Origin of the sequence: Pseudomonas sp. 29, assembly GCF_002754355.1 — a bacterium.
Classification (GTDB): Bacteria; Pseudomonadota; Gammaproteobacteria; order Pseudomonadales; family Pseudomonadaceae; genus Aquipseudomonas; species Aquipseudomonas neuropathica.
Genome location: NZ_PEEY01000001.1, coordinates 3,366,029 through 3,596,714, shown reverse-complemented (window position 1 = coordinate 3,596,714; position 230,686 = coordinate 3,366,029). Strand labels below are relative to the sequence as shown.

Annotated in this window: 186 protein-coding genes, 2 tRNA genes, 2 pseudogenes and 1 riboswitch (2 of these 191 cut by a window edge); of the genes and pseudogenes, 90 read left to right on the top strand and 100 right to left on the bottom strand. The window is 59.8% G+C overall.

Going from position 1 to position 230,686, the window contains the following annotated elements:
- From urtB to CLU80_RS16580, 11 genes are all read left to right on the top strand, one after another.
- A protein-coding gene (gene urtB, locus CLU80_RS16630) for an urea ABC transporter permease subunit UrtB (RefSeq protein ID WP_099757873.1) crosses the window boundary here: on the top strand, positions 1–671 show its end. The gene continues 832 nt to the left of window position 1, outside the view; 671 of the gene's 1,503 nt are visible here — the last part of the coding sequence; its start codon lies off the left edge, out of view; it ends in the stop codon at positions 669–671.
- Entirely contained in the window at positions 671–1,750 is a 1,080-nt protein-coding gene (urtC, locus tag CLU80_RS16625; RefSeq protein WP_099757872.1) for an urea ABC transporter permease subunit UrtC, read from the top strand. The genes urtB and urtC overlap by 1 nt, the downstream gene beginning before the upstream one ends.
- A complete protein-coding gene (gene urtD / locus CLU80_RS16620; protein ID WP_093430222.1) occupies positions 1,747–2,616 on the top strand; it encodes an urea ABC transporter ATP-binding protein UrtD in 870 nt (289 codons plus the stop codon). The genes urtC and urtD overlap by 4 nt, the downstream gene beginning before the upstream one ends.
- 140 nt (positions 2,617–2,756) lie before the next feature.
- Complete coding sequence (gene urtE / locus CLU80_RS16615; protein ID WP_099757871.1) at positions 2,757–3,455, top strand: urea ABC transporter ATP-binding subunit UrtE; 699 nt, start codon at positions 2,757–2,759, stop codon at positions 3,453–3,455.
- Positions 3,456–3,498: 43 nt separating this feature from the next.
- Positions 3,499–4,338 carry an urease accessory protein UreD gene (locus CLU80_RS16610; RefSeq protein WP_099757870.1) on the top strand — a complete coding sequence of 280 codons (840 nt, stop codon included), beginning with the start codon at positions 3,499–3,501 and terminating at the stop codon, positions 4,336–4,338.
- Between the two features lie 330 nt (positions 4,339–4,668).
- A complete protein-coding gene (ureA, locus tag CLU80_RS16605) occupies positions 4,669–4,971 on the top strand; it encodes an urease subunit gamma (RefSeq protein ID WP_007915951.1) in 303 nt (100 codons plus the stop codon).
- A gap of 9 nt (positions 4,972–4,980) precedes the next feature.
- Complete coding sequence (locus CLU80_RS16600) at positions 4,981–5,514, top strand: GNAT family N-acetyltransferase (protein WP_099757869.1); 534 nt, start codon at positions 4,981–4,983, stop codon at positions 5,512–5,514.
- 5 nt (positions 5,515–5,519) lie between these two features.
- On the top strand, positions 5,520–6,053 hold the full coding sequence (locus tag CLU80_RS16595; RefSeq protein ID WP_099757868.1) for a GNAT family N-acetyltransferase: 534 nt from the start codon (positions 5,520–5,522) through the stop codon (positions 6,051–6,053).
- Positions 6,053–6,361 (top strand): urease subunit beta, encoded by a 309-nt coding sequence (locus CLU80_RS16590; protein WP_095047332.1) that lies wholly within the window; start codon positions 6,053–6,055, stop codon positions 6,359–6,361. The genes CLU80_RS16595 and CLU80_RS16590 overlap by 1 nt, the downstream gene beginning before the upstream one ends.
- Before the next feature lie 126 nt (positions 6,362–6,487).
- The gene (gene ureC / locus CLU80_RS16585) at positions 6,488–8,188 is read left to right on the top strand and encodes an urease subunit alpha (protein ID WP_099757867.1); all 1,701 of its coding nucleotides are present in this window, start codon (positions 6,488–6,490) and stop codon (positions 8,186–8,188) included.
- A gap of 157 nt (positions 8,189–8,345) precedes the next feature.
- Positions 8,346–9,473 carry a sensor histidine kinase gene (locus CLU80_RS16580; protein ID WP_099757866.1) on the top strand — a complete coding sequence of 376 codons (1,128 nt, stop codon included), beginning with the start codon at positions 8,346–8,348 and terminating at the stop codon, positions 9,471–9,473.
- A gap of 123 nt (positions 9,474–9,596) precedes the next feature.
- On the opposite strand, the gene CLU80_RS16575 is transcribed toward CLU80_RS16580, so the two are convergent.
- Both CLU80_RS16575 and CLU80_RS16570 read right to left on the bottom strand, forming a co-directional pair.
- Positions 9,597–9,902 carry a chaperone modulator CbpM gene (locus CLU80_RS16575; protein ID WP_099757865.1) on the bottom strand — a complete coding sequence of 102 codons (306 nt, stop codon included), beginning with the start codon at positions 9,900–9,902 and terminating at the stop codon, positions 9,597–9,599.
- Positions 9,903–9,925: 23 nt separating this feature from the next.
- Positions 9,926–10,876, bottom strand: coding sequence for a DnaJ C-terminal domain-containing protein (locus tag CLU80_RS16570; protein ID WP_093430213.1), 951 nt, complete (start codon positions 10,874–10,876; stop codon positions 9,926–9,928).
- Between the two features lie 292 nt (positions 10,877–11,168).
- Here CLU80_RS16570 and CLU80_RS16565 point away from each other — a divergent pair, with 292 nt between their 5' ends.
- Positions 11,169–12,443 carry an Hsp70 family protein gene (locus CLU80_RS16565; RefSeq protein WP_099757864.1) on the top strand — a complete coding sequence of 425 codons (1,275 nt, stop codon included), beginning with the start codon at positions 11,169–11,171 and terminating at the stop codon, positions 12,441–12,443.
- 135 nt (positions 12,444–12,578) lie between these two features.
- Here the strand turns inward: CLU80_RS16565 and CLU80_RS16560 are convergent, their stop codons facing one another.
- The 3 genes from CLU80_RS16560 to CLU80_RS16550 all read right to left on the bottom strand — a co-directional run bounded on the left by CLU80_RS16560 (position 12,579) and on the right by CLU80_RS16550 (position 15,063).
- Positions 12,579–13,592 carry an AI-2E family transporter gene (locus tag CLU80_RS16560; protein ID WP_093430211.1) on the bottom strand — a complete coding sequence of 338 codons (1,014 nt, stop codon included), beginning with the start codon at positions 13,590–13,592 and terminating at the stop codon, positions 12,579–12,581.
- A gap of 307 nt (positions 13,593–13,899) precedes the next feature.
- Complete coding sequence (locus CLU80_RS16555) at positions 13,900–14,205, bottom strand: PsiF family protein (RefSeq protein ID WP_007950613.1); 306 nt, start codon at positions 14,203–14,205, stop codon at positions 13,900–13,902.
- A 63-nt stretch (positions 14,206–14,268) separates the two neighbouring features.
- The gene (locus tag CLU80_RS16550) at positions 14,269–15,063 is read right to left on the bottom strand and encodes an AraC family transcriptional regulator (protein ID WP_099757863.1); all 795 of its coding nucleotides are present in this window, start codon (positions 15,061–15,063) and stop codon (positions 14,269–14,271) included.
- A gap of 96 nt (positions 15,064–15,159) precedes the next feature.
- Between CLU80_RS16550 and CLU80_RS16545 the strand changes: the two genes are divergently transcribed.
- Entirely contained in the window at positions 15,160–16,047 is an 888-nt protein-coding gene (locus CLU80_RS16545; RefSeq protein WP_099757862.1) for a DMT family transporter, read from the top strand.
- Positions 16,048–16,142: 95 nt separating this feature from the next.
- On the opposite strand, the gene CLU80_RS16540 is transcribed toward CLU80_RS16545, so the two are convergent.
- The 3 genes from CLU80_RS16540 to CLU80_RS16530 form a co-directional block, all read right to left on the bottom strand.
- Entirely contained in the window at positions 16,143–17,021 is an 879-nt protein-coding gene (locus CLU80_RS16540) for an esterase/lipase family protein (protein WP_099757861.1), read from the bottom strand.
- A gap of 91 nt (positions 17,022–17,112) precedes the next feature.
- Entirely contained in the window at positions 17,113–17,418 is a 306-nt protein-coding gene (locus tag CLU80_RS16535; protein ID WP_093430208.1) for a DMT family transporter, read from the bottom strand.
- Entirely contained in the window at positions 17,419–18,057 is a 639-nt protein-coding gene (locus CLU80_RS16530) for an FMN-dependent NADH-azoreductase (RefSeq protein ID WP_099757860.1), read from the bottom strand. It lies immediately after the preceding gene.
- A 122-nt stretch (positions 18,058–18,179) separates the two neighbouring features.
- Between CLU80_RS16530 and CLU80_RS16525 the strand changes: the two genes are divergently transcribed.
- Together CLU80_RS16525 and CLU80_RS16520 are read left to right on the top strand one after the other, a co-directional pair.
- On the top strand, positions 18,180–19,115 hold the full coding sequence (locus tag CLU80_RS16525; RefSeq protein WP_093430206.1) for a LysR substrate-binding domain-containing protein: 936 nt from the start codon (positions 18,180–18,182) through the stop codon (positions 19,113–19,115).
- A gap of 98 nt (positions 19,116–19,213) precedes the next feature.
- Positions 19,214–19,747 (top strand): ferritin-like domain-containing protein, encoded by a 534-nt coding sequence (locus CLU80_RS16520; RefSeq protein WP_093430205.1) that lies wholly within the window; start codon positions 19,214–19,216, stop codon positions 19,745–19,747.
- 93 nt (positions 19,748–19,840) lie between these two features.
- Here the strand turns inward: CLU80_RS16520 and CLU80_RS16515 are convergent, their stop codons facing one another.
- On the bottom strand, positions 19,841–21,916 hold the full coding sequence (locus CLU80_RS16515) for an AsmA family protein (RefSeq protein ID WP_099757859.1): 2,076 nt from the start codon (positions 21,914–21,916) through the stop codon (positions 19,841–19,843).
- Positions 21,917–22,301: 385 nt separating this feature from the next.
- Here CLU80_RS16515 and CLU80_RS16510 point away from each other — a divergent pair, with 385 nt between their 5' ends.
- From CLU80_RS16510 to CLU80_RS16480, 7 genes are all read left to right on the top strand, one after another.
- Positions 22,302–22,811 carry a WD40 repeat domain-containing protein gene (locus tag CLU80_RS16510; RefSeq protein ID WP_099757858.1) on the top strand — a complete coding sequence of 170 codons (510 nt, stop codon included), beginning with the start codon at positions 22,302–22,304 and terminating at the stop codon, positions 22,809–22,811.
- 154 nt (positions 22,812–22,965) lie between these two features.
- Positions 22,966–23,598 carry a TetR family transcriptional regulator gene (locus CLU80_RS16505; RefSeq protein WP_007915913.1) on the top strand — a complete coding sequence of 211 codons (633 nt, stop codon included), beginning with the start codon at positions 22,966–22,968 and terminating at the stop codon, positions 23,596–23,598.
- Between the two features lie 301 nt (positions 23,599–23,899).
- Positions 23,900–24,400, top strand: a complete 501-nt coding sequence (gene ureE, locus CLU80_RS16500; RefSeq protein WP_008087160.1) for an urease accessory protein UreE — start codon at positions 23,900–23,902, stop codon at positions 24,398–24,400.
- Positions 24,397–25,071, top strand: a complete 675-nt coding sequence (locus tag CLU80_RS16495; RefSeq protein ID WP_099757857.1) for an urease accessory protein UreF — start codon at positions 24,397–24,399, stop codon at positions 25,069–25,071. Before ureE ends, CLU80_RS16495 begins: the two co-directional genes overlap by 4 nt.
- An 11-nt stretch (positions 25,072–25,082) precedes the next feature.
- Positions 25,083–25,697 carry an urease accessory protein UreG gene (gene ureG / locus CLU80_RS16490; RefSeq protein WP_007915910.1) on the top strand — a complete coding sequence of 205 codons (615 nt, stop codon included), beginning with the start codon at positions 25,083–25,085 and terminating at the stop codon, positions 25,695–25,697.
- A gap of 27 nt (positions 25,698–25,724) precedes the next feature.
- On the top strand, positions 25,725–26,297 hold the full coding sequence (locus tag CLU80_RS16485) for a HupE/UreJ family protein (protein WP_093430201.1): 573 nt from the start codon (positions 25,725–25,727) through the stop codon (positions 26,295–26,297).
- A gap of 181 nt (positions 26,298–26,478) precedes the next feature.
- A complete protein-coding gene (locus CLU80_RS16480) occupies positions 26,479–27,612 on the top strand; it encodes an AGE family epimerase/isomerase (protein ID WP_099757856.1) in 1,134 nt (377 codons plus the stop codon).
- Positions 27,613–27,721: 109 nt separating this feature from the next.
- Here CLU80_RS16480 and CLU80_RS16475 read toward each other — a convergent pair whose 3' ends face one another.
- From CLU80_RS16475 to amaB, 9 genes are all read right to left on the bottom strand, one after another.
- Positions 27,722–28,627 (bottom strand): cation diffusion facilitator family transporter, encoded by a 906-nt coding sequence (locus CLU80_RS16475; protein WP_095047316.1) that lies wholly within the window; start codon positions 28,625–28,627, stop codon positions 27,722–27,724.
- Between the two features lie 175 nt (positions 28,628–28,802).
- Entirely contained in the window at positions 28,803–29,567 is a 765-nt protein-coding gene (locus CLU80_RS16465; protein WP_093430198.1) for an SDR family oxidoreductase, read from the bottom strand.
- A gap of 839 nt (positions 29,568–30,406) precedes the next feature.
- Positions 30,407–31,123, bottom strand: coding sequence for an ABC transporter ATP-binding protein (locus CLU80_RS16455; protein WP_007915900.1), 717 nt, complete (start codon positions 31,121–31,123; stop codon positions 30,407–30,409).
- On the bottom strand, positions 31,120–31,992 hold the full coding sequence (locus CLU80_RS16450; RefSeq protein ID WP_016985385.1) for an ABC transporter ATP-binding protein: 873 nt from the start codon (positions 31,990–31,992) through the stop codon (positions 31,120–31,122). The genes CLU80_RS16455 and CLU80_RS16450 overlap by 4 nt, the downstream gene beginning before the upstream one ends.
- On the bottom strand, positions 31,989–33,290 hold the full coding sequence (gene livM, locus CLU80_RS16445) for a high-affinity branched-chain amino acid ABC transporter permease LivM (RefSeq protein ID WP_099757854.1): 1,302 nt from the start codon (positions 33,288–33,290) through the stop codon (positions 31,989–31,991). Before livM ends, CLU80_RS16450 begins: the two co-directional genes overlap by 4 nt.
- A 3-nt stretch (positions 33,291–33,293) precedes the next feature.
- Positions 33,294–34,208, bottom strand: coding sequence for an ABC transporter permease subunit (locus tag CLU80_RS16440; RefSeq protein WP_007915894.1), 915 nt, complete (start codon positions 34,206–34,208; stop codon positions 33,294–33,296).
- Positions 34,209–34,449: 241 nt separating this feature from the next.
- A complete protein-coding gene (locus CLU80_RS16435; protein WP_007915892.1) occupies positions 34,450–35,583 on the bottom strand; it encodes an ABC transporter substrate-binding protein in 1,134 nt (377 codons plus the stop codon).
- Between the two features lie 368 nt (positions 35,584–35,951).
- Entirely contained in the window at positions 35,952–37,235 is a 1,284-nt protein-coding gene (gene amaA / locus CLU80_RS16430) for an L-pipecolate oxidase (protein WP_099757853.1), read from the bottom strand.
- 171 nt (positions 37,236–37,406) lie between these two features.
- The gene (gene amaB / locus CLU80_RS16425; RefSeq protein ID WP_099757852.1) at positions 37,407–38,897 is read right to left on the bottom strand and encodes an L-piperidine-6-carboxylate dehydrogenase; all 1,491 of its coding nucleotides are present in this window, start codon (positions 38,895–38,897) and stop codon (positions 37,407–37,409) included.
- A gap of 162 nt (positions 38,898–39,059) precedes the next feature.
- Here amaB and CLU80_RS16420 point away from each other — a divergent pair, with 162 nt between their 5' ends.
- From CLU80_RS16420 to nadE, 3 genes are all read left to right on the top strand, one after another.
- Entirely contained in the window at positions 39,060–39,962 is a 903-nt protein-coding gene (locus tag CLU80_RS16420; RefSeq protein WP_095047312.1) for a LysR family transcriptional regulator, read from the top strand.
- Between the two features lie 213 nt (positions 39,963–40,175).
- On the top strand, positions 40,176–41,399 hold the full coding sequence (gene pncB / locus CLU80_RS16415) for a nicotinate phosphoribosyltransferase (protein WP_093430192.1): 1,224 nt from the start codon (positions 40,176–40,178) through the stop codon (positions 41,397–41,399).
- A 4-nt stretch (positions 41,400–41,403) separates the two neighbouring features.
- Positions 41,404–42,231: an NAD(+) synthase gene (nadE, locus tag CLU80_RS16410; protein ID WP_093430191.1), complete on the top strand. Its 828-nt coding sequence runs from the start codon at positions 41,404–41,406 to the stop codon at positions 42,229–42,231.
- A gap of 200 nt (positions 42,232–42,431) precedes the next feature.
- Here the strand turns inward: nadE and azu are convergent, their stop codons facing one another.
- A complete protein-coding gene (gene azu / locus CLU80_RS16405) occupies positions 42,432–42,875 on the bottom strand; it encodes an azurin (RefSeq protein ID WP_008078296.1) in 444 nt (147 codons plus the stop codon).
- A gap of 340 nt (positions 42,876–43,215) precedes the next feature.
- On the opposite strand from azu, the gene CLU80_RS16400 reads away from it, so the two are divergent.
- Positions 43,216–43,803 carry a cytokinin riboside 5'-monophosphate phosphoribohydrolase gene (locus tag CLU80_RS16400; RefSeq protein WP_093430190.1) on the top strand — a complete coding sequence of 196 codons (588 nt, stop codon included), beginning with the start codon at positions 43,216–43,218 and terminating at the stop codon, positions 43,801–43,803.
- A gap of 68 nt (positions 43,804–43,871) precedes the next feature.
- Positions 43,872–44,069, top strand: a complete 198-nt coding sequence (locus CLU80_RS16395) for a hypothetical protein (RefSeq protein ID WP_095047310.1) — start codon at positions 43,872–43,874, stop codon at positions 44,067–44,069.
- A 210-nt stretch (positions 44,070–44,279) separates the two neighbouring features.
- Here the strand turns inward: CLU80_RS16395 and CLU80_RS16385 are convergent, their stop codons facing one another.
- The 4 genes from CLU80_RS16385 to CLU80_RS16370 form a co-directional block, all read right to left on the bottom strand.
- Positions 44,280–45,170, bottom strand: coding sequence for a transglutaminase family protein (locus tag CLU80_RS16385; RefSeq protein WP_099757850.1), 891 nt, complete (start codon positions 45,168–45,170; stop codon positions 44,280–44,282).
- Positions 45,170–47,656, bottom strand: a complete 2,487-nt coding sequence (locus tag CLU80_RS16380; RefSeq protein WP_099757849.1) for a circularly permuted type 2 ATP-grasp protein — start codon at positions 47,654–47,656, stop codon at positions 45,170–45,172. The genes CLU80_RS16385 and CLU80_RS16380 overlap by 1 nt, the downstream gene beginning before the upstream one ends.
- An 88-nt stretch (positions 47,657–47,744) precedes the next feature.
- Positions 47,745–51,020 (bottom strand): transglutaminase family protein, encoded by a 3,276-nt coding sequence (locus CLU80_RS16375; RefSeq protein WP_099757848.1) that lies wholly within the window; start codon positions 51,018–51,020, stop codon positions 47,745–47,747.
- 424 nt (positions 51,021–51,444) lie between these two features.
- Positions 51,445–53,757 carry a YgiQ family radical SAM protein gene (locus tag CLU80_RS16370; RefSeq protein ID WP_099757847.1) on the bottom strand — a complete coding sequence of 771 codons (2,313 nt, stop codon included), beginning with the start codon at positions 53,755–53,757 and terminating at the stop codon, positions 51,445–51,447.
- 209 nt (positions 53,758–53,966) lie between these two features.
- Between CLU80_RS16370 and CLU80_RS16365 the strand changes: the two genes are divergently transcribed.
- Positions 53,967–56,573, top strand: a complete 2,607-nt coding sequence (locus CLU80_RS16365) for a hypothetical protein (protein ID WP_286079745.1) — start codon at positions 53,967–53,969, stop codon at positions 56,571–56,573.
- A gap of 99 nt (positions 56,574–56,672) precedes the next feature.
- Entirely contained in the window at positions 56,673–61,340 is a 4,668-nt protein-coding gene (locus tag CLU80_RS16360) for an NEL-type E3 ubiquitin ligase domain-containing protein (protein ID WP_286079744.1), read from the top strand.
- 42 nt (positions 61,341–61,382) lie between these two features.
- Here the strand turns inward: CLU80_RS16360 and dnaB are convergent, their stop codons facing one another.
- The 7 genes from dnaB to rnr all read right to left on the bottom strand — a co-directional run bounded on the left by dnaB (position 61,383) and on the right by rnr (position 68,681).
- A complete protein-coding gene (gene dnaB / locus CLU80_RS16355; RefSeq protein ID WP_007915846.1) occupies positions 61,383–62,780 on the bottom strand; it encodes a replicative DNA helicase in 1,398 nt (465 codons plus the stop codon).
- 120 nt (positions 62,781–62,900) lie between these two features.
- Positions 62,901–63,347, bottom strand: coding sequence for a 50S ribosomal protein L9 (gene rplI, locus CLU80_RS16350; RefSeq protein WP_003186385.1), 447 nt, complete (start codon positions 63,345–63,347; stop codon positions 62,901–62,903).
- A 19-nt stretch (positions 63,348–63,366) separates the two neighbouring features.
- Positions 63,367–64,260 (bottom strand): hypothetical protein, encoded by an 894-nt coding sequence (locus tag CLU80_RS16345; RefSeq protein ID WP_016983782.1) that lies wholly within the window; start codon positions 64,258–64,260, stop codon positions 63,367–63,369.
- A 36-nt stretch (positions 64,261–64,296) separates the two neighbouring features.
- Positions 64,297–64,527 (bottom strand): 30S ribosomal protein S18, encoded by a 231-nt coding sequence (gene rpsR, locus CLU80_RS16340; protein ID WP_002551829.1) that lies wholly within the window; start codon positions 64,525–64,527, stop codon positions 64,297–64,299.
- A 29-nt stretch (positions 64,528–64,556) separates the two neighbouring features.
- On the bottom strand, positions 64,557–64,979 hold the full coding sequence (gene rpsF / locus CLU80_RS16335) for a 30S ribosomal protein S6 (protein ID WP_016771938.1): 423 nt from the start codon (positions 64,977–64,979) through the stop codon (positions 64,557–64,559).
- 307 nt (positions 64,980–65,286) lie between these two features.
- Positions 65,287–66,054, bottom strand: coding sequence for a 23S rRNA (guanosine(2251)-2'-O)-methyltransferase RlmB (gene rlmB / locus CLU80_RS16325; protein ID WP_095047304.1), 768 nt, complete (start codon positions 66,052–66,054; stop codon positions 65,287–65,289).
- Positions 66,051–68,681 carry a ribonuclease R gene (rnr, locus tag CLU80_RS16320; protein ID WP_099757844.1) on the bottom strand — a complete coding sequence of 877 codons (2,631 nt, stop codon included), beginning with the start codon at positions 68,679–68,681 and terminating at the stop codon, positions 66,051–66,053. The genes rlmB and rnr overlap by 4 nt, the downstream gene beginning before the upstream one ends.
- Positions 68,682–68,907: 226 nt before the next feature.
- On the opposite strand from rnr, the gene CLU80_RS16315 reads away from it, so the two are divergent.
- The 4 genes from CLU80_RS16315 to CLU80_RS16300 all read left to right on the top strand — a co-directional run bounded on the left by CLU80_RS16315 (position 68,908) and on the right by CLU80_RS16300 (position 72,029).
- A tRNA-Leu gene (locus CLU80_RS16315) sits at positions 68,908–68,994 on the top strand.
- Positions 68,995–69,174: 180 nt separating this feature from the next.
- Positions 69,175–69,261, top strand: a tRNA-Leu gene (locus CLU80_RS16310).
- 192 nt (positions 69,262–69,453) lie between these two features.
- Positions 69,454–70,464, top strand: a complete 1,011-nt coding sequence (locus CLU80_RS16305) for an extracellular solute-binding protein (protein WP_099757843.1) — start codon at positions 69,454–69,456, stop codon at positions 70,462–70,464.
- Positions 70,464–72,029, top strand: a complete 1,566-nt coding sequence (locus CLU80_RS16300; RefSeq protein ID WP_099757842.1) for an ABC transporter permease — start codon at positions 70,464–70,466, stop codon at positions 72,027–72,029. The genes CLU80_RS16305 and CLU80_RS16300 overlap by 1 nt, the downstream gene beginning before the upstream one ends.
- Positions 72,030–72,138: 109 nt before the next feature.
- Here CLU80_RS16300 and CLU80_RS16295 read toward each other — a convergent pair whose 3' ends face one another.
- The 12 genes from CLU80_RS16295 to CLU80_RS16240 form a co-directional block, all read right to left on the bottom strand.
- Positions 72,139–74,073: a methyl-accepting chemotaxis protein gene (locus CLU80_RS16295; protein ID WP_099759383.1), complete on the bottom strand. Its 1,935-nt coding sequence runs from the start codon at positions 74,071–74,073 to the stop codon at positions 72,139–72,141.
- Positions 74,074–74,213: 140 nt separating this feature from the next.
- Positions 74,214–75,503, bottom strand: coding sequence for an adenylosuccinate synthase (locus tag CLU80_RS16290; protein WP_007915835.1), 1,290 nt, complete (start codon positions 75,501–75,503; stop codon positions 74,214–74,216).
- Positions 75,504–75,557: 54 nt separating this feature from the next.
- Positions 75,558–76,745 (bottom strand): ATP phosphoribosyltransferase regulatory subunit, encoded by a 1,188-nt coding sequence (locus CLU80_RS16285; RefSeq protein WP_099757841.1) that lies wholly within the window; start codon positions 76,743–76,745, stop codon positions 75,558–75,560.
- 313 nt (positions 76,746–77,058) lie between these two features.
- On the bottom strand, positions 77,059–77,928 hold the full coding sequence (gene hflC, locus CLU80_RS16280) for a protease modulator HflC (RefSeq protein ID WP_016984784.1): 870 nt from the start codon (positions 77,926–77,928) through the stop codon (positions 77,059–77,061).
- Positions 77,928–79,103 carry an FtsH protease activity modulator HflK gene (hflK, locus tag CLU80_RS16275; protein WP_016984785.1) on the bottom strand — a complete coding sequence of 392 codons (1,176 nt, stop codon included), beginning with the start codon at positions 79,101–79,103 and terminating at the stop codon, positions 77,928–77,930. Before hflK ends, hflC begins: the two co-directional genes overlap by 1 nt.
- Positions 79,104–79,199: 96 nt before the next feature.
- The gene (gene hflX, locus CLU80_RS16270; RefSeq protein ID WP_093430181.1) at positions 79,200–80,501 is read right to left on the bottom strand and encodes a ribosome rescue GTPase HflX; all 1,302 of its coding nucleotides are present in this window, start codon (positions 80,499–80,501) and stop codon (positions 79,200–79,202) included.
- 12 nt (positions 80,502–80,513) lie between these two features.
- On the bottom strand, positions 80,514–80,774 hold the full coding sequence (gene hfq / locus CLU80_RS16265) for an RNA chaperone Hfq (RefSeq protein WP_007902656.1): 261 nt from the start codon (positions 80,772–80,774) through the stop codon (positions 80,514–80,516).
- A gap of 95 nt (positions 80,775–80,869) precedes the next feature.
- Entirely contained in the window at positions 80,870–81,841 is a 972-nt protein-coding gene (gene miaA, locus CLU80_RS16260; RefSeq protein ID WP_093430180.1) for a tRNA (adenosine(37)-N6)-dimethylallyltransferase MiaA, read from the bottom strand.
- The gene (gene mutL, locus CLU80_RS16255) at positions 81,841–83,742 is read right to left on the bottom strand and encodes a DNA mismatch repair endonuclease MutL (RefSeq protein ID WP_286079824.1); all 1,902 of its coding nucleotides are present in this window, start codon (positions 83,740–83,742) and stop codon (positions 81,841–81,843) included. The genes miaA and mutL overlap by 1 nt, the downstream gene beginning before the upstream one ends.
- An 8-nt stretch (positions 83,743–83,750) precedes the next feature.
- Entirely contained in the window at positions 83,751–85,124 is a 1,374-nt protein-coding gene (locus CLU80_RS16250; protein ID WP_371748301.1) for an N-acetylmuramoyl-L-alanine amidase, read from the bottom strand.
- A 57-nt stretch (positions 85,125–85,181) separates the two neighbouring features.
- On the bottom strand, positions 85,182–85,652 hold the full coding sequence (tsaE, locus tag CLU80_RS16245) for a tRNA (adenosine(37)-N6)-threonylcarbamoyltransferase complex ATPase subunit type 1 TsaE (RefSeq protein ID WP_093430177.1): 471 nt from the start codon (positions 85,650–85,652) through the stop codon (positions 85,182–85,184).
- The gene (locus tag CLU80_RS16240; protein ID WP_099757839.1) at positions 85,640–87,139 is read right to left on the bottom strand and encodes an NAD(P)H-hydrate dehydratase; all 1,500 of its coding nucleotides are present in this window, start codon (positions 87,137–87,139) and stop codon (positions 85,640–85,642) included. Before CLU80_RS16240 ends, tsaE begins: the two co-directional genes overlap by 13 nt.
- Before the next feature lie 63 nt (positions 87,140–87,202).
- On the opposite strand from CLU80_RS16240, the gene queG reads away from it, so the two are divergent.
- Entirely contained in the window at positions 87,203–88,276 is a 1,074-nt protein-coding gene (gene queG / locus CLU80_RS16235) for a tRNA epoxyqueuosine(34) reductase QueG (RefSeq protein ID WP_095047296.1), read from the top strand.
- A 24-nt stretch (positions 88,277–88,300) separates the two neighbouring features.
- On the opposite strand, the gene CLU80_RS16230 is transcribed toward queG, so the two are convergent.
- The 6 genes from CLU80_RS16230 to orn all read right to left on the bottom strand — a co-directional run bounded on the left by CLU80_RS16230 (position 88,301) and on the right by orn (position 99,539).
- Positions 88,301–93,067 (bottom strand): RHS repeat domain-containing protein, encoded by a 4,767-nt coding sequence (locus tag CLU80_RS16230; RefSeq protein WP_099757838.1) that lies wholly within the window; start codon positions 93,065–93,067, stop codon positions 88,301–88,303.
- Positions 93,068–93,147: 80 nt separating this feature from the next.
- Complete coding sequence (locus CLU80_RS16225) at positions 93,148–94,134, bottom strand: hypothetical protein (protein ID WP_095047294.1); 987 nt, start codon at positions 94,132–94,134, stop codon at positions 93,148–93,150.
- A gap of 339 nt (positions 94,135–94,473) precedes the next feature.
- Positions 94,474–96,903: a leucine-rich repeat domain-containing protein gene (locus CLU80_RS16220; protein WP_099757837.1), complete on the bottom strand. Its 2,430-nt coding sequence runs from the start codon at positions 96,901–96,903 to the stop codon at positions 94,474–94,476.
- Positions 96,904–97,088: 185 nt separating this feature from the next.
- Positions 97,089–98,120, bottom strand: coding sequence for a hypothetical protein (locus CLU80_RS16215; RefSeq protein ID WP_099757836.1), 1,032 nt, complete (start codon positions 98,118–98,120; stop codon positions 97,089–97,091).
- 173 nt (positions 98,121–98,293) lie between these two features.
- A complete protein-coding gene (locus CLU80_RS16210) occupies positions 98,294–98,905 on the bottom strand; it encodes a trimeric intracellular cation channel family protein (RefSeq protein WP_093430171.1) in 612 nt (203 codons plus the stop codon).
- Between the two features lie 91 nt (positions 98,906–98,996).
- Positions 98,997–99,539, bottom strand: a complete 543-nt coding sequence (gene orn / locus CLU80_RS16205; RefSeq protein ID WP_003221098.1) for an oligoribonuclease — start codon at positions 99,537–99,539, stop codon at positions 98,997–98,999.
- A gap of 107 nt (positions 99,540–99,646) precedes the next feature.
- Here orn and rsgA point away from each other — a divergent pair, with 107 nt between their 5' ends.
- The 4 genes from rsgA (at position 99,647) to CLU80_RS16185 (ending at position 102,745) form a co-directional block, all read left to right on the top strand.
- Complete coding sequence (gene rsgA, locus CLU80_RS16200; protein WP_016985702.1) at positions 99,647–100,678, top strand: small ribosomal subunit biogenesis GTPase RsgA; 1,032 nt, start codon at positions 99,647–99,649, stop codon at positions 100,676–100,678.
- A 212-nt stretch (positions 100,679–100,890) separates the two neighbouring features.
- The gene (locus CLU80_RS16195; protein WP_093430170.1) at positions 100,891–101,298 is read left to right on the top strand and encodes a TIR domain-containing protein; all 408 of its coding nucleotides are present in this window, start codon (positions 100,891–100,893) and stop codon (positions 101,296–101,298) included.
- Between the two features lie 2 nt (positions 101,299–101,300).
- Positions 101,301–102,260, top strand: a complete 960-nt coding sequence (locus tag CLU80_RS16190) for a caspase family protein (RefSeq protein WP_099757835.1) — start codon at positions 101,301–101,303, stop codon at positions 102,258–102,260.
- On the top strand, positions 102,260–102,745 hold the full coding sequence (locus tag CLU80_RS16185) for a toll/interleukin-1 receptor domain-containing protein (protein WP_099757834.1): 486 nt from the start codon (positions 102,260–102,262) through the stop codon (positions 102,743–102,745). Before CLU80_RS16190 ends, CLU80_RS16185 begins: the two co-directional genes overlap by 1 nt.
- 43 nt (positions 102,746–102,788) lie before the next feature.
- Here CLU80_RS16185 and CLU80_RS16180 read toward each other — a convergent pair whose 3' ends face one another.
- The 3 genes from CLU80_RS16180 to motA form a co-directional block, all read right to left on the bottom strand.
- Complete coding sequence (locus tag CLU80_RS16180; RefSeq protein ID WP_099757833.1) at positions 102,789–103,952, bottom strand: sterol desaturase family protein; 1,164 nt, start codon at positions 103,950–103,952, stop codon at positions 102,789–102,791.
- A 91-nt stretch (positions 103,953–104,043) separates the two neighbouring features.
- Positions 104,044–105,120 (bottom strand): flagellar motor protein MotB, encoded by a 1,077-nt coding sequence (gene motB, locus CLU80_RS16175; RefSeq protein WP_099757832.1) that lies wholly within the window; start codon positions 105,118–105,120, stop codon positions 104,044–104,046.
- Between the two features lie 3 nt (positions 105,121–105,123).
- Positions 105,124–105,975: a flagellar motor stator protein MotA gene (gene motA / locus CLU80_RS16170; protein ID WP_007952169.1), complete on the bottom strand. Its 852-nt coding sequence runs from the start codon at positions 105,973–105,975 to the stop codon at positions 105,124–105,126.
- A gap of 166 nt (positions 105,976–106,141) precedes the next feature.
- On the opposite strand from motA, the gene CLU80_RS16165 reads away from it, so the two are divergent.
- The 3 genes from CLU80_RS16165 to asd are packed head-to-tail and all read left to right on the top strand — an operon-like array spanning position 106,142 to position 109,417.
- The gene (locus CLU80_RS16165; RefSeq protein ID WP_099757831.1) at positions 106,142–107,680 is read left to right on the top strand and encodes an HDOD domain-containing protein; all 1,539 of its coding nucleotides are present in this window, start codon (positions 106,142–106,144) and stop codon (positions 107,678–107,680) included.
- A gap of 42 nt (positions 107,681–107,722) precedes the next feature.
- On the top strand, positions 107,723–108,538 hold the full coding sequence (gene rhdA, locus CLU80_RS16160) for a thiosulfate sulfurtransferase (protein WP_099757830.1): 816 nt from the start codon (positions 107,723–107,725) through the stop codon (positions 108,536–108,538).
- Positions 108,539–108,556: 18 nt separating this feature from the next.
- Positions 108,557–109,417, top strand: a complete 861-nt coding sequence (gene asd, locus CLU80_RS16155; protein WP_093430163.1) for an archaetidylserine decarboxylase — start codon at positions 108,557–108,559, stop codon at positions 109,415–109,417.
- Between the two features lie 69 nt (positions 109,418–109,486).
- On the opposite strand, the gene CLU80_RS16150 is transcribed toward asd, so the two are convergent.
- The gene (locus CLU80_RS16150) at positions 109,487–109,888 is read right to left on the bottom strand and encodes a lectin OAA family protein (protein ID WP_093430162.1); all 402 of its coding nucleotides are present in this window, start codon (positions 109,886–109,888) and stop codon (positions 109,487–109,489) included.
- 220 nt (positions 109,889–110,108) lie between these two features.
- On the opposite strand from CLU80_RS16150, the gene CLU80_RS16145 reads away from it, so the two are divergent.
- On the top strand, positions 110,109–111,863 hold the full coding sequence (locus CLU80_RS16145; protein WP_099757829.1) for a cyclic-di-GMP receptor FimW-related protein: 1,755 nt from the start codon (positions 110,109–110,111) through the stop codon (positions 111,861–111,863).
- Positions 111,864–111,953: 90 nt separating this feature from the next.
- Here CLU80_RS16145 and serB read toward each other — a convergent pair whose 3' ends face one another.
- Entirely contained in the window at positions 111,954–113,168 is a 1,215-nt protein-coding gene (gene serB, locus CLU80_RS16140) for a phosphoserine phosphatase SerB (protein WP_093430160.1), read from the bottom strand.
- Positions 113,169–113,302: 134 nt separating this feature from the next.
- On the opposite strand from serB, the gene CLU80_RS16135 reads away from it, so the two are divergent.
- Positions 113,303–114,808: an AhpA/YtjB family protein gene (locus CLU80_RS16135; protein ID WP_093430159.1), complete on the top strand. Its 1,506-nt coding sequence runs from the start codon at positions 113,303–113,305 to the stop codon at positions 114,806–114,808.
- 346 nt (positions 114,809–115,154) lie between these two features.
- Here the strand turns inward: CLU80_RS16135 and CLU80_RS16130 are convergent, their stop codons facing one another.
- The 9 genes from CLU80_RS16130 to CLU80_RS16090 all read right to left on the bottom strand — a co-directional run bounded on the left by CLU80_RS16130 (position 115,155) and on the right by CLU80_RS16090 (position 124,669).
- Entirely contained in the window at positions 115,155–115,865 is a 711-nt protein-coding gene (locus CLU80_RS16130; protein WP_093430158.1) for a PqiC family protein, read from the bottom strand.
- Between the two features lie 177 nt (positions 115,866–116,042).
- Positions 116,043–118,307 carry a DNA topoisomerase IV subunit A gene (parC, locus tag CLU80_RS16125; protein WP_093430157.1) on the bottom strand — a complete coding sequence of 755 codons (2,265 nt, stop codon included), beginning with the start codon at positions 118,305–118,307 and terminating at the stop codon, positions 116,043–116,045.
- A 7-nt stretch (positions 118,308–118,314) separates the two neighbouring features.
- On the bottom strand, positions 118,315–118,839 hold the full coding sequence (locus CLU80_RS16120) for a retropepsin-like aspartic protease family protein (RefSeq protein ID WP_007915776.1): 525 nt from the start codon (positions 118,837–118,839) through the stop codon (positions 118,315–118,317).
- Positions 118,836–119,825, bottom strand: a complete 990-nt coding sequence (locus CLU80_RS16115) for an esterase-like activity of phytase family protein (protein ID WP_099757828.1) — start codon at positions 119,823–119,825, stop codon at positions 118,836–118,838. The genes CLU80_RS16120 and CLU80_RS16115 overlap by 4 nt, the downstream gene beginning before the upstream one ends.
- A complete protein-coding gene (gene parE / locus CLU80_RS16110) occupies positions 119,825–121,732 on the bottom strand; it encodes a DNA topoisomerase IV subunit B (RefSeq protein WP_034151667.1) in 1,908 nt (635 codons plus the stop codon). Before parE ends, CLU80_RS16115 begins: the two co-directional genes overlap by 1 nt.
- A gap of 50 nt (positions 121,733–121,782) precedes the next feature.
- Entirely contained in the window at positions 121,783–122,391 is a 609-nt protein-coding gene (locus CLU80_RS16105) for a YqiA/YcfP family alpha/beta fold hydrolase (protein ID WP_099757827.1), read from the bottom strand.
- Positions 122,392–122,693: 302 nt separating this feature from the next.
- Complete coding sequence (gene cpdA, locus CLU80_RS16100; RefSeq protein WP_099757826.1) at positions 122,694–123,509, bottom strand: 3',5'-cyclic-AMP phosphodiesterase; 816 nt, start codon at positions 123,507–123,509, stop codon at positions 122,694–122,696.
- A 99-nt stretch (positions 123,510–123,608) separates the two neighbouring features.
- A complete protein-coding gene (locus tag CLU80_RS16095; protein ID WP_034151669.1) occupies positions 123,609–124,061 on the bottom strand; it encodes a DUF1249 domain-containing protein in 453 nt (150 codons plus the stop codon).
- The gene (locus tag CLU80_RS16090; RefSeq protein WP_093430152.1) at positions 124,052–124,669 is read right to left on the bottom strand and encodes an NUDIX domain-containing protein; all 618 of its coding nucleotides are present in this window, start codon (positions 124,667–124,669) and stop codon (positions 124,052–124,054) included. Before CLU80_RS16090 ends, CLU80_RS16095 begins: the two co-directional genes overlap by 10 nt.
- Before the next feature lie 228 nt (positions 124,670–124,897).
- On the opposite strand from CLU80_RS16090, the gene CLU80_RS16085 reads away from it, so the two are divergent.
- A complete protein-coding gene (locus CLU80_RS16085; protein WP_095047275.1) occupies positions 124,898–125,644 on the top strand; it encodes an RsiV family protein in 747 nt (248 codons plus the stop codon).
- Here CLU80_RS16085 and cytX read toward each other — a convergent pair.
- Positions 125,613–126,905, bottom strand: a complete 1,293-nt coding sequence (cytX, locus tag CLU80_RS16080; RefSeq protein WP_099757825.1) for a putative hydroxymethylpyrimidine transporter CytX — start codon at positions 126,903–126,905, stop codon at positions 125,613–125,615. The two genes, CLU80_RS16085 and cytX, sit on opposite strands and share 32 nt — an antisense overlap.
- Before the next feature lie 140 nt (positions 126,906–127,045).
- The gene (gene thiC / locus CLU80_RS16075; protein ID WP_099757824.1) at positions 127,046–128,938 is read right to left on the bottom strand and encodes a phosphomethylpyrimidine synthase ThiC; all 1,893 of its coding nucleotides are present in this window, start codon (positions 128,936–128,938) and stop codon (positions 127,046–127,048) included.
- A 146-nt stretch (positions 128,939–129,084) separates the two neighbouring features.
- Positions 129,085–129,190: riboswitch (TPP riboswitch) on the bottom strand.
- Between the two features lie 206 nt (positions 129,191–129,396).
- Between thiC and CLU80_RS16070 the strand changes: the two genes are divergently transcribed.
- The gene (locus CLU80_RS16070; RefSeq protein WP_099757823.1) at positions 129,397–130,830 is read left to right on the top strand and encodes a TolC family outer membrane protein; all 1,434 of its coding nucleotides are present in this window, start codon (positions 129,397–129,399) and stop codon (positions 130,828–130,830) included.
- 91 nt (positions 130,831–130,921) lie between these two features.
- Here the strand turns inward: CLU80_RS16070 and waaA are convergent, their stop codons facing one another.
- Positions 130,922–132,196 carry a lipid IV(A) 3-deoxy-D-manno-octulosonic acid transferase gene (waaA, locus tag CLU80_RS16065; protein WP_099757822.1) on the bottom strand — a complete coding sequence of 425 codons (1,275 nt, stop codon included), beginning with the start codon at positions 132,194–132,196 and terminating at the stop codon, positions 130,922–130,924.
- 11 nt (positions 132,197–132,207) lie between these two features.
- A complete protein-coding gene (locus tag CLU80_RS16060) occupies positions 132,208–133,104 on the bottom strand; it encodes a LysR family transcriptional regulator (RefSeq protein ID WP_093430146.1) in 897 nt (298 codons plus the stop codon).
- 109 nt (positions 133,105–133,213) lie between these two features.
- Between CLU80_RS16060 and CLU80_RS16055 the strand changes: the two genes are divergently transcribed.
- The 4 genes from CLU80_RS16055 to CLU80_RS16040 all read left to right on the top strand — a co-directional run bounded on the left by CLU80_RS16055 (position 133,214) and on the right by CLU80_RS16040 (position 136,725).
- Positions 133,214–133,546, top strand: coding sequence for a DMT family transporter (locus tag CLU80_RS16055; RefSeq protein WP_099757821.1), 333 nt, complete (start codon positions 133,214–133,216; stop codon positions 133,544–133,546).
- Positions 133,547–133,746: 200 nt separating this feature from the next.
- On the top strand, positions 133,747–134,922 hold the full coding sequence (locus tag CLU80_RS16050; RefSeq protein WP_093430145.1) for an NAD(P)/FAD-dependent oxidoreductase: 1,176 nt from the start codon (positions 133,747–133,749) through the stop codon (positions 134,920–134,922).
- A complete protein-coding gene (locus CLU80_RS16045) occupies positions 134,919–135,731 on the top strand; it encodes an aldo/keto reductase (RefSeq protein ID WP_099757820.1) in 813 nt (270 codons plus the stop codon). The genes CLU80_RS16050 and CLU80_RS16045 overlap by 4 nt, the downstream gene beginning before the upstream one ends.
- A gap of 31 nt (positions 135,732–135,762) precedes the next feature.
- A complete protein-coding gene (locus CLU80_RS16040) occupies positions 135,763–136,725 on the top strand; it encodes a metal ABC transporter ATPase (protein ID WP_093430143.1) in 963 nt (320 codons plus the stop codon).
- Between the two features lie 4 nt (positions 136,726–136,729).
- Here CLU80_RS16040 and CLU80_RS16035 read toward each other — a convergent pair whose 3' ends face one another.
- The 7 genes from CLU80_RS16035 to msbA form a co-directional block, all read right to left on the bottom strand.
- Positions 136,730–137,530 carry a hypothetical protein gene (locus CLU80_RS16035; RefSeq protein ID WP_099757819.1) on the bottom strand — a complete coding sequence of 267 codons (801 nt, stop codon included), beginning with the start codon at positions 137,528–137,530 and terminating at the stop codon, positions 136,730–136,732.
- A gap of 58 nt (positions 137,531–137,588) precedes the next feature.
- Positions 137,589–138,275, bottom strand: a complete 687-nt coding sequence (locus tag CLU80_RS16030) for a hypothetical protein (protein ID WP_099757818.1) — start codon at positions 138,273–138,275, stop codon at positions 137,589–137,591.
- On the bottom strand, positions 138,276–139,250 hold the full coding sequence (locus CLU80_RS16025) for a glycosyltransferase family protein (protein WP_093430140.1): 975 nt from the start codon (positions 139,248–139,250) through the stop codon (positions 138,276–138,278).
- A gap of 130 nt (positions 139,251–139,380) precedes the next feature.
- On the bottom strand, positions 139,381–140,802 hold the full coding sequence (gene hldE / locus CLU80_RS16020; RefSeq protein WP_093430139.1) for a bifunctional D-glycero-beta-D-manno-heptose-7-phosphate kinase/D-glycero-beta-D-manno-heptose 1-phosphate adenylyltransferase HldE: 1,422 nt from the start codon (positions 140,800–140,802) through the stop codon (positions 139,381–139,383).
- Between the two features lie 64 nt (positions 140,803–140,866).
- Entirely contained in the window at positions 140,867–142,267 is a 1,401-nt protein-coding gene (locus tag CLU80_RS16015) for a PIG-L deacetylase family protein (protein ID WP_099757817.1), read from the bottom strand.
- A gap of 4 nt (positions 142,268–142,271) precedes the next feature.
- On the bottom strand, positions 142,272–143,168 hold the full coding sequence (locus CLU80_RS16010) for a GNAT family N-acetyltransferase (RefSeq protein WP_099757816.1): 897 nt from the start codon (positions 143,166–143,168) through the stop codon (positions 142,272–142,274).
- Positions 143,162–144,988: a lipid A export permease/ATP-binding protein MsbA gene (gene msbA / locus CLU80_RS16005; RefSeq protein ID WP_093430136.1), complete on the bottom strand. Its 1,827-nt coding sequence runs from the start codon at positions 144,986–144,988 to the stop codon at positions 143,162–143,164. The genes CLU80_RS16010 and msbA overlap by 7 nt, the downstream gene beginning before the upstream one ends.
- A gap of 125 nt (positions 144,989–145,113) precedes the next feature.
- Here msbA and CLU80_RS16000 point away from each other — a divergent pair, with 125 nt between their 5' ends.
- Positions 145,114–145,767: a toluene tolerance protein gene (locus CLU80_RS16000; protein ID WP_093430135.1), complete on the top strand. Its 654-nt coding sequence runs from the start codon at positions 145,114–145,116 to the stop codon at positions 145,765–145,767.
- A gap of 3 nt (positions 145,768–145,770) precedes the next feature.
- Here CLU80_RS16000 and CLU80_RS15995 read toward each other — a convergent pair whose 3' ends face one another.
- The 12 genes from CLU80_RS15995 to glnE all read right to left on the bottom strand — a co-directional run bounded on the left by CLU80_RS15995 (position 145,771) and on the right by glnE (position 160,775).
- Positions 145,771–147,210, bottom strand: a complete 1,440-nt coding sequence (locus CLU80_RS15995) for a hypothetical protein (protein ID WP_286079743.1) — start codon at positions 147,208–147,210, stop codon at positions 145,771–145,773.
- A gap of 75 nt (positions 147,211–147,285) precedes the next feature.
- Complete coding sequence (locus tag CLU80_RS15990) at positions 147,286–148,194, bottom strand: glycosyltransferase family 2 protein (RefSeq protein ID WP_095047259.1); 909 nt, start codon at positions 148,192–148,194, stop codon at positions 147,286–147,288.
- The gene (locus CLU80_RS15985; protein ID WP_099757814.1) at positions 148,187–149,941 is read right to left on the bottom strand and encodes a carbamoyltransferase family protein; all 1,755 of its coding nucleotides are present in this window, start codon (positions 149,939–149,941) and stop codon (positions 148,187–148,189) included. The genes CLU80_RS15990 and CLU80_RS15985 overlap by 8 nt, the downstream gene beginning before the upstream one ends.
- Positions 149,942–150,113: 172 nt before the next feature.
- Positions 150,114–150,449, bottom strand: coding sequence for a YceK/YidQ family lipoprotein (locus CLU80_RS15980; RefSeq protein WP_093430131.1), 336 nt, complete (start codon positions 150,447–150,449; stop codon positions 150,114–150,116).
- Between the two features lie 119 nt (positions 150,450–150,568).
- Complete coding sequence (locus tag CLU80_RS15975; protein ID WP_099757813.1) at positions 150,569–152,020, bottom strand: lipopolysaccharide kinase InaA family protein; 1,452 nt, start codon at positions 152,018–152,020, stop codon at positions 150,569–150,571.
- Positions 152,020–152,772, bottom strand: a complete 753-nt coding sequence (locus CLU80_RS15970) for a lipopolysaccharide kinase InaA family protein (protein ID WP_099757812.1) — start codon at positions 152,770–152,772, stop codon at positions 152,020–152,022. The genes CLU80_RS15975 and CLU80_RS15970 overlap by 1 nt, the downstream gene beginning before the upstream one ends.
- A complete protein-coding gene (locus tag CLU80_RS15965; protein WP_093430128.1) occupies positions 152,769–153,503 on the bottom strand; it encodes a lipopolysaccharide kinase InaA family protein in 735 nt (244 codons plus the stop codon). The genes CLU80_RS15970 and CLU80_RS15965 overlap by 4 nt, the downstream gene beginning before the upstream one ends.
- Positions 153,503–154,309, bottom strand: coding sequence for a lipopolysaccharide core heptose(I) kinase RfaP (gene rfaP / locus CLU80_RS15960; protein ID WP_093430127.1), 807 nt, complete (start codon positions 154,307–154,309; stop codon positions 153,503–153,505). Before rfaP ends, CLU80_RS15965 begins: the two co-directional genes overlap by 1 nt.
- Positions 154,310–155,431, bottom strand: a complete 1,122-nt coding sequence (locus tag CLU80_RS15955; RefSeq protein WP_095047255.1) for a glycosyltransferase family 4 protein — start codon at positions 155,429–155,431, stop codon at positions 154,310–154,312. It lies immediately after the preceding gene.
- A complete protein-coding gene (waaC, locus tag CLU80_RS15950; RefSeq protein WP_077570514.1) occupies positions 155,431–156,492 on the bottom strand; it encodes a lipopolysaccharide heptosyltransferase I in 1,062 nt (353 codons plus the stop codon). The genes CLU80_RS15955 and waaC overlap by 1 nt, the downstream gene beginning before the upstream one ends.
- A 1-nt stretch (position 156,493) precedes the next feature.
- On the bottom strand, positions 156,494–157,528 hold the full coding sequence (gene waaF, locus CLU80_RS15945; RefSeq protein WP_093430125.1) for a lipopolysaccharide heptosyltransferase II: 1,035 nt from the start codon (positions 157,526–157,528) through the stop codon (positions 156,494–156,496).
- A gap of 307 nt (positions 157,529–157,835) precedes the next feature.
- Positions 157,836–160,775, bottom strand: coding sequence for a bifunctional [glutamate--ammonia ligase]-adenylyl-L-tyrosine phosphorylase/[glutamate--ammonia-ligase] adenylyltransferase (gene glnE / locus CLU80_RS15935; RefSeq protein WP_099757811.1), 2,940 nt, complete (start codon positions 160,773–160,775; stop codon positions 157,836–157,838).
- Positions 160,776–161,159: 384 nt separating this feature from the next.
- Here glnE and aceE point away from each other — a divergent pair, with 384 nt between their 5' ends.
- The 5 genes from aceE (at position 161,160) to msrA (ending at position 171,166) form a co-directional block, all read left to right on the top strand.
- The gene (gene aceE, locus CLU80_RS15930) at positions 161,160–163,805 is read left to right on the top strand and encodes a pyruvate dehydrogenase (acetyl-transferring), homodimeric type (protein ID WP_007915682.1); all 2,646 of its coding nucleotides are present in this window, start codon (positions 161,160–161,162) and stop codon (positions 163,803–163,805) included.
- A gap of 11 nt (positions 163,806–163,816) precedes the next feature.
- Complete coding sequence (aceF, locus tag CLU80_RS15925) at positions 163,817–165,781, top strand: dihydrolipoyllysine-residue acetyltransferase (protein WP_095125329.1); 1,965 nt, start codon at positions 163,817–163,819, stop codon at positions 165,779–165,781.
- 276 nt (positions 165,782–166,057) lie between these two features.
- Positions 166,058–167,455: an alkaline phosphatase D family protein gene (locus CLU80_RS15920; protein ID WP_099757810.1), complete on the top strand. Its 1,398-nt coding sequence runs from the start codon at positions 166,058–166,060 to the stop codon at positions 167,453–167,455.
- A 252-nt stretch (positions 167,456–167,707) separates the two neighbouring features.
- On the top strand, positions 167,708–170,404 hold the full coding sequence (locus tag CLU80_RS15915; protein ID WP_099757809.1) for a putative bifunctional diguanylate cyclase/phosphodiesterase: 2,697 nt from the start codon (positions 167,708–167,710) through the stop codon (positions 170,402–170,404).
- Between the two features lie 96 nt (positions 170,405–170,500).
- Positions 170,501–171,166 carry a peptide-methionine (S)-S-oxide reductase MsrA gene (msrA, locus tag CLU80_RS15910; protein ID WP_093430120.1) on the top strand — a complete coding sequence of 222 codons (666 nt, stop codon included), beginning with the start codon at positions 170,501–170,503 and terminating at the stop codon, positions 171,164–171,166.
- A gap of 129 nt (positions 171,167–171,295) precedes the next feature.
- On the opposite strand, the gene CLU80_RS15905 is transcribed toward msrA, so the two are convergent.
- A complete protein-coding gene (locus CLU80_RS15905) occupies positions 171,296–172,135 on the bottom strand; it encodes a 23S rRNA (adenine(2030)-N(6))-methyltransferase RlmJ (protein WP_007915674.1) in 840 nt (279 codons plus the stop codon).
- A 796-nt stretch (positions 172,136–172,931) separates the two neighbouring features.
- Here CLU80_RS15905 and CLU80_RS15900 point away from each other — a divergent pair.
- The gene (locus CLU80_RS15900; RefSeq protein ID WP_099757808.1) at positions 172,932–173,345 is read left to right on the top strand and encodes a T6SS amidase immunity protein Tai4 family protein; all 414 of its coding nucleotides are present in this window, start codon (positions 172,932–172,934) and stop codon (positions 173,343–173,345) included.
- Between the two features lie 73 nt (positions 173,346–173,418).
- On the opposite strand, the gene CLU80_RS15895 is transcribed toward CLU80_RS15900, so the two are convergent.
- The 4 genes from CLU80_RS15895 to putP form a co-directional block, all read right to left on the bottom strand.
- A complete protein-coding gene (locus CLU80_RS15895) occupies positions 173,419–173,739 on the bottom strand; it encodes a hypothetical protein (protein ID WP_038360201.1) in 321 nt (106 codons plus the stop codon).
- Positions 173,740–174,069: 330 nt separating this feature from the next.
- Complete coding sequence (locus CLU80_RS15890; protein ID WP_099757807.1) at positions 174,070–174,783, bottom strand: DUF4123 domain-containing protein; 714 nt, start codon at positions 174,781–174,783, stop codon at positions 174,070–174,072.
- Entirely contained in the window at positions 174,773–176,788 is a 2,016-nt protein-coding gene (locus tag CLU80_RS15885) for a type VI secretion system Vgr family protein (protein ID WP_099757806.1), read from the bottom strand. The genes CLU80_RS15890 and CLU80_RS15885 overlap by 11 nt, the downstream gene beginning before the upstream one ends.
- A 351-nt stretch (positions 176,789–177,139) precedes the next feature.
- Positions 177,140–178,624: a sodium/proline symporter PutP gene (putP, locus tag CLU80_RS15880; protein ID WP_099757805.1), complete on the bottom strand. Its 1,485-nt coding sequence runs from the start codon at positions 178,622–178,624 to the stop codon at positions 177,140–177,142.
- A gap of 458 nt (positions 178,625–179,082) precedes the next feature.
- On the opposite strand from putP, the gene putA reads away from it, so the two are divergent.
- On the top strand, positions 179,083–183,036 hold the full coding sequence (gene putA / locus CLU80_RS15875) for a trifunctional transcriptional regulator/proline dehydrogenase/L-glutamate gamma-semialdehyde dehydrogenase (protein ID WP_099757804.1): 3,954 nt from the start codon (positions 179,083–179,085) through the stop codon (positions 183,034–183,036).
- A 259-nt stretch (positions 183,037–183,295) separates the two neighbouring features.
- Entirely contained in the window at positions 183,296–185,098 is a 1,803-nt protein-coding gene (locus CLU80_RS15865) for an acyl-CoA dehydrogenase (RefSeq protein ID WP_099757803.1), read from the top strand.
- A gap of 211 nt (positions 185,099–185,309) precedes the next feature.
- Here the strand turns inward: CLU80_RS15865 and CLU80_RS30690 are convergent, their stop codons facing one another.
- Together CLU80_RS30690 and CLU80_RS30685 are read right to left on the bottom strand one after the other, a co-directional pair.
- A complete protein-coding gene (locus tag CLU80_RS30690) occupies positions 185,310–186,041 on the bottom strand; it encodes a methyl-accepting chemotaxis protein (RefSeq protein WP_371042269.1) in 732 nt (243 codons plus the stop codon).
- 135 nt (positions 186,042–186,176) lie between these two features.
- Positions 186,177–187,202 (bottom strand): annotated as a pseudogene (locus CLU80_RS30685) (cache domain-containing protein); the annotation flags it as partial.
- Between the two features lie 296 nt (positions 187,203–187,498).
- On the opposite strand from CLU80_RS30685, the gene CLU80_RS15855 reads away from it, so the two are divergent.
- Complete coding sequence (locus CLU80_RS15855; RefSeq protein ID WP_099757801.1) at positions 187,499–187,870, top strand: hypothetical protein; 372 nt, start codon at positions 187,499–187,501, stop codon at positions 187,868–187,870.
- A 58-nt stretch (positions 187,871–187,928) separates the two neighbouring features.
- Here the strand turns inward: CLU80_RS15855 and CLU80_RS15850 are convergent, their stop codons facing one another.
- The gene (locus CLU80_RS15850; protein WP_064117128.1) at positions 187,929–188,231 is read right to left on the bottom strand and encodes a cell division protein ZapA; all 303 of its coding nucleotides are present in this window, start codon (positions 188,229–188,231) and stop codon (positions 187,929–187,931) included.
- Positions 188,228–188,458: a hypothetical protein gene (locus tag CLU80_RS15845; protein ID WP_007909525.1), complete on the bottom strand. Its 231-nt coding sequence runs from the start codon at positions 188,456–188,458 to the stop codon at positions 188,228–188,230. The genes CLU80_RS15850 and CLU80_RS15845 overlap by 4 nt, the downstream gene beginning before the upstream one ends.
- A gap of 248 nt (positions 188,459–188,706) precedes the next feature.
- Between CLU80_RS15845 and CLU80_RS30680 the strand changes: the two are divergent.
- From CLU80_RS30680 to trxC, 6 genes and pseudogenes are all read left to right on the top strand, one after another.
- Positions 188,707–189,459: pseudogene (locus CLU80_RS30680) on the top strand (MCP four helix bundle domain-containing protein); the annotation flags it as partial.
- A gap of 30 nt (positions 189,460–189,489) precedes the next feature.
- Positions 189,490–190,362 (top strand): methyl-accepting chemotaxis protein, encoded by an 873-nt coding sequence (locus tag CLU80_RS30675; RefSeq protein ID WP_371042268.1) that lies wholly within the window; start codon positions 189,490–189,492, stop codon positions 190,360–190,362.
- A gap of 323 nt (positions 190,363–190,685) precedes the next feature.
- Positions 190,686–192,428, top strand: a complete 1,743-nt coding sequence (locus CLU80_RS15835; protein ID WP_099757800.1) for a potassium/proton antiporter — start codon at positions 190,686–190,688, stop codon at positions 192,426–192,428.
- A gap of 34 nt (positions 192,429–192,462) precedes the next feature.
- A complete protein-coding gene (mscK, locus tag CLU80_RS15830; RefSeq protein WP_099757799.1) occupies positions 192,463–195,816 on the top strand; it encodes a mechanosensitive channel MscK in 3,354 nt (1,117 codons plus the stop codon).
- A 48-nt stretch (positions 195,817–195,864) separates the two neighbouring features.
- Positions 195,865–197,328, top strand: a complete 1,464-nt coding sequence (selO, locus tag CLU80_RS15825) for a protein adenylyltransferase SelO (RefSeq protein WP_099757798.1) — start codon at positions 195,865–195,867, stop codon at positions 197,326–197,328.
- Positions 197,329–197,408: 80 nt separating this feature from the next.
- On the top strand, positions 197,409–197,843 hold the full coding sequence (gene trxC / locus CLU80_RS15820) for a thioredoxin TrxC (protein ID WP_099757797.1): 435 nt from the start codon (positions 197,409–197,411) through the stop codon (positions 197,841–197,843).
- A 130-nt stretch (positions 197,844–197,973) separates the two neighbouring features.
- Here trxC and CLU80_RS15815 read toward each other — a convergent pair whose 3' ends face one another.
- Positions 197,974–198,744: a ParA family protein gene (locus tag CLU80_RS15815; protein ID WP_034152927.1), complete on the bottom strand. Its 771-nt coding sequence runs from the start codon at positions 198,742–198,744 to the stop codon at positions 197,974–197,976.
- A gap of 356 nt (positions 198,745–199,100) precedes the next feature.
- Here CLU80_RS15815 and CLU80_RS15810 point away from each other — a divergent pair, with 356 nt between their 5' ends.
- From CLU80_RS15810 to CLU80_RS15710, 21 genes are all read left to right on the top strand, one after another.
- On the top strand, positions 199,101–199,826 hold the full coding sequence (locus CLU80_RS15810) for a beta-ketoacyl synthase chain length factor (RefSeq protein ID WP_099757796.1): 726 nt from the start codon (positions 199,101–199,103) through the stop codon (positions 199,824–199,826).
- Complete coding sequence (locus tag CLU80_RS15805) at positions 199,802–200,614, top strand: lysophospholipid acyltransferase family protein (protein WP_093430105.1); 813 nt, start codon at positions 199,802–199,804, stop codon at positions 200,612–200,614. Before CLU80_RS15810 ends, CLU80_RS15805 begins: the two co-directional genes overlap by 25 nt.
- Positions 200,592–200,867: a phosphopantetheine-binding protein gene (locus CLU80_RS15800; protein ID WP_093430104.1), complete on the top strand. Its 276-nt coding sequence runs from the start codon at positions 200,592–200,594 to the stop codon at positions 200,865–200,867. Before CLU80_RS15805 ends, CLU80_RS15800 begins: the two co-directional genes overlap by 23 nt.
- A 9-nt stretch (positions 200,868–200,876) precedes the next feature.
- A complete protein-coding gene (locus tag CLU80_RS15795; protein WP_064388843.1) occupies positions 200,877–201,131 on the top strand; it encodes an acyl carrier protein in 255 nt (84 codons plus the stop codon).
- Positions 201,128–201,673: a COG4648 family protein gene (locus CLU80_RS15790; RefSeq protein WP_093430103.1), complete on the top strand. Its 546-nt coding sequence runs from the start codon at positions 201,128–201,130 to the stop codon at positions 201,671–201,673. The genes CLU80_RS15795 and CLU80_RS15790 overlap by 4 nt, the downstream gene beginning before the upstream one ends.
- Positions 201,670–203,349 (top strand): acyl-CoA synthetase family protein, encoded by a 1,680-nt coding sequence (locus tag CLU80_RS15785; protein WP_099757795.1) that lies wholly within the window; start codon positions 201,670–201,672, stop codon positions 203,347–203,349. Before CLU80_RS15790 ends, CLU80_RS15785 begins: the two co-directional genes overlap by 4 nt.
- A 77-nt stretch (positions 203,350–203,426) precedes the next feature.
- Positions 203,427–204,161, top strand: a complete 735-nt coding sequence (locus CLU80_RS15780; protein WP_099757794.1) for a glycosyltransferase family 2 protein — start codon at positions 203,427–203,429, stop codon at positions 204,159–204,161.
- Complete coding sequence (locus CLU80_RS15775; RefSeq protein WP_099757793.1) at positions 204,158–205,105, top strand: lysophospholipid acyltransferase family protein; 948 nt, start codon at positions 204,158–204,160, stop codon at positions 205,103–205,105. The genes CLU80_RS15780 and CLU80_RS15775 overlap by 4 nt, the downstream gene beginning before the upstream one ends.
- Positions 205,086–206,630 carry an HAL/PAL/TAL family ammonia-lyase gene (locus CLU80_RS15770; protein WP_099757792.1) on the top strand — a complete coding sequence of 515 codons (1,545 nt, stop codon included), beginning with the start codon at positions 205,086–205,088 and terminating at the stop codon, positions 206,628–206,630. The genes CLU80_RS15775 and CLU80_RS15770 overlap by 20 nt, the downstream gene beginning before the upstream one ends.
- Positions 206,623–207,048, top strand: coding sequence for an acyl-CoA thioesterase (locus CLU80_RS15765; protein WP_095047227.1), 426 nt, complete (start codon positions 206,623–206,625; stop codon positions 207,046–207,048). Before CLU80_RS15770 ends, CLU80_RS15765 begins: the two co-directional genes overlap by 8 nt.
- Entirely contained in the window at positions 207,045–207,647 is a 603-nt protein-coding gene (locus CLU80_RS15760) for an outer membrane lipoprotein carrier protein LolA (protein WP_099757791.1), read from the top strand. Before CLU80_RS15765 ends, CLU80_RS15760 begins: the two co-directional genes overlap by 4 nt.
- Positions 207,631–209,970 carry an MMPL family transporter gene (locus CLU80_RS15755; RefSeq protein WP_099757790.1) on the top strand — a complete coding sequence of 780 codons (2,340 nt, stop codon included), beginning with the start codon at positions 207,631–207,633 and terminating at the stop codon, positions 209,968–209,970. Before CLU80_RS15760 ends, CLU80_RS15755 begins: the two co-directional genes overlap by 17 nt.
- Entirely contained in the window at positions 209,967–211,130 is a 1,164-nt protein-coding gene (locus CLU80_RS15750) for a cation:proton antiporter (protein ID WP_099757789.1), read from the top strand. Before CLU80_RS15755 ends, CLU80_RS15750 begins: the two co-directional genes overlap by 4 nt.
- Positions 211,117–212,364, top strand: a complete 1,248-nt coding sequence (locus tag CLU80_RS15745) for an NAD(P)/FAD-dependent oxidoreductase (RefSeq protein ID WP_093430094.1) — start codon at positions 211,117–211,119, stop codon at positions 212,362–212,364. Before CLU80_RS15750 ends, CLU80_RS15745 begins: the two co-directional genes overlap by 14 nt.
- Entirely contained in the window at positions 212,361–213,086 is a 726-nt protein-coding gene (locus CLU80_RS15740) for a class I SAM-dependent methyltransferase (RefSeq protein WP_099757788.1), read from the top strand. Before CLU80_RS15745 ends, CLU80_RS15740 begins: the two co-directional genes overlap by 4 nt.
- Positions 213,087–213,214: 128 nt before the next feature.
- Positions 213,215–213,682, top strand: a complete 468-nt coding sequence (locus tag CLU80_RS15735) for a hypothetical protein (RefSeq protein WP_427120007.1) — start codon at positions 213,215–213,217, stop codon at positions 213,680–213,682.
- Complete coding sequence (locus CLU80_RS15730; RefSeq protein WP_099757787.1) at positions 213,679–214,875, top strand: beta-ketoacyl-[acyl-carrier-protein] synthase family protein; 1,197 nt, start codon at positions 213,679–213,681, stop codon at positions 214,873–214,875. The genes CLU80_RS15735 and CLU80_RS15730 overlap by 4 nt, the downstream gene beginning before the upstream one ends.
- A complete protein-coding gene (locus CLU80_RS15725; protein WP_099757786.1) occupies positions 214,872–215,336 on the top strand; it encodes a hotdog family protein in 465 nt (154 codons plus the stop codon). The genes CLU80_RS15730 and CLU80_RS15725 overlap by 4 nt, the downstream gene beginning before the upstream one ends.
- Complete coding sequence (gene fabG, locus CLU80_RS15720; RefSeq protein ID WP_099757785.1) at positions 215,329–216,057, top strand: 3-oxoacyl-ACP reductase FabG; 729 nt, start codon at positions 215,329–215,331, stop codon at positions 216,055–216,057. Before CLU80_RS15725 ends, fabG begins: the two co-directional genes overlap by 8 nt.
- Complete coding sequence (locus CLU80_RS15715) at positions 216,057–217,283, top strand: beta-ketoacyl-ACP synthase (protein WP_093430089.1); 1,227 nt, start codon at positions 216,057–216,059, stop codon at positions 217,281–217,283. The genes fabG and CLU80_RS15715 overlap by 1 nt, the downstream gene beginning before the upstream one ends.
- A gap of 25 nt (positions 217,284–217,308) precedes the next feature.
- Entirely contained in the window at positions 217,309–218,112 is an 804-nt protein-coding gene (locus CLU80_RS15710) for a hypothetical protein (RefSeq protein ID WP_093430088.1), read from the top strand.
- A gap of 110 nt (positions 218,113–218,222) precedes the next feature.
- Here the strand turns inward: CLU80_RS15710 and CLU80_RS15705 are convergent, their stop codons facing one another.
- Positions 218,223–218,426 (bottom strand): helix-turn-helix domain-containing transcriptional regulator, encoded by a 204-nt coding sequence (locus CLU80_RS15705; RefSeq protein ID WP_093430087.1) that lies wholly within the window; start codon positions 218,424–218,426, stop codon positions 218,223–218,225.
- A gap of 295 nt (positions 218,427–218,721) precedes the next feature.
- Here CLU80_RS15705 and CLU80_RS15700 point away from each other — a divergent pair, with 295 nt between their 5' ends.
- A complete protein-coding gene (locus CLU80_RS15700) occupies positions 218,722–219,159 on the top strand; it encodes an excinuclease (protein ID WP_093430086.1) in 438 nt (145 codons plus the stop codon).
- 104 nt (positions 219,160–219,263) lie between these two features.
- Here the strand turns inward: CLU80_RS15700 and CLU80_RS15695 are convergent, their stop codons facing one another.
- Positions 219,264–220,166, bottom strand: coding sequence for a LysR family transcriptional regulator (locus CLU80_RS15695; protein ID WP_099757784.1), 903 nt, complete (start codon positions 220,164–220,166; stop codon positions 219,264–219,266).
- A 118-nt stretch (positions 220,167–220,284) separates the two neighbouring features.
- Here CLU80_RS15695 and CLU80_RS15690 point away from each other — a divergent pair, with 118 nt between their 5' ends.
- The 3 genes from CLU80_RS15690 to CLU80_RS15680 all read left to right on the top strand — a co-directional run bounded on the left by CLU80_RS15690 (position 220,285) and on the right by CLU80_RS15680 (position 223,550).
- A complete protein-coding gene (locus tag CLU80_RS15690) occupies positions 220,285–221,562 on the top strand; it encodes an MFS transporter (protein WP_099757783.1) in 1,278 nt (425 codons plus the stop codon).
- Between the two features lie 78 nt (positions 221,563–221,640).
- Positions 221,641–222,909 carry an AAA family ATPase gene (locus tag CLU80_RS15685; RefSeq protein WP_099757782.1) on the top strand — a complete coding sequence of 423 codons (1,269 nt, stop codon included), beginning with the start codon at positions 221,641–221,643 and terminating at the stop codon, positions 222,907–222,909.
- Positions 222,906–223,550 carry a retron system putative HNH endonuclease gene (locus CLU80_RS15680; RefSeq protein WP_099757781.1) on the top strand — a complete coding sequence of 215 codons (645 nt, stop codon included), beginning with the start codon at positions 222,906–222,908 and terminating at the stop codon, positions 223,548–223,550. The genes CLU80_RS15685 and CLU80_RS15680 overlap by 4 nt, the downstream gene beginning before the upstream one ends.
- A 57-nt stretch (positions 223,551–223,607) precedes the next feature.
- Here CLU80_RS15680 and hemE read toward each other — a convergent pair whose 3' ends face one another.
- The 3 genes from hemE to gltB all read right to left on the bottom strand — a co-directional run.
- Positions 223,608–224,675, bottom strand: a complete 1,068-nt coding sequence (gene hemE, locus CLU80_RS15675) for a uroporphyrinogen decarboxylase (RefSeq protein ID WP_099757780.1) — start codon at positions 224,673–224,675, stop codon at positions 223,608–223,610.
- A gap of 252 nt (positions 224,676–224,927) precedes the next feature.
- Entirely contained in the window at positions 224,928–226,346 is a 1,419-nt protein-coding gene (locus CLU80_RS15670) for a glutamate synthase small subunit GltD family protein (protein WP_007909438.1), read from the bottom strand.
- Positions 226,347–226,379: 33 nt separating this feature from the next.
- On the bottom strand, positions 226,380–230,686 hold the 3' portion of the coding sequence (gene gltB, locus CLU80_RS15665; RefSeq protein WP_093430083.1) for a glutamate synthase large subunit. 139 nt of this gene lie beyond the right edge of the window; only the last 4,307 of its 4,446 coding nucleotides appear in the window; its start codon lies off the right edge, out of view; its stop codon occupies positions 226,380–226,382.

Below are 230,686 nucleotides of genomic sequence, written 5' to 3'. Positions count from 1 at the left end.
TTGTCACGGCGGCAATCGGCATGGCCCTGGAGCGCACGGTAATTCGCCACCTCTACGGCCGGCCACTGGAAACCCTGCTCGCCACCTGGGGCATCAGCCTGATGCTGATTCAGCTTGTGCGTTTGTTGTTCGGCGCGCAGAACGTTGAAGTCGCCAACCCGGCGTGGCTGTCCGGAGGCATTCAAGTGCTGCCGAATCTGGTGCTGCCGTACAACCGCATCGTCATCATCGCCTTCGCACTGTTCGTCGTCGTGCTGACGTGGCTGCTGCTGAACAAAACCCGCCTCGGTCTCAACGTCCGCGCCGTCACCCAGAACCGCAACATGGCCGCCTGCTGCGGCGTGCCGACCGGGCGCGTCGATATGCTCGCCTTTGGCCTCGGTTCGGGCATCGCCGGCCTCGGCGGCGTCGCGCTGAGCCAGATCGGCAACGTCGGCCCGGACCTCGGCCAGAGCTACATCATCGACTCGTTCCTGGTGGTGGTGCTCGGCGGCGTCGGCCAATTGGCCGGTAGCGTGCTGGCGGCCTTCGGCCTCGGTATCGCCAACAAGATTCTCGAACCGCAGATCGGTGCGGTGCTCGGCAAGATCCTGATCCTCGCGCTGATCATTCTGTTTATCCAGAAACGTCCGCAAGGCCTCTTCGCACTGAAAGGACGGGTGATCGACTGATGAACCAGCCTCTGTTAGTCACGGCCACACAAAAGGCCGGACCGAAAGTCACGATCGCGGTCGGCACGGTGATCCTCGCGCTGCTGATTGCCCTGCCGCTGCTGTCGTTGTTGCCGGCGGAAAATGCTCTGTCGGTCTCGGCGTACACACTGACGCTGGTCGGCAAAATCCTGTGCTACGCCATCGTCGCGTTAGCGCTGGATCTGGTTTGGGGTTACGCCGGGTTGCTGTCACTGGGTCACGGTCTGTTCTTCGCCCTCGGCGGTTATGCGATGGGCATGTACCTGATGCGTCAGGCCGCCGGTGATGGTCTGCCGGCGTTCATGACCTTTCTGTCATGGAGCGAACTGCCGTGGTACTGGACCGGCACCAGCAGCTTCATCTGGGCGATGTGTCTGGTGGTGCTGGCGCCGGGATTGCTGGCGCTGGTGTTCGGCTTCTTCGCCTTTCGCTCGCGGATCAAAGGCGTGTATTTCTCGATCATGACCCAAGCCCTGACCTTCGCCGGCATGCTCCTGTTTTTCCGCAACGAGACCGGGTTTGGCGGCAACAACGGCTTCACCAATTTCCGTACGATTCTCGGTTTCGGCATCACCGAACCGGGTACCCGTGCAGTGTTGTTTCTGGCCACGGTGTTGCTGCTGGTGGCGAGCCTGTTCATCGGCTGGCGCCTGACGCAGAGCAAGTTCGGCCGGGTGCTGACCGCATTGCGCGATGCGGAAAACCGCTTGATGTTCTGCGGCTACGACCCGCGCGGTTTCAAGCTGTTCGTGTGGGTGTTGAGTGCGGTGTTGTGTGGCCTGGCCGGGGCGTTGTATGTGCCGCAAGTGGGCATCATCAACCCGAGCGAAATGTCGCCGACCAACTCGATTGAAGCGGCCGTGTGGGTCGCTCTCGGCGGTCGCGGCACGCTGATCGGCCCGCTGCTCGGCGCCGGTGTGGTCAACGGCATGAAGAGCTGGTTCACCGTGGCGTTCCCGGAATACTGGCTGTTCTTCCTCGGCGCGTTGTTCATCGTCGTGACGCTGTACTTGCCCAAAGGCGTGATCGGTCTGCTGAAGAAACGAGGTGAACAATGAGAGTCACGGCGAGCGCTGAATTCATGTTGGAACCGGCCTTTTTCCCCGTCGAACCGAACAAGGACGAGGGCACCAGTCGCGACTCGATCGGCCTCGGCCAGCGCGTCGGCCCGGGTCTGGATACCCGCCACGGCACGATCCTCACTCTGGAAGACATCAGCGTCAGCTTCGATGGCTTTCGCGCACTGAACAATCTCAACCTGTACATCGGCGTCGGTGAGTTGCGCTGCATCATCGGCCCCAACGGCGCGGGCAAGACCACGCTGATGGACGTGATCACCGGCAAGACCCGCCCCAGTCACGGCAAGGCCTGGTTCGGTGAAACGCTGGACCTGACGCAGATGAGCGAAGTGCAAATCGCTCAGGCCGGCATCGGCCGCAAGTTCCAGAAGCCGACCGTTTTCGAGGCGCTGAGCGTATTTGAAAACCTGGAACTGGCGCAGAAGACCGACAAGTCTGTGTGGGCCAGTCTGCGTGCGCGCCTCAGTGGCGAGCAGAAGGACCGGATCAGCGAAGTGCTGGAGACGATTCGCCTGACCACCTCGGTCAATCGCCCGGCCGGGTTGCTCTCTCATGGTCAGAAGCAGTTTCTCGAGATCGGCATGTTGCTGATGCAGGACCCGCAATTGCTCCTGCTCGATGAGCCGGTGGCGGGCATGACCGATGCAGAAACCGAGTTCACCGCTGAACTGTTCAAGTCGCTGGCGGGCAAGCATTCGCTGATGGTGGTGGAACATGACATGGGCTTTGTCGGCTCGATTGCCGACCACGTCACCGTGTTGCATCAGGGCAGCGTGTTGGCCGAAGGCTCGCTTGAGCAAGTGCAGGAAAACGAGCGCGTGATCGAGGTCTACCTCGGCCGCTAAGGTTTGCGAATACAAAACCTGTGGGAGCGAGCCTGCTCGCGAAAGCGGTGCATCAGGCGATGAAGATGTTGAATGTCAGTCCGCATTCGCGAGCAGGCTCGCTCCCACAGGGTTCTGTGTGTAACAGAAGGAATTTGAACATGCTGCAAGTCAACAAGCTGCACCAGTACTACGGCGGAAGCCACATCCTCCGGGGCCTGTCTTTCGACGTGAAGGTCGGCGAAGTCACCTGCCTGCTTGGCCGTAACGGCGTGGGCAAGACCACCCTGCTCAAATGCCTGATGGGCTTGCTGCCGGCCAAGGAAGGTGCGGTGAACTGGGAAGGCAAACCGATCACCGCGTTCAAGCCGCACCAGCGCGTCCACGCCGGCATCGCTTATGTGCCGCAAGGCCGGGAAATCTTCGGACGGCTGACCGTGGAAGAAAACCTGTTGATGGGTTTGTCGCGGTTTCCCGGCAGTGAAGCCAAAGAAGTCCCAGGTTTCATCTACGAACTGTTTCCGGTGCTGCTACAAATGAAGCAGCGTCGCGGCGGTGACCTCTCTGGCGGTCAGCAACAGCAGTTAGCGATCGGGCGAGCATTGGCCAGCCGCCCACGTTTACTGATCCTCGACGAACCCACCGAAGGCATTCAACCCTCGGTGATCAAAGAGATCGGCGCGGTCATCAAGAAACTTGCGGCGCGCGGTGACATGGCGATTTTGCTGGTGGAGCAGTTCTACGATTTCGCCGCAGAACTGGCCGATCAGTACCTGGTGATGTCCCGGGGCGAGATCGTCCAGCAAGGTCGCGGTGAAAATATGGAGGCCGAAGGTGTACGCGGGCTGGTAACGATCTAGTACAACGAACTAATCTGTAGCTTCCTAACGATAATTACAAACCATGAATTCGACTGTTTCACCTGCCCTGTTTACCCCGAGCTGGCACGCCGAGCTGGAACTCGCTTACGCCCGTTTCGGTGACTGCACGCGTCCGGTCATGCGCCGGCACCTCGGCCCGCTGCGTGTGCAAAAGCACCTTTACGCAGAAGGCCCCGAGGTCTGCCAGCACATCATCGTCCATCCTCCGGGCGGGATTGCCGGCGGCGACCGACTGGACATCAGCGCGCGCGTCGAACAACACGCCTGGGCGCAGATCACCAGCCCAGGCGCGGCGAAGTGGTATCGCGCGGGTGGCCCGGCGTATCAAAAACTCGACTTGAAAGTGGCGGCCGGGGCGACGCTGGAATGGCTGCCGCAGGAAACCATCGTCTACAGCGCCGCGCAGGCTGAGCTGAGCACTTCGATTGATCTTGAAGGCGATGCGCGGCTGTTCTACTGGGACGTGGTCGCACTGGGTCGCCCCGCCAGTGGCGAGCGTTTTGACCGTGGGCATTTTCAGGCGCATCTGGATATTCGCCGTGATGGTCGATTGCTCTGGCACGAGCGCCAGCGCGTTGTCGGCGGTGATGGTTTGCTTGATTCGCCGATCGGGCTGGATGGTCATCCGGTGTTTGCGACGTTGTTGGTCACTGGTGAGATTGATGCTGAGTTGCTGGAGCGCTGCCGCTCGCTGGGCCACGAAGTGCGTGGGGATTTGACGCAGTTGCCGGGGCTTTTGGTGGCTCGTTGTCTGGCCAGTGAGGCGCTGCTCGCCCGCGCCTGGCTCATCGATTTATGGCGTTTGCTCAGACCCGCCCTGCTGGGTCGCGACGCGGTATCCCCCAGAATATGGAGCACCTGAAAAGCGACCCTCACCCCCCGCCCTCTCCCGGAGGGAGAGGGAGCCTGACCGAGTCGTTTGAAATGAATGTAACTGCCTGAACGAATACTGCTGACTGAACCGGCCATTGAAAACAACCGATTTCAGTCTCCTCTCCCTCGAAGGAGAGAGCCTGACCGAGTCGTCTGAAATGATTCAACTGCCTGAACGAATACTGCTGACTGAACCGGCCATTGAAAACAACCGAGATCAGTCCCCTCTCCCTCGGGAGAGGGCTAGGGTGAGGGGTTGCTCCAACGGGCACCCCGCGCCCGCAAGAACCTCACAAATCTGCCCTGATGGAACCCCACAATGGACCTGACTCCACGCGAAAAAGACAAGCTGCTGATCTTCACCGCCGGCCTCGTCGCCGAGCGGCGTCTGGCCCGCGGCGTAAAACTCAATTACCCGGAAGCCATGGCCTACATCTCCGCCGCGCTGCTCGAAGGCGCGCGTGACGGCCAGACCGTGGCCGAACTGATGCACTTCGGCACCACCCTGCTCAGCCGCGAACAAGTGATGGAAGGCATCCCGGAAATGATCCCGGAGATCCAGGTTGAAGCGACGTTTCCCGACGGCACCAAACTGGTCACCGTCCACCAGCCGATCGTCTGAGGCCGCGCCATGACTTACACCATTCGCGATGCGCTGCACGCCGACCTGCCGGCGATCCGTGACATCTACAACGACGCCGTGCTCAACACCACGGCGATCTGGAATGAACAAGCCGTCGATCTCGGCAACCGCCAGGCGTGGTTCAGCGCGCGTCAGGCCCAGGCTTATCCGATTCTGCTGATCGTCGACGCCGACAACAGCGTGCTCGGCTACGCTTCCTTCGGTGACTGGCGACCGTTCGACGGCTTTCGCCACACCGTCGAGCACTCGGTTTATGTGCGCAGCGACCAGCGCGGCAATGGCCTCGGCCCGCAATTGATGGCAGCGCTGATCGAGCGCGCCAGAACCTGCGGCAAACACGTGATGGTCGCCGCCATAGAAAGCGGCAACGCTGCCTCGATTCGTCTGCACGAGCGCGCCGGTTTCAATATTACCGGGCAGATGCCGCAAGTCGGCACCAAATTCGGCCGCTGGCTCGACCTGACCTTCATGCAACTGACCCTCAACCCTGGCGCGGAGCCGCCTGACGCCAACAAGGAGTGACACCGATGAACGCCGCCCAACTGCGCCGCGTCAATGCTGAAAGTTTTGCGCATTACCGTCAGGGTCTGATTGATCTGCTGCTCGATGCCGTGGGTTACGGCGCCAGCGTCGGCTTCATGGCCGACCTCGATGCGGCGCAGGCGCGCGCGTATTTCGATGAGGTGCAGGACAACGTCAACAAGGGCAGCGTGCTGCTCTGGGTGGTGGTCAAGGACGAGCAGGTACTGGCCAGTGTGCAACTGGGCCTGTGCCAGAAGGCCAACGGCCTCAATCGTGCCGAGGTGCAAAAACTGCTGGTGCGCGAACACGCCCGGCGTCGCGGCCTCGGCCAGCAACTGATGAGTGCGCTGGAACTCGAAGCGCCGAAACACAAGCGCGGCATGCTTTACCTCGACACCGAGGCCGGTTCGCCCGCCGAAGATTTCTACAAGGCGTTGGGCTACAGCCGCGCAGGCGAAATCCCTGATTACGCCTGCGATCCGCACGGCACCTATCGGCCGACCGCCCTCTATTACAAGATTCTGCAAGGAGCCCAGTGATGATTCCTGGCGAGTACCAGATCCAGCCCGGCGACATCGAACTCAACGTCGGCCGCCGCACTATCAGCCTGAAAGTCGCCAACAGCGGCGACCGGCCGATTCAGGTCGGTTCGCACTATCACTTTTTTGAAACCAACGACGCGCTGACCTTCGATCGCGCCGCCAGCCGTGGCATGCGCCTGAACATTCCGGCGGGCACCGCCGTGCGCTTTGAACCGGGGCAGAGCCGTGAGGTTGAGTTGGTGGATTACGCCGGGCATCGGCGGGTGTTCGGGTTTGCCGGACGGATCATGGGCAACCTCGACTGACTGATCGTTCCCACGCTCTGCGTGGGAATGCATCCCGTGACGCTCCGCGTCACATAACGGCGGACGCAGAGCGTCCATGGCGGCATTCCCACGCAGAGCGTGGGAACGATCAACTAAGGCAGACACATGAAAATCTCCAGACAAGCCTACGCCGACATGTTCGGCCCCACCGTCGGCGACAAGGTGCGCCTGGCCGACACCGAGCTGTGGATCGAAGTCGAACAAGACTTCACCACCTACGGCGAAGAAGTGAAATTCGGTGGCGGCAAAGTCATCCGCGACGGCCAGGGCCAAAGCCAGTTGCTGGCTGCCGAAGTGGTCGACACGCTGATCACCAACGCGCTGATCATCGACCACTGGGGCATCGTCAAAGCCGACGTCGGCCTCAAGGACGGGCGCATCGCCGCGATCGGCAAGGCCGGCAACCCCGACGTGCAGCCCAACGTGACCATCGCCATTGGCGCCGGCACCGAAGTAATCGCCGGCGAAGGCATGATCCTCACCGCTGGTGGCATCGACACACACATCCATTTCATCTGCCCGCAGCAGATCGAAGAAGCACTGATGAGCGGCGTCACCACCATGATCGGCGGCGGCACCGGCCCAGCCACTGGCACCAACGCCACCACTTGCACCTCCGGCCCGTGGCACTTGGCGCGCATGCTTCAGGCCGCTGACGCGTTCCCGATGAACATCGGCCTCACCGGCAAAGGCAACGCCAGCCTGCCGGAACCGTTGATCGAGCAGGTCAAGGCCGGCGCCATCGGCCTCAAGTTGCACGAAGACTGGGGCACCACCCCAGCAAGCATCGATAACTGCCTGAGCGTCGCCGATCAGTTCGACGTGCAGGTGGCGATCCACACCGACACCCTCAACGAATCCGGTTTCGTCGAAACCACCCTCGGCGCGTTCAAGGGCCGCACCATTCACACCTATCACACCGAAGGTGCCGGTGGTGGTCACGCACCGGACATCATCAAGGCTTGCGGCTTCCCTAACGTGCTGCCGAGCTCGACCAACCCGACCCGGCCGTTCACCCGCAACACCATCGACGAACATCTCGACATGCTGATGGTCTGCCACCACCTCGACCCGAGCATTGCCGAAGACGTCGCCTTCGCCGAAAGCCGGATCCGCCGCGAAACGATTGCCGCCGAAGACATCCTTCACGACCTCGGCGCGTTCTCGATGATCAGCTCCGACAGCCAGGCCATGGGCCGTGTCGGCGAAGTCATCACGCGCACCTGGCAGACCGCCGACAAGATGAAAAAGCAGCGCGGCCCGCTGCCGCAGGACGGCGCAGGCAACGACAACTTCCGCGCCAAGCGCTACATCGCCAAGTACACGATCAACCCGGCGATCACCCATGGCATCAGCCATGAAGTCGGCTCGATCGAAGTCGGCAAGTGGGCCGATCTGGTGCTGTGGCGTCCGGCTTTCTTCGGCGTGAAACCGACGTTGATCCTCAAGGGCGGTGCGATTGCCGCGAGCCTGATGGGCGATGCCAACGCCTCGATCCCGACGCCGCAACCGGTGCACTACCGCCCGATGTTCGCCAGCTACGGCGGCTCGCTGCATGCCACCAGCCTGACCTTTATCAGTCAGGCGGCGCAGGAAGCCGGGCTGCCTGAAGCACTGGGTTTGAAGAAGAAAATCGGCGTGGTCAAAGGCTGCCGTGATGTGCAGAAAACCGACCTGATCCACAACGACTATCTGCCGAATATCGATGTCGATCCGCAGACCTATCAGGTCAAGGCGGATGGCGTTCTGCTGTGGTGTGAGCCGGCAGAAACCCTGCCAATGGCCCAGCGGTATTTCCTGTTCTGACGCAGCCGCCACGCTGTAGAAAGGCCTCGGGACCGCGCCTTGCGCACAGTCTCGGGGCCTTTTTCGTGCCGGTATGAAACCACCAAGCAAACAGTCGTGTAATTCTCGCCAAAGGAACTACTATTCGATTCGCTCCACCTCTTTTCAGGAACTGCCCATGCGTCTATCCGAGTTCATCCTGGCGAATATCGAGCCTATCGTCGATGAGTGGGAACAGTTCGCCGCAACGATCACGCCGGCCGCCGACTACCTGGATTCCGCGGCTCTGCGCGATCACGCCAGCGCCATTCTGCGGGCCGCGGCCCGCGACATGAGCAAGCCGCAGAGCCCTGCCGAACAGGCCGCCAAAGCCAAGGGCGAAGGCCCGGAAAAAACCCCGAGTCTGGACGAGGCCGGCGCCAGTCATGGCGAGTTGCGCCACACCGTAGGTTTTGACCTGGTGCAGATGACCTCCGAGTTCCGTCATCTGCGCGCTTGCGTGATCCGCCTGTGGGTCGACAGCCTCAAAGCCCCGGACATGGCCTATTTTCAGGACATGATCCGCTTCAACGAAGCCATCGACGAAGCACTGGCCGAATCGACTGCGGCCTACGCCGAACAGGTCAATCGCTCGCGAGACATCTTCCTCGCCATTCTCGGCCATGACCTGCGTGCGCCGCTGCAAGCGGTGAGCATGTCCATCGAGTTGCTGCTGCGCAAATCCAGCCTCGAGGGCGATGCGCTGGCCTGCGCCCTGCACATCAAGCGTGGCGCGCGGCACATGGCGGCGATGGTCAGCGACTTGCTGGAACTGGTGCGCAGTCGACTGGGCAGAAGCCTGCCGATCGAACCGACGCCAATGGACCTGGCCGATGCCGCACGGGCGGCGATTGCCGAGGCGTGCGCCGGCAATCCGGAGTGCGATCCGAAGCTCAATGTTAACGGCGACCCGCGCGGTACCTGGGATGCCGGCCGAATCGACCAGTTACTGCAGAACCTGATTGGCAATGCCTTGCAGCACGGAGCCAAAAAGCGCGATGTCACTCTCGATATCGATGGCGCGGGCGAAAACGTCTGCCTGTCGGTGCACAACTACGGCACACCGATTCCCGAAGAGGCGCTCGGCACGATTTTCGATCCGCTGGTGCGCAGCGCCGACGAAGAACTCGGACAGCCGTCAACCAGCCTCGGGTTGGGCCTGTTTATCGTCAAGGAAGTGGTGAGTGCCCATGGCGGCACCATCGAAGTCAGCTCGAACGAGACTGACGGGACGCGGTTCAACGTGGTGTTGCCCAGAACGGTTTAAGCAGGATCACCGCGTTATCGTTCTTCTCGAGCAAGCTCGCTCCCACAGGAGACCGTGCTCACATGTGGGAGCGGGCTTGCTCGCGAAGAGGCGCGATCAAGCAACTGATCAACATCAGGCAGACTACTCGACCACCAGCCGCGCCAAACGCTGGCGCAACATGCGGTTCTCGGCCCGCAGCTCCCGCACTTCTTCAAGCAGATCGAGTGCCAGCGCGACGCCCTCCCACTCAAGCTCCAGCTCGCGCCGCAATTTGGCGGCGCGCTTGGCCAGACTCAGCTCGTAGTCGGTGAAACGCCACTCCCGGGGCTGCTCACCCTGAGGTTCGAGGATGCCGTGTTCGACGATTTCGATCACGTAGACGTCCGACAGATCGGCCGCCTCACAGAATTCTGCCAGGTCCAGTTGAACGATCAGGGGGCTGCTCATGATGGGCTACTCCGTCGTCGGGTTCAGAAGTTCTCGCGCGGGTTGAAGGCGGCTTTCTTCGCCAGTTCCTGCCACAGTGCCTTGACCTCGTCGTCAGCAGCTTTCGGCATCACGGCTTTGAGCTGGACGAACAGGTAACCGCGTTCGCCGGCCTTGTTTTTCAGACCATGACCCTTGGCGCGCATGCGTTGGCCGTTCTGGCTGCCGGCGGGCACCTTGAGGTTGATCTTGCCGGTCAGGGTCGGCACGGCCACTTCAGTGCCCAGCGCCAGCTCCCACGGGGCCAGCGGCAAGGTGATGATGAGGTTTTCGCCTTCAACATCGAATTTCGGGTGTGGCGCAAAACGAATGGTCAGGTACAGGTCGCCATTCGCCCCGCCACCAACGCCCGGTGCGCCCTGGCCCTTGAGGCGGATGCGCTCGCCGTCGGTCACGCCCGCCGGGATCTTCACGTTCAGGCTCTTGCTGGTGTTACTGACGTGCTGGCCGTTGGCGTTGTACTGCGGCACCTGGAAGGTGACTTTCTTCGACTCGTTCGACAGCGTCTCCTCGAGGAAGATCGGCAGTTCCATTTCCACGTCTTGCCCTCGGCGCCCAGCACTGCGTTGTTGTCGACCTTCGCCGCCACCGAAACCGGGGCCGCGATTGCCGAAGATCGAACTGAAGAAGTCCGAGAAGTCACCGGTGTCGCCACCGCCGCCGCCAAAGCCGCCACGGCTCTGCCAGCCCGGTGGTCCCTGGAACGGCTGACCGTGCTGACCATAACGGCGCAGCTCGTCGTATTCGGCGCGCTTGTCGGCGCTTTTCAGCGCTTCATAGGCTTCCGAGGCGTCTTTGAACTTGGCCTCGGCGTCTTTTTCCTTGCTGACATCGGGGTGGTATTTGCGCGCCAGCTTGCGATAGGCAGCCTTGATTGCCTTGTCGTCTGCTGTCGGCTCCACGCCGAGTATCTTGTAATAGTCTTTGAAGTCCATCGAAGGAGTCACCGTCCGTTATCGATTTCGCGCCGATGCCAGCATGCGCCGATTCGCGCGTGCCAGGTTGACCGATCTCAAAGTTGTGACCGGGTGGCGCAGCAGAAGTTTATCGGCAGTGGACGGCGGTTCTTGCGACCGCCGGTGGTTCTGCCGGCCCATGCCAGCAAGTTTGGGGCAAAGCTTGAGGTTTCAAGGCAGTTTAGTCGTGAAATAGCAGATGACCGGCCTTCGAATCTGGCGCGCACTGACATACACTGCGCGGCCGTTTTTTTGACCGGAACCGAAAGACATGAAAGACGCCTCTCCAGCCCGTGCCTGCGGCATCGACTTCGGCACGTCCAACTCCACCGTCGGCTGGCTGCGCCCCGGCATGGAAACGATGATCGCGCTGGAAGACGACAAGATCACCCTGCCGTCGGTGGTCTTCTTCAACATCGAGGAACGCCGTCCGGTGTACGGTCGTCTGGCGCTGCACGAGTACCTGGAAGGCTACGAAGGCCGGCTGATGCGCTCGCTGAAAAGCCTGCTCGGTTCCAAGCTGATCAAGCACGACACCAGCGTGCTCGGCACGGCGATGCCGTTCAAGGACTTGCTCGGCCTGTTCATCGGCCAGTTGAAGAACCGCGCCGAAACCGCCGCCGGTCGGGAATTCGAGCAGGTGGTGCTCGGGCGTCCGGTGTTCTTCGTCGATGACGATCCACTGGCTGACCAGGAAGCCGAAGACACCCTGGTCGAAGTGGCGCGCAAGATCGGCTTCAAAGAGGTCTCGTTCCAGTACGAACCGATTGCGGCGGCCTTCGACTACGAGTCGACCATCGAGAAAGAAGAGCTGGTGCTGATTGTCGACATCGGCGGTGGTACCTCTGACTTCTCGCTGGTGCGCCTGTCGCCCGAGCGTCGTGGCCTCGATAACCGTCACGATGACATCCTCGCCACCGGCGGTGTGCACATCGGCGGGACCGACTTCGACAAACAGTTGAGCCTGCAAGGTCTGATGCCGCTGTTCGGCTACGGCAGCCGCATGAAGAGCGGCGCCTACATGCCGACCAGCCACCACATGAACCTGGCGACCTGGCACACCATCAACTCGGTGTACTCGCAAAAATCCAGCCTGGCGCTGGGCAGCATGCGTTACGACATCGAAGACACTGGCGGCATCGATCGCTTGTTCAAGCTGATCGAACAGCGCGCCGGGCACTGGCTGGCGATGGAAGTCGAAGAAACCAAGATCCAGCTGACACACAGCGACAGCCGCCATGTGCCGCTGGACCGGATCGAGGCCGGGTTGAGTGTGGAACTGAGCCGCGCGCTGTTTGAATCGGCGATCGATGCGCTGCTGGAGCGGGTACGCGGCAGTGTTACGCAGTTGTTGAACGATGCCGGTGTGGCGGTGGAACAGGTCGACACGGTGTTCTTCACCGGTGGTTCGAGCGGCATTCCGGCACTGCGCAACAGCGTCTCGGCGATGCTGCCGAATGCGCGGCATGTCGAAGGGAATATTTTTGGCAGCATTGGTAGCGGTTTGGCGATTGACGCGATGAAACGCTATGGCGCCATGAACTGACCTGAAATCGGCGTCGCGCCTTTCGCGAGCAAGCTCGCTCCCACATTTGACCGCATTTCTTCAGTTGAAATGCAATTCAGTGTGGGAGCGAGCTTGCTCGCGAAGGCGCCAGATCAGGCGACACAGATTCATCGGTTAGACCATCCCGCCCAGCTTCAACTCACTCTTCAGGTACGCATAATAAATCGGCCCCGCCACCACCCCCGGCAGGCCGAACGCGGCCTCGAACACCAGCATCGCCAGTAGCAACTCCCACGACTTGGCACTGATCTGCCCGCCGACAATCCGCGCGTTGAGGAAGTACTCAAGCTTGTGGATAAAAATCAGATAGCCCAGCGCGGCAATCGCCACCCAGATCGATAGCGACAGGCCGACGATGGTGATCAGCGTGTTCGACATCAGGTTGCCGATCACCGGCAGCAGGCCGAGCAGGAAGGTCAGCACGATCAGGGTTTTGGTCAGCGGCAACTTGATGCCGAACATCGGCAGGATCACCGCGAGGAAGATCCCGGTGAAGAAAGTGTTGAGCAGGGAAATCTTGATTTGCGCGAAGACGATGTTGCGGAAGGCCTGCACCAGCAAGTGCAAGCGATCAAACAGGGCCGCCGCCAGCGGTTTGCGCTTGGTGACGTCGGGGATGCGCTGCAAGGCGATGATCGCACCGAGCACCATGCCGATCAGCAGCGTCACAAACATATGTGCCGCGTCTTTGCCGACCAGTTGCAGGTCGGACAGGTGCTTGCCCATCCACTCGCCAATCGCTACGCGAAATTCCGCAGCACTGGCCGGCAGATAGGCGTCGATGAACGGCGGCAATTGCCCCCGCGCGCGGTCGACCACGCCCATGAACTTGTCCAGTGAGGCGCCGGGGTTTTCCGCTTCATGCAATAAGAAGCTGATGGCGCCGGCGAAGATCAACGCCAGCACACTCACCACTAACGTGCCCAGCAAAGCCACCGCCAGCCAACGCGCGCGGCGACCTTCAATCAGCCGTTGCAGTTGCGGGGTGAGCATGTTGACCAGTTCAAATACCAGCAGCCCGGCCAGCAGGCTCGGCAACAAGCGCAGCGGCAGCACCAGCAGCAAACCGCCGAAAATGATGATGCAGCTGACCCAGAACACTACATGACGCTCAGAAAACGTTGGCATACAGCCTCAAAACGAACGGCGTAAAAGGATTGGCAGTCTGCCAGCGTTCCGGGGTGAGCACTAGAAATATGCGGAGCTTCAGCCCCCTCACCCTAGCCCTCTCCCAGAGGGAGAGGGAACCGATTGGGGTATGCACTGGATATCCAGTGACCTGAAACAGCGACATGGAATCCATAATCGACCGGTTTTTTTCAGGTCGACGAGTTTCTTGAGACACCGCGGTCAGTCCCCTCTCCCTCCGGGAGAGGGTTAGTGTGAGGGCAAATTTCAAGCGGACGCGTCGACCCTGACACTCCACAGAACCGGATTATTTTTTCTTCAGGCAATCACTCATGAACGTCTTGCGCGCATCGCCGGTCAGGGCTTTGGTTTTCGCGTCGGCGTTACAGGTTTTCATTTTCTCCTGCTGCGGGGTCAGGGCCTTGGCATCGTTGGCCGCTGGCGCTGCCTTAAGGCAGGTGCTCATGAAGGTTTTGCGCTCATCGCCTTTCAGACTCTTGGCGGTCGCATCAGCATTGCAGGTGGTCATCTTGTTCTGTTGCGCCGTGGCGGCAAAACCTTGGGAACACAGGAGCAAACCAATCATCAACAAAGGGACACGCAACATCTTCATGGAGTTTTCTCCTTGTCGCCGCACCGATGGGAACGGCCTCTGCTGGAGTGTAGCCAAATCTTGTTACACCTTCCTGCCTTCCAGATGGCTACGGCGATACTGCTCTGGCGTACACCCGGCCTGCCGCGCGAACATGGCGATAAACGCCGAGCCACTGCTGTAGCCGAGATCGAAGGCGATTTCCTGCACGCTGCGCGTAGTTTCCAGCGCCTCGATTGCCGCGAGATAACGCAGACGCTGGCGCCACTCGCCGAAACTCATCCCCAGCTCCCGAACGAATTGCCGGGCCAGCGTGCGTTCGCTGACGTGCACCTGCAGCGCCCAATGCGCCAGCGGCTGATTGTTGCCCGGCTCGGCCTGCAAGGTTTCGAGAATCGCCAGCAACCCCGGACTACTCGCGTACGGCAGATAGCATTCGTGCACTGGCGCCTGTTGCAGTTGATCGACGAGAACCTGAGCCAGACGCTGATCGGCATCGAGTTCAGGAATCTTCACGTCACGAGCGGCGAAGTCTTTGAGAATCGCCTTGAGAATGTCGCTGATCGCCAGGGTACAGGCGCGCTTGGGCAGTTCGGCGCAGACTTTGGGGTCAAGGCACACCGCGCGATAGTTGACCGGTTGACGGCTGTAGAAACTGTGCTCGACCTGCGGCGGCACCCACACCGCGTACTGCGGCGGCGACATGAAACGGCTACCGTCGACGTCCATGTGCAGCACGCCATGAGCGGCGTACTCCAGCGTGCCCCACGGATGCCGATGCGGGGCGGCGAATTCGTGGGCATTGAAGTCGGCGTAGCGGAAGTACACCGCTGACGGCAGTTCGCTGAAATCCAGCAGATCGATGTGTTTGCTGTTCATGCTGTCCGGTTTCAAAGGCAGGTTGTCTGGTTCGCAGTATAGGCCTGCATCCAGACAAGGGATAATTGCCCTTCATCAACGTACTGGTTTCGACTCATGCAATACGCGTTTCCGCTGCTGGCGATTTTTATCTGGGCCGGCAATACCGTGATCAACAAACTCGCAGTCGGGGCGATTTTCCCCGCCGAGATCGGTTTCTACCGCTGGCTGCTCGCCGGTTTGCTGTTCACCCCATTCATGCTCAAAGCCGTCATCGCGCACTGGCCGCAGATCCGTCCAAACCTGGGCAGGATTTTCATCCTCGGCGTACTCGGCATGGCGGTCTATCAGAGCCTCGCCTACTTCGCCGCAACCCTGACCACCGCGACCAACATGGGCATCATCCTCTCGCTGATGCCGTTGATGTCGCTGGCCATGGCGATCATCAGTCTCGGCCAACGCCTGACCGCCGGTGCGCTGGTCGGTGCGGTTCTGTCGTTTGCCGGCGTATTGGTCGTGGTCTCGTCCGGCAGCCTCGGCGCGTTGCTGCAGCACGGCGTGAACATGGGTGATGCGATGATGCTGATCGCCACCCTGGCCTATGCGATCTACAGCACTTTGCTGAAAAAATGGCAGCTGCGCCTGCCGCCGCTGGTGTTGCTGTATTTGCAGGTGCTGGTGGCGATTGTCGTGTTGTTTCCTTTGTATGCCGCCTCGCCAAAAACCGGTTTGACCCTGCAGAACATTCCGCTGGTGTTGTATGCATGCCTGCTGGCGTCGATGCTTGCGCCACTGGCGTGGATGCAAGCTGTGCAGCGGTTGGGGCCGAGTCGCACGACGTTGTTCTTTAACTTGCTGCCGTTGATTACCGCGCTGATTGCAGCAGTGGTGTTGAAGGAGCAGTTGGCGATGTATCACCTGGTCGGTGGGTTGCTGACCTTGGGTGGGGTGATTTTGTCTGAGCGCTGGACCAACGTGTTGGGCCGCCGGGCCAGCGTTGCCTGACCCGGCCTCTTCGCGAGCAAGCTCGCTCCCACAGGGAAATGCATTCCAATGTGGGAGCGAGCTTGCTCGCGAAGAACGATGACTAGGTCTTGCGGTTAAACGCCGGCAGCCTTTAGCCGCGCCGCATGCTCGACAAACAGCCGCACCGGATCCGCGCCCTTGCCAACCAGCCCCAGCGACTGGTTAACAATGTCGAAGTGATCCAGCGGATAGTCATCGCCAATCACCGTGCCCAGATGCGAGCTGTACCGCCCGACCATGCCGTCGCACTGCCCCGGCTCACGCACGAAGGTTTTCGCAAACAAGCGACAACTGCGATTGGTGCCGTCGAACAGATTACCGCCACGATCAGTCTTGCCCGGCTGCAACGTCCCTGACCAAGAGTAATAACGCACACCATTGACCTCCTCCGGCCCGTGCCCACCCCAGGTTTCAGGCAACCCCTGTGGATAACGCTGATTGAACAGCGCCACACCCTCAGTCGTCAGCGATTGGTGCGAGGCGTGAATATCCACCGGCAGTTCCGGCCCGTGGTAACCGGTCTCCAGCAGTGCCATCAGCCAGCCGACAAAACGCAGCAATGCTTCAAGCAGACGGCCCTTGGCGCTGTCCGCCGGGTAGTGTTTTTGCAGATAGTCGGCCAGTTCCGAGCCATGATTCGGTCCGGCGACCGACGTCACCGAGGCCACCAGATCCGGCCGTTTCGCCGCCGCATAGCGCGCCGTCAGCGAACCCTGACTGTGGCCGAACAGGTTGACCTTGTGCGCCCCGGTCTCGCGCAAAATCTCATCAATCCGCGCCAGCAACTGCTCGCCGCGCACCTCCGTCGAATGCAGCGGCGACACCTGTACAGCAATCACCGTCGCCCCACCACGGCGCAGCGCCTTGATGATGCCGTACCAGTACGGATAGAGAACCAGCCGGATAAACCCGAGCATGCCGGGCACCAGCACCAGTGGATAACGCGTTGACATGGGCAAACATCCTTGTGGTCGGTGAGTGGATGCCAAGCGTGCAAAACGCCCGCCAAGCATCCTCCGTGATGATGACAACTCGACGACCAGCCTACTTCAGGCCCACCACCCCCGCCACAATCAGCCCGACTGACAGCAGTTTGACCAGCGTCAGGCTCTCGCCCAACAGGGCGAAACCGAGGAACACCGTGCCGAGTGAGCCAATCGCGGTCCAGATCGGGTAGGCGATGCTCACCGGCAACTCGCGCATTGCCAGTGTCAGGAAGTAGATCCCGCCGATCGCCGCAATCACCGTGATCAACGACGGCCAGAGCCGGGTGAAGCCTTCGGCGTATTTCATGCCCATGGCGAACGTCACTTCAAATCCGGCGGCGATCAGCAGGAACAGCCAGGCCACCTAGAACTCCCGGGCAAGGCTGAGCAAACGCTGCTCGGCCTCGGCCAACGACACCGCGAACGTGCGTTCGGCGGACTCTTCGCCCTCGGCAGCGACCACGCTGACGTCGTTGATGCCGATGAACCCCAGCGCCGTACGCAACCAGGGATCGGCGTGGTTCAAGGCTTCCAGCTCGCCGCCCGTGCCGAAGCCAAAACCACCGCGACTGGTGACGATCAGCGCCTTCTTACCCTGCAACAGCGGCGTGTACTGGGCGACGCCATTGTCCAGCGTGTGATCGAACGTCAGGCCCAGCCGCACGATCTGATCGACCCAGGCCTTAAGGCCGCTGGGTACGCTGAAGTTGTACATCGGCGTGGAAATCAGCAGCAGGTCGTGGTCGAACAACTCGCCAACGAGTTGATCGCTCAATGCCAGATCAGCCTGCATCGACAATGGGCGCGCTTCAGGCTCCGGATAAAACGCGGCAGCGACAAAGGCCTCGTTGACCGCCGGAATCAACGCTCGGCCGACTTCACGCCGGGTCACCTGCGCCTGTGGATGACGCACCTGCCAGGCGCTGAGAAAAGCTTCCGCCAACCGCCGCGAGTGCGAACGGTCACCACGTGGGCTGGCATGTATCGCAAGAATCCTGCTCATCTGTAAATTCTCCGGACTAGAATCAAACTGCTTGTGCATTGCAGCTTGCGGCTCGTCATTGCTTCTTCTCAAATGAGCAAAAATCAGTCTGGATGAATTGATTTCATCCATGGAGTTTTCCAATGTTTGCCTCGTTACCGCTGACCGCCCTGCGCGCCTTTGAATCGGCATCACGATTGCTGAGCTTCAAGGCTGCCGCCGAAGAGCTGTCGGTCACGCCGACCGCGATTTCTCATCAGATCCGTTCGCTGGAAGACTGGCTCGGTGTCGCGTTGTTTGAACGTCTGCCACGCCAGGTGCGCCTGACCGAGGGCGGCGAACGCCTGTTTCGCAGCCTGCACGGCGCATTGCTGGAGGTGGCGCAAAGCGTCGACACCCTGCGCCCGCAACGCAACGCCAGCACGCTGACGCTGTCGACCACCGCCGCGTTTGCTGCGCTGTGGCTGGTGCCGCGCCTCGGGCGCTTTTACGCGCAGCATCCGAACATCAACGTGCGCCTCGATACGCACTGCGAAGTCATCGATCTGCATCAGGACGCCAGTGTCGATCTGGTCCTGCGCTACAGCCTCGACGATTACCCGAACCTGTATGGCCTGTGCCTGTTCGATGAGTCGTTCGGCGTGTACGGCTCACCCGAGCAAGTGGCGCTGGCGGCGCGGCGTACACCGACGTTGATCAGCGTGCGCTGGCACAATTCCAAGCTGTATGCCCATGGCTGGGAAGCGTGGTGCGCCAAGGCCGGCGAGAACTGGTTACACGCGCAACCGGCCATCCGCGAATACGATGAAGAGCATTACGCCCTGCAAGCGGCGATCGCCGGGCAAGGGCTGGTGCTGGCGAGCAATATTCTGGTGTCGGAGAGTGTCGCCAGCGGTTTGCTGGTGCCGTTCATGGGCCAGGTTCAGGTCGATGGCGCCGGGTACAGCGCGTTGTGCGTGCCGGGGCGCGAGCGGCATCCGCCGGTGCGGGCTTTTTTTGCCTGGCTGCGCGAGGAGGCAGTTTTGTCCGGGCTGGCGCCAAGATCGCAGCTTTCGGCAGCTCCTACAGGGGTTGCGTAAACCGATAAAACTTTTTGCAACGCTCACGACTCACAGCTTAGGTAGCGACCGCGTCCGCAGAACGTGGCGACAATCGGATTAGCCTCCAGGAGATCGAAATGAGCGACGACCTGCATCTGTCAGATGTTCAAACCTTGCGCGAACGTGCGCGCCAACACGTCGAGAACGGCGCCGTCACCGAGGGCTACAGCGCCGACCGTGAAGAGGTGCTGCGCTTGCTCAATGAATCGCTGGCCACTGAACTGGTCTGCGTGTTGCGCTACAAGCGCCACTACTTCATGGCCAATGGTGTGAAAGCCCATGTGGCCGCCGAAGAGTTTCTCGAACACGCCACCCAGGAAGCCCAGCACGCTGACCGTCTGGCCGAGCGCATTGTGCAATTGGGTGGCGAGCCCGAGTTCAACCCCGACATGCTGTCGAAGATGTCCCACGCGCAATACGTGGCCGGCAACACCCTCAAAGAGATGGTCTACGAAGACCTCGTTGCCGAGCGGATCGCCATCGACAGCTATCGCGAAATCATCCAGTACATCGGCGAGAAAGACCCGACTACGCGGCGTATCTTCGAAGATATCCTGGCGCAGGAAGAAGAGCATGCCGATGACATGGCTGACATCCTGAACGACCTCTAAACCCTATCGCGAGCAGGCTCACTCCTACATGGGAACGCATTCCAAATGTAGGAGTGAGCCTGCTCGCGATGGCGTCTTTACTAACGCTGAAGATTACTTGGTAGGTTTTACGGTAACCGGCGCCTTGCCCGCCTTCATCTGCTCCAGCAACGGCGCACACTGATTCGGCTCACCGCCACTCGGTGCCACCAGCGCCAACAGCCCCGCCGCCGGCGCGGCGATCACACCCAGCGCAACCATCCCCGCCCCGCGCAACATCAGCGGCACAGCCTTCACACCCGCGTCCGGCTTGATGAACTTGCCGCGCACGTAAAGCGGTGAACGCAGGGAAATCAAACGCCAGCCCTTGGATTCCGGGGTCACCGTCAGGTCGAGTTGCTCGGTGGCCATGTTCGCCGTGCCGTCGATATAGATGATCGCGTTCTCGGTATCGAAGACAAACAGCTGCGTGGTCGCCAGACCGGTCTTGATGTCGAAGTCCGCCGCCGCGCAGTTGATCTTCACTTCCTTGTCGCCAAAGATCTTGCCGACCACATAGTTGCCGACGTTGAGCCCGGCCAGTTCCATCAGCTCACGGCTGATCGCGCCGTCGTTGATCAACATCTTCAACTTGCCGTTGGCGCCGCCCAGCAGTTTGGCCACCGAGTTGCCGCGACCAGTGATATCGGCGTCGCCGTTGAGTTCACCGAAACTGGTCTTCATCGGCTCGAACGTCGGGAACAGCTCCTTGAGCTTGAACTTGCGCGCGGTCAATTTCGCGCGGCCCTCAAGCGGTTCGGTACGACCGTTGAGGCGGATCTGTGCATCAAGATTGCCGCCCGCCACGCCAAAGCGCAGTGGCTCCAGGCTGAGCTCGCCATCGTTAAGTTTCAGGTGGGTATAGAGGTCGTTGAACGGCAGTTTCTCGCTGTGGACGATGCGCTTGCCGGTGAACTCGACGTCGGCATCCATCGCGCGCCAGCGGTCGGTCTTGAACTCTTCCACCGGCAGCACTTTATCGACCGGCTGTTTGCTCTCGCCGCCGCGCGCCTTCTGCTTGTCATTGGAGTCAGCGCCGATCAGCGGTGCGAGGTCAGCGAACAACAGTTGATTGGAAAGCAACGCGCCGCTGAGTTTCGGCCGTGGCTGGCTGGCGACGTAGGTAAGGTCGCCATGGATGTCGCTGCTGCCGATCTTGCCGTTGAACTGCTCGTAGGTAAATTTCGCCCCGGCCTCATCGTGCAGTTTGGCGATCAAGTGACCGTCAGTGGAATACGGAGGGGTGTCCGGCAGGGTCACGCCAGTCAGCGGATAAAGATTGCCGAGGCTCGCGCCTGCCAGTTTCAGGCGCAGATCGAGGGCGCCGAGGTTGAGCGGATCCGTCAGCGTGCCGGCCAGTTCGATGCGAGTGTCGCCGATCTTCGCCTGGGCCTGCAGCGGGAATGGCTTGCGCGCATCCTGCAAGGCGAGCAGCCCACCGATCTTGCCTTGGCCGGTGAGGTTTTGACCGTGGTATTGGCCTTTGACCTTCAAGGCAAACGCGTAATCCTGCGGCGCACCGCCCTTGTCCTGCGCAGTCTTGGCTGCTTTGTCACCGACGATATCGCTGTAGGGGATGGGTTTGCCCAGCGGATCGATCAGCACATCCAGATTGGTTTTGAGCGTTTGATCGTCGAGGGTGACATGGCCCTTGTCAAAACCGATGGCGCCGATGTCGACCACCCAGCTCGAGGGTTCAGCGTTCGGATCTTTCGGGTCGAACTTGAATGTCCAGTTGGCGCGGCCATCGGCCAGACGCTGCAACTCGGCATTGGGTTCGGTCAGGTCGATGCGCGGAATCACCACGCGTTGCGCCAGCAATGCCAGCGGCGAGATACGCAGCTCAACGCGTTTGAGCGTGACCATCTGCTGCTTTTTCGACCAGTCCGGGTTGCCCAGGCTCAAATCCTCAGCGACCACGTGCGGCCACGGCACCCAGGCGCGCCAGCCACCCTCGTCCGGCTCGCGCTGCCAGATCACCGCGAGGTTGCCATTGATGGCAAACGGTCGGTGCAGTTCTTCCGAGACTTTGGCGTTGAGCGGCGGTTTGATCCGGTTCCAGTCGAAGAACACGATGATCAACACCAGCACGGCCAGTAGCAGCACGAGGATGGCGAAGGTCCAGCTGAAGATTTTTCCAGTGCGCGTCATGCACAAAGCTCCTGATCACGACCGCACGCAAAGACTGCGGCGTACGGCTGAAACGGCGGGCCAAAGCGGCCCTCATGAAATCTACGACTGGCAAACCAGCCGCAGGTTTAATCGAAAGGCCGATTACCGCGCAAAAAGTTGCGCGAAATCTGACCAGTCAGTCGAACAGTGTTACCGCGACCCGCACTTTTGCGAGGCGCGAGTGAGTCGGAAATACCCACCCCGGTGCAAAACCGTCGCCCGGAAAGCCGCGATCTAGAGCCTCCCGGCAGAACAATCAATTCTGTTGATTATTACCATTGCGTTTATGAACTTTTATATCGACTTATCGAGAGTAGCATTGCCCTCGTACCCACTTTATCGCCCTCCCAAGGAGCAACCCATCATGAAACGCCAATTACTGCTCAGCCTTACCCTGTCGATGCTAGCCAGCACTGCTTTCGCCCTGCCCGCTGCCGACCAGGCTACCCCGCAAGTGAAATCCAGCCACTCGGTATTCAGCCAGACCGTAGCAGCTGATGGTTCGGACCGTACCCCACAAGGCCAGACCCTGGCTGAAGGCGGCCGTGATCGCCTGGAAGAGAAAGGCCTGGTTCAGGACGGCTACGACAAGACCCCACAAGGTCAGACCCTGGCTTCCGACGGCAGCGACCGCACCCCTCAAGGCCAGACCCTGGCTTCCGACGGTAGCGACCGCACCCCACAAGGCCAGACCCTGGCTTCCGACGGTAGCGACCGCACCCCACAAGGCCAGACCCTGGCTTCCGACGGTAGCGACCGCACCCCACAAGGCCAGACCCTGGCATCTGACGGCGGCGACCGCACTCCACAAGGTCAAACCCTTGCCGAAGGTGGTGGTGACCGTGTGATCGAACGCAACAGTGCCTTGAGCTAAGCCCATGGCGGCCTCGAAAAAAAGCCCAATCACCGGATTGGGCTTTTGACTTTTCTGGCCGGTGAAATCTTCTGCTCCATGTCCTCTCGTTCGACGCCGACAAAGCCGATTTGCTAGAGTGCGGCGCTTGTCCTGCCAAAGAACACACCCTGCGATGCTGCCCCGCGCCGAACAGAAACAACAGACCCGCAACGCCTTGATGGACGCTGCCCGCCACCTCATGGAAAGCGGCCGAGGATTCGGCAGCCTGAGCCTGCGCGAAGTGACCAAAACCGCCGGGATTGTGCCCACCGGTTTCTACCGGCATTTTGCCGATATGGATGAGCTCGGCCTGGTGCTGGTCAGTGAAGTCGGCCAGACCTTCCGTGAAACCATCCGCTTGGTGCGCCACAACGAATTCGTCATGGGCGGCATCATCGATGCCTCGGTGCGGATCTTCCTCGACGTGGTCAGCGCCAATCGCTCGCAATTCCTGTTTCTCGCCCGTGAGCAGTACGGTGGCTCGCTGCCGGTGCGTCAGGCAATCGGCCGGTTGCGCGAGAACATCAGCTCCGACCTGGCGGCCGACCTGACGATGATGCCCAAGCTTCAGCACCTGGATGCCGCCGGTTTGAGCGTGATGGCTGACCTGATCGTCAAATCGGTCTTCGCTACCCTCCCCGACATCATCGATCCGCCGGCCGAAGCCTTGCCGGAACATCTGACGCCGCAGGCGAAGATCACCCAGCAACTGCGCTTTATCTTTATTGGGCTCAAGCACTGGCAGGGGCTGGGCAGTACCGAATAACCTTCCTTTATTTCAGCCCAGACCAAATCCCCTGTGGGAGCGAGCTTGCTCGCGAAGGCGTCGTGTCAGCCAACTTCTAAATCACTGACCCACCGCTTTCGCGAGCAAGCTCGCTCCCACATTTGGTTCGGCGCATCGGCCTCCATTTGGTGCATTAAAAAATCTTCACGCACCAAAACCGTCCATATTCCCGCAACATCTCGAAACATCCACTACGCTCCGACAGGGATTTCCTACATCCCGTCCGATTGGCAAGGCCCTTGCTCTAGCCAGAGTATTGTCCATAGCTGGAAGCTTTCCGATGCTGGTGATTCACCGCAGAATCGACCCTCAACCCGTCTGGGCCGCCGAGTTGCACCTGACCTTCGAAGCGCGGAGCAAAAGCCGTTTGCGCTGTTTCAGTGCCGAGGGCGAAGACGTCGGGTTGTTTTTGGAGCGCGGTCAGCCGCCGCTGTATGACGGCGAATGCCTACAAGCTGAAGACGGCCGCATCGTCCGCGTCTGCGCCCGCCCCGAGCAATTGCTGCACGTCACCTGCGCCAACGCCTTCGAACTGACCCGCGCTGCCTATCACTTGGGTAACCGCCACGTCGCCTTGCAGGTTGGCGATGGCTGGCTTCGCCTGCTCGACGATTACGTGCTCAAGGCGATGCTCGAACAGCTTGGTGCGCAGGTAGAAGCGATCGAAGCGCCATTCCAGCCCGAGCACGGTGCCTATGGCGGCGGCCATCACCATTCACGCCACGGCGACGAAGACTTCAACTACGCGCCGAAACTCCATCAGTTCGGCGTACGCCTGTGAATCCGGCCTGGGCGCTGCTGCGCCTGGCCAGTCCGCAATTGCCGATTGGCGGCTACAGCTATTCGCAAGGCCTGGAAATGGCGGTGGATAACGGCCGCGTGAACAACCCGGACAGTGCCCGGCGCTGGATCAGCGATCAGTTACTGCTCAACCTCGCCCGCTTCGAAGCGCCGCTGCTGCTCGCGCATTGCCAGGCAGCGGCGGATGAACAGTGGGCTGAATTGCAGATCCTTTGCGAAAGCCATCGCGCCAGTCGCGAGACGCGCGAGTTGCATCTGGAGAGCCGGCAGATGGGCTATTCGTTGCAGCAGTTGCTCAATGGTTTGCCGGAACTCGACGCAGCCGCCCGCGATTTTCTTGATCAATGCCCCGAACCGCATCTGGCCCTGTGCTGGGCGCTGGCCGCGCGCGCTTGGGGCATCAGCCCGCAAGACGCCCTCGCCGCGTGGTTATGGAGCTGGCTGGAAAACCAGCTCGCCGTCCTGATGAAAACCTTGCCGCTGGGCCAGCAAGCCGCCCAGCGCCTGACCAGCGAACTGCTGCCGTTGTTACAACAGGCGCAGCAGGACGCGAGCCGAATCAACCCCGACCACATGGGCAGCGCCGCGTTCGGCCTGTCCTTGGCGTGCATGGCCCACGAGCGCCAGTACAGCCGCCTCTTCCGCTCTTAGGAGAAACAACCATGAACACACAACCTCTGCGCGTCGGCATCGGCGGCCCGGTCGGTTCCGGTAAAACCGCGTTGACCCTGGCCCTGTGCCTGGCCCTGCGCGAGCGCTACAACCTCGCCGTGGTCACCAACGATATCTACACCCGCGAAGACGCCGATTTTCTCGTGCGCAACGAAGCCCTCGCGCCGGAACGGATCATCGGCGTGGAAACCGGTGGCTGTCCGCACACCGCGATCCGCGAAGACGCCTCGATCAACCTGGAAGCGGTCGATCAACTGAACCGGCGTTTTCCGGGGCTGGATCTGATTCTGGTGGAATCCGGCGGCGACAACCTGTCGGCGACTTTCAGCCCGGAGCTGTCCGACCTGACCATCTACGTGATCGACGTCTCAGCGGGCGACAAATTGCCGCGCAAGGGCGGGCCGGGGATCTGCAAATCCGATCTGCTGGTGATCAACAAGATCGACCTGGCGCCGCTGGTGGGCGCCTCGCTGGAGATGATGGACAGCGACACCAAACGCATGCGTAACGGCAAGCCGTTCGTCTTCAGCAACCAGAAAACCGGTCAGGGCCTTGAGCAAATCATCGCCTTCATCGAACGCCAGGGCCTGCTGACCGCAGCCTGATTCACTGCTCAACAAGGAAGCTTATCCATGACACTCAAACGTATTCTTGGCGCCGTGGCGCTGCTGCTGACGCCAGCGCTGGCCTTCGCTCACCCGGGGCATGGCGACAGCGGCCTGGTCGCTGGTATCAGCCACCCGATTGGCGGCCTCGACCATTTGCTGGCGATGCTGGCTGTCGGTTTGTGGGCTGCGCAGCAGCAGGGCGCCGCGCGCTGGGCGCTGCCGTGCACGTTTGTCGGCACCATGCTGATCGGCGGCATGCTCGGTTTTGAAGGGCTGGAATTGCCAGCGCTGGAAAGCGGAATTGCCGCATCGGTGCTGGCGCTGGGTCTGGCAGTGGCCTTGGCGGTGCGGCCGCCGTTGGTCATGGCAGTAGCGGCGACGGCGCTGTTTGCGTTGTTCCATGGCGTGGCGCATGGTCTGGAACTGCCAGACATGAGCAGTCCTTGGGCGTATGCGGCGGGTTTCGTTGTGGCGACCGCCGCTTTGCATGCCGTCGGTTATGGCGTGGTTCGCGTGTTGCCGCAGGCAGCGGCGCCGCTGGTGCGGTTGGCGGGTGCGGCTTCGGCGGTGACTGGGGCTTGGTTGCTAGCAGGCTAGTTTTTATTGTCTGAACTGGCCTTTTCGCGAGCAAGCTCGCTCCCACGTTGGATTTGTGGCGAACACAAAACCTGTGGGAGCGAGCTTGCTCGCGAAGGCGGCCGATCAGACGCCGCATCGCTGATGTCAGTCTCTCTGCTACCATGTCGCGCAATCGCCCCAGCCGTGACGACGTCCGCCCATGCCCCACGCTTCTTGCTCCACCTCCCTGCCCGAATTGACCGCCCTGTTCGGCGCTGTGCAGCAGCATTTCGTCAACGTGATCGTGCCGCTCTGGCAAGGCCCGGGCTGGAACGCCGACATGGCGTTGCCCTACGAGGCGCTGGACGCCGCGCATCAGCCGCTGCCACCGCAGCGCTATCGGGCGATGGCCTGTGCACGGCAGCTGTATCTGTTTTCCAGTCTGATCGGGGTTGTGGATAACGCTGAAGTGCGTGCAGCGGCACTGTTCCGCTCCTTGCAACGGCACTTTCATGATGCCGAGCATGGCGGCTGGTTCTACAGCATCGACGCCCAAGGCAAACCGCTGGACCAGCGCAAGGATCTCTACACCCACGCCTTTATCCTGTTTGCCTGCGCGCATTACTGGGCAAAATCCGGCGATCCGCTGGTCGAGTCGACGTTGAATGCGGCGCTGGAAATCATCGGCCGGCGCTTCGCCACCGGCGATGGCTTGTACGAAGCCTGCCTGGAACGGGACTGGATCACCCTGCAAACCGGTCCGCTGCAAAACCCGTTGATGCATCTGGCCGAAGCGTTCCTCGCCACCCTTGCCGTGCGCGAAGATGCCCAAACGCAGACAGCGTTGCTGGCGTTATGCACAGCCATGCACAAGCAGTTCGTCGATCCGCAATATGGCGTGTTGATGGAGAAGCCGCTCGGGGCTGTGGATAACTGGTATGAGCCGGGGCATCAGTTCGAATGGTATTTCCTGCTCGAATCGTCGCCGTTATTACGTGGTTCGAAACTGCATACAGCACTGGACCGGGCATTTGCCTTCACCGAGCAATACGGTGTGGTGCAGTCATCCGGCGCGGTACGGGCGATGCTCGATCTGGAAACGGATGGACGCCCGCGAGACTCGACTCAACGGATCTGGGCTCAGGCGGAATATCTGCGGGCGCTGACGTTGCGTCAGGGTAGTGAAGCGGTGGTGCTGCGCCAGTTGCAGGCATTGCAGCAGCGGTTTTTGCATGCTGATGGCTGGCATGAGTGCCGGGATGAGTTGGGCGAGGTGAGTCGCAAGGACATGCCTTCGACTACGCCGTATCACTTGGCGACTTGCTATAGCGGCCTGGCTGAATATCTTCGCTGACGGATAAATAGCTATCGCGAGCAGGCTCACTCCTACAGGGGAACGCATTCCAAATGTAGGAGTGAGCCTGCTCCGGGCGGCGATCCGACGATTAGCCGTTATGCGGTCTCTAGGCGATCCACTTCTTGTCCCCGGTAAAGCTGATGGTTAGCCAGCGCGCTGCATCCGGCTTGCCCAGCTTCGCCGAGATCTCTTCGCGCAACGCATCCAGTTGCCCGACATTGCTCAGCGCATAATCCGCCGGCAACACCACATGAATCTCGATAAACCGCGCCCGCCCGTGCTTCTGCACGTACGACACGTAATCGTCGAAACCATGCTCGATCTTCGCCGCGTCCATCACCTGGCGCACCTGATCATCCAGCGTGTCCGGCGCGATCCCCAGCACATCGCGTAAGGCCGGGCCAAGAATCTTGAACGCCGGCGGCAACATGGTCAGGGCCAGCACGATCAGGATCAGCGGGTCGACATACACCGCCCACTGACCATAACCCTGAGACTTGAGCAGCAGCGCCGCGAGGAAACTGATCAAAAGGCCCACGGACAGCATCGCGTCCACCAGCCAACTGATGTTGTCGAACTGGATCAGACTGGATTTGAGCTTGCGGTTACGGTGCCGGACGTAGAAAAAGTAGGCGAACTCGACCACGGTAAACACCGCGGCATAAATGATCACCAGCCCCAACTCGATGTCGCGGCCACCGTTGATGATGCCGAACACGCCGTTGAGAAACGCGTAGATCGCGATCAACATCAGGAAGCTGCCTTCGATCAGCAGCACCATCGGCTCCAGGTGCCAGAAACCGAACTGGAAACGGTGGTTGCTTTGCTTGGCGATCAGCTTGGCAGTGATCAGCATCAGGACTTTGATGAAGGTTGCGATCAGCGAGAAAAAACCATCGAACAGGATGGATTGCGAACCTGAAACAAAACCGGTGACGATCCCAGCAATCGCCACCGCCAACATCAGAATGGTCGATTGTTTGAGCAGTGCCTGCTCACCTCGGTTACTCACTTTGACTCCTCGAAAAACCCTGAAAACCGCGGGGTGCGGTTGGGTTGTTGCGAGGGGAGTTTACCTTATCGGGATTTATTGCCTGTGACGGCCCCTTCGCGAGCAAGCTCGCTCCCACATGAGACCGCGATCAAATGTGGGAGCGAGCTTGCTCGCGAATGGCTTCAACGCGGTCTTAGGCCTTGTTCCGCTCGATGGCAAAACCCGCCCAGGTCTGGCTCACCGGCATCAATTCCAGACTGTTGATGTTGATGTGCGCCGGCGCGTTCATCACCCAGAAAATCGTCTCGGCAATGTCCTGCGGCTGGATCGGCTCGGCACCAGCGTAGGTCGCGTTGTAGCGTTCCTGATCGCCGGCAAAACGCACCAGCGAGAACTCGCTCTCGCACAGCCCCGGCTCAATGTTGCTGACCCGCACGCCCGTGCCTTGCAAGTCGCAACGCAGGTTCAGCGAGAACTGTTTAACGAACGCCTTGGTTGCGCCATACACATGGCTGCCCGGATACGGATAGTTGCCAGCAATGGAGCCAAGGTTGACGATGCCGGCGCCACGGCCATGGGCGATCAGGCGCGGCAGCAGCAAGCGGGTGGCGTACATCAGGCCTTTGACGTTGGTGTCGACCATGGTGTCCCAATCGTCGAGATCGCACTTCGGCGCCGGGTCCACGCCCAATGCCAGACCGGCGTTGTTAATCAGGCCACGCAGCTTGGCGAACGACGGCGGCAGGTTGGCAATCGCCGCTTCCATCGCCTTGCGGTCACGCACATCAAGCACCAGACCGTGCACTTCGGTCTGTTTCGACAATTCGGCGCACAACGCATTGAGGCGTTCTTCACGACGGCCGGTCAGCACCAGTTTCCAGCCAGCCTCGGCAAAACGGCGGGCGCAGGCTTCACCAAATCCGGACGTCGCGCCGGTGATAAACAGGGTGTTGGACATCGTGTTCTCCTTGCTTCGGCCGCCGGGGCAGCCCTTGGAATAGAAAATCAGCAGGCAGCATGCCCGCCCGCGCATTCACGGGCAACACCCACAAGCTGTACAAAAAACAACCAGACATGCCAACGCCATAGCGACCGTGGCCTGTAGCCATGTGCACGCATGTTATCCACAGTCCCTTCCACAGTTTCCGGGGGCAACTGGAAACGCGCAAAGCCGCGCCACACAAGGCTTTGCGGGCGAAATAGAAAGTTTTTTGCTTGACCCTGAAGCGGCAGATGTGCGGGAGATGGCATTTTGCACGACCGAGCAGTCAGCGCAGTGATTGCGCGAGGCCAGTAATTACGGCCCTCAGCGCAGTCTTTCCAGAGTTTAATCACAGACTTATCCACAGGCTTGTTCACCCGGAATCGCTGCTATCCGCGACACTATAAAAAGGTTGACAACAAAGACTTCAAGCCACGCAAAAACGCCTGATCAAAAAACAACCACACACTTGCAGACCACGGTTTACATGGCGCGCAGCCAGATACACCCACGTTATTCACAGCCAGTTCCACAGCAAACGGGGACAAGTCAAATCTGTGGAAAAACAGCCATTTGCAGCGTCTATATGTCGCGCTTTGGCAGCTTGGGGAATTTGTTTTCCACAATTCTGGATTCTGGCGCAGATCAACTGTAGGAGTGAGCCTGCTCGCGATAGCGGTGTATCAGCTATCGGTGATGGCGAATGGGAAACCACGATCGCGAGCAGGCTCACTCCTACAGGGGGTTGCGGTGGATTTGCGAGATAAAAAAACCCCGGGACTTTCGTCGCCGGGGCTGTGCATAACGTCGAAGAATCAGTGCCCGCCCAGATAGGCGTTACGCACCTCCTCATTCACCAGCAACTCTTTACCCGTGCCCGTCAGGCGAATCTCGCCGTTAACCATCACATATGCGCGGTCCGACAGCTTCAGCGCATGGTTAGCGTTCTGCTCGACGAGGAAAATGGTCATGCCGGTTTTCGCCAATTCCCGCAGGGTCGCGAAAATCTGCTTCACCACAATCGGCGCCAGGCCCAGGCTAGGCTCATCGAGCAGCAACAACTTTGGTCGGCTCATCAAGGCACGGGCAATGGCGAGCATTTGCTGTTCACCACCAGACATGGTCATCGCCCGTTGGTTACGTCGCTCTTCCAGCCGTGGAAACAGCGTAAACATGCGCTGCATGTCCTCTTTGGCGTACTTGTCGCCAATCGGAATGGTGCCCATCAGCAGGTTTTCCTCGACGGTCATGTCGGGGAACACTCGCCGCCCTTCCGGCGACTGCGCAATGCCGTTGGAAGCGATGTAGTGCGAGGACTTGTGGGTGATGTCGACGCCTTGATAAAGAATCTGCCCGCCTGCCGCCCGTGGCTGGCCGAAGATCGACATCAGCAACGTCGATTTGCCGGCACCGTTGGAGCCGATCAGGCTGACGGTTTCCCCTTCGTTGATCTGCAGCGAAACACCTTTGAGGGCCTGGATCGGACCATAGAAGACGTCGAGGTCTTTGAGTTCGAGGATCGGTTGCGTCATACCAGCTCCTCTTCGTCGGCGCCCAGATAGGCTGCGATCACCTTCGGATCGTTGCGGATCGCTTCAGGCCCGCCTTCGGCGATGACGATGCCGTGGTCCAGCACCACGATGTGGTCGGAAATGCTCATAACCATGCCCATGTCGTGTTCGATCAGCACCACGGTCAGATCGTGCTCGTCGCGCAGCAGCCGGATCATCGCGCTGAGCGCTTCGGTTTCCTGAGGGTTGAGGCCGGCGGCCGGTTCATCGAGGCAGATGATCTGCGGCCGCGTGCACATGGCCCGGGCAATTTCCAGACGACGCTGTTGGCCGTAGGAAAGCTCACCGGCGAGCCGGTTGGCGCAGTCCACCAGATCGACCACCTCCAGCCAGTAGAACGCGCAATCCAGCGCATCACTTTCGGCCTTGCGGTAGCCCTTGGTGTTGAGAATACCGGCCAGCATGTTGCGGTTGACCCACATGTGCTGGGCCACCAGCAGGTTTTCCAGCACCGACATTTCCTTGAACAGGCGAATGTTCTGGAACGTCCGCGCCAGGCCTGCCCGGTTCACCAAGTGCGTACCGCCGAACATCTTGTAGTACATACGGCTGAGGAATGACTTCGGCGATACGAAATCGGTCGGTTTGAACGACTCGCCCAGCAACTGGATGACGTTGGTCTGCTGGCCGCGCACATTGAGTTCGATCTTGCCGCCCGAGGCCTTGTAGAACCCGGTCAGGCAGTTGAACACCGTGGTCTTGCCTGCACCGTTGGGGCCGATCAGGGCGAAGATCGAGTTGCGTTTGACCTTCAGGCTGACATCGCTCAAAGCCTTGATGCCACCGAAATGCATCATCAGTTTTTCAACAGAGAGTACGACTTCACTCATGGCGCAGTCCTCTCATAGTGAATGGCACCTTTGCGTGGAGTGACCCCGGTCCGGCTGATGCGAATCAGCCCGCGCGGTCGCCAGATCATCATCAAGACCATCAGGATGCCGAACAGCAGCACGCGATATTCGGCGAAGCCGCGCAGCAATTCCGGAGCAACGGTGAGCACGAATGCCGCGATCACCACGCCGATGGTCGAGCCCATGCCGCCGAGTACGACGATGGCGAGGATCAGTGCCGATTCGAAGAAGGTGAACGAGGTCGGGTTGACGAAGCCTTGGTAGGTGGCGAAGAACACCCCGGCCAGACCCGCCGTCGACGCACCGATGGTGAACGCCGAAAGCTTGACCAGCACGTGGTTCAGACCCATTGAACGGCAGGCGATCTCATCTTCACGCAAGGCTTCCCAGGCGCGACCGACCGGCATTTTCACCAGCCGATGCTTGATGTAGAGCACGGCCAGCACCACCAGGAACAAGACTGCGTAGATGAAGTAGTACTTCACGTCCGGGTTGTAGGCGATGCCGAAGAACTCATGGAACGGCACCCCGCCATCCTTCGCCCGCTTGCCGAACTCCAGACCGAAGAACGTCGGCAGTGGCGCCGGCATGCCGTTCGGGCCGCCAGTCAGCGACAACCAGTTGTTGAGGATCAGACGAATGATTTCACCGAAGCCCAGGGTCACGATCGCCAGGTAGTCGCCATGCAGACGCAGCACCGGGAAACCGAGGATGCAACCGGCCAGCCCGGCAGTGATCGCAGCCAGCGGCAACACCGTCCAGAACCCCAGCCCCAGGTATTGATAACCCAAGGCCAGACCGTAGGCACCGATGGCGTAGAACGCCACATAACCAAGGTCGAGCAGACCGGCCAGACCGACCACGATGTTCAACCCCAGCCCCAGCAGCACGTAAATCAGCCCGAGGATGACCACGCCGAGCAGATAGGAGTTGGAGACAAACGGCACGATGACCGCCAGCACAATCAGCAACGGAATGATCCAGCGCAGCGAGGATTTGTGATCGGCAGGCAGCACGTGCACACCAGAGCCGGTGCTCTCGAATCCGTCGAGAATTTTCAGGCCCTTGGGCGTTTGCAGGAACAGGCTGAGGGCAAAGCGGCCGATCATGACAATGCCGATGATCCAGGCCACGCGGGTCGGTTCGAGGTTAAAGCTGTAACCCTCAAGCACGACGCCGACAATCGGGCCGAAAACGATCAGGGCAATCAGGCCGGCAAGAATCGCCTCAACCAGGCTTTTTTTGATATCGATGGATTTTTGAGTGGTTGAAGACATCGCTTACACCTTCGACACAAGAGGACGGCCCAACAGGCCCTGCGGCCGGAAGACCAGAACAAGTACGAGCAGCGAGAAGCTGAACACGTCTTTGTAGTCGGAGTTGACCAGGCCGGAGAACAGCGACTCGGAGATGCCGAGGATGATCCCGCCGAGCATTGCCCCGGGCAATGAACCGATCCCGCCGAGTACCGCTGCGGTAAACGCCTTGATGCCGATAATGAAGCCGGCATAGAAGTCGAAGGTGCCGTAGTTCATGGTGATCAGCACGCCGGCCAGCGCCGCCATGGCTGCACCGATGATGAACACATAGGAAATGACCCGATCGGTATTGATGCCGAGGATCGAAGCCATCTTGCGGTCTTGCTGGGTCGCACGACACATGCGTCCGAGCTTGGTGTACTTGATGACGTAGGTCAGCAGGCCCATGCCGACGAATGCGGCCACCAGAATGAAGACTTTGGTGTAGGTCAGTTGCACGAAGCCGGTACCGACTTCAACACGCCACGCACCGGTCAGCAGGGTAGGTACGCCCTGTTGTTTGGCGCCCTGGGCGATCTGTGCGTAGTTTTGCAGAATCAGCGAGATGCCGATGGCGCTGATCAACGGTGCCAGGCGGGTGGAGTTGCGCAGGGGTTTGTAAGCGACACGCTCGATGACCCAGCCATACACCGCAGTGATCACGATGGTGAAAATCAGGGTGCCGAGCATCAGCAGCGGGAAGGATTCAATACCGAAGTAAGCCAGCAGAGCCAGACTGATTGCCGCCAGGTAAGCAGAAATCATGTAAACCTCGCCGTGGGCGAAGTTGATCATGCCGATGATGCCGTAGACCATTGTGTAGCCGATGGCGATCAGGCCATAGACCGACCCGAGGGTCAGGCCGTTGACCAGTTGCTGCAGGAAAATACCATCCATAACGCAATCTCACGCAGTGAGAACCTGCACACCTGTGGAGTGCGGTTCTTCTAGGAAAAATACAGATTTACGTCGGAGCAATGTCAGAGCGCGATTCACCCGTCACCACCGCCCCCTGTAGGAGTGAGCCTGCTCGCGATAGCGGATTAACATTCAACACATGTGTTGCCTGTAACTCCGTCTTCGCGAGCAGGCTCGCTCCCACATTGGATCGGTGGGGATCAGCTGATCGCGTCAGCCCTTACTTCTGTTTTTCCAACTGGTGATATTTGCCGTCCTTGTCCCACTGGTAAACCACGTAGTCGGAGACTTTCAGGTCGCCCTTGGAGTCCCAGGTTTTTTCACCCATGACGGTTTTAACCGGGTTTTTCTTCAGCCAGGCCGCAGCCTCTTCGCCCTTGTTGGACTTCGCGCCGTTGAACGCGGCAGCCAGGGTTTGCACCGAAGCGTAGGCGTACAGGGTGTAGCCTTCAGGCTCGGTACCGGCCTTGCGGAAAGCATCTACCACGGTCTTGCTGTCTGGTAGCAGGCGTGGGTCGGCGCCGAAGGTCATCAGTACGCCGTCGACGAATTGCGGGCCACCGGCGGTGGTCACCAGTTCGTCAGTCACGATGCCGTCATCGGACATGAACTTGACGTCTTTCAGGCCTTGTTCACGCAGTTGGCGAACCAGCGGGCCGGCTTCCGGGTGCAGACCGCCGAAGTAGACGACGTCGGCGCCAGCGCCACGGATCTTGGTAACGATGGTGCTGAAGTCTTTTTCGCCACGGGTCAGGCCTTCGTACAACACAGGCGTCACGCCGCGCTTGACCAGTTGGGCTTTGGTGGCATCCGCCAGGCCTTGGCCGTAGGTGTCTTTGTCGTGCAGTACGACGACTTTCTTGCCCTTGAGCACGTCGACGATGTAGTCGCCGGCCACAATGCCTTGCTGATCGTCACGCCCGCACATACGGAACATGGCGCTGAGGCCACGCTCGGTGACTTGTGGGTTGGTCGAACCCGGGGTGATCGCGATGATCCCGGCTTCGTCGTAGATTTCCGACGCTGGAATAGTCGAAGAGGAGCAGAAATGACCGACCACGCCGGCGACTTTCTGGTTGGTGAGGTCCTTGGCGACCGTCACGGCCTGCTTCGGTTCGCAGGCGTCATCGCCTTTGACCAGTACGATTTTCTCCCCATTGACGCCGCCTGCCGCGTTGACTGCGTCAGCCGCTGCCTGTGCACCCTTCATGTACTGCTCGCCAAATGCCGCGTTGGCGCCCGTCATTGGACCCGCTACACCGATTTTCACATCAGCTTGAGCAAACGCAGAAACACCCAACGCAGTAGCCACTGCGAGGGCCAGAAAGCCTTTCTTGTAAAACGTCTGGGACATGAGGTGGTGCTCCAAGGTTTTTTTTAGTTGGCACTGCGACTTCACTTCACTGATTGCTCTGAGCAAGGGCCGTGCCATCGGTTTTTTATTCTTCAAAAAGTCGCTGCTTTCTTGTTATTTCGACTGTTTCGTTCCCATTTTCATTGGGCGTGCAACCGTCTAAACCGCGGAAGGTGAAACCATTTATTTTTTCCGGCGCAACCCGCACGCGCCATCATTGCAACCGCGGCGCCAAACGACGTGCAACCAGCCTGTAACAGCCCGCGTCACCGAACTGCACACTGCTGGTGCGGGACTGCTACAACCCGCACCATTACAGGCTAGTCGCTACGTGAAAAAGCGCCGCGTCCGGCAACATATTTCAACACTCAAATCACAATGCGCAGGCACTGGCCCGCGTGATACAGCGAGAACCCGGCCTCGTACAGGCAACTGCGCAAGCCCACACCGGTCAGGGGCTGCATCGGTGCGAAGGGAATCGGCAGGGCTTGAGGATTTCCGTTACACAGGTAATCAGCGAAAGCCTTGCCGACCACGGTGCCGGTGGTGACGCCACGGCCGTTGTAACCGGTGACGGCCACCAGTCCCGGCGCCGGCTCGAACAGGCGCATGAGGTGATCTGGCGTAAAAGCTATACGCCCGGTCCAGGTGCATTCCCACTCGACCGGTTTCAGATTGGGGAAATAATGCTGCTGCACGCGATCGGCCCAGGCCTTGAGAAACCAGGTCGGTTTTTGATTGCCGTTGCCCAGGCTGCCGAGCAATAACCGCCCTTCTTTGTCACGGCGGATGCTGCTCAACACCTGACGCGTATCCCACGAGCCCTGCCCGCCCGGAAGAATTGCCTGCGCGGCGTCTTCGCTCAGCGGCACCGAAGCGACCTGATAGTAGTAACCGGGGAAGAAGTTGCGCTTGAGTTCGGTCCAGTCGCCCTCGGTGTAGGCGTTGGAGGCGATGACCACTTGCTCGGCCAGCACTGAACCGTGTTCGGTCTGCACCGACCATTTCGCGCCCTGACGCTCAAGGCGAGAGACTGGGGAATGATCGAACATTTGCCCGCCGAGTCCGCTCACTGCGTTGGCCAACCCGGTGACATAAGCCATTGGGTTGAGCGTGCCGGCGCGACGATCGAGCAACGCAGCGGCAATTTTTTGCGTGCCGGTGGCTTGCTCGCAGGCCTTGCCGGTCAGCAGTTCGACTGGCGCACCACGGCGCTTCCATTGCTGCTCGCGACTGCGCAGATCCGCCTCGCCCTTGGCGTTGTGCGCCATGTGCAGGGTGCCTTCGCGGCGCAACTGGCAATCGATGTTGTACTTATCCACAAGGCTGAACACCAGCGCCGGCGCCGCTCCGAGCATGCGGTTGAGCTGGCTGCCGACCGCTTCGCCAAACCCGGCCTCAATCTCGTCCGGCGGGATCCACAGGCCGGCGTTGACCAGCCCGACGTTGCGCCCGGAACCGCCATGACCGGCGCGATGCGCTTCCAGCACGCAGACGCTTTTGCCTTTTTCCAACAGATGCAGCGCCGCCGACAATCCGGTGAACCCGGCGCCGATCACGCAGACATCGACCTTTACTTCGCCCCGCAGCGCGGTGTTATCCGGCCTTTGCGGCGTGATCTTTTCCCACAGACATTCTTCGCGTAACGGCATTGCCAGACTCCAACAGAAACCTGCCAAACACAGTGCTGATCCTGTGGGAGCGAGCTTGCTCCGGGCGGCGTTCCGACGAAAGGGGCGTATCAGCCAACATCAATGTCGACTGACCCACCGTATTCGCGAGCAGGCTCGCTCCCACAGGGGATCTCCATATGACGGGAGCACTCAGTCGAACGTAATGCCCTGCGCCAGCGGCAACTCCAGCGAGTAGTTCACGGTGTTGGTCTGCCGGCGCATATAGGCGCGCCACGCGTCCGAGCCGGACTCACGCCCGCCACCGGTCTCTTTCTCGCCACCAAACGCGCCGCCAATTTCGGCACCGCTCGGGCCGATGTTGACGTTGGCGATGCCGCAATCGCTGCCGACTGCCGACATGAACTGCTCAGCCTCGCGCACGTCAGTGGTGAAGATGCACGACGACAAGCCTTGCGGCACGGCATTGTTCAGGCGCAGCGCTTCCTGGAAATCGCTGTAACCGACCACGTAGAGAATCGGCGCGAAGGTTTCGCTGCAGACCACGTCGCTCTGCTCGGGCATTTCAACGATGGCCGGCGAAACGTAATAGGCGTTGGGGAATTGATCTTCGAGCTGACGCTTGCCGCCGAACACTCGACCGCCTTCGCTCAATGCCTGCTCCAAGGCGTCCTGCATGTTTTCGAAGCTGTGCTTGTCGATCAGCGGGCCAACCAGATTGCCTTCCAGCGGGTTGCCGATGCGCACTTTCGAGTAAGCAGCCTTGAGACGAGTGACGATTTCTTCTTTCACAGACTCATGGGCAATCAGTCGACGCAGGGTGGTGCAACGCTGCCCGGCAGTACCGACGGCGCTGAACAGAATCGCCCGTACCGCCATGTCCAGATCGGCGCTCGGGCCGAGGATCATCGCGTTGTTACCGCCCAGCTCCAGAATGCTGCGAGCGAAACGCGCGGCGACTTTCGGCGCGACTTCACGGCCCATGCGCGTGCTGCCGGTGGCGCTGATCAGTGCGACACGCGGATCATCGACCAGCGCTTCGCCGGCATCGCGACCGCCGATGATCACCTGGCACAGGTTCGCCGGCGCATCGCTGAAATTCTTCACCACGCGATCAAACAGCGCTTGGCAGGCCAACGCGGTCAACGGGGTTTTCTCTGACGGTTTCCACACCACCGGGTTGCCGCAAACCAGCGCCAGCGTGGTGTTCCATGCCCACACCGCAACCGGGAAGTTGAACGCGCTGATCACCCCGACCACGCCCAGCGGATGCCAGGTTTCACGCATATGGTGGCCCGGACGCTCGGAGGCAATGGTCAAACCGTACAGCTGGCGGGACAGGCCGACGGCAAAATCGCAGATGTCGATCATCTCCTGCACTTCACCCAAGCCTTCCTGAGTGATCTTGCCCGCCTCCCAGGAAACCAGTTCGCCGAGATCAGCCTTGTATTCGCGCAGTACTTCACCGAATTGACGCACCAGCTCGCCACGACGCGGAGCCGGCACCTTGCGCCACTGCTCGAACGCATGATCTGCGCGACTGATGTGCTGCTCGACTTCGGCCGGGCCTTCCCAGTTCACGGCGGCGATGCGGCTGCCGTCGATCGGCGAATGCACCGGCACTTTGCCGTTCTGATAAAGGGCCGGGTTCACACCAAGACGATCAAGCAATGCGGCAACCATGGGTCACTCCTCAAGCAAAAAACTGAATGTGTGCGGACGCTTTTTCGCGACCGGGCAGGCCTTTAGTTGTAGCGTCACAATGGCGAGGCAACAAACGACCTTTACGCGAGATATCATTCCGTTTATTCATGCTGCGCTAGAAAGACAAGAAAAGGATCGGCCATGCTGAACAAACGCCACTTGCCCTCGATCACCGCCCTGCAGTGTTTCGAGGCCGTGACCCGGCACCTCAGTTTCACGCGCGCCGCCGAGGAACTGAATCTGACCCAGAGTGCGGTGAGCAAACAGGTCGCGCAGCTTGAAGAGCTGTTGCAGCATTTATTGTTTCGCCGCGTGCGTCGACGTTTGCAGATGACCCCGGCCGGGGATTTGTACTTGGTTGAAGTACGAAAAATCCTCACACAAGTGGAGATGTCGACGCATTACCTGCGTTCCTACGGCGGCGAGACCGAAGTCCTGCGCGTCTCGACGCCCTCGACCTTCGGTGCGCGCTGGCTGGTGCCGCGCCTGAAAGGCTGGCGGCTGCGCCATCCGTCGATTCATCTGGACTTGTGCAACGAGCAGGAAGCGGATGATCTGCTGCAAGGGCGCAGCGATCTGGCGTTCTATTTCGGCCAGGGTTCACGGCCCGGCACTGAGTGCCTGAAGTTGTTCGGCGAAGAGTTGGTGCCGGTGTGCGCACCGGGCAGCCTGCCTGATAAGCCGTTTACTGATCCGACGCAACTCACCGATCTGGTCCTGCTGCAAAATGCCTCGCGCCCGCAGGCCTGGCACGACTGGTTCGACAGTCAGGGTTACCAGACCGAACACAGCTATCACGGGCCGCGCTTTGAAACCTTTTATATGTGCATCCGTGCCGCGCAGGTTGGTTGCGGTGTGGCGTTGTTGCCGCGATTTCTGGTGGAAGAGGAATTGGCCGACGGCAAACTGGTCATTCCTTTTGAGCATGCCATGCCCAGCACCGATGCCTATTACCTGGCATACCCGGAGCATGCGGCGGAAGTGCCAAAGGTACGGGATTTCGTGAAGTGGATGCTGGAGCAGATCGATAGCCCGAATGACTGACCCGATTGAAAAATGTGGGAGCGAGCCTGCTCGCGAAGAGGCCGGCACATTCAATACCCATTTCGACTGAAATGACGCCTTCGCGAGCAGGCTCGCTCCGACAAGGGTTCTGCGGTGATCTAAAAAATTGCTGGCAATCTTCGTCCCTGATATGCGCCACTAGCGCCATCGATTGAGACCGCGCACGGGCGCGGCGCACCTGGAGACCCCGTTATGAGCGAGAGCGTGTTTGCCGATCGCATCGTGCAGAACCTGCTCGACACCGACTTCTACAAATTGACGATGATGCAGGCGGTGCTGCACAACTATCCCAACGTCGAAGTCGAATGGGAGTTTCGTTGCCGTAATAGCGAAGATCTGCGCCCGTATCTGGCCGAGATCCGTTTTCAGATCGAGCGTCTGGCCGAACTGAGCCTGAGCGCCGATCAACTGAGCTTTCTCGAGCGCATCAGTTTCCTCAAGCCGGACTTCCTGCGCTTTCTCGGGCTGTTCCGCTTTAACCTGCGCTATCTGCACACCGGCATCGAGAACGGCGAATTGTTCATCCGTCTGCGCGGGCCGTGGCTGCATGTGATTCTCTACGAAGTGCCGCTGCTGGCGATCGTCAGCGAAGTGCGCAACCGCTATCGCTACCGCGAAACCGTGCTGGAACAAGCGCGCGAACAGCTCTATCGCAAGTTCGACTGGCTGACCGCCAACGCCTCGGCCGACGAGTTGTCGCAACTGCAGGTCGCCGATTTCGGCACCCGCCGCCGCTTTTCGTATGGCGTGCAGGCTGAAGTGGTGAATGTACTCAAACACGACTTCCCCGGGCGTTTCGTCGGCACCAGTAACGTACACCTGTCCCGCGAGCTGGACATGAAACCGCTGGGCACCATGGCCCACGAGTGGATCATGGCGCACCAGCAACTCGGTCCACGGCTGATCGATAGCCAGATCGCCGCGCTTGATTGCTGGGTTCGCGAATACCGTGGCCTGCTCGGGATCGCGCTCACCGATTGCATCACCACCGATGCGTTCCTTGGCGACTTCGACCTGTTCTTCGCCAAGCTGTTTGACGGCCTGCGCCATGACTCCGGCGATCCTGTGGCGTGGGGCGAAAAATGCATCGCGCACTATCACAAACTCGGCATCGATCCGATGAGCAAGACCCTGGTGTTCTCCGACAGCCTGACCCTGCCCAAGTCGCTGGAGATCTTCCGTGCGCTGCACGGGCGGATCAACGTCAGCTTCGGCATCGGTACCAACCTCACCTGTGACATTCCGGGTGTCGAACCGATGAGCATCGTGCTTAAAATGACCGCCTGCAACGGCCAACCGGTGGCAAAGATCTCCGACGAGCCAGGCAAGACCCACTGTAAAGACCCGAATTTTGTCGCCTATTTGCGGCACGTTTTCCAGGTTCCTGCCGATTCCAGTCTATCTAGCAAGGAGTGAATTCATGCAAGCCGTACAGCGTGAGATTGCTGAACAGCTCAAGGTGCAACCGCCGTTCGCCGACCACAAGGCCCTGCAGGCCGAAGTCGCCCGGCGCATCACCTTTATTCAGGATTGCCTGGTCAATTCCGGGCTCAAGACGCTGGTGCTGGGCATCAGTGGCGGCGTCGACTCACTGACCGCCGGCCTGCTGGCCCAGCGGGCGATGCGCGAGTTGCGTGACCAGACCGGCGACAACAGCTACAAATTCATCGCCGTGCGTCTGCCTTACGAAACCCAGTTTGACGAACACGACGCCCAGGCCTCGGTGGATTTCATCGCGCCGGACGAGCGCCATACCGTAAATATCGGCCCGGCGGTGAAGTCGCTGGCCAGTGAAGTGGCGGCGTTTGAAGGCAAGCACGCGGTGTCGGTGGATTTCGTACTGGGCAACACCAAGGCGCGGATGCGCATGGTGGCGCAGTACACCATCGCCGGCGCGGCGCACGGTCTGGTGATCGGTACCGATCATGCGGCGGAAGCGGTGATGGGTTTCTTCACCAAGTTCGGTGACGGTGCCTGTGATCTGGCACCGCTCAGTGGTCTGGTGAAAAATCAGGTTCGTGCGATTGCGCGCAGCTTTGGTGCGCCGGAGTCGCTGGTCGAGAAAGTGCCCACGGCGGACCTTGAGGATTTGTCGCCGGGCAAACCTGATGAGGCTTCGCATGGCGTGACGTATGCCGAGATCGATGCGTTCCTGCACGGCGAACCGGTGCGTCAGGAAGCGTTCGACATCATCGTTGCGACCTACAACAAGACCCATCACAAGCGTGTGATGCCGTTTGCGCCGTAAGCGCTGATGGAATGAAAAAGCCCGCTGAGGAGTGATCCTCAGCGGGCTTTTCTTTGGCCATTACATTCATTGATGCGGATGGCCCCTTCGCGAGCAAGCTCGCTCCCACAGGTTTATCTGTTGTTCACAAAATGTGTGACCGACACAGAACCGTGTGGGAGCGAGCCTGCTCGCGAAGAACGATGACGCGGTGGTCCTGATTACTTGACAGTAATCGTGCCTTTCATCATCGAGATGTGGCCAGGGAACGAGCAGAAGAAGCCGTAGCCGCCATCAGCAATCTTCGCTACGTCAAAGGTCAGCGAATCGGTTTCCTTGGCGCCGATGATCTTGGTATGAGCGATGATGCGTGCATCACCTTCCGGCAGGTAGTTCTTGTCGATACCGGCGGCCAGGCCAGCGGTAGCGATCGGCTGCATGTCAGCTTCTTTGCTGATCACCAGGTTATGGCCCATGACGTTCTTCGGCAGGCTGCCGGAGTGAGTCAGTTCGACGGTGAAGGTCTTGCAGCTCTTGTCGATCACGATTTCCTTGGTGTTGAAGGACATCTGATCGGTGGAGTCAACGGTGGTTTTGCACTCAGCAGCCATCAATTGGCTGCTGGCCAACGCCAGCAGGGATACCGCAACAACTTTGGAAAACATGGTGAATCTCCAAGGCAGGGTTAACAAAAACACGAATGATGGAAAGACTGCCTGAAATCTTCGCAAGTTCCTATGACTTGAGTCAAAAATTGTATACAACTTTCAGGCTATGACATTCATCGAAACAATCTAACGGCCAGAATTCCCGGCCCGCCCTATGATCGGCGCATCTACTGAGACGGAGTGCCTGTCATGTTCTTTAACGGTCTGTTGTGCAGTTTGCTCGCCGCCTACGCCTGTGGCGCCAGCGGTACCTTTGAATCGCCTGAACGCGAAGTTTAGGCCTTGGATCGAGGCTTGCCAGCCATTACCCTGTCACGGATTGACCCAGGAGGAAGGCATGTCTCTGAAATCTGTGTGTGTATTTTGCGGTGCCAACGCCGGCACTGTTCCGGCCTACACCGAAGCCGCCGTCGCCCTTGGCCGGGCCTTGGCCGAACGTAAATTGACCCTGGTCTACGGCGGTGGCGCCGTGGGTTTGATGGGCATTGTTGCTGACGCGGCGCTGGCTGCCGGCGGCGAAGTCATCGGGATCATCCCGCAAAGCCTGATGGACAAGGAAATCGGCCACAAAAGCCTGACGCGCCTGGAAGTGGTCGATGGCATGCACGCGCGCAAGGCACGCATGGCCGAGCTGAGCGACGCCTTCATCGCCCTGCCCGGCGGCCTCGGCACGCTGGAAGAGCTGTTCGAAGTCTGGACCTGGGGCCAGCTCGGCTACCACGGCAAGCCGTTGGGTTTGCTGGAAGTGAACGGTTTCTACAGCAAACTCACCGCATTTCTTGACCATATCGTCGGCGAAGGCTTCGTTCGCGCGCCACACCGTGACATGCTGCAAGTGAGCGAATCAGCGCAAACCCTGCTCGATGCCCTGGATAACTGGAAGCCGACCGTCACGCCAAAATGGGTCGACCAAAAACCCGGCTAACCACGAGGCACCGATACAAGGCAGAATATGCGCCGCTCAACCTCACCTTCGACCCAAGAGGATCGCCCATGGCCAAACCCAATTACTCCTTCGCCAAACGTCAACGAGACCTGGCAAAGGAACAGAAGAAAGAGGAAAAGCTTCAGCGCAAGAAACAAACCGCTGAGGAAGCGGCACTGAACCCTGACGGTGAAGTGGCGACGCAAGATGATGTTGATGCAACCGAAGCGACTGAAACACCGAAAGATCAGGCGCCCGACGCCTGAACCCCACCGGGTTTGATCATCGAATCAGACCCTGCGGATTTGTGACGGGGCTGGCGGTTCCACTGCCGGCCCTCACAGCCCTTCCCCTCCCCAATACACCAAAATCCCCTGTGGGAGCGAGCCTGCTCGCGAAAGCGGTGTATCAGTGTAAATATTTGCTGCTGACACACCGCTATCGCGAGCAGGCTCACTCCTACAGTTTGATCGGCGTTAATCCAGGGGCATCACGGTGACGCGCACTTCCGGGTCATGATTGCCGCCGCCCAGAATCACCCCGCGCAGCGGTGACACATCGGAAAAATCCCGCCCCCACGCCAGCGTGATGTGCTCCAGCGCCGGCTGCACATTGTTGGTCGGATCGAAATCCACCCAGCCCAGCACCGGACAAAACACCGACACCCAGGCATGCGACGCATCAGCGCCGATCAGGCGTGGTTGCCCCGGCGGTGGCTGGGTCAGCAGATAGCCGCTGATATAACGCGCTGCCAGCCCTCGCGAGCGCACGCACGCCAGCATCAGGTGAGCGAAGTCCTGACAGACCCCGCGTCGTCGCTCCAGTACTTCCACCAAGGGCGTCGCCACTTGGGTCGCCTCGGCGTCGAAGGTGAATTCGCTGAAGATCTTCTGCATCAAGTCCTGCACACCGAGAAGCAATGGCTGCCCCGGCGGAAAACAGCTTTGTGAAAACTCGACGAAACTGCGCTTCAAATGTACGTACGGTGACTGGAAGCGGTAGCGACAAGCTTCGAGCAACTCAGCGGACAACGGCTGGCTGCTGTAGGTCAGCGCATCGCGGGTCAGCTCCCAGGCGGGCGACTGATTGAAATCCAGCACAGGCCGCGCCAGCACTTCCACCGTGAGTTGCGCATTGACCTGCAACTCGTCATGCGGGCGTTCGAAGGCCAGTCGGGTCAACGGATTACCAAACACATCCAGCTCATCGCGCCGTGCTGTCGGGTCCGGACTGATCAGCAATTGCTGTTCGGTGCAACGCTGCCAATCGCATTTTCGCGGCCACAAGTGCGCCAGTTGCTGCGCCAGGGAAACCGGGCTGTCGTAGTGGTAACAGGTGTCGTGGAGGATCTGGTAGCGAGCATTCATCAAACGGACACCGTGCGCTGGCTGACATCATCGACATGGGCGAAATGGCGCAGGGCCAGACGATCCGACACCTGCCCGCTGGCCTCGGCAATGTCCTGCAGCAGATCCGCCAGACCATTCAGAGCGGCTCGTACGCTGGATTCCCCGAACAGCGGATTCTCCAGACATCCCAGATCAAACCGCGCCAGACGCTCGACCAGTTGCGGCAATCCCGCCTCCCGTGGCGCCGCGAAATCATCGTTCAAACGTTTCAAGGTGCGGGTCACCAGTTTCAACTGAAACAACACCGCGTGCGGGTTCTGCTCGTCGAGCAACAACAGGTCGAGCACCGGAATCAATTGCGCCACCGCCAGATAACGTGAGCGGTAGGTGATGCTGCTGTTGCCCAACTCCAGCAACCACTCCAGGCCTGCCTGATCGAAAGCACCGGCGCCACGCAGAAACGCCGCAAGGCTGCTGCTGAGAAACTGCAGTCGCTCGATGCGCCGGCCAATCATCAGAAAGCGCCAGCCTTCGTCGCGGGTCATGTCGTCGAGAGCAAACCCGGAAAGCGCCGCCAGCGACATCACCAGCCGGTTGAGGAAGTCCAGCAGTTCGCCGAAATCAGGCTCGTCGGTGTCCAGTTCCATCGCTTCGCGCTGCAACTCCACCAGCGCTTGCCAGTTCTCCCGCGAAAGCTTGCCGCGCACCTGCGAGGCCGCCCACTGCAAACGCTGCAGGTTGGAACGCAGGCTGAACGACCAGTCCTCACCGAGCAGCGCCGCCAACAGGCGCTCAGGGAGTTCACCTTCATCCGGCAGCAGCGTCAGCCGCTCACCGAGGTCGACCGCCGCCTGCAACGCTTGCGGGTCGTCGCCGTCGACATAGCGCGCGAGCATGATCCGCAGCAGTCGCGCACTGTCGTCACAGCGTTCACAGTAACGGCCGAACCAGAACAGGTTTTCCACCACTCGCGAAGGCAGATACGGATCGCGTCGTACCAGATCATGGACCCCAACGCTGCGCTGACTCTTCCACTGCTCGCCACTGGGCGGACGATCACCGAGTATCCAAGTGTCTTTGCTCGCCCCACCGCGCTGCATCGACACTACTTCGGCATCAGCCTCGGCGGCCACCCGGGTCAGACCACCGGGCAGCACGCGATAACCGTCAGCACCCGCCACGGCGTACATGCGCATGCCGATCGCCCGTGGTTGCAGTTGACCATTTTCCGCCTGCCAGATCGGTGCCTGGGACAGTTGAGCCAATTCTTGCGCCACATAGGCATAAGGACGCGCCTGCATGCGCTCGGCAAGCGCCTGACGCTGTTTTTCACTCAGATCACGGCCAAAGACCGGCGCGAAGCTCTGCGAAGGAAATGCTGGTTTGATCAGCAGTTCGGGCAGTTTTTCCAGGGCTTGGGCCAACACCGGCGCCTCACCGCACCACCACGTCGCGATCGACGGCAAAATCAGTTCTTCGCCAAACAGGTATTGGTTGATCTTCGGCAGAAAGCCCAGCAATCCCGGCGACTCCAGCACGCCGCTACCCAGCGCATTGGCGACCAGAACCCGCCCTTGGCGTACTGCCTCAAGCAACCCGGGAACGCCGAGTGCCGAGTCCGTGCGCAACTCCAGCGGATCGCAGAAATCATCATCGAGCCGGCGCATGATCGCATGCACCCGACGCAAACCACTGAGGGTTTTCAGGTAGACCGTGGCGTCGCGCACCGTCAGGTCACCGCCCTCGACCAGTGGGTAACCGAGCTGACGAGCCAGATACAAATGTTCGAAGTAGCTTTCATTGAAGCGCCCCGGCGTGAGCAGTACCACCAGCGGTGCGTCATCGTCACTGGGCGCCTGTCGCGCGAGGGTTTCCTGCAATGTGCGGAAGAATCCCGCCAGATGCTGCACCTTCAGATCCCGGTACAACTCGGGAAAGGCCCGCGACACGATGGTGCGGTTTTCCAGGGCATACCCTGCGCCCGATGGCGCTTGTGTACGATCGGCAGTCACCCACCAGCGCCCGTCCGGCGTACGTGCCAGATCCACGGCGTACAGGTGCAGAAATATCTCTTCCGGCGGCGCGATATGCTGACACGGCCAGAGAAAGTTGTTGTGACCAAAGACCAGCTCTGCCGGCAGCAAACCTTCACTGATCAACCGCTGCGGCCCGTACAAATCTGCCAACACAGCGTTGAGCAGTCGCGCGCGCTGAGCGATGCCTGCCGACAATTGCTGCCATTCATCCGCCGCAATCACATGCGGCAACAGATCCAGCTCCCATGGCCGATCCGCGCCTTTCGGGTCGGCATAGACGTTATAAGTGACGCCGTTTTCCTGAATCTGCCGCGCCAGCAGTGCCTGACGCTGCAGCAGTTGCGCCGGCGTGCTGCGCTGCAACTGATCGAACAAACGCCGCCAGTGCGGGCGCACCGCGCCACTGCCGTCGAGCAGTTCGTGATAAGTGCCCGCCGTAAGCGGGTAGCGGTCTAGCAGGTCAGGCATGGAAAGCTCGGCAGACAGCAAGGAACGGTCAGACTAACGCAGGCACATGACGCGCGGATATACGAAAAATCCGCGTGTCGCGTAGGCCTTAGAAACGTCGCAAATCGATTGTCATCGGTAGCTCGTCACTGATTTCCACGTTGGGTATAGGAAGTTTCCCCGGCGTGTGTCCGACGCGGAAGAATCGCGCCATGCGCCGGCTCTCCGCTTCGTTGGCATTGACCGGCAACGTCTCGTAATTACGCCCGCCCGGATGCGCGACGTGGTACTGGCAACCGCCCAGCGAACGCCCCATCCAGGTATCGAGCAGGTCGAATACCAGCGGTGCGTGCACGGGTATTGTCGGTTGCAGACAGTTGGCCGGCTGCCATGCGCGGTAACGCACACCCGCGACAAACTCGCCAACCCGTCCGGTCGGATGCAACGGCACGGCGATGCCGTTACAGGTCAGCAGATAGCGCTGCGGCGGCAGGCCTTTGACCTTGACCTGCAAACGCTCCAGCGATGAGTCGACGTAACGCACCGTGCCGCCAGCCGCGCCCTCCTCGCCCAGGACATGCCACGGTTCCAGCGCCTGACGCAGCTCCAGTTCGATGCCGTTGACGGCGTAATCGCCGACCTTGGGAAAACGAAACTCCAGGTGAGCGGCAAACCATTCCGCGCGCAGCGGATAACCGGCGTTATTCAGTTCGACGATGACATCGGCGAAATCCTGTTCGATAAAGTGCGGCAGCAGGAAGCGGTCGTGCAGTTCAGTGCCCCAGCGCGCCAGTTTCGGCGGCGCATAAGGTTCGCGCCAGAAACGCGCGACCAGTGCCCGCAGCAACAACTGCTGGGCCAGGCTCATGCGCGCATGGGGCGGCATTTCAAAAGCACGCAGCTCAAGCAAGCCGAGACGCCCGGTGGCGCCGTCCGGTGAATACAGTTTGTCGATGCAGAACTCGGCACGGTGCGTGTTGCCGGTGACGTCGATCAGCAGGTTGCGCAGCAGTCGATCAACCAGCCACGGCGCGCATTCCTCGCCCGGCTCGGGCATCTGCGCAAAAGCGATTTCCAGTTCATATAAAGCATCATTACGCGCCTCATCGACACGCGGCGCCTGCGATGTCGGGCCAATGAACAAGCCGGAAAACAGATACGACAACGATGGATGGTTGTGCCAGTAACCGATCAGACTGCGCAGCAGATCCGGGCGGCGCAGAAACGGTGAGTCCGCCGGCGTCGCACCACCGAGAACGAAATGGTTGCCACCGCCGGTGCCGGTGTGACGACCGTCGATCATGAATTTCTCGGTGGTCAGGCGGGTCTGGCGCGCCTCTTCATAGAGAAATTCGGTGCGTTCGACCAACTCGTCCCAAGTCGCCGACGGCTGCACATTGACCTCGATCACACCCGGGTCGGGGGTGATGCGGAAATTGCTCAGACGCGGATCGCTCGGCGGCTCATAGCCTTCCAGCAGCACCGGGCAATGCAGCTCTTCGGCGGTGGCTTCGATGGCGGCCACCAGTTCCAGATAATCCTCAACCCGCTCCAGCGGCGGCATGAACAGGTACAAACGCCCCTCGCGGGCTTCGGCGCAGAATGCAGTGCGGGTCAGCCAGTCGGCAGATTCGTCGATTTTTGGCACGCGTTCGTCAGTCGCGGCAGGTTCGCCATGACTGTTGAGCTGCGCGTTTTCCGGCAGCTCAGGGAAGTCCTGATTCGGATCCTGAGGATGAATGAACGGATACTCGGCGGCCTTCACCCACGGCTGCGCCCCCAACGGCAGGCGATAGCCCAGCGGCGAATCCCCCGGCACCAGTCGGCAATGTTCGTCACGCAGATACCAGCGCCCGCTCTGCCATTGATCGCCTTTGGCGGTGCGCGCCAGCGGCAACACCTGACCGATTACCTTGTTCAGGCCCTGACTGAACACCTTGCGCAGGCGTGCGCGCTCCAGCGGTTCCTCAAGACGTGAGTCTTCGGCGCTGACATTGCTCGGCAACGTGCCCTCGCGCCAGAGGTAGTAGAAATTGTCTTCGTAGGCCGGGAAGACAAAACGTGTAGGCAATTTCAGGCGCTCGGCGACACTGGCGAGGAAGCGTCCGGCCAGCTCGCCATCCGCTCCATAGTCCTGCTGCTCATCGGCAATCAGTGCGTTGTTGTGCCAGATCGGCACACCGTCGCGACGCCAATAGCAATTGAGCGACCAGCGCGGCAGTTGCTCGCCGGGATACCACTTGCCCTGGCCGAAATGCACCAGACCTTGCGGCGCGTAATGCGTGCGCATGCGCTGGAACAGTTCAGCGGAAAGTCGCCGCTTGGCCGGCCCCAGCGCGGCGGTGTTCCACTCGGCGCCATCCGGGTCATCGATGGAAACGAAGGTCGGCTCGCCGCCCATGGTCAGGCGCACGTCATCCGCCAGCAGATCGGCATCGATCTGCCGGCCCAGCGCCTGAATCGCCAGCCATTGCTCATCGGTGTAGGGCTTGGTGACGCGCGGCGCCTCCCAGATCCGCTCCACCGACATTTCATGGCTGAACTCACATTCGCATGGCTCGACCAAGCCACTGATCGGTGCCGCCGAGGACGGATCGGGACTACACGCCAACGGGATATGCCCTTCGCCGGCGAACAGCCCGGAAGTGGCGTCCAGGCCGATCCAGCCAGCGCCAGGCAAATACACCTCGCACCAGGCGTGCAGGTCAGTGAAATCGACTTCAGTGCCGGACGGGCCATCGAGGCTTTTCACGTCGGCGGTCAGTTGAATCAGATAACCGGAGACAAACCGCGCGGCCAACCCGAGGTTGCGCAGCAGTTGCACCAGCAACCACGCCGAATCGCGGCATGAACCGGAGGCGTGCTCAAGGGTGTGTTCCGGGGTCTGCACGCCCGGTTCCATGCGAATCAGGTAGCCGATGTCTTCGCTCAAGCGCTGGTTGAGCGCCACAAGGAAGTCCACCGCCGGCAGCGGCGTGCGGTCGATGGCGTCCAGATAGGCTTTGAATTTCGGCGTCAGCGGCAGGGTTTCGAGGTACGGCGCAAGTTCCTTGCGCTCATCGGCGGCGTAGGAGAAAGGGATTTTCTCGGCGTAGGGTTCGAGGAAGAAGTCGAACGGGTTGAACACCGCCATTTCGGCGAGCAGATCGACCTCGATGCGCAACTCATTGGTTTTCTCGGGAAACACCAATCGCGCGAGGTAGTTGCCCTGCGGGTCTTGCTGCCAGTTGATGAAATGCTGCTCGGGCGAAACTTTCAGGGCATACGACAGAATCCGCGTGCGGCTGTGGGCAGCCGGGCGCAGACGTACGATCTGCGGGCCGAGTTCGACAGCGCGGTCATAGCGGTAATGCGTGACGTGATGCAATGCGACATGAATCGACACGGCGTGCCTCCTGCGAGCCTAAGCGTATTCGAAAGCGCGCAAGACTTATGCCATGCAGAGGCTTGGGCGCTTTCCCGGAATGCTTAGGGCAGTACAGCACCAAAATCGGGCGATGCGGGGAAATGGTTTGGGCTGATTGCACGTAAATGTTGCGAAGAGCCCCTCACCCTAACCCTCCCGAAACGTCGGACCGCCCGTAGGGAGAGGGGACTGACCGAGTTGACTAAGCGAGCTACACCGACCTGAAGGTCTTGAGTCGAACTCAAATCTTGAAAAGCATGGAGATCTGCTCCCTTCCCCCTCGCCCCCCATGGGGGAGAGGGCTGGGGTGAGGGGGATGGATCTCCCGGACAACCCAATATCCAGCCCCTGCAATGCAAAACGCCAACCCGAAGGTTGGCGTTCTGCTCATCTCAAGCGATGTTTAGCGCGGTACGACCGGCTTGCGGGTCGGCTTCGGCCCTTTGCCTTTCGCGGCGTCTTTGCGCTCTTTCGCAGCCTGCTGGTTACGGGCAAACGCCGCCGCCTTGGCCTGCTCCCGCTTGTCCCAAGGGTTACCACCATCACTGGCACGTGGCGGCAAGCCAGTGTGCTGGGTGAGAATCTTGGTGGTCTTCTCTTTACCGTCCTTCGCCACTTTATGGCTGCCGGCCGGCGTCGAGTTTTTGCGACGGGCGCTCTGGTAGCTGTCAGTCGCCGGTTGATGCGTCGGGATCAACTGATCCTTGCCCGAACCGATCAGATCACCACGGCCCATGCGGATCAGCGCTTCACGCAGCATCGGCCAGCCTTTCGGGTCGTGATAACGCAAGAACGCCTTGTGCAGACGACGTTGCTCTTCGCTCTTGACGATGGTCACGCCGTCGCTCTTGTAGGTGACCTTGCGCAGCGGGTTCTTGCCCGAGTGGTACATCGCGGTGGCGGTGGCCATCGGCGACGGGTAGAACGCCTGCACCTGGTCGGCGCGGAAGCCGTTGCCCTTGAGCCACAGGGCCAGGTTCATCATGTCTTCGTCGGTGGTGCCCGGGTGGGCGGCGATGAAGTACGGAATCAGGTACTGCTCTTTGCCCGCTTCCTTGGTGTACTTCTCGAACATGCGCTTGAACTTGTCATAGCTGCCGATGCCCGGTTTCATCATCTGGTTGAGCGGACCTTCCTCGGTGTGTTCCGGGGCGATCTTCAGGTAACCACCGACGTGGTGGGTCACCAGCTCTTTGACGTACTCCGGCGACTCGACCGCGAGGTCGTAGCGCAGGCCGGAAGCAATCAGAATCTTCTTCACACCCGGCAAGGCACGAGCGCTGCGGTACAGCTGAATCAGCGACGAGTGGTCGGTATTCAGGTTTGGGCAGATGCCCGGGAACACGCAGGACGGCTTGCGGCACGCGGATTCGATTTCCGGTGTCTTGCAGGCGATGCGGTACATGTTCGCGGTCGGGCCGCCGAGGTCGGAGATGACCCCGGTGAAACCTGGCACCTTGTCGCGGATCTCTTCGATTTCGCGAATGATCGACTCTTCGGAACGGTTCTGAATGATCCGGCCTTCGTGCTCAGTGATCGAGCAGAAGGTGCAGCCACCGAAGCAGCCACGCATGATGTTCACCGAGAAACGGATCATGTCGTAGGCCGGGATCTTCTCCTTGCCGTACGCCGGGTGCGGGACACGGGCGTAAGGCATGCCGAACACGTAGTCCATTTCTTCAGTGGTCATCGGAATCGGCGGCGGGTTGAACCAGACGTCGACTTCACCGTGCTTCTGCACCAGCGCACGGGCGTTGCCCGGGTTGGTTTCGAGGTGCAGCACGCGGTTGGCGTGGGCATACAGAACGGCGTCGCCGCGCACCTTTTCTACCGATGGCAGGCGAATCACGGTCTTGTCACGGGTCATGCGCGGGCTGGCCAGGATCTGTACGACCTTGGCTTCCTGCGGATCGTCGACCGGACCTTTTTCCTGCTCGATGGCGCAGGCCTGGGTGTCCTGGGTGTTCACGTACGGGTTGATGATCTTGTCGACCTTGCCCGGACGGTCGATACGCGTCGAGTCGACTTCGTACCAGTCTTTCGGCGTATCGCGACGGATGAACGCGGTGCCGCGCACGTCGGTGATGTCTTCGATCTTGTGCCCGTAGGACAGGCGCTGGGCGACTTCGACGATCGCGCGCTCGGCGTTGCCGTACAGCAGAATGTCGGCGCTGGCGTCGATCAGGATCGAGTTACGCACGCGATCCTGCCAGTAGTCGTAGTGGGCAATGCGGCGCAGGGACGCTTCGATGCCGCCGAGCACGATCGGCACGTGCTTGTAGGCTTCTTTGCAGCGCTGGCTGTAGACCAGGCTCGCGCGGTCCGGACGCTTGCCGGCCATGCCGCCGGGCGTATAGGCGTCGTCGGAACGGATTTTCTTGTCCGCGGTGTAGCGATTGATCATCGAGTCCATGTTGCCCGCCGCAACCCCGAAGAACAGGTTCGGCTCGCCGAGCTTCATGAAATCGTCTTTGGACTGCCAGTTTGGCTGGGCAATGATCCCGACACGGAAGCCCTGGGACTCCAGCAGCCGGCCAATGATCGCCATGCCAAACGAAGGGTGATCGACGTAGGCATCACCGGTAACAATGATGATGTCGCACGAATCCCAGCCAAGCTGATCCATCTCCTCCCTGCTCATCGGCAGGAATGGCGCTGGCCCGAAACATTCGGCCCAATATTTTGGATAGTCAAATAACGGCTTGGCTGCTTGCATGTCGACGACCGGTGTTGAAGTGAAAATTCGCGGGCGCGGAATATAGCACAAAAAATAACCAATTCCGACGGCAATGGTCGGTTTCTCTTACAACCCGCGTCGAGCCTGCCCGATACCCCGTAACAGGCAAAAAAATCATCGTTCAAACTTAACATTCATCAGTCCGGTGCCTGCGCCGACTGATGTGGCAACCCTTCAAGGATGAAGCAATGTCACCCAAACAGCCCGCCAAGGGCAGCATCAAAGTCAAGACCCCAACCAGCCCGGATGCGCCGCAGCAAGGCAATACCGGGCGAGCGCCACGGACGGGGCCTGAACCGTCCCTGCCTGTCTCCTCTGCGACGCGTCCGGGCGGCACTCACGGCACTGCCAGCCCTGAGGTAACAAGACCGTCTCCCGTCGTCATCACGCACACAGCAACCGCCTCGGTGAAAACGGGCGCAACGGGAGCAAAATCGCTGGAGAGTTACCGTATCCCCGCACCTGACCGTTTGCCCCAGGCCAATACCGAGGGCTTGAGGATGTACAAGGGCCGCGAATACGTCGATGTCGCGCACGGCAGCATCGTGATGGTCGGCATCGATCCGCAGACCGGCCTCTACCGCGCCCAACTCGCAGCCGAGCGGGTTGCCAGTGGTCCGCTACTGCTGCGCGACACCGACAGCGGTCTGTGGCATTCGCTCAAGGACGGTGACGCCGTGACCTTGATTGACCCTCACCTGCAGACGTTGCGCACGGATCTCGAAATCACACGCGCCAAGGCCGACAGCGACGGGTTATTGCGCCACGAGGGCCGACTGTACCTGTCCCTGCACAACCACGTTTATCAGGTCATGCACGATGTGAGTGCCTCCACGGCGACACAAAAAGCGTGGCGTATCGTCAACCCGAAAGACCCCGTGGCAACCGATATCGCAAATATCTACCGCGCCAGCCGCAGCGGCGAAACGCGGACTGTGCGGCGCGATGAGGGCAATCGCTGGGTTTATCATTTGCCAGAGCTGAAGGGAGGTATTCAGGACGCGGAGATTGCCCGCCTGAGTAAAGACACGTTGTTGCAGATGCATGAGCCTTTTCAAAAGGCCCACACGGAATTGACGAATTCGTCGGAGCGTCACAACACGCTCTGGGCAGAAACCCAGAAACTGCCGCAGGGCAGTGCAGAGCAAAACGCAAAACTGCTGAGCCTGGAAGTGCATTTGCTCAAGCATGTGCAAAAACAGGCGGATTTCGTAGAGTCGCTGGTGCTCAACAGAAAATGGCTGACCCTTGCGAAAGCCAGCGGGCTATTCAAGCAGGAACTGCAGACTTTCCGCATAGAACGCGCCGAATTTCTGAACCGCCTCATGGCGGCCATGGACCTGCGGGTCAAGCCTACCGTCTCCAGTCTGGATGCCGACAGTTGCAAGCGGATCATCCCTCACCTGAACAAGAAGCTGAGGTTTATCGAAGAACGTGAAGTGGTGTTGGCAGAAATCAGAAAAGCCGACCCGGGAGCGGCACCGATACTCGAAGAAATCAGGCAGCAAGTGCCGTCGCCCGAGCGCATCAACTTCAACAAGCTGACCCTCTACGTGCACCTGTATGCGGGCACGCCCGACCATTCGCCCAATACCACCATGCCGTCGCTTTCCTGCGTCGATCTGGTCACCGGAGACCTGAAAAACATTCCGCAACACGAGCACCCCATGGCACTGCTTTTGAGCCTGGATCAGATCAGGGCGGACAAATCACGATTTGAAATGCAACTGGCCACCCACGCTGACAGCGATGCCTCTCGGGCCGGGTACCTCAAGGAAATCCTAAGTTTGATCGACCCACTCGAGAGGCGAATCGATAACAGGCTCAGCGACATTCTGGAGTCGATCGGGCGCGACCGCGAACTGCCCAACATCGACCACGATATCGATTTTGACTTCCTTCCAACGCTCCCCGACCCTTCCGAAAGCTCCCGCCCGTTAACGCCCAGGAAAGTTTTCCGGGTCCGCCAACACGGTACTTACCGGGTTCTGGTCGGTGAAACGGAAACGGCTCAGGACGGCAATGTCATCGTCAGGGTTCCGGACCCGTTGCGCCCCGGCTCTCCATCCGCTCGCTACGAAAAAAGACAAGGCGAATGGTTGCCAGTGCGCCTGCCCATCACCAGTACACCCAGACCACAGCTGGTCGCCGAGGCTAACCGGTTACTGGCCGACGTCGAACAACACGTTGCCAAGGCCAGGGTGGACGAGGCGAGAAAAACCAATCCGACCGATATTGTCGAAGACCTGAGTAAAGAGACTGAACGACTGAACGAGCAGGCAAGGCGCCTGGAAAGCCATGAAGACGCGGACACCGAAATCCTCGACCTGGCTGCGCGCTTGCGAAGCGCTGGCGGGTCACTGGACGCGCATGGCCAAAGTGTTCTGGTGCGCATGTACAAGAACAGGGAGGTGCTCGACATCATGCGCTTGAACTATCTGATGGATGCCGACGAAGTCAGCGTGAGCAAAACCGTTGATCGCAAGCCATCGGGCAAAGGCAAGGGCAAGTCGTTTCTCGACGTTTATTCGATCACTGATCGCGCCGATGACGCACCGTTATGGGAGGCACACTTCCACTATGACCAGCACAACGCCGCGCCACTGAGTTTCACCACAAGAGGCGGCCACCTCAAAACCCTCGAACAGAGCCGACGCGGTATCGAGTCTCAGCGCCGCGATGAACAGGCAGGCTTGCCGCACGTGGCCATCTGGCGCCAGACCTTCGATGGCAAGACCGCGAGCAAGATTTTTGCACTGGCCAGCGAGGCTGGCGTGCCTTCCAGGCCTGAGTAAAGGACTCAGGGCCATACGATCAATCAGGCAATGACGCCGCCCCTGCCATCAGCTCCCGTTCAGGCGAACTGATGCGCAAACCCGCAAGGATAGAAAGACATGCCCGTTAAATCGCCCCCCAGAGGCAACAATTCCGGCAATCCCCCGGTTCGCCAAAACGCTGTGCCAGACGTGGACACCCCGCGCCTCGACCTGCCACCGCGCACAGATTTAGAGGTCTCGATACCCGGTGGGCAAACACCACGACCGGGCCGCTTACCAACGCCAGCCGATATCGACGCGATCGAGCCGGCTCCGAGCATCACCATTCATCGACCCGCGTTGCCGATTGAAAATCCGCGTGCGGCTAGCCAGTCCCTGGAACATTACTGGGTGCCTGCGGCCAGCGGTTTGTCGGATCGCAACGCTGACGGCTTGAGAACCCACAAAGGCCGCCAATATGCCGATGTACCCGGCGGCATCGTGCTGGTCGGCAAAGATGCGCAAACAGGACTGTATCGGGCCAGACTGCCCAGCGAATCCAGTCCCTCGGGGCCCGTGCTGCCGCGTGATTCCAGCGCGGGACTCTGGCATGAGCTGGAACACTTCGAGCCGATCGGTGTGCCATTGTCGAGCAGCCGCCTGGAAGCTTTCCGCACGCCACTGGATTTCAGTGACATTCAAAGGGGCAGCGATGGCCTTCACCGGCTCAACGGTAAACTCTATGCGGTGATCGACAATCACAGTTATCAGGTTCTGCACGACACCGATGCCTCGACCCCGACAACAGCGGTGATGCGCATCGTCCGTGCGCAAGATCCGGTGGCCAGCGACAGCACCAATACCTACATCGCTACACGCCCCGGGCGCTCGGAGCCGATCATTTACGATGCTCGCGAAGGCTGGCTGGGAACGGCGGTCGGCGGTGCCGGCGGCATGTTCCGCAACGAGCCAGGCAGCCCCGCGCATCCTGGCCTGCTGCAACGGTTTGCCAGCGCGATCAATCATTTGCGCACGCCAGAGTCCCGCGCTCGAAAGCTCTTCCCGGCCCTCGACAGCGAGGAGATCACCCGGCTTCTGCATTCGCACGGGGATGACGTCCGCGGCTATCTGACCCAACGCGAGGCCAGTTACAGGGCGCTCAAGGCGGATCTCGCTTCCTGGATCAGGAAGACATCCTCGCAGGCCCCCAACGAAGCTGCACATCCCGCGGTGGAGCGTGCTGTCGAAGAAATAAAGCGTTGCTGGAAACGGCAGACGGGAACGACGCTGAAACTTGATTTGGGAGAGGCAATCCTTGCGCCGCTGACGGCTGATTTCAGCCATGTAAGAACTCTGGAGCTGAAAGCGGTCGCCTGGTCGGACACCGCCGATACCTTCCTGGGCAGTTTTCCCAACCTTGAGAAACTGTCGGTGACTCACTCCACCCTGGATAAGTTGCCGTCCGATATCGCGCCGATGACCGTTCTCAAGGCTCTGGAGCTGAGCTCGAACCGAATCCAGCTCAATGAGCAGACAGCAGTAAAACTGGGCGCACTCAAGCAGCTTGAACACCTCGACCTGTCGAGCAACCCGCTTGGCAGAATCCCGGACTTCCGCGGCATGTCGCAACTTCGGTCATTGAACCTGAGCAACACCGGACTGGATCACTGGCCCAGCGGTTTACGCGATCAGGTGGCACTGGACATGGTCGACTTGCGCCATAACCAACTGCGCGAAATTCCACAGCCGATCCTTGACCCGTCAAACAATGAACTACTGGCGATTGCCCGTATCAACTCGGTCACCCTGATTGAAGGCAACCCCTTCCCGACCGGTTACTGGCGAACGCTTGAGGTTTATTGGCGCCGCGTAGTGGCCGACTATCCGGCGATGCGCACGGGCTCCCGCGCAGACGCCTTCAGACTGGATGGCGACATTCCCGAAGTGGCGATGGTGCGGCGTATGTATCCAGACAAGAATCCGCAAGCTGCCAGGGAATATTTGCTCGCCCTGGGTGATGGCGCTGAAGAGCAGATCGCGCGACGCATTGCCGGTTTCGAGTTACTGGAAACGCAACTGCAGGCCTACATCGCCGACAGTCAACCCGGACCGGCCCACGCCGTGGGCCCTGAAAGAGTCAACGCTACCCGCCTGGCAAGAATCATCAAAGGCTGCTGGCTGGGCGATTCGGACGGCGAACTGAAACTGCCAGCGCTGTACGGTCCATTACCCCTGCTGACCGTGGATTTCAGTCACATCAAATCCCTCAGTCTCGACTCGGTAATCTGGTCGGACACCGCCAATACGCTTCTGTCCAATTGCCCCAATCTGGAAAGCCTGACCATCGTTAACTCCGGCATCGACAAACTGCCGCAAAAAATCGCCGAGATGGACAAACTCAACTATCTGGATCTGAGTTCAAACCAGATAAAACTGGATGAGCAAAGCGCTTTGGCACTCGGTGCATTGCACCAGTTGAAACAGATCGATCTGTCCAACAATCAACTGCGGGCAGTGCCCGACTTCAGCGCCATGTCCGGGTTGCAGGCATTGAACCTGAAAAACACGGGCCTCAGTCAGTGGCCTGCCGGGCTGCTCGACAAAACCGCTTTGAACCACCTGGACCTGCGCGACAATCGCTTGAGCGAGGTTCCCCAGGCCAACCTCAACCCGACACCCGAGACGCTGGCTGTCGTCGCGCGGATCAACAATGTCACGCGCCTTGAAGGCAACGACTTCCCCTCCGCGTACTGGCGAAAATTCGACGGCTACTGGCGACGCCTTAAACAGTCTCACCCCGAGCTGATGGCGCCGGCCCATCCCGCGGTATTCGATAGCGAAGACTCCAGGGCGCAGCGTTATCGAAACCTGTTCCCGAGCAAAACCATCAAGGAGTGCAGGGCGTTCATCTGGAATCATGACAAAGGCACCGTGGCACCACGCTTGCTCGCACTGGAACAAGAATTCGATCTTCTGAAAACCCAGCTCGACGACTGGGTCTTTTCCGGGGGCGGCAACCGCCTGCGTTACGTGCGTGCCAATCAGCTGCAAATCAACGCCACCACCCGTAATGACCGCACTGCAGCGCGGGATCGGATCATCAGTTGCTGGCGCCGCGAGACGGCGCAAAAACATGCTTTCGACGGCACACCGATCGGTCTGGAACTGGACTTGAGCGGCCTGACCTTGCCGACCCTGCCGGATCTGAGCATCGACTTCAGCCATGTGGGTTCACTCAGATTGAGCGGCATGAACCTGACGGAGTCACCGGAAGGCTTCCTCACCCGTTTTCGTCATGTGCGCTGGCTGGACATGTCGAACAATCGCCTCAGGGACTTGCCCCCGGCAGTAGGAGAAATGCACGGCATGACGCGCCTGTTCCTGCAGCACAACCAACTTGAACTCAATGCAGAAACGGCGCGGATACTGGCCGGACGCACAACGCTCAGAGCACTCTGGATCGACAACAATCCCCAGCTCGGTGCGATCCCGGATTTCAGTCTGATCACCGATATGCGCGAGGTCACCTTGGCGAACACCGGCATCACGCAGTGGCCAACCGGGCTGTTTGATCAACCCCTGCTGACCCGGATCGATCTGAGCAACAATCAGATCACCACGATTCCTGACTTTGTCACTGCTCCGCCCCCGGAGCGCTTGGCGCATTCGGTCCAGGTGAACAGTGGCACGTTACTGACGAATAATCCGATTACCGATGAGACGCGGATACAAATGGGCGTCTATCGCAGGCAACTGGACGAAGCCCAAACCGGGCTTCACAACAGATCCAACCTGTTCACAACGTCATTCCCCTTGGCACAACGCCCCAGTGCAAGGGCAGCCGCGGACCCTGCCCCGATCTGGACCACCGGACTACCCGCTGATCAAGCGATCGCCAGAAACACTCAATGGCGCACGTTGCGCGAGCAGCAAGGCTCAGACGGCTTCTTCAACATCCTCGCGAGCCGTGCGCACCATGCCGACTTCCGGCGCCAGGTCTGGGACGTGATCGATGTCATCAGTCAAGACAATCCACAGTCGCGAACCTTGCGTCGAGAACTGTTCGATCGCGCGTGCGAAGCCGGCTGCACTGACCTTGCCGCAGCCACCTTCACCGATCTGCAGGTCCTGGCCATGACTCACAAGGCGCGCATACAGGCCAGGCTCGATATGAATGGCGCCCCCTTGGTGGCGCTGTCCAAAGGATTGTTCCGGCTCAAACAGGTCGACGACATCGCAGCGGCAGAGATCGCTTCAAGCAGGGCAATCATTGACGATCCGGCAACCTCCCGGGAGCTGCGAAACAGCCACAACCTGCGCATACGCGATCCCCATGAAATGACCATGGCCTACCGCTTTGGTCTCAGGGATCGGCTGCAATTGCCGTTTCAGCCACAGACACTCTCGTTTATCGGCATGGCCGGCGTTACCCCGGCAATGCTGGATGCGGCATATCGCAAAGTCTTGACGCTGAATGGTTCGCCTGAAGAGTTTCAGGCATTGGTGTCGATGAATTTCTGGCAGGACTTCATCATTCACAAATACCAGGCGCAATTCGATGCGAGTCGCCAGCCGTTCCAGGATCGCCAGGAAATTCTCGACAGCCAGTCATCACAAAGACTGCTGAGCGAAGCTCAATACAAATCGCAAACCGATGATGTAACGGCGCAATTGGCGATTGTCGAAGCGACATTGATCCAGACGCTGACGCGGCAGGAATTGCAGCCTCGAACAACAATCGAGGCGCCTCCTGCCAACGTCACGCCTGCGCAGGAAACTCCGGGATCGAGTGGCGCAACGCTGTAATCGATACAGCGTCGCAGCAGGCCGATGAACTTCGGCCTGCTGTCACTCGTCGTCGTCGAAGTTGTAACTGCCCGGCGCGAGGTTTTCGAAGCGCGTGTATTTGCCGATAAAGGCCAGACGGATAAAACCGATCGGGCCGTTACGCTGCTTGCCGATGATGATTTCGGCGATGCCTTTGTGTTCGGTTTCCGGGTGATAGACCTCGTCGCGGTACACGAACATGATCACGTCGGCGTCCTGCTCGATCGCTCCGGATTCGCGCAAGTCGGAGTTCACCGGGCGCTTGTTGGGACGCTGTTCGAGGGAACGGTTGAGCTGCGACAGCGCCACCACCGGGCAGTTGAATTCCTTGGCCAGCGCTTTCAGGGATCGCGAGATTTCGGAAATTTCGTTGGTGCGGTTGTCACCGCTGGAACCGGGGATCTGCATCAGTTGCAGGTAGTCGATCATGATCAGGCCGACGTCACCGTGTTCACGCACCAGACGTCGGGTCCGCGCACGCATTTCCGACGGACTGATGCCGGCAGTGTCATCGATGAACAGCTTGCGGTCGTTGAGCAGGTTGACCGCCGAAGTCAGGCGCGGCCAGTCATCGTCTTCCAGTTGGCCAGAACGCACCTTGGTCTGGTCGATGCGGCCCAGCGAGGAGAGCATACGCATGATCAGCGATTCGCCTGGCATCTCGAGGGAGTACACCAGAACCGCTTTCTCGCTGCGCAACACGGCGTTTTCCACCAGGTTCATTGCGAAGGTGGTTTTACCCATCGACGGACGGCCGGCGACGATGATCAAGTCGGACGGCTGCAGGCCGCTGGTCTTCTCATCGAGGTCGGTGTAGCCGGTGGACAGGCCGGTAATGGCGTTGTCGGTGTTGAACAGGGTGTCGATGCGATCAATGGCCTTGGTCAGCAAGTCATTCACACCTACCGGGCCGCCGGTTTTTGGCCGGGCCTCGGCAATCTGGAAGATCTGGCGTTCGGCTTCGTCGAGAATCTCGGCGGCGGTGCGGCCTTCGGGGTTGAAGGCGCTGTCGGCGATTTCGGTGCTGATGCCGATCAACTGGCGCAATGTCGCTCGCTCACGAACGATCTGCGCATAGGCCTTGATGTTGGCGACGGACGGCGTGTTTTTCGCCAGTTCACCGAGGTAACCGAGGCCACCGACCTGCGAGGTCTGGCCTTCCTTGTCCAGTTGTTCGGACAGGGTCACGACGTCGATCGGCATGTTCTGATCGGCCAGTTTGGCGATCGCACGGAAGATCAGACGGTGGTCATGTCGATAGAAATCGCCGTCGGAGACTTGATCGAGCACGCGTTCCCAGGCGTTGTTGTCCAGCATCAGACCACCGAGTACAGCCTGTTCGGCCTCGATGGAATGCGGCGGCACCTTCAGGGCAGCGGTTTGCAGATCGTATTGCTCGGGAGCGGAGATATCGTTCATGGCCACTTGTGTAATTTGGAAAAACAGGGAGTTCAGAAAGACAAAGGGCACGACCTGTAAACAGGATCGTGCCCGATGTTAACCGTCTGACGGACAAGCCGCCAGCCGATCAGGTGTTACTTAAGCTGCTACCACGACAACGCGTACGGTGGCTTCAACTTCGGCGTGCAGGTGCACAGCCACGTCGAATTCACCCACGTTGCGGATGGTGCCGTTCGGCAGACGAACTTCGCTTTTCGCAACTTCAACGCCGGAGGCGGTCAGTGCGTCAGCGATGTCGTGAGTACCGATCGAACCGAACAGCTTGCCTTCGTCGCCAGCGGTGGCAGTGATGGTCACTTCCAGCTCGGCCAGTTGGGCAGCACGGCTTTCAGCCGATGCTTTACGGTCTGCGGCAGCTTTTTCCAGCTCAGCACGACGCTCTTCAAACGCAGCCAGGTTGGCAGCAGTTGCAGCGGTAGCTTTGCCGAAAGGCAGCAGGTAGTTACGGCCGTAACCGGCCTTAACGTTTACTTTGTCGCCCAGGTTGCCCAGGTTGGCGATTTTTTCCAGAAGGATCAGTTGCATGTGGAAATCCTCTTAACTTTTAACCTTCACCGTTCGCGTTATCGGTGTCTTTCGACACGTGACGACCGCGAAAATCAATCAGGCTGTCGACAATGGCCAGGACCACGAGCAACGGATAGATCAGCTGCATGAACAACAGCAGCGTGACGTACAACCCCACCAGCCAGAAACCGGCCAGTCGCTTCTGCCCGACCAGCCCGTGAATCAGGGCAAGTCCGGCGAACACCAGCGGTACACTGCACAACGGCGTCAACATGGCCATCTGTGCACCGAGATTCGGGCCCAGAAGCATCAACGCCAGCAGCAACATCGCCGGCCCCAGCGGGATCCGGATGGCGCGAAACTCGCGACCAAAACCACCCGGGTTGTACAACAACGCCTGCCAATGCCGCCCGACAATCAGGCTCAGCACGCTGACGATCTGCAACAAAGCCGCAATCAGTCCGGTCAGGACCGGTGCAATCAGGGACGCGAAACGCGCTTGCTCATCGACCGACAATTGCTTGTAGGTTTCACCGAGAAGCGCCGGCATGACCTTTATCAAGGCCTGCGCGAGCATCTCGATCTGGGCCGCAAACGCTGCCCCGAGCACCACCGAAAACACCACTCCAATCACTACGCTGACCAGCAGCGTGCGGACCCAGGATTCACTTGCGCGCAAAACCAACGCAAGCCCCGAAGACCCCAGCAGCACCAGAAGTGCCCGTGGGTCATCGGCATACAGCCACCAGATCAACGCCGGCAGCAGCCCCAGAGACAGAACACCCAGGGCGTCCGTCAGTCCGCGCCGCAGCAGCACAAGGCTCCCCGCGGCAGCACCCAACCAATACAACAACGGCAATGTTGCACATCCGGCCACCACGAGAGTGGCCTGCATTCGGCCTCGCATGATGAACTCAGCTAAGGCACGCATGCATTCAATCCTTTGCTACTTGTCGACTGCCCGGTCTCAGCGGCCGTGGCTGTCGGTGTAGGCCAGCAGGGCCAGGAAGCGGGCGCGCTTGATAGCGGTGGCCAGCTGACGCTGATAACGAGCTTTGGTACCGGTGATGCGGCTTGGAACGATTTTGCCGGTCTCGGATACGTAGGCTTTCAGAGTGTTGAGATCTTTGTAATCGATCTCTTTCACGTCTTCAGCGGTGAAGCGGCAGAATTTACGACGACGGAAGAAACGTGCCATTTGATAGGCTCCTTAATAAGGTCCGTGGATTACTCGTCAGCGTTATCGCTGTTGTCGCTGTCATCACTATCGGTGCCTTCGGCGCCTTCGTGCTCAGGACGGTCGCGACGCTCACGGCGCTCACTGCGGTTTTCTTCAGCCTTGAGCATCTCGGACTGGCCAGTTACGGCTTCGTCGCGACGGATGACCAGGTTACGGATCACTGCATCGTTGTAGCGGAAGTTGTCTTCCAGCTCGGCCAGGGCCTTGCCAGTGCACTCAACGTTCAGCATCACGTAGTGAGCCTTGTGAACATTGTTGATTGCGTAGGCCAGTTGACGACGGCCCCAATCTTCCAGACGGTGGATTTTGCCGCCGTCTTCTTCGATCAGCTTGGTGTAACGCTCAACCATGCCGCCGACTTGCTCGCTTTGATCCGGGTGGACCAAAAAGATGATTTCGTAATGACGCATGAATGCTCCTTACGGGTTGTAGCCTGCCGCTCAAAAACGGTCAGACAAGGAGTGAATGACACTTATGGACTTGCTGGCGCGGGGCACATGCGTGCCTGCCGTCACAGCAAGGGGCGCAATTGTAGAGAAGGGACAGAGGAGGCGCAAGGCAATTGGTGATTATTTGAACAATCACTCAGTTATGCCACACCACAAAACACTGTGGGAGCGAGCTTGCTCGCGAATGCGGTTTGTCAGGCAACATTTACGTCGACTGACACGCCCTCTTCGCGAGCAAGCTCGCTCCCACATTTGAATCGTGTACGACTCAGGATTTCTTGGCAGTAGCCTTGGCTTTTGCACCGCGCTGACGCTGCGCTTCGAACAGGCACACGCCCGTCGCAACCGAGACGTTGAGGCTGCTGACGCTACCGGCCATCGGCAGCTTCACCAGATAGTCGCAGTGCTCGCGGGTCAGGCGACGCATGCCTTTGCCTTCAGCGCCCATGATCAGGATGGTCGGGCCAGTCAGATCCTGGTCGTAGATGCTGACCTCAGCCTCCCCCGCAGTACCGACAATCCACAGACCGCGCTGCTGAAGTTTTTCCAGGGTGCGAGCGAGGTTAGTCACGGCAACCAATGGAATCACTTCCGCCGCGCCGCAAGCGACTTTACGCACGACCGGCGTCAGGGTCGCCGACTTGTCTTTCGGCACGATCACCGCCAGCGCACCGGCCGCATCCGCCGAACGCAGGCAGGCGCCGAGGTTGTGCGGATCGGTCACACCGTCGAGCACCAGCAACAGCGGCGCACCTTCAGTGCGATCGAGCAGCTCGTCGAGCATGGCTTCGCCCCAGACCTGGCTCGGGCTTACTTCCGCGACCACGCCCTGGTGCACGCCTTCAACCCAGGCGTCCATTTCGCGACGCTCGGCCTGGCCGACCTGAACACGGTTTTCGTTGGCCAGCTCAACCAGGGTCTGCACGCGCGGATCGTTGCGGCTTTCCGCCAGCCAGATCTGCTTGACGCGTTTCGGGTGGTGACGCAGCAACGCTTCTACCGCGTGAACGCCGTAGATTTTTTCCAACTGACTCATGACTTCGCCTTCGGTTTACGTGCCCCGCCACTTTTGGCTGGAGCGGAGCCCGCTTTTGGCGGCCCCTTACGGTGTTTGCTCGGTTTCGCTGGCTTGCCGCCGGAGGCCTTTTCAGGCGCCGACCGTCCGGTCTTTCCCCCGGACGCCGCTTTACCACCGTTTTTAGCGTCGGAAAGCAGAGCCTTCTTCATTTCACGGCTTTTGCGCAGCTCGGCGTTTTTCGCCACGGCGTCGCTTGGGCGATAGGCTTCTGCCGCTTTTTCCTTGGCCGGACGACGGCTGGCGGATTTAGCCGGAGCCTTTTCTTCCGCAACCTTGGCCGCCGGAGCAGCGGTTTCAGCGCCACGTTTTTTGCGACCGATCGGTGCGCTGATGGTTTTTTCGGCCATCTCGAAGTCGATCTTGCGCTCGTCGAGGTCAACGCGCATGACGCGCACTTCAACGGTATCGCCAAGACGGAAGCTGCGACCGGTGCGCTCGCCCGCCAGGCGGTGATGCACAGGATCGAAGTGGTAGTAATCGCCCGGCAGCGCCGTGACGTGGACCAGACCTTCGACGTAGATATCGGTCAGCTCAACGAACAGGCCAAAACCGGTTACCGCTGTGATCACACCCGGGAACGACTCGCCCACGCGATCCTTCATGAACTCGCACTTGAGCCAGTTGACCACGTCGCGGGTCGCTTCGTCGGCACGGCGTTCGCTCATCGAGCACTGCTCGCCGAGCTGCTCCAGCGCCGCCTCGTCGTACGGATAGATGCGCGCCTTCGGAATGGACATCGCACCGGCACGGCGAACGTGCGGGGTGTCCTGTTTCGAATGGATCACGCTGCGGATCGCGCGGTGCGTCAGCAGGTCCGGGTAACGACGGATCGGCGAAGTGAAGTGGGTATAGGCTTCATAATTCAGGCCGAAGTGGCCCTGATTGTCAGCGCTGTACACCGCTTGACTGAGCGAGCGCAGCATCACGGTCTGGATCAGGTGGAAATCCGGACGATCCTTGATGCTTGCCAGCAACGCCTGATAATCCTTCGGCGATGGACCGTCCTTGCCTTTGTGCAGGGACAGGCCGAGTTCGCCAAGGAAGGCGCGCAGTTTTTCCAGACGCTCCGGTGGCGGGCCGTCGTGGACACGGTACAACGCAGGGATTTCGTGCTTCTTGAGGAATTCGGCGGTGGCCACGTTGGCCGCCAGCATGCATTCCTCGATCAGCTTGTGCGCGTCGTTACGGGTGGTCGGACGGATTTCGGCAATCTTGCGCTCGGAACCGAAGATGATCCGGGTTTCCTGGGTCTCGAAATCGATCGCGCCGCGCACGTGACGGGCAGCCAGCAACACTTTGTACAGCGAATAAAGCTGCTTGAGGTGCGGCACGACGTCGGTGTACTCACCACGCAGTTTGCGTGCTTCGGCCACTTTCGGCGTTTCCAGCATCGCGCTGACTTTGTTGTAGGTCAGACGCGCGTGGGAATGGATCACCGCTTCATAGAAGCAGTAGTCGGTCATTTCGCCGGACTTGGAGATGGTCATCTCGCAGACCATGGCCAGACGATCGACGTGCGGATTCAGCGAGCACAGGCCGTTGGACAGCTGCTCAGGCAGCATTGGCACCACGCGCTCAGGGAAGTACACCGAGTTGCCGCGCACCTGCGCTTCGTTGTCCAGGGCCGAGCCGATCTTCACGTAGCTGGAAACGTCAGCAATCGCCACGTACAACTTCCAGCCGCCGGAGAACAGGCGCAGCTTGCCCGGCTTGGCTTCGCAATAAACAGCATCGTCGAAGTCGCGGGCATCTTCACCGTCAATGGTGACGAACGGCAAATGGCGCAGGTCGACGCGCTTCTCTTTGTCTTTTTCTTCGACTTCCGGCTTGAGCTTGGCCGCTTCTTTCAGAACGGCTTCGGGCCAGACGTGCGGAATGTCGTAGGTGCGCAGAGCGACATCGATTTCCATGCCCGGCGCCATATAGTTGCCGACCACTTCAACCACGTCGCCTTGCGGCTGGAAGCGCGGCGTCGGCCAGTGGGTGATTTTCACCTCGACGAACTGACCGATCTGCGCGTTGGCGTTGCGACCCGGGGTGACCAGCACTTCCTGCTGGATCTTCGGGTTGTCCGCGACGACGAAGCCGATGCCGCCTTCTTCAAAGTAGCGACCGACGATGGTTTCGTGAGCACGCGAGACCACTTCAACGATCACGCCTTCGCGGCGACCGCGACGGTCGAGACCGGACACACGCGCCAGCGCACGGTCGCCATCGAACACCAGACGCATTTGCGCGGGGCTCATGAACAGGTCGTCGCTGCCGTCGTCCGGCACCAGGAAGCCGAAACCGTCACGGTGACCGCTGATGCGACCGAGGATCAGGTCGAGTTTGTCGACCGGCGCATAAGTGCCGCGGCGGGTGTAGATCAGTTGGGCGTCGCGCTCCATGGCGCGAAGGCGGCGGCGCAGGGCTTCGATCTGGTCTTCTGTGGTCAGACCAAACTCTTCCACCAGTTGCTCGCGGGCAGCCGGCGAGCCCCGATCGGCGAGATGCGCCAGGATCAGTTCGCGGCTAGGAATAGGGTTTTCATATTTTTCCGCTTCACGAGCGGCCTCGGGATCGAGGGACTGCCAATCGGCCATTAGAGAGTTTTCACCTTGTCTATATGCGGGTTAGTTTGGCATAGGCGCCATGAAACGGGAAATTTCCGACTATATAAGGCCCTTATGAGGGTCTGTATCGTCGCTTGAAAGCCGTTTTGAACACCGCCGGTAAAAAAAATCATATTTTTTGCTGACAGGGGTTTACAGTTAAAAAGACGCTCCGTATAGTGCGCGCCATCGACGACGCACAAGCGTTAACGATACTGCCCAGATGGTGAAATTGGTAGACACGCCAGCTTCAGGTGCTGGTGACCTTACGGTCGTGGAAGTTCGAGTCTTCTTCTGGGCACCAATTTCGAGTTTGAGACTAGATCAGTTTCAAGGCTCACACAAAACCCGCGAAAGCGGGTTTTTTGCATTCTAAGCCCGGCTTTTCTTAAAACTGATTTATTAAAATTAAATCAGGGGTTTACAGATCAAAACGCGCTCCGTATAGTGCGCCACATCAACAGCGGCAACGCTAGCGATGATTGCCCAGATGGTGAAATTGGTAGACACGCCAGCTTCAGGTGCTGGTGACCTTACGGTCGTGGAAGTTCGAGTCTTCTTCTGGGCACCAATTCAAATTCAAGGTTACGACCTTGGATTTCACAAAAACCCGCGAAAGCGGGTTTTTGCGTTTCTGGCTTCCCGAAACCCCATCACCATCGCACCTATCAAAACGCCAGTCCCACCGCAAGGCGCACTTGAGAAACAATATCGTTTATCATTGTTGCAAGTTTTTGCAATGCGACAGTGAGGAACCCCGCGAATGACGTTTCGAAATACCCTGCGCCGAGGCCTGACCTTCACCCTCCTCGGCCTGGCGCTCGCCACTCCCCTCACCCAGGCTGCCGATGCGGTTTCCCTGACTCTCTATAACGGCCAGCACAAGGAAGTCGGCGACGCGATCGCCAAAGCCTTCGAAGCCAAGACCGGCATTCACGTCAACGTGCGCAAAGGCAGCAGCAATCAGCTCGCCAGCCAGATCATCGAAGAAGGCGACCGCTCCCCTGCCGACGTGATCTACACCGAAGAATCGCCACCGTTGAACAATCTCGGCGAACAAGGCCTGCTGGCCAAGGCCGATGACGCCACTTTGGCCGTGCTGCCGGAAAAATACGTCGCAGCTAACGGCACCTGGATTGGCGTGACGGCACGCGTTCGCGTGGTCGCTTACAACCCGAAACTGGTCGACGAAAAAGACCTGCCAAAATCGGTCCTGGATTTTGCCGATCCACAGTGGCAAGGCAAAGTCGGCTTCGTGCCAACCAGCGGCGCGTTTCAGGAACAAGCCGTGGCCATCATCAAAATGCACGGTCGCGAGGCCGCCGAAGAGTGGCTGACCGGCCTGCGCGCCTTCGGCAAGACCTACAGCAACAACATGGTTGCGCTCAAAGCCGTGGAAAACGGTGAAGTCGCCACCGTGCTGGTGAACAACTACTACTGGTTCGCCCTGCAGCGCGAGAAAGGCAAACTCGACTCGAAACTGCATTACTTCACCGGTGGCGACGTCGGTGGCTTGATCACCGTGTCGAGCGCTGCCGTGTTGAAATCCAGCAAACATCCAAAAGAAGCCCAGCAATTCCTCGCCTATATGGCCAGCGAAGAAGGTCAGCGCGTGATCACCCAGACCACCGCCGAATACCCACTGCACAAAGGTATGGAATCGGATCGCGGACTCAAGCCGTTCAGCGAACTGGAAGCGCCGAACGTAACCCCGGCCGATCTGGGCAATGCCGAAGAAGCGCTGGAGCTGGAACGCGAAGTTGGCTTGAACTGATGACCGCATCGTTATCCGCCCCCGCCGCGCGCGGGGGTTACGTACCAAAGCGCAAGCGGCCATCAATCTGGCTGGTGCTGCCGGTGTTGTTACTGGTAGTGCTGAGCCTGTTGCCGCTGGCCTATGTCGGGCTCAAGGCCTGGCAGGCCGGCTGGGCCGAGGCGTTGCACTTGTTGTGGCGCCCGTATGTGTTCGGCCTGTTGCGCAACACGTTGGCGTTGATGGTTGGCGTAACCCTCTCCTGCGGCGTGATTGGTCTGTCGCTGGCCTGGCTGCTGGAACGCAGCAATTTGCCAGGGCGTCGCCTATGGGGCGTGATCCTGTGCCTGCCGTTCGCGGTGCCGGCGTTTGTCAGCAGCTTCACCTGGGTTTCGCTGAGCGCGCAGTTCGAAGGGCTTGGCGGGGCGATTCTGGTGATGAGCCTGTCGAAGTATCCGTTGATCTTCCTGCCGGTGGCGGCAACTCTGCGCAATCTCGACCCCTCCCTTGAAGAGTCGGCGCGCACCCTTGGGCAGAATCGCTGGGGCGTATTTTTCCGCGTGACCCTGCCGCTGCTCTGGCCTTCGCTATTGGCCGGCTCGCTATTGATTGCCTTGCACATGCTGGTGGAGTTCGGCGCACTGTCGATCATCGGCCTGCAAACCTTCACCACGGCGATCTATCAGCAATTCGAACTGGAGTTTAGTAACGCCAACGCGGCGATGCTTTCCGCCGTGCTGCTGGCGCTGTGTCTGGTGTTGTTGTGGCTGGAGCTGCGCGTACGCGGCAAAGCTCGGCATGTGCGCACCGGACAAGGTGCCGCGCGCCAAGCTGAACAGGTTCGGCTAGGACCATGGGCCACGGTCGGTCAGCTGTATTGCCTGATGCTGGCAATTGTCGGCAGCGGGATTCCGCTGGGGATGTTGGCGTATTGGCTGGCGGTCGGTTCATCCGCAGCATTCCCGGTAGCAGCGATCACTGAAGCCCTGCTTTCTTCTCTGGCACTTTCTCTTGGCGGAGCTGCGCTGTGTCTGGTGCTGGCCGTGCCGGTCGGCTTGTTGGTGGTGCGTTACAAAGGTCAACTGGCGATCTGGGCCGAGCGCTTGCCGTATCTGCTGCATGCGCTGCCGGGCCTGGTGATTGCGCTGACGCTGGTGTATTTCGCCCTGCACTACGTGCCGGCGCTGTACCAGACTTCGGGGTTGCTGCTGATCGCTTATGCGCTGCTGTTTCTGCCATTGGCGCAGGCGCCGATTCGCACGGCACTGAACAAGGCGGCACCGCAACTGGAAGAGGCTGCGCGAACGCTGGGCGCCTCGTCGTTCACGGCGTTTTGCCGAGTGACGTTGCCGATCATCTTCCCGGCATTGGGCGCGGCGTTTGCGCTGGTGTTTCTGGATGCGATGAAGGAATTGACGGCGACGTTGCTACTGAGTCCGACCGGGCTCAATACGCTGGCAACGGAAGTGTGGGCGCATACTGCAAATGTCGAATTTGCGGCGGCGGCGCCTTATGCGTCGTTGTTGATTTTGGTGTCGGGGCTGCCGGTTTATTTACTGACGACCCGGATGTATCTGAGCCGCTGATACCGCTTTCGCGAGCAGGCTCGCTCCCACATGTTGACCGAGTTCCATCAGAGGAACGCGATCTAATGTGGGAGCGAGCCTGCTCGCGAAGAGGCCCGCCCAGACAACCTCAAGCCCTGAACTGCCCCAGACTAGCCTTGAGCTGCGCTGCCAAACCATCCAGCACCTTGCCACTCGCAGTGGTCTCCACCACCGCCTGCGCCGCTTTCTCGGCCTGCGCATGAATTGTCTCGACGCGCCCACGCACAGCCTGCGCACCCTGCGCCTGATGCGCAGCAGCCTGCGTTGCCAAGCCAATCGCCGCATGCACCTGCTCGACCGAGACCTGTACCGACTGCTGCAAGCGCGCACTGTCACGCAACACCAGTAAACCTTCGCTGGCCTGACGCCCGGCCTGGCCGATCGCTTCGACCGCCTCACGAGCGCCCTGCTGCAATGCCACGATGTGCGCCTGAATATCGCCGGTGGAGCTTTGCGTCTTGCTCGCCAACGCACGCACCTCGTCGGCAACAACGGCGAATCCACGCCCGGTCTCGCCAGCACGTGCGGCTTCAATCGCCGCGTTGAGAGCCAGCAGATTGGTCTGCTCGGCAATCCCGTGAATCACCGTCAGCACCACCTCAATCTGCTCACTCTGCTGAGCCAGCCGCTCGATGACTTTCGCGCCGGTATCGACCTGCCCCGCCAGCGCCTCGATCAGGCTGCCGACCTTGGCGGACGTCCGGGTGTTTTCGTCGGTGGCCTGGCGAATATCCAAAACCTGTTTCAAAGCCGCTTGCATCGCATGGCTTTCCGACTGCGCCTCATCAGCCATTTGCGACAGCGCGCGCAGACTCTCCGCCACTTCATCACGCTGCATGCCCGCCGCCGCATCGGCACCGGCATTGCGCAGCGTCATTGCGCCGATTTCGACGCCGGTACGCTGCGCGACATCGCCCGCTTCGCGCACAATTGGCTGCAACTTATCCACAAAGCGGTTGACCGCCGAGGCCATGTCGCCGATTTCGTCTTTGCTGTTGATCTGTACACGCTTGGTCAGGTCGCCCTCGCCCGCAGCCAGGTCATCCATCGCAGCGTTGAGCATCTTCAGGCGATTGACCACGCGATGGCCGAGCACGACGGCCAATAACAGAAGCACGCCAAAGCCGACCAACGCCAGGCCCATGCCGATCCGCCAACGCAGGGTGGCTGCCGCTTCTTGAACAGTATTGGCGGTATTGGCTTTCATCTCGACGGCGGTTGACTGCGCCGATTGCAGGCGCGCCTGCATGGCATTGGCACTGTCCGCTGCAGCGCCCTTGAGGCTGTCGCCGACCAGTTGATCACTGCTCGCGATCAGCGCCGAGAAGCGCTTGTCCAGTGCCGCCAGATCGGTTTCCACCGACGCCGTGGAAACGCCCATCAGCACCTTGCCGATTTCCACGCCATTGGGATTGATCGAGGCTTCAAGGTAGTAAACCGATGGATCGTTTTTCGCCGCATCCAGCACTTTATCCAGTGCACGCTCGCCCTGGCCCTTTTCCAGCAAGGCCTTGTTGATCGGGTTTTCGCGATTGAGATAGCGGGTCAGGTGCTGGCCGGTGGCGTCATCGTAGACCACGAATAGAACGTTGGGATTACGCTGGGCACGGCGGGCGAACTCGGACAGGGTCGGTACGTCGCTGTCCCACATGGCACGCGGGGCTACAGAGGCCAGTAACTGCGCCATGTCATTGGCCGAATCTTTCAGATCCTTTTCCAGCGTCGCACGCAGTTGCGCCTGCTCTTCTTTCAGGCGCGAAGACAGGCCGGCGGTAAGCCGCTGACGAGTACTGGCGGACAAGGCATCGAGGCTCGAGGTGACTTCACGCCCGGCCTGCTCCAGTTCACCGGAGAGCTTCTGGCTGTCGGCGCCGAGGCGCACCGCCAAGTCAGCTTCCAGCGCCGTGACGGTGCTCCGCGTCAGGGCAACGGCCACCAACACTTGCACCAAAAGGGCGATACCAAGGGTAACGAACACGGGGCGCAACAAACGGCTTTGTAACAGTGAGAGAACGGCCGACACTGTGAATACCTCTACTTCTGACGCCATTAATTTGATGGCACTCTTGTAGACAGATTCACAGCAAAGGTCATGCCGTCCAACAGGCATAAACGACAAAGGCCCCGATGAAGGGGCCTTTGTGTTTTTACATCAACGACTTATCAAGCAAACGGATGACGCAGAACGATGGTTTCGTTGCGGTCCGGGCCCGTCGAAATAATGTCGATCGGCGCGCCGATCAACTCTTCAACGCGTTTGATGTAGGCGCGAGCGTTAGCTGGCAGCTCTTCCAGGGTCTTGGCGCCCACGGTCGATTCGGTCCAGCCCGGCACTTCTTCGTACACAGGCTGCAGGCCTACGTAGCTGTCAGCGTCGGTCGGAGCAACGGCATTGCCTTCGGCGTCTTTATAGCCAACGCAGATGTTGATGGTTTCCAGACCGTCGAGTACGTCCAGCTTGGTCAGGCAGATACCCGAAATGCTGTTCACATCGATAGCGCGACGCAGGATAACGGCGTCGAACCAGCCACAACGACGGGCACGGCCGGTGGTCGCACCGAACTCGTGACCTTGTTTGGCCAGGTGCGCGCCGACGTCGTCGAACAGCTCAGTCGGGAATGGACCCGAACCGACGCGAGTGGTGTAGGCCTTGGTGATGCCCAGGATGTAGTCCAGGAACATCGGGCCAACGCCGGAACCGGTCGCCACGCCACCGGCAGTGGTGTTGGAACTGGTCACGTACGGGTAGGTACCGTGGTCGATGTCGAGCAACGAACCCTGGGCACCTTCGAACATGATGTCTTTGCCGGCGCGACGCAGGTCGTGCAGCTCAGCGGTGACGTCGAGCATCAGCGGCTTGAGCAGCTCAGCGTATTCCTTGCACTCGGCCAGGGTCTTCTCGAACTCGATGGCTGGCTCTTTGTAGTAACCGACCAGCATGAAGTTGTGGTAATCCACCAGTTCACGCAGCTTGTCTTCGAAGCGCGGCATGTTCAGCAGGTCGCCAACACGCAGGCCACGACGAGCAACCTTGTCTTCGTAAGCCGGGCCGATGCCGCGACCGGTGGTACCGATCTTCAGCTCGCCACGGGCCTTTTCACGGGCCTGGTCCAGCGCCACATGGAAGGACAGGATCAGCGGGCAGGACGGGCTGATACGCAAACGCTCACGCACCGGTACGCCTTTCTCTTCCAGCTTGGTGATCTCGCGCAGCAGGGCGTCAGGTGCAACCACCACGCCGTTGCCGATCAGGCACTGCACGCCTTCGCGCAGCACGCCCGACGGGATCAGGTGCAGGACGGTTTTCTCGCCGTCGATCACCAGTGTGTGGCCAGCGTTGTGGCCACCTTGGTAGCGCACTACGGCGGCAGCATGTTCGGTCAGCAGATCAACGATCTTGCCTTTGCCCTCATCACCCCATTGGGTGCCCAGGACTACGACATTCTTACCCATAACACTTGTCCTCATTCGCGCAAACTTGGTGCCGGCGATGGCCGGCAGGAAAACTCAAGAAGCCAGTGGCGATACTTGCCAAAGCCCGTTCTGCTGAATCAATTGCCGGTCGCAGTCCGCATCACGGGCGGCGGCCAAAGGTTGCCCAGGCAAAGCCTGAACGACACGCTGACCCTCACTGCGCAACTGGCAAACCTGCTGCCAGAGTGCCGCATCCGTACTGTCAGGCATCCAGATACCGCCAGACGGTAGCTCGATCTCAGCACGCCCCAGGGTCACCAGGGTTTTCAAATCGGTGGAGAAGCCTGTCGCTGGACGGGCGCGGCCAAAATCCGCGCCGATGTCGTCGTAGCGACCGCCCTGAGCGATGGACTGGCCAACGCCCGGCACGAACACCGCGAACACCACACCGGTGTGGTAGTGGTAGCCACGCAGCTCGCCCAGGTCGAAGTACAACGGCAGGTCCGGGAAACGCGCCGAGAGGCGCTCGGCGATCGCCAGCAAATCTTCCAGTGCTGCCAGAACCGGCGCCGGCGCATTGGCCAGTCGTTCGCGGGCAGCGCTCAACACTTCACGCCCGCCACACAGATCAACCAGCGCACGCAGCATGCCGGACAAGTCGGCCGGCAAGCCTTCGGTCAAGGTAATGACCTCGTCGATGGCTTTGCGTTGCAGCGCATCGAACAACTGCTGTTCGACTTCACCGGACAGACCGGCGGCACGCGCCAGACCACGATAGATGCCGACATGACCAAGGTCCATGTGCACATTCGGCACATCGGCCAGTTGCAGCATGGCCAGCATCAGGCTGATCACTTCAACGTCGCTGCTCGGGCTGGCGTCGCCGTACAACTCGGCGCCCAACTGGATCGGGCTTCGCGAGGACGACAGTGCACGCGGCTGAGCATGCAGCACACTGCCGGCGTAGCACAGACGGCTCGGACCTTCGCGACGCAGGGTGTGCGCATCGATACGCGCCACTTGCGGCGTGATGTCGGCACGGAAACCCATCTGCCGGCCCGATTGCGGGTCGATGACCTTGAAGGTACGCAGATCCAGATCCTGGCCCGCGCCGGTCAGCAGGGATTCCAGGTACTCGATATGGGGAGTCACGACAAACTCGTAACCCCAGCTCTGGAACAGATCCAACACCTGACGACGCGCGACTTCAATGCGCGCCGCTTCCGGTGGCAGTACTTCTTCGATGCCATCTGGCAGCAGCCAGCGGTCTACCGTTGCCATTACGCCATTCCCCTTTGATCCGGGCGGCCAGCCTGCGGGCGAGCCTTGAGTGAAGCAGAAAATGACCGAACCGTTCAAAACGCACGCGCATGAACGACGCGGCGAAAGGCCTGTTAGCGGCTTCGCCCATCACTTTCCTCGAAATACTCTCGGGCCATTCAACCCGATGCCTGCAACAAAAAACAGCAATCAAACGTGCAGACGCAAAAAAGCCGGGAATTTCCCGGCTGCCGCATCATACACACGTTTTCCCAAAGGATCACCCCGCCCGAGGTTTTAGCCGCCGGGCGGAATGATTCAGGTCAACGGCGTATCAAGGCTTGGCCTTTTCCAGGTAGTGGAAAAAGTCGCTGCTTGGGTCGAGGACCAATACGTCGGATTTGTTCGCGAAACTTTCACGGTAGGCGCGCAGGCTACGATAGAAACTGTAGAACTCCTGATCCTGACCGTAGGCCTTGGAGTAGATCGCAGCGGCCTGGGCATCACCATCACCGCGAACCTCTTCGGACTCACGATAGGCTTCAGCCAGCAGCACGCGGCGTTGACGATCGGCGTCGGCACGGATGCCTTCAGCCAGCTCGTTACCCTTGGCGCGGTGCTCGCGAGCTTCACGCTCACGCTCGGTGCTCATACGTTCGAACACACTGCGGTTTACTTCTTTCGGCAGATCGATGGCCTTGACCCGGACATCGACAACTTCGATACCCAGCTCTTTTTCCGCCATTTTGTTCAGCGAAGCAGTGATGTCAGCCATCAGTGCGTCACGCTCACCCGACACCACCTCGTGCAGGGTGCGCTTACCGAACTGGTCACGCAGACCGGATTCCAGACGACGGGACAGGCGCTCGTCGGCGATTTGCTTGAGGCCGGAAGTTGCGGTGTAGAAGCGCTCGGCATCCTTCACGCGCCACTTGGCATAGGCATCGACCATCACGGCTTTCTTTTCCAGGGTCAGGAAGCGCTGTGTCGGTGCATCCAGCGTCATCAGACGTGCGTCGAATTTACGCACCTGGTTAACGTAAGGCACTTTCACATGCAGGCCTGGCTGAACATCGGCCTGAACCACGCGACCGAATTGCAGCAGCACCGCACGCTCGGTCTGAGCCACGATGTAGAAGCAGTTCCAGCCCACCAGTACCACAACAACGCCAACGATCAGGGCGATCAGCGATTTATTGCTCATCAGCGGGTCTCCCTTGTGCGCGACTGCGGCAGGTCAGTGACATGCGGCGTGACGTCCGTGTTGTTGCTGGCGGCAGCCGAACCGGTGACCGGTGCATTGCTGCCCGAACTGTTCTGAATCATTTTGTCCAACGGCAGGTAAAGCAGGTTGCTCTGGCCGTTCTTGTTGCCGGTCACGAGTACCTTGCTGGTATTGCTGAAGACTTCCTGCATGGTGTCCAGGTACAGACGCTGGCGGGTAACCTCAGGTGCCTTGCGGTACTCGGCGACCAGCTTGGTAAAGCGATCGGCCTCACCCTTGGCGCGCGAGACCGTTTCGTCGCGATAACCGTTGGCATCCTCGAGGATGCGCTGGGCCTGACCACGGGCTTCCGGCACGACGCCGTTGGCGTAGGTTTCAGCCTGGTTGCGCGAACGCTGCTCGTCTTCACGGGCGCGGATCACGTCATCGAAGGCTTCCTGCACTTCACGCGGTGCCGCTGCGCTTTGTACGTTGACCTGAGTGACGGTGATACCGGTGCGATAGGTATCGAGGAAGCGTTGCAGACGCTCCTTGATTTCGCTGGCCATCAATTCACGACCTTCGGTCAGCACCTGGTCCATGGCGGTGGAACCCACCACGTGGCGCAGGGCACTGTCAGTCGCATGTTGCAGACTGATTTCCGGCTGATCGACGTTCAGCACGAAGTCCTGCAGGTTGCTGATCTTGTACTGCACGGTCAGCGGCACTTCGACGATGTTCTCGTCTTCGGTCAGCATCTGGCCCTGCTTGGTGTACGCACGCTCACGCGTGACGTTTTCCATGTACTTTTTATCGATCGGCGGGAAGTAGATATTCAGGCCCGGGCCAACAGTCTCGTAGTACTTGCCGAAGCGCAGCACCACGGCTTGCTCCTGCTCGTCCACCACGTAGACCGCGCTGTACAGCCAGACAGCCGCCAGCACGACGAGGCCGATGCCGAGCAGACCGCCGAAGCCGCCACCGCTCCTGCCCGAACCACCGCCGTCATCACCACCGCGTTTCTTACCACCACCGAACAACCCGTTCAGGCTTTCCTGCAGCTTTCGGAAGGCCTCGTCGAGATCCGGTGGCCCCTTGCGGTCGCCGTTATTGCGGCGTTTGCCACCCCAAGGATCCTGATTATTCGAGTTGCCACCCGGCTCATTCCAAGCCATAGCGCTCTCCATCTGATAAAGCAAAGACGCACCCACGGCGCGCCGACCAATGCTACAGAATGCCTGCCGTTACGGCACAACCGCTTCTTCAGGCTTTTATTGCAAAGTGTGTTGCTCGATGAACTCCATCGGCTGCAATCCTTCGCGGCTTACCAGTCGATTCAACTCGACCCGGGGCAAACGAACGGCCAGCAGGCTGATGCCTTCTTCGTCATGCTCTTCTTTCTGCACCGCACCGAGTTCGAAAAACTGCGCACGCAGTCGGGCGAATCGTTGCGGCAAGCGCAATGTACCGATGAACAAATCACTGCCGAGCAATTCGGCAATGGCTTGTTCAAGCAATTCCAGACCACTGCCATCACGCGCCGAAAGCCAGACCCGCTGGGGCTTGCCGTTTTCGTCGCGCTGGATTTGTGGCTCAACGCCTTCAAGCAAATCGAGTTTGTTATAGACCTCGAGTATCGGCAAGTCCTGGGCACCAATCTCGCCCAGCACCACCATCACCTGCTCGATCTGCAACATGCGATCCGGCTCGGCCGCATCGATCACGTGCAACAACAGGTCGGAGTTGGCCGACTCTTCGAGAGTAGACCGAAATGCTTCGACCAGCTTGTGCGGCAGGTGACGAATGAAGCCTACCGTGTCCGCCAGAACAATCGGCCCCAAGTCGTCCAGATCCAGACGGCGCAGGGTCGGGTCCAGCGTGGCGAACAACTGGTCGGCCGCGTACACGTCGGATTTCGTCACATTGTTGAAGAGTGTCGATTTGCCGGCGTTGGTATACCCCACCAGAGACACGGTCGGAATATCGGCACGGGAACGGCCACGTCGCGACTGCTCGCGCTGGCTGCGCACCTTCTCCAACCGGCCCTTGATCTGGCGCAGGCGGACCCGCAGCAAACGCCGGTCGGTTTCCAGTTGGGTCTCACCTGGGCCGCGCATGCCGATGCCGCCACCCTGACGCTCAAGGTGAGTCCAGCCGCGAACCAGGCGCGTGCTCATGTGGTCAAGCTGGGCCAGTTCGACCTGGAGCTTGCCTTCATGGGTACGGGCGCGTTGGGCGAAAATATCGAGAATCAGACCGGTACGGTCGATCACGCGACACTCGAAAACACGTTCGAGGTTACGTTCCTGACTGGGCGTGAGGATGTGATTGAAAATCACCAGATCGGCTTCTTCAGCCTTGACCAGGTCGCGCAGTTCCTCGACCTTGCCGCTGCCGATCAGAAATTTGGCGGTTGGCCGATGACGCGGTACGTTAAAAAACGCAACGGTCTCGGCGCCCGCCGAATTAGCCAATTCCTGAAACTCCTGCGGATCTTCGCGCGCCTCAGGGTCCTGTCCATCCAAGTGAACGAGGATCACTCGCTCACCACCACCGTGGCGCTCAAAGAACAAAGGAGACTCCTATCAGGCGTTACCTGGCTCAGCGTCACCTGCTTCGGATTCGGTTGCGCTAGGCAGACGAATTGGACGAACCGGCACTACTGTCGAGATAGCGTGTTTGTAAACCATCTGGCTTACGGTGTTTTTCAGCAGGATCACGAACTGGTCGAACGACTCGATCGTGCCTTGCAGTTTGATACCGTTGACCAGGTAGATGGAAACCCCAACTTTCTCTTTACGTAAAGTATTCAAGTAAGGGTCTTGTAGCGAATGCCCTTTTGACATGTGCCGCACTCCTTTAAGGATTCAATAATAAAAAATAGGTAATTCAGATGGCTTTGGCCGCCACACCCCCAAGGATAGACGGCAATTGCAAGGACTCAGCTCAATATGGAGATGGTCCCAAGGTATTTCAAGGCGCGTGGCAGATTGTCGCAATCAAGACTGTCCAGCCAGTGTATATCTTCCCAGCTGCGCAGCCAGGTGAACTGGCGTTTGGCCAATTGGCGCGTGGCGATAATGCCGCGCTCCTGCATTTCGGCCAACGTCAGCTTGCCATCCAGGTAGTCCCAGACTTGGCGGTAGCCTACCGCACGTATAGACGGCAACCCCGAATGCAGGTCACTTCTTTTACGCAGGGCTACGACCTCGTCGAGGAACCCCTGTTCCAACATATTTGTGAATCTTTGTTTAATGCGCTCGTGCAATACCTGACGATTCGCCGGGGCAATGGCCAAGTTCGCGACAGTATAGGGCAATTGTTGCAGTCCCGAAGCGGCTGCTTCAGTACTTTGCGCAGATTGTTGCTGACGCAGCTCGGTCATGCTCTGACCGCTGACTCGATAAACTTCCAGCGCGCGACTCAAGCGCTGCGGATCGTTCGGGTGAATGCGCGCCGCTGACACCGGGTCAATGCTCGCCAATTGATCGTGCAAGGCTTGCCAACCGAGGCGTGCAGCCTCTTCTTCGATCTGCGCGCGGACATCGGCATCGGCCGCTGGCATATCCGCCAGACCTTCGACCAAAGCCTTGTAATAGAGCATCGTACCGCCGACCAGCAGCGGAATTTTTCCGCGCGCGGTGATCTCGGCCATGGCTTGCAGGGCATCGCGACGGAAATCCGCAGCCGAATAAGCCTCAGCCGGGTCGAGAATATCGATCAAGCGGTGCGGATATTCGGCCAGCAGTTCTTTCGAAGGCTTGGCCGTGCCAATGTCCATGCCGCGATAGACCAGCGCTGAATCGACACTGATCAACTCGCACGGCAGCACCTTGGTCAGCTCGATGGCTAGATCGGTCTTGCCCGCAGCGGTCGGGCCCATCAGGAAAATCGCTGGAGGAAGCTGGCTCATCAACGACCGCGCAGAAACAGTTTGTCCAGATCGTCCAGGCCCAATTGGGTCCAGGTCGGTCGGCCATGGTTGCATTGACCGCTGCGCTCGGTGTTTTCCATGTCACGCAGCAGGCCGTTCATTTCCGGCAGGGCCAGGCGCCGGTTGGCGCGAATCGCGCCGTGACAGGCCATGGTGCCGAGCAACTCGTTGAGGTGTGCCTGAATCCGGTCGCTGGTGCCGTACTCCATCAAGTCCGACAGGACATCGCCGACCAGACGGTTGGCTTCGGCCTGTTTCAACAACGCCGGGATTTGGCGGATCGCCAGGGTTTCCGGGCCCAGACGCTGCAGCTCGAACCCCAGACGCTGGAACCATGCCGCGTGCTCTTCAGCGCAATCGGCCTCGCGCTGGCTAACGGCCAGGGATTCCGGCACCAACAATGGCTGCCCACTGAGGCCCTCGCTGGCCATGGCGATTTTCAGGCGTTCGTACATGATCCGCTCGTGAGCAGCGTGCATGTCCACCAGCACCAGCCCTTGGGCGTTTTCGGAAAGAATGTAGATACCTTTCAACTGCGCCAAGGCATAACCCAGCGGAGGAATATCTTCCTGCCCGGCCGGCAGCGCGTTGGCATTAGCCTCAGGCAGCGGCGCGAAAAACTCGCGATACGCAGCCTGAGCCTCGGCAGCCGGCGGTACCGCTGATTGTGGGCGTGGCGTGTATTGATACTGGTAAGCCCCGCCAGCGCTGGCGCCGGACGAGGTATTGAACGCCGGTTGTGCCTGCGGTTGCTCCAGCAGCGCATTGGCCGCCAGACGCATTTCACCCTGCGGACCGAACTCACCGGCATCGAGGCCCGTTGGCCGCACAACAGCTGTGGCCACGGAACCGGCAAGCTGATCTTCCGGACGCACGTCGCCCAAAGCACGGTGCAACGTGCCATAAAGGAAGTCATGCACCATGCGCCCGTCACGGAAGCGCACTTCGTGTTTGGTCGGGTGCACGTTGACGTCGACCGCCGCCGGATCAACTTCAAAAAACAGCGCAAACGTCGGGTGACGGCCGTTGAACAGCACGTCGCGATAGGCCTGACGCACGGCGTGAGCCACAAGTTTGTCGCGCACCGCCCGGCCATTCACAAAGAAATACTGCAGATCCGCCTGACTGCGGTTGAAGGTCGGCAAACCAACCCAGCCCCACAGGTGCAAGCCGTTGCGCTCGATCTCGATCGGTAGCGCCTGCTCGAGAAAACCCGAACCGCAGATCGCCGCCACACGCCGGGCGCGGGCCGCGTCATCGTGGGCTTCGTGCAGGCTGAGAATGGTCTTGCCGTTATGCCGCAGATGGAAAGCCACGTCGAAACGCGCCAACGCCAGACGCTTGATCACTTCTTGCAGGTGATCGAACTCGGTTTTTTCGGTCTTGAGGAATTTGCGTCGCGCCGGGGTGTTGAAGAACAGGTCGCGAACTTCCACGGAAGTGCCGACCGGATGCGCTGCCGGTTGCACCCGAGGTGCCATGTCGCGGCCTTCGGTTTCGACTTGCCAGGCTTGATCGGCATCGCGAGTACGCGAGGTCAGCGTCAGGCGCGCCACGGAGCTGATCGAGGCCAGCGCCTCACCCCGGAAACCGAGGCTCATCACCTGCTCAAGGTCTTCCAGGTTGCGAATCTTGCTGGTGGCGTGACGGGCCAGGGCCAGCGGCAGGTCATCGGCAGAGATGCCGCTGCCATCGTCACGCACCCGCAGCAACTTGACCCCGCCCTGCTCGACATCGACATCAATACGCTTGGCGCCGGAATCGAGGCTGTTTTCCAGCAGTTCCTTGATCACCGAGGCCGGACGTTCAACCACCTCACCGGCGGCGATCTGGTTCGCCAGCCGTGGGCTGAGCAGTTCGATGCGGGCAGCAGCGTTCAGCACTTCGTTCATTCTTTGGACGCCAGTTCGGTGCCAGGAATGGTCAAGTGCTGACCGACTTTCAGTTCATCGCTTTTCAGATTGTTGGCAGCGCGCAGCGTGGCCGGCGACACCTGATAGCGCACGCCGATCATCGCCAGCGTTTCACCCGGACCGACGCGATGATCGCGCGGGCCTTGAGCGATCTTGCCGGAATCACGCAGCCAGGCGATGTAAGTGCCCGGTGGCGGGTTCTGCTGGAAGAACTGGCGCACGCCGCTGCTGATCGAACGGGCCAACGCTTGCTGGTGGCTCGATGCCGAGAGCTTGTTGGCTTCGTTGGCGTTGGAGATAAACCCGGTTTCGACCAGAATCGACGGGATGTCCGGCGACTTCAACACCATGAACCCGGCCTGCTCCACGCGCTGTTTGTGCAGCGGCGTGACGCGGCCGATGTTGGTCAGGACTTTCTGGCCGACGTTGAGGCTGGAAGTCAGCGAGGCGGTCATCGACAGGTCGAGCAATACGCCGGCGAGCATGCGGTCCTTGTCGTCGAGGCTGACGTTGCCGGCACCACCGATCAAGTCGGAACGGTTTTCGCTGTCGGCCAGCCAACGCGCGGTCTCGGAAGTTGCGCCGCGATCAGACAGGGCAAACACCGAAGCGCCGAAGGCGGCCGCAGACGGCGCGGCGTCAGCATGAATCGAGACGAACAGGTCGGCGCCTTTCTTGCGAGCGATTTCGGTACGGCCGCGCAACGGGATGAAGTAGTCGCCGGTACGGGTCAATTCGGCACGGAAGCCTTTCATGCCGTTGACCTGACGCTGCAGTTCGCGAGCGATCTGCAGCACTACGTCTTTCTCACGCTGACCGCGCGAACCGGATGCGCCCGGGTCTTCGCCACCGTGGCCGGCGTCGATCACCACAATAATGTCGCGCTTGCCGGCCGGGGCTGGCGGCAACTTGATTGCCGGTTCGGTCGGGGTTACCGGCACCGCTGGCACAGTCGCGACCTGCGGCGTCGGCGCAGGCGGCGGTGCGGCGTCGGCCGGGTTATCGAACAGGTCGACCACCAGGCGGTTGCCGTACTGCGCGTTCGGCGCCAGCGAGAAGCTTTTCGGGGTGACGGCTTTTTTCAGGTCGATGACCACGCGCAGATCAGTCGGCGTACGCTGGGCCGAGCGCATTGCGGTGATCGGCGTGTTTGCGGTCTGCACATTCAGCGGTGCACCGAGGGTGGCACCGTTGATGTCGATCACCAGACGATCCGGCGCGGTCAGGGTAAACACGCTGTGCTGCACCGGGCCGCTCAGGTCGAAGACCAGTCGCGTGTTATCCGGCGCCCGCCACAGGCGCACGCTATTGACCTTTGAATCGGCCACGGCGTTGACAGTCACTGCCATCAACAACAGTCCAGCGGCAGCCACCAACGCGCGAAAGCGCATACCTAACCCCATCATTTAATTGGATTCCAACGCCAAAGCGGCACACCAGGCCTCGCCACGCGAGCCCTGGGATAAAATTTTCAGCGAACGCCCGCTGTCTTGCGGGCTAATGGTAATGGTCAGGTCAGGCTTTGGCAAAAAGCCTGCACCTTTATCGGGCCATTCGATCAGGCACATCGCGTCGTCTTCGAAGTAGTCGCGGATGCCGAGAAACTCCAGTTCTTCCGGATCGACCAGGCGATACAGGTCGAAGTGGAAGGCGCGGATCTCACCGATTTCGTAGGGTTCAACCAAGGTGAAGGTCGGACTTTTTACCGCACCAACATGGCCCAAGCCGCGAATGATGCCCCGCGACAGGGTGGTTTTGCCCATGCCCAGATTGCCTTCGAGAAAAATCAGGCCATGGCCCTGGGTCACGCGGGCGATCCGTGCGCCAAAGTCGCTCATGGCCTGTTCATCGGCCAGGTACAGGGTTACTTCAGACACGGTGCTTGCTCCTCCAACAACTGACGAATGGCTGGAATCAGATCACTGGCCGCCAGCCCACGGCCGAATTTTCCTTGTTGCTGACCGGCATTGGCGTGCAGCCAGACCGCCAGACACGCCGCATCAAAACCGGTCATGCCCTGCGCCAGCAGCGCACCGGTCAAACCGGCCAGTACGTCGCCGAGTCCTGCAGTGGCCATGGCCGGATGACCTTGGTGACAAAGCGCCAAACGGCCATCGGGATGCGCAATCAGGCTGCCTGCGCCTTTCAACACCACCACTGCTGTATATTTTTTGCTCAGCGCCAACGCTGCCGCGGGACGATCCGCCTGCACGTCGGCGGTGCTGATGCCCAGCAAACGCGCTGCTTCGCCCGGATGCGGGGTGATCACGCAATCCTTGGGCAATTGAACGAAATCACTCGCCAGCAAGTTCAGTGCGTCGGCATCCCACACTTGCGGCAATGCCGCGTTGGCCGCCGCCGACAGTAATGCGCGGCCCCAACTGGCCTGGCCGAGGCCAGGACCGACGACCAGCGTCGAGACTTTTTCCAGCAAACCCATCAACTGATTGGCCGAAGAGGTGCCAAGAACCATAGCTTCCGGCACACGGGTAAGGGCTGCTGGCACATGCTCGGGACGGGTCGCCAGCGAAACCATGCCCGCGCCGCTGCGCAGAGCCGTTTCGGTACTGAGCAGGATCGCCCCGCCAAATCCGTGATCGCCACCGATCAGCAGCACATGGCCAAAACGGCCCTTGTGCGACGCCGGCGCGCGCGGCGCCAGTCGAGGAAGATTAGCGGCATTGAGTCGCTGGGCGCGGACAGGAATGTCACGGTAAGTTTCCGCTGGCGCCTGCAAATCGTTGAACAGCAGCGCGCCGACATGATCCGCCGCGTCACCGGTGAAAAGCCCAAGCTTCAGACCAATAAAGGTCACCGTAAGATCGGCACAGACCGCGACACCCAGCGCTCGCCCAGTGTCGGCACACAATCCGGAAGGGATATCGACCGCAGCAACCGGCAAACCACTGACGTTGATCGCATTGATCGCGGCGGCATACGGCTCACGCACGTCGCCGCTCAGGCCGGTGCCGAGCAGGGCATCGAGGATGACCCCGCGCAACTCACTGTCAGCGCTCCAGCCCTGAATCGCCACACCGTGCGTCGAGGCCTCGGCATGGGCTGACGCCGCGTCGCCCTGCAATTGCCGGGGATCACCGACCGCCAACACCCGCACAAGCAACCCGGCTCGCTGGGCCATGGCCGCGACCAGATAACCGTCTCCCGCATTGTTGCCATGCCCGGCCAGCACCGTCAGTTCAGTCGCCGAAGGCCACTGTCGCACCAATGCGCGCCACGTCGCATGGGCCGCGCGCTGCATCAATTCGAAGCCCGGCGTACCGGCAGCAATCAGCCGTGCATCGAGTTCGCGCACCTGTGCGGCGCCATACAGCGCGTCGGGTAATTCATCTTTCGTATGCGGCATGCGTCTTCGGGCTCCGATGTCTGGCAGAATTATACGCACCTCAGCTCCGGTTTCTCTCGCCTCATGTCCGCCATCACCACAGACCTGCCCGCCCTCGCCCAATCGATCAAGGATTGGGGCCGCGAGCTGGGCTTCCAGCAAGTCGGCATCAGCGGCCTGGATCTGGCCGAGCATGAGCAGCACCTCGCGCGCTGGCTCGAGGCCGGCTACCACGGCGAAATGGACTACATGGGCGCCCATGGCAGCAAACGCTCGCACCCCGAAGAACTGGTGCCGGGCACGTTGCGCGTGGTCTCGCTGCGCATGGACTACCTGCCCGGCGACACGCAAATGGCGCAAATGCTCGCGCAACCGGAAAAAGCCTACGTGTCGCGTTATGCGTTGGGCCGCGATTACCACAAATTGATCCGTAAACGTGTGCAGCAATTGGCCGACAAGATTCAGGCGCAGATCGGCCCGTTCGGTTTCCGCGCGTTTGTCGACAGCGCCCCGGTGTTGGAAAAAGCCATCGCCGAACAGGCCGGGCTGGGCTGGATCGGCAAAAACACTCTGGTGCTGAATCGCAAGGCCGGCAGTTATTTCTTCCTGAGCGAGTTGTTTGTCGATCTGCCCCTTCCGGTGGATGAACCACACAGCACTGAACATTGCGGCCGCTGCACCGCGTGCCTCGACATTTGCCCGACCAATGCTTTCGTCGGTCCCTACGTGCTGGACGCGCGGCGCTGCATTTCCTATCTGACCATCGAGCTGAAAACCGCAATCCCCGAGGATCTGCGGCCGCTGATTGGCAATCGCGTGTTCGGCTGCGATGACTGCCAGATCGTCTGCCCGTGGAACCGCTTCGCCAAGCCCTCAGGGGAAAGCGATTTCAAGCCACGGCACAACCTCGATAATGCCGAGTTGGCTGAGCTGTTTTTGTGGGACGAAGAGAAGTTTTTGAGCAGCACTGAAGGTTCGCCGTTGCGGCGGGCGGGGTATGAGCGCTGGTTGCGGAATCTGGCGGTAGGATTGGGCAATGCGCCTTCAACGATTCCGGTGCTGGAAGCGTTGAAGGCTCGACGGGATTATCCGTCAGAGTTGGTCAGGGAGCATGTGGAGTGGGCGCTGGAACGGCACTCCAGACTTTCGAATGCATAAAGGGCAAGCAAAATACTAAGCCGCTCACATGCGCGTTGTATCAATGCTTTTAGCCGTTTTCATCATTGTGTTGGTCTGCCCGTCGGACAAATGGCCGCCCGCCTGCAAGACTTTGCAAACTCGCTGTTTACTGTCCTCTAGAAGGTAAATACGCTCCCCACGTCCTTTCGTCTTCGCAAAAAAAACATGCGTTACTTTTCTTCCAGCGCCGACGGGGCCGAACTCCTCGTACAGCATCTCGGACTCCGCCGCTGCTTGGCTGGCGGACTTATTGCTTTCCACGAGCTTGTAGAAACCTTTAGCCCTCTCCTCATTAATTTCAGACACGAAATTGTCTTTTTTGGCCCTATGCAATTGCCAAGGTTCGTCCGGCACTGTCTCCACGGGCGCATTGGCTTTTTTGGCCGCTGCCTTGGCGCCTTTTCCACCCTTCTTTAAATATTGCCCCGCTTTGCCTGCCCCCTTGCCACTGAGCCCTTGGCTAAAGGCTGAAGCCATCTTCCTGCCAGCATTCACAGCAGCTTTTGCACCTGCCGCCATACCTGCACCCAGCGAAGCCAGCCCAAGACCAAAACTGATCCAGCCCAATATCTCGCCTGCTTGAGAACCCGGTGCCAGCTCATTGGCCAGCTCGCTGGCGATACCCGCCAAACCTGAAGCAACCGCCAGCCCCAATGCCGCCACTGCCCATGGCGTCGCCGCGCCCATCGTTAGTACGCTGGCCACAACCCCGAGAATACTGAGTCCGATGCCCAGGATCGTTTGCCAGGATATATGTCCGGTAGGGTCAACACGATTGACAGGGTCGCCCAGGCAATAACTGTAGGCATTCAATCCGCCCGCGCCGAACGGGCTCATGCTGTCGGGGGCGAGAAAACGCATCAGTGTCGGACTATAGGCTCTGTAACCGTTACCCAGCAGATACAACCCGGTCACCGGATCCAGCTGCTCGCCGTTGAACCCTGCCAGGCTGAACAGTCCACCTTCGGCAGGGCGATGCCCGTAAGGGCTGTAGGCGCAATCGGTGAGCTGTTCCTTGCCCAGCGTTGCCAGCACGCTTTGCTGCTGGTCGGTACAAAACAGCTGCGCGCCGGCGTTCGAACCGAGTTGCTGTTGCCCCACAAGCGCTCCACCGTGACGCACAAAACTGGACGAATTTTCACCACTCACCTCATTGGCGACCCGGCCCGCATGGTAGTAACGCTGCGTAATCACCTTGTCGGGTTGCGACAGTTCGACCAGATCGTCGAAGCCGTCGTAATGGTAGCCACGAATGACTGATCCCCCTGCGCTGGACAATTGCTCAAGACGTCCGAATGCGTCATAGGCCAGGGTTCGCGCCTGGTCGTCCTTGATCATCCTGCCGTTGGCGTCGTATTCCAGTGTCACTGCCGGTGGATAGTCGGCATGGGAATGTTTGACTGCACTGAGCTGTACAGGATCAGGATTGTCATAACTGAAGGTGGTCAGATTCATGCCCAGCGGGAACTTCGTCTGCACGGTCAGAATGTTATCCAGCGCATCGAAGGTGAACGTCTGCCGGACAATTTCCTTGCCATACGGATCGCGGGGCTTTTGGGTGCCAGCACAGTCGTACTGGATCAGTCGCCCGCGCACATCGTAGGTGAATTGTTCGTCGCGCAATAGTTGCGTGCCGCGCCTGGAGACTTTCTGCGCCAGTTTGCCGGCAAGCGTGTAAGTCGATTCCAGCGTCTGGTCGGGCTGGCCCTGAATCTCGAACGTACGACGGGTTTCACGACCGATATCGTCATAGGCAAACCGGGTGATCATCTGCCGCTTGGTCGACGTTTCTTCGGTTTTCGTCCAGTCCAGCATCCCCGTCTGGATGGCGTAGTGGAATTCGGTTTTCAACGAGCCCTGTGAGGTGGATAGCAGGCGGCCGTGCTTGTCGTATTCGGATCGGCTTTCGGCTCCGAGTACATCGACATGGGTGATCGGTCGTCCCTGCAGGGACCAGGTACTGGACGTTGATTTTGTGATAGCGCCGAAGGTCGTCGTTTCGGATTTGAGGCGTCCGGAAGGGTAATAGGTAAAGCTGCGCTCCCTGCCGTTTTCGGTACAGGCCAAGGGATTGCCACTGGCGGGGTCGTAAGTCAGGTTCGTGAGCAATGCACCTGACTTGCGCTCCGTCAGCACACCGCCCAGATCGCGCAAATAAGTGAATTCGGTTTTTGTGCCATCAGCACTCTTGTACCACTGCGGCTGAGTGAAGCCCGCTTCATAACCCGCCTCGGACTTTCGTCCGCCTACGGTACTTTGTATCAAACGATCCAAACCATCATAAGTTTGCTGCCCCAACACCGTGTCACCGACCTTGATGCCGATCGGTAGCCCGGCATCGCTATGTTCGGCGTAGTCGGTCACCACCGTATTGGAATCAGGCAGGACAATGCGGATTATCCGGTCAAAAACGTCGTATTCATATCGAGTGATATTGCCGACAGGATCTGTCTCGCTGGTTGTGCGCCCCAACCCATCATAGGTGTAAACGATTTTGCCGAGACTCTTGCTCTTCAGATTGAAGCTCTCGACACTCAGCGGTTTACCGAAGTCATTGACGAGGGTGAGTGTCTTGCCCATCCCCTGGAGCCAATGGGTTTGCTGGCGAAGAACCGGATTCGCCTCGCTGTGTTCGATACGCCCGTCGGCATGCAGCGTCTTGCTGACCTGGCCCCAGGAATCGAATTCGTAGCGGGTACTGACCGGATAAGGCTTGCCGTCACGCCAATCGGTCAGCGTCACTTTCACCGTGTGACCGACCGAATCATGCAGGGCAGAATAAATCGTGCGAGCCTGAATAAGCCCGTCCTTGTCAGGATGGTCGCAGTCCTTTTCCTGAACGGTGATCACCCGCTCCAGGCCGTCATAATTCACACGTTGCTCACCACCGACGGGATCCGTGGTCACCATGGTCGCCGGTTGCTGTTTACTGGCGGCCAGATAGGCAAACTGGGTAGCGGCCGCATAAGGGCTCCCGGAAGCAACCGTTTTGCGCACTGCCCGGCCGATGGCGTCGTATTCATGTTCGACGTGCTCGCCATCGACACCGACCTCTGACATCAGTAATCCGGTCAGCGTCGAAAGCACTTTCTCACTGGTCTGTAGCGCACCGTCGAATCCACATGTGCTGGACTTGACTCGCAACCTGTCACCCTCGAGTTCATAGGAAAACCCGGTAGAGGTTTTTTTCTCATTGAGGGTGATACTTTGCTGTTTCGTGGCACCGTGCTTGAGTGGGTCCTTGGGCGTATCCAGATAGCTGCGTTCGGTTTTCGAGCGTAAGACTTCAACATCTGCCACAACTTCGTAAAAACGTTCCGCAACCGGCAACACGAATGCCAGCTCCGCCCCCTCCAGTGCAGTATGCAGCGCATAGTCGTAGTACGTGACAGTCGAAGCCCCACCCGACGCGGCAGCGGTAACCGTTCTCTTTTTCGGGAACCTTGAGAAACCCAGCGGATCCTCTGGGCAATTGTCTCCACCACCTACCGGATAAAATTCCGTCGAAGTCGTCACCCCACTTGGCTCAATGTGTTTGAGCAAGTTGCCTTCGCCATCGAACTCGGTGACGGTGGTTTCCACACGCTGCTGTTGGGTGCGTCGATCGAGGTGAGTCACCGTATGGACTTTCGGCATACGAAACTGAGCAGCCTGCTCATTGAAAGGCTTGGTGACGGAGCAGTGATACTCGGTGGCGGTGGCGATCTGGGCGTCACCGCAGGTTGTAACCTCAGCCACCAACAGATGGAACTTGTTGTAGGTGCGTTTAATGCGCGTATGCACTTTGCCGCTCAGTAACAACTGCTCGTCCGAGGTATAGACATAGTGGCCGGGCGCCAGATAGAGCGGGTCCAGGTCATTATCCTTGGCAGGGAGGAGGCCCTGCCCAAGGAAGTTATGGTCGGAGTACGTGTATGTCTTGCAGAGTCTGGGTTGGCCGCGCCCTGGGTAGATATCGTGCGCGATAACAAACGGCAGTGTCTGTTCCGCGCCATTTACGAAGCTATGACCTTGCCGCTTGTAGCGAATGATTTCTACGCCGCGTAGCGGATTGACGACTCGGTGCAAATAGCTGCCCTCGTCGATGACTTCATATTCCAGCTCCCAACCTTTACCTACCGGAAGCTCGATTGCCGTTACCCGAGCGTTTTTCAAGATCAACTTGTAGTCGGAACTGGAAGAGGTATCGGGATACCGGGTCAACGTTACCTGACCTGCATTGCGGGTGATTTTCAGCAGGCATTGTTTGGCGTCACGAACTTCGGCCAACCTGGGGAACTGGTTGAACATCTCGTGCTTCAACGCGATGCTTACACCGTTCGCCGCGATTATTTTTTCCGCTACGGCGACCTGAGTGCCAGCCAGGACCTTGAGCAGTTCACGCCGACCATCCTTGTATCGAACTTCATAGCGCCCTGCTCCGGTCACCAGCACCTTTGCCGTTTGCAGTTTCATTTCCTTGAACTTCAAACCGGTGGACGTTTCCACAGCCTTGTAACGCTCACCGTTGGACAGCGTCATGACTTTGCTGCGCAAGTCGTAATGGGTCAGGGTCAAAGACCAGCCAATGCCAAAACCAGAGTCCGCCTGGTTGAGCGGATTGAAACCCATTGAAAGTGCAAGCTCAGGACCATTGAGATCCGCCGAGTGCAACTTTCCTAACGAAAACGAGCACGTATACATGCCGGTGCGGGGATCAACACCTCCGGAGACAAATTCACCGAAGTTGAAAGCATTTGAATGAACAGCGGCAGATAAATTACTTTCCATTGAAAAACGTCCTTTTATTTCAAGATCCAGATATTGACTCGTAAACTTGGCCAGCAAACATCGCTGACCACATTATGAAATCAGACAATCTGTTTCATTGGTCGCTTGGACTCACCCAGAATAAAAGTGCGCTGCTCTTTATTACCTTCGATACACAGCCTGTGTACCGAGCCAAACTCATCGATCACTGCAAACTCGAATGAACCCTCGCTTTCCCGCCCCACTTGCAGGTCAGCGGAAATATATTGAACAAGCGTCAGTTGCCCAGGCACATTGTTGATCGGCACGTTCATGATACCGAGGGGACTGCGGAAATTTGCTTTCAGGCCGTAGATGGGTGCCATGTAACCGTAAAAGTTTCTGCGCCCGTCGCGAGTACCAGGAATGTTTCCGGAGGCATAGACTTGCACCGCATCTTCGGAATCATAAGGATCAAGTTTTACCTCACTGCTGTACCAGTCAAACAGGTGAATCTGCCTGCCGTCCGCGTGCAGCCCAATGTGATGACTTTGAACCCAGTCATATTGTGCTTTCTGCTGTCTGCTACCATATTCATTGAATGTAAAGCTCTTCAGCGAATATTCTTTCGGCGGAATTGCCTCCAGCGTAACACTGCTGTCAAAGCCGATTCCGTTACTTCGCAATAACACGCCATCCACGAGAATTTCGGCGGCCACTTCCATGATTCCGGGCCTGGTGGCCGAAACCCAAAACTGGAAAATCTGCACGGGATCAGAGTCGTCACTTATCCGATTGTGCGTGGCACGTGGTACTTCGGTAATCCGCGGTGCACCGCCCGACATTTCGTGAGCATAACGATTTTCCTGCAGCGATACATTCCAGTCGCCTTCCAGAGGGCGCGCGCCGTTATAGGCGATCAACCGCAGTGATTGCAGGGCGGGATGCCCATACAGAGATGCGCCATCGCCATTGTTATCGATCCCGTGCAGAAGCACCAAAACACGCACCTGCATGCGCCCGTTGGCATAAAGCACTTTATGCTGGCCCGACCTTGTGGCATCGAGTTTAACTTCGATACGGGAAATACCAATTTGCTCATCAAACATTTATCAATACCTTGCTGATTAATACACTTCGCCCTCTAAGGACCCAGCAAACTATTGACGCTCGCTTTAAATAAGAACAGCCGCGACATTCGACAAATTATGAGAAAGTAATATTTCAACATCAACCCCAACAGCTCTCACAAATGCTAATACATTCAACAATCGCAGACCACATCAAGCGAACTTCAACCACACTCCGCCTGCCCCTTTGATTTCAGCACTCAACAATCTGCTCCCCTCCTGACCTCAACTGCACAGAATCAAAAGAGGAGCCAACGGGCAGTTTATTCTTGTCAGGTTATGTTAGAAAAACAAAGGAGCGGTTACTTCCACCAATATTCAGTCACTGTCTAAACCTGTCGAGAATCCGCTTTCCGAGGACTCGCTATCGGAGTCAGACTCGAAAACCACCTCCTCCGTCTGGATTTCCACCTTCCGATCCATACTGGAGTTTTCAAGATACTGACTAATCCGTTGCCTTGACGCGTCACTCAGCGGATTATTCAATAAACCAATGAACAGATCCTGTGTATCGGGAATCTCGAACAATTCATATCCCACGTCAGAAATATTATTATCATGCAATGCCACAACCCCCAGTTTCCTGAGCGAATCTATGCCTGAAGGAACGCTGGAAAGATGTGCGTTGCTCAGCATTAATCCGGTTAAACCGGCCATGTAGCCTACATGCGGAACAACTGTCAGAGGATTGTTTGCCAGATTCAATCGGGTCAGCGTTTCGATTCTGGACAATCCTTCAACTGTGACCTCGGATAGTTTTAGCGAGCACCCATCCAGCGTAAGTTCGCTTAACTGGCGCATTTGAAATATTCCTGACGGGAATCCTTCCATTTTTATACCAACGACTCCCAAATATTGAATATTCGGAAAGCTGTCGAGAAACGCACCTATCCGTGCACCCGGTTCATTTGCGGTCAATATCAACTCTGCTACATATTCAAATCGGGCGGACAACGTTGGTAACTCACCCGAAAAATCAACATAGTGAGAAAAATAATAATCCCCCTCGCCCCACCTCGAAACCGACTTGCGCTGCCAGATATCTTGCAGCTTTGCGCTGAACTTCTCGCGAGCCAGGCGTCGTTCGGCAAGCGTCGACGCGCCCTCTGGTTCCGACGTCCGCGTATGAGGTGATGCCCCTTCGGCAGTCCATATCGCCAATTCATTACGCAATGTCACAAATTCTTTTTCCAGGCGCAGCAATACGCCGGAAGGATCACTCTTCAAGCGCTCAGTGATAAATGCCGTCACCTCCTGATCTGGAAGATGCGGATAAAGATCACGCACACGGTCGGCAACGGACTTGGTCGATGTCAGGTTGTTGTCGCCGCCGCCTCGCAACTGCCCCGTTTGCCGGTGTTGTGCAGTGGCAGGATCAACGGTAACCGCAAGCGGCGCCATCCCCAACAACTCACTCACGGTTTGGCGTGATGGCAACGGCTGCGCACGGACCCACTGTTGCAACGCCGCACCACCAACTTCTGTCACACCCAGCAACTGACGATGCCCGGGCGACAACAGAAACCAGATGGTTGAATACAGGTCCTTCGATTTCCGAGGTGATTGGGCGTCGCGGCTCTGGAGGACATAGCCATCATCCTGACGGATCAGTATGTGACGAAACGGCGATCGGGCCTCGCCGATAGCGCTCAGGACATGCCCGTCCATCGTCCCTTGGCGAATCTCGACACGCGTTTGCCGCGGCCAATTCGCCAGATTTCCGAGCATATGCAGCACTAACCGATCACTGTCCGGGTTGGCTACGGCCTCTAAGTGAATGCCTTCCACGGCCCTTGCCAAGCGAATCTCTCGCAGCGCCACCAACGCCTCTTTCGCCACTCGCTGAGGCATGCCTGGCTGGTTGTGCATATGTAAACGCTCGGCAGCGCTCATATTGCGCCATATCGCCAGCGCAGCCGTTTTCGGTAGATGTGGAAACACCCGGCGCATCCGTAAAGTGTTTTCATCGCAATCGGATTCAAAGGCATCTTCCAGATCCTTGAACCGCCTAAATTGCTCAGGGGCGGCCCCGCGTCCCTGCGCCTGAATCGTCTGATCAAGTTCGAATCGCCTGATGGTGTCCTCCAGTAAAAAAGGCGCAGGGCGGTCATGAATGAGCACATCGCGCAGCACTGATTCATTGACCCCGCTCACGGCCAGCACACGTGCAACCATGGCGGCGGAAAATTGCGCCACGGAACGGCCCATCCGCCGAAAAAGTTCTGCGGTTTGTACTGAGATTGAGTCAGTGAAGGGGGTGACATCGCTGTCCAGCGGCCCCCAGAACCGGCCTTCGTTGTCCGGCTTCAATAGCGGGCCGGAGGGGTCGAGCTCACTGGCCAGCGTGGCGCGAAACAGCCCGCTCTTAGCGTCCAGCACCACTTGCACAACATGGTCATCGGCCACGGCCACGTACTGGCGCTGCTTCACAATCCTGATGCCTTGCGCATCGGTTTCATCGAAGGTTTTGGGTGCAGGTATGCAGTAATCTGCCAGTGAGTACTTCGCGGCATGCATCGCGAACTCATCGATCGCAGATGACCTCGGGTTCACGCTCACTCTGATCGCTGGCGTCACTGCGATCGAGTCAGACCCGAAGGAAACGGGCAACGCTTCGAGGTGATGGGGTATAGGCAGGTGCGGCATTGCTGAAGAGCCGGACGGTGGCCGGCGAGCACCGTCTACGCTGAATTCGTGGGTTTTGATTGGGGCAGGTACAGGTTTGACCTTTGGCGGTTTGCCAGTCATGGCTGCTCATCCTTGAGATATGGCTGCGTTGGCCCCGCATACAGAAGGGCCAACACTCGATATAAGCAAAAGCACTTTGAATGCAATTACCTGATAATTGAACACCACAGCTTATCGGTAGTTACCATGCCAAAAAGCATATATATCTACTACATCCACTGGCATTGCATCAGCGAAGGTGAGTCTTAGCCTCGTTCCAGATATAAATTTCGCTCGTAAAAGTTTACGCGAATCGCCAGCCTATGCTCCGTACCGTGTTCATCAATGGCAAGAAAGTGAAGCTTGTTTCCGTACTTGGAACCTTTACCGGCTTCCGAGTATTCGGACAGGGCTTGCACGACAGTTAGCTCGCCATCGCTCTGAATCTTCACATCATAATGTTCTCGACCCCATGTATGGGCGTCAGGAAAAAAGGTGTATACAAAAGGATCTCCGTTAGCCGGCAAGATCACAGTCACACTTTGTTTTTCAGGGCGAACAAGAATGACCTCCATATAATTGGTTTTTATTTCATTAAGTCTGTTACCCCCCGCAAACTTATGGTCAACGCCTTCTCCTACTCCGTCTACAACCCAATCGACCAGCTTGATCTGCTGCCCTCGCGGATAGAGCCCAAGACGATGGCTCCAGATTCGATTGCCGGGCAATTCATCGCCGCGCCGGGTTTGATACCAGCGAAATTCTTCAATGGAATACGCCGATGGCGGTTGTGCTTCGATGGTTACACTACTGTCATGAACACTGGAGAGTGTCGTTCCATTACTGAGAATCCTCTCACCGTTCAGCGACAGGCGCGCACCAATCTGGGTCGTCCCGGCGCTCGATGAGGATACCCAAAACGTGCGGACCTGCGGATGGACGCTGTCATTTTCCGAATCGTTGTCGGGAGCGTCTCCGGCGGAGGTTGAAGGTCGCGCCTCAATCGTAAACCGCCCTTGATCGGTGCTTGCGGCCCAGCCGTCGCGCAACGTTTTGCCAGTGCTGTAATGAATCAGTTCGATGCTTTCCATTACATCTGCAGGCACGTGCATGGCATTGCCGTTGGCGTCTATCCCGGAAACCAAAACTTGTACTTTCACCTGCATCCGGCCATTTCCAAACAGCGACTTGGTGCGAGTATTGTCGCTCGCATCAAACTTGACCTTCATAATGGCAAGGCCTGCGAGTATGGGCGCAGTGGTTTGCTGATCGTGTGTAGCATCCATGCTTTCACTCATGATGTGTTCCTTCGAAGAGTAATATTTAAATGTCGACATCGAAAATATGCCAACAAAAAAATTACAGACCTTTCAAATAAACAGCAAAGCGAAAAATGTAAGAAACATACGCTTGCAAACCTCTAGTGGCTTACAGACTTTTATCTGGCAAACAACTATTCCCGCGACAACCATCAAGGCTCGTCGTTATAAACAAACTTGGGCATTTCCCAATGAAAACGGATGGCCAGCAGACGTAACAAGAATCCGCCGAACAGCGTAATCAGAATGGCTTGTTCACCGGGCACATTCAGATAAAGACACAGCATGTAGCACCACGCTGCAGCGAAGGAGACGCTCGCATACAGTTCGCGGCGAAAGATCAGCGGAATGTCGTTGCAGAAAATATCGCGCAAGATGCCACCGAACACCCCCGTGATCACGCCGCTGACCGACGCCACCAGCATGCCGTGGCCCATTTCCAGCGCGGTCATGCAGCCAATCAGGGTGAACGCCACCAGACCGACGGCGTCGAGCACCAGGAACAGCGAACGCAAGTGGCGCATCCAGCGCGCGGTGAACACGGTGAACATTGCCGCTACCGAAGTCAGCACCAGGTATTCCGGGTGTTTTACCCAGGTCAGCGGATAATGCCCGAGCAGCACATCGCGCACCGAGCCACCGCCCAAGGCTGTTACGCAGGCGATCAGTACCACGCCAAACCAGTCCATGCCGCGCCGCCCGGCAGACAGGGCGCCAGTCATGGCTTCAGCGGTGATGGCGATCAGATAGAGCATCAGCAACATGGTGGCGATCCAGGCAGGAAGGCGCGCAGTCTAGCCATTTCAGTGCGGCACCAAAAGGGGGCAATCGCAATGCCGCCCCCATCGCCAGGCATCAGAACTTGATGAAATGCTTGCGGTAGTGCTGCAACTCGGCGATCGACTCACGGATATCGTCCAGCGCGAGGTGCGTGCTGCCCTTCTTGAAGCTGTCACGCACGTCCGGTGCCCAGCGCGCGGCCAGTTCCTTGAGCGTGGAGACGTCGAGATTGCGATAGTGGAAATAGCTTTCCAGCGCTTTCATGTGGGTATAAAGGAAGCGGCGATCCTGACAGATGCTGTTGCCACAGATCGGCGACTTGCCCTTCGGTACCCATTTTTCCAGGAAGGCGATGGTTTCAGCTTCGGCTTCGGCCATGCTGATTCGGCTGTCACGCACGCGCTGGGTCAGGCCGGAGTTGCCGTGGGTGCGGGTGTTCCACTCGTCCATACGCGCGAGCACTTCGTCACTGTGGTGGATAGCGATCACCGGGCCTTCGGCCAAGGTGTTCAGATCACTGTCGGTGACGATGGTGGCCATCTCGATGATGACGTCGTTTTCCGGATCCAGACCGGTCATTTCCAGGTCGATCCAGATCAGGTTCTGCGGGTTTTGCATATGTCGGCTCCTAGGCAATGCTGCGCAGTTTAGCCTAGGCCGGTGGCCGGGCGTGCTAAACTCGCGGCCGTTTTACCTAATCGCTGCATTCTTCAGACGGAACACCCATGGCCAAACGCCAACTCAATCGTCGTCAAAACTGGCGCATCGAAAAGATTCAGGGCGAGCGCGCTGCACGCGCCGCCAAACGCGAGTCCTCGGCTGTCGAAGCCCTTGAGGGCGGCGACCTGGGCCCGGAACAGACCGGCCTGGTGATTGCCCACTTCGGTGTACAGGTCGAGGTCGAGGCCGTTGACGGTGATCAGGCCGGCCAGGTGTTCCGCTGCCACTTGCGCGCCAACCTGCCTGCGCTGGTAACCGGCGACACAGTCGTCTGGCGTGCCGGCAATCAGGGCATCGGGGTGATTGTTGCGCAACTGCCGCGCACCACCGAACTGTGCCGCCCGGACAGCCGTGGCCAGCTCAAACCGGTAGCCGCCAACGTCGACATGATCGTCATCGTCTTCGCGCCGCTGCCCGAGCCGCATGCCAACCTGATCGACCGCTATCTGGTTGCCGCCGAACACGCTGGCATCCGGCCGCTGCTGCTGTTGAACAAATTCGACTTGATCGACGAGCAGAACGCCCCGGCGCTCAATGCGCTGCTGGCGGTGTACCGCACACTCGGTTATCCGGTGCTGGAAGTATCGGCGCACCACGGCAACGGCATGGAACAATTGCAACAGCAGCTCGACGGCCGCATCAGCGTGTTCGTCGGCCAGTCCGGTGTCGGCAAGTCATCGCTGGTCAACAGCTTGCTGCCTGAAGTGGAAACCCGTGTCGGGCCGTTGTCCGAGTTGTCCGGTCAGGGTACGCACACGACGACTACTGCGCGCCTGTTCCACTTCCCTGGCGGCGGTGAGTTGATCGACTCCCCGGGTATCCGCGAATTCGGCTTGGGTCACGTCAGCCGCGCCGATGTTGAAGCCGGTTTCATCGAATTCAATGACCTGCTCGGCACCTGCCGCTTTCGCGACTGCAAACACGACCGCGAACCCGGTTGTGCACTGCTCAAGGCGCTGGAAGATGGCCGCGTGCAGCAGCAGCGGATGAACAGCTACCGCTCGATCATCGCCAGCCTGCCGGAAAACGGCTACTAAACATCTGCACCGGCAGTACCTCGCCCGAGGGCTGCCGGATGTCGGACTGCGCCTGACAAACCCTCGATTCCGTTAAACGCCAGACTTTTCTTACAGGCCCGCACACGCCTGCCTGCAGGACATTTCTCTTTCACCGCCCAACCCTTGTAGGCAAGCTCCAGATGCCTAGATTGGGGTCCTCCTTCGCACCTTCGCGACCTTCGAGGAACCCCATGCAGACCTATCACCTGTTCATCAGCCATTCATGGAACTACGCCCACGCTCACGACAATCTGGTGCGCCTGCTCGGCGCCAGGCCGGATTTCAGTTTCAAGAATTTTTCCGTGCCGCCACATAACCCGATCATGGGCGCGCAGACCGACAAGCAGCTCGAAGAAGCCATCGAAAACAAGATTCGCCCCTGCTCGGCGGTACTAATCATGGCCGGGATGTATTCGACCTACAGCAAGTGGATCAACAAGGAAATCGAGATCGCCAAACGCATGGGCAAGGTGATCATCGCGATCAAGCCATTCGGCGCCGAGCGCATTTCCGCCGTGGTACGTGACGCGGCACACGCCGAATGCGCGTGGAACACCAATAGCATCGTCAGCGCGATTCGCCTGCATACGGCGGTGTGATCATGCGCAAGGGACTGTTTATCGGCATCAACCACTACGACTACGTCTCACCGTTGAGCGGTTGTAACAACGACGCAATGGCCATGGCTTCGGTATTGGAGCGTCACGCCAACGGGCGCCCGAACTTCAGCAGCAAAGTGCTGACGTCGGCCGAAGAACAACTAACGCTCAAACTCATGAAACAGCAGATCCAGAGCCTGTTCTCAGGCGACTGTGACGTGGCACTGCTGTACTTCGCCGGTCATGGGCAGTTCGACACCAGCATCGACGAAGGACTACTGATTCCCCAGGACTATCAGCCTGGCGGAGACGGTATCCGCATCAGCGACATTCTGGAATGGGCGGACAAAGCCCCGCACATCAAGAATAAAATCATCATTCTCGATTGCTGCCAGGCCGGTGCAGCAGGCGCCCTGCGCAACCTGCGCGGCGGCAGCAGTGTGATCGGCGAAGGCGTGACCATTCTCACCGCCTGCAAAAAAGAACAGTACGCCCTGGAAAGCCGCGGTCACGGGGTATTTACGGATCTGTTGCTGCAAGCGCTGCATGGTGGCGCTGCCAACGTACTCGGCAAGGTCACCCCCGGTAGCGTCTATTCGTTTGTCGACAATGCGCTGGGAGCCTGGGAACAGCGTCCGGTATTCAAGACCAATGTCTCGCAGTTTGTGCCGCTACGCGAGGTCGCGCCGCTGATCGCCGAAGAAACCCTGCGCAAACTCAAGGACTGGTTCCCGGAACCGAGCTTCGTTTTCAGACTCGACCCCAGCTACGAGCCCACCGAAGCGCTGTTCAACCCCGAGCACGGCGACATCTTCAAGCAACTGCAAATGTGCAATCGCCACAGCCTGATCGAGCCCGTGGACGCCGAACACATGTACTACGCCGCCATCAACTCCACCGGCTGCCGCCTCACCGCCCTCGGCGCCTACTACCGCGAACTCGCCATAAAAGGACACTTCTGATGCCCGTATTCATCAGCTACCGCCACATGGATCGCGCCCACGCCATCGCCATCAATAGCCGCCTGATCCAGGCCAACATCAAAACCTACCTCGACGTGCTCGACCCCGAGTCGCAGACCACCGACGACATCACTGGGGTCATCACCCGCAACATCACCGAATGCACGCACCTGCTGGCAGTGGTCTCGGAAAAGACTGCGTTATCGTGGTGGGTGCCGTTCGAAATTGGCGAAGCGACCATCAGCAACCGGCGGATCTGCTCGTTCAAGACCGGGCCGACGGAACTGCCGTTGTATCTGGATAAGTGGCCGAAGCTGAGCACGGACAGTGATCTGAATTTCTTTATCGACGCGTATCGCGAGGAAGTGTCGAACAAACGCTCGATGACGCTGGATTCGAGCAATGAATCCTTTAGCGGCGCCTATAAGCGCAACGCCGAGATTTTCCACGAACAACTGAAGAACCGGATTCGGCGCGGGTTCTGACAGACGTAAAAAAGCCGCGATCATCTCGCGGCTTTTTTTTGCCTCACACGCTGGCCGGCGGTTTTGGCACAACTACCTTTGGCTCAGGCTTGCGAAACGCATACAGGTGCTGACGCACAATCCCGCCTGGCAGCTCCTTGCCAAACACGCCATAACGCACCGGCCATTCCTTTGGCGGCAGCTTGAACGTACCGAAGAGCATATCCACCAGCGGCGTGTGGATCGCGTAGTTTTTGTAGATGTAGTCCTTGTGCCGGGCGTGGTGCCAATGGTGATAGCGCGGCAGCACGATCAGGTAGTTCAGCCAGCCGCCGTTGATTCGCACGTTGGCGTGGGCCAGTACCGCTTGAACACCGACCAGGATTACATAGGCATTCAACGCTTGCGGCGCGAAGCCCAGCAGCATCAATGGCACCAGCACGCCAGTGCGGGTCAGCAGGATTTCAATGAAGTGCACGCGGGAGCCGGCGAGCCAGTCCATGTGCGTACTGGAGTGATGCACCGCGTGAATGCGCCACAGCCATGGCACTACATGGTAGAGCCGGTGCAGCCAGTACTGACCGAGATCGGCGACCAGTATCGCCAGCAGAAACTGCACAACGAGCGGCAGGCTTTGCACGCTCGCTTGCAAGCCCGGCGACACCGCCCAGCCGGCGATGTAACTCGACGAGGCGGTGATGAAGATCAGGATGAACTGCACCAGCATGTGGCTGACGAAAAAGTAGGTCAGGTCGGTGCGCCAGTGCGGGCGCAGGATGTTTTGCTCGGGGTCCTTGGAGTAGAGCTTTTCCAGAGGAATGAACACAATGGCCGACACCAGCAGCGCCAGCACAAACCAGTCCAGGCCGAGCGAGTACGGCGTCTGCCCGATCGCGCTGACCTGGACATTGGTACCGCCCAGAAACACTGCCAGCCCCGACGCCACCAATCCGGTAATCCCCAGACGTTTGCGCGTGTTGAGCAGGATATTCAGGGTGCCGAGGCTGAACGACAGCACCAGACCAAGCAACAGCGTAGTGCGCGCAAATTGCTCGTCATAGACCTTGCGCAGTTCGGCCGTGGTCAGCCATTCCGGGAAGAGAAAGCAGAGTACCGCCAACAGGCTCAACAGCCCGAGGGTGGCTGATATATAGCCACTGACCCGCCCCTCGCCAAATTTGAAGGGTGCGTTGCCGTGCCGCTGAAAATAGGCTTTGAGTCTTTCCATTTACTGATCTTCCGTGATTGCGAAAACTGCGACTGGTCATTGCGACGCAGGCAGATACAAAAAAGCCACGGAGACCGTGGCTTTTTGTGGATCACTGCTTCGGCGCGGGGGCCGGTGCAGTGGCTGGCGGGGCAGCAGGCGCGGGCGCCGCACTCCCCGGCTCAGCCGGTTTCGGCGCAGCGTCGTCGAACAGGTTCAACCGCTCGCGAAGCTCGTGCGCCGGCACCGGTTGCTGATCCGCCGGCAGCGCGTTCGGATCAACCGGTGTCGCCGGCGCGTTGCCGTTCTGACTCTGATCCGCCGGTTTAGCCGCGTCGGCACCTTGCGCACCTTCGATGGCCGCCTGGGCTTTTTTGGTCAACACCACAATGTCGATGCGACGGTTGACCGGGTTGAACGGGTTTTCCTTGTCGAACAGCGCCGACGAGGCATAACCGACGACCCGCGCCACTTGCGCATCCGGATAGCTACCGGCGACCAGTGCACGACGGGCAGCGTTGGCACGGTTGGCCGACAATTCCCAGTTACCGAAATCACCGGTGCCGGTGTAAGGCTTGGCGTCCGTGTGACCGCTGATGCTGATCTTGTTCGGCACCGCTTTGATGGTGTCGGCCATGGCCAGCAGGATGTCTTCGAAGTACGGTTTCAGGCGTGCAGAACCGGAGTCGAACATCGGCCGGTTCTCGGCGTCCATGATCTGGATGCGCAAGCCATTCGGAGTGATCTCGAAGAGGATCTGATCCTTGAACTTCTGCAACTGCGGGTTCTCGTCGACCTTGTTCTGCAGTTCTTGCAGCAGCAGTTCCAGACGCTCCTTCTCGACTTGCTCGGCCATGCCTTCAACCTGTTCAGTATCGACCGTAACCTTGTCAGGCTGCGGCTGCGATTTCACTTCCGGGTTAAGGGTGTTTTCCGGCGCCAGGGTCGGCGTGCCGCCCAGGTCGATGATGTACGGCGTGCCGCTTTCGGAAAAGCCGACCGGGTCTTTGAAGTAACCGGCGATGGCGATCTTCTGCTCGGGCGTGGCGGTGGACAGCAGCCACAACACCAGGAAGAACGCCATCATCGCCGTGGCGAAGTCGGCGAAGGCGATTTTCCACGCCCCGCCGTGATGCCCGCCGGCTATGCGCTTGACGCGCTTGATGATAATCGGCTGATTATTTTCCATGACTTAGCGACCGCGAACCGCTTGTTCCAGCTCGGCGAAGCTTGGACGGTGCGCCGGGTACAAAACCTTGCGACCGAACTCGACCGCCAGCGAAGGCGGCATGCCGGAAGCCGAAGCCACCAGCGAGGCCTTAATGGCTTCGTAGACGTTCAGCTCTTCCTTGGCATCGTGGGCCAGGGAATGCGCCAATGGGCCGAAGAAACCGTACGCCGCGAGAATACCGAAGAAGGTACCGACCAGTGCCGCACCAACGTGCAGACCGATGGACTTCTGATCGCCTTCACCCAGCGAGGCCATGGTCACCACGATACCGAGTACCGCCGCGACGATACCGAAACCGGGCATGGCATCGGCGATGCCGTTCACCGCATGAGATGGATGCTCAAGGTCTTCTTTCAGGCTGTACAGTTCCATGTCGAACAAGCCTTCCAGCTCGTGCGGCGCCATGTTGCCGGACGACATGATGCGCAGGTAATCGCAGATGAACGCGGTCATGCGTTCGTCTTTGAGGACTGCCGGGTACTTGGCGAAGATCGGGCTCGCGGCGGCATCTTCGATGTCGCCTTCGATGGCCATCATGCCTTCGCGGCGGCTCTTGTTGAGGATCTCGTAGATCAGCCCGAGCACTTCCAGATAGAACGTGTGGCTGAAGCGCGAACTGAACATGCTCAAGGATTTCTTGAGCACGTGCATCGTCATGTAACCGGGGTTGGCCTGGAGGAATGCACCCAGTGCCGCACCACCGATGATCATCACCTCGAAGGGCTGGATTAGGGCGGCAATCTTGCCGTGGGAGAGCACGTATCCGCCGAGCACGCTCGCGAATACGACGATGATGCCGATAATTTTAGCCATAGGTAGAAAGTACTTATTTAAGTCGGGTTCAAGGTCATATTCGGAAGTTAAAAAATCTCTTCTTCTACTTATCGGCAAAACTGCGCCAGACTATAGCCAGTTCAGGCGAAAAGCCAATTTAGCCCATGCCGGGCGCGTCTACAGTCAGTGAAGATCCCGTCCAGACATGGCTAATGAAACGAACGTCCCATACGCAAAACCGACCACGCTCGACGGCTGGGTCAAGCTGCTCGACAGCGTCCGGCTGCCCGTGCCGCAAGAGGCTCACGACAAAGTCTGTCGGGCGATCCGCGACAATCGCAGCTCGCTGCGCGACATCGCCGACCTGATGCAGGACAGCCCGGCACTGGCCTTGAGCATCATCCGTGAGGCGAATCGTCACACCCACGGCACCATGGCCGCACCGGCGGAAAATCTCGAGGTGGCGATCAACCGTCTCGGCCTGGCGCGGACTGAAGAATTGCTCGCGCGCCTGCCGGCTGAACCGCAGATGCAAATCCCCAAGGCTCTGCGCCAGTTACAGATGATCAGCCAGCACGCGACGCAACAGGCCAACGGTTTTTTCGCCAGTCGCCTGGCGCGGCTGTGGCAGGACATTCATTGGGGCAGCCTGTTGTTTTTGTCGCCGCTGTGGCCATTGGCGCTGACTTATCCGCAATTGCTCGAAGAATGGGAACTGCGGGTTATCCACAAGGGCGAATCGGCGCGCGTGGTCGAAAAGCAATTGTTCGGCGTACGCCTGCTGAAAATCGCTGAAGCGTTGGTGCAGGCCTGGCACCTGCCGATCTGGGTGCAGCAGGGTTATAAGCTGCTGCTGAGTGAACAGCGCGAACTGGTCAAAGTGCTGCGCATCGCCCGCGACAGCGAACATCCGTTGCGCCAGCAAAACCGCCTCGATGACGACCCGACCCTGCGCCGCTGGCTCAACCAGCCGGCCAACACCGTGCTGCTGGCCAACGGCCTGGCACTGTCTGCGCAACAGGCGTGGGACAGTCCGCACAGCGAACGCTGGCAGTACCTGACCAGCCTTTATCTGCAGATTTCCATGGATGAAGTGCAACAACAGTTGCACCAGCAAGCCGCCAACAGCGCGCGCCATCATGCGATGCCCGACCTGTGGCATCCGGCGGTTTCGTTGCTGTGGCCGTGGGGTACCCGTCGTTTGCCAGCCGGCATGCTGCCCGCCGCAGCGCCAACCTCGGAAGATCTGACGCAATGGCGCCAGCAATGCGCCGAGCTATTGGCCGAGCCAAGCCGCTTCGCCAATGCCATGAGCCTGACCGTCGCCGCTCGCGATGCGCTGGTCGCCAGCGGCATGCGCCGGGTGATGATCCTGATGGCCGATCGCACACAGTCCAATCTGCGCGTGAATCAAACCGCCGGGCTACCGAAAGAAGCGGCGGCGCTGAATTTCGTCGTCAGCCAGAGCAAGGTCTTGCAACGGCTGCTCGCGCAACAGGCGCAGGTGCGGATCAATCCCGAGAACAACGCTCAGTTCTCCGCTCTGCTGCCAGCGAGCCTGCGCACCCTGTTTCGTGGCGAGCATCTGTTCCTGCGTTCCCTGGTCAATAACGGCCGGGTGATCATGATTGTCGTCGCCGATCAGGGCGGCGGGCCGTTCGCCGATATCACCGTGCAAGCCTTTGGCAAAACCGCACAGTGCATCGAAAAAGCCCTGCACAGCTTTAGCAGCCGCGGCCGATGAGGCTGCGCTACAATCCTCCCCTTTGTGCTCTGGAGACCTCACATGTCTGACTTCTCTGGCTTGCCGCTCGTCATCGAGGCGAGCGACCTGCTCCCGCGTCTCGACTCCCCTGAACTGATTCTGGTGGACCTGACCAGCCCTGCCCGTTATGCCGAAGGTCACTTTCCCGGCGCACGCTTTGTCGATCCCAAGCGCACCCAGCTCGGCCAGCCGCCGGCGCCGGGACTGCTGCCGGCGAAAGCCGATCTCGAAGCGTTATTCGGTGAGCTGGGCCATCGCAAAGATGCGGTCTACGTGGTCTATGACGACGAAGGCGGCGGTTGGGCCGGGCGTTTCATCTGGCTGCTCGACGTGATCGGTCACGACAAATATCACTACGTCGACGGCGGTCTGCCGGCGTGGCTGGCGGCCGGCATGCCGATGTCGATCCAGGTTCCGCCTGCAGTGGGCCGCCCTGTGCCATTGACCCTGCATGAAGAACCGACCGCGACCCGTGAATACCTGCAAAGCCGCCTCGGTGCTGCCGATCTGGCGATCTGGGATGCGCGCGGGCCGCTGGAGTATTCCGGTGAGAAAGTGCTGGCCGCCAAGGCTGGGCACATCCCCGGCGCGGTCAATTTCGAATGGACAGCCGGCATGGACAAGGCCCGTCAGTTGCGCATTCGCACAGACATGCCGCAGATCCTCGAAGACCTCGGGATCACCAAGGACAAAGAAATCATTACCCACTGCCAGACCCATCACCGGTCGGGCTTCACTTATCTGGTGGCCAAATCCCTCGGTTATCCGCGGGTCAAGGGCTACGCCGGTTCCTGGGGCGAATGGGGCAACCACCCTGACACGCCAGTCGAGATTTAAGGTTTTTAAGGACAACTAATGAAAGAGCGTCTGTTTATCCTCAGCCAGTACCTGCTGCCTCATCACCTGCTATCGCGTCTGGCCGGCTGCATTGCCGAATGCCGCGTGCGCTGGTTCAAGAATGCCTTCACCCAATGGTTCGCCAAGCGCTACCAGGTGGACATGTCGCAAGCGCTGGTCGAAGACCTCACTGCCTACGAGCACTTCAACGCCTTCTTCACCCGCGCCCTGAAAGACGGCGCGCGTCCACTGGACGAAACCCCGGGCGCGATCCTCAGCCCGGCCGACGGTGCGGTCAGCCAGCTTGGCCCGATCGAACACGGTCGCGTGTTCCAGGCCAAGGGCCACAGCTTCAGCGTGCTGGAACTGCTCGGCGGTGATGCGGCTAACGCTGCACCGTTCATGGGCGGCGACTTCGCCACCATTTACCTGTCGCCTAAGGACTACCACCGCGTGCACATGCCGCTGGCCGGCACCCTGCGCGAAATGGTCTACATCCCGGGCCGGATCTTCTCGGTCAACCAGACCACCGCAGAAAACGTTCCGGAACTGTTCGCCCGCAACGAGCGCGTGGCGTGCATTTTCGACACCGAGCGCGGGCCGATGGCCGTGGTGCTGGTGGGTGCGATGATCGTCGCTTCGATCGAAACCGTATGGGCCGGTCTGGTCACGCCGCCGAAGCGCGAGCTGAAAACCTTCCGCTACGACGAAGCCGCCCGCGCGCCGATTCATCTGGAAAAAGGCGCCGAACTGGGTCGCTTCAAACTGGGTTCGACCGCGATCGTGCTGTTCGGGCCGGATCAGGTGACATGGGCGCAAGAGCTGGTGGCGGGTTCGCCAGTGCAGATGGGGCAAGGCCTGGCGCTGCCAAAAGCCTGAACATGATGTGAGCCACTGATCCGCCTTTTCACACGTCTGCGAAAAGGCGGATACGACTCGGTGGTGCCGTTACTCTATTTGCCCACGAAAGCCGATCGGGCCTTCGTTGGCATAGGTATTGGTGCCACTGAGGTTTTTCCCTCCATCACTGGACGTGACGCTCAACGCGATAACGTTCTGATTGTCCCGGCCGCCAATCACCCACTTGCCGCCCGGATGCCACGGGGCATCATTGCCACCCCACTGATTCTCGACGTTGTACTGGTTCTGACCGGTGCGTTGCGCTTTGAAGCCAATGGGACCTTCCCCGGCATAGGTCATGGTGCCGGTGAACGTTTTACCGTCATCGCGCGACTTGATCTCGATAGCGACGACATTCTGGTTGTCCCGCCCGCCGAGTACCCAGGTTCCACCCGGATGCCACGGCGCCGAACTGCCACCCCATTGATTTGCCACTGCATATTTAGACATGAACCTCATCTCCTTGAAGTTTCGGGAGACCTGCCCGAGGTTGACGGCAGGCCGTGCAACCGTGCGTTTCCGATCGCACGCCTGAGAGACTAGTAGGGCTTGGGGAATGGCATCCGGCCAGCAGACCAGCGGTCAAAAAGTCTGACGCTACCCAGCGAAACAGACCACAGCTGCTAGAGTTTTGGGCATTGCCCCTTCCGCCGCCGGAGCCCGTCAAGGCATGAGTGAGTCTCGTCCCCAACCCTCCCTGAGCGCCCCGACCCCGACGCAAACGCGTCTGTCGTTTTGCGAAGCAACGCCGCGCGACCTCAAGCGCTGGATCGCCGGCCTGCCCAAGGCCAACATCGGTGAAACCGCCCGCCTGCTGTATCAAGGCCTGGGCGAACTCAATCAATTGCTCACCCCCAGTGACAATCGCCTCAACCTGCTGGAGCTGCTGCGACCCGAAGTGTATTTCGTCTGCCAGCATCTGGAACGGCACTTTCTGCATCAGGCGATCATGCTCGACGAGCGTTCGCGCAAGATCAGTAATCTGTGCCAGGCGCTGCAAAGCCATCTGGCGGTCGGCTACAAACAGATCGTGTTGCGGATTGCGCCGAAGTACAGCAAGGATCGCGCGATATTGGTCAGCACGGCCCTGCAACGGGCGGCCCATGCTCTCAAGGGTCAACTGCTGCGTGCGACGCAACTGTACAGCGCGGCACCGGAGCAGGTGTGGTTCGAACTGCATCAGCTGTATCGCATCGCCTGCGAACTGCAACTGCAACAGCGCCGGATCCACGACGATCTCGCCAGCCTCACCACCGAACTCACGCTTGAACAGACTTACATCGCCGCCCTGCTCCTGGGCAGTGCCCGCTGCAATCAATTGCGGCAGAACCAGATCGCCCGATTGGCTGAAGTACTCGAACCGTGGAGCGCCCTGCTCAAATTGCATCCCGGTCGCTCGAGCGAAGGACTGTTTGCGATCAGCCCGGCGATCGATACCGGCCCGCGCTACCGCAACATGTTTCGCAGCGAAGAACAGGCCGGATTGCTCGGCTTCGATCCGCAGCCACTGGTGAACGCCATCGAAGCGCATTTGCAGCACCAGCCCGCATCGACGCCGCTGCCCGTTCCGCCCGGGCTCAGCTTCGACACCCTGCAACACCTGCATGCCACCTGGGGACAAGCCGCCGAGCGCAGCTTTCAGCGCACCGTCGGCCAAGGCCATCTGACCGTGTGCGTAGGCATGAGCGCGCTGCACTTTTATCTGGGTGGCGAGCGCAGTTTCAGCGAGCTGCTCAAACACCCCGGAACGCGCTCGGCGAATTTCAGCAGTGCCGTCGCCAAAGGTGAAAAGGACAGTTGGAGCCAGGCTTTCGACGCCGCACCGCAAAGCAAAACTGATGAGTTTTTGCCTTACGAGGAAATCCAGTACGACCATTTGCTCGAGGATGAAAGCGGCACGGACAGTACGCCCCATTACCCGACCCATGCCCTGCCGGTGATCAATCACAGCCCCGGTGGATATTGCCTGGCGTGGCCAAATGAAGTGCCCGCCGAGCTGCAGGCCGGGGAAATGCTCGGCATTCAGGACAGTGTCAGTCTGGGCTGGAGCATTGCGGTCATTCGCTGGATCCGCCAGGTGCGCGGCGGCGGCACGCAAATGGGCATTGAGCTGGTGGCGCCACATGCCCAGCCTTGCGGCCTGCAACTGGTGCGCTCACGGGACGATCACAGTCAGTATCTGCGCGGACTATTGTTACCGGAGATCAGTGCGATAGATTTGCCGGCAACCTTGCTGGCACCGCGCTTGCCGTTTCAGGAAGGCAGTAAAGTGCTGATCAACACCCAAGGCGAAGAACACCGCGCCGGGCTGGATCGACGGGTGGCGAGTACGCACAGTTTCAATCAGTTCGCCTATCGCTCGCTGGAGGCCGCGCGCAATGGCGGGAGCGAGGAGGATTTTGATTCGTTGTGGAAATCGCTTTAAAGCAAAAGATCGCAGCCTTCGGCAGCTCCTACAGGAAAATGCATATTCCTCTGTAGGAGCTGCCGAAGGCTGCGATCTTTTGATCTTTAATTACAACTGCCCGTCGCGATCACGGAAACCCAGCAGGTACAGCACGCCATCCAGCCCCAGCGTCGAAATCGCCTGCTTCGCCGACTGTTTCACCAACGGCTTGGCACGGAACGCTACGCCCAAACCGGCAATCGCCAGCATCGGCAGGTCATTCGCACCGTCGCCGACCGCGATGGTCTGCTCCAGACGCAAACCTTCCTTGTGTGCCAGCTCTTTGAGCAAATCAGCCTTGCGCTGGGCATCGACGATCGGCTCGATCGCCACGCCGGTACACTTGCCATCGACCACTTCCAGTTCGTTGGCAAACACATAGTCGATGCCGAGTTTGGCCTGCAATTGCTTGGCGAAATAGGTGAAGCCACCGGACAGGATCGCGGTCTTGTAGCCCAGACGCTTGAGTTCAGCGAACAGCGTTTCGGCGCCTTCGGTCAGACGCAGCGAAGCGCCGATCGAGTCCAGCACGCTGACATCCAGACCTTTGAGCAAGGCCAGACGTTCTTTGAAACTGGCGCGGAAATCCAGCTCGCCGGCCATTGCCCGCTCTGTGATTTCGGACACCTGCTCGCCCACGCCGGCAGCCTTGGCCAGCTCGTCAATGACCTCGGCCTCGATCAGCGTCGAGTCCATGTCGAACACCGCCAGACGACGGTTGCGCCGGAACAGCGAATCTTCCTGGAAGGCGATGTCGACGTTCAGCGCTTGGGCAACGCTGAGGAATTCGGCACGCAGCGCCTGTGGATCGGCGGCTTCGCCACGCACGGAGAACTCGATGCAGCCCTTGCCCTTGTCCGCTGGCGTGTCCAGTGGCATGCGACCCGACAGACGGTCGATGTGATCGATATTCAGGCCATATTTGGCGGTGATCGAGCTGACAGCCTGCAATTGGCCAGCGGTCACTTTGCGGGTCAACAGGGTGACGATGTGGCGTTTCTTGCCCTGATTACCCACCCATTGCTGGTAATCCTCTTCGGACACCGGCGTGAAGCGTACCTGCTGGTCGAGCTCGTAGCCCTTGAACAGAATGTCCTTGAGCACGGACTTGCCTTGCTCGGAATCGGGGATTTCAACCAGGATGCCGAACGACAGGGTGTCGTGGATCACCGCCTGACCGATGTCGAGAATGTTCACACCACCTTGTGCCAGAACGCCGGTAATGGCCGCAGTCAGACCCGGACGGTCGACTCCCGTGATGTTAATCAGGACGATTTCGCGCAACGCGCACCCCCGCAACTGGAAAAAAACCGCATTCTACCCACTTTCAGTGACCATCGGGCACCGCGAGCGCTTTGCCGGTCTAGGGCCTGTCGCTATACTGCGCGTCAACTTCACGGACAAAAGAGCCGAGCTCAGTGAACCGGCCCACGCCAGTTAAAACCGATAACTTCTTCCTGCTGATCTTCCGTGCACTGCGCCACCGCCGTGTACCGATTGCATTGCGCATTGCCAGCCATAACGTGATCCTGGTCGCTCTGGCCCTGGTGATCTATGCCGGCGTGATGGGTTTGCAATTCAAGCAGGCCATGCACCAGCAGGCCGATGCGCTGGGCGAAAGCCTGACCACGCAGACCGCGACCTCGGCCACCGAGCTGTTGGTGTCCAACGACATCCTCAGCCTCAACGTGCTGCTCAACAACCTGACCAAGAACAAACTGGTGGCCCACGCGGCGATCTACAGCGTGGATAACCGCATCCTCGCCGAGTCCGGTCAGCGGCCCAAGCACAGCCTGCTGGGCGAAGCCGAGGGCATGTACGAGAGCAAGATCACCTTCCAGGACGTGACTGCCGGGCAACTGCGCATCAGCCTGGACATGGATCAGTTCCAGCAGCCGATGACCATCAGCCTGCAAAGCATGGGCATTCTCAGCGGGATCCTGTTGGCGCTGTCGCTGGCCCTGAGCCTGCGCATGGGCCGCTATCTGTCGACGCCGTTGCTGCAATTGCGTGTCTGGTTGCGACGCATCGACGAACACACGCCGGGCATTGATCGTCAGGATGAAATCGGCGATCTGGCGCGTCAGCTGCACGCCAACTACGCGCCAGAGCCTGCACCGGAACCGGAGCCTGAGTTCGAGGACGAAGAGGACGAGCCGGAATTCGAGGTGCGCAACTTGCGTGATCCGAGTTTCGACGAAACCCGTCCGATGGCCGCGCAGAAGCCTGCACCGCGACATCTGGTCAGCACCGTCGAAGACGATGATGACGATGACGCGTTCGCTGATCTGCGCGATGAATCGCTGGACGTTGCGCCACAACCGGTCGCCCGCAAGGCGACTCCGAGCGTGCCACAACACAGCGCCGTGCTAGCGGTACAACTGGGCTCACAGGAACAACTGCGCCGCTTGCCGCGGGCACGTCTGGAAGAATTGCAGGAGCGTTATCGTGACTGCCTCGATCAGGCTGCTTCGCTGTATCAGGGTGAAATCGAAACCCTCAACGACGGCAGCACGCTGATGCTCTTCCACACCGAAGACAGCGGTGACGATTACCTGACCAACGCAATCTGCTGCGGCGAGTTGCTGCGGGCCTTGGGTCATCAGTTGCAGATTGAAGTCGCAGACAGCGGCATCACCCTGCAACTGCAGCTGGGCCTGACCCTGGGCGATGAGTTGTTCGGCTTGAGTCAGATTGATCTGCTGCTGACCGATTCGGCGCAGGATGCGCTGGCCTTGTCGCAGCACAGCCGTAACCTGCTGCTGGTCGAACGCAAGATCGGCGACGATGCGCTGATTCGTCAGCGTGCGCGGATCCGGCCGATCGCCAGTCCTGAGGGGGCTTGCTGCGTGGAGCGGTTGATGGAACCGTATCCGTCGATGCTGGAACGGCAACTGGCGCGGATGCATGAGCGCCGGGCGTAAGCCTAAGGCCTGAAACACGGAAGCCCGCAGACGAGTGATTGTCTGCGGGCTTTTTTGTGGCCGGTGTTATCGAGATTGCAAGCACCCTGAAAAGCCCCTCACCCTAGCCCTCTCCCACAGGGAGAGGGGACCGATCCGGGATTATTGCCGGAATACACCGACCTGCACGTCCTGCTTTGAATCCATAACCGCCAGGATCGTTCAGGTCGATGCATGGCGCCAGACATCTCGGTCGGCCCGTCTCCCTCAGGGAGAGGGCTGGGGTGAGGGGCTTTTGATCTTTCGCGCAGAACCCCAGACACAACAAAGCCCGCACAAGGCGGGCTCTGTTCTGACTCGATCCAGCTTAGAAGCGGAACACTTCCATATCTGTCCGAATCGGCGATGCCATCGGAATCTTCGGTTGTTTCTCTGATTCCGCCGCCGGCGCTGCCGGTTTTGGTGCCGCTTTACGCGGTGCCTCGGCCACCGGTGGCTGATTGGCCAACGGCTTGAGCGCTACAGACAATTGCTCGGCCAGACGCTGCAGCAAAATGCCCTGGGCCTGAACCTGCGAAGCGGTACTGCCGGCATGCAGCTCTTGCAGATGAACGATGCGGTTATCGCGCACCTGACCACGACGGTCGATCAGACGCCATTGAGCATCGAGAATCGCCGGTTGTTTCTGGCCAGAGTCCAGACGCGTGATGGTCAGCAACACCTGCACATCCGGAGTGAACCCCGTAGTGGCCGGTGCCAGCACTACACGCTGGCTGTCCAGATGGCCAGCAACCTGACGCATCAGCAACTGATCGATATCCGACGAAAGGCTGCCAGCCCAACGACCGTCTGTCGCTGCTTGCAGGCTGCCATCGGGTTGACGTTGCAGCAATGTCTCACGTTGCAGGTAATCGGCTACGACTACCGGACCCAAAAGAACCGCCATGCCCGCGCTTTGCGCAGGCTGAACCGGACTTCCGCTGTCCAGTTGATACAGCGACACCGGCTGGTGAACGCTGCAACCCGCCAGGCCCAAAACGCCGGCGAGCAGGAAAATAAGGGGGCGCAGAGCAGTCATCATCCCGTCCAGGTGGCCGCCACAAGGCTGACCACAGTGAAAATACTCAATAAATATGAAGAACGCTCGGCCACGCCGGCGCTTGGAAAGGCCATATCATCCGTGAATATGCGTTCCGACTCCAGCGCCAAAGCGTCGATCTACGCGTTAAATCGTAGATCCAACGCTCTAGGGCGCCTAATTGAGGTTTTCGACGAGCAGCGCATCCACTCTCTGGAAGCCCCTCGGCAGCTTATTGCCACGACGCCCACGCTCACCTTTGTAGTGTTCGAGGTCATCGGCCTTCAGCGACAGGGTCCGTTTTCCGGCCTGCAGCACCAAGGTGGCGCCTTCCGGAAGGACGGCGATGTCCGTGACATATTCTTCGCGACTGGCCACACGCTCACCGGAAATACCGATGATCTTGTTACCTTTGCCCTTACCTAATTGTGGCAGATCGCTGATTTTGAAGATCAGCAGGCGACCTTCGGTCGTGACCGACGCCAGCCAGTTGTGCTCACGATCGGCCACCGGACGCGGCGCGATGACTTTGGCGTTGTTCGGCAGGCTCAACAGGGCTTTACCGGCCTTGTTCTTGGCTTGCAGGTCTTCGCCCTTGACCACAAAACCGTAACCGGCGTCGGAAGCGATCACGTACAACGCGTCGTCTTCCGGCATCAGCACGCATTCGAAGCTCGCACCGGGCGGTGGTGTCAGACGACCGGTCAACGGCTCGCCCTGGCCCCGAGCCGATGGCAGGGTGTGCGCGGCGACCGAGTAGCTGCGGCCAGTCGAGTCGATAAACACCGCAAACTGGTTGGAGCGCCCCGCTGCCGAGGTCTTGAAGCCATCACCGGCCTTGTACGACAGGCCGGTGGCGTCGATGTCATGACCTTTGGCCGAACGGATCCAGCCTTTTTCAGACAGCACCACGGTGACTTTTTCGTTCGGCAGCAGATCGTGTTCGGTCAGCGCCTTGGCTTCAGCGCGCTCGACGATTGGCGACCGACGGTCATCGCCGTAGGTTTCGGCGTCTTTCAACAGTTCGGTGCGCACCAGCTTCTTCAGCTTGGCTTCGCTGCCCAGCAGGGCTTGCAGCTTGGCTTGTTCCTTGAGCAGTTCGTCCTGCTCGTCGCGCAGCTTCATCTCTTCCAGTCGCGCCAACTGACGCAGACGGGTGTCGAGGATGTAGTCGGCCTGAATTTCACTGAGGGCGAAACGCTCGATCAGCTTGGCCTTCGGATGCTCCTCGGTACGGATGATGTGAATCACTTCATCCAGGTTGAGGTAGGCGATCAGCAAACCGTCCAACAGGTGCAGACGACGCTCGACCTTGTCGAGGCGGAATTGCAGGCGGCGACGTACGGTCAGCACGCGGAATTCCAGCCACTCGACCAGCAGCGCTCGCAGGTTTTTCAGCTGCGGCTTGCCGTCCAGACCGATGATGTTGACGTTGACCCGGTAGGTCGACTCCAGCTCGGTGCTGGCGAACAAGTGCTGCATCAGCGCTTCATGATCGACGCGGCTGTTGACCGGAATGATCACGATGCGGCACGGGTTTTCGTGGTCGGATTCGTCGCGCAGGTCAGCGATCTGCGGGGCTTTCGACGGCTTGGCCTGCATCAACGCGGCGATCTGCTCCAGCACCTTGGCGCCGGACACCTGATGCGGCAGCGCGGTGACGATGATGTCGCCGTCCTCGACGTGGTACACGGCGCGCATGCGCACCGAACCCTTGCCGGTTTCGTACATCTTCAGCAAGTCGGCGCGCGGTGTGATGATTTCCGCTTCGGTCGGATAATCCGGACCTTGAATGTGTTCGCAGAGCTGTTCGACCGTGGCTTTCGGCTCATCGAGCAGACGCACGCAAGCGGTGGCGACTTCGCGCAGGTTATGCGGCGGCACGTCGGTGGCCATGCCCACGGCAATACCGGTGGTGCCGTTGAGCAGGATGTTCGGCAGGCGTGCCGGCAGCACCAGCGGCTCTTGTAAGGTGCCGTCGAAGTTCGGGCCCCAGTCGGCAGTGCCCTGGCCCAGTTCGCTGAGCAGCACTTCGGAATACCGCGACAGGCGTGCTTCGGTGTAACGCATGGCGGCGAAGGACTTCGGATCGTCCGGCGCACCCCAGTTACCCTGACCGTCGACCAGCGTGTAGCGATAGCTGAAAGGCTGCGCCATCAGCACCATCGCTTCGTAGCACGCCGAGTCACCGTGCGGGTGGAATTTACCGAGCACGTCACCGACGGTACGCGCCGATTTCTTGTGCTTGGAGTCGGCGTCCAGGCCCAACTCGCTCATGGCGTAGACGATACGCCGCTGTACCGGTTTCAGGCCGTCGCCGATATGCGGCAGAGCACGGTCCATGATCACGTACATGGAGTAGTTGAGGTAGGCACTTTCGGTGAAGTCGGCCAGCGAGCGGCGTTCTACACCGTCCAGGCTGAGATCAAGGGGGTTGCTCATGCAGGCCTCATCGGTTCGTTGTCTGGCGCAGCAGCATGGTGCCACCGCGCTGAGTAAATTCAAGTTTGTTCAGGGCGCTCATGCCGAGCAGCACCTGATCGCCATGCAGCCCCGGCGCCACCAGTGCGCGGACGTCGCGCAGCACGATGTCACCGAGTTGCAGGCGGTCGATTTTGGTTCGATAGCCCTGGCTCAGGCCATTGGCCGTGCTCAGGGTCACACCGAAACCTTCTTCCAGCTTCAAACGCTTGGCCAGATCCGCCGGGATCGCCACATCGGTTGCGCCGGTGTCGAGCATGAACTCGACCGGTTCGCCGTTGATCTGACCGCTGGCGACAAAATGCCCTTGGGCATTGCCGGCCAGCTTCACCTCGATAAACCCTTCGCCCTGCTCCGAACTGACCACGACGTTCGGATTCTGCTGGCGTTGCTCCCACTGGCCAAAAAACCGCGTCGCCAGAAACAGCGCCGCACACCAGGCCAGAATCATCAGCACCCGACCGGCGCGCTTGCCCGGGGGTTGCTGGCTCAAGGCTTGGCGCTCCAGCCACCGTCAGGCGCGGCGAAGCGCCAGACGATCGGCCGAACCTCACCGTCGGCCCGCGGGCCGAAATTATTGTCGACGCCGACCCACGCACCATCAGCGTCAACGATCAGCGCCTCTTCCAGCCCGAAGTTCTGCGAATAACGGCGGTTGGCCTGCAACAATTCAGCGGCGTACGACCAGCAACGTTCGACCTTGGCGGTCTGCGCATCGCGCCGACAAATCTGAAAGGCGTTGCGCTCAAGGGTAAACAATTTGCCGTTAAACAATGAAAGGTCGGAAAAGTCCCGGTCGACCGCTCTGGCCTTCGGGAACTGCGGCGGCTGCATTTCCTTGCCGCCCTCGCTGAGCAGCACGCAACGACCGTCGCAATCCCACACCGTCTGCTGGCGCTTGATCAGCAGCAAGCCACGGCTTTGCCGTTCGGCAGCCAGCCACATCTGATCGCCCGCCGGATTGATCGCCAAGCCCTCGAAGATCGCATTGAAATGCAGGAGCATGCCGCTGGCCCGTGCTTCGCGAACCATCATCGGCGAGATCTTCAGCCAGTTGACCGGGCCGCTGACGGGCACCTGCAAGACTGCCGCATGGCCCTCGCTGACGATGTAGCGATTGCCGGCACTGTCGCAGCTGATGCCTTCGAAATCCAGGTCGCCACCGCGCACGAACGATGCGGCCCAGTTGCGCGAGCGCAACCCCCACGGCAGACCGGTCTCCGGCACCAGGGGCACGTCGATGTGCAAGGCTTCGGCCTGCCAGACCTGATCGGCGGTATTGAGCCGATAGATCTGATCGTCATCGCGATCCGACACCGTCCACAACTCGCTGCCGCACATGGCCAGCCCCGACAGGTTGCCGCCGCGCATGCCGTCGACCGGGTGCTCGGAGAGCACGCGCAATTCCTGCAACGGCTCGGCCGACACGCTCATCGCACTCAGCAGCAACGCACCCGCCAAGGCCCAGCCAAACCGCATCAGGCCAGCACCTCGGCGAGGTTGCCTTTGGATTCGAGCCAGGTCTTGCGGTCACCGGCGCGTTTCTTCGCCAGCAGCATGTCCATCATTTCCGAGGTTTCGGCGAAGTCTTCACCCAGCGTCAGTTGCACCAGACGCCGAGTATTCGGGTCCATTGTGGTCTCACGCAACTGCGGCGGGTTCATTTCACCCAGACCTTTGAATCGGGTGACCTGGGGTTTGCCGCGCTTCTTCTCGGCGACCAGACGGTCGAGAATGCCGTCGCGCTCGGCTTCGTCGAGGGCGTAGTAGATTTCTTTGCCCAGGTCGATGCGGTACAGCGGCGGCATCGCCACGTAGACGTGACCGGCATCCACCAGCGGGCGGAAATGCTGGACGAACAATGCGCAGAGCAGCGTTGCGATGTGCAGACCGTCGGAGTCGGCGTCGGCAAGGATGCAGATCTTGCCGTAACGCAGCTGGCTCATATCCGCCGCACCCGGATCGACACCGATGGCCACGGCGATGTTGTGCACTTCCTGGCTGGCGAGTACTTCGCTGCCATCGACTTCCCAGGTGTTGAGGATCTTGCCGCGCAACGGCAGGATCGCCTGGAACTCTTTGTCCCGCGCTTGCTTGGCGGAACCACCAGCGGAATCACCTTCGACCAGGAACAGCTCGGAACGCATCGGGTCCTGCCCGGCGCAGTCCGCCAGTTTGCCCGGCAACGCTGGCCCCTGAGTCACACGTTTACGCTCGACTTTCTTGCTGGCCTTAAGACGACGTCCGGCGTTGTTGATCGCCAGTTCCGCCAGGGCCAGACCGGTTTCCGGGTTGGCGTTGAGCCACAGGCTGAACGCATCCTTGACCACACCGGAGACGAACGCCGCCGCTTCACGCGATGACAGACGCTCTTTGGTCTGGCCGGAGAATTGCGGCTCCTGCATCTTCATCGACAGGACGAAAGCGATGCGTTCCCAGACGTCTTCCGGCGCCAGCTTGACGCCGCGCGGCAGCAGGCTGCGGAATTCGCAGAACTCGCGCATCGCATCAAGCAGGCCCTGACGCAGACCGTTGACGTGAGTACCGCCCTGCGCCGTCGGGATCAGGTTGACGTAGCTTTCCTGCACCGCGTCGCCACCTTCCGGCAGCCACAGCAGGGCCCAGTCGACGGCTTCTTTATTACCGGCGAAAGCGCCGCAGAACGGCTCGTCCGGCAGGCGTTCGAATTCGCTGACCGCGTCGACCAGATAGGAACGCAGACCGTCTTCGTAATGCCACTCGACTTTCTCGCCGGTGCCTTTGTCTTCGAAGCTGACCAGCAGCCCCGGGCACAGCACAGCCTTGGCCTTGAGCACATGTTTGAGGCGGCTGATGGAGAATTTCGGTGAATCGAAGTATTTCGGGTCCGGTGCGAAGTACACGCTGGTGCCGGTGTTGCGCTTGCCGACGGTGCCGACGATTTCCAGTTCCGAGGCTTTGAAACCGTCGTTGAAGGTCATCTGGTATTCGTTGCCGTCACGTTTTACACGCACACGGACTTCGGTCGACAAGGCGTTGACCACGGAAATACCCACGCCGTGCAGACCGCCGGAGAACTGGTAGTTCTTGTTGGAAAACTTGCCGCCCGCGTGGAGCTTGGTGAGGATCAGCTCGACACCCGACACGCCCTCTTCCGGGTGAATGTCGACCGGCATGCCACGGCCGTCGTCACTGACTTCCAGCGAATGGTCGGCATGGAGGATGACCTGCACCGATCTGGCGTGACCCGCCAGGGCTTCGTCGACACTGTTGTCGATGACTTCCTGGGCGAGGTGGTTCGGCCGACTGGTGTCGGTGTACATGCCGGGGCGTTTGCGCACCGGGTCGAGGCCCGAGAGGACTTCGATGGCGTCGGCGTTATAAGAGCTAGCGCTGGGAGTGGCCATAGGGTCTCGTCGTCAATGTTCGGTGAAAAAAGAATTCATGGGGCCACAGCTCACAATGCGGAGAAATCGATGGCCTGATACAAATCGGCGCCAATGCCGGCAAAACTCAGCAACGCCGGCAATTGCCCGGCGAAACCCTGAAAACTGTGGTCGCCGCCGGCCTGAATACGCAAGGCGCAGGCGCGGTAATACTGCTGGGCGAGGCGATAGTCCAGTGTTTCATCGCCGGTCTGCAACCACACCTGATAACACTGCGCATCCTGAGGCGCCGGCACTTCCAGTTCGGCGAGGGCCGTGACGTGGTCGTGGGTCAATTCCCAGGTTTCATCGGTATACAGGTTTTTCTGCGGGCCCAGATAGCCGTCGAACATCCGGTGCGGGCTGACCGCCGGGTTGACCAGCAGGGCTTTCAGGCCATGGCGCTCGGCCAGGTGAGTCGCATAGTAGCCGCCGAGTGAGCTTCCCACCAGCAGCGGGCTGCCCAGTTCGGCAATCGCTTGTTCCAACTGACCGATGGCTTCGCGCGGGTGATGATGCAGGGCCGGGACACGCAATTTGTCGCTCAAACCCAGTTGCTCCATCACCGTTACCAGCTGACAGGCCTTTTTCGAGGCTGGGGCGCTGTTGAAACCGTGGATATAGAGGATCGAACCGGACATTTGAGCTCCCTGGGTGTCGGTTTGGGTTTGCGGAGTTTACAGGGAGAGAAGAGCGGATTGGGGGTGGTTTCGAGAAATTGGTCATTCAGCAGGAGCTGCCCTCACCCTAGCCCTCTCCCAAAGGGAGAGGGGACTGATTGGGGGATATTCAAGTGCTACACCGACTTGAGCGAGCTTCAGCGAATCCATAATCGACACATTCTTTCAGGTCGATGGATGACGCCAGACACCTCGGTCGGCTCCCTCTCCCTCCGGGAGAGGGCTGGGCGGGCGGCGTTCCGATGAGGGTTTTGATTTGTCGCTCAATAGCCGTTGGAGCCGTAATCGACAGTGAAGGCGAAACCGGTGACGCGCTCCACGCCAGTCTCCAACCGCCCATCCGGCAACAACCGCAACCAGCGATACCCCGGCGCCTGCTCACCCACCTTAAAGTCCACACTCCCCGGCTCAAACTGAATGCACGTCGAAGGCGAAGCCAGCAAACGTACGCCGTTGCGAGCGCAGTCGATCTCCTGATGCACATGCCCCCACAACACCGCCCGGGCCTGCGGAAAACGATCCAGCACTTCGAAAAATGCCTCGGGATTGCGCAAACCGATCGGCTCCATCCACGCACAACCAATCGACACCGGATGATGGTGAAAGCACACCAGATGATGGCGCTCCGGCGCTTCGCTCAGCGAACGGACCAGCAGTTGCAATTGATCGTCCTGCAGAAACCCCGGCACCGAACCCGGCACCGCCGAATCCAGCAAAGTCACCCGCCAGTTACCGATATCGACCACCGATTCCAGCAAGGCACTCTGCACTGCGGCCTGGGCCATGATCATCGGTTCGTCGTGGTTGCCGGGAATCCAGCGCGCCGGGGCAGTGATTTGGGCGCTCATCTGGCGAAACTGCTGGTACGACTCCAGCGTGCCGTCTTGCGAGATATCACCGGTGGCCAGGATCAGATCGATCTGCGGCTGTTGTTCCAGCACCAACTCGATGACCTTTTGCAGGCTTTCACGGGTGTTCATGCCCAGCAGCGTGCCGTCCGTTTCAGCGAACAAGTGGCTGTCGGACAACTGCACCAGCAGCGCCGTATCGGCGGAGGTCAACGTGGATACGCTCGGCAAGGCGCTCTCCCAAGGCAAAAGCACGGAATCGATCAAGTGCCGCAATTATGCTGGGGGATCAGTGAAAGAGGAAACCGCCGAACCGGACGCAGTTCACAACTAGCGTACGACTTCGTACTCATGCCCCAACGCCAGACAGTGACTCAGCCATTCCCCCAGGAACAGATTGAGCTGAGCCTTTTCATCCGGCTGATGCATCGCCGCGTTCGGGTAAGGATAGATGCCGCGAAAGCGTCGTGCATGTTCGGCGCTGACCACTTCGGCCATGCGTGCGTCGTGATAGACCTGCACTTCGAGCTGCGGCACCGGCAGCCATGGCAGGCTGTGTTCCTGACGCACCTGCAAAGTGGTGGTGTACGGGCAGGTTTGTAGCACTTCGAGGGCCAATACGCCGAGCATCTGCTCGCCCTGAGTGACGGCGATGCGCCGCGCCTCGGGTTCGTTGCGCATGTCCGGGACCAGTCGCATCAGGCGCGCGTAGTTGGCCTCGCAGGCGGCTTGCAGCCCCACGAGGTCGACTCGATAACGATCGCGCAGCTTGTTTACGACCATAACCCCCTCACTTCGGCGCGGTTCAGCGCCAGCCATTGCAAGGCGATGATGCTCGCCGCGTTGGCAATGCGACCGTCACGGACGGCCTGCAAGGCATCTTCGAAAGCCCAGACCGTGACGCGGATATCTTCTGCCTCTTCTTCCAGGCCATGCAGGCCGCCAACGCCTTCGGTGCTGCAACGCCCCAGATACAAATGCACAAACTCGTTACTGCCGCCCGGCGACGGGAAATACTTGGTCATCGGCCACAGGGCCTTGATGTCCAGCCCAGCTTCCTCCTGCGCCTCGCGGTGAGCAACTTCTTCCGGTTGTTCATCCTTGTCGATCAGACCAGCGACCAGTTCGACCAGCCACGGATTGTCGGTCTTGCCCATGGCGCCGACGCGGAACTGCTCGATCAACACTACTTCGTCGCGCTGTGGATCGTAGGGCAACATGCACACCGCATCGTGACGCACAAACACTTCACGGTTGATCTCGCGGCTCATGCCACCGGCGAACAATTCATGGCGCAGGTGCAAACGATCGAGTTTGTAAAAACCCTCGTAGCAGCGCTCGCGTCGCACGACGTCGACGGTGGTCGGAATGGCGTTGGCAAAATCAGTCATGAGCATCCTCTTTACTGCAGATCCATTACGAGGTTGCAGTTGGTGACTGGCAACCTCGACTTCGCGCCATCCTAACGCGCCCGAACGGTTTGATGCAGCCCCTTTACCGTCAGCGGGATGGACGGTGGAGGCGAAACCCACTCTAATTAGCTTAGTGGCGAACTGACTGCTTCTGCGAGAGTCGAAGCGGATATCTTTTTGCCTTCCCCTGCTTTCGAAAGGACGCCCATGTCGCTTTTCAAAATTGCCTCCGTGGCCGCCATCGCCCTGACTCTGGGCGCGTGCGCCAGCCTGTTCCAGCCCAATTACCGTACGCCGCTGGAAACCACCCGCGATGCTTCGGAACAACTGAAACCGGGCTGTTCCAACCCGGATTGCCCGCTGGTGAACATCGACACCCTGCGCTTCCCGGCCGAACCTGCGCTGGACGGCATTATCGAAAAACGCCTGCTGCAAATGACCCGCACCGAGAAAAACGCCCCGGTGGCGCCAACCCTGGCGGTCTACCGCGATCAGTTTCTGGCCAATGCCGGGCCGCGCAACAGCAGCTACCTGCAAGCGAAAGTACGCGAGCAGCATGACGGCTTGGTGATCATCGAGGTGTCGAGCTACCTCGACACTGGCGGTGCGCATGGCACACCGGGTCGGGGTTTCATCAACTATTCGCGTCAGCAGCACAAGGTGCTGAACCTGTCCGACATGTTGATGCCGGGTCAGGAAGAGGCATTCTGGAAAGCGGCGCAAGTCGCGCACAACAGCTGGTTGATCAGCACCAAGCTCGATCAGGAGCCGGAGTTCGTGGCGAACTGGCCGTTCGTGAAAACCCCGAACGTGGCGCTGACCTATGGTGGCGTGATCCTCAAGTACGACGTGACCACCATCGCGCCTTACGCACTGGGCCACGTCGAACTGAAGATTCCTTACCCGCGTCTGAACGGCATTCTCAAGCCCGAGCTGTTTCCCGGCCGTAACTGAAGGCCCGGCCCAGCACGAGTTGCAACAGCCCTGCCAGCACCAGCGCCGGCAGGGTTGCGCCGACATCCGGATACAGATTCGCCAGCAAGTGGTAGGTGCTCACGCCACCCAGCCACGCCAACAACGCCGGCCAGCGCAACGCGGCTGACGCGACCTGAGCACTGCGCTTGCGCAGGATGAAGTGATCCACCAGCACCACGCCAAACAGCGGCGCAAACACCGAACCGATCAGTAGCAGGAAGTTCTGGTATTGCGCCAACGGCGCCAGCAATGCGATCAGCGTGCAGATCACGCCGATGGCCAAGGCCAGATGTTCGACTTTCAGGCGCAACAGAATCCCGCTCGATACCGCAGCAGAGTGAATGTCGGCAAAGGCGTTTTCCGACTCATCGAGCAGAATCAGCAGCAGCGGAATGCCCAGACCGGCGCCAGCAAGAGCCAGCAACAGCGCGTTGACTTCACCGCTTGGCGCAAAGGCCAGGGTGTAGGCGACGCCAAGGCTCATCAGCCAGAAGTTACCGATGAAGAAACCGACCGCAGTGCCACCGAACACATTCTTCGCGCGCTTGCCGAAACGCGAGTAATCGGCGATCAGCGGCAGCCACGACAGCGGCATCGCGATAGCAATGTCGAAGCCCACGGCGAATGGCATCGAACCGTCACCGGCACGCGACCAGAGATCGGCCAGATCGGCTTTGGCGAACAGGTTCCAGGTCAGCCAGAGGCACGCCGCCAGCAACAGCCAGATGCCCCACTTGCGCAGGATCTGCCGGACGAAAGTCAGCGGACCGCTGACCGCGAGCAACGTCGCCAATGCACCGAAAAACAGTGTCCACAACAGCGGGCTCGACCACAACGAACCTTCGCTGAACGCCCGGGTGCCGAGCAGGCTGGCGGCGTCGCGCATGACGATGATTTCGAACGAGCCCCAACCGATCAGTTGCAGCAAATTCAGCAGCGCCGGCAGGCTCGCGCCCTTGCTGCCGAGGCTGAGTTTCAGCGCGGCCATCGCCGACAAGCCGGTGTCGCTACCGATCACGCCGACGGCGGCCAGCAGCAAAACGCCAACCAGTGTACCGAGGAAAATCGCCAGCAGTGAACCGGACAAGCCCAGGCCAGGCGCGAGCAATGCGCCGGTTTGCAAAACCATCAGACCGATGCCGAGGGAGAACCACAGGGAAAACAGATCGCGACCGCCGAACACACGCTTGTCGGCGGGTACGGCGAGGTCGGGGGAATAGGTGCTGGGTTGAATGCTCAAGGGTGTTATCTCAGAGGGACATTTGTTGTTGTGTTGATCGCATTCGCGAGCAAGCTCGCTCCCACACTTGAATGCATTCCAAAGTAGGAGCGAGCCTGCTCGCGAAGGGGCCCTTACAGGCCCACCCTTTTCAGGTCAGATCAAACCTTTTTGTACAGCTGACTGCCTTCCTTCTTGAACCGCTCGGCCTGTTCCGCCAGGCCTTTGGCGACGTCCACGTCGACCGCGTCGATCCGCTGGTTGGCCGCGTATTCGCGGACTTCCTGAGTGATCTTCATCGAGCAGAATTTCGGCCCGCACATCGAACAGAAGTGCGCGACCTTCGCCGAATCCTTCGGCAGGGTTTCATCGTGATACGAACGCGCAGTGTCCGGGTCCAGACCGAGGTTGAACTGGTCTTCCCAACGGAACTCAAAGCGCGCCTTGCTCAAGGCATTGTCGCGAATCTGTGCACCCGGATGCCCTTTGGCCAAGTCCGCTGCGTGCGCGGCGATCTTGTAGGTGATGATCCCGGTCTTCACGTCATCCTTGTTCGGCAGGCCCAGGTGTTCCTTAGGCGTCACGTAGCAGAGCATGGCGCAACCGAACCAGCCGATCATTGCCGCACCGATACCCGAGGTGATGTGGTCGTAGCCCGGCGCGATGTCGGTGGTCAGAGGGCCGAGGGTGTAGAACGGCGCCTCGTCGCAGCACTCCAGCTGCTTGTCCATGTTCTCCTTGATCAACTGCATCGGCACGTGGCCCGGGCCTTCGATCATGGTTTGCACGTCGTGCTTCCAGGCGATCTTGGTCAGTTCGCCGAGGGTTTCCAGTTCGCCGAATTGCGCGGCATCGTTGGCGTCGGCAATCGAACCCGGACGCAAGCCATCACCCAGCGAGAAGCTGACGTCATAGGCTTTCATGATTTCGCAGATTTCTTCGAAATGCGTGTAGGCGAAGTTTTCCTTGTGATGCGCCAGGCACCACTTGGCCATGATCGAACCACCACGGGAAACGATACCGGTCACGCGTTTGGCGGTCAGCGGCACGTAGCGCAGCAACACGCCGGCGTGAATGGTGAAGTAGTCGACGCCCTGCTCGGCCTGCTCGATCAGCGTGTCGCGGAACAGCTCCCAGGTCAGGTCTTCAGCCGCGCCACCGACTTTTTCCAGCGCCTGATAGATCGGCACCGTGCCGATCGGCACCGGCGAATTGCGGATGATCCACTCGCGGGTTTCATGAATGTGCTTACCGGTGGACAAGTCCATGATGTTGTCCGCGCCCCAGCGAATGCCCCAGGTCAGTTTCGCCACTTCTTCTTCGATGGACGAACCCAAGGCACTGTTGCCGATGTTGCCGTTGATCTTCACCAGGAAGTTACGGCCGATGATCATCGGTTCCAGTTCGGTGTGGTTGATGTTGGCCGGAATGATTGCGCGGCCACGGGCGATCTCTTCACGGACAAATTCCGGGGTGATGATTTTCGGCACGCTGGCGCCGAAGCTGTGACCCGGGTGTTGCTGATCCAGCAGGCCGGCGGCGCGGGCCACTTCAAGTTTCATGTTTTCGCGGATGGCGACGAATTCCATCTCGGGCGTGATGATGCCCTGACGCGCGTAGTGCATTTGCGTGACGTTGGCCCCGGCCTTGGCGCGGCGCGGGTTGTTGACGTGGGCAAAGCGCAGTTTGGTCAATTCAGGATCGGCGAGGCGCTCGCGACCGAAGTTGGAACTCAGGCCGGCCAGACGCTCAGTGTCGCCACGGTCGTCGATCCACGCCGAACGCACATCGGCCAGGCCTTTGCGCACGTCGATCACCACGTTCGGATCGGTGTAGGGGCCCGAGGTATCGTAAACGGTCACCGGCGCGTTGATTTCGCCGCCGAAGTCGGTCGGGGTCACATCGAGGGTGATTTCACGCATCGGCACGCGGATGTCCGGGCGCGAGCCCTGAACGTAGACTTTTTGCGAACGGGTGAACGGCTTGACCGATTGCTCGTCGACCTTGGCCGAGTCACTCAGGTTGATCGCGTTTTTTGATTTTGTAGTCGTCATCACGGGCTCTCCAGACAGCATCCAGGCAGTGGATTGTCGGAGCAGAACCTGAAAGGCACGGACGCACCAGGACCGGTGCTGTGCCTCGTCGTCGAGCGTTCGATTGTCGAACAATTTCCCGGACGAAGCACAAGAGGACTCGCCGGGTGACGAGAAATCTTGTTCCCTACGCAGGCGCTAACCTGATCAGGTTCAACGGGATCCGAAATTATTCGATCTCAGCCTCATAGCAAGGCACCCCGACAAGAACCCGGCCAGTCTAGACACAACCGGCAAAGAACGCCAACACCGCAGCAAACACCATGATGAATGGCATAAATACAGGGGCTTGGCTGATTGTTGTGAGGCAAATGCGCAACTACACTCGCTTTGCCCCGCCACGCCTTGACGCTGTGGGGCCTGCGCCTTACCTTTGGCGCCCGGATTACTTCCATAATATTAATGCTAGGGATCGCCTCATGCTGCGCAAACTCTCACTGGCTCTTGCCGTGTCTTGTGCGTCCAACGCAATGGCCTGGGCAGCAGAAGCGCCCTTGTCGACCAAAACCGATCTGGTCAGCGTCTATCAAGAGGCGGTCGACAACAACGCCGACCTCGCCGCCGCCCGCGCGCAGTACGGCGCACAGAAAGAAGTGGTGCCACAGGCCCGCGCCGGTCTGCTGCCGAACCTGTCAGGCGGCGCTGAAGTGGCCAATGTGCGGACGTCGATCGATCAGCCCTCGGCCACTGCCAACCGCAGCGCTCACTCCTACCAGGCGACTCTGGCCCAGCCGTTGTTCCGCGCCGATCGCTGGTTCCAGTACCAGGCGGCCAAGGACGTCAACGAGCAAGCAGCGCTGCAACTGTCGGCGACCGAACAGAACCTGATCCTGCAATCGGCCGAAAGCTATTTCAACGTGCTGCGCAGCCAGGACAACCTCGCCTCGACCAAAGCTGAAGAGGCCGCGTTCAAGCGCCAGCTCGACCAGTCCAACGAACGCTTCGATGTCGGCCTGTCAGACAAGACCGACGTGCTGCAATCGCAAGCCAGCTACGACACCGCACGGGCCAACCGCATCGTTGCGCAACGTCAGGTCGACGATGCCTTCGAAGCGCTGATCACCCTGACCAACCGCCAGTACAACTCGATTCAGGGCATCGTCCACACGCTGCCGATCCTGCCGCCAGCGCCGAACGACGCCAAGGCGTGGGTTGATACCGCGGCGAAACAGAACCTCAATCTGCTGGCGAGCAACTTCGCCGTCAGGTCCGCCGAGCAGACCCTCAAGCAGCGCAAGGCCGGCCACTTGCCGACCCTCGATGCCGTGGCCAAATACGAAAAGGGTGACAACGACGCCCTCGGCTTTTCCAACCCGAACGCTTTCGGTGTGCCGTACCGTGACAATGTCGAACAGAGCACGGTCGGCCTGCAATTGAACATCCCGATCTACAGCGGCGGACTGACCAGCTCGCAAGTGCGCCAGTCGTATGAGCAACTGAATCAGAGCGAACAACAGCGCGAATCCCTGCGCCGGCAGATCGTCGAGAACACCCGCAACCTGCACCGCGCGGTGAACACCGACGTCGAGCAGGTGCAGGCGCGTCGCCAGTCGATCATCTCCAACCAGAGCGCAGTGGAAGCCACGGAAATCGGTTATCAGGTCGGTACGCGCAACATCGTCGACGTGCTCGATGCGCAGCGCCAGCTGTACACCTCGGTGCGCAACTACAACAACACGCGTTATGACTACATCCTCGACAACCTGCGCTTGAAGCAGGCGGCGGGAACGTTGAACCCGGGGGATCTGGAAGATCTACGGCGTTATCTGAAAGCCGACTACAACCCGGACAAGGATTTCCTCCCGCCGGATCTGGCCAAAGCGGCCGAGGCGCAGCTCAAGGCCCGGCCTTAAGCCTTAAAAACAAAAGATCGCAGCCTTCGGCAGCTCCTACAGGAAACGTATTCCAATGTAGGAGCAGCCGAAGGCTGCGATCTTTTTTGCTTTACTTGATCAGTCGGCCCAAACCATCCAGCAAACGCTGCAACGCGCCCTGATTGCGGCGCATCACCGCCAGCCCGGCGTCGGCCATACGCTGCGCATCACGCGGCAGCTCAAACAGGCGCTGCACTTCCAGCGCCAGCCCTTCGGCATCATCGACCTCGGCCAACGCTCCGGCTTCGCGCAATTGCGCGGCGATGTCGAGGAAGTTGAACAGGTGCGGGCCGCTGATCACCGGTTTGGCCAAGGCTGCCGGCTCCAGCAGATTGTGCCCGCCATTGGCCACCAGGCTGCCGCCGACAAACGCGCTGTCCGCCAAGGCATAAAGAAACAGCAACTCGCCCATGGTGTCGCCGAGCAGCACCGACGTCTGCGCATCGACATTGGCCCCAGTCGAACGCCGAACCGTGGCGAAGCCTTCGCGCTGGCACAGTTCGAACACCGAGTTGAAACGCTCCGGGTGACGCGGCACCAGAATCAGCAACGCATCCGGGTGATTGGCCAGCAAGCGCCGATGAGCGTCAAGGATCACTTCGTCCTCGCCTTCATGGGTGCTGGCGGCAATCCACACCGGACGCTCCAGCGCCTGCCACTGGCCACGCAAGTCAGCTGCACGTTGCAGCAGTTGCGGATCGATGGTCAGGTCGAACTTGATCGAGCCGGTGACCTCAACGGTTTCCGGGCGCGCACCGAGATCGCGGAAGCGCTGGGCTTCGGCTTCGGTCTGCACGGCGAACAAACTCATTTCGGCGAGCATCGGCGCGGTCAGTTTGCCGAAGCGGCCATAGCCTTTGGCGGAACGCTCGGACAAGCGTCCATTGGCCAATGCCACCGCAATTCCGCGCTTGGCGCATTGATGAATGTGATTGGGCCACAGTTCGGTTTCCATGATCACCGCGAGCTTGGGCTGAACGCGATCAAGAAAACGCGCCGCCGCACAAGGCAAGTCATACGGCAGATAGCAATGCTGGATGCGCGGATCGTTAGCGAACAGCGCCTGAATCCGCTCCGAACCGGTCGGGGTCATGCAGGTCACGGTGATCGGCAGTTGTGGATAACGTTGCAGCAAGGCGCGGATCATCGGCGCCGCAGCAATGCTTTCGCCCACCGACACCGCGTGCACCCAGATGCCGCCGGGCTGCAGCGTCGGCATGCCGTAGGAGAAACGTTCGCCAATCCGCCTGGCATACGCCGGCGCCTTGCGCGCACGCAGCCATAGCCGAATCGCCACCAATGGCAGCCCCAGGTAAAACAGCGCGGTGTAGAGAGTTCTATTCATGGCGGCGGAGTTTATCGACTTTTGTCGCCGATCGCCCGCAAGTGCACGGCAAAACGTTCGGCCAGCCAGCGCGCGGCCGGGCCGAGCGGTTCGTCGCGGCGCCAGACCAGTTCCACCACCAGTGCCGGCGGGGTCCATTCGCTGTCGAGTTCGACCATCAAGCCCTGATACGCGGAGTACTGCACCACATGCCGGGGCAACCAGGCCCAGCCGAGGTCGCGTACCAGCCATTCGGACATCACGTAAAAACTGTCGGCGCGCCATACCTGCGGGCTGGCCGGCTCGTTGCCGGGATAGACACTGGTTTGCGTCGACATCAACAATTGCCGGTGCTGCGCCAGTTGCTGGCAGGTCACGTAAGACTGCTTCGCCAGCGGATGATTGATGCCGCAGACCGTGACCATTTCCACGCTGCCGAGCACCCGGCGCTCCAGCGCTTCGGGGATTTCATCGTGATAGAACAACAGGCCGAGGTCGGCACGACGCTCGACCAGCTTGCGCGCGACTTCGCCTTGCGCGGCGCTGGTCAATTGCACTTCCAGGCTGGGAAACTGCTCGGCCAGTTCACCGAAACTTTCCACCAGCGCCTGATAGGGCATCGCCTCATCCTGCGCCACGCGCAGTTGTGCTTCCTGGCCGCGCAGCATCGCCATCGCCCGACCGTTTAGGCGCTCACATTGACGCAGGACTTCACGTGCCTCTTCCAACAGCGCTTCGCCCGCCTCGGTGAGCGTTGGCTGACGGCCGCTGCTACGCTCGAACAGGCTGACGCCCAAGTCATCTTCGAGCATGGCAATCGCGCTGCTGATCGCCGACTGCGCTTTACGCTGCTGGCGCGCCACGGCGGAAAACGAGCGGTGTTCGGCGACGTCGACAAACACCCGCAGTTGATCCAGATTCCACTGCATGCTGATTCACCTACCCATCTCTATAACAGATAGGTAATGACTTTACCCCATCTGGCGAATCACTAGAATGCCGCCTCAGCAAGCAACGTTTCACATTGAGGATTTGAACATGAACGCCTACGCCTACCTGGCCATTGCCATCTGTGCCGAAGTGATCGCCACCGTGTCGATGAAAGCGGTCAAAGGCCTCAGCACGCCACTGCCATTGGTGCTGGTCATCGTCGGCTACGCGATCGCGTTCTGGATGTTGACCCTGGTGGTGCGCACCGTTCCGGTTGGCGTGGCCTACGCGGTGTGGGCGGGCATGGGGATTGTGATGGTCAGCGTCGCGGCGCTGTTCATTTACGGACAGAAGCTGGATATCCCGGCGATGCTGGGGATGGCGTTGATCGTGCTGGGTGTCGTGGTGATCCAGTTGTTCTCGAAAACCGCCGGCCACTAAAATCCAACCACAATCCCTGTGGGAGCGAGCTTGCTCGCGAAAGCGGTTCGTCAGACGCATGATTGCTATCTGACACACCCTCTTCGCGAGCAAGTTCGCTCCCACATTTGGTTCTGCGTTCAACCTGTTGATCATCGACAAATCCGCCCCTTTCCCGAGTCTGTATACTGCGCCCTCGTCTTGAACACTGAGGTCGCTGCATGCCATCCGTTATTTCCACCGACGTTCTGATTGTCGGCGCTGGTGTCGCCGGCCTCTGGCTGAACGCGCGCCTGCGCCGCCAGGGTTTTTCGACCGTGCTGGTGGAAAGCGCCAGCCTCGGCGGCGGGCAGAGTGTGAAGTCCCAAGGCATTATCCACGGCGGCGCCAAGTACGCGTTGCACGGCGCGCTGACTGGCGCCTCGGAAGCCATCGCCGACATGCCGCGTCGTTGGCGTGAGGCGCTGGCCGGCAGTGGCGAACTGGATCTGTCCGGCGTACGCCTGCTGTCCGAGGCCCATTACCTGTGGTCGCCAGGCACCCTCGCCGGCAACCTCACCAGTTTCTTCGCCAGTAAAGCCGTGCGCGGCCGGGTCGATCAGGTCAAGGGCGAGCAACTGCCGCCGGCCCTGCAAGACAAACGCTTCAAGGGCAAGGTCTATCGCCTTGCCGAACTGGTGGTCGACGTACCGAGCCTGATCCAGCGCCTGGCCGATCTGGCCGGAGATGGCCTGCTCGCCGGGCAAACCATCGAGCCACTGCTGGAGGCCGGCGTGCTGGTCGGCCTGAAAGTCGATGGTCGCGAAATCCGCGCGCAACGCATTGTCCTCAGCGCCGGTGCCGGTACTGCCCAACTGCTCGAAGACCTCGGTTTGAGCCAGCCGGCCATGCAACGCCGCCCGCTGCACATGATCATCGCCAAAGGCCCAGGTCTGAAGCCGCTGTACGCCCACTGCCTGGGCGGCGGCACCAAACCGCGCATCACTGTGACCACGCATCCGGCCGCTGACGGCCAGTGGGTCTGGTACATGGGTGGCGACATCGCCGAAAGCGAAGGTGTGAACCGCGAGCCGGCCGAGCAGATTGCCACCGCGCAGAAAGAGATCGCCCAGTTGTTACCGTGGATCGACCTCAGCACTACGCAATGGGCGACCCTGCGGGTTGACCGTGCCGAGCCACTGCAAACCGGGCTGACGCGCCCGGACAACGCCTTCCTTGCCGAGCAAGGCCGCTTGCTGGTCGGCTGGCCGACCAAACTGGCGCTGGCGCCGGACTTCGCTGACCGGGTCATCGCCGCCCTGGAGCGCGACGGCATCCAGCCACAAGCCACCGAACCATTGCCCGCACTGCCAAAACCACCGCTGGGCGTTCCTGCCTGGGAGCAATTGCTGCCATGACCATTGCCACCCTGCACGATCTGCATCGTCCCTTGGGCAGCACCGGCCTGACGGTTTCGCCGCTGGGCCTGGGCACAGTCAAACTCGGCCGCGACCAAGGGGTGAAATACCCCAACGGATTTCAGATCCCCGGCGATGATGAAGCGCGGATGCTGCTGCGTCAGGCGCGCGATCTGGGCATCAACCTGATCGACACCGCCCCGGCCTACGGTCGCAGCGAAGAACGCCTTGGCCCGTTGCTACGCGGTCAACGTCAAGACTGGGTGATCGTCAGCAAGGTCGGCGAAGAGTTTGCCGATGGCCTCTCGCAACACGATTTCAGCGCAGCACACACACGGATGTCGGTGGAGCGCAGCCTGCAACGTCTTGAAACCGATTTTATCGACCTGGTGCTGGTGCATTCCGACGGCAACGACATGGCGATCCTCGAGCACGAAGAGGTTTACGCGACACTCGCGGAGCTCAAGGCCGAAGGCAAGATTCGCGGCTTCGGCTTCTCCGGAAAAACCGTCGAAGGTGGCTTGAAAGCACTGGAGCAAGGCGACTGCGCGATGGTCACCTACAATCTGAACGAACAAAACGAGAAAGCTGTCATTGACTATGCTGCTGCCCACGGCAAAGCCATTCTGGTGAAAAAAGCCTTGGCCAGCGGTCACGTCTGTTTGAGTCCGGGCGTGGATCCGGTGCGCGCCAGCTTCGAATTGCTGTTCGCGCAACCTGGCGTGGCCAGTGCTATTGTCGGGACGATCAATCCGCTGCACCTCGCCCACAACGTTGCGACCGTTGCCCAGGTCCTACGTGGTCACTGACGCCGCTTCGCGGCCTTAAGCAGGAGCCGATATGCCGCGCACGCTCATCAGAAAGAACCCGAGCAACTTCAAGACCCTGCCGTTGTACGTCGAAGCCACCCCCGAAGGTCTGACCTACCAGAGCGTCGGCATGCCGCTGAACTTTGCGCAGACCTTGCAGCGGCGTAAACCGGTGAGCGTGGCTGACACCGAGCGCTTCTCGCTGGAACTGGCCAACCTCGGGGTTTCCGTGCGCCTGACCCTGCATTGGCAGAATCGCGACTACTGGGTGCTGGTGCGCCAGCGCCGTCAGGATCGTGGCGATGTTGTGCTCAAATTGATTTCCGGTTACGTGCCGGCGCATGAACTGAATATTCCGCTACACACGGCCATTCAGGAAATTGCCGAAGAGTGTTTGCTGGAAACACCGGAAGGCTGGCTCGGCGGACGTTTCAACGACACCTGGCTGCCGGCGCCCTACTCCGCTGCACTGCATTATCGCGAAGCGCTGCCGTTTCGCCTGACCCCGCTGTCCGGCTCAGCGCGACCGATACGTAGCGCCAATCTGCAATTGCTCGAACGCCCACGGGCCTACGTGCATCTGCCGACCGCATCGCTGCAATTGATCTACGACTTGCGTCTGGATGTGCCCAAGGAAGCCAAGTCCCTGAGCCTGTTCCACGTCGACGAACGCCTGGAGGGTGATCAACTGGTGGCCCGACTCGACCGCAAACGGCCCGACCTGTACTTGATGCCCCTCAAGGACGGCGCGCCATTGGCAGAGTTGTACACGCTCAAGCGCGACAAACTGGTACCGGCGAGCACCCGGGGTCTTTATCTGGCCGAGAGTTTTGCCACACAAACCGGCTGGGTTGTGCGCGAAGAGCGGATTCGCTGGAAGGACTGGTTGGTGCAGCAGGGCCTGCAACCGGCGAAAGCCCCGCGTCAGGGACTCAAGCAACTGAGTATCAAGGCGCTGCGACTGGTCGGTCTGGGCAAGAAAACCGGTAAATAACGGTTTAGCGGCGACGGTCCCACCAGGTGCGCAACCCGGCGAAGAAATGAAAGTAGCGGTTTTCGCGCTTGCCCATGCCACGCTTGGGCGAGAACGATTCTTCGGCAAATGCACCGGTAATGCGCACCCGCGATGCCTGCGTCGGCAGCGTGCAGATTTTGGCATCGACCTGCTGCAGGGCATATTTAAGCAAGCGTTCGGAATGCAGCTTTCGGCCTGTTGCCTTGCAGAAATCGAAAATACATTCGATGCGCTTGCCGTACGCGACATACGTGTCGCGCCCGCACACGGCAAAACGGTCGTTCAAACCGCCCCACCATTGCCAGTCAGGAATATAAGCGTTGTGCTGGCGCACCTCGGGGTGAGCGAAGACATAGGCAGGCAATGCGCTGTGAAAGAAATTGTCCGGGCGCACGAACACAACGAAATCCGGATTGAACGGCTCGATCATGCTGGTCACGGTATGCAATGAGTTGAGCTGAAAGATCAAATTGCGCAATGACGCAAAGTCATCTGCCCAGGTATCGCCCTGTGCTTTGACCTGTTCGAAATCCCAGCGCTCCAACACGCCCTCGGTCGAGGTGAGTGTGCCGGTCATCGATTCGAATGGCTGGTAGTTGTCCGCCTTCAGTTCGCCTTTCTCACCGGATCGCGAGTTCTGCACCTCATCAATCTTGTACAGATGGTAGAAGCACTTTACGTCGCTGCCTGCAGGCAACTGCGCCAGCACGTTTTGCTCGATGGAGGGGAAACAGATCGGCGAATTTCTCGGGATTCCGAAAAAAGCCACGGCAATTTTCAACACTCAACAGCACCTTTTGAAAGTAGTTCGGGCCTGCTGGCAACCGGACAGACGATGTCGCTTACTTCTGTCGAAACAGTTTTTGCCACCAGCGACGGGGTTGCAGCGGCACCACGATGATGTCCGACTTCTGCAGCCAGTCACGCTCATAGTCCCAGGCATGGCCGCCCCACAGTTTTCCTGCTTCGTTGGAAAAGCCCAGGGTCATGAGCTGATAGGTATAACCGGCATGAGCGCGCAACCAGTCAAACAGCACCAGCGTGTTGAAACCGGTAGAAGGCCCAACGTAGCGCTTGCCGCCCGGGCGGTCGACCGGGTAGTTCCACAGTGGCGGCAGTGGAATGCGATCCCAGTACATGGCCACGCGTGGCAGTGGACACATCGGTGCGGCGCAGCCCACCAGCATGCTGAAACAACGTTCGCTCGCCTGTTCGAACATCTGCTGTACCGGCGGCGCGTAAGGCAGACCAAAAAAATACGCGTCCGGCGCGTTGTAGCCATGCACAAAGACATTGACGCTCTGCTTGTTGAGCAGCGCCGCTTTGATGCAGGTATTGAAGCTGACGACGACGTCATCGACGCCAATGTTCAACGCCTGAAAGTCCGCCGCGGTGATGGCCGGGTTGTTGGCAATCAGCACCACCCGAGGCGCACGGCTCAGACAGTCGAGAAGTTCTGTCGGTAACGCCCCCGGTACGGACTGATCACCACCGGGCAGCGCATCCAGCGCCATGTGTTCGTCCTTCATTCAGACCGGCACCTTCATCCCGTAACGCAGCTTCACCCAGAATCGCGTGAACGCCGAGGGCGGCTGCCATGGACGCATCTCACGCTGGATTTCCGTAGCCAGTGCCTGACCGACACGGGCAAAGGAATAACGGCTCTGCGCGAATTCCTGGCCATTGCGGGCGATGCGCTCTGCCAGTTCCGGGTCGCTCTGCAGCAGCTGGATCTTTTCCACCGCTTCATCTGCGCTGCGGTAGAACACGGTGTTGTGCATGTCTTCAAAGCCGAGCAGACGGTCTTCTTCGCCCTGGCTCCAGGCCAGCAGCACACAACCGCAGGCCATGGCCTCATAGTTCTTGATCATGAACTCGTTCATGCCGATGTCGGCGCTGACGAAAATCCTGATGCGATTGAGCGTCTGCAGGTATTCCGCACCCGACTTGGTACGGGTCACCAGCATCCCGGTACGCTGCGAGAGCGACTCGAGCATGGCTTTGCGCTCGGCATATTCGGTGCTTTTCAAGCTGCCAAGAAAACCGATGGGAATGTCCCGCTCGACGCCGGTGTTGTGCAGCATCTGCTCGTCATAACCTTTGGAGACGAACACCGTGTCGATGCCCTCAGCCAGCATCTTGCGCGCGACCACGGCACCGGACACCAACGCCCGACAACTTGGCAGGCGACGGTAGAGCCGTGAATACACGCCGCGGTATTTACTCGCTGGCATGTAGTTCTGGTAGGCGTCGTGTTCGAGGAAGACCAGCCCGGGGATACATTTGAGCACCTGCAGTTGCGTGGCCAGACGTTTGACCCGGGAGAAAATCACCACGCGATCGAAGGTCTGGTAATCGACCGAGGCCAGAAACGACCCCAGATTCAACTGCTGTTTTTTGCTCAAACGATAGATGAAACACTCATCACAGTTCTGCTGCACGATGTCGTAGAGCCGGTCGAGAATGACCCGCTGCTCGTCCATCACCAGGAGCATGACTTTCATAGGTTAATTGACCACGCGACGTAGGCAGGCAAGCGCATCGGATTCAAAGCTGCCTACATCAACGGAAACGGTAAAATCCCCAAGGCAAAATCCGTTCACACGCAGTACACAACGGTAAAAATTCATCTGATCAACGACTGCGGATCTTCTCGACAATCGCAGTTGTCGAGCTGTTTTCCACCAGTCCCAGCACCTTTACGGTACCGCCATAAGCAGTGACGATATCAGCGCCGACTACCTGATCGATGCCGTAATCGCCGCCCTTGACCAGCACGTCCGGTTTGACCTCGCGCAGCAGGTTCTCCGGGGTGCCTTCAGGGAAACTGATCACCCAGTCCACAGCGCCGAGGCCGGCGAGAACCGCCATGCGCCGGTCAACACTGTTGATCGGGCGGCCCGGGCCTTTGAGACGGCTGACCGAAGCATCATCGTTGACCGCGACAATCAGCCGGTCGCCCTGTGCCCGCGCCTGCTCCAGGTAGGTCACATGGCCGGCATGGAGGATGTCGAAGCAGCCGTTGGTGAAGACGATCTTCTCGTTGTGCGCACGGGCATCGGCCACGGCGAGCAGCAACTGCTCCAGCCCCAACACTCCGCGCTCGGAACCTTCTTCACGCTGAATGGCGCGACGCAGTTCCGGGGCGCTGATGGCGGCCGTACCGAGTTTGCCAACCACGATGCCGGCGGCCAGGTTGGCCAGCGCAACGGCGTGGGGCAGGTCTTCACCGGCGGCAATCGCTGCCGCCAGGGTGGAGATCACCGTGTCACCGGCACCGGTGACATCAAACACTTCACGGGCACGGGCCGGCAGGTGCAGCGCCGGCTGATCCGGACGCAACAGGGTCATGCCATGTTCGCCGCGCGTTACCAGCAGCGCACCGAGTTCGAGGTCGTGCATCAGGGCGGCGCCCTTGCTCACCAGCTCATGCTCATCGACGCAACCGCCGACGATGGCTTCGAATTCGCTGAGATTGGGAGTGATCAGGCTGGCGCCGCGATAGATCGAGAAGTCCTTGCCCTTTGGATCGGCCAGCACCGGAATGTTCTTCGCGCGGGCGGCCTGGATCAGCGCCTGATGGTTTTTCAGGGCGCCTTTGCCGTAATCGGAGAGCACCAGCACCTTGATGCCTTCGAGCAGGTCGTCGACCTGCGAACCAAGGGCCAGAGCGTCGGTGGCGAACGGTTCTTCAAAGTCGATACGCAGCAGTTGCTGGTGCCGGCTCATGACCCGCAGCTTGACGATGGTTGGCTGGTGCGCGATGCGCTGGAACAGAGCGCGTACGCCCGCGCCTTTGAGACTGTTGCTCAGGCTGTCGGCGGCTTCGTCATCGCCGGTCACACCGACCAGCGACGCCGGCGCACCCAGCGCGGCAATGTTCAAGGCAACGTTCGCGGCACCGCCCGGACGGTCTTCGATCTGCTCGACCTTAACGACCGGCACCGGCGCCTCAGGGGAAATCCGTGAGGTTCCGCCATGCCAGTAACGGTCGAGCATGACATCGCCGACTACCAAGACCGGGGCTTGATCGAAACGCGGCATGGACAACTTCATGGAGCAACCCACATACAAAATGAACAGGGGCGCGATATTAACACAGGGTAAAGCGCCGTCCGCCTCAATCTGAAAGGTCGCGCACCCAGAACAACTCGTGACGCCGGACCGCCTTGCGGAAAAACTCGTTACTGCCCGTTTCAGGCCAGCGACGGCCGGCCAGAGCCTGCTGGATCCAGCGGCGCAATTGCCGTTTGAACGCCTGTCGGCCCTGCAGATCGTGTTCCATGGCCAGCGCCATGGCTTTGTCCAGTTGCACGTCAGCCGACAGCAGCGGACTCCACAGGCGATCAGCCGGTAGCGGCTCGATGGCGGGAGGCAGCGGAACACCCGCACCGGCAGGCCCCATCGGCCAGCGATCATTGTCGTGCAGGTGATTGGCGTACAGCAGCAGGGTCGCCGGTTTCCAGCTACTGCGTTCGATAGCCTCAAGCAGCGCTTGGGTCGACGCTACATGATCACTGTGGGGATCGAGTTCAGGATGCGGCGTAACGACCACTTCCGGGCGATAGTGCTCAAGCAGGGCCGTCAGATCACCCAGCAGGTTTTGCCAGGTCGACTGCCCGTCAACGTCGGCGGGTAGGGTCAACGGGTTATGCCGGCGCACACTGCGAATATCGTTTTCCTGCGATTCCCGGGAGCCGAACGCCTGGGTCGGCGCTTCGGCCATCGACGGCAGTTGCAAGCAGTAATAGCCCAATTGCACACAACGCTCGGCAGGCACGCCCCCCCACAGCGGAATCACCAGGCTGTCCCAACTGCGCAAGCGGCCCTTCAATCGTGCTGCTGCGGCTTGATCAAGGCCCAGGCGCTGAAAGCCTTCAGCCTCGATCTCACCCTGGGTCAGGGTGACGATGCTGACGTCTTCGCATCGACTGTACAGACCGAAGGCGGCGAGCTCTGCATCATCGGCATGGGGCGCGATGACCATGACCCGCTGGCGGCTGTAGTCCGGATTGGCCATTACCCACAACACGCCCGTCGCAGCAGGTACGCAATATCGGCCACGCAGCGTCAGAGCCCCTTGCGCCAGCGCATCGACCTGCCCCGACAGATTGAGGAAACGCCGCCCTCTGACGCCCCGCTCCAGATCCTGACGATCATCGCCCACCTCAACATAGGGATCGAGCCAGCGCCCCAGCCAGGTGGACTTCACTTCGAGTTCGAGTACCAATGTCTCGCCCTGCGCCAGCGGTTCGCTCAGGCCTACCACGCCGCCCTCAAGACTCACGGCCTGCCGCGCGGTTTGCGGCGGAAAGTCGTATTGATAGTCGTCGGTAGGCCGGTAGAACAAATGGTCGGCAAACCAGGCCTCGTGAGCGACCCAGGCCAGCACCAGCAACAACGGCACCAGCCACCACGCGATCAGCACGCCGATCAGCAACAGCGCCAGCACAAAGGCGATCAGGAACAGACGCTTGTTGCGCCGATGGGCCTTGAGAAGCTGTTGCTTGCGAGCGCTCATGAATTCAGACCTTGTAGACCGGCACCGTGTGGCACCAGCGATCCTTGTACTCTCGGTCGGCACGACCGAATGAGTAACGCAGAGGTTTGCCCAGCGCTTGCGCGTGCGCCCAGGCCTCTTGGGTATTGACGAAACTCAGCACACTGCCGGGGCTGAACTCGCGGCTCTGCGGGTCGACACCACCGTTGATGTATTCCAGCGAAACCCATTGCGGGGGCTCGACGCGATAGAGCACCTGAATGGCGACGGGCGCCGATTCGAGCATCACCACCGAACCGGTCATGAACTCGCGCAGCAAGGTAAAGACCTCAACCAGCCCGGCCTTGCCCGGCACCTCGAAGCCCCAGCGACGCTGGAATAAATCGCCGTAAGCGGCAGCCTGTTCCTGCGGCGTAAAGTCGGACATCGGCACCAGCGATCCGCCCGCCTCTTCCAGCAGGCGCTGTTCGCGACGCTGGTTGTAGCGGAACTTCTTCGAATATTCTTCCGGCAACCGGGCCAGCGCCAGGCCCTCAGGCTGTGGCTTCAGCGTGCTGATCTGCCCGGCATTGAGCTGGGACACATAAGCCACGCGCTGGCGCACCGGCACGATGACGTCTGGCGCGATCGGCAGAATGATTTCTGCATTGCCTATGTCCAGCAAGCCACGCTTGCCCTCGCGCTTGAGCACCTCCTTGGACAACGCAACATGCCGCCCCCAGCAAGGGATGGCGGCCAGCACATCACCGCCAACGACCCAGCCCAGGTAGCGCAACTCGATGCCAAGGAACGTCGACAAGCGCTCGACGACTTCGGGGTGTGTAGCAAAACTGCCGCCGAAACGTTGCCAGGCGCGGGCGTAGCTGTCCCGGTCGATTTCGGTCCAGCCACGCTCGCGAAAACTGCGAAACATCGTCAGCATACGTCGGTCGCGTGTGCCGGCTGAGGCTCGTCACCCTCTTCAAACTCTTTGGCGTGCAGACGGGCGTAATAGCCGTTCTGTTCGAGCAATTGTGCGTGAGAGCCGCGCTCGACGATGCGACCTTCGTCCATGACCAGAATCAGGTCGGCTTTCTCGATGGTGCTCAAACGGTGGGCGATCACCAGGGTCGTGCGGTTTTTCACCACATGATCCAGGGCAGCCTGGATATGCCGCTCCGACTCGGTATCGAGCGCGGAAGTGGCCTCGTCGAGAATCAGCAGCGGTGCATCCTTGAGCAACGCCCGGGCAATGGCGATGCGCTGACGCTGGCCGCCGGACAGCAGCACACCGTTTTCGCCGACCATGGTTTCGTAGCCTTGCGGCATCTTGATGATGAACTCATCGGCATAGGCTTCGGTAGCCGCGCGCTTGACCTCATCGAACGGCGCACCGGCCAGATCACCGTAGGCGATGTTGTTGGTCACCGTATCGTTGAATAGCGTGACCTGTTGGGTCACCAGAGCAATCTGCCGACGCAGGCTGCGCAAGGTGAAGTCCTGCACCTGCACGCCATCGAGCAGGATCTGGCCCTGCGCATGATCATGCTGATAGAAGCGCGGAATCAGGCTGGCCAGGGTCGATTTGCCACTGCCCGAGCGGCCGACCAAGGCAACCATTTGCCCCGGTTCGACGACGAAACTGATGTCATTGAGCACCGCTTTGTCGGTGTCAGGATAGTGGAAGCTCAAATTGCGCACTTCCAGACGGCCTTCGAGACGATCTTGCTCGACCGTGCCCTGATCCACTTCCGCCGGCTCATCCAGTTGCTCGAAAATACTTTCGGCACCGGCGACACCTTTCTGAATCGTCGAGCTGACCTCCGACAACTGACGGATCGGCTTGGGCAACAAGCCAGCCATGGTGATGTAGGCCACCAGATCACCCGGCGATGCATCGCCGCGAAGGTACAGGACGAGGAACATGACCACCGCCATGGCGCTGTAAGTCACCAGCTGCAGCATCGGCGTGTAAACGGCGCCGGTCTTGGTCATCGTCAACTGCTTGTCGGTGTTGCTCTGGCTGGCATCGCGAAAGCGATCCTTTTCGTACTGCTCGCCGCCAAAACTGCGCACGACGCGATAGCCGTGAATGGTCTCGGACGCGACGTGCGTGACGTTGCCCATCGAGACCTGGATCTTCTTGCTTTGCTTGCGGAATTTTTTGCTGGTGCTGTTCACCATCAAACCGATCAACGGCAGGATGGCGACCATCACCAGCGTGAGCTTCCAGTTCATCCACAACAGTGTGCAGAACAGGAAAATCACGGTCATGCCTTCACGGATGACGACTTTGATTGCATCCGTTGCCGCGCCGGTGACCATGGTCACGTTGAAGGTGATCCGGGAAATCAGGTGGCCGGAATTGTTCTTGTCGAAGAAGCGATTGGGCAACTCCAGCAATTTATTGAACAACACCACCCGCAGGTCATGCACCAGGCCCAGAGAAACCCGCGCCAGGAAGAAGTTGCCCAGGTAAGAACCCACGCCCTGCCACAACGCGATGAAGACGATCATCAGTGGCACGGTTTCGAGCAACTGCAGCTTGCCCAGATAAGGGTTGCCCGGGAACAGACTGGCTTCAGGATTGGCCAGACCGTCGACAAAGTACTTGAGGATGTAAGCGAGCATCGGCTGAGTCGATGCGAAAATCAGAAACCCGACGATGCTGAGAAGGAAAAGGCCGGCATAAGGCCGCACGTAAGCCAAAAGGCGGAAATAGATCGCCAGCGTGGACTGGGCTTTCGGTTCAGGACTGCTCATGGTGATCCGCGCAATTCAGTGAGGCGCCGATGATATCACACGCGTTTTTGCCCCGATAAACATGACTTCAAGCCAGCCTTCGACCAACTCGGTTAAGATACCCCGCTAATGATGGGGAGCCGGATATGCAATCGATTGATCACAGCACTTACGAGGCACTGCGCGCGGGTGCACACGTATTGGAAGCCGACGGTTCCGGCGACAAGGTGCTCAGATTGGCCGATGGACGCATGCTCAAGCTGTTCCGCCGCAAGCGGCTGCTCAGTTCGGCACTGTTCTACCCCTATGCACAACGCTTTGCCGACAATACCCGGGCCCTCGAACAACGCGGCATCCTCTGCCCCAAAGTCATCGCGGTCTACCGCATCCCGAGCATCGAACGTGACTGCGTGTATTACAGCCCGCTGGAAGGCAATACAGTGCGTCAGCTACAAGGCACTGACGAAGAGGCTGACACACTGAGATTCCAGCTGGGCGGGTACTTCGCCCTGCTGCACGAAAAAGGTGTGTACTTTCGATCACTGCACTTTGGCAACGTCGTGCAGACCCCCGACAAGCGTTTGGGCCTGATCGATATTGCCGACCTGCGCTGCCAGAAGCACGCGCTCAGTGACAGTAAACGCCTGCGTAACTTCGCGCATTTGCTGCGCTACAAGGAAGACCGCCAATGGCTGCTCGGCCAGGACGCCGGCGACACGTTTATCGAGGGCTATCGGCAGGCACTGCCGAGCAACCGGCAAGCGCCGCTGATCTCGCGCCTGCGCCCGCTGCTCGGTTAAGCCTTAGCGGCCGATGACCACTACAGTGGCACCTTTGCGATTGGCGAAATGCTCGATGATGCGCAGCTTGTGCGCCACCAGCCACTCATTCAGCCAAGGCTCGTCACCCTTGGCCTCGATGAGGAAATATTGATAGTCGCCAGCGTGCGCTGCCGACATCGCTTCCTCTGCGGTCAATACCGGTATCACATAGCCACGACCGGCGTAATAGCTGATCCGCCCATCCTCGAAATAGGTCTTCGCCCCTGGCTCGACATGGGCCGACAACCAGCGCCCGGCCTGGACGTAATGGGTTTTGCCGGCCCCGGTGGAGATGACGTTCGACAGCATCACCAGCAAACACAGAACCACCAGCCACTTGCCCCAACGCGGGAACTCGCGAACGAACGCCGCCAGCCCCATCGCCAGCACGGGCACAAACAACAGATTGAGAAAACTCAAGTAGCGCGTATTCATGAACTGTTGCTTGATGAAAAACAGCACCAGCACGACCAGATACAGCAACGCCGCCCAGGCGAAGGGTCGATAGTCGCGCCAGTAGACGCCTAGCACCCCCCAGTTACGCCGCAGAATGAAGGGAACGGCGAAAGGCCCCATCAACTTCACAAAACTGATGGTCATGGTCGCCAGGATGCCGAAGAAAATGATCCGCCCGGCTTCATCCTGGGAGTACTTGTTGATGAGCGAATTGGCAAACTGATCGCACAGCATCTGAAAGGACGCAAACACACTGTGCGGGGCAATCATGTCCAGATACAGCATCACTCGCGCCGACATGAGTACACCGGTTGCCGAAATGGCCAGCAGCCCCAAAACCGGCAGCAGCGAAAACTGGGCAAACTGCATCCGCCGGCCAGATGACCACAGGTTGGGCAACTGCCACAGAGCCAACGCCGGCACCAGCAACAAGGCCTCCAGCCGAAACAAGGCTGCTGCGACGATTGCCAGGTGGATGAATGCCGCGCGCAACCAGCCGCCACGGGCTTGCCAGTGCAGCGCGAGCCAAAGCGTCAGCGTGCAGAAGAACCAGAAACCGCACTCACGGATGATGTCGTTTCGAAAGGCATTCACCGCCGGCATGGCCAATACCACCAGGCACGCCCAACGGGTGACCAGCGCAGACCGCTGACGCACGCAGTCCACCATCAACGCGCTGGTGCCGGCAAAAAAGAGTGCACACCAAAGATAGGCACTCAGCTCCAGCGGCAAATGCAGGACGGAATGCGTAGCGGCCAGCAGAAAGGAAAACCAGGGCCAGTCGAAAGTAGCCCAAGCCACATTCGGCCCGTGCTCGGTGACCTGTTGCGCAATATCGATATACAGCGCGGCATCACGTCCCACTGTCGCAGTGCCCAGGACGGCTATCAGCGATAACAGCGCGCTGCCCACAAACGCCAGCCAGACCGGGTATTTGTCGATGATTCTGGAGACTCGAGTTGCCACACTACCGCCCGTACCTTTCACCCAGCCACCTCACCGACATCCGTTACAAGGTACGCGCACATCACCGCGACCCACTTACCGAAACAGCAACCGCAAAGCCTTGCGGGTGTATGACCAGCGTGAAAACGTCCGCCAGTCTGCACGCAAAGCCTGGAAATAGAACGACCTGGCCAGCTTGTACTCGCCATGGGAATAACAGTCGCGAAACAGCGACAAACAGCGCTGTGCCAGAAACGCCTGGCGCAGATCACACATTTCTTCGGGCATTCTTCGACTGGAAAACACTTCGCTGACGACCTGCTCCGTACCGGCAGCAAGACTCTGGCGCAAATCATGGCGCATGCTGTCGGCGTGCTTGTGGATCAGTGCCAGAGGCTTGTCTAGAACGGTGCAGGGGTAGCGCGCCAGCACTTGGGCAAACACTGGCAGGTCCTCGACGTTGCGCAAATGTTCCGGGTAATTGCCCAGAGCGAACACTTCGCGGTGCATCGCACAGGCACCGTTGGAAATCGACACCGTCTTGTTCAGCAGGTAACCCTGCAGGCGCTGGCGGGGCGTCACAGGCAAAGGCCTGGCCGCCTGCAAACTGCGGCGGCCGTCAGCGAACACTGACCAGTGCGCACCGATCACCATAAGGGTCTGCGGATGACTGGCAATGTGCTGCGCAAGCGCAGCCAATGCACCGGGAGCCATTTCATCGTCAGAGTCGAGAAACACCAGATACTGCCCGGTTGTCTCTTCCAGCCCCCGATTGCGTACCGACGACAATCCGCCGTTGCTTTTACGCAGCGCGCGAAAACGACCGCCATGCTTGAGCAGGAGCCTTTCCACTACCTCAGGCGTATCGTCCGTCGACCCGTCGTCGATGACCAGCAGATCCGCCGTCGTTTCATCCAATTGCGCCAACACCGACTCCACTGCACGAGGCAGCGTTCGCGCATAGTTGTAAACCGGAATGACGACGCTGATCAGTGTTTCAGTCAAGTTCGTATCCTTTCACACCCTCTTTTACGACCAGAATATCTTCCATGATCAGGTATTCCAGATCCGAACCGAAAAACATGTTCAACGCGTCGGTCGGCGAGCAAATCATCGGTTCGCCACGACGGTTGAGCGAGGTGTTCAGCGATACGCCGTTACCGGTCAGGTTTTCCAGCGCCTTCATCATGTCGTAGTAGCGCGGGTTGTATTCACGCTTGAGGACCTGGGCACGAGAAGTGCCATCTTCGTGAACGACTTCCGGCACACGGGTCTTCCACTCGTCCGCTACTTCGAAAGTGAAAGTCATGAACGGCGCCGGATGATCGATCTTGATCATCTGTGGCGCAACGGTGTCGAGCATCGACGGGCAGAAAGGCCTCCAGCGCTCGCGGAACTTGATCTGATGGTTGATGCGGTCGGCCACACCGGCCACGCTCGGGCAACCAATGATCGATCGACCGCCCAGTGCACGCGGACCGAACTCCATACGTCCCTGGAACCAGGCCACGGGATTACCATCAACCATGATCTTGGCGATCTGCTCCGGCATGTTGTCGAGCTTGCGCCAGGTCGGCTTGCTCTCGTGACGGGCGCAGGCGGCGATCACGTCTTCATTGCTGTACGACGGGCCAAGGTAGACATGTTCCATCTTCTCGACCGGTACGCCACGAGCGTGAGACACGTAGGCAGCGGCGCCGACCGCAGTGCCGGCATCGCCGGACGCCGGTTGCACGAACAGTTCCTTGATGTCGTCGCGGGCAATGATTTTCTGGTTCAGTTTGACGTTCAGCGCACAGCCACCGGCGAAGGCCAGTTTGCCGGTTTCCTTGAGCACGTCACCCAAATAGTGATCGATCATCTGCAGCGCCAGCTTCTCGAACAGCGCTTGCATGCTCGCGGCGTAGTGAATGTAAGGTTCGTCAGCAATATCGCCTTCGCGCTTCGGCCCCAGCCACTCGATCAGCTTAGGCGAGAAGTAGAAGCCTTTGCCCTTCTCTTTATAGCGGCGCAGGCCGATAACGTTGGCGTAGTCGGTGTTGATCACCAGCTCACCGTTTTCGAACGAGGCCAGACGCGAGAAATCGTACTTGCTGGCATCGCCGTAAGGCGCCATGCCCATGACCTTGAACTCACCGTCGAGCATCTCGAAGCCGAGGAACTCGGTGATCGCGCCATACAGGCCGCCGAGGGAGTCCGGATCGAAGAATTCCTTGATCTTGTGGATCTTGCCGTTTTCACCGTAGCCAAAGAAGGTCGTGGCGTACTCGCCCTTGCCGTCGATACCGAGGATCGCGGTTTTTTCTTTGAAGCCAGAGCAGTGGTAGGCGCTGGAGGCGTGAGCCAAGTGGTGCTCGACTGGTTCGATCTTGATCTTCTTCGGATCAAAACCCAATTGCTCCAGGCACCAGACAATCTTGTTGCGGTAGCGCTTGTAGCGGCGGTTGCCCATCAGGATCGCATCCAGGGCGCGATCCGGTGCATACCAGTAACGCTTGGCGTAGTGCCAGCGCGCCTTGCCGAACAGGCTGATCGGAGCGAACGGGATCGCAACTACGTCAACGTCGGACGGCTTGATGCCGGCCTGCTCAAGACAGAACTTCGCCGATTCGTAGGGCATGCGGTTCTTTGCATGCTTATCGCGTACGAAGCGCTCTTCTTCAGCCGCCGCCACCAGCTTGCCGTCGATGTACAAGGCTGCTGAAGGGTCATGGCTAAGGGCGCCGGACAGGCCAAGAATCGTCAATGCCACAGGGGTCTAGCCTCTTTAGTCTGCGTGCAGGCGCGATGCGCCTTGAAAATTGATGTGCCCCCGCACAGGGCGAGTGACAGCTAAAGGGCGGGATTATAGCGTAAACGAGTAGGGAATTACCCTGTGCGATTGCCCTCTGGGTGAATGGTTTGGAGAAACCTTACCCTGCTACTCAATAACTGCCCTTGCGCCAGTAAATACCAAGATTGCCGTCGGTGAGCTGACGATAAACCGTATAGGGCAACGCGACTGTATCGAATACTCCGGACAATGGCAGATCCAGCAACACGAATGGCACCAGAAAACCGCTGGGATCCGGCGGCGCGTTCAACACGCAGAAGTCGAAGGCCAGACCGCTGTAAATCCGCGGAATGGACTGGCAATAGGTTTTTTGTTTGCGCATGTCCCGCGCCACGTCGGCATCGTCCTGCAAGACAGTCATGGCGCTGCCACAGCCAGCCAGAATCCATGAAAATACACCCAGCGTTGCAGCCTGTTTAATGGTCAAAATTCGCCCTCCAAGGTCGTTGGGCAAATTAGCATCGGGACTGAACAGGGCACAGTTCATGGCTTCTGGAGAAGCTGTAGGACAAGTCGCTGAATCTTGTCCTCTACTGCTGGTTTGTCTCAGGGCACGCTGGAAATATCTTTCGGCAACCGCAGATCAATAATCTGATACAGCGCGCTGCTTTCGGGCCAGTTGCGCATGAATCGCGCACGGTCACGGGCATAGGCCGGCGCGAAACTGCCGACAGATCCATGCTGGCACATCGAGTCCAGATCGATCAGCGCCCAGCGATCCTGCTGCCAGAACAGATTGTGTCCCTTGAAGTCGCCATGGCTGATCCGCTCGTCAATCAATCTGGCGAACAACTGATCCAGCGCCTGCAACTCCGCTTCCGGCGCTTCACCACTTTCAACGTACGGCGCAAAGCGCTCGATGATATCCGGCCCCGGCAGGAACTCGGTCACCAGATACGCACGGCTGCGCAGCCACAAAAAGCGCTTTTCCAGCACCGCCAGCGGTTTGGGTGTGGCGATGCCGAGAAACGCCAGGCGATTGCCTTCGCGCCACGAATGCCAGGCCCGACTTGGCCGCCAGAAACGCTTGAGCCAATGCGCAAAGCCCTTGATGTTGTAGCGCTTGATCACCAGCGTGCGCGCACCGGCCTGAACCTTGCCAACGCTCGCCGCACCACCGGTCTTGTACAGGTGCCCCTGATCAAGCAACGCATCGGCCTGCGCCAGCACCGGCAGCATGGCTGACTCTTCTTCGCGGCGGATCGCGCGCAAAGCGAACGCTCCACGCTGCACACTGAACAGCGTGCACTCGCGACCGACCTTGATCAGAAAGTCTTTCAAACGCCAGCGCCGCACTTTGTCGATCTGTTTCTGCAAGGCCTCCAGCGGCAACGCATGCTCGCTGTTGCTCAACAGGTAATACACCAGCAGTTCTTCAGTGAACGGTTCCAGCGCCTTGGGTAACTGGGCGAAAAACACCCCGAGATTTTCCAGGACTTTTTGTCGCGACAACGGCTGGCCGGCGGTTTCTGCGCAAATCCCGGCACCGTCAATCAAGTACAACTGGTCGCCGTGGCGCAACAGATTGTCCAGGTGCAGATCTTCCTGCCAAAGCCCTTTGCCGTGCAATTGGCCAATAGCGCCCAGCGCCTCGGCCAGCACCGCCGATTGTTCATCGGCCAACACCGGCAGCGACTCGACTTTCGCCCAGGCATCGCCAAGGCTTTCGGCCCCCTCAAGGAAATCGAACAGCAACCAGCCACCTTCGCCATTTTGCAAACCATCGGCCAGGAGCAGCGGCGTGGTCAGGCCTTGCGCAGCCAGCAAGCGCACGCCTTCCAGCTCGCGCTGAAAATGCCGGGCAGCTTTGCCGCCGACCAGCAATTTGGCCAGCACCGGACGCCCGCGCCAGACACCGGCGCCAACGTAACGCTGTCCCGGCAACACCCGCAGCAGGCTCAGCAATTGCAGATCAGCACTGCCGGCGGCATCGGCCAGCGTCACCGTCAGTGGCAGTTGCGGGGCTCGCCCGGCACCGGCCAGCTCCGACAATTGCATCAGCGGGTCTCCTTGTGGCTGCGACGCGCGGTCAGCCGGGCGAGCCAGCTGTCCAGCAGCGCGCTGTCAGTGGGCTGATCGAGATAAGCCGCGAGCAATTCACGCAGTTGCTCCTCGTTCCATTCCGGCGCACGGCGTTGCAGCGGTTCCAGATCCTTGATCCGGTCGCGCATACCAAACAACAACGGTCGGGTCTTTTCCAGGTCGATCAACTGCGCCTGATACCCGTCACCTGTGGCTCGCAGAAAAATATGTTTGGGATAGAAGCAGCCGTGCACCTGACGCACGCCGTGCAGATGCCGCGCGAGCAATCCGCAAGCCTTGAGAATGGCTGAATGCTGCGCGGTACTGAGCTGCGCCCAGCGCTGCAACAGCGATTCCAGATCACTCCAGCCATCGAGTGCCCGAGTCAGCAGAATGGCACGGACTTCGCCGTTGACCTTACGCTCACCGAAAAACGCCGCTTGCAGCGCCGGGATACCGAGCTTGCGATAGCGACTGATATTGCGAAACTCGCGGGCAAAGCTTGGCTCGCCGAAAGGCGCGTGCAAGGTCCGCGTCAGGTAGTTGCTCTGGCGCTTGAGGTAATAACCCTGCCCTTCAAGATCCAAACGGAAGACGCTGCTCCAACCGCCACGGGCGGTATTGGGTTCGTCCACGGCCTCAAGCTGCTTCGCCCAAAGCGCGTCAAAAGTGCCGAGACCATGGCGCTCAAGTAGTGCGCGGTCTTCAGCGGCGAGAAAATCAGTCATTCGCGTCCCTCGAAAAATCTCACCACGTGCCGAATCCGTTTCTTGTCGGCGCTATCAAGCCGATCGCACTGGCGGTATTGCTTATAGAAGCGCAGGCGTTGGGTATTGGACAGGTGGTATTTGGCGAGTTTATCGAGACAGGCCAGATCCTTGGTGATCCGATACTTGAGCCAGAAGCCGCGCCAGAACTCGCCGTTAGGGCAATCGATCAGAAATATCCGCGCCTGATCATCGATCAACAGGTTGCGCCATTTCAGATCGTTATGGGTAAATCGGTGATCATGCATCGTCCGGGTATAGCCGGCCAATTGCCGACTGACGCCGTCAACCCAGGCGCGATCCTTGAGTTTCGGATCCTTGCGCTCGGCGAGCGCCGAAAGGTCTTCGGTGTCGGGCAGTTCACGGGTGATCATCGCGCCACGATCATACGCCGCGCCACGTCGTTCCAGGCCCCAGGCCACCACTTCAGCGGTGGGAATGCCCCACTTGGCGAAGCGCTTGAGGTTCTGCCATTCCATCTTCACCCGCGGCTTGCCGAGGTAACGGCGCAAGCCTTTACCAGCGCCGACATAGCGTTTGACGTAATAATTGACACCGTTGCGCTGCACGCGAATCACTTCCGACAGCGGATCACGGGTCAGGCGTTCGCCCTGCAACGCAAATACCGCTTCGAGACTGCCGAAGTCTTCGGCGAGCTCGCTGTATTGCGGCTCGAGAGTCCAACCCGCCATCAGAGCGCATCCCCGTAACGCTGTTTACGCGCGTAGAGCTTGTTGGCCTTGCCTTCCAGCCAGCTCAGCAACGGCGCTTCTTCAGCCAGGATCTGGCGCAGCGGTTGCTGGAAATAGCCTTTGAGGAAACGCAGTTTGTCGCGGCGGGTCAGGCCGATGTCCAGCGCGGAAAAGTACAACGCGGCCAGATCTTTATTGCGCCAGCGCTGCGTGATTTTCGTGCGGGTCTGGGCACGGTGCAGGTCGATCACTGAGAGTTTGAAGTCGTCTGGCGTCACCGGTTTATCGGTGTGCAGCAGGAAGTGGCAGATATAGCAGTCACGATGGTTGACGCCAGCGCGGTGCATCATGCCGGTCATGCGTGCGACTTCGGCGATCAGCGCGCGCTTGAGTTTCGGCTCGGGTGGCTGCTTGACCCAATCGATGCTGAAGTCTTCGAGGCTGATGGTCGGCGCCAGTTCTTCGGTGACGATAAACGAGTGCTGATCTGCCGGGTTACTGCCCTTCTCACCGTAAGCCACGGCAGTCATGGTCGGCACGCCGACTTCCTGCAGACGCTGAATGGCTTGCCACTCCTGGCCCGCGCCGAGAACCGGCAGCTTGGCGGTCAGCAGATTCTTGAAGATCTCGCCCCAGCCGATACCTCGGTGGATTTTCACGAAAAATCCGTTGCCGTCGACTTCCGTGCGCAGCGTCCGGCGCGCTTCCAGCTCGCGGTATACCTCGCCCTGCAAGCCTTCGACTTCAGCGAACGGGTCGCGGCCGGCCCACAGGCTTTTGAACGGTTCAGCCAGCATCAACTTCATTTAAGCGTGCTCCGCCAGAATCACATCGGCCGCGTGCTGCGGCATGCTGTAGAGGTCGGCCGTCTCGGCGAAGGCCAGACCATTGCGGCTCCAGGCCGCCCGTGCAGCGTCGTCATGCAACATTTCAGTCAAGTATTGCGTCAGTTGCGCCTGATCGAACGGTTCGTCCAGCACTCGCCCGGCATCCGCCTCGGCAATGTAATGGGCGTAACCGCAGACCGCGCTGACCAGCACCGGCAAACCGGCGACCAGCGCTTCAAGCAGTACGGTGCCGGTGTTTTCGTTGTACGCCGGGTGGATCAACAGATCGGCACCGAGCAGGAAACGCGGAATATCGCTGCGGCCCTTGAGGAACGTTACGTTATCGCCCAGACCCAAAGTTGCGCTCTGCATCTGGAATAATTTGGGGTCATCCTGGCCGATTACAAACAGCCGGGTGCGTTTCTTCAGTTCGGCAGGCAATGCAGCCAGCGCTTTCAGGCTGCGATCGACGCCTTTGGTCTTGAAGCCGGAGCCGATCTGCACCAGCAGCAGTTCGTCGTCCTTGAGATTGAATTCAGCGCGGAAACCGGCGCGAATTTCAGCGGCATCCGCCGGGCGACGACGATCCTGGGCGATGCCTGGCGGCAGCAGATGGAAACGCTCAAGTGGCGTGTCGTAATGCTTGATGAACAGCGGCTGCTGCACTTCGGAAATCATCAGCACTTCGGTCTTCGCATCCTTGGCGAACACTGCGCGCTCGTACTCGGCAAAGTGGCGATAACGGCCCCAGCGGCGGTACAGCGAATTGCGCAAGTTCTGCGCCTTGTCTTCGAAGCAGCCATCGGCGGCGTAGTAGACGTCCAGCCCCGGCATCTTGTTGAACCCGATCAGGCGATCGACCGGGCGCTTGGCCAGGTCCGCTGCCATCCACGCGCTGAGTTTTTCGTTGCGACGATGGTTGAAGAACGCCTTGACCGGCGCCACCAGCACCTCAAAACCGGGCGGCACGTCGCCTTCCCAGATCAGCGTGTAGACGCGAATCTGGTGACCGCGCTTCTGGCATTCAAGGGCGATGCGCATAAAGTCGCGCTGCAAACCACCGAACGGGAAATATTTGTACAGGACGAATGCCAATTGCATCAGCGCAGCTCCTCAGCCATTAACAACGTGCTCAGTCGGCTGGCGACACGCTCGGGGTTCAGACGCGTGAAGCACAGCGGCTGTTCACGCTTCAGGTCAAACTGACGGGCATCCTGCGCGGTCGGTTGATAGGTACATTTCTTTTGCAGGCATGGCGCGCATGGGAAGTCGCTGGCCAGGTGAATCTGCAACTTGCCGTAGGCGCCGGTCAGGCCCGGGTTGGTCGGGCCGAACAGCGAGATGGTCGGCACGTCCAGCGCGGCGGCCAAGTGGCCGAGACCGGTATCCACCGCGACGCAGGCTTGCGCACCAGCGAGGACTTTGCCGACGCCGGCCAGATTGAGCTTCGGCAGCACTTCGGCGTGTTTGAAACCGGCGGCGATGCGTTCGGCGCGGGCCTTTTCCTGTGGGTTGCCCCACGGCAGTTTGACGCCGACGCCGAGGTAGCCGACGCGTTCAGTCAGTTCGCGCCAGTAACTTTCCGGCCAGTGTTTGGTGTCCCAAGTAGTGCCATGCAGGAAGACCACAAAGGCGTTTTTGCGCGGCAGCTCGACCAGACGCTCGACGTTGAGGCCGTAATCGCCCAAGCCTTTCGGCAAGTCGTAGCCGAGAGCGATGGCGAACAGTTGGCGCACTCGCTCGACGGCGTGCTGACCGCGGGCCACAGCCAGTTTGCGGTCATAGAAACGCGAAGCCATCGGCTCTCGCGCCGAACCTTTATCGAGGCCGGCTACCGGCGCTTTGACGTAGCGGGTCAGCCAGGCGCTTTTCAGCAGGCCTTGAGCGTCGATCACCAAGTCGTATTTATTGGCGCGCACACTTTGTTTGAAGCGTTTCCACTCGCCGCTGGTGATGGTTTTCCAGAGGTTTTTGCGCCAGCGACGGATCGCCACCGGAATCACTTTGCCAACGGCCGGGTGCCAGGTCGGGATCTCGGCGAAACCTTCTTCCACTACCCAGTCGAACTTGATTCCGGGAATGGCCCGGGCGGCGTCGGTCAGCGCCGGCAACGCATGAATCACGTCACCCAGCGATGAAGTCTTGATCAGCAGTACCCGCAACTTAATGAACCTCGACCACAGAGCCCTGCAACTTCTGCAAGGCATCATTGACCGCGTCCGGCATCAGCTGGCGGAGGCAGTTGTAATGGCCGAAGCGGCAGGTGCGGTCGAAGCACGGGCTGCAATCGAGGCCCAGACGAACCACTTCGACATGCTCGGCCAGCGGCGGGGTAAAACCCGGCGAAGTCGAACCGTAGACCGCCACCAGTGGACGGTTCAGCGCAGCGGCAACGTGCATCAGGCCGGAGTCGTTGGAGACCACCGCGTCGGCGCAGGACATCAGGTCGATGGCCTCGGCCAGCGAAGTGCCGCCGCTGAGGTTGACCGATTCTTCACGCAGGCCAGGAATCAGTCGAGCGCGGATATCTTCACCGACCGCATGATCGTTCTTCGAACCGAACAGCCACACCTGCCAGCCTTCACGAATGCGCGCTTCGGCGACTTTGGCGTAGTGCTCGGACGGCCAGCGCTTGGACTCGCCAAACTCGGCGCCAGGGCACAGGGCCAACACCGGGCGGTCGAGGGTCAGGCCGAACTTGGCCAACGCTGCTTCGCGAGTGACCGGGTCGATTTGCAGGCTTGGGCGCGGATAAGGCTTCGGCAGCTCGGCGTTCGGCTCATAGGCCAAAGCCATGAACCGCTCGATCATCAACGGATAGCGTTGTTTGTCGAGGGTGCGCACATCGTTGAGCAGGCCGTAGCGGAATTCGCCGCGCCAGCCGGTGCGTTTCGGAATGCCGGCGAAAAACGGCACCAGCGCCGACTTCAGCGAGTTGGGCAGCAGGATCGCCTGATCGTACTGACCACGCAGGGATTTGCCGATGCGCCGACGCGTCGCCAATTCCAGCGCACCGTGGCCGAGCGGGAAGCTCAAGGCCTTGCGCACTTCGGGCATGCGTTCCAGGATCGGCCGGCTCCACTCAGGGGCCAGGACGTCGATTTCGCATTGCGGATGGCGCTGTTTGAGACACTGAAACAGTGTCTGTGCCATCACCATGTCACCGACCCAACTGGGCCCAACGATCAGAATATTCATGTGGTTTCCAAAAACGAACCGGGGAGGCATTTACGCCTCCCCGCCTCGAGAATCACTGAGGGAGCGGCACTGCTTGCGATGGGTCATTACCTTCAACATGACTGTCGACTGTCACTCCGCTATCGCGAGCAGGCTCGCTCCCACATGGTTTTTTCGTCCTGCTTCAGATCTACAGACACTGTAGATCCACTGTGGGAGCGAGCTTGCTCGCGAAGGGGCCAGCACATCCGACATCGGTGTCGTCTGACACTCCGTCTTCGCGAGCAAGCTCGCTCCCACAGGGTATTGGGTGCTGCACAAACCGGTTTCAGCTTAGCCCCATCTCTTTCCATATCCGCAAAACCTGCCGCCGTTCTTCGGCAAACTGATCGCCCGATATCACCCCGGCGTCCTTCTGCAACGCCTGCCGGTGAGCGGCGGAGCGGTAGGCTTTATAGGCCTCGCGCAACAGGCTGGCATCTTCGGCAGGCATCAGCCCTTCGTGTTCCAGCTCTTCCAGAATGCGGATGTTATCGGTCCAGCGCAGCAATGGCGGGTGGCTTTGCGACCACGCCAGAGCCGCGTATTGCACCATAAATTCAATATCGACGATACCTCCGGCGTCCTGCTTGAGGTCGAAGGGCGCTGTGGCGTCGAAGGCATTTGCCGCCGTACCGGCCGCGGTGCTCTTGGTGCCGAGGTTATCGCGCATCTTCGCGCGCATCTCACTGACTTCCTGTTGCAACTTGGCCAGATCGCGCGCCTTGCCCAAGACCTGCGCGCGGACGCTCTCGAACGCCCGGCCGACATCCTGACTGCCGACCAGCACCCGCGCCCGCACCAACGCCTGATGCTCCCAGGTCCAGGCTTCATTTTCCTGATAGCGGGCAAACGCTCCCAGCGAGCTGACCAACAGCCCCGAAGCACCGGATGGCCGCAGACGCATGTCCACTTCATAGAGCTGACCGGAGTTGGTCTGCGCCGTCAGCAGGTGAATGATCCGCTGCCCCAGGCGCGTGAAGAACTGCGCGCCATCAATCGACTTCGGCCCGTCGGTTTCCGCCTGCGGATCGCCGTCATGGATAAACACCAGGTCCAGATCCGAACCATGCCCCAATTCCAGGCCGCCGACTTTGCCATAACCGACAATGATGAAGCCGGGATCGCACAAGGTGCCGTCGGTGCGCAGCGGCGTGCCGTACTTGGCCACGGTCTGGCGCCAGGCCAGGGCCAGCACTTGCTCGAGAATCGCCTCGGCCAGCCAGGTCAGGTAATCGCTGACTTTCATCAGCGGCAGGCTGCCGGCGATTTCCGACGCCGCCACGCGCAAGCGGTGCGCCAATTTGAAATGGCGCAAGGCTTCCATTTGTTGTTCGAGGTCGTCTTCGGGAATCCGCGTCAGGCGCTCGCGCAATTCAGCCGCCAGTTCCGGTGCCAAGGGCGGCTTGAACAAACGACCTTCGTTCAGCAATTCATCAAGCAGCAGCGGGAAACGCGTAATTTGCTCAGCGATCCACGGGCTCGCGGCGCACAACGTCAGCAAGCGCCGCAGTGCACCGGGGTTTTCCGTCAGCAAGACCAGATAAGCCGAGCGCCGAGCGACCGCTTCGACCAGCGGCAACACCCGCTCAAGCACCAGATCCGGGTTGGCGTGTTCCACAGCCTGTGCGAGCAGACGCGGAATAAAGGCATCCAGACGCTCACGCCCCAACCGCTGCATCGCCCGCAATTGCGGGCTGCTGCGCAATCCGGCCAGCGCTTTCAGAGCTTTGCTGGCATCAGCAAAGCCGCCCTCCTCCAACTGCCGGCACGCCGCCTCTTCGTCTTGCGCCTCTTCCCACAGCGGCAGCCATTCACCGCCGACCACCACTTCACTTTCGGCGTTTTCATCCTCGTCGGGATCGGCAATCACCTGGGCGAAGTGCCAGGCCACGCGGCCGCGCCAGAACATCAGCTTTTCGTGGAAGGCGTCCCAATCGGCAAAACCGAGCATAAACGCAATGCGCGCCTGATCCTGCGCGCCATCCGGCAGCATCTGGGTCTGGCGGTCGGCGATCGCCTGAATGGCGTGTTCGGTGTAACGCAGAAATTCGTAGCCCTCGCGCAATTCGCCGATCACCGCTGGCGGCAGATAACCCTGCCCTTCCAGCGTGCTCAGCACCTTTAATAGAGGACGCTGTTGCAGGCTCAGATCGCGGCCACCATGGATCAACTGAAAAGCCTGCGCGATGAACTCGACCTCGCGGATGCCGCCTGAGCCGAGCTTGATGTTGTCGGCCATGCCCTTGCGCCGTACTTCCTGCTGGATCAACTGCTTCATGGTGCGCAGCGCTTCGATCGCCGAGAAGTCCAGATAACGGCGGTAAACGAACGGCCGCAGCATGTCGAGCAACTGCGCACCCGCCACCTGATCGCCGGCCACCACCCGCGCCTTGATCATCGCGTAGCGTTCCCAGTCACGGCCCTGATCCTGGTAATACTGCTCCAGCGCATTGAAGCTCAGCACCAGCGCGCCGGACGAACCGTAAGGGCGCAGGCGCATGTCGACACGGAACACAAATCCGTCGACGGTCATCGGATCCAGCGCCTTGATCAAGCGCTGGCCGAGACGAATGAAGAATTCCTGATTATCCAGCGAGCGCTTCACGCCCACCGTTTCGCCGCCCTCGGGGTAAGCGAAGATCAGATCGATGTCCGAAGACAGGTTCAACTCAACGGCGCCGAGCTTGCCCATGCCGAGGATGACCATTTGCTGCGGCTCACCGCTGCGGCGGCCGGTCGGCGTGCCGAACTGTTCGCAATGGCGGCTGTACAACCATTGATAAGCCTGGTCGATGGTGGCGTCGGCCATGTCCGAAAGATCCCGGCAGCTCTGTACCAGATCGGCCTGGCGGGTGAGATCGCGCCAGATGATCCGCACTTGATGACGGGCGCGTTGGCGGCGCAGGGCGCGACCGAGTTCATCTTCATTCTGGGCAGCGTTCACCGCAGCGGCAATCTGCGCACACAATTCACCCGGCGCGAAGGCCCGGTCGAGTTCGCCGGACTGCACCAGTGTGAGCAACATCAAAGGGTCACGAACGCTCTGTTCAATGACGAATTCGCTGGCGGCGGTGACGCGGGCGAATTGCGCCCAGCGCTCTGGCGTCCAGTTCGCCAGGCCGTGATCGTCTTCCAGCGCGGCGACGGCCGTACGGAACGACTGCTCCGATCGAGTGACCAACGGCAGGAGAATGGCGGGCAGTTCGGCAAGCACGGGCAGGGTCATGGTCTATCCTTGATCGGCGTGTAAATGGCCGCTTGTAGTGATTGGTGAAAAGCCGCTACCCGGAAGACTGTCGAACAAAAGTTAGAAATAGCTGAAATTTCTTTCTCGTTGGCAGCGAACATCAAAGTTTCACCTTTTTCGGATGGTAAAAGACCAACCTTAACGATTATTCTCACAACGCAGCCGGAGGCCACAAGCCATTCTTCTGTAGTTTTACTACTCGTCTATACATTCGAAAGGCTGAAATGCCGGAAGATTTGTAGTAAAACTACACGCCGCCGGAACAACCTATCGGCAATCCAAGAATTTTAAATCGTCTGCCCACAAGGCCAGTCGCAAACTCAGGCAACCGATTCTGGAAGCCTTTCCGCCCTGGAGCAAGCCATGCAAGACCTCGATCCCGTCGAAACCCAGGAATGGCTGGACGCCCTGGAATCGGTTCTCGACAAAGAAGGCGAAGACCGTGCTCACTATCTGATGACCCGTATGGGCGAACTCGCGACCCGCAGCGGCTCGCAGCTCCCTTACGCCATCACCACGCCTTACCGCAACACCATCCCGGTAACCCACGAAGCACGCATGCCTGGCGACCTGTTCATGGAACGCCGCATTCGCTCGCTGGTACGCTGGAACGCGATGGCCATGGTAATGCGTACGAACCTGAAAGATTCTGACCTGGGTGGTCACATCTCCAGCTTCGCTTCCAGTGCGACCCTGTATGACATCGGCTTCAACTACTTCTTCCAGGCCCCGACCGACGAACACGGCGGCGACCTGATCTACTTCCAGGGCCACACTTCGCCAGGCGTTTACGCCCGTGCGTTCATGGAAGGCCGCATCACCGAAGACCAGATGAACAACTTCCGCCAGGAAGTCGACGGTCAGGGCCTGTCGTCCTACCCGCACCCTTGGCTGATGCCTGACTTCTGGCAGTTCCCGACCGTATCGATGGGTCTGGGTCCAATTCAAGCGATCTACCAGGCACGCTTCATGAAGTACCTGGAACACCGCGGTTTCATCCAGCCGGGCAAACAGAAAGTCTGGTGCTTCCTGGGCGACGGCGAGTGCGACGAGCCGGAATCCCTGGGCGCGATCTCCCTGGCCGGCCGCGAGAAGCTGGACAACCTGATCTTCGTCATCAACTGCAACCTGCAGCGCCTCGACGGCCCGGTTCGCGGCAACGGCAAGATCATCCAGGAACTCGAAGGCGTGTTCCGCGGTGCTCAGTGGAACGTGACCAAAGTCATCTGGGGCCGTTTCTGGGACCCACTGCTGGCCAAAGACGTCGACGGCATCCTGCAACGTCGCATGGACGAAGTCATCGACGGCGAGTACCAGAACTACAAAGCCAAAGACGGCGCGTTCGTCCGTGAACACTTCTTCAACACGCCAGAACTCAAGGCGATGGTTGCTGATCTGTCCGACGACGAGATCTGGAAACTCAACCGTGGCGGCCACGACCCGTACAAGGTCTATGCGGCTTACCACGAAGCGGTCAACCACAAAGAACAACCAACCGTTATCCTGGCCAAGACCATCAAGGGTTATGGCACCGGTGCCGGCGAAGCGAAGAACACTGCGCACAACACCAAGAAAGTCGATGTCGACAGCCTGAAGTTGTTCCGCGATCGTTTCGACATCCCGGTCAAGGACGAAGAGCTGGAGAACCTGCCGTTCTTCAAGCCAGAGCCAAACAGCGCCGAAGCCCGCTACCTCAGTGAGCGTCGCACTGCACTGGGCGGTTTCGTGCCTCAGCGCCGCGCACAAAGCTTCAGCGTACCGACGCCGGACCTGGACACCCTCAAGGCCATCCTCGATGGTTCCGGCGACCGTGAAATTTCCACCACCATGGCTTTCGTGCGGATCCTCGCGCAACTGGTCAAGGACAAGGAAATCGGCCCGCGCATCGTTCCGATCATCCCGGACGAAGCCCGTACCTTCGGTATGGAAGGCATGTTCCGTCAGCTCGGCATCTACTCGTCCGTCGGCCAGCTCTACGAGCCAGTCGATAAAGACCAGGTGATGTTCTACAAGGAAGACCAGAAAGGTCAGATCCTTGAAGAAGGCATCAACGAAGCAGGCGCCATGAGCTCCTTCATCGCTGCCGGTACTTCGTACTCCAGCCACAACCAGCCGATGCTGCCGTTCTACATCTTCTACTCGATGTTCGGCTTCCAGCGTATTGGCGACCTGGCCTGGGCTGCCGGCGACAGCCGTACCCGTGGCTTCCTGATCGGCGGCACCGCCGGCCGGACCACCCTGAACGGTGAAGGCCTGCAACACGAAGACGGTCACAGCCACCTGTTGGCTGCAACCATCCCGAACTGCCGCACCTACGATCCAACCTACGGCTACGAGCTGGCGGTGATCATTCAGGACGGCATGAAGAAGATGACCGAAGAGCAACAGGACATCTTCTACTACATCACCGTGATGAACGAGTCGTACCAGCAGCCAGCCATGCCGGCCGGTGCCGAAGAAGGCATCAAGAAAGGCATGTACCTGCTCGAAGAAGACACCCGCGATGCGGCGCACCACGTTCAGCTGATGGGCTCCGGTACCATCCTGCGTGAAGTCCGTGAAGCGGCGAAGATCCTGCGTGAAGAGTTCAACGTTGGCGCCGACGTGTGGAGCGTTACCAGCTTCAACGAACTGCGTCGCGACGGCCTCGCTGTAGAGCGCAGCAACCGTCTGAAGCCTGGCCAGAAGCCTAAGCTGAGCTACGTCGAAGAGTGCCTGAACGGCCGTAAAGGTCCGGTCATCGCCTCTACCGACTACATGAAGCTGTTCGCCGAGCAGATCCGTCAGTGGGTACCGTCCAAGGAATTCAAAGTCTTGGGCACCGATGGTTTCGGCCGCAGCGACAGCCGCAAGAAACTGCGTCATTTCTTCGAAGTCGACCGTCATTTCGTGGTGTTGGCAGCCCTGGAAGCACTGGCTGACCGTGGTGATATCGAACCTAAAGTCGTGGCTGAGGCCATCGTCAAGTTCGGCATCGACCCGGAAAAACGCAACCCACTGGACTGCTGAGGAGACATTTTGTGAGCGAACTCATTCGCGTACCTGACATCGGCAGCGGTGAAGGTGAAGTAATTGAACTGTTTGTGAAGGTCGGCGACCGTATCGAAGCCGACCAGAGCATCCTGACCCTGGAATCGGACAAGGCCAGCATGGAAGTGCCGGCCCCGAAAGCCGGCGTCATCAAGAGCCTGAAAGTGAAGCTGGGCGACCGTCTGAAAGAAGGCGACGAACTGCTTGAACTGGAAGTCGAGGGCGCCGCTGAAGCGGCCCCTGCTCCTGCTGCTGCGCCGGCTGCAAAAGCTGAAGCCAAACCGGCTGCCGCTCCTGCTGCTGCCGCGCCAGCCGCTGCCCCCGCTGCCGCTTCGGTTCAGCAAGTGCACGTGCCGGACATCGGTTCGTCGGGCAAGGCGCAGATCATCGAGATCCAGGTCAAGGTCGGCGACACCGTCGAGGCTGATCAATCGCTGATCACTCTGGAATCCGACAAGGCGAGCATGGAAATCCCGTCGCCTGCCGCTGGCGTGGTCAAGGCCATCAGCGTCAAGCTCAACGACGAAGTCGGCACTGGCGATCTGATTCTGGATCTGGAAGTGGCGGGTGCTGCGGCCCCTGCGGCTGCCGCTCCGGCCCAGGCTGCTGCACCGGCCGCTGCCGCTGCGCCTGCTCCGGCAGCCGCGCCAGCAGCACCGGTTGCCGACAGCGTTCAGGACATCCACGTTCCGGACATCGGTTCGGCCGGCAAAGCCAAGATCATCGAAGTGTTGGTCAAGGCTGGCGACAGCGTTGAAGCCGATCAGTCGCTGATCACCCTGGAATCCGACAAGGCAAGCATGGAAATCCCATCGCCTGCCGCTGGCGTGGTGGAAAGCGTTTCCATCAAGCTGGATGACGAAGTCGGTACCGGCGACCTGATTCTGAAGCTGAAAGTCAAAGGCGCGGCCCCTGCTGCTGCCCCGGCGCCAGCTGCCGCCGCTGCTGCTCCGAGCGCTCCGGCACCTGCCGCTGCTGCTCCGGCTGCCGCTGCACCTGCTGCCGCTCCAGCCGCCGCACCGGCCAAGCCCGGCGCGAAAGTTCACGCCGGCCCAGCCGTGCGTCAACTGGCCCGTGAGTTCGGCGTCGAGCTGAACGCTGTCGGCGCCAGCGGCCCGCACGGTCGTATCTTGAAAGAAGACGTGCAGGTTTACGTCAAAGCGATGATGCAGAAGGCCAAGGAAGCACCGGCCGCTGCAGCGGGCGCAACCGGTGGCGCGGGTATCCCGCCGATTCCGGTCGTCGACTTCAGCCGTTTCGGCGAAATCGAAGAAGTGCCGATGACTCGCCTGATGCAAATCGGCGCGTCGAGCCTGCACCGCAGCTGGCTGAACATCCCGCACGTGACTCAGTTCGATTCGGCTGATATCACCGAGCTGGAAGCCTTCCGCGTTGCACAGAAAGCCGTTGCAGAGAAGGCTGGCGTCAAGCTGACCATCCTGCCGCTGCTGCTCAAGTCGTGCGCGCACATGCTCAAGGAGCTGCCGGACTTCAACAGTTCGCTGGCGCCAAGCGGCAAAGCGATCATCCGCAAGAAGTACGTGAACATCGGCTTCGCCGTCGACACCCCGGATGGCCTGCTGGTACCGGTGATCAAGAACGTCGATCAGAAGAGCCTGTTGCAACTGGCAGCCGAAGCCGCTGCGCTGGCCGCCAAAGCCCGCGACAAGAAGCTGACTGCTGACGACATGCAGGGCGCCTGCTTCACCATTTCCAGTCTTGGCCACATTGGCGGCACCGGCTTCACGCCGATCGTCAACGCGCCGGAAGTGGCGATCCTCGGTGTTTCCAAGGCAACCATCCAGCCAGTCTGGGACGGCAAAGCCTTCCAGCCGAAACTGATGCTGCCGCTGTCGCTGTCCTACGATCACCGTGTGATCAACGGTGCCGCTGCCGCACGCTTCACCCAGCGTCTGGGCAGCCTGCTGGCGGACATCCGCACGATCCTGCTGTAACTCGATCGGCCCTCCGGCAACGGAGGGCCGATTGCTGCACCCTTTCGAGCGCCACACGCTCGTACCTCAACCCCGTCAGTTTGGCGGGGCTTTTTTTTGCCTGAAGAATCACCTCCCTCGTCTTTTTCCCACACGTCGCGCTGACATCGGCCACAACTCCGGTCGACTTGGCACCGATCTTTTTTATTCGATACGCAACTAACCTAGGCGCAACAAATTCAACTAAGAAAACTTAGTGAAACCCTGTTAATTCAAGTTAATTCGAATGGAATCGACATGTTAAAACCAACTATCGGCCCAATTACCGGCCACGTTACAACTGATCATGTGCGCATCTTCATGCGTGGCGATCGTCAGAACAACTCGCCGGTATTTGCCGGGATTCGTTATCGCGCTTCCAGCACACAACATTGGTCCAAAGGTAACTTTGCGCAACTGATTGAATTACGCGACATGTCACATGTGTTCGCCCTCAACAACTTGAGTGCCGACACCGAATATGAATATCAGACCGGCTGGTTCAGCCCGATGAATCCGGCACATACGCCAGACAGCGTTGCCGAGTTGCCGTTGCAATGGCCACGGGAAATCTATCGCCTGCGCACCCGCTCCAGCAAAGCCCTGCACCCCAGAGCCTACATCGTCGGCTCCTGCCGCTACTTGCGCATGACTGCTGGCATTGCCTCCCTGCCGCAACTGGGTGACCGGATCTTTGCATCCATCAATCAGCTCATCGAGGGCATACAACCCCCGATCAGCGCGGTATTGATGACAGGCGATCAAATTTATGTGGACGACTTGAACCTGGTCGCACCGGATCGCGAATACAAAGACATTCTCAACAAGTACCGCGCCGCGTTTTCCCAACCAAACATTCAACGGTTGATGTCTGGCACGTCGACTTACATGATTCTCGATGATCACGAAATCGAAGATAACTGGCCTGCCAATGCCAGCAAGTCCGACGGCGACTTGTACCGTAACGCAATGGCTGCCTATGAGTTGTATCAGGCCAGTCATAGCCCGGTACATCCGCTGACAAGTAACGGTGAAATAGATCACTCGACACTTGAGCATTACTGGTATCAATTCAGCGACGGCGATATCGAATGGTTTGTCACCGATAGTCGCACCCGCCGCAACTTGTCAGCCGATGACCGACGCATCCTCGACGAGGCACAGGAACAGGCCCTGCTCAAATGGCTGAGCCACAGCACAGCGCGGGTCAAGTTCGTGGTCACCAGCGTGATGTTCTATCCCGATCGCAAACGCCACGGCGATGACGCCTGGAAAGCCTTTCCCGAACAACGTCTGCGCCTGCTGGAAACCATCCGCACCCGGCGAATCAAGAATGTCGTATTCATTTCCGGGGACGTGCATGGCTCGCTGACGGCTCGTTTGACACACAGCGAAGACCCGGACTTCGAAATCCACACGGTGGTGTCCTCGCCGCTGTGCAACAGCAAACTGCTGCCATATGCCAAAGCGTCCACGTTCATCCTGGATCAGCCGCTGGTGCGCACGGCGGCGGGCGATTATCGGCATGAACTGACCAGCACGGTGGTGAGTGAAGACAATTTCGCCCACTTGGTGGTCGAGGCTGATCAGCTTATGGTCAATTACCATGATCGGGATGGAAAACGGCTGCAGTCGATCGCCATAAAGCTGCGCTAACCCTTAAAGATCGCAGCCTTCGACAGCGCCTACAGAGGGCGCATTCCCCTGTAGACACTGCCCAAGGCTACGATCTTTTACTCTTTTCAACGACGTGCTGGAGAAATGCCCGACGCAGCCGACATATTCTTATAGCACTTGGCCTTCATGTCTCTTGTCAGTCAGTGCCGCAATGATGCAACCTTGCCGCAGGCAACAGTAAAGAGGGCGAGAGCCCGGCGCGTTCAGCATATTTCCAAGCGAGTTCCCTTCATGAAGAGCCAACCCGATGCCGCCAGCCGTATGGCGGCCGAGGTAGTGACGCAGTTGCCTGTGCCCTCGCGGCTCGGCATGCTGCGTTTCGAGCGCTTGAATGAAGCCAGTTGGGCGATGCTGTTTCTCGATCCCAACTGTGAACGCCAGTTCGGTCAGCCGGCGGTTGAGCTTTGCGCCCTGGTCGGTTCACCCTACGCCAGCCTGATGGAACCCGAAGCGCGCTATCAACTGCACGACGCGATCCAGCAGCAACTGCGCGACAGCCCGCATTATCTGGTGCGCTATACCCTGCACACCGCCGCAGGCAAGCTGAACATCCTCGAATTGGGCGAAGCGTATAAACAGCACAATCGTCATCTGCTGCGCGGCTATCTATTGGCGGTCGATGATGTGTTCGACGAAGTGCCGCAGGTGCCCTGCGTCGACCTCGAAACCCAGAATTCACGCCTGCAAATCGCCCTTGAACTCAATCAACGCGCGCAGCAGGAACAACTGCAGCACCTGGAACGCGTGCGCGCCCAGCAGGACCTGATTCTGCTGCTCGCGCGCCAGCGCTACAGCACGCACAACTCGTTGCAGGAAGCCGCCGAGCTGATCACCCGCTGCGCCTGCGATATCTATGAAATCGACTGCGCCAGCTTGTGGAACCTCGAAGGCCAGCATCTGGTGCCGATCTCCGCATACCACCGCGCGACCCAGGAATACATCCTTCCGGACGTGATCGACATCAGTAGCTTCCCGGATTACATGGACGCCCTGCACGGCAGTCGCGCCATCGATGCGCACAACGCGATGCGCGACCCGCGTACCCGGGAGATGGCCGAAGCCCTGCGCCCGCGCGACGTCAACGCCATGCTCGATGCCAGTATTCGCGTCGACGGGCAAGTGGTCGGCGTGCTGTGCCTGGAACAGACCGGCGTCACCCGCGCCTGGCAGTCCGACGAAATCGCCTTTGCCGGTGAGCTGGCTGACCAGTTTGCGCAAGTCATCAACAACCACAACCGCCGCACAGCCACCAGCGCTCTGCACCTGTTCCAGCGTGCAGTCGAGCAAAGCGCCAACGCGTTTTTGCTGGTCAATTGCGACGGCGTGGTCGAGTACGTCAACCCGAGCTTCACCGCGATCACCCAATACACCACCGAAGAAGTCCACGGCCAGCGTCTGTCCGAGCTGCCGGCGCTGGAAAACCTCAGTGAACTGTTGTTCGACGCGCCCTCGGCGCTGGCCAAGAGCAACAGTTGGCAGGGCGAATTCAAAAGCCGCCGCAAGAACCTCGAACCGTACTGGGGTCAGCTGTCGATCTCCAAAGTCTACGGTGACAACCGTGAGCTGACGCATTACATCGGCATCTATGAAGACATCACCCAGACCAAACTCGCACAGCAGCGCATTGAGCGACTGGCGTACACCGACAACCTGACCAACCTCGGCAACCGGCCGGCGTTTATCCGCAATCTGGACGAACGCTTCGCCCGCGACAGCGATACGCCGATCAGCCTGTTGCTGGTCGACATCGACAACTTCAAGCGGATCAACGACAGTCTCGGCCACCAGACCGGCGACAAGCTGCTGATCAGTCTGGCCCGGCGTCTGCGCAACAGCCTGAGTCCAAGTGGCAGCCTCGCGCGGTTCGCCAGTAACGAATTTGCCGTGCTGCTCGACGACACCGACCTGGCGACCGGTCAGCAGATCGCCAACCAATTGTTGGCGACCCTCGACAAGCCGATGTTCGTCGACAACCAGTTGATCAGCGTCACCGGTTCGGTCGGCCTGGCCTGCGCGCCGCTACACGGTCGCGATCCGCAAACGCTGATGCGTAACGCTGGCCTGGCGCTGCACAAGGCCAAGGCCAACGGCAAACATCAGGTGCAAGTCTTTACCGAAGCGCTGAATGCCGAGGCCAGTTACAAACTGTTCGTCGAGAACAACCTGCGCCGCGCCCTGACCCAGAATGAGCTGGACGTGTTCTACCAGCCCAAGCTGTGCCTGCGCAGCGGGCGCCTGCTGGGCATGGAAGCGCTGCTGCGCTGGAACCACCCGGAGCGCGGCATGATTCGCCCGGATCAGTTCATCAGCGTTGCCGAAGAGACCGGCCTGATCATTCCGATCGGCAAGTGGATCGCCCGTCAGGCCTGCCGCATGAGCAAGGCACTGACCGCCGCCGGCATGGGCAATCTGCAAGTGGCGATCAACCTGTCACCCAAGCAGTTCTCCGATCCGGATCTGGTGGCCTCCATCGCCAACATCCTCAAGGAAGAAGCGCTGCCGGCCTATCTGCTCGAACTGGAACTGACCGAAGGCCTGCTGCTGGAAGCCACCGAAGACACGCACTTGCAGCTCGACCAGCTCAAGCGCCTCGGGCTGACGCTGGCCATGGACGACTTCGGCACTGGTTATTCGTCGCTGAGCTATTTGAAAAAATTCCCGATCGACATCATCAAGATCGATCGCAGTTTCATCCACGAAATCCCCGACAACCAAGACGACATGGAAATCACCTCGGCGGTGATCGCCATGGCGCACAACCTGAAACTCAAGGTCGTGGCCGAAGGTATTGAGACCGCCGAGCAACTGGCGTTTCTCCGTCGTCATCGTTGCGACGTCGGCCAGGGTTACCTGTTTGACCGGCCGATTCCGGGCGGCGAACTGATCCAGGCGCTGAAACGCTACCCGCGTGGCCCGCTCTGCCTCTGATCTCGCCGCTCCTACATTGGATAGTGCGAAGTCGGGCATCATTCGGCACACTGGCGGTCTGACTTTTTACATCCAACCTGACTGAGAGGAACGATCATGGTTCTGCGCTCGGAAATTCTGGTGAACAAAAACGTGCTCCCGACTAAAGAACAAGCTCTGCCCGGCCGCGAAACCGCGATGACCCTGCCTGAAAAGCACTTCGTCTTCGAAGAAACCCCGCTGCTTGGCCCGTTTTTCCAGGACGTCGACTTTGCGATTTTCGGTCTGGGCTGCTTCTGGGGCGCCGAGCGCCGCTTCTGGCAGCGTGAAGGCGTAGTCAGCACGGTCGTCGGTTATGCCGGCGGCTTCACACCGAATCCGACCTACGAAGAAGTCTGCTCGGGCCTGACCGGCCACGCTGAAGTGGTGCTGGTGGTGTATGACAAGGCCAAGGTCAGCTACGAAGAGCTGCTGGCGATGTTCTGGGAACTGCACAACCCGACGCAGGGCATGCGCCAAGGCAATGACATCGGCACGCAGTACCGCTCGGTGATCTACGCGACCTCGCCTGAGCATCTGGACGCGGCGCTGAAAAGCAAAGCGACCTATCAGGCCGAGCTGTCGAAAGCAGGTCTGGGGGAAATCAGCACCGAAATCGAACAGGCGCCGACCGTGTACTTCGCCGAGGCGTATCACCAGCAGTATCTGGCGAAGAATCCTGAGGGTTATTGCGGGATCGGCGGCACCGGCGTGTGCATGCCACCGAGCCTGGCGGGTAACTGACCCTTGAAAGCAAAAGATCGCAGCCTTCGGCAGCGCCTACAGGAGATCAGTGATCGTCCGCACATTCGTGGACGACGCCGAACCGCGTAGGAGCTGCCGCAGGCTGCGATCTTTTGATCTTGCCGTTGATCAGCTCTCGGCAATCAACCAATCCATCTGCCACCCACCCTGAGTCTGCCCCAGCTTCTTCGACAGCCACGGCAGCAGCTCACGTAATTCCTCCTCCAGCCCCCACGGCGGATTGGCAATCGCCATGCCCGAACCGTTCAGGCTGTTCGGCGTATCCAGCGGATGCACCAGCAGCTCCACACGCAGCAACTTCGGCGCACCGGTGCCAGCCAGATCCTGATAGAAACGGCGCAACGCACGCTGATCCTTCACCGGATACCATATCGCCGCTACGGTTTGGCGCATACGGCCAATCGCCTCTTTCAACGACGCCGCACAACGCTGCATCTCGTCGAGCTGCTCGAACGGCGGATCAATCAACATCACCGCGCGTTTTTCCTGAACCGGCAACATCGCACGAGCGACGTGCCAGCCTTCGCCGAGATGAACCTTGACCCGACGATCGCCGGCCATGTTGTCCTTGAGCAGCACGCCGTCTTCCGGGTGCTTCTCGTTGAGCATCACCCGATCCTGCGGGCGGGTCAGGCGCCGCGCCAGTTCCGGCGACCCCGGGTAGTAGCGCAACTGGCCATCCGGGTTCATCTCGTGCAGCACCTTCATGTAGTCGGCGGTCAGCGCTGGTAAATCCGGCTGATCCCACAAGCGCGCGATGCCTTCCAGGTACTCACCGGTACGGTTGGCCTGATCACCCTGCAAGTCATACAGACCGATGCCGGCGTGCGTGTCGAGATAGGCAAACGGCTGCTCCTTGCGCGACATCAGGGCGATGAGGCGGGTCAAGGTCAGGTGTTTGAACACATCGGCGTGATTGCCGGCATGGAAGGCGTGACGATAATTCATGGCTGCTCCTGCGAAGGGCGCAAAGTTTACCTTTTACCGCGTGGCAAGTCAGGGGTTCGCAGCCGAGCGGACAAAAGCCTTTCCCTCACCCTAGCCCTCTCCCCGAGGGAGAGGGGACTGACGGTGGTGATCTTGCGAGTTACACCGACCTGAAAGATCAGCGTGATCTCAGGTTTGTCCAAGCGAAGATCAGTGCAGAAGTCGCAAGTCGGCGTAAACCGCCCAGACAACTCGGTCAGTCCCCCGAAACAACACCTCCATCCAGGCTCGGCCAAGCGAAGTTCACCGCTGAAGTCGCAGGTCGGCGTACATCACCCAGACAACTCGGTCAGTCCCCCGAAAGAACACCACTCTCCAGGCTTGGCCAAGCGAAGTTCACCGCTGAAATCTCAGGTCGGCGTACATCACCCAGACAACTCGGTCAGTCCCCCGAAAGAACACCACCCTCCAGGCTTGGCCAAGCGAAGTTCACCGCTGAAGTCGCAGGTCGGCGTACATCACCCAGACAACTCGGTCAGTCCCCAGAAGGAACACCACTCTCCAGGCTTGGCCAAGCGAAGTTCACCGCTGAAATCTCAGGTCGGCGTACATCACCCAGACAACTCGGTCAGTCCCCAGAAGGAACACCACCCTCCAGGCTTGGCCAAGCGAAGTTCACCGCTGAAATCTCAGGTCGGCGTACATCACCCAGACAACTCGGTCAGTCCCCTCTCCCTCTGGGAGAGGGTTAGGGTGAGGGGCTTTGCTTTTATGGCGTTAAACTGGCTAGCCATGAACGACAGGAAGTCAAAAACTCATGCGATATCTGATCATCTGCTTATTCAGCCTGCTTAGCCCATACCTCGCCCTTGCCGACGAAACTCACATTGAACAGGCACGCGAGACACTAAAGAACTACGGCCTGAGCCACTGCATTCTGAAGCCATTCAACGAACACTCCGCGCTGGAAAAAGACATCGCATTGTCCGCCAATGCCTATTCGTTCATGGGCAAAGGCATGCATTCCATCCTGCAAAATGAAGACACGCTGCAAGTGCTGCACGATCCCTACAAAGAAACCCGAAACTACGTGTTAGCGGCTTACGAGCAGACACCTTCAAACAGCAAATACTCGAATGAAAAAGTAGTGTTCCTTGCGTGCCTGAAGGTCTACAACTCCGAGGCGTTCAACCGCTTTATCAAAACTCAGGATGCGTACATCCCTGACTGACTAACTGATTTCCTTTAACGTCAAAAGATCGTCCGAAGGCTCGGGCCGCGTTCGGACGATCTTTTGATCTTTTTCAGGCAGGCATGCTGCGCAGGCGCCTGCCGATCACATCAAGCACATCACAGCCGTCGCGCAAGGGGATCACGCAGAGCTGGGCGAAGTCGCTGAGGATGACGGAGTCGCATTCGACCGAGCCGCGCATGCACATGTTTTCCAGCACCTGGATCACGGCGCGCAGGCGATGGTTGGCGGCGTCCATGAGGATGTCGAGGGGCACGTGGGTGTCGATGAACAGCGTAGGCATGTCGCTGCAATTGCCGGTCAGGGCCATGAAGCGGTTGTCGGGATGGGGGATGATTTTTTCGTAGGGTGGATCGGGTGTTAGCGTTTTCATTTTTGAACCTCTGGTAGTGAAATGAGCTTCCACCATCACCCTCCTACGGGTTTGGGTGGCAGCCATGCGCGGGGTAGGAGTACCGAGACCAGAGAACTCGGCCACGCCGAAGCGTGCCCGCACATAACCGCCGCAAATGATCTTACGGACGCACATAGACTGCCGCAAACCAGGCAACGACGTTTATGCACTCTTCTAGTCTCAAGGCTCCTACACCCTGTCGCCGCATCTGCGGTGACCTTTTCAGACTATCCCTGCAACCCATCGCCCACCAGTTCATGAAAACCGCCGCAACTCGAAGGAATCGTCCGAGACCTTCGCCCCGAAAACTCACTCCGACTCTGCCAGCAAAAACGCCAGCAACGCCGATTGCGACGATTCTTCCGACATAGAAACCTGAAAAAACCGCCTCACTTTGCAGCGCAAAATCGCCTCGGGGAAGGCCTCGAAAACTGCCGGATGTTCCTCGCTCAACCACTGCAACGCATTGGCGGTTCGAACGTCATGGCCTTGCTGCGCCAGCACCGAATCCGGCACCTGCCACCACGGGAATACCCGCCCCGATACCAGCGCCCTGCCACCGATATCCAGCACCTGCCCATTGATCAGACAACGCCCGATCAGCGGAAACAGCTGCGCCGCATCCACTTCGTTTGCCTGCAAAATCGGCAACAAAAACCGCCCGTCCCAAAAACGAAAAAACACCGTTTTCCCGCCAGGCATCAGCACTTGGGTCAGGCTGCGAAAGTGCGCCACCACCTCTTCAAGGTTCGCCGAAGACACCGCCAGCCAACCCCAATCCCGCGACTCGGTGGTGGTGACCCAATGCAGAAACTCACTGTCGGCGGCGACAATTCCCACGCAAGGCATCACCGCATCCCACTCGGCATAAATCGTCTCGGCCCAGATCGGGCTCGCCGTTTCTCGCCAAGCGGCAGGCGGTTTTGCCTCATTGGCATTACTGAAAACCGCAAACAACTGCTCGGAGGTTTTCAACGGTTCACGCGCCAACCATTCGGCAGGCAATAGAAAATCAGGCTGCACAGAGACCATCCTTGCAACGTTCACACTCTTCGCAGAATGGCGCATCACCCTTGAAGCTCATGATTTGTGCAGCCGTCAGCATGGCTGCCGGCGCGGCGGCGAGTTTCTCCGGCAATCCCGGTACAACCGGCGCGGCACTCATCGCCGCCATCGGCGCACCACCCACTACAATCGGCACGCTGCTGAAAATGCCGCCGGGGCCGATGTTGATCCACTGCCCACCGGCCTGAATCGTCGCACTCGCGCCACCGTCGATCACCACTTGCTGACCGGCGCTGACGTGGAATTGCCCACTGGCGCTGATCGCCTGATTACTCACGCGAACATGACGGTCGCCGGTCACGCTCAGATGATCGTCCTGCTTCACTTCGGTTTGGCGCTGGCCGTGGGTGATGCGCTGCTCATCAGCCTTCAATTCATGCCGCGCGGTGCCGGTGACGACGATGCTGCGCTGGTTATCAACCTGCACCTGTTGATCGTTCAACACATGCTGCGTCCAGTTACGCTGGGCGCGCAGATAGATTTCCTCAGCGCCTTTCTTATCCTCGATGCGCAGTTCGTTGTAGCCGCCACCGCCGGGGCTGCTCTGACTACGAAAAATGCTACGGGTCTTGTCCGCCGGAAGATCCAGCGGGATCGGCGTCGCGGCGTTGGGCAGGCAGCCCACGACCAAAGGTTTGTCGGCGTCGGCATCGATGAAACCGACCAGCACTTCCATGCCGACTCGCGGAATCAGCACGCTGCCGTAACGGTCGTGCGCCCAGTTAGTAGCAACGCGTAGCCAGCAACTGGAATGCTCGTTCAATTCGCCGTCGCGATCCCAGGCCAGTTGCACCTTGACCCGGCCGTACTCGTCGCAGTGGATTTCCGTGTCTTTCGGCCCGGTCACGACCGCCGGTTGATAGCCGAGCATGCGCGGTTTTCCCGGCCCCAGCGCCGGGCGGAAGAACACGTCCCACGGCGTGGCGAGAAAGCTATTACGGTAACCCTGAAATCCCTCGCCATCGCTGGTCACCGATTCCTCCAGCACCTGCGGCTGGCGGCCATGATGCTCGATGGCGGTCAGCAACCAGAGGTCATTCCAGTCGTGGCGCGGATGCTCGGTCAGTTGCAGGAAATGTCCGCAAACCAGTGCAGATTCGTCGCTGATGCCTTCGGCCTGACGGTAATCGGCGACATGTCGCTCAAGTGCGCGCTGGGCGAGATGCTTGCCGGTTTCCCGATCGTTGAATTGGCCGGGGAAGTGATAGTCCTCGAGCACCGGGCGCTGCTCGCCGTCGACTCGGCTTTGCAATTGCAGCCGCGGTTTTTCGAAGTTGTAGTCGCGCCGGGTGACCACGCTGGTGCGGGTTTCCACGCGAACGTTGAAACGCTTGACCGCCGGGGCTCCGGCAGACATGCCACTGCCCGGCAGATAAAGGGTCGGCGTGGCCAGTTCTGGAAACACCGCCTGGTCATCTCCGAACACCAGTACGTGCGCGTCGGGGCTGTGTTGAAAGTGGTAATGAATACCCACTTCGGCACACAGGCGTTGAATGAACGCCAAGTCGCTTTCAGCGTACTGCACGCAATACTCGCGAACCGGGTATTCGCTGCCCAACCGAAACTCGAAAGCGTCACGAAGGATCGCGTGATCCTTAAGCACCTGCGCAACAATTTGCGGCACGCTCTGATGCTGGAAAATCCGCTGATTGATGCGGTGTTCCAGATACGTCAAACGTGGGACAAGGCTTAAGTGATAACGCGTCAGACGTTTCCCGGAGTCGCCCTGCCCAACCTGATAAATCTGACCGTGAATACCGGAACCTTGAGCATCAAAGCTCAGAAACGCCTGACAGTGCAGCAGGCTCTCGAGGTCCAGATCCGGTCGCTCACTGACCAGTTCCAGCTCGAAACGAAAGGGTTGGCTGATGGCTTCCTTGCCCGTGAACTCAAGGACCTTGAGGTCATGTTGGGCGCCTTCGAGGGTCAACGTGAAACGCGGTTGATTGGCAGGCGCGAACATCCGATGTCTCTCTGCAGAATGAAGGGCGGGCGATTCTGCATGAGGGGCAAGGGGTGATGAATGGGTGACGGGAAAATCAGATTTGCCCTACTTTCATTGACGAAAAACCCTGCAAAAAGCGGCGCCTTCAACTACAGACAAGTCTCCAAAACCACCGCCGAACCTTGTAGGAGTGAGCCTGCTCGCGATAGCAGTGTGACAGTCAACATTTTCGTTACTGATGAACCGCTATCGCGAGCAGGCTCACTCCTACAGGGGATCGCGGTGAATCAGAGAAATTACAGGCACAAAAAAACGGCCCGCCTCCTATAGGAAACGGGCCGTTTTCCGGTGAGCCTCAGCTCAGAACAATCACTTGTTCAGGTGGAAATCTTTTTCCGCCGCTTCGAAGCGCTGCACCATGCCTCTGCTCGGCTCGCCCATCTTGCTGACGATGTAGATGGCCAGGCTGGCGAAGATGAAGCCCGGGATGATTTCGTACAGACCCAGCAGTTCGAAATGCTTCCAGACCACCACGGTGATCGCGCCGACCAGAATACCGGCCAGTGCGCCGTCGCGGGTCATTTCTTTCCAGATAACCGAGATCAGCACAACCGGACCGAACGCAGCACCGAAACCGGCCCAAGCGTAGGACACCAGACCCAGTACGCGGTTTTCCGGGTTGGCCGCCAAGGCGATCGCGATCAGTGCAACCAACAGCACCATGGCACGGCCGACCCAGACCAGTTCAACCTGAGAAGCAGATTTACGCAGGAAGGTTTTGTAGAAGTCTTCGGTCAGGGCGCTCGAGCACACCAGCAACTGGCAGCTCAGGGTGCTCATCACCGCAGCCAGAATGGCCGACAACAGCACACCGGCGATCCATGGGTTGAACAGCAGTTTGGCCAGTTCGATGAACACACGTTCGTGGTTCTCGGTCACGGGACCGGCAACTTCCGGGTGCGCCGAGAAGTACGCGATACCGAAGAAGCCCACCGCCACGGTGCCGCCCAGGCACAGGATCATCCAGGTCATGGAAATGCGACGCGCCTTAGCGATCGATTTCACCGAATCCGCCGCCATGAAACGCGCGAGGATGTGCGGCTGACCGAAGTAGCCCAGACCCCAGCCCATCAGCGAGATGATGCCGATGAAAGTGGTGCCTTTGAGCATGTCGAAGTTGCTTGGATCTTGCGCTTCGATGGCCAGGAACGTGGTGTCGACGCCACCGGTGGCCAGCAGCACGATGATTGGCGTAAGGATCAGCGCGAAAATCATCAGGGTGGCTTGTACGGTGTCGGTCCAGCTCACCGCCAGGAAACCGCCGATAAAGGTGTAGGCAATTGTCGCCGCAGCACCGGCCCACAGCGCGGTCTCGTAGGACATGCCGAAGGTGCTTTCGAACAGACGGGCACCGGCCACAATGCCGGAAGCGCAGTAGATGGTGAAGAACACCAGAATCACGATCGCCGAGATGATCCGCAGCAGGCCGCTTTTGTCTTCAAAACGGCTGGCGAAGTAGTCCGGCAGGGTCAGGGCGTCGCCGTTGTGCTCGGTCTGCACGCGCAGACGGCCGGCAACGAACAGCCAGTTGAGGTAGGCACCGATGACCAGACCGATGGCGATCCAGCTTTCAGACAGACCGGACATATAGATGGCGCCCGGCAGGCCCATCAACAACCAGCCGCTCATGTCGGACGCACCGGCGGACAGCGCGGTGACGACGCTGCCGAGGCTGCGACCGCCGAGAATATAGTCAGAAAGGTTGTTGGTGGAGCGATAGGCCATCAAGCCGATCAGCACCATTGCTGCGATGTAGATCACGAACGTGATCAGGGTTGGATTGCTTACGCTCATTGAGTTACGCCCTGGCTTTGTTTTTATGTAGCGGCGGTGGTGAACCGCACGCAAACGACGACGTTTGGCAGACGATCCGGGATCCCGCGCATTTAGGACTGATGTTTCCCCAGGAAAGCCATCAGCCGGTACACCGGGTTATTCCCGGTTGCACCTAGGGCGCGAATGCTATGCAACAAATCAAATAAGGTGCAACCAGTTTCGTGAGAATTAGTTGCACCCAGTCGGATTTATCGACAATCACCCCGTTTTTGCTCCCTTTTGTGGCAGTCATAACCCTTTACTAGAAGCAAAAGCACCAAGCAGGAGCAGCACTTTCGTACCAGAAAATAATTCCTGACGAGTTGCCTATTATTCCGACAAAAAAAGGGTTGCACCCGGTTGCACCTCTTTCGGCGCACGGCTAATCTTGCCGCCAGCTGATGCCACGCAACTGTGGCAACCATGAGGATAAAAATATGGCTACCACCACCCTTGGGGTCAAACTCGATGACCCGACCCGCGAACGCCTGAAGGCCGCCGCAACCTCGATTGATCGCACGCCGCACTGGCTGATCAAGCAGGCAATTTTCAATTACCTGGAAAAACTCGAGGGTGGTGCAACCCTGACCGAGCTGAACGGTTTGACCGCCAAGGACGCCGATGAGGCGGGCGAAGTGCACACCGATCACGCCCACCAATGCTTCCTCGAATTCGCTGAAAGCATCCTGCCGCAGTCCGTTCTGCGCGCTTCGATCACTGCCGCTTACCGTCGCCCTGAGCCGGAAGTCGTGCCGATGCTGATCGAGCAGGCTCGCCTGCCAGCGCCGATGGCAGAAGCCACCAACAAACTCGCCGCTTCCATCGCGGAAAAACTGCGTAACCAGAAAAGTGCCGGCGGTCGTGCAGGCATTGTTCAGGGTCTGCTGCAGGAATTTTCCCTGTCGTCCCAGGAAGGCGTGGCGCTGATGTGCCTCGCCGAAGCGCTGCTGCGTATCCCGGACAAGGGCACTCGCGACGCACTGATCCGCGACAAGATCAGCACCGGTAACTGGCACCCGCATTTGGGCAACAGCCCGTCGCTGTTCGTCAACGCGGCCACTTGGGGCCTGCTGCTGACCGGCAAGCTTGTGTCCACCCACAACGAAGCTGGCCTGACGTCGTCCTTGAGCCGCATCATCGGCAAGAGCGGCGAGCCGATGATCCGCAAGGGCGTCGACATGGCCATGCGCCTGATGGGCGAGCAGTTCGTCACCGGCGAAACCATCGCCGAAGCGTTGGCCAACGCGAGCAAGTTCGAAGCCAAGGGCTTCCGTTATTCCTACGACATGCTCGGTGAAGCGGCCCTCACCGAACACGACGCGCAGAAGTACCTGGCGTCGTACGAACAAGCCATTCACTCGATCGGCAAAGCCTCCCACGGCCGTGGGATTTATGAAGGCCCGGGCATCTCCATCAAGTTGTCGGCACTGCACCCGCGTTACAGCCGTGCGCAGTACGAGCGTGTGATGGACGAGCTGTACCCGCGTCTGCTGTCGCTGACCCTGCTGGCCAAGCAATACGACATCGGCCTGAACATCGATGCCGAAGAAGCCGACCGTCTCGAACTGTCGCTGGATCTGCTTGAGCGCCTGTGCTTCGAGCCGCAATTGACTGGCTGGAACGGCATCGGTTTCGTCATCCAGGCTTACCAGAAGCGTTGCCCGTACGTGATCGACTACGTGATCGATCTGGCCCGTCGCAGCCGTCATCGCCTGATGATCCGCCTGGTAAAAGGCGCGTACTGGGACAGCGAAATCAAGCGCGCCCAGGTCGAAGGCCTGGAAGGCTATCCGGTCTACACCCGCAAGGTGTACACCGACGTTTCCTACATTGCTTGCGCACGCAAACTGCTGTCGGTGCCGGAAGTCATCTACCCGCAGTTCGCCACGCACAACGCCCACACCCTGTCGGCGATTTACCACATTGCCGGTCAGAACTATTACCCGGGCCAGTACGAATTCCAATGCCTGCATGGCATGGGCGAACCGCTCTACGAACAAGTTGTAGGCAAGGTTTCCGAAGGCAAGCTGAACCGTCCGTGCCGCGTGTACGCTCCGGTCGGTACTCACGAAACCCTTCTGGCGTACCTCGTACGTCGCTTGCTGGAAAACGGCGCGAACACCTCGTTCGTCAACCGCATCGCCGACCAGTCGATTTCGATTCAGGAACTGGTGGCCGATCCGGTGGCGCAGATCGAGCAGATGGCGACCGTGGAAGGTGGTTTCGGCCTGCCGCACCCGCGCATTCCGCTGCCGCGTGATCTGTATGGTGCCGAGCGTGCCAACTCCAGCGGCATCGACATGGCCAACGAACATCGTCTGGCCTCATTGTCCTGCGCCTTGCTCGCCACTGCGCACAATGACTGGAAAGCCGCGCCGATGCTCGGTTGCGCTTCCAGCAACGAAACGCCGGCAGTGGTTCTGAACCCGGCTGATCACCGTGATGTGGTCGGTCATGTTCAAGAAGCCACGGTTGAAGACGTCGACAACGCTATCCAGTGCGCACTGAACGCTGCACCGATCTGGCAGGCCACCCCGCCGGCCGAACGTGCGGCGATTCTGGAACGTGCCGCTGACTTGATGGAAGGCGAGATTCAGCCACTGATGGGCCTGTTGGCTCGTGAAGCCGGCAAAACCTACGCCAACGCCATCGCCGAAGTCCGCGAAGCGGTCGACTTCCTGCGTTATTACGCGGTGCAGGCTCGCAACGATTTCAGTAATGACGCCCACCGCCCACTGGGTCCGGTGGTGTGCATCAGCCCGTGGAACTTCCCGCTGGCAATCTTCAGCGGCCAGGTCGCTGCTGCACTGGCTGCCGGTAACCCGGTACTGGCCAAACCGGCCGAACAAACCCCACTGGTGGCGGCTCAGGCTGTTCGCCTGATGCTTGAGGCCGGCATCCCGGAAGGCGTGCTGCAACTGCTGCCGGGTCGCGGTGAAACCGTCGGCGCCGGTCTGGTCGGCGATGAGCGCGTCAAAGGCGTGATGTTCACCGGTTCCACCGAAGTCGCGCGCCTGCTGCAACGCAACATTGCCGGTCGCCTCGACAACCAGGGCCGTCCGATTCCGCTGATCGCCGAAACCGGTGGCCAGAACGCGATGATCGTCGACTCCTCGGCTCTGACCGAACAAGTCGTGATCGACGTAGTTTCGTCGGCCTTCGACAGCGCCGGTCAGCGTTGCTCGGCGCTGCGCGTACTGTGCCTGCAGGAAGATTCCGCCGATCGCGTCATCGAGATGCTCAAAGGTGCCATGGCGGAAAGCCGTCTCGGCAACCCAGAGCGCCTGTCCGTGGACATCGGCCCGGTGATCGACGCCGAAGCCAAGGCGGGCATCGACAAGCACATCCAGGGCATGCGCGATAAAGGTCGCAACGTGTATCAGGTCGCTATCGCCGACACCGAAGAAGTCAAACGCGGCACCTTCGTCATGCCGACCCTGATCGAACTGGAAAGCTTCGACGAACTGCAACGCGAGATCTTCGGCCCGGTGCTGCACGTGGTTCGCTACAAGCGCAAAGAGATCGATCAACTGATCGGCCAGATCAACGCTTCCGGTTATGGCCTGACTTTGGGCGTACACACGCGCATCGACGAGACCATCGCCAAGGTGATCGACAACGTCAACGCCGGTAACGTCTACGTCAACCGCAACATCGTTGGCGCTGTGGTCGGCGTGCAGCCATTCGGCGGCGAAGGCTTGTCGGGTACCGGTCCGAAAGCCGGTGGCCCGCTGTACTTGTACCGCTTGCTGTCGACGCGCCCTACTGATGCCATCGAACAATCCTTCGCTCGCGGTGATGCTGCCGTGGCACCGGACGTTCGTCTGCGCGACGCCATGAGCAAACCGCTGACCGCGCTGAAAGCCTGGGCCGACAGCAACAAGTTTGCCGACCTGAGCACTCTTTGCGTGCAGTACGCTGCGCAATCGCAGAGCGGCATCACCCGCGTGCTGGCCGGCCCGACCGGTGAGAAAAACAGCTATGCCATCCTGCCGCGTGAGCACGTGTTGTGCCTGGCCGAGGTTGAAGGTGATTTGCTGACGCAACTGGCGGCGGTGCTGGCGGTAGGCGGTTCGGCGGTATGGCCGGAGTTCGACATCAGCAAGGCCTTGTTCGCACGCCTGCCGAAGGAGATTCAGGCGCGGATCAAGCTGGTTGCCGACTGGAATAAAGACGAGGTGGTGTTTGATGCGGTTCTGCATCACGGCCATTCCGACCAGTTGCGCGGCGTTTGCCAGCAGATTGCCAAGCGTGCCGGTGCGATCGTTGGGGTTCAGGGCTTGTCCCAGGGCGAGACCAACATTGCGCTGGAGCGCCTGGTGATTGAGCGGGCGTTGAGCGTTAACACCGCTGCGGCGGGGGGTAATGCCAGCTTGATGACTATCGGCTAACACCCGATAAACCGGACACCTGCATGGGTGTCCGGCATAGCAACAGTCCCTGTGGGAGCGAGCTTGCTCGCGAAAGCGGTTTGCCAGTCAACGTGAATGTTGAATGTGCCGGCCTCTTCGCGAGCAAGCTCGCTCCCACAGTGTTTTGTGGTGTTTGTTAAGTCTGCGCGCGGCTTCAACATCACGCTTATCAATCATCCTGTTCAGCCTTTATCAGCACGCCTAGACTCGGCCCAACCCCAACTTCAGGTAGGCCGCCATGTCCGAGACGCTGCTCAGTTCCCGCAATCTGGCTTTCGAGCTGTATGAAGTCCTTGATGCCGAGGGCCTGACCCGGCGTGAGCGCTTTGCCGAGCACAATCGCGAAACCTTCGACGCCGCCATCGGCACCGCGCGCAACATTGCCGAAAAGTACTTTGCGCCACACAACCGCAAGGGCGACGAGAACGAGCCGCGCTACGAAGACGGTCAGGCGATTCTGATTCCTGAAGTGAAACCGGCGGTGGATGCCTTCCTTGAAGCCGGATTCCTCAACGCTGCGCGCAGCTTCGATGCTGGCGGCATGCAACTGCCGACGCTGCTGTCCCAAGCTTGCTTCGCGCATTTCCAGTCGGCCAACGCGGCTTCGACGTCCTACCCGTTCCTGACCATGGGCGCGGCGAACCTGATCGAGAGCTTTGGCACTGAGGAGCAGAAACAACGCTTCCTGCAGCCCATGATCGATGGTCGCTTCTTCGGCACCATGGCGCTGACCGAACCGCATGCAGGTTCATCGCTGTCGGATATTCGTACGCGCGCCGAGCCGGCGTCCGACGGCACTTATCGCCTGAAGGGCAACAAAATCTTCATCTCCGGCGGCGATCACCCGCTCTCGGAAAACATCGTGCACATGGTCCTGGCCAAACTGCCGGACGCACCTGCGGGCGTTAAAGGCATTTCGCTGTTTATCGTACCGAAGTTTCTGGTTAACGATGACGGCAGCCTCGGCCCACGCAATGACGTGCTGCTGGCCGGGCTGTTCCACAAGATGGGCTGGCGCGGCACCACCTCCACGGCGCTGAACTTCGGCGATAACGGTGAGTGCGTCGGTTATCTGGTCGGTGAGCCGCATCGCGGTTTGAGCTACATGTTCCAGATGATGAACGAGGCGCGGATCGGCGTCGGCATGGGCGCAGTGATGCTCGGTTATGCCGGTTATCTGTATTCGCTGGAGTACGCCCGCGAACGCCCGCAAGGCCGGGTGCCGGACAGCAAGGATCCGACCACAGCGCCGGTGGCGATCATTCAGCACGCCGATGTACGACGCATGCTGTTGACGCAAAAGTCCTACGTTGAAGGTGCATTTGACCTCGGCTTGTATGCCGCACGCTTATTCGACGACACCACCACGCTTGAATCTGAAACCGAGCGCAAACAGGCGCATGAGTTGCTGGATCTGCTGACGCCGATCGTCAAATCCTGGCCATCGGAGTTCTGCCTCAAGGCCAACGAACTGGCGATCCAGATTCTTGGCGGCCACGGTTACACCCGCGAATACCCGGTGGAGCAGTATTACCGCGACAACCGCTTGAACCCGATTCACGAAGGCACCCACGGCATTCAGTCGCTGGACTTGCTCGGGCGCAAGCTGGCGCAAAACGGTGGTGCCGGACTGAAGCAGTTGATTCGGTTGATCGCCACCACCGCTGAACGCGCTACGGCGTACGATTCGCTGACCGCACTGCGGGAGCCTTTAGAGAAACTGGTAGCTCGCCTGCAAACGGTGACCATCGGCCTGCTGACCGATCTGGCACAGGGCAAGGTCAACAGCAGCCTAGCAAACTCGGCGTTGTACCTGAAGGTGTTCGGCCACGCGGTGATTGGCTGGCGCTGGCTGGAGCAGGCGATTCGTGCCGAGGAAGGGTTGGCCATAGGGAACTCAGCGGATGCTGACTTCTATAAGGGCAAGCTGCAAGCAGCGAGGTATTTCCTGACGTGGGAAGTGCCGGGTTGCCACCATGAACTGGCGTTGCTGGAGGCGCGGGATGATACGTGCCTGGCGATGCAGGATGCGTGGTTCTGAAGCGCAACCCTCACCCCAGCCCTCCCGAAACGTCGGACCGCCCAGAGGGAGAGGGGGCCGACCCGAGGTGTCTACGCATCGACCTGAAAAACCGTGTCGATTATGGATTCGGTAAAGCACTTTCAGGTCGGCGTACTTCTCAAGCATCCCACATTCAGTTCCCTCTCCCTCCGGGAGAGGGCTAGGGTGAGGGGCTTTTCTGGTTTAACACTCAGCTGAGTTTGAACCCACCCATCTGCCGCGCCAGATCGTCCGCCAACCTCTGCAACATCTGACAATCCTCACGACATGCCCGAACCTCCCCAGCCGTCGCCCGCGCCAAATCAGAAATCCCCTGCACGTTACGATTGATCTCTTCCGTCACCGCCGACTGCTCTTCGGTCGCCGTCGCCACTTGATGGTTCATGTCACTGATGCGCTCGACCTGCCCGGTAATCGCCGTCAGCGACGCCCCGGTGCGCTGGCTCGACTCAACCCCGGTACCGGTCGCCGCCTGGCCGGTGCGCATCGACGAAACGGCGTTTTCCGCGCCTTGCTTGAGGCTGCCGATCATTTGCTGGATTTCGTCAGTAGACGCCTGCGTCCTGCGCGCCAAAGTACGCACTTCATCAGCAACAACCGCAAAGCCGCGTCCCATATCGCCGGCGCGCGCCGCTTCAATCGCTGCGTTGAGCGCCAGCAGATTGGTCTGCTCGGACACCCCGCGAATCACCGCCAATACAGAATCGATCGACGCCACTTGATGCGCCAACTCCCCCACCGCGCCCGCCGCCACGCCGATCTCATCGGACATGCTTTCAATATGCTTGATCGAGCCGCCGACCACTTCCCGCGCCTGCATCGCCTCATCCCGCGCGGTTTGCGAGGCCAGCGCCGCATTACCGGCGTTCTGCGCGATTTCCTGCACGGTCAGGCCCATCTCATGAACGGCAGTGGCGACCATGTCAGTCATTTCCTGCTGACGGCCAGAACGCTCAGCGGTGTTCTCCACTACCTTCGCCACCTGCCCCACGGCCGTGCGCAGACGCTCGCTGGTGGTCAGTACTTCGCCGATCATCCCGCGCTGGCTGTCGAGGAAACGATTGAAGCCGCGCGCGAGGTCGCCCAACTCATCGGCGCGGCTGGAATCTAACCGGTGGGTCAAATCTCCACCGCCGCTACCAATCGCTACCAGCGCCGCTGTTACCTGACGAATCGGCCGCACCAGCCCTTGCGCCAGCCACACCACCAGAGCGAGGCACACCAGCGCTACGGCCAGACCGATACCGCCGCTCATCCACATCGCTTTACGGGCTTCGGCGTAGATCTGCGATTGCGGCACTTCGGCCACCAGGGTCCAGCCCAGATCGCGCAGCGGCAGGCTGAAGGCGAGGAAGTCTTCACCCTCCCTTTGGAAGCTGCTGCTCACAGCATTTTTTTGACCCATGACGGCTTGAGCAGCGGAGGCGCCAATCTGCTCCGTCAGGGTGCGCTTACCGCTGAATTGCGCCTCGGGATGCACCTGGATCAAACCATCGGAACGCACGAGATAGACCTTGCCGCGCTCGCCAAAGCTGAAGTTGTGAATCAGCTCCGACAGCTCTTTCATGCTCAAACCGAGCCCAGCCACACCGACCACTTTACCGGCCTGCTCGACCTTCAAATCGATGAACAGCGCCAGTTCTCCGGTGGCGCCATCGTTGTCGATATTGAGAGTGCGCGGCTGATTGCTGTCGAGGAAGGAATAGAACCACGCGTCAGCCGGTTTTGAACGGCTGAGGGTGCGATCCAGGCCTTTTTCGGTGATGTAGTGATTGGATTCGGTGCCGATGATCAAAGCAGTGAAGGCTTTATGTTCGGCGCGGATGCCTTCCAGATACTGCGCGAAGCCAGCCGTTTTGCTGCTGTCTTCGCCTGAGGCGAGCCAGTCACGGACCATCGTATTACTGGCAATATCCTTGGCGGCTGTCAGCGGTTGCACAAGGATCCGTTCGATATCGTTGCGCGTCGCTTCGATGCTCGACGGCAGTGCTTGTTCGACCAGATAGCTCTGGGCGAGGCGGTTGACCACCAGGGTATAAATGCCAACCACGATCAGGATGCTGACCAGCAGGGCCGTGCCCATGCTGAGAATCAGCTGCCATTGAATACTGCGTCGCCACAACTGCATGGAGCACCCCCAAAGAATAAGAGGCAGAAACACTGCAACTGTCGCGCCAAATGTATACAAAAATCACGCAAACAAGAGACAAACCTTAAAGCAGTGATCTTCGAACAGCAAGAAGCGGGCCGATTTCATGGGGAGAGCACTGTCAACTCTGACAGGTTACAGGTCGCATCGCGTGGCATAGATTGCAGTTTCCCTGTCTGTGCCCAAGCATTCGCTTCACAGACTCACGCTGTACTAGCAGGAGAAAGATCATGGCTGATACAAGTCCAGCTGAAAGCTTTGTACAGACAATGTCTGACAACGATACGTTTGTGAAATCAGCGCAGGTCGGCGACTTTGTCGACGGGTCCAGCATGCTATCGATGATCACTCGAAAACACTTCACCGAAGTCATGGTTTTCCCCGTAATCCATTACAAAGCTACGATCACCACGTTCTCAGGCGCGACGTTCAGTACAACTCAGCCGATCGCAGGATCAGAATATATAAACCTGCTTTCGCGCGGAGATGAAGTGACGATCGACGAGACGACCTACAGGGTCTCCCACGGAGAGTTCAAGAAGCAAACCAACGGAGAGTGGTTGAGAAAGATCTACTGGCAACCAGTGACTAAAACTCAATAAACACAGAGCCGTTCATATATGAGCGCCTCGAAGTACCGAGGCGCTGCAAAAACGCGCTTCAACCCTGATTGATGGTCTTGGCGATGGTGTCGACCGTGGCGCTGACTTGCTCTTGGTAACGGTCGAGTTCTTCTTTGTGCTGCTTCTTCATTTCAATCTGCTGCGAGCACAGATTCATCGCCGCCAGCACCAGCAAGCGGTCACCGATCAGTGTCGGGTATTTGCGCTTGGTGTCATCCAGCGCTGCCTTGAGCATCATGGCCGCGTCCAGCAGGGTCTGTTCTTCCCCGGCCGGTGCCTTGATCGAATAGTCCTCCCCGAGAATGGAGACGACTTTTACCCCTGCTGTATGGTGGTTCATGCGCTGACAGGACCTGCGTTGACGCGATCAACCAGGGCTTGAATACGTGCAGCGGTGGCGCCGTGCTTTTCTTCCTGCTCCATCAGGTTCAGTTGCAGGCTTTCGTTTTCATCCTTGGCCTGAGCCAGTTCCGTGGACAGGGTCTGGTTGGTTTGCGCGAGGGTCTGGTTCTGTTGCACCAGGTCGCTGACGAGCTGTTCCAATTGGCTGAGGGATGCTTCCAACATTTTGATCTTCCAAGCGTTTTTCAAAGGGCGCGTACGATAAAGAAAAGTCATCACGGATGCCAGGGTTAAACCGGCGCAAAGCCTTGATTTTCCTGGTGGCCGACCGTTCTCGCGAGTTTTAAAGACTGTGATCTGCCGATCTGGTTCCTGCACTTCGTCGCCCCGGCCCCTATGCGACAAATACGCACAGTGCCTCAAGACTTTAGTCGCATGACCGATAAGTCATCCATATCGCAGTCTCAGCCCGCATGGATGCGGCCCTCTCTTGGTATCCGCCCATGTCCCTCCGCAATATGAATATCGCCCCAAGGGCGTTTACCGGCTTTGCCCTGATCGGCGGCCTGATGCTGATTCTGGGTGTGTTCGCACTGAATCAGATGAGCAAAATCCGCGGTGCAGCCGAGAACATCTCGTCCACCAGCGTACCGAGCATCAAGAACCTCGACGAGTTCACCCAGTTGACCCTGCGCCTGCGCGTGCTGTCGTACCGCTTGCTGGTCAACCGCGAGCCAGACGTGCAGCAGAAAACCGTTGAGCTGCTGGACATGCGTAACCAGCAGATCCGCAAGGCCCAGAGCGATTACGAGCCGCTGATCGGCAGCCCCGAAGAGCGTGCTGCCTATGACCAGTACGTGCAGTTGCTTGGCCAGTACCGCCAAATCGAAGACCGCATGAAGAGCCTGTCGCGCAACAACCAGGTGGATGAGCTGCGCACCCTGCTCAACACCGAGTTGCTGAACAACTCCGAAGCGGTGAACACCGTGCTCAACCGTCTGATGCAGATCAACGGCGAGCAGATCAGCGAGACCAATCAGCAAGCGGCCGATCAGTACTCTTCGGCGTTTGATCTGGTGGTGACCCTGCTGGTGATCGCCACTGGTCTGACCTTCCTGTTCGCCTGGCTGCTGACGGTGAGCATCACTAAACCAATTTCCAAAGCACTGGACGCTGCGGAAACCATCGCCGAAGGCAACCTGACCCAGCCGATCCACGTTGACGGTGAAGACGAGGCCGGTCGCCTGCTCGCAGCCATGGCCAAGATGCAATCGAAGCTGCGTGACACCCTGCAACGCATTTCCGGCTCGGCCACTCAGTTGGCTTCAGCGGCTGAAGAGCTGAACAGCGTCACCGACGAAAGCGCGCGTGGCCTGACTCAGCAGAACAACGAGATCGAACAAGCGGCCACTGCGGTCAACGAAATGACCAGCGCCGTAGAAGAAGTCGCCCGCAATGCGGTGAGCACCTCCGAAGCCTCGAAGAACGCCACCACTTCGGCTGGCGACGGTCGTGACCTGGTCCAGGAAACAGTCAGCGCGATCGAACGCATGAGTGCCGATGTACAGAGCACTGCCAGCCTGATCGGCGATCTGGCCAATGAATCCCGTGACATCGGCAAGGTGCTCGACGTGATTCGTGGCCTGGCCGATCAGACCAACCTGCTGGCACTGAACGCAGCGATTGAAGCGGCACGTGCCGGTGAGGCCGGTCGTGGTTTTGCCGTGGTGGCGGATGAAGTACGTGCCTTGGCGCACCGCACTCAACAGTCGACCAGCGAAATCGAGCGGATGATCGGCAGCATTCAGAGTGGCACCGAACACGCCGTGGATTCGATGCGTAACAGCACCGAGCGTGCCGAGTCGACGCTGAACATTGCTCGAGGTGCCGGCATGTCGCTGGACACCATCAACACCGCCATCGTCGAGATCAATGAGCGCAACCTGGTGATCGCCAGCGCCGCCGAAGAGCAGGCACAAGTGGCGCGGGAAGTGGATCGTAATCTGGTGAATATTCGTGATCTGTCGGTGCAATCGGCGACCGGCGCGAATCAGACCAGTGCGGCGAGTAATGAACTGTCGCGGTTGGCGCTGGACCTGAACAACATGGTTGGGCGGTTCAGCCTGTAAATTTTGAGATTAAGGTCAAAAGCCCCTCACCCCAGCCCTCTCCCAGAGGGAGAGGGGGAAAGGGGGCAGATCTTCGTGTTTTCAAAACCTGAGTTCGACTCAGGATTTTCAGGTCGGTGTAGCTTGAACAAACACCGCGATCAGTCCCCTCTCCCTCCGGGAGAGGGCTAGGGTGAGGGCAGCAATCGCCAGCCGAACCAAAACCTCGAATCCCCCAGCGTAAAAACCTTTTTGACAGCATCACATTTCAACAGGTTAGAATCGCTGGCACGCAGACTGCATGGTCAGTTTGTGCCCGTCTTTACGCTTCTGGAGTACTGCCTTTGAATGCGACGACCATCAACAGCCTGTTCTTGATCGGCGCGTTGCTGGTAGGTGCAAGCATTCTCGTCAGCTCACTCTCTTCCCGCCTCGGCATCCCGATTCTGGTCATTATTCTTGCGGTCGGCATGGCCGCCGGGGTTGATGGCGGCGGGATCATCTTCGATAACTACCCCACGGCCTATCTGGTCGGCAACCTCGCCCTGGCGGTGATCCTCCTCGACGGCGGTTTGCGCACGCGGGTGTCGAGTTTCCGCGTGGCGTTATGGCCGGCGTTGTCGCTGGCCACGGTCGGGGTGTTGATCACTACCGGGCTGACCGGCATGGCCGCTGCCTGGCTGTTCGATCTCAATCTGATTCAAGGCTTGTTGATCGGTGCCATCGTTGGCTCAACCGACGCCGCAGCGGTGTTCTCGCTGCTCGGCGGCAAAGGCCTGAACGAGCGGGTGACCGCCAGTCTGGAAATCGAATCCGGCAGCAACGACCCGATGGCGGTGTTTCTCACCGTGACTCTGATCGACATGCTCGCCAGCGGCCAGCCCGGTTTGCACTGGAGCCTGCTGACCCACCTGATCCGCGAGTTCGGCATCGGTGGCGTCATCGGCCTGGGCGGTGGCTGGTTGATGCTGCAACTGGTCAATCGAATCAACCTCGCTGCCGGTCTGTATCCGATTCTGGTGATCGCTGGCGGTCTAGTGGTATTCGCCCTGACCAACGCCCTGCATGGCAGCGGCTTCCTTGCCGTTTACCTGTGCGGTCTGGTGATCGGCAACCGTCCGGTGCGCAGCCGTCACGGCATTCTGCACATGCTCGACGGCATGGCTTGGCTGGCGCAGATCGGCATGTTTCTGGTGCTGGGGCTGCTGGTGACGCCGCACGATTTGCTGCCGATCGCCCTGCCCGCGCTGGGTCTGGCGCTATGGATGATTCTGTTTGCGCGGCCGCTGTCGGTGATGGTCGGCCTGCTGCCGTTCAAGGCGTTCCATGGCCGCGAGAAAGCCTTTATTTCCTGGGTTGGCCTGCGCGGCGCGGTGCCGATCATTCTCGCGGTGTTCCCGCTGATGGCCGGGCTGCCGAACGCGCAGCTGTATTTCAACCTTGCGTTCTTCATCGTGCTGGTGTCACTGCTGGTGCAAGGTACGAGCCTGCCGTGGGTCGCCAAGCTATTGAAGGTGACCGTGCCGCCAGAGCCGGCGCCGATTTCCCGGGCCGCACTGGAAGTCCACGTCACCAGCGAGTGGGAGCTGTTCGTGTACAAGCTGGGCGCGGAGAAATGGTGCATCGGTTCGCCCCTGCGTGAGCTGAAAATGCCCGAAGGTACGCGCATCGCGGCACTGTTTCGTGGCCAGCAACTGCTCCATCCGTCGGGTAGTACGGTGCTGGAAGTCGATGATTTACTGTGCGTTATCGGCCATGAACACAACCTCGGCGCCCTCGGAAAACTGTTCAGCCAGGCGCCGCAACGCGGTCTCGATCTGCGTTTCTTCGGCGATTTTGTACTCGAAGGAGACGCCCAGCTTAAAGCGGTTGCAGCGCTGTATGGCCTGCCGGCCGAGGGCATCGATCCGGACATGACCCTGGGCGCGTTCATTGCCCACAAGGTCGGTGGTGCACCGATCGTTGGCGACCAGGTGGAGTGGAACAACACTCACTGGACGGTTGCGGTCATGGACGGGAACAAGATCGGCAAAGTGGGCGTCAGATTCCCCGAAGGAAGTCGCCCGGGCCCCGGGCTCTTCCTCTAAACTGCGTCCACTCTCACTTGCTTGACCGGTCTCTATGCCTACCCTGCGCTCCTTTTTCGCCGCGGCCCTGCTGGGCCTGAGTCTTACTGTCGGCCCGCTGTACGCCGCCGAACCACCGTCCAGCGACGCCGTGCAGGCCAGCCTCGACAAACTCGCCGACAGCAAACTGCCGGATGCCGATAAAAAGAGCCTGCAGACCGTCCTGCAGAACACGCTCAATCAGCTGAACAACCAGCGTGATTACGAACAGAAGCTGATCGATCTCAAGCAGCAGCTGGCCACCGCGCCCAAGCAAACGATTGAAAACACCCGCGAACTGACACGCCTCAAGGCTACGGCCGTGGTGCCGGTGGCACAGCGTTTTCCCAAAGAGTCGATCCAACAACTGGAGCAGATCCTCACCGATCGCTCGACTCAGCAAAGTGACCTGCAAAAAGCCCTCGCCGACGCTAACAGCCTGATCATCACCGCGCAGACGCGTCCCGAACGCGCGCAAGCGGAGATATCCGCCAGCCAGACGCGCATCCAGCAGATCAACAACATCCTCAAATCCGGCAAGGACGCGGGTAAAACCGTCACCGCCGAGCAGCGCGACCAGTTGAACGCGGAACTGGCGGCGCTGAATGCGCTGATCCCGCTGCGCCGTCAGGAGCTGGCCGGCAACAGCCAGTTGCAGGATCTGGGCAATGCCCAGCATGACTTGCTATCGGAGAAGTCCGACCGCCTCGACCGCGAGATTCAGGAACTGCAAACCCTGATCAACCAGAAGCGTCTGGCGCAGTCGCAGGAAACCGTTACCCAACAGTCGATCGAAGCGCAGAAGGCCGGGAGCAGCAGTCTGCTGGCCATCGAAAGCACGGCGAACCTCAAGCTCTCCGACTACCTGCTCAAAAGCACTGACCGCCTCAACGAAGTCACCCAGCAGAATCTGCAGACCAAACAACAGCTCGACAGCCTGACCCAAAGCGATTCAGCGCTGGACGAGCAGATCAGCGTGCTCAAGGGCAGCCTGCTGCTGTCGAAGATTCTCTATAAGCAGAAACAAGCCCTGCCGCGCCTCAAGGTCGACCGCGACCTGGCCGATCAGATCGCCGACATTCGCTTGTGGCAATTCGACGTCAGCCAGCAGCGTGAGCAACTGAGTAATCCCGCCGCCTATGTCGACAACCTGCTATCCACGCAGCCGCCGGAGCAGGTCACGCCGCAATTGCGCAAAAACCTGCTGGATCTGGCCAACACCCGCGCCGATCTGCTGGAGCGGTTGAACCGCGAACTGAGCGCCATGCTCAACGAGTCGATCACCCTGCAGCTCAACCAGAAACAACTGCTGAGCACCGCACAGAGCCTGCGCGCAACGCTGGATGAGCAGATGTTCTGGATCCCCAGCAACAAGCCGCTGGATCTGGAATGGATGCGCGCGGTGCCGGAGCGCCTGAAACGCCAGGTCGACACCCTGCCGTGGGCCTCCAGCCTGAGTGAGCTGACAGACGGTCTGATCCAGCGTCCGTTGCTGTTCCTGCCACTGGCGCTGTTGATCGGTGCTCTGCTATGGCGGCGCAAGAATCTGTACGCGCGGCTGAACAAGGTTCACCAGGACATCGGTCACTTCAAACGCGACAGTCAATGGCACACCCCGCAGGCGATTCTGATCAATATTCTGCTGGCGATGCCGGTCGCGTTGGGCCTGGCCTTGTGTGGTCTGGCGTTGCAGATCGACGCTCGCGGGCAGAACGCCAACATGGGCGCGGCGCTGCTGCAAATGGGCCAGGCATGGCTGGTGTTCTATACCGCTTACCGGATTCTCGCGCCGGGTGGTGTGGCAGAACTGCACTTCCGTTGGGAAAAGCCGCAGGTCGAGTTCCTGCAAGGCTGGATCCGTCGACTGGGCCTGGTGGTCATGGCGCTGGTGACTATTGTCGCCGTGGCCGAACTGCAACCGGCAGCACTGGCAGACGACGTGCTCGGCATGCCGGTGGTGCTGACCTGCTATGCCCTGATGGCCTGGCTGCTCAGTCGCTTGCTGATCAGCAGCCCGGCCCACGAGAACACTTCGCTGTTCCGCAAAGCCGTCGGCGTGATGTTCACCCTGCTGCCGATCGCGTTGTTCGTGGCGGTGTGCTTCGGCTACTACTACACCGCGCTGAAGCTCAGCGACCGGTTGATCAACACCCTGTACCTGCTGATGTTCTGGCTGGTGATCGAAGCCACCTTCGTGCGCGGTCTGAGCGTTGCCGCACGACGTCTGGCCTACCAGCGTGCCCTGGCCAAACGGCAGGCGGCGAAAGAGGCCGGCGACGGCGAAGCGGTGATCGAAGAGCCGGCGCTGGACATCGAAAAGGTCAACGAACAGTCCCTGCGCCTGATCCGTCTGGCCCTGCTCGGCGGCTTCATCGCGGCGCTGTACTGGGTCTGGTCCGATCTGATTTCGGTGTTCTCGTACCTCGACAACATCACCCTCTACGAATACACCAGCGGCACCGGCGCCAACATGAGCATGGTGCCAATCAGCATCGGCGACATGCTTGGTGCACTGATCATCATCGGCATCACTTTCGCCCTCGCGCGCAACTTGCCCGGCCTGCTCGAAGTATTCGTGCTGTCCAAGCTCAATCTGGCTCAGGGCAGTGCCTACGCAACCACGACGTTGCTGTCGTATGTGATCGCCGGTGTCGGCTTCGTCTCGACCCTGTCGACCCTCGGCGTGAGTTGGGACAAGTTGCAATGGCTGGTGGCGGCGCTGTCGGTCGGCCTCGGTTTCGGTATGCAGGAGATCTTTGCGAACTTCATCTCCGGCATCATGATTCTTTTCGAACGCCCGGTGCGGATCGGTGACACCATCACCATCGGCAACCTGTCGGGCACGGTGAGCAAGATCCGCATCCGCGCCACGACCATCACCGACTTCGACCGCAAGGACATCATTGTCCCGAACAAGACGTTCATCACCGGACAACTGATCAACTGGTCGCTGACCGACACCATCACCCGCGTGACGCTGAAACTTGGCGTCGACTACGGCTCCGATCTGGATCTGGTCAAGGAGCTGCTGCTCAAGGCTGCCCGCGAAAACCCGCGTGTACTCAAAGAGCCTGAGCCGCACGTGTACTTCCTCAACTTTGGCGAAAGCACCCTCGACCACGAGTTGCGCATGCACGTGCGCGACCTCGGTGACCGCAACCCGGTGCTTGATGAGGTCAACCGCTTCATCAACCGCGAGTTCAAGAAGCAGCACATCAACATCTCGTTCCGCCAGATGGAGGTGTACCTGAAGAACCTTCAGGGCCAGGAATACAAGATGGTGCCGATCGAGCCGGAAACGAAAACCATCGTGCCGATCGCCGACGATCAGAAACCGCTGCAAGAGCCACCGCCGGCCAAACTCGACTAACCGGTCTATTCCCAGCAGAATGCTCGGACATTCTGCTGGAGCCGGCCCTTGAAAGCCCTCGACGAACTGACCTTCGACAATCGCTTCGCCCGCCTGGGCGACGCGTTCTCCGCCCACGTGCTGCCCGAGCCGATCGATAATCCGCGTCTGGTCGTCGCCAGCCCGGCGGCGCTGGCCTTGCTGGATCTCAACCCGGCGACCGCCGAAACCAACGAATTTGCCGAACTGTTTGGTGGCCACAAGCTGTGGGCCGATGCCGAACCACGGGCGATGGTTTACTCCGGGCATCAGTTCGGTGGCTACACGCCGCAACTGGGTGACGGTCGGGGCTTGCTGCTCGGCGAGGTCTACAACACTGCCGGCGAGCATTGGGACTTGCACCTCAAGGGCGCCGGGCAGACGCCGTTTTCGCGCATGGGTGATGGCCGTGCGGTGCTGCGTTCGTCGATCCGCGAATTCCTTGCTTCCGAAGCGTTGTACGCGTTGAACATTCCTTCATCGCGCGCGGCTTGCGTGATCGGCTCCGACACCCCGGTATGGCGCGAAAAGCAGGAACGCGCAGCGATGGTGCTGCGTCTGGCGCCGAGCCATATCCGCTTCGGCCACTTCGAATACTTCTATTACACCAAGCGCCCCGAGCAGCAGAAGCAGCTTGGCGAACACGTTCTGGCGATGCATTTCCCTGAGTGCCTGGAACAGCCGAAACCATATCTGGCGATGTTCCGCGAGATCGTCGAGCGCAACGCCGAACTGATCGCCAAGTGGCAGGCCTATGGCTTCTGCCACGGCGTGATGAACACCGACAACATGTCGATCCTCGGCATCACCTTCGACTTCGGCCCGTTCGCTTTTCTCGACGATTTCGACGCCAACTTCATCTGCAATCACTCGGATGATCAAGGGCGCTACTCGTTCAGCAATCAGGTGCCGGTTGGCCAGTGGAACCTCAGCGCGCTGGCGCAGGCACTGACGCCGTTCATCAGCGTCGAAGCCCTGCGCGAAACCCTCGGCCTGTACTTGCCGCTGTTTCAGGCGCATTACCTCGACCTGATGCGCCGCCGTTTAGGCTTCACCACAGCTGAAGATGACGACCAAACACTGCTGGAAAATCTGCTGCAACTGATGCAGAACAGCGGCGTCGACTACACGCTGTTCTTCCGCCGACTCGGTGAAGAGTCCGCATTAGAAGCCGTTGCCCGTTTGCGCGACGATTTCGTCGACATCAAGGGTTTTGATGCCTGGGGTGAACGCTACGCGGCCCGGGTTGCCCGCGATGGCGATGCTGATCAAACGCAGCGCCAAGCGCGGATGCATGCGGTCAATCCGCTATACATCCTGCGCAACTATCTGGCGCAAAAAGCCATTGATGCGGCAGAGCAAGGGGATTACTCGGAGGTACGCCGGTTGCATGCGGTGCTGAGCAAACCGTTTGAGGAGCAGCCGGGGATGGAGGCTTATGCCGAGCGGCCACCGGAGTGGGGCAAGCATTTGGAGATCAGTTGTTCTTCCTGAGTGCCAGCGCCTCATCTTGATAAACAGTTCGTACGGCTCCAGATAAGTCGTACGAAACGCTGAACGCCAACGAGCCGAATATGACTGACCCACTCCTCATCCCCTGCCCCTCCTGCAACGGCCTCAACCGCATCCCTGCCGAGCGCCTTGCGGATCAACCCAAGTGCGGACGCTGCAAATCCGCCGTGCTGCTGAACAAACCCTTCGAACTCAAGCAAGGCGATTACGCCAGCCAGATCAAGGGTGATCTGCCGTTGCTGGTGGATGTCTGGGCGCAATGGTGTGGGCCGTGCAAGTCGTTTGCGCCGGTGTTCGAGCAGGCGGCGGCGCAGCTGGCCGGCAAGTGCCGCTTGGCCAAGCTTGATAGCGAGGCCAATCAACAGTTGTCGGCGCAGTTGGGGATTCGCTCGATTCCGAGTCTGATTCTGTTCAAGAACGGCCGGGAAGTGGCGCGGCAGAGTGGTGCGTTGCCGTTGCCGCAGTTGATGGCGTGGCTGCGTAGCCAAGGGATCTGACACACCCCACCCCCCCTGTGGGAGCGAGCTTGCTCGCGAAAGCGGTGGATCAGTTAACGAAGATGTCTACTGAACTGACGCATTCGCGAGCAAGCTCGCTCCCACAGGTGTTCATGGATAGCTCAAGGGATCAGTGATCTTCGAGCAAGTTGTGCAGTTCGACGAATTGCTGGGTCAGCTTGTGCCGGGGATCGAGGTGGATCAGCGGCATGCTGGCCTGATGCGATTCGCGCATGCGCACCGAACTGGTCAGGTACACCGGCAGCACCGGTAGACCTTCGGCAATCAGCTCATCGAGGATCTGCTGTGGCAGGCTCGCCCGGGCCTGGAACTGGTTGACCACAATGCCTTCGACTTCCAGGCCTTCGTTGTGGTCGTCCTTCAACTCCTCGATCTCCGCGATCAGCCCGTACAGCGCCTGACGGGAAAAGCTGTCGCAATCGAAAGGGATCAGCACGCGATCGGCAGCAATCAACGCCGATACTGCATAAAAATTCAGCGCCGGCGGCGTATCAAGGTAAATCCGGTCGTAATCCTCAGACAACTCATCGAGCAACTTACGCAGTTTGTTGATCTTGTGCTTGGCCTCAAGCTTGGGCTGCAGGTCGGCCAGCTCCGCCGTGGCGGTGATGATGTGGAGGTTGTCGAACGGGGTTTCGTAGATGTCCGCCTGATTCTTCTTCGAGAACGGCCCGGAAGACAGGGTCTGCTTGAAGAAGTCGGCAATACCCATCGGAATGTCATCGCCGGTGAGCCCGGTCAGATACTGAGTGGAGTTGGCCTGGGCATCGAGATCGACCAACAGCGTGCGATAACCCTCACTGGCGCTGACCGCCGCCAGATTGCAGGCAATGCTGGACTTGCCTACCCCACCTTTCTGATTGAACACCACGCGCCGCATGACAAAACCTCCGTGTATCAAAGAATGACCGAGTGTAGATGCGCGTGACCTCGCTTCGCTACCTTCATGGACATGGACTACAGAGTCAGGTGCAAATATCCGCGGACAGATAGCGCAATTACCGCCATTGATCGCCGCGATCCCCGACAGACAAGCCGCTGACAATCTGGATAATGGCCAAGTGACAGTTTTCTTGCGAACCACTCGGTACATTTCGTTGCGCAAAATGTAACCAGCATTTGCTACACACTCGTCGCACCGGGATAATGCGCGCCACCCGGCGCCAAGCGCCACGTCAAGCCTGCTGCGGTTTTGGCGACCAAACGCGTCAACGAAAGCCCGCAGGGGCGGGATGAATGTCCGTGATCAACTTCAACATCGCCCAATGGCGCGCGTGGGCCCCTGGCCTCGACAGCGTGGACGCCTGGCAGGCCTGGAGCCGACAACCGGTCGTACTCCAGCGCAGTGATGCCGCGCCCGATGTGTCGTTTTTGCCGGCCATGCAGCGCCGCCGCCTCAGTCGTCTGGCACGCATGGCGTTCAGCGTTGGCTGGCCCCTGGCCGACGGGCGGGACAGCCTGCCGCTGGTGTTCGTCTCGCGCCACGGTGAAACCCCACGGACTTACGACATCCTCAGTGATCTGGCGACCGAACAGCCGCTGTCGCCGACCCAGTTCAGCCTGTCCGTGCACAACGCGATCATCGGTCTGTGGTCGATCATGCGTGGCGAAACCAGTGAAATGACTGCCCTCGCCGCAGCCGGCGACGGACTTGAGCACGGCATGCTCGAAGCAGCGGCGCTGCTCAATGAAGGCGCCCCGGCGGTGTTGCTGGTGATCACCGAAGAACAACCACCCGAAGCCTATTCAGCGTGGATCGACGATGTGCCGTTTCCCTACGCGCTCGGTCTTTTGCTCACCCCCGGTACCGACTGGCGGCTGACCCTGAACAGCGTCACAGAAACACGGTCAAAAGCGCACTGGCCCCACGCGCTCAATCTGTTGCAAACCCTGCTCGGCCAGCAAACCCATTGCCAACATGCCTGGAAAAATCGTGTATGGACCTGGCAACGCAACCCGTGACCGAAAAAAACCGCGATGCCTATTACTGGCGCCTGCTGGCCACCGCCGCAAGCTTTACCCTGTTCGGGCTAGGCGGGCTGTGCCTGCGTTTGCTGGTGTTTCCGCTATTGGCTTGCCTGCCCGGTGACGCCGTTGTGCATCGCCAACGCGCGCGGCAGACCGTCAGCCGGCTGTTCTGGTTTTTCGTCCGGTTCATGGCCCGCACCGGTGTGCTGACCTATGACATTCAGGGCGCCGAACGTCTCGGTCGACCCGGACAGATGATCATCGCCAATCACCCGTCGCTGATCGACGTGGTGTTCCTCATCGGTCTGGTGCGCCAGGCCAATTGCGTGGTGAAGAAAAGCCTGTGGGAAAACCCCTTCACCCGTGGCCCGTTGCGCCGCACCGAATACATCAGTAATGACGGCAGCATGGACATGCTCGATGCCGCCGCCCAATCCCTGCAAAACGGCCAGACCCTGATCATCTTTCCCGAAGGCACGCGCACCCAGCCGGGGCAGGCGCCGGCCTTTCATCGGGGCGCTGCGGCGATTGCCCTGCGCGGTGCGAAAATCCTCACGCCGGTGATTATCAAGGTCAGCCCGACCACATTGACCAAAGCCGAACCGTGGTACCGGATCCCCAGCCGCCGTGTGCACTTCAGTTTTCGCGTCGGGGCCGATATAGACCCACAAGCCTTCGCCGCGCAAGGCCCTGCACCGCAAGCCTCGCGCAAGCTCAACGATTATTTGCACTCATATTTCATTAAGGAGCTCGCCGAAGATGAGCGATCTGAACACCCCTAGCCTGGTGCGTGACATCAAACTGCTGATCATCGACGCCCTCGGCCTCGAAGACATCAGCGTCGACGACATCGAAGACGAGCAAACACTGTTCGGCGAAGGCCTGGGCCTGGATTCCGTCGACGCGCTGGAACTGGGTCTGGCCATCCAGAAAAAATACGGCATCAAGATCGACGCCGACGCCAAAGACACCCGTAACCATTTCACCAACGTGGCCAGCCTTGCGGCGTTCGTCACGGCAAAACAGGCAGCTTGAGACCGGACCATGCAAACTCGTGACGATATTTTCAACACCCTGCGCGATGCCTTGGTCGAGCTGTTCGAACTGGATCCGGCCCGTGTGAGCCTGGACTCCAACCTGTATCAGGATCTGGAAATCGACAGCATCGACGCGGTCGATCTGATCGATCACATCAAACGCCAGACCGGCAAGAAAATCGCCGCCGAAGAATTCAAATCGGTGCGCACCGTCGGCGACGTGGTCGAGGCGGTCTACCGTCTGGTTCAACCGGCCGCATGAGCCGATTGATCGGCCTGGGCCTGCTGCTGGCCGGTCTGCTGTACCCCTTTGCGGTGTATTTCGGCATGGAGCATTTTGCCCCGTGGCAGTTCGGTCTGCTGCTGGGCAGCCTTTGGCTGGCGCGGGCACTGACTGGCGAGCGCAAACCCGGCAGCCTGTGGATGGCCTGTGTGGCGATCGCCTTTTGCCTGCTGCTGGCGCTGTTCGACAGTCCGCTGTTGCTGCGTTGGTACCCGGTGCTGATCAGCGGCTTCATGCTAGTGCTGTTCAGCCTGAGCCTGAAATACGGCCCGCCGATGGTCGAGCGCCTGGCGCGCTTGCGTGAGCCAGAACTACCGGATATTGCGATTCGCTATACGCGCAAGGTCACCGTGGCCTGGAGCGTGTTTTTCTTCTGCAACGGTTTATGCGCCGCCCTGCTGACCCTGTGGGCGCCGCTGAATTGGTGGATGTTGTACACCGGCCTGATCTCCTATGGATTGATCGGCCTGATGTTTGCCATTGAATGGCTGATACGACAACGGGTAAGAGGCCGTACATGAACTGGATAAAACTTGAGCAGCTGTTGCTCAAGCCTGTGCCGGCGCGGGCCATCAGCCACGCACCGGCTCTCGAACATGCGCAACTGTGCGAGCAGGCGCTGAGCGTTGCCGCCGGTCTGCAAGCGCAAGGCGTGAAACGTCTGGCTGTGCACCTGGAAGATGCCGCCGAACTGGCCATCGCCTTGCTGGGTGCATGGCGTGCAGGCGTGAGTGTTCTGCTGCCCTCGGACCTGCAAGCGCAAACCCGCCAGCGCTGGTCGGCTGAGGTCGATCTGTGGCTGACGGATCAAGCCGATGACGCGCAACTGAGCGACGTTCAGCAGCCGCCGCTAGCAGGCGCCGCACTGGACCTCGACCAGTGCCGTCTGAGCCTGTGCACGTCCGGCTCCAGCGGCGAGCCCAAGCGCATCGACAAAACCCTGCGCCAACTGGCCAACGAGGTCGAAGCACTGGAACAGTTGTGGGGCGCGGATCTCGGTGAGGCCTGCATCATCGGCAGCGTCGCCACCCAGCATATTTACGGTTTGCTGTTTCGCGTGCTGTGGCCGCTGTGTGCCGGGCGCCCGTTTGTGCGCAAGCAACTGGCGTTCCCCGAAGACTTGCAGCGTGCCAGCCGCGAACATCCAGCCTTTGCGTGGGTGGCCAGCCCGGCGTTACTCAAACGCATGGGCGACAACCTCGACTGGCCGGCCCTGAGCGCCGTGCGCCGGGTGTTTTCCTCCGGCGGTGCGTTGCCGGTCGAAGCTGCGCAAAGTCTGCAACAACGCTTGCAACAATGGCCGACGGAAATCCTCGGCAGCTCGGAAACCGGCGGCATTGCCTGGCGTCAGGGCCAACTACTGTGGCAACCGTTCGCCGGTGTCCAACTGAGCCAGGACAGCGACGGCGCCCTGCTGATCGCCTCACCTTACTTGCCTGCCGGGCACGTCGAGCACACCGCTGACGCCGCGCGCATCGGCATCGATGGCCGCTTCGAACTGCTCGGACGGCTGGACCGGATCGTCAAACTCGAAGAAAAACGCATCTCGCTGCCCATGCTTGAGCAAGCCTTGGTTGACCACGACTGGGTCGCCGAAGCGCGCTTGGGCGTGGTCCAGGAAAATCGCGCCTCTCTCGGTGCTCTACTGGTGCTCAGCGAGGCCGGCCTGTTTGCCTTGCGTGAGCACGGTCGCCGCAGCCTGACCGAAACCCTGCGCCAGCATTTGCGCCAACACTGTGAAGCCCTGGCTTTACCGCGACGTTGGCGGCTGGTGCGGCAATTACCGTTGAACAGCCAAGGCAAACTGCCGCAGGCCGATATCGAAGCGCTGCTGATGGCGCCGCGAGCGAAAGCCCCCGAAGTGCTGGAACAAATCGAGACCACTGGCGAGTGGAGCCTGCAACTGAGCGTGCCCCCGGACCTGGCCTATTTCAGCGGCCACTTCCCCAAAGCCCCGGTCCTGCCGGGCGTGGTGCAGGTGGAATGGGCACTGAACCTCGGTCGCCAACTGCTCAACCTGACCGGTCCGTTTGCCGGCATGGAAGTGCTGAAGTTTCAGCAACTGGTGCGGCCTGGGGATGAAATTCAGCTGCACCTGCGCTTTGATCCGGAGCGCGGCAAATTGTATTTCGCTTATCGCAATGACACGGCGACCTGTTCCAGTGGGCGGATTCTTTTGGGTGTAGAGCATGGTTGACCTTGGTGAGTGCTGCGCACTCAATCGCGAGCAGGCTCACTCCTACAGGGATCGCGGTCTTCCAGTGGAGAAAACGTATGCATAATCCTTGTGCCGTGATCCCGGTTTATAACCATGAAACTGCGATCGGCACCGTGGTCGAGGCTCTGCTCGCGCAAGGACTGCCGTGCATTCTGGTGGACGACGCCAGCAGCCCGTCCTGCGCGAAAGTGCTCGACGCACTGGCCGAGCGCGACAACGTGCATCTGGTACGCCTGACCGCGAATCAGGGCAAGGGCGGCGCGGTGATGACCGGTTTGCGCGAAGCCTCGTTATTGGGTTTCAGCCATGCGCTGCAGGTCGATGCCGACGGCCAGCACGACTTGCACGATGTGGAGCGTTTTGTCGCCGAGTCCCGCGCTCATCCCGAGGCGATGATCTGCGGTTATCCGCTGTTCGACGAAAGCGTGCCGAAAGGTCGTTTGTACGCGCGCTACCTGACCCACGTGATGGTCTGGATCAACACGCTGTCGCTGCAGATCCGCGATTCAATGTGTGGTTTCCGCGTCTATCCGCTGGCCCCGACGCTGGCGGTGATCGATTCGGCGAAAGTCGGCAAGCGCATGGATTTCGACTCGGACATTCTCGTGCGCCTGTCGTGGCGCAATCAGCCGATGCGCTGGCTGCAAACCAGCGTGCATTATCCGCTGGACGGTGTGTCGCACTTCCGTCTGTTCCATGACAACGCACTGATTTCCAGCATGCACACACGGCTGTTTCTCGGCATGTTGCTGCGCTTCCCGGTGATCCTCTGGCGGCGGTGGCGAACATGACCGGCGAAGCCGACAAAAAGCACTGGGCTGACCGCGAAGAGCGCGGCAGCTTCCTGCTGATGAAATTCACCGCGTTCGCCGCCAAGGTCCTGGGCCGACGCCTGCTCAGCCCGTTGCTGTACGGCATCGTCCTGTACTTCTTCCTGTTTGGCCGCACCGCGCGACACAGCGCCTGGCAATACCAGCAACGCCTGGCCGCATGGAGTCAGCGCGACGTGTTGCGCCCGACGCATTGGCGGGTGTTCGGCCAGTTCATGGCATTCGCCGATTCGATGCTCGACAAGCTCGACGTGTGGAACGGCAAACTGCGTATCGAACAAATCGAAATCATCGACCCGGCCCTGCTGCGCAATCAGTTGCGAGGCATTCGCGGACAACTGCTGGTCGGCGCGCACCTGGGCAATCTGGAAGTCTGTCGCGCACTGGCGGAGATCGGCGAAAAGGTCACCATGAACGTGCTGGTACACACCAAGCACGCCGAGCAATTCAACCGTTTGCTGGGCGAGGCCGGGGCGACCAATCTGCGCCTGATTCAGGTCAGCGAACTCGACCCGGTGATCATGCTGCAACTGCACGAACGCCTGGAGCGCGGTGAGTGGCTGGCGATTGCCGGCGACCGCGTGCCGCTGCATGGCGGGCGCAGTGTGACCGTCGATTTCCTCGGCCATCCGGCGCCGTTCCCGCAAGGGCCGTGGCTGCTCGCCGGCCTGCTCAAATGCCCGGTCAACCTGTTGATGTGCCTCAAGCAACCGGACGGCCACTATCGCCTGACTCTCGAGCCCTTCGCCGATGCCGTGGTGTGGAAGCGCAGCGAGCGCGAGCAGGTCATTCATCAGTGGGCCACCCGCTATGCGCAGCGCCTGAGTCACTATTGCCTCGAAGCGCCGCAACAATGGTTCAACTTTTACCCTTTCTGGAAGACCGATGACGACGCCAACCCATGAGCCGGTAACCTTCGGCGAACGCCCTTTGCGCATCGAAGACGTGCTGGCCCTGGCCAACCGTCAGGCGCCCGTGCAATTGCAGAGCGACGCCGACTATCGCGAGCGCATCGCCAAGGGCGCGCGGTTCCTCGATTCGCTGCTGGACAAGGAAGGCGTGATCTACGGCGTGACCACCGGTTACGGCGATTCCTGCGTGGTCGCGGTGCCGCTGCATCACGTAGAGGCCCTGCCGCGTCACCTCTACACCTTCCACGGTTGCGGGCTGGGTAACCTGCTCGACGCGCAAGCCACCCGCGCGGTGTTGGCGGCGCGTTTGCAGTCGTTGTGCCATGGCGTCTCCGGGGTGCGCGTGGAGTTGCTGGAGCGTCTGCACGCGTTCCTCGAATACGACATCCTGCCGCTGATCCCTGAAGAAGGCTCGGTCGGCGCCAGCGGTGATCTGACGCCGCTGTCCTACGTCGCTGCAACGCTGTCCGGTGAACGTGAAGTAATGTTCCGTAGCGAACGTCGCCAGTCTGCCGATGTGCATCGTGAACTCGGCTGGACACCGCTGGTACTGCGCCCGAAAGAAGCGCTGGCGCTGATGAACGGCACCGCCGTAATGACCGGTCTCGCCTGCCTCGCTTTCGCCCGTGCCGACTATCTGTTGCAACTGGCCACGCGCATCACCGCGTTTAACGTGGTCGCGCTGCAAGGCAATCCGGAGCACTTCGACGAACGTCTGTTCGCCGCCAAACCACATCCAGGGCAAATGCAGGTCGCCGCGTGGCTGCGCAAGGATCTGGCGATCGACGCGCCGACCGCGCCGCTGCATCGCCTGCAGGATCGCTACTCGCTGCGCTGCGCCCCGCACGTGCTCGGCGTATTGGCCGATAGCCTGAACTGGCTGCGTTCATTCATCGAAACCGAACTGAACAGCGCCAACGACAACCCGATCATCGACGCCGAAGCCGAGCGTGTGCTGCACGGTGGGCACTTCTACGGCGGCCACATCGCGTTCGCCATGGACAGCCTGAAAAACCTGGTGGCCAACGTCGCCGATCTGCTCGATCGGCAACTCGCCTTGCTGGTGGATGAGCGTTACAACCACGGTCTGCCGAGCAACCTCTCCGGTGCTCCGGCGGATCGCGCCATGATCAATCATGGCTTCAAAGCCGTGCAGATCGGCACCAGCGCCTGGACCGCCGAAGCATTGAAAAACACCATGCCGGCCAGCGTGTTCTCGCGTTCCACCGAGTGCCACAACCAGGACAAAGTCAGCATGGGCACCATCGCCGCCCGCGATGCGATCCGTGTGCTGGAGCTGACCGAACAAGTCGCCGCCGCCACCCTGCTCGCCGCCAACCAAGGCGTGTGGCTGCGCGCTCAGGCCGAAGACGCGCGACCGTTGCCGCCATCGCTGGCGGCGATGCACGTAGAACTGGCCAAGGATTTCCCGCCGGTGATCGAAGACCGCGCCCTGGAAGGCGAGCTGCGTCTGTGCCTGCAACGCATCGCCGCTCAACACTGGAGGCTGCATGCGTAGCGCCGGAGTGCTTCACGCCGACACGGAAATCCTCGTACCGTTTTTCGACGTCGACACCATGCACGTCGTCTGGCACGGCCATTACGTCAAATACCTCGAAGTGGCGCGTTGCGCGCTGCTCGACAAGATCGGCCACAACTACACGCACATGGTCGAGGCCGGTTATGCCTGGCCGATCATCGACCTGCAACTGCGCTACGTGCGTGGCGCGGTGTTCGGTCAGCGCCTGAATGTGCGCGCCAGTCTGGTCGAATGGGAAAACCGTCTGAAGATCAATTACCTGATCACCGACCTGCACAGCGGCGAACGCCTGACTCGCGCCAGCTCGGTGCAAGTGGCAGTGGAAGTCAGCAGCCGCGAGATGCAACTGGCTTCGCCGAAGGTCTTCACCGATGCCGTGGAAAGGATGCTGCGATGAATGCTTTTGTTAAAGGCTTGAGTGTACTGGCGCTACTGGTGATGTCCTCTCTGGCCAACGCCTTCGACCTGCAACAACTGAGCGAGCAACTGGCGAAACCGGACGTGATCCACGGTCAGTTCATTCAGGAAAAACACCTGCGTGCATTACCGCAGCCGCTGATCAGCAAGGGCAGTTTTGTTCTGGCGAAAAACCACGGCCTGCTCTGGCTGCTGAAGACCCCGCTGCAACAGGACTACCGCATCACCGCCAAGGGCATCGCCCGGCGTGACGGCAACGGCTGGCAACTGCTGCCGAACAAGAGCGCCGGGGCCGAGCAGAACCGCTTGTTCCTCGCCGTGCTGCAAGGCGACAGCAGTGGCCTGCAGCGCGATTTCGAACTGGCCCTGAGCGGCGATGCACAGCAGTGGAAACTCACGCTGACCCCGCGCTCGCTGCTGCTCAAGCAAGTGTTCAACCAGATCAATATCGACGGCGGCACGCTGGTGCAAACCATCGAACTGCTGGAAACCCAGGGCGACAGCACCGTGCTGCGCATGCAGGACAGCACCGCCGGGCAACCGTTGAACGACGCGGAGCAACATGACTTTGCCGAGTGAACGCAGGCTGCCCTGGCTGTTTCTGATTCTGCTGCTGGCGGTCGTCGCTCTGGCCGGTTGGCAGTGGCGTGACGGTGCGCCATTGTCGGCGAACCTGATGGAACTGGTGCCCGGCACCCACCCCGACGCCCTCGAACAGCGCGCCGAGCAGCGCATGCAGGAACCGCTCAACCGCGAAATGCTGGTGCTGGTCGGCCACGCCGACCGCCAGCTAGCGGTGGCCATGGCGCAGACGCTGGGCGAGCAATGGCAGGCCAGCGGGTTGTTCGAAAAGGTGCAGTGGAACCTGCAAGCAGACCTGCCAGCGCTGCGCACACAACTGCTGCAAGGGCGACTGGCGATGCTCTCGGCGGATGACCGGCAACTGCTGATCGAACACCCAGACGCATTCATTCAACAACGCGTGCAGGCCCTGTTCGATCCGTTCAGCGGTTTCAGTCTGGTGCCGAGTCAGGATGACTGGCTGGGCCTGACCGGGCGCATTCAGAACAGCCAGCCGCAGCACGGTTCGGTGCAACTGGACATCGGCAGCGGCGCGTTGATTGCCGATGCGGACGGCAAGAGCTGGGTGCTGCTGCGTGCACGCACCACCGGCAATGCTTTCGACATGGACCTGCCGCTGCAAGTCGCGGCATTGCTGCAAGCCAGCCGCGAGCAGGCGGCGAAATCCGACGTGCAATTGCTGGCCGCCAGCGGCTTGCTCTACGCGGCCAATGGTCAGCAGCAAGCCACGCGCGAAATGACCTGGGTCGGTGGTGGTGCGACGGTCGGCATTCTCTTGCTGCTGTTGCTCGCTTTCCGCCGCTGGCGCGTGTTGCTGGCGTTCGTGCCGGTGCTGGTCGGCATGTTGTTCGGTGCGGTGGCGTGTGTGGCGCTGTTCGGCCACATGCATGTGATGACGCTGGTGCTCGGCTCCAGCCTGATCGGCGTGGCCGTGGATTATCCGCTGCACTATTTGTCGAAGAGTTGGAGCCTGAAGCCTTGGCGCAGTTGGCCGGCGTTGCGTTTGACGCTGTCCGGGCTGACCCTGAGCCTGATCACCAGCGCCATCGGTTATCTGGCACTGGCGTGGACGCCGTTCCCGGCGTTGACGCAAATCGCAGTGTTCTCCGCCGCTGGCTTGCTCGGCGCCTATTTGTCGGCGGTGTGCCTGTTGCCGGCGTTGCTGAAAAACGTCGAACTACGCCCCGCGCAATGGCCGCTGCATCTGGCCGAGCGCATGGTCAACCTGCGCGAAAAACTCCTCGAACGCGTACGCACGCCGGTGTTGCTGGCACTACTGATCGCCTTCTGTGTGGGCGGTCTGGTGCAGCTGCAAAGCAAGAATGACATCCGCCAATGGGTCGGCGCACCACAACATCTGACCGACGAAGCGCAGGCCATCGCGCGCATCACCGGCTATCAGCCGACCAGCCAGTTTTTCCTCGTGCGCGCCGACAATCAGCAGCAATTGCTCGAGCGTCAGGCCGCGCTGAGCGAGCGTCTGGAGCAACTGGTCAACCTCGACAAGCTGCAAGGCTATCTGGCCCTCGATCGACTGGTCAGCCCACCGAACCAGCAAGAACAGGTACGTCAGGCACTGAACAAACTGCCGCAATACTGGCAGCCACTGCTCGACCTCGGCGTACCGCTCGCCGCGCTGCAAACCGAACTACAGCAATTGCAGGCCGTGCCCGCCGAAGACATCGACGCGGCACTGGCCGGTCCCCTTGGTGAGCCTTATCGCACGCTCTGGCTTGGCCCCAGCGAAGACGGCGTAGCGGCAATGACCAGTCTGCAAGGCCTGAACAACCCGGCACTGTTGCGCGTGCAGGCGCTGGATTTGCCGGGGGTGACGCTGGTCGATCGCCTCGGTGAGTTGAATGAAGTCTTTGCGGCGACGCAAATCAGCGCCGCAGAACTGAAACTCGCCTCCTGCGCACTGATCGTGCTGGTGCTGATGCTGCCCTTTGGTCTCGGCGGCGCGCTGCGCATTGTCGCCCTGCCTCTGCTCGCTGCACTGTGCAGCCTGGCCAGCCTTGGCTGGCTTGGTCAGCCGCTGACCCTGTTTAGCCTGTTCGGCTTGCTGCTAGTGACGGCGATCAGCGTTGATTACGCGATTCTCATGCGTGAACAAGTCGGCGGCGCGGCGGTGAGCCTGCTCGGCACCCTGCTGGCGGCTGTGACGACGTGGCTGTCGTTCGGTTTGCTGGCGGTTTCCAGCACGCCGGCGGTGAGCAACTTCGGTCTGTCGGTGAGCCTCGGTCTGGCGTTCAGCTTCATGCTCGCACCGTGGGCGGGGCGTCACGAACACACCGCGACAGTCGTGGAGCCGGCAGCATGATGGTCGTCGCCTTCTGGTTCATGGCCCTGGCGTTGTTCGCCGTGGCCACTCGCATCGGGCGCCACTTCGGTCTGATTCCGATTGTCAGTCAGTTGCTGCTGGCGAGCTTCGGCTTGCCGCTGCTGATGTACTTCTGGATCGAGCCGGGCTGGCAGCTCAGTGGCGCGCAACTGATTGCGCCTGACTGGCTGAAAAACCTCTACAGCCTGAGTTTTGCCCTGCTGCTCGGGCATATCCTCAGTGATGTGATCGATCTGAAACTCGATCGCCAGAGCGTGAAAATCGCCGTGCCGAGTTTCCTCGTGCCGTTTGCCTGTGGCCTGGCCGCTGCCTATTGGCTGCTGCCGACGCAACCGTGGCTCAACTCGCTGGCCATCGGTCTGGTGTTCGCGATCACCGCGATCCCGGTGCTGTACCTGTATCTGCGCCACATCGATTATCCGCCCACCGCCACTCGCCGGTTGGTGCAGACCGCGATCCTCATCGATCTGACCTGCTGGACGCTGTTCGGCCTCGCCCAGGGCAGTCTGCATCTGAGCAGTCTGCTGCTGCCGCTGGCTCTCGCCCTGGTGCCGTTGCTGTTGCATCTGTTGCGTGCGCGTCGACCGCTGACCTACAGCCTCGGCTTCTTTGCGCTGTTGGTGATGGCCGAGCACTACAAACTCAACGCGCTGATCTTCGGCATCGGCTACCTGCTATGCATGGCCGCGCTGAAAGTGCCGCTGGTACTGCCATTGCCGGCGCGCTGGATGAGCCGTTTGCAGACGTGGCTGGCGATCCCGCTGATTCTGACGTTCGGCATCGTCCGGATCGACGTGCACAGTGCGCTCTCCAGCCTTGGTCCGCTGCAATGGGCGGCGCTGCTGCTGTTGCCGATTGCCAGTAAACTGCTCGGCAACTGGCTCGGCCTCGGCTGGGCCGGCGCCTCGTTCGAAGGCGCCAGCCGCTGGCGCGAAAGTGTGCTGCTGAATATTCGCGGCCTGAGCGAAATCGTCTTTCTCAATCTGCTCTTGCAACAACAGCTCATCACCCCGGCGCTGTACTTCGCGCTGATGCTGATGGGCCTGATCGCGACGCTGCTACCGGCCCTGATCGGCCTGCATCGCGCGCCATTGAATCTGCAACATCCTTTGCCCCGGAGCTCACGTGCCAATCGTTGAAATGGAATCCCGTCAGGTCGTGATCATCGGCGCCGGTCCGTCCGGCGCCATCGCCGCCGCGCTGCTCAAGCGCAAGGGCCACGATGTACTGGTGATCGAGCGCCAGCACTTTCCGCGCTTTTCGATCGGTGAAAGCCTGCTCAGCCATTGTCTGGATTTCGTCGAAGAAGCCGGCATGCTCGACGCCGTCAATGCCGCCGGATTCCAGCGCAAGACCGGCGCCGCATTCGCCTGGGGCGAGCGTTACAGCGCCTTCGATTTCGGTGACACCTTTACCGGCGGCAAACCGACCACGTTTCAGGTGCAGCGCGCCGATTTTGACAAACTGCTGGCTGATCAGGCGGCGCTGCAAGGCGCGGAAATCCGCTACGGTGACGCCATCGTCAGCGTCGATTTCGAGCGGACGAAACCGCAGCTGAATGTACGTCGCGAGGACGGCGGCGACTATCGCGTCGAAGCGGATTTCGTCCTTGATGCCAGCGGCTACGGTCGTGTGCTGTCGCGACTGCTGGATCTGGAAGCGCCGTCGAACTTCCCGGTGCGCCAAGCGGTGTTCACCCACGTCGAAGATCACATCGACAACCCGGCGTTCGACCGCGAGAAAATCCTCGTCACCACCCATCCAGAGCATCGCGATGTCTGGTTCTGGACGATCCCGTTCAGTAATGGACGCTGCTCGGTGGGCGTGGTCGCCGCCGAGGAACATTTCAAGGGTCGCGACAGCGATCTGGATGCCTGTCTGCGCAGCTTCATCGCCGAAACCCCGAGCCTCGCCGGCGTTCTGAACAATGCTGTGTGGGACACCCCTGCACGCACGCTCGGCGGTTACGCCGCCAACGTGAAAACCCTGCACGGGCCGGGCTTTGCCTTGCTCGGCAACGCGGCAGAATTTCTCGACCCGGTGTTCTCCTCCGGCGTGACCATCGCCATGCGCTCGGCGAGCATGGCCGCAGCGGTGCTGCACCGTCAGTTGCAAGGTGAAACGGTCGACTGGCAAGGCGAATTTGCCGAGCCACTCAAGCGCGGCGTCGACACCTTTCGCTGCTACGTCGAGGGCTGGTACGCCGGCACCTTTCAGGACGTGATTTTTTATGAAGACAGTCAGGCGGAAATCCGTCGGATGATCTGTTCGATCCTCGCCGGCTACGCCTGGGATGAGCGCAACCCGTTCGTCAGCGAAGCGCGTCGCCGCTTGAAGATGATTTCCGAACTCTGTGCAAAGGACGCCACATGAACTACTTGAGCGACAGCTACGTCGAGGAAACCCGCTTCGGTTTCTGGTTCCTGCGCAGCCACACCTGGCAGCACCACGTCTTGCGCGTGGCGATCAATGATTTGCGTGGTTTGTTTAGTGACGCTCTGCCGGAAAGCCCGGTGCTGCTGGATGCTGGTTGCGGACAGGGCAAGTCGTTCGCTCATCTGCGCCAGACCTTTGCGCCACAGCGCCTGATCGGCGTTGATGCCGACCCGCACAGCCTTGAATTGAGCGGCGCAGAAGCGGCGCGTCTGGATCTGGAGGTGGAACTGATCGGCAGTGACTGCGCGACGCTCAATGTGGCGGACGCCAGTGTTGATCTGCTGTTCTGTCATCAGACTTTCCATCATCTGGTCGAGCAGGAAAAAGCCCTCGCCGAGTTTTATCGAGTGCTGAAACCGGGTGGCTATCTGCTGTTCGCCGAGTCCACCGAGGCTTACATTGATACGTGGGTGATCCGCTGGCTGTTCCGTCATCCGATGCACGTGCAAAAGAGTGCGGCGCAGTATCTGCAGATGATTCGCGGGCAGGGTTTCGAATTTGGCGAGGGCAATGTTTCCTACCCGTATTTGTGGTGGAGCCGGTCGAAAGATTTTGGCTTGCTGGAACGGTTCGGGTTGCGCAAACCGAAACCGTTTGGTGAGCGAGAAGAGACGTTGGTCAACGTTGTCGCGCGTAAACCGCTGGCAGAGGTTTCCTGATGTACACAAATCCTTGTAGGAGTGAGCCTGCTCGCGATAGCGGTGGGTCAGCCAACCTGTATGTTGAATGTGCGACCGCTATCGCGAGCAGGCTCACTCCTACAGTGACCGCTGTGTTGCGACTGGTGATGGTCGGCGCAATATTTCTGTTAAGTGCCTGCGCCAGCCAGGCGCCGTTGCCTGCGGGCAATCCAACACTCCCGCTGCCTCTGCAACTGCACATCGAACGCCAAAAAGCCGAACAACGCCAGGACTGGCTGCTGGTGATCCAGCGCGAAGGCCCGGGTATCCGCTGGTCGATGATGGACCCGCTGGGCATTCCCCAAGCGCGGCAGCAACTGATCGACGGCCACTGGCAGGCCGATGGGCTGCTGCCACCGAACCCAGAAGCCCGAGAGCTGTTTGCCGCGCTGTTGTTCGCCCTGACCCCGTCGGGCGAGCTGCTGCGCAATTACCCCGCCGCACTGCAACAGGGCCAGCAACGCGCCCTGCCGGCGCGCTGGGATATCCGTTATTCACAACCGTTGAGCTTCGAATTGAACCTGCCTCAAGGCCCGCACTACCGCGTTTCTCCGTTGGGTGAACCGACGCCATGACCGCTTACCTGAATGCCCTCGGCGTGATCTGCGCGCTGGGCCGCGACAAACAAGCCGTCGCGCGCAACCTGTTCGCCGGCGACTGCTCGGGCATGCGCCGCGAGTCCGGCTGGGTGGCGGAGCGTGAGTTGCCCGTCGCGGCCGTCCAGGGCGAACTGGCGCCGATCCCGGCAGAACTCGCCGATCAGCGCAGCCGCAACAATCAGCTGTTGCTGGAAGCGGCGTTGCAGATTCGCGATGACATCGATCAAGCGATCCAGACCTTCGGCCGTGAGCGCATCGGGGTGGTCCTCGGCACCAGCACTTCGGGCATCGACGAGGCCAGTCGAGGTCTGGCGCACTACATCCGCGAGCAGCAGTTCCCGGCGGAATACGATTATCGTCAACAGGAACTCGGCGCCCCGGCCAACTTCCTCGCCGACTGGCTGCAACTGAGCGGCCCGGCCTATGTGATTTCCACCGCTTGCACTTCCAGCGCCCGTGCCTTGATGAGCGCTCAGCGTTTGCTCGATCTGGGCCTGTGCGACGCGGTGCTGTGTGGCGGCGTCGACAGCCTGTGCAAACTGACCCTCAACGGTTTCTCGTCACTTGAAGCGATGTCCGACGAGCGCTGCAATCCGTTCTCGGCCAACCGCAGCGGCATCAATATCGGCGAAGCGGCGGTGCTGTTTGTCATGAGCAAACAACAGGGCAAAGGCCCAGCCATTGCCTTGCTCGGCGCCGGCGCCAGCTCCGACGCCCATCATATTTCTGCCCCTGAACCGACCGGGCGCGGCGCCCTGCAAGCGATGCAGAAAGCCTTGAGCCGCGCTCATCTGCAAGCAGCGCAGATCAACTACCTGAACCTGCACGGCACCGCTACCCAACACAACGACGCCATGGAAAGCCTGGCGGTTGCCGCGCTGTTCCCCGCAGGCGTGGCGTGTTCATCGACCAAGCCGATGACCGGCCACACCCTTGGCGCGGCCGGTGCGCTGGAAGCAGCGTTTTGCTGGTTGAGCCTGAGCACCGACAACACCGACCACGCCTTGCCGCCACACGTCTGGGACGCTCAGCCCGATCCTGCGCTGCCACCGCTGAAGTGGGTGACCGCGAGCGAGCGCCTGACGTCCATTGCACCCCGCTACCTGATGAGCAACTCGTTTGCCTTCGGCGGCAACAACGTCAGCCTGATTATCGGAGACGCCCCATGATCCCCTGGCCGCTCGCCGAACTGCTGCCCCATGCGGGCGACATGATTCTGATCGACAGCATCACAAGTTTTGACGATGAGCAGATCTACACCCGTCTCACGGTCCAGCCTGATGGCCTGTTCAACCTGCCCGACGGCAGCCTGCCGGCCTGGGTCGGCATCGAACTGATGGCGCAGAGCGTCGCCGCATTTGCCGGTTGCCACGCGCGGCAGAAAGGCAATCCGGTGGAGCTGGGCTTTCTGCTCGGTACGCGCAAGTTCGAGTGCAACGTCGAAGCGTTTCCCGCCGGCAGCGAACTGACCATCCATGGTCTGCGTTCGCTGGAAGATGACAACGGCATGGGCGTCTTCGAATGCCATATCAACGGCGCCGGCATTCACGCCAGCGCACGCCTGAACGTGTTCCGTCCGCCTCAGGTCAATCAATATCTGCAACAGACACAGGAGTCGAACCATGACTGAATCCGTACTGGTCACCGGCTCCAGCCGTGGCATCGGCCGCGCCATTGCCTTGCGCCTCGCAAAGGCCGGGTACGACATCGTCCTGCACTGCCGCAGCGGCGTAGCCGAAGCGCAAGGCGTTCACGCAGAAATCGAAGCACTGGGGCGCAAGGCGCGCATCCTGCAATTCGACGTTGCCGATCGCGAAACCTGCAAAACCATTCTGGAAGCCGACGTCGAAAGCCACGGCGCCTATTACGGCGTGGTGTTGAATGCCGGGCTGACCCGCGATGGCGCATTTCCAGCTCTGAGTGACGACGATTGGGACGTGGTGTTGCGCACTAACCTTGACGGTTTCTACAACGTCCTGCACCCGGTGATGATGCCGATGATCCGCCGCCGTGCCGCTGGTCGCATTGTCTGCATCACCTCGGTGTCGGGGCTGATCGGCAACCGTGGCCAGGTCAACTACAGCGCCTCTAAGGCCGGCGTGATCGGCGCGGCAAAGGCGTTGGCGATCGAGCTGGGCAAGCGCAAAATCACCGTTAACTGCGTCGCACCGGGCCTGATCGACACGGCGATGCTGGATGAAAACGTGCCGGTGGAAGAGTTGATGAAGATGATCCCCGCGCAACGCATGGGCACCCCGGAAGAGGTGGCCAGTGCGGTGAATTTCCTGATGTCGGCGGAAGCCTCGTACATCACCCGCCAGGTGCTGGCGGTCAACGGAGGCTTGTGCTGATGAAGCGCGTCGTCGTCACCGGCATGGCCGGCATCACCTCGCTGGGCAGCGACTGGCAGACCATCGCCGGCAACTTTGCGGCCAATCGCAGCGGCATCCGCCGGATGGACGAGTGGGATCGTTTCAGCGAACTCAACACGCGCCTGGCCGGGCCGATCGATGACTTTGCAGTGCCTGCGCACTGGACGCGCAAGCAACTGCGCAGCATGGGCCGGGTGTCGCGGCTGGCGGTCGGCGCAGCAGAAAAAGCCCTGGCTGACGCCGGTTTGCTCGGTGACGAATCGATCAAGGACGGCAGAATGGGCGTGGCTTGCGGTTCGTCCACCGGCAGCACCGACGAGATCAAAGCGTTCGGCAACATGCTGCTCAACTCTGTCGCCGAAGGCCTCAACGCCAACTCCTACGTGCGGATGATGCCGCACACCACGGCGGCGAATATCAGCATATTCTTCGGCCTGACCGGTCGTTTGATCCCGACGTCCAGCGCCTGCACCAGCGGCAGCCAGGGCATCGGTTACGCCTACGAGGCGATCAAGTTCGGCCGCCTGCCGTTGATGCTCGCCGGTGGCGCCGAAGAGTTGTGCCCGACCGAAGCCATGGTCTTCGACGCGCTCTACGCCACCAGCCTGAAAAACGATGCGCCGCAGACCAGTCCACGCCCGTACGACAAGGGCCGCGATGGCTTGGTGATCGGTGAAGGCGGCGGCATGCTGGTGCTTGAAGAGCTGGAACATGCTCTGGCGCGCGGTGCGCATATCCACGCCGAGATCGTCGGTTTCGGCAGTAACGCCGACGGCCAGCACACCACACGCCCGGAACAAGTGACCATGCGCCGTGCCATGGAACTGGCGCTGGAAGACGCCGGCCTGACGCCGGAGGCCATCGGTTATGTAAATGGCCACGGCACCGCTACAGAACAGGGCGACATTGCCGAAACACTGGCAACCAGCAGTTTGTTCGGTGAACGCATGCCGATCAGTTCGCAGAAGAGTTTCCTCGGCCACACCCTCGGCGCCTGCGGCGCGCTGGAGTCGTGGTTCAGCATCGAGATGATGAACCGCGACCTGTACGTGCACACGTTCAACCTCGACGAGGTCGATCCGCACTGCGGCAAACTCGATTACCTGCGCGGCGAATTCCGCCAGATGCATCACGACTACGTGATGAACAACAATTTCGCTTTTGGTGGCGTCAACACCTCGTTGATTTTCCGCCGCTGGCACTGACCGCACCACGTTTGGAGTGAAGGGAATGACTCAGTTTCACCGCATCGCCGCTCTGTTGGCACTGGCTTTTGTGCTCGGCGGTTGCACCAGCAAACCGGTTTACAACGCCAAGGAAGAGTTCTCGCCCAACCTCGGCTTCACCCAGCAACAGATGAGCCGCGCCATCGTCACTGCGCTGAACGATCGCCAGTGGGTCGTGCAATCGGTACGTCCGGGCATGATCAAAGCGGCGATCACCGTACGCGGTCGCCATCACGCCGAAGTCGATATTCCGTTCACCCCGACTTCGTTCGAAATCGACTACCGCAGCAGCTACGGCCTCGATGCCAAGGACGGCAAGATCCACGGCAACTACAACCGCTGGGTCAATCGCCTGCGCGACAACGTGCTCAAAGAGCTGTCGATCAACCCGGACATCGAAGCCGTCAACAGCTTGGGCATCATCAAACAGGGCGCCGACGAGCCGACTTACCTGAGCTTTCGCGAAGGCGTCAAACGCGCCACCGACGCCGGCCTGCTCGACGGCAGCGTGAAGTTCTACCTGGCCGGCGAAACGCTGCCCAAGCAAGTGCGCAAACTCGACACCGTGAGCAGCAGCCGCAAGACCAACGGCTCGAACAAATCCGACGAAGACGCCTGCTTCTGGGCCCTGCAATCGGCCTTGGCCACCCTGCAGAACGCCGCAAAAAAAGCTGACGCCAACGCGGTGATCAACATCGCCAGCGTCGACCAGCGCGACCTGTACAAGGACACCGAAAAATTCCAGTGCCGTGCCGGGCTGGTGGTGTCGAGCGTGGCGTTGCGCGGAGATTTGGCGCACGTGGATTGATGGGATTGTAGAAACGACAAAGGGCGCCATTCGGCGCCCTTTCACAAACAGGTTGGCTTGTCATCGCCGATTACCTGTCTGGCTCTGCGATAGCTGGTCACCCAGAATCCTCAGAGTCTCACAAGCCCCTTGCGGGAACATTTTGGGGCGTTGCCCAACATCCTGAGGCGGGCACGGGCAATCGTCCCATGCACTTTGGCGATGAACCGAAGATCTCCCCCTGCTTCATCCAGGCAAATCTCAAGATAGGTCACCAAGTCCTCTTCAGTTTTCAAATAATCGATTGAGTCCCAGTTCGTGAATTTTTCGATCATGTTTTTTCTTGATGATTTCTGGCGTTAAGAAAATTAACGTCCTTAGGTTATTCACACAAGGCACTCACTTCTGAAGTTTTCGTAGGGAATGCACTGACCTTGTGTAGTCCAGATCGCAATCACCTCAAATCCGCGATCAAGCGAAGATAAATTTTCTCGCCACAAGGGCACCATTCGGCGCCCTGCTCATTTCAGCTCTACACTCGTCCGGACAGGCCGTCGCACCGCGCCTGATGGAACGGCGAGCCTATCAGCCCTGCACTCGCGGTTCTCTTTCACCGTCAAGGAGATGACCATGCAAGTGAAAGCCCTGATCGCCGCTGCGCTTCTCGCGCTACTGCCCAGCGCCAGCCAAGCCACCAACCTGATGTACATGCCCTTCGAAACCGTGCTGTCGGACGCGATTCGCGCCGGACGGCTGGATGGCAGTGTGAAGTTCTATTTGCTCGGCAATGGGCCGCAGGGCACTCAGCAGTTACTGCGCCGGGGGGTGGTCAGTGATTTGAAGACCAATGGGTTCAACAAGAGCGACCACAACTCCTGCGAGTGGGTGTTGCAGTCGAATCTGATCAAGCTGCAGGCCGATGCCAAGCGGGTCGGGGCGAATGCAGTGGTCAATATCGTCAGTTACTACGACCAGCATGTGCGCAAGGACTTGAATACCTACGAGTGCCGGGCGGGGATATTTGTCACGCGGGTGGCGTTGAAGGGGGATTTGGTGCGGTTGCCATGAACATTGTGTTGATTGAGCGGACGTCTTCGCGAGCAGGCTCGCTCCCACCTTGGAATGCGTTCCCCTGTGGGAGTGAGCCTGCTCGCGATTTGATTGCGCAGCAATCACGCCTTTGAAGGTTCGACCTTGCGCGTGAGCAAATCTACGAAAGCCTTGGCCATTGGTGACTTCTGATCCTTGCGCTGCACCAGCCACACCGCAGACACCGCTTCCGGATCGAGCAACGGTCGGTAGACCACGCCGTCGATGCGCATCCGCTGATAGGACGCCGGCAGCACCGAAACCCCCAACCCCGCTGCGACCAGACCGATGATGGTCATCGCTTCCCCCGCCTCTTGGGCGAAGTGCGGGCTGAACCCGGCATCGCGCGCCAGGCTCAGCAATTGCGCATACAGCCCGCTGCCGTAACTGCGCGGAAAGAACACGAACGGCTCCAGCGCCAGCGCCGAGAGGAACAGTCCTTCTTCACTGCCTTGCGCCAACGGATGCTTGGAGCCGAGCACGGCGACCAGCGGCTCACGCATCAACTCGACCACGCTGAGCGAATCCGGCAACCCCAGCGGGCGCATGATGCCGACCTCGATCGACTCGTCCACCAGGCCCTCGGCAACCTGCGTGCTACTCATCTCGCGAAGGTTGAGGTGCACCGCCGGAAAACGCTGGCGAAAGGCAAAGATCGCCTGGGGAATGGTTGAGTTGAACGGCGCTGAAGAGGTGAAACCAATCTTCAATTCCCCCAATTCCCCGAGTTGCGCACGTCGCGCAACGTCAGCTGCCTTATCGACCTGCGCCAGCACCAGCCGCGCCTCCTCCAGAAACAATCGCCCCGCCTCGCTCAGCTCGACCCGACGATTGGTGCGTTCGAACAGCCGCGCGCCAACCTCTTGCTCCAGCGCCTGAATCTGCTGGCTCAGTGGTGGCTGAGAAATCCCCAGCACTTGTGCGGCACGGCCAAAATGCAGCTCTTCGGCAACGGCGATGAAGTAGCGCAGATGACGCAATTCCATGGAAACCTCATTAGGTCGTTAAAGCTATCAAACAGGTCGAACAATATATTGGATAGAAACATTAGCCAGCTATATGATTTTTTCATTGCCTGCCTGGCCGTGCCCTCCGAGGTCTGAAGTGAAAACTGCTGTCGCGCCCCTTGCCCATGAAGTCCCGCCCGCCGCTGCGGACGATGTCGTCGCCGAGCTGCAAGAGATCTACATCGAAAAAGGCACGCCGATGTTCATGCGCACGGTGCTGGCGCTGTTCAGCGGCGGTTTTGCGACGTTTGCCCTGCTGTATTGCGTGCAGCCAATGATGCCGCTGTTGTCCCAAGAATACGGAATCAACGCCGCGCAGAGCAGCCTGATCCTCTCGGTGGCCACCGGCATGCTCGCCATCGGCCTGCTGATCACCGGGCCGATTTCCGATCGGGTCGGGCGCAAACCGGTGATGGTGACTGCGCTGTTCGCAGCAGCGCTGTGCACCATGGCCAGCGCGATGATGCCGAGCTGGGAAGGCGTGCTGATCATGCGTGCGCTGATCGGGCTATCACTGAGCGGGCTGGCGGCGGTGGCAATGACTTATCTGAGCGAAGAGATTCATCCACAGCACATCGGCCTGGCGATGGGGTTGTACATCGGCGGCAACGCGATTGGCGGGATGAGCGGGCGCTTGATCACCGGAGTACTGATCGACTTTGTCAGCTGGCACACGGCGATGCTGGTGATCGGCGGTCTGGCGATGATTGCCGCAGCGGTGTTCTGGAAGATCCTTCCGGAGTCGCGCAACTTCCGTTCGCGCTCACTGCACCCACGCAGTTTGCTCGACGGTTTCACCATGCACTTTCGTGATGCCGGTCTGCCGCTGCTGTTTCTTGAGGCGTTCGTGCTGATGGGCGCGTTCGTCACGCTGTTCAACTACATCGGCTATCGCTTGCTGGCCGCACCGTACAACCTCGATCAGGTGTTCGTGGGCTTGCTGTCGGTGGTGTATCTGTCGGGGATCTACAGCTCGGCGAAGATTGGCTCGCTGGCAGACAAACTGGGGCGACGCAAAGTGCTGTGGGCGACGATTGCTCTGATGTTTGCGGGTCTAGCGTTGACGATGTTTACGCCGTTGTTGCTGGTGATCATCGGCATGCTGATTTTCACCTTTGGCTTCTTTGGCGCGCATTCGGTGGCTAGTAGCTGGATCGGTCGACGCGCGACGAAGGCAAAGGGGCAGGCCTCGTCGTTGTACCTGTTCAGCTATTACGCAGGATCGAGCATTGCAGGCACGGCGGGCGGGGTGTTCTGGCATCTCGGCGGCTGGAATGGCATAGGCCTGTTTATTGGTGCGCTGTTGCTGATTGCGCTGCTGGTGGCGTTGAAGCTGGCGAAGTTGCCGCCGCTCCCGGGTGCCGCAAAGGTTTAGCGACAACTGCGCCCTAGCGGTAATCACGGGCCAAGGTACACTGACGGCATTCGTCTGCTTTGGTAAAGGGAAGCCAGAATGCGCCTGGACCGTCTCCACATTAAGAATTTTCGTTGCTACGAAGATGCTACGTTCGACTTTCAGCCTGGGTTCAATCTGGTTGTGGGGGTTAATGGGAGCGGGAAGACTTCTTTGCTGCAGGCAATAGCAGCATCCTTTCATGAGTTCGGCGTCGCAATGACCTTGGGCAATCTGAAGGTAAATGACGAAAACGTCCGGTTTGTTATTGATCGATTTGAAGGTCGCTCCCGCTTTGAGCGGAAATTCCCACACTTGATAGAGGCCAAAGGAAAACTGCTTGGTGCCTCTGAATGGAAGATCATCAGACACACGTTCGAGTCCCCTCACCTAACGGATACCAATGTTGCTGATGAGATTTTTGAGCTGACGAGCAAACTGAACCGACAGGAGCAGACCGATTTACCGGTACTTGCTTTCTACCGATCGAATCGTCGCTGGAAGGGCGCGGGGGTTTCCGCCGAGTCTGCTGCGCAACAAAAGGTCTCCCGTTATGACGGGTACTCGAACTGGCAGGACGCGGTCACGGATCTAAAAGACTTCGAAACCTGGTTAATTGGACGAACGTTGGATCGGATGCAAAACCTATTGGAGTCAGGAGCCGTTCCTACTGATACCGATGAGTTAGCGTGGGTGAATGCCGCGATTCAGGTCGCATTGCCTGAAGCCAGAGATTTGCGTTACGACCTAAGATTACAAAGTCTGCTAATCGACCTCCATGGAGGAAAAACTGTTCCATTCAATGAACTCAGCGACGGACAACGAAGCATGGTCGCGTTGTTTGCGGACATCGCCCGACGCATGTGCATTCTTAACCCACACATGGGTATGCAGGTTCTAACCAGAACTTCAGGTGTGATAATCATCGATGAGTTGGATATACACCTTCATCCCGCTTGGCAGCGAAGCATTGCACTGGCTTTGAAGCAGGCGTTCCCCAACGTCCAGTTCATTGCAGCCAGCCACTCGCCCCAGATCATTGGCAGCCTCAGGCCCGAGGAGGTAATGGTACTGAACAATGGTGACCCATCTCATCCGCGGGTAACCTACGGCTTGGACTCGAGCAGTGTGCTAGAAGAAGTTATGGGAGTTGCTCAGCGAGAACCAGAGATCCAACAAGAACTGTCAGATCTTTTTTCCGCGCTGGCAGATAACGATTTGGAAAAGGCCAAATCGCAACTTGCTGCGCTGAAGAAAAAAGCCCCTGACCTTCCAGAGTTCGCAGGAGCTGAAGCCTTGATCAGGCGCAAGGAGATTCTCGGCAAATGAAGCGAGTGCTCAAAGGAACTGAACCTGCTTCATTTACGGACTGGAAAAACACGGCGAACGATGACTGGGCTCCGACGTATCCAACCCTGCAGAACCCGCAAAAGAGAGATCTGCACGCAGTCCTGTTACAGGAGCAAGGTTTTCTTTGTTGCTACTGCGGTAGAGAGATAGAAGCGGCCACCAGCCACATCGAACACTTCAGGCCTCAGGAAGACTTCGAAGATTTGGCGCTGGACTATCAAAATCTCTTCGCTTCCTGCCTGCGCGAAACCAAGCCCGGCAATCCGCTGCATTGTGGACATCGCAAAGGAAACTGGTTCGAAGAGACGTTACATATTTCCCCGCTGAGTGATCAATGCGAATTGCGCTTCAGATACCTTCAGAATGGCGAAATACAACCAGCAGATTCTGCTGACCTGCCCGCAGCCAAGATGATTGAAATACTGGCACTCGACATTGCCTATCTCACCAATCGGCGTCGAGACACCATCCGTAGGCTGTTCGATGATGAGTTCATTACTAGTGCCAGCAATGAAGACCTTGCCCGTCTCGTCGGTGTGATTCGAGCTGCCAGAGTTTCAGATCAAAAGCCCTTCGACCACATCATCGCGCGCTTCGCCGAACAACTTCTCGGTCACTAAAGTCATCGCACACAAAAACGCCCGGCATTTAGCCGGGCGTTTTTTAGGGTGTGGCGATCACTCGTGATACTGCGCCGACAGCTCATGCACCGCCCGCAGAAACGCACCGGCATGTTCCGGATCAACCTCAGGCGTGATGCCGTGACCCAGGTTGAACACATGGCCACTGCCCTTGCCATAGCTGGCCAGAATGCGTCCGACTTCAGTGCGGATCGCTTCCGGTTTGGCGTAGAGCACGGTTGGGTCCATGTTGCCTTGCAGTGCAACCTTGTCGCCAACGCGGGCGCGGGCGTTGCCGATGTCGCAGGTCCAGTCCAGGCCCAGTGCGTCGGCACCAGCCTCGGCGATGCTTTCCAGCCACAGGCCGCCGTTTTTGGTGAAGAGGATCACCGGCACCTTGCGACCGTCGTGTTCGCGGATCAGGCCGCTGACGATTTTCTTCATGTAGGCCAGCGAGAACTCCTGATACGCCGCCGCCGACAGGTTGCCGCCCCAGGTGTCGAAAATCTGCACCGCTTGCGCGCCAGCCATGATCTGGCCGTTGAGGTACGAGGTCACCGACTGCGCCAGTTTATCCAGCAGCAGGTGCATGGCTTGTGGGTTGTCGTAGAGCATGGCTTTGGTCTTGCGGAAGTCTTTTGACGAGCCGCCTTCGACCATATAGGTCGCCAGGGTCCACGGGCTGCCGGAGAAACCGATCAGCGGCACGCGACCGTTGAGTTCGCGACGAATGGTGCTGACCGCGTCCATCACATAGCCGAGGTCTTTGTGCGGATCTGGGATCGGCAGGGCCTCGATGTCAGCCAGGCTGCTGACGACTTTTTTGAAGCGCGGGCCTTCACCGGTCTCGAAGTACAGGCCTTGGCCCATGGCATCAGGGATGGTGAGGATGTCGGAAAACAGGATCGCCGCGTCCAGTTGTGGATAACGGTCGAGCGGTTGCATCGTGACTTCGCAGGCGAATTCCGGATTCATGCACAGGCTCATGAAATCACCGGCCTGGGCGCGGCTGGCGCGGTACTCAGGCAGGTAGCGACCGGCCTGACGCATCATCCACACCGGGGTGACGTCTACGGGTTGCTTGAGCAGGGCGCGGAGGAAACGGTCGTTCTTCAGGGCAGTCATGTCGGCATCCGGAAAAAAAGTGCGGGCATTTTCTCAGAGCGCGACGCAAAAGGCACGGATGCAGGTCAGCCTTTTGTCTATCGGGTCAATTTATTGCGCTGGAAACGCGTTATCAGCAACACCGAGAAACAACTGTGGGAGCGAGCCTGCTCGCGAAAGGGCCGGCACATCCAACATTACAGTTGGCTGACAGACCGCTTTCGCGAGCAAGCTCGCTCCCACAGGGGTGTTGCTTTGGCTCAGGAGCCGGGATCAGACGCCCAGGTAATCGAGGATCCCTTCGGCGGCGTTGCGGCCTTCGAAGATCGCCGTCACCACCAGGTCGGAACCGCGCACCATGTCGCCACCGGCAAAGATTTTCGGGTTGCTGGTCTGGTGCTTGTACTGACCTTGCTCAGGCGCAACAACGCGGCCCTGGCTGTCGGTCTGGATTTCGAACTGTTCGAACCACGGCGCCGGGCTCGGGCGGAAACCGAAGGCGATGACCACGGCATCAGCCGGGATGATCTCTTCGGAACCCGGGATCGGCTCAGGGCTGCGACGGCCACGGGCGTCCGGTTCGCCGAGACGGGTCTCGACCACTTTCACGCCTTCGACCTTGTCCTCACCGACGATAGCGATCGGCTGGCGGTTGTAGAGGAATTTCACGCCTTCTTCCTTGGCGTTCTTCACCTCTTTGCGCGAGCCGGGCATGTTCGCTTCGTCACGACGATAGGCACAGGTCACCGACTTGGCACCCTGACGGATCGACGTGCGGTTGCAGTCCATCGCCGTGTCGCCGCCGCCGAGTACCACAACCTTCTTGCCTTTCATGTCGACGAAATCTTCCGGCGACTTTTCAAAGCCCAGGTTGCGATTGACGTTAGCGATCAGGAAGTCCAGCGCGTCATAAACGCCCGGCAGATCCTCACCGGCAAAACCGCCCTTCATGTAGGTGTAGGTGCCCATGCCCATGAACACCGCATCGTATTCGGCGAGCAGTTGTTCCATGGTCACGTCTTTGCCGACTTCGGTATTCAGACGGAACTCGATGCCCATGCCGGTGAAGACTTCGCGACGATTGCTCAGCACGGTCTTTTCCAGCTTGAACTCGGGGATGCCGAAGGTCAGCAGACCGCCGATTTCCGGGTTCTTGTCGAACACCACCGGGGTCACGCCGCCGCGTACCAGCACGTCGGCACAACCCAGACCCGCCGGGCCCGCGCCGATGATGGCGACACGTTTGCCGGTCGGTTTGACCTTGGACATGTCCGGGCGCCAGCCCATGGCGAACGCGGTGTCGGTGATGTACTTCTCGACCGAACCGATGGTCACCGCGCCGAAACCGTCGTTAAGGGTGCAGGCACCCTCGCACAGACGATCCTGCGGACACACCCGGCCGCAGACTTCCGGCAGGGTGTTGGTCTGGTGCGACAGCTCGGCGGCCTGAAGAATGTTGCCTTCGGCCACCAGCTTCAGCCAGTTGGGAATGAAGTTGTGCACCGGGCACTTCCATTCGCAATACGGGTTGCCGCAACCCAGGCAGCGGTGGGCCTGATCGGCCGACTGCTGGGGTTTGAACGGTTCGTAGATTTCGACGAACTCTTTCTTGCGTTGACGCAACAGTTTCTTCTTCGGATCTTTGCGCCCGACATCGATGAACTGGAAGTCGTTATTCAGACGTTCAGCCATTGTTAAAACCTCATCAAACTCTTCAGGCGCATATCACTGCGGGTTGGCACGAGTGCTGGAAAGCAACGACTTCAGGTTGGCAGCCTTAGGCTTGACCAGCCAGAAACGGCGCAGGTAGTCATCGAGGTTTTCAGCGAGTTCACGACCCCACTCGCTGTCGGTTTCCGCGACGTACTCGTTCAGCACGTTTTGCAGGTGGCTGCGATAGGCTTCCATCGCCTCGCCGCTGATCCGCTGGATTTCCACCAGTTCGTGGTTGACCCGGTCAACGAAGGTGTTGTCCTGATCGAGCACGTAGGCGAAACCACCGGTCATGCCAGAGCCAAAGTTGTAACCGGTCTTGCCCAGAACGCAGACGAAACCACCGGTCATGTACTCACAGCAGTGATCGCCAGTGCCTTCCACAACCGTGTGGGCACCGGAGTTACGCACGGCGAAACGCTCGCCTGCGGTGCCGGCGGCGAACAGCTTGCCGCCCGTGGCGCCGTACAGGCAGGTGTTGCCGATGATGGCGCTTTCCTGAGTTTTGTAAACGCTGCCCTTCGGCGGCACGATGGTCAGCTTGCCACCGGTCATGCCTTTGCCGACGTAGTCGTTGGCGTCGCCTTCGAGGTACATGTTCAGACCGCCAGCGTTCCACACGCCGAAGCTCTGACCCGCCGTGCCCTTGAAGCGGAAGGTGATCGGCGCTTTCGCCATCCCTTGGTTGCCATGCTTGCGGGCGATTTCGCCGGAGATCCGCGCGCCGATCGAACGGTCGCAGTTGCAGATGTCCAGATCGAACTCGGCGCCGCTCATGTCGTTGATCGCCGACGAAGCCATCTCGACCATTTTCTCGGCCAGCAAACCTTGGTCGAACGGCGGGTTGCGCTCAACACCGCAGAACTGCGGTTTGTCTGCCGGGATGTGATCGCTGCCCAACAGCGGCGTCAGGTCCAGGTGGTTTTGCTTGGCGGTCTGGCCTTCGAGGACTTCCAGCAGATCGGTACGACCGATCAGCTCTTCGAGGGAGCGCACGCCGAGCTTGGCCAGCCACTCACGGGTTTCTTCGGCGACGTAGGTGAAGAAATTCACCACCATATCGACGGTACCGATGTAGTGATCCTTGCGCAGCTTCTCGTTCTGCGTCGCGACGCCGGTGGCGCAGTTGTTCAGGTGGCAGATACGCAGGTATTTGCAGCCCAGCGCGATCATCGGCGCAGTACCGAAGCCGAAGCTTTCGGCGCCGAGAATCGCTGCCTTGATCACGTCGAGGCCGGTTTTCAGGCCGCCGTCGGTCTGCACCCGGACCTTGCCGCGCAGGTCATTACCGCGCAGGGTCTGGTGGGTTTCAGCGAGGCCGAGTTCCCACGGTGCGCCGGCGTATTTGATCGAAGTCAGCGGCGAAGCACCGGTGCCACCGTCGTAGCCGGAGATGGTGATCAAGTCCGCATAGGCCTTGGCCACACCGGCGGCGATGGTGCCGACGCCTGCTTCGGCTACCAATTTGACCGAAACCAGTGCTTTCGGGTTGACCTGCTTCAGGTCAAAAATCAGCTGCGACAAGTCTTCGATCGAATAGATGTCGTGGTGCGGCGGCGGCGAAATCAAGGTCACGCCCGGCACTGCATAACGCAGTTTGGCGATCAGCCCGTTCACTTTACCGCCCGGCAGTTGCCCGCCCTCACCCGGCTTGGCGCCTTGCGCGACCTTGATCTGCAGCACTTCAGCGTTGACCAGGTATTCCGGGGTTACCCCGAAACGACCAGTCGCGACTTGCTTGATTTTCGAGCTCTTGATGGTGCCGTAACGCGCCGGATCTTCACCACCTTCGCCGGAGTTGGAACGCGCACCGAGGCGGTTCATGGCTTCGGCCAGGGCTTCGTGAGCTTCCGGCGACAAGGCGCCCAGCGAGATACCGGCGGAGTCGAAGCGCTTGAGCACCGATTCCAGTGGTTCGATTTCACTGATGTCCAGCGGCTTGTCGAGGGTCTTGACCTTGAACAGGTCGCGGATCATCGACACCGGACGGTTGTCCACCAGCGAGGTGTATTCCTTGAACTTGGCGTAGTCGCCCTGCTGCACGGCAGCTTGCAGGGTGTTGACCACGTCCGGGTTGTAGGCGTGGTATTCGCCACCGTGGACGAACTTCAGCAGACCGCCCTGCTGGATCGGCTTGCGCGGACTCCAGGCTTCGCTGGCGAGCGCTTTCTGTTCGGCTTCGATGTCGACGAAACGCGCACCCTTGATGCGGCTCGGCACGCCACGGAAGCTCAGGTCGCACACTTCTTCGGACAGGCCGATGGCTTCGAACAGCTGCGCACCACGGTACGAGGCGATGGTCGAGATGCCCATCTTCGACAGAATTTTCAGCAGACCTTTGGTGATGCCTTTGCGGTAGTTCTTGAACACCTCGTAGAGGTCGCCCAGCACTTCACCGGTACGGATCAGGTCGCCCAGCACTTCATAGGCCAGGAACGGATAGACCGCCGAGGCGCCGAAGCCGATCAGCACCGCAAAGTGATGCGGATCGCGCGCGGTTGCGGTTTCAACGAGGATGTTGGAATCGCAGCGCAGGCCTTTTTCGGTCAGGCGGTGGTGCACGGCACCGGTCGCCAGGGATGCGTGGATTGGCAGTTTGCCCGGGGCAATATGGCGGTCGCTCAGAACGATCTGGGTACGACCGGCGCGCACGGCTTCTTCAGCCTGATCGGCAACGTTGCGGATCGCCGCTTCGAGGCCAACGCTTTCGTCGTAGTTGAGGTCGATGATCTGCCGCTCGAAACCCGGGCGGTCGAGGTTCATCAGCGAGCGCCACTTGGCCGGCGAGATCACCGGCGAGCTGAGGATCACGCGCGAAGCGTGTTCCGGCGACTCCTGGAAAATGTTGCGCTCGGCACCGAGGCAGATTTCCAGCGACATCACGATCGCTTCACGCAGCGGATCGATCGGCGGGTTGGTGACCTGCGCGAACTGCTGGCGGAAATAGTCGTACGGCGTGCGCACACGCTGCGAGAGCACGGCCATCGGCGTGTCATCGCCCATCGAGCCAACGGCTTCGTAGCCTTGCTCGCCGAGCGGACGCAGGACCTGATCGCGCTCTTCGAACGTGACCTGATACATCTTCATGTATTGCTTGAGCTGATCAACGTCGTAAAACGCCGAACCGTGGTCGTTGTCTTCCATGGTCGCCTGGATGCGCAGGGCATTCTTGCGCAGCCATTGCTTGTACGGATGACGGGATTTCAGACGGTTGTCGATCGCATCGGTGTCGAGGATCTGCCCGGTTTCGGTGTCCACGGCGAAGATCTGACCTGGGCCGACACGGCCTTTGGCAATCACGTCTTCCGGTTTGTAGTCCCACACGCCGATTTCCGAGGCGAGGGTGATGAAACCGTTGGTGGTGGTGACCCAGCGTGCCGGACGCAGACCGTTACGGTCGAGCAGGCACACCGCGTAGCGACCGTCGGTCATGACCACGCCAGCCGGGCCGTCCCACGGCTCCATGTGCATCGAGTTGTACTCGTAGAACGCACGCAGATCCGGGTCCATGGTTTCAACGTTCTGCCACGCTGGCGGAATGATCATCCGCACACCACGGAACAGGTCGATGCCACCGGTGACCATCAGCTCGAGCATGTTGTCCATGCTCGAGGAGTCGGAACCGACACGGTTGACCAGCGGGCCGAGTTCTTCCAGATCCATCAGATCGTTGGTGAACTTGGTCCGACGGGCCTGTGCCCAGTTACGGTTACCGGTGATGGTGTTGATCTCGCCGTTGTGGGCGAGGAAGCGGAATGGCTGGGCCAGCGGCCATTTCGGCAGGGTGTTGGTGGAGAAGCGCTGGTGGAACACGCAGATCGCGGTTTGCAGGCGCTCGTCGCTCAGGTCTGGATAGAACGCGGCCAGATCGGCCGGCATCATCAGGCCTTTATAGATGATGGTCTTGTGCGAAAAGCTGCAGATGTAGTGGTCGGAGTCGACGGCGTTGGCCACCGACGAACGACGACGCGCACTGAACAGCTTCACGGCCATGTCCTGATCACTCAGGCCTTCGCCGCCGATGTACACCTGCTCGATTTGCGGCAGACGCTCAAGGGCCAGGCGGCCGAGGACGCTGGTGTCGATCGGCACTTTGCGCCAGCCGATCAGTTGCAGGCCTTCAGCGAGGATCTCGCGGTTCATGTTCTCGCGAGCGGCTTCGGCTTTGGCCGGATCCTGGTTGAAGAAGACCATGCCCACCGCGTATTGCTTGGGCAGCTCGACGCTGAAGGTTTCCTGGGCAATGGCGCGCAGGAACGCATCAGGTTTTTGAATCAGCAGACCGCAACCGTCACCGGTCTTGCCGTCGGCATTAATCC

Bases quoted from the DNA above. Each gene is read 5' to 3' on its own strand.
- CLU80_RS15800 (WP_093430104.1), top strand. From the start codon at position 200,592: ATGAGCGATCTGAACACCCCTAGCCTGGTGCGTGACATCAAACTGCTG.
- CLU80_RS16165 (WP_099757831.1), top strand. From the start codon at position 106,142: ATGGCTAATGAAACGAACGTCCCATACGCAAAACCGACCACGCTCGAC.
- CLU80_RS15710 (WP_093430088.1), top strand. From the start codon at position 217,309: ATGACTCAGTTTCACCGCATCGCCGCTCTGTTGGCACTGGCTTTTGTG.
- CLU80_RS16045 (WP_099757820.1), top strand. From the start codon at position 134,919: ATGACCATTGCCACCCTGCACGATCTGCATCGTCCCTTGGGCAGCACC.
- rfaP (WP_093430127.1), bottom strand. From the start codon at position 154,309: ATGAAGTTGATGCTGGCTGAACCGTTCAAAAGCCTGTGGGCCGGCCGC.
- fabG (WP_099757785.1), top strand. From the start codon at position 215,329: ATGACTGAATCCGTACTGGTCACCGGCTCCAGCCGTGGCATCGGCCGC.
- CLU80_RS16305 (WP_099757843.1), top strand. From the start codon at position 69,454: ATGACGTTTCGAAATACCCTGCGCCGAGGCCTGACCTTCACCCTCCTC.
- CLU80_RS15735 (WP_427120007.1), top strand. From the start codon at position 213,215: ATGGTCGGCGCAATATTTCTGTTAAGTGCCTGCGCCAGCCAGGCGCCG.
- rplI (WP_003186385.1), bottom strand. From the start codon at position 63,347: ATGCAACTGATCCTTCTGGAAAAAATCGCCAACCTGGGCAACCTGGGC.
- CLU80_RS15900 (WP_099757808.1), top strand. From the start codon at position 172,932: ATGCGATATCTGATCATCTGCTTATTCAGCCTGCTTAGCCCATACCTC.
- motB (WP_099757832.1), bottom strand. From the start codon at position 105,120: ATGGAAAATAATCAGCCGATTATCATCAAGCGCGTCAAGCGCATAGCC.
- CLU80_RS15760 (WP_099757791.1), top strand. From the start codon at position 207,045: ATGAATGCTTTTGTTAAAGGCTTGAGTGTACTGGCGCTACTGGTGATG.
- rlmB (WP_095047304.1), bottom strand. From the start codon at position 66,054: ATGAGTCAGTTGGAAAAAATCTACGGCGTTCACGCGGTAGAAGCGTTG.
- pncB (WP_093430192.1), top strand. From the start codon at position 40,176: ATGAGCGAGAGCGTGTTTGCCGATCGCATCGTGCAGAACCTGCTCGAC.
- CLU80_RS15770 (WP_099757792.1), top strand. From the start codon at position 205,086: ATGACGACGCCAACCCATGAGCCGGTAACCTTCGGCGAACGCCCTTTG.
- glnE (WP_099757811.1), bottom strand. From the start codon at position 160,775: ATGACCCTGCCCGTGCTTGCCGAACTGCCCGCCATTCTCCTGCCGTTG.
- trxC (WP_099757797.1), top strand. From the start codon at position 197,409: ATGACTGACCCACTCCTCATCCCCTGCCCCTCCTGCAACGGCCTCAAC.
- CLU80_RS15795 (WP_064388843.1), top strand. From the start codon at position 200,877: ATGCAAACTCGTGACGATATTTTCAACACCCTGCGCGATGCCTTGGTC.
- CLU80_RS16250 (WP_371748301.1), bottom strand. From the start codon at position 85,124: ATGGCAGTGACTGTCAACGCCGTGGCCGATTCAAAGGTCAATAGCGTG.
- CLU80_RS16055 (WP_099757821.1), top strand. From the start codon at position 133,214: ATGAACGCCTACGCCTACCTGGCCATTGCCATCTGTGCCGAAGTGATC.
- CLU80_RS30690 (WP_371042269.1), bottom strand. From the start codon at position 186,041: ATGGTCGCCACTGCCGTTCATGAGATGGGCCTGACCGTGCAGGAAATC.
- CLU80_RS15670 (WP_007909438.1), bottom strand. From the start codon at position 226,346: ATGGCTGAACGTCTGAATAACGACTTCCAGTTCATCGATGTCGGGCGC.
- CLU80_RS16225 (WP_095047294.1), bottom strand. From the start codon at position 94,134: ATGTTTGATGAGCAAATTGGTATTTCCCGTATCGAAGTTAAACTCGAT.
- CLU80_RS15955 (WP_095047255.1), bottom strand. From the start codon at position 155,431: ATGCAATTGGCATTCGTCCTGTACAAATATTTCCCGTTCGGTGGTTTG.
- waaA (WP_099757822.1), bottom strand. From the start codon at position 132,196: ATGAATAGAACTCTCTACACCGCGCTGTTTTACCTGGGGCTGCCATTG.
- CLU80_RS16420 (WP_095047312.1), top strand. From the start codon at position 39,060: ATGCTGAACAAACGCCACTTGCCCTCGATCACCGCCCTGCAGTGTTTC.
- putA (WP_099757804.1), top strand. From the start codon at position 179,083: ATGGCTACCACCACCCTTGGGGTCAAACTCGATGACCCGACCCGCGAA.
- CLU80_RS16195 (WP_093430170.1), top strand. From the start codon at position 100,891: ATGCAGACCTATCACCTGTTCATCAGCCATTCATGGAACTACGCCCAC.
- amaA (WP_099757853.1), bottom strand. From the start codon at position 37,235: ATGCCGTTACGCGAAGAATGTCTGTGGGAAAAGATCACGCCGCAAAGG.
- queG (WP_095047296.1), top strand. From the start codon at position 87,203: ATGTCCGCCATCACCACAGACCTGCCCGCCCTCGCCCAATCGATCAAG.
- CLU80_RS15695 (WP_099757784.1), bottom strand. From the start codon at position 220,166: ATGGAATTGCGTCATCTGCGCTACTTCATCGCCGTTGCCGAAGAGCTG.
- hldE (WP_093430139.1), bottom strand. From the start codon at position 140,802: ATGAAGTTGTCCATGCCGCGTTTCGATCAAGCCCCGGTCTTGGTAGTC.
- CLU80_RS16145 (WP_099757829.1), top strand. From the start codon at position 110,109: ATGAGTGAGTCTCGTCCCCAACCCTCCCTGAGCGCCCCGACCCCGACG.
- CLU80_RS15845 (WP_007909525.1), bottom strand. From the start codon at position 188,458: ATGTTGGAAGCATCCCTCAGCCAATTGGAACAGCTCGTCAGCGACCTG.
- CLU80_RS16455 (WP_007915900.1), bottom strand. From the start codon at position 31,123: ATGACGCAACCGATCCTCGAACTCAAAGACCTCGACGTCTTCTATGGT.
- CLU80_RS16505 (WP_007915913.1), top strand. From the start codon at position 22,966: ATGCTGCCCCGCGCCGAACAGAAACAACAGACCCGCAACGCCTTGATG.
- CLU80_RS16365 (WP_286079745.1), top strand. From the start codon at position 53,967: ATGTCACCCAAACAGCCCGCCAAGGGCAGCATCAAAGTCAAGACCCCA.
- CLU80_RS16435 (WP_007915892.1), bottom strand. From the start codon at position 35,583: ATGTCCCAGACGTTTTACAAGAAAGGCTTTCTGGCCCTCGCAGTGGCT.
- CLU80_RS16450 (WP_016985385.1), bottom strand. From the start codon at position 31,992: ATGAGTGAAGTCGTACTCTCTGTTGAAAAACTGATGATGCATTTCGGT.
- CLU80_RS16215 (WP_099757836.1), bottom strand. From the start codon at position 98,120: ATGAGTGAAAGCATGGATGCTACACACGATCAGCAAACCACTGCGCCC.
- CLU80_RS15725 (WP_099757786.1), top strand. From the start codon at position 214,872: ATGATCCCCTGGCCGCTCGCCGAACTGCTGCCCCATGCGGGCGACATG.
- CLU80_RS16565 (WP_099757864.1), top strand. From the start codon at position 11,169: ATGAAAGACGCCTCTCCAGCCCGTGCCTGCGGCATCGACTTCGGCACG.
- hflK (WP_016984785.1), bottom strand. From the start codon at position 79,103: ATGGCTTGGAATGAGCCGGGTGGCAACTCGAATAATCAGGATCCTTGG.
- CLU80_RS16440 (WP_007915894.1), bottom strand. From the start codon at position 34,208: ATGGATGGTATTTTCCTGCAGCAACTGGTCAACGGCCTGACCCTCGGG.
- motA (WP_007952169.1), bottom strand. From the start codon at position 105,975: ATGGCTAAAATTATCGGCATCATCGTCGTATTCGCGAGCGTGCTCGGC.
- CLU80_RS16210 (WP_093430171.1), bottom strand. From the start codon at position 98,905: ATGTTGCTGATGCTCTATCTGATCGCCATCACCGCTGAAGCCATGACT.
- CLU80_RS16300 (WP_099757842.1), top strand. From the start codon at position 70,464: ATGACCGCATCGTTATCCGCCCCCGCCGCGCGCGGGGGTTACGTACCA.
- CLU80_RS15740 (WP_099757788.1), top strand. From the start codon at position 212,361: ATGAACTACTTGAGCGACAGCTACGTCGAGGAAACCCGCTTCGGTTTC.
- ureC (WP_099757867.1), top strand. From the start codon at position 6,488: ATGAAAATCTCCAGACAAGCCTACGCCGACATGTTCGGCCCCACCGTC.
- CLU80_RS15975 (WP_099757813.1), bottom strand. From the start codon at position 152,020: ATGCAATTGTCGGAGCTGGCCGGTGCCGGGCGAGCCCCGCAACTGCCA.
- hflC (WP_016984784.1), bottom strand. From the start codon at position 77,928: ATGAGCAATAAATCGCTGATCGCCCTGATCGTTGGCGTTGTTGTGGTA.
- urtE (WP_099757871.1), top strand. From the start codon at position 2,757: ATGCTGCAAGTCAACAAGCTGCACCAGTACTACGGCGGAAGCCACATC.
- orn (WP_003221098.1), bottom strand. From the start codon at position 99,539: ATGCAAAACCCGCAGAACCTGATCTGGATCGACCTGGAAATGACCGGT.
- CLU80_RS16185 (WP_099757834.1), top strand. From the start codon at position 102,260: ATGCCCGTATTCATCAGCTACCGCCACATGGATCGCGCCCACGCCATC.
- CLU80_RS16400 (WP_093430190.1), top strand. From the start codon at position 43,216: ATGTCTCTGAAATCTGTGTGTGTATTTTGCGGTGCCAACGCCGGCACT.
- CLU80_RS16050 (WP_093430145.1), top strand. From the start codon at position 133,747: ATGCCATCCGTTATTTCCACCGACGTTCTGATTGTCGGCGCTGGTGTC.
- CLU80_RS30675 (WP_371042268.1), top strand. From the start codon at position 189,490: ATGGCCAAGATGCAATCGAAGCTGCGTGACACCCTGCAACGCATTTCC.
- CLU80_RS16555 (WP_007950613.1), bottom strand. From the start codon at position 14,205: ATGAAGATGTTGCGTGTCCCTTTGTTGATGATTGGTTTGCTCCTGTGT.
- CLU80_RS16575 (WP_099757865.1), bottom strand. From the start codon at position 9,902: ATGAGCAGCCCCCTGATCGTTCAACTGGACCTGGCAGAATTCTGTGAG.
- rhdA (WP_099757830.1), top strand. From the start codon at position 107,723: ATGTCTGACTTCTCTGGCTTGCCGCTCGTCATCGAGGCGAGCGACCTG.
- dnaB (WP_007915846.1), bottom strand. From the start codon at position 62,780: ATGAACGATATCTCCGCTCCCGAGCAATACGATCTGCAAACCGCTGCC.
- CLU80_RS16190 (WP_099757835.1), top strand. From the start codon at position 101,301: ATGCGCAAGGGACTGTTTATCGGCATCAACCACTACGACTACGTCTCA.
- CLU80_RS15790 (WP_093430103.1), top strand. From the start codon at position 201,128: ATGAGCCGATTGATCGGCCTGGGCCTGCTGCTGGCCGGTCTGCTGTAC.
- CLU80_RS15785 (WP_099757795.1), top strand. From the start codon at position 201,670: ATGAACTGGATAAAACTTGAGCAGCTGTTGCTCAAGCCTGTGCCGGCG.
- CLU80_RS16230 (WP_099757838.1), bottom strand. From the start codon at position 93,067: ATGGAAAGTAATTTATCTGCCGCTGTTCATTCAAATGCTTTCAACTTC.
- CLU80_RS16345 (WP_016983782.1), bottom strand. From the start codon at position 64,260: ATGCGTGCCTTAGCTGAGTTCATCATGCGAGGCCGAATGCAGGCCACT.
- CLU80_RS15905 (WP_007915674.1), bottom strand. From the start codon at position 172,135: ATGAATTATCGTCACGCCTTCCATGCCGGCAATCACGCCGATGTGTTC.
- CLU80_RS16180 (WP_099757833.1), bottom strand. From the start codon at position 103,952: ATGGAAAGACTCAAAGCCTATTTTCAGCGGCACGGCAACGCACCCTTC.
- nadE (WP_093430191.1), top strand. From the start codon at position 41,404: ATGCAAGCCGTACAGCGTGAGATTGCTGAACAGCTCAAGGTGCAACCG.
- CLU80_RS15775 (WP_099757793.1), top strand. From the start codon at position 204,158: ATGACCGGCGAAGCCGACAAAAAGCACTGGGCTGACCGCGAAGAGCGC.
- CLU80_RS15920 (WP_099757810.1), top strand. From the start codon at position 166,058: ATGTTAAAACCAACTATCGGCCCAATTACCGGCCACGTTACAACTGAT.
- CLU80_RS16150 (WP_093430162.1), bottom strand. From the start codon at position 109,888: ATGTCTAAATATGCAGTGGCAAATCAATGGGGTGGCAGTTCGGCGCCG.
- CLU80_RS16485 (WP_093430201.1), top strand. From the start codon at position 25,725: ATGACACTCAAACGTATTCTTGGCGCCGTGGCGCTGCTGCTGACGCCA.
- CLU80_RS15895 (WP_038360201.1), bottom strand. From the start codon at position 173,739: ATGAAAACGCTAACACCCGATCCACCCTACGAAAAAATCATCCCCCAT.
- CLU80_RS15755 (WP_099757790.1), top strand. From the start codon at position 207,631: ATGACTTTGCCGAGTGAACGCAGGCTGCCCTGGCTGTTTCTGATTCTG.
- CLU80_RS15885 (WP_099757806.1), bottom strand. From the start codon at position 176,788: ATGTTCGCGCCTGCCAATCAACCGCGTTTCACGTTGACCCTCGAAGGC.
- CLU80_RS15715 (WP_093430089.1), top strand. From the start codon at position 216,057: ATGAAGCGCGTCGTCGTCACCGGCATGGCCGGCATCACCTCGCTGGGC.
- CLU80_RS15805 (WP_093430105.1), top strand. From the start codon at position 199,802: ATGGACCTGGCAACGCAACCCGTGACCGAAAAAAACCGCGATGCCTAT.
- CLU80_RS16115 (WP_099757828.1), bottom strand. From the start codon at position 119,825: ATGCGGTTTGGCTGGGCCTTGGCGGGTGCGTTGCTGCTGAGTGCGATG.
- CLU80_RS16000 (WP_093430135.1), top strand. From the start codon at position 145,114: ATGCAATCGATTGATCACAGCACTTACGAGGCACTGCGCGCGGGTGCA.
- urtD (WP_093430222.1), top strand. From the start codon at position 1,747: ATGAGAGTCACGGCGAGCGCTGAATTCATGTTGGAACCGGCCTTTTTC.
- CLU80_RS16070 (WP_099757823.1), top strand. From the start codon at position 129,397: ATGCTGCGCAAACTCTCACTGGCTCTTGCCGTGTCTTGTGCGTCCAAC.
- waaF (WP_093430125.1), bottom strand. From the start codon at position 157,528: ATGAATATTCTGATCGTTGGGCCCAGTTGGGTCGGTGACATGGTGATG.
- CLU80_RS15765 (WP_095047227.1), top strand. From the start codon at position 206,623: ATGCGTAGCGCCGGAGTGCTTCACGCCGACACGGAAATCCTCGTACCG.
- CLU80_RS16545 (WP_099757862.1), top strand. From the start codon at position 15,160: ATGCAATACGCGTTTCCGCTGCTGGCGATTTTTATCTGGGCCGGCAAT.
- CLU80_RS16085 (WP_095047275.1), top strand. From the start codon at position 124,898: ATGTCGCTTTTCAAAATTGCCTCCGTGGCCGCCATCGCCCTGACTCTG.
- livM (WP_099757854.1), bottom strand. From the start codon at position 33,290: ATGTCTTCAACCACTCAAAAATCCATCGATATCAAAAAAAGCCTGGTT.
- CLU80_RS16610 (WP_099757870.1), top strand. From the start codon at position 3,499: ATGAATTCGACTGTTTCACCTGCCCTGTTTACCCCGAGCTGGCACGCC.
- aceE (WP_007915682.1), top strand. From the start codon at position 161,160: ATGCAAGACCTCGATCCCGTCGAAACCCAGGAATGGCTGGACGCCCTG.
- CLU80_RS15855 (WP_099757801.1), top strand. From the start codon at position 187,499: ATGGCTGATACAAGTCCAGCTGAAAGCTTTGTACAGACAATGTCTGAC.
- CLU80_RS16530 (WP_099757860.1), bottom strand. From the start codon at position 18,057: ATGAGCAGGATTCTTGCGATACATGCCAGCCCACGTGGTGACCGTTCG.
- CLU80_RS16130 (WP_093430158.1), bottom strand. From the start codon at position 115,865: ATGACTGCTCTGCGCCCCCTTATTTTCCTGCTCGCCGGCGTTTTGGGC.
- CLU80_RS15915 (WP_099757809.1), top strand. From the start codon at position 167,708: ATGAAGAGCCAACCCGATGCCGCCAGCCGTATGGCGGCCGAGGTAGTG.
- CLU80_RS16060 (WP_093430146.1), bottom strand. From the start codon at position 133,104: ATGCAGTGGAATCTGGATCAACTGCGGGTGTTTGTCGACGTCGCCGAA.
- amaB (WP_099757852.1), bottom strand. From the start codon at position 38,897: ATGGTTGCCGCATTGCTTGATCGTCTTGGTGTGAACCCGGCCCTTTAT.
- ureE (WP_008087160.1), top strand. From the start codon at position 23,900: ATGCTGGTGATTCACCGCAGAATCGACCCTCAACCCGTCTGGGCCGCC.
- msrA (WP_093430120.1), top strand. From the start codon at position 170,501: ATGGTTCTGCGCTCGGAAATTCTGGTGAACAAAAACGTGCTCCCGACT.
- CLU80_RS16010 (WP_099757816.1), bottom strand. From the start codon at position 143,168: ATGCTGACGATGTTTCGCAGTTTTCGCGAGCGTGGCTGGACCGAAATC.
- putP (WP_099757805.1), bottom strand. From the start codon at position 178,624: ATGAGCGTAAGCAATCCAACCCTGATCACGTTCGTGATCTACATCGCA.
- CLU80_RS16105 (WP_099757827.1), bottom strand. From the start codon at position 122,391: ATGTCCGGTTCGATCCTCTATATCCACGGTTTCAACAGCGCCCCAGCC.
- miaA (WP_093430180.1), bottom strand. From the start codon at position 81,841: ATGAGCCAGCTTCCTCCAGCGATTTTCCTGATGGGCCCGACCGCTGCG.
- hfq (WP_007902656.1), bottom strand. From the start codon at position 80,774: ATGTCAAAAGGGCATTCGCTACAAGACCCTTACTTGAATACTTTACGT.
- CLU80_RS15705 (WP_093430087.1), bottom strand. From the start codon at position 218,426: ATGATCGAAAAATTCACGAACTGGGACTCAATCGATTATTTGAAAACT.
- CLU80_RS16240 (WP_099757839.1), bottom strand. From the start codon at position 87,139: ATGCCGCATACGAAAGATGAATTACCCGACGCGCTGTATGGCGCCGCA.
- CLU80_RS16025 (WP_093430140.1), bottom strand. From the start codon at position 139,250: ATGAAAGTCATGCTCCTGGTGATGGACGAGCAGCGGGTCATTCTCGAC.
- CLU80_RS16520 (WP_093430205.1), top strand. From the start codon at position 19,214: ATGAGCGACGACCTGCATCTGTCAGATGTTCAAACCTTGCGCGAACGT.
- CLU80_RS16540 (WP_099757861.1), bottom strand. From the start codon at position 17,021: ATGTCAACGCGTTATCCACTGGTGCTGGTGCCCGGCATGCTCGGGTTT.
- parC (WP_093430157.1), bottom strand. From the start codon at position 118,307: ATGAGCAACCCCCTTGATCTCAGCCTGGACGGTGTAGAACGCCGCTCG.
- CLU80_RS15750 (WP_099757789.1), top strand. From the start codon at position 209,967: ATGATGGTCGTCGCCTTCTGGTTCATGGCCCTGGCGTTGTTCGCCGTG.
- asd (WP_093430163.1), top strand. From the start codon at position 108,557: ATGAAAGAGCGTCTGTTTATCCTCAGCCAGTACCTGCTGCCTCATCAC.
- CLU80_RS16480 (WP_099757856.1), top strand. From the start codon at position 26,479: ATGCCCCACGCTTCTTGCTCCACCTCCCTGCCCGAATTGACCGCCCTG.
- CLU80_RS16360 (WP_286079744.1), top strand. From the start codon at position 56,673: ATGCCCGTTAAATCGCCCCCCAGAGGCAACAATTCCGGCAATCCCCCG.
- CLU80_RS16595 (WP_099757868.1), top strand. From the start codon at position 5,520: ATGAACGCCGCCCAACTGCGCCGCGTCAATGCTGAAAGTTTTGCGCAT.
- CLU80_RS15685 (WP_099757782.1), top strand. From the start codon at position 221,641: ATGCGCCTGGACCGTCTCCACATTAAGAATTTTCGTTGCTACGAAGAT.
- CLU80_RS16370 (WP_099757847.1), bottom strand. From the start codon at position 53,757: ATGCAAGCAGCCAAGCCGTTATTTGACTATCCAAAATATTGGGCCGAA.
- CLU80_RS16525 (WP_093430206.1), top strand. From the start codon at position 18,180: ATGTTTGCCTCGTTACCGCTGACCGCCCTGCGCGCCTTTGAATCGGCA.
- CLU80_RS15700 (WP_093430086.1), top strand. From the start codon at position 218,722: ATGCAAGTGAAAGCCCTGATCGCCGCTGCGCTTCTCGCGCTACTGCCC.
- CLU80_RS15780 (WP_099757794.1), top strand. From the start codon at position 203,427: ATGCATAATCCTTGTGCCGTGATCCCGGTTTATAACCATGAAACTGCG.
- rnr (WP_099757844.1), bottom strand. From the start codon at position 68,681: ATGGCCGATTGGCAGTCCCTCGATCCCGAGGCCGCTCGTGAAGCGGAA.
- CLU80_RS16285 (WP_099757841.1), bottom strand. From the start codon at position 76,745: ATGGCAACGGTAGACCGCTGGCTGCTGCCAGATGGCATCGAAGAAGTA.
- urtC (WP_099757872.1), top strand. From the start codon at position 671: ATGAACCAGCCTCTGTTAGTCACGGCCACACAAAAGGCCGGACCGAAA.
- CLU80_RS16385 (WP_099757850.1), bottom strand. From the start codon at position 45,170: ATGAATGCTCGCTACCAGATCCTCCACGACACCTGTTACCACTACGAC.
- CLU80_RS16090 (WP_093430152.1), bottom strand. From the start codon at position 124,669: ATGACTGATTTTGCCAACGCCATTCCGACCACCGTCGACGTCGTGCGA.
- hemE (WP_099757780.1), bottom strand. From the start codon at position 224,675: ATGACTGCCCTGAAGAACGACCGTTTCCTCCGCGCCCTGCTCAAGCAA.
- CLU80_RS16015 (WP_099757817.1), bottom strand. From the start codon at position 142,267: ATGAGCGCTCGCAAGCAACAGCTTCTCAAGGCCCATCGGCGCAACAAG.
- rpsF (WP_016771938.1), bottom strand. From the start codon at position 64,979: ATGCGTCATTACGAAATCATCTTTTTGGTCCACCCGGATCAAAGCGAG.
- CLU80_RS16095 (WP_034151669.1), bottom strand. From the start codon at position 124,061: ATGGTCGTAAACAAGCTGCGCGATCGTTATCGAGTCGACCTCGTGGGG.
- rpsR (WP_002551829.1), bottom strand. From the start codon at position 64,527: ATGGCACGTTTCTTCCGTCGTCGTAAATTCTGCCGCTTCACCGCTGAA.
- CLU80_RS16570 (WP_093430213.1), bottom strand. From the start codon at position 10,876: ATGGACTTCAAAGACTATTACAAGATACTCGGCGTGGAGCCGACAGCA.
- CLU80_RS15965 (WP_093430128.1), bottom strand. From the start codon at position 153,503: ATGGCGGGTTGGACTCTCGAGCCGCAATACAGCGAGCTCGCCGAAGAC.
- CLU80_RS15865 (WP_099757803.1), top strand. From the start codon at position 183,296: ATGTCCGAGACGCTGCTCAGTTCCCGCAATCTGGCTTTCGAGCTGTAT.
- CLU80_RS16465 (WP_093430198.1), bottom strand. From the start codon at position 29,567: ATGTCCAACACCCTGTTTATCACCGGCGCGACGTCCGGATTTGGTGAA.
- CLU80_RS16590 (WP_095047332.1), top strand. From the start codon at position 6,053: ATGATTCCTGGCGAGTACCAGATCCAGCCCGGCGACATCGAACTCAAC.
- CLU80_RS15810 (WP_099757796.1), top strand. From the start codon at position 199,101: ATGTCCGTGATCAACTTCAACATCGCCCAATGGCGCGCGTGGGCCCCT.
- CLU80_RS15815 (WP_034152927.1), bottom strand. From the start codon at position 198,744: ATGCGGCGCGTGGTGTTCAATCAGAAAGGTGGGGTAGGCAAGTCCAGC.
- CLU80_RS16560 (WP_093430211.1), bottom strand. From the start codon at position 13,592: ATGCCAACGTTTTCTGAGCGTCATGTAGTGTTCTGGGTCAGCTGCATC.
- CLU80_RS16510 (WP_099757858.1), top strand. From the start codon at position 22,302: ATGAAACGCCAATTACTGCTCAGCCTTACCCTGTCGATGCTAGCCAGC.
- msbA (WP_093430136.1), bottom strand. From the start codon at position 144,988: ATGAGCAGTCCTGAACCGAAAGCCCAGTCCACGCTGGCGATCTATTTC.
- CLU80_RS16395 (WP_095047310.1), top strand. From the start codon at position 43,872: ATGGCCAAACCCAATTACTCCTTCGCCAAACGTCAACGAGACCTGGCA.
- CLU80_RS16030 (WP_099757818.1), bottom strand. From the start codon at position 138,275: ATGAAGGACGAACACATGGCGCTGGATGCGCTGCCCGGTGGTGATCAG.
- ureA (WP_007915951.1), top strand. From the start codon at position 4,669: ATGGACCTGACTCCACGCGAAAAAGACAAGCTGCTGATCTTCACCGCC.
- ureG (WP_007915910.1), top strand. From the start codon at position 25,083: ATGAACACACAACCTCTGCGCGTCGGCATCGGCGGCCCGGTCGGTTCC.
- CLU80_RS16290 (WP_007915835.1), bottom strand. From the start codon at position 75,503: ATGGGTAAGAATGTCGTAGTCCTGGGCACCCAATGGGGTGATGAGGGC.
- mscK (WP_099757799.1), top strand. From the start codon at position 192,463: ATGCCTACCCTGCGCTCCTTTTTCGCCGCGGCCCTGCTGGGCCTGAGT.
- CLU80_RS15730 (WP_099757787.1), top strand. From the start codon at position 213,679: ATGACCGCTTACCTGAATGCCCTCGGCGTGATCTGCGCGCTGGGCCGC.
- azu (WP_008078296.1), bottom strand. From the start codon at position 42,875: ATGTTTTCCAAAGTTGTTGCGGTATCCCTGCTGGCGTTGGCCAGCAGC.
- CLU80_RS15850 (WP_064117128.1), bottom strand. From the start codon at position 188,231: ATGAACCACCATACAGCAGGGGTAAAAGTCGTCTCCATTCTCGGGGAG.
- thiC (WP_099757824.1), bottom strand. From the start codon at position 128,938: ATGACGACTACAAAATCAAAAAACGCGATCAACCTGAGTGACTCGGCC.
- CLU80_RS16040 (WP_093430143.1), top strand. From the start codon at position 135,763: ATGCCGCGCACGCTCATCAGAAAGAACCCGAGCAACTTCAAGACCCTG.
- CLU80_RS16515 (WP_099757859.1), bottom strand. From the start codon at position 21,916: ATGACGCGCACTGGAAAAATCTTCAGCTGGACCTTCGCCATCCTCGTG.
- CLU80_RS15680 (WP_099757781.1), top strand. From the start codon at position 222,906: ATGAAGCGAGTGCTCAAAGGAACTGAACCTGCTTCATTTACGGACTGG.
- CLU80_RS16550 (WP_099757863.1), bottom strand. From the start codon at position 15,063: ATGAACAGCAAACACATCGATCTGCTGGATTTCAGCGAACTGCCGTCA.
- CLU80_RS16580 (WP_099757866.1), top strand. From the start codon at position 8,346: ATGCGTCTATCCGAGTTCATCCTGGCGAATATCGAGCCTATCGTCGAT.
- CLU80_RS16220 (WP_099757837.1), bottom strand. From the start codon at position 96,903: ATGACTGGCAAACCGCCAAAGGTCAAACCTGTACCTGCCCCAATCAAA.
- CLU80_RS15970 (WP_099757812.1), bottom strand. From the start codon at position 152,772: ATGACTGATTTTCTCGCCGCTGAAGACCGCGCACTACTTGAGCGCCAT.
- rsgA (WP_016985702.1), top strand. From the start codon at position 99,647: ATGGCCAAACGCCAACTCAATCGTCGTCAAAACTGGCGCATCGAAAAG.
- parE (WP_034151667.1), bottom strand. From the start codon at position 121,732: ATGGCCACTCCCAGCGCTAGCTCTTATAACGCCGACGCCATCGAAGTC.
- CLU80_RS16600 (WP_099757869.1), top strand. From the start codon at position 4,981: ATGACTTACACCATTCGCGATGCGCTGCACGCCGACCTGCCGGCGATC.
- CLU80_RS16380 (WP_099757849.1), bottom strand. From the start codon at position 47,656: ATGCCTGACCTGCTAGACCGCTACCCGCTTACGGCGGGCACTTATCAC.